The 230,686-nt window shown below is 61.8% G+C and carries 206 protein-coding genes, 7 tRNA genes, 1 other RNA gene, 1 pseudogene and 1 riboswitch (2 of these 216 cut by a window edge); of the genes and pseudogenes, 90 read left to right on the top strand and 125 right to left on the bottom strand.

Annotated features, from left to right (window positions below):
- Nucleotides 1–245, bottom strand: the 5' portion of a protein-coding gene (locus M5J06_RS04295; protein WP_046647795.1) for a DMT family transporter. The gene continues 70 nt to the left of window position 1, outside the view; the window shows 245 of its 315 coding nt (coding positions 1–245); its start codon is at nt 243–245; its stop codon lies beyond the left edge, outside the window.
- A gap of 11 nt (nt 246–256) precedes the next feature.
- Nucleotides 257–327, bottom strand: a riboswitch (guanidine-III (ykkC-III) riboswitch).
- 25 nt (nt 328–352) lie between these two features.
- On the opposite strand from M5J06_RS04295, the gene M5J06_RS04290 reads away from it, so the two are divergent.
- Nucleotides 353–1,192: an NAD(P)-dependent oxidoreductase gene (locus M5J06_RS04290; RefSeq protein ID WP_070533936.1), complete on the top strand. Its 840-nt coding sequence runs from the start codon at nt 353–355 to the stop codon at nt 1,190–1,192.
- Between the two features lie 9 nt (nt 1,193–1,201).
- Here the strand turns inward: M5J06_RS04290 and M5J06_RS04285 are convergent, their stop codons facing one another.
- A complete protein-coding gene (locus tag M5J06_RS04285; protein ID WP_070533937.1) occupies nt 1,202–1,825 on the bottom strand; it encodes a Fic/DOC family protein in 624 nt (207 codons plus the stop codon).
- 383 nt (nt 1,826–2,208) lie between these two features.
- Here M5J06_RS04285 and M5J06_RS04280 point away from each other — a divergent pair, with 383 nt between their 5' ends.
- The 3 genes from M5J06_RS04280 to M5J06_RS04270 all read left to right on the top strand — a co-directional run bounded on the left by M5J06_RS04280 (nt 2,209) and on the right by M5J06_RS04270 (nt 5,516).
- The gene (locus tag M5J06_RS04280; protein ID WP_070533938.1) at nt 2,209–2,787 is read left to right on the top strand and encodes an ABC transporter ATP-binding protein; all 579 of its coding nucleotides are present in this window, start codon (nt 2,209–2,211) and stop codon (nt 2,785–2,787) included.
- Nucleotides 2,787–3,803: an ABC transporter permease gene (locus M5J06_RS04275; RefSeq protein ID WP_250224051.1), complete on the top strand. Its 1,017-nt coding sequence runs from the start codon at nt 2,787–2,789 to the stop codon at nt 3,801–3,803. The genes M5J06_RS04280 and M5J06_RS04275 overlap by 1 nt, the downstream gene beginning before the upstream one ends.
- An 84-nt stretch (nt 3,804–3,887) precedes the next feature.
- A complete protein-coding gene (locus M5J06_RS04270; protein ID WP_250224050.1) occupies nt 3,888–5,516 on the top strand; it encodes an ATP-binding cassette domain-containing protein in 1,629 nt (542 codons plus the stop codon).
- Here the strand turns inward: M5J06_RS04270 and M5J06_RS04265 are convergent.
- The 9 genes from M5J06_RS04265 to M5J06_RS04225 all read right to left on the bottom strand — a co-directional run bounded on the left by M5J06_RS04265 (nt 5,513) and on the right by M5J06_RS04225 (nt 14,714).
- A complete protein-coding gene (locus M5J06_RS04265) occupies nt 5,513–6,895 on the bottom strand; it encodes a protoporphyrinogen oxidase (protein ID WP_250224049.1) in 1,383 nt (460 codons plus the stop codon). The two genes, M5J06_RS04270 and M5J06_RS04265, sit on opposite strands and share 4 nt — an antisense overlap.
- Nucleotides 6,896–7,936 carry a uroporphyrinogen decarboxylase gene (gene hemE, locus M5J06_RS04260; RefSeq protein ID WP_250224048.1) on the bottom strand — a complete coding sequence of 347 codons (1,041 nt, stop codon included), beginning with the start codon at nt 7,934–7,936 and terminating at the stop codon, nt 6,896–6,898. It lies immediately after the preceding gene.
- Between the two features lie 38 nt (nt 7,937–7,974).
- The gene (locus M5J06_RS04255; protein ID WP_070521085.1) at nt 7,975–8,472 is read right to left on the bottom strand and encodes a tellurium resistance protein TerC; all 498 of its coding nucleotides are present in this window, start codon (nt 8,470–8,472) and stop codon (nt 7,975–7,977) included.
- Nucleotides 8,469–9,167 carry a hypothetical protein gene (locus M5J06_RS04250; RefSeq protein ID WP_250224047.1) on the bottom strand — a complete coding sequence of 233 codons (699 nt, stop codon included), beginning with the start codon at nt 9,165–9,167 and terminating at the stop codon, nt 8,469–8,471. Before M5J06_RS04250 ends, M5J06_RS04255 begins: the two co-directional genes overlap by 4 nt.
- 10 nt (nt 9,168–9,177) lie before the next feature.
- Complete coding sequence (gene hemB / locus M5J06_RS04245; RefSeq protein ID WP_250224046.1) at nt 9,178–10,155, bottom strand: porphobilinogen synthase; 978 nt, start codon at nt 10,153–10,155, stop codon at nt 9,178–9,180.
- A 62-nt stretch (nt 10,156–10,217) separates the two neighbouring features.
- Complete coding sequence (locus M5J06_RS04240) at nt 10,218–11,924, bottom strand: bifunctional uroporphyrinogen-III C-methyltransferase/uroporphyrinogen-III synthase (RefSeq protein WP_250224045.1); 1,707 nt, start codon at nt 11,922–11,924, stop codon at nt 10,218–10,220.
- A 178-nt stretch (nt 11,925–12,102) separates the two neighbouring features.
- Nucleotides 12,103–12,993 (bottom strand): hydroxymethylbilane synthase, encoded by an 891-nt coding sequence (gene hemC, locus M5J06_RS04235; protein WP_070533958.1) that lies wholly within the window; start codon nt 12,991–12,993, stop codon nt 12,103–12,105.
- Nucleotides 12,994–14,370, bottom strand: coding sequence for a glutamyl-tRNA reductase (locus tag M5J06_RS04230; RefSeq protein WP_154736755.1), 1,377 nt, complete (start codon nt 14,368–14,370; stop codon nt 12,994–12,996).
- Nucleotides 14,371–14,474: 104 nt separating this feature from the next.
- Nucleotides 14,475–14,714, bottom strand: a complete 240-nt coding sequence (locus tag M5J06_RS04225; RefSeq protein ID WP_070533963.1) for a glutaredoxin family protein — start codon at nt 14,712–14,714, stop codon at nt 14,475–14,477.
- Nucleotides 14,715–14,780: 66 nt separating this feature from the next.
- Between M5J06_RS04225 and M5J06_RS04220 the strand changes: the two genes are divergently transcribed.
- On the top strand, nt 14,781–15,836 hold the full coding sequence (locus M5J06_RS04220; protein ID WP_230310910.1) for an HAD-IB family hydrolase: 1,056 nt from the start codon (nt 14,781–14,783) through the stop codon (nt 15,834–15,836).
- Here the strand turns inward: M5J06_RS04220 and M5J06_RS04215 are convergent.
- On the bottom strand, nt 15,833–16,411 hold the full coding sequence (locus M5J06_RS04215; RefSeq protein ID WP_070521105.1) for an LURP-one-related/scramblase family protein: 579 nt from the start codon (nt 16,409–16,411) through the stop codon (nt 15,833–15,835). The genes M5J06_RS04220 and M5J06_RS04215 overlap by 4 nt on opposite strands.
- Nucleotides 16,412–16,606: 195 nt before the next feature.
- Here M5J06_RS04215 and M5J06_RS04210 point away from each other — a divergent pair, with 195 nt between their 5' ends.
- Nucleotides 16,607–17,842, top strand: a complete 1,236-nt coding sequence (locus M5J06_RS04210; RefSeq protein WP_083306441.1) for an HNH endonuclease signature motif containing protein — start codon at nt 16,607–16,609, stop codon at nt 17,840–17,842.
- Between the two features lie 138 nt (nt 17,843–17,980).
- Here the strand turns inward: M5J06_RS04210 and M5J06_RS04205 are convergent, their stop codons facing one another.
- The 5 genes from M5J06_RS04205 to M5J06_RS04185 form a co-directional block, all read right to left on the bottom strand.
- Nucleotides 17,981–18,082, bottom strand: coding sequence for a 30S ribosomal protein bS22 (locus M5J06_RS04205; RefSeq protein WP_003855542.1), 102 nt, complete (start codon nt 18,080–18,082; stop codon nt 17,981–17,983).
- Between the two features lie 244 nt (nt 18,083–18,326).
- Nucleotides 18,327–18,515 carry a helix-turn-helix domain-containing protein gene (locus M5J06_RS04200; protein WP_010189818.1) on the bottom strand — a complete coding sequence of 63 codons (189 nt, stop codon included), beginning with the start codon at nt 18,513–18,515 and terminating at the stop codon, nt 18,327–18,329.
- A 200-nt stretch (nt 18,516–18,715) separates the two neighbouring features.
- Nucleotides 18,716–19,507: a pyrroline-5-carboxylate reductase gene (proC, locus tag M5J06_RS04195; protein WP_250224044.1), complete on the bottom strand. Its 792-nt coding sequence runs from the start codon at nt 19,505–19,507 to the stop codon at nt 18,716–18,718.
- Between the two features lie 202 nt (nt 19,508–19,709).
- Nucleotides 19,710–20,546 (bottom strand): Rv0497 family membrane protein, encoded by an 837-nt coding sequence (locus M5J06_RS04190; RefSeq protein WP_250224043.1) that lies wholly within the window; start codon nt 20,544–20,546, stop codon nt 19,710–19,712.
- Between the two features lie 9 nt (nt 20,547–20,555).
- Nucleotides 20,556–21,485 (bottom strand): Ppx/GppA family phosphatase, encoded by a 930-nt coding sequence (locus M5J06_RS04185; protein WP_083306442.1) that lies wholly within the window; start codon nt 21,483–21,485, stop codon nt 20,556–20,558.
- Nucleotides 21,486–21,518: 33 nt separating this feature from the next.
- On the opposite strand from M5J06_RS04185, the gene M5J06_RS04180 reads away from it, so the two are divergent.
- Nucleotides 21,519–22,400, top strand: coding sequence for a DUF3109 family protein (locus M5J06_RS04180; protein ID WP_144676248.1), 882 nt, complete (start codon nt 21,519–21,521; stop codon nt 22,398–22,400).
- On the opposite strand, the gene M5J06_RS04175 is transcribed toward M5J06_RS04180, so the two are convergent.
- From M5J06_RS04175 to mshA, 4 genes are all read right to left on the bottom strand, one after another.
- Complete coding sequence (locus M5J06_RS04175) at nt 22,397–23,095, bottom strand: response regulator transcription factor (RefSeq protein ID WP_144676246.1); 699 nt, start codon at nt 23,093–23,095, stop codon at nt 22,397–22,399. The genes M5J06_RS04180 and M5J06_RS04175 overlap by 4 nt on opposite strands.
- On the bottom strand, nt 23,092–24,357 hold the full coding sequence (locus M5J06_RS04170) for a sensor histidine kinase (protein ID WP_144676244.1): 1,266 nt from the start codon (nt 24,355–24,357) through the stop codon (nt 23,092–23,094). The genes M5J06_RS04175 and M5J06_RS04170 overlap by 4 nt, the downstream gene beginning before the upstream one ends.
- 73 nt (nt 24,358–24,430) lie before the next feature.
- The gene (locus M5J06_RS04165; protein ID WP_070563655.1) at nt 24,431–25,180 is read right to left on the bottom strand and encodes a phosphoglyceromutase; all 750 of its coding nucleotides are present in this window, start codon (nt 25,178–25,180) and stop codon (nt 24,431–24,433) included.
- A 43-nt stretch (nt 25,181–25,223) separates the two neighbouring features.
- On the bottom strand, nt 25,224–26,489 hold the full coding sequence (gene mshA / locus M5J06_RS04160) for a D-inositol-3-phosphate glycosyltransferase (protein WP_250224042.1): 1,266 nt from the start codon (nt 26,487–26,489) through the stop codon (nt 25,224–25,226).
- 76 nt (nt 26,490–26,565) lie between these two features.
- Between mshA and M5J06_RS04155 the strand changes: the two genes are divergently transcribed.
- Complete coding sequence (locus tag M5J06_RS04155; protein WP_250224041.1) at nt 26,566–28,278, top strand: long-chain-fatty-acid--CoA ligase; 1,713 nt, start codon at nt 26,566–26,568, stop codon at nt 28,276–28,278.
- Nucleotides 28,279–28,457: 179 nt separating this feature from the next.
- Nucleotides 28,458–30,197 carry a long-chain-fatty-acid--CoA ligase gene (locus tag M5J06_RS04150; RefSeq protein ID WP_250224040.1) on the top strand — a complete coding sequence of 580 codons (1,740 nt, stop codon included), beginning with the start codon at nt 28,458–28,460 and terminating at the stop codon, nt 30,195–30,197.
- On the opposite strand, the gene M5J06_RS04145 is transcribed toward M5J06_RS04150, so the two are convergent.
- Nucleotides 30,194–31,120 carry a hypothetical protein gene (locus M5J06_RS04145; RefSeq protein ID WP_250224039.1) on the bottom strand — a complete coding sequence of 309 codons (927 nt, stop codon included), beginning with the start codon at nt 31,118–31,120 and terminating at the stop codon, nt 30,194–30,196. The genes M5J06_RS04150 and M5J06_RS04145 overlap by 4 nt on opposite strands.
- Nucleotides 31,121–31,489: 369 nt before the next feature.
- Here M5J06_RS04145 and M5J06_RS04140 point away from each other — a divergent pair, with 369 nt between their 5' ends.
- Nucleotides 31,490–40,399: a type I polyketide synthase gene (locus tag M5J06_RS04140; RefSeq protein ID WP_250224038.1), complete on the top strand. Its 8,910-nt coding sequence runs from the start codon at nt 31,490–31,492 to the stop codon at nt 40,397–40,399.
- 163 nt (nt 40,400–40,562) lie between these two features.
- The gene (locus M5J06_RS04135) at nt 40,563–40,766 is read left to right on the top strand and encodes a hypothetical protein (protein WP_250224037.1); all 204 of its coding nucleotides are present in this window, start codon (nt 40,563–40,565) and stop codon (nt 40,764–40,766) included.
- A gap of 75 nt (nt 40,767–40,841) precedes the next feature.
- Here M5J06_RS04135 and M5J06_RS04130 read toward each other — a convergent pair whose 3' ends face one another.
- Entirely contained in the window at nt 40,842–42,026 is a 1,185-nt protein-coding gene (locus M5J06_RS04130) for a YihY/virulence factor BrkB family protein (RefSeq protein ID WP_250224036.1), read from the bottom strand.
- 84 nt (nt 42,027–42,110) lie between these two features.
- On the opposite strand from M5J06_RS04130, the gene M5J06_RS04125 reads away from it, so the two are divergent.
- Nucleotides 42,111–42,587, top strand: a complete 477-nt coding sequence (locus tag M5J06_RS04125) for an S-ribosylhomocysteine lyase (protein ID WP_250224035.1) — start codon at nt 42,111–42,113, stop codon at nt 42,585–42,587.
- A gap of 33 nt (nt 42,588–42,620) precedes the next feature.
- On the opposite strand, the gene M5J06_RS04120 is transcribed toward M5J06_RS04125, so the two are convergent.
- Together M5J06_RS04120 and M5J06_RS04115 are read right to left on the bottom strand one after the other, a co-directional pair.
- Entirely contained in the window at nt 42,621–42,818 is a 198-nt protein-coding gene (locus M5J06_RS04120) for a hypothetical protein (protein WP_070533977.1), read from the bottom strand.
- Between the two features lie 75 nt (nt 42,819–42,893).
- Entirely contained in the window at nt 42,894–44,009 is a 1,116-nt protein-coding gene (locus M5J06_RS04115) for a UDP-N-acetylmuramate dehydrogenase (RefSeq protein ID WP_250224034.1), read from the bottom strand.
- 24 nt (nt 44,010–44,033) lie between these two features.
- On the opposite strand from M5J06_RS04115, the gene M5J06_RS04110 reads away from it, so the two are divergent.
- From M5J06_RS04110 to M5J06_RS04100, 3 genes are read left to right on the top strand one after another with little or no spacing between them, the layout of a single operon-like run.
- A complete protein-coding gene (locus M5J06_RS04110; RefSeq protein ID WP_101735766.1) occupies nt 44,034–44,525 on the top strand; it encodes a DUF2505 domain-containing protein in 492 nt (163 codons plus the stop codon).
- Between the two features lie 27 nt (nt 44,526–44,552).
- Entirely contained in the window at nt 44,553–45,362 is an 810-nt protein-coding gene (locus M5J06_RS04105; RefSeq protein ID WP_250224033.1) for a class I SAM-dependent methyltransferase, read from the top strand.
- Nucleotides 45,363–45,385: 23 nt separating this feature from the next.
- Nucleotides 45,386–46,186, top strand: a complete 801-nt coding sequence (locus tag M5J06_RS04100) for an LmeA family phospholipid-binding protein (protein WP_250224032.1) — start codon at nt 45,386–45,388, stop codon at nt 46,184–46,186.
- Nucleotides 46,187–46,189: 3 nt separating this feature from the next.
- On the opposite strand, the gene M5J06_RS04095 is transcribed toward M5J06_RS04100, so the two are convergent.
- The 5 genes from M5J06_RS04095 to M5J06_RS04075 form a co-directional block, all read right to left on the bottom strand.
- On the bottom strand, nt 46,190–46,651 hold the full coding sequence (locus tag M5J06_RS04095; protein ID WP_250224031.1) for a deoxyribose-phosphate aldolase: 462 nt from the start codon (nt 46,649–46,651) through the stop codon (nt 46,190–46,192).
- Nucleotides 46,651–46,941 (bottom strand): DUF2516 family protein, encoded by a 291-nt coding sequence (locus tag M5J06_RS04090; RefSeq protein WP_070596619.1) that lies wholly within the window; start codon nt 46,939–46,941, stop codon nt 46,651–46,653. Before M5J06_RS04090 ends, M5J06_RS04095 begins: the two co-directional genes overlap by 1 nt.
- A 3-nt stretch (nt 46,942–46,944) precedes the next feature.
- Entirely contained in the window at nt 46,945–47,397 is a 453-nt protein-coding gene (locus M5J06_RS04085; RefSeq protein WP_070521169.1) for a CGLAU_01105 family protein, read from the bottom strand.
- 15 nt (nt 47,398–47,412) lie between these two features.
- Nucleotides 47,413–48,747: a DUF445 domain-containing protein gene (locus M5J06_RS04080; protein WP_250224030.1), complete on the bottom strand. Its 1,335-nt coding sequence runs from the start codon at nt 48,745–48,747 to the stop codon at nt 47,413–47,415.
- A gap of 118 nt (nt 48,748–48,865) precedes the next feature.
- Nucleotides 48,866–49,069 (bottom strand): BRO family protein, encoded by a 204-nt coding sequence (locus M5J06_RS04075; RefSeq protein WP_239248832.1) that lies wholly within the window; start codon nt 49,067–49,069, stop codon nt 48,866–48,868.
- Between the two features lie 314 nt (nt 49,070–49,383).
- On the opposite strand from M5J06_RS04075, the gene M5J06_RS04070 reads away from it, so the two are divergent.
- From M5J06_RS04070 to efeB, 4 genes are all read left to right on the top strand, one after another.
- Entirely contained in the window at nt 49,384–50,301 is a 918-nt protein-coding gene (locus M5J06_RS04070) for an Abi family protein (RefSeq protein WP_239248833.1), read from the top strand.
- Nucleotides 50,302–51,190: 889 nt separating this feature from the next.
- Nucleotides 51,191–52,177 carry an FTR1 family iron permease gene (locus M5J06_RS04065; RefSeq protein WP_239248834.1) on the top strand — a complete coding sequence of 329 codons (987 nt, stop codon included), beginning with the start codon at nt 51,191–51,193 and terminating at the stop codon, nt 52,175–52,177.
- Nucleotides 52,174–53,460 (top strand): iron uptake system protein EfeO, encoded by a 1,287-nt coding sequence (gene efeO / locus M5J06_RS04060; protein ID WP_239248835.1) that lies wholly within the window; start codon nt 52,174–52,176, stop codon nt 53,458–53,460. Before M5J06_RS04065 ends, efeO begins: the two co-directional genes overlap by 4 nt.
- Nucleotide 53,461: 1 nt before the next feature.
- Nucleotides 53,462–54,712: an iron uptake transporter deferrochelatase/peroxidase subunit gene (gene efeB / locus M5J06_RS04055; RefSeq protein ID WP_239248836.1), complete on the top strand. Its 1,251-nt coding sequence runs from the start codon at nt 53,462–53,464 to the stop codon at nt 54,710–54,712.
- A gap of 219 nt (nt 54,713–54,931) precedes the next feature.
- Here the strand turns inward: efeB and M5J06_RS04050 are convergent, their stop codons facing one another.
- Genes M5J06_RS04050 through M5J06_RS04035 form a run of 4 tightly spaced genes read right to left on the bottom strand, consistent with a single transcriptional unit; the run spans nt 54,932 to nt 58,892 of the window.
- Nucleotides 54,932–55,303 carry a hypothetical protein gene (locus M5J06_RS04050; protein WP_070521213.1) on the bottom strand — a complete coding sequence of 124 codons (372 nt, stop codon included), beginning with the start codon at nt 55,301–55,303 and terminating at the stop codon, nt 54,932–54,934.
- Nucleotides 55,304–55,350: 47 nt separating this feature from the next.
- Entirely contained in the window at nt 55,351–56,100 is a 750-nt protein-coding gene (locus M5J06_RS04045; protein WP_070534020.1) for a succinate dehydrogenase/fumarate reductase iron-sulfur subunit, read from the bottom strand.
- Nucleotides 56,100–58,121 (bottom strand): fumarate reductase/succinate dehydrogenase flavoprotein subunit, encoded by a 2,022-nt coding sequence (locus M5J06_RS04040; RefSeq protein WP_250224029.1) that lies wholly within the window; start codon nt 58,119–58,121, stop codon nt 56,100–56,102. The genes M5J06_RS04045 and M5J06_RS04040 overlap by 1 nt, the downstream gene beginning before the upstream one ends.
- 15 nt (nt 58,122–58,136) lie before the next feature.
- A complete protein-coding gene (locus tag M5J06_RS04035; RefSeq protein WP_070521222.1) occupies nt 58,137–58,892 on the bottom strand; it encodes a succinate dehydrogenase cytochrome b subunit in 756 nt (251 codons plus the stop codon).
- Between the two features lie 401 nt (nt 58,893–59,293).
- Here M5J06_RS04035 and ramB point away from each other — a divergent pair, with 401 nt between their 5' ends.
- Nucleotides 59,294–60,700, top strand: coding sequence for an acetate metabolism transcriptional regulator RamB (gene ramB, locus M5J06_RS04030; protein WP_070708045.1), 1,407 nt, complete (start codon nt 59,294–59,296; stop codon nt 60,698–60,700).
- A 375-nt stretch (nt 60,701–61,075) separates the two neighbouring features.
- Here the strand turns inward: ramB and lpdA are convergent, their stop codons facing one another.
- Complete coding sequence (lpdA, locus tag M5J06_RS04025) at nt 61,076–62,488, bottom strand: dihydrolipoyl dehydrogenase (RefSeq protein ID WP_250224028.1); 1,413 nt, start codon at nt 62,486–62,488, stop codon at nt 61,076–61,078.
- Between the two features lie 644 nt (nt 62,489–63,132).
- On the opposite strand from lpdA, the gene M5J06_RS04020 reads away from it, so the two are divergent.
- From M5J06_RS04020 to M5J06_RS03980, 9 genes are all read left to right on the top strand, one after another.
- Nucleotides 63,133–64,569 carry an alpha/beta hydrolase gene (locus tag M5J06_RS04020; RefSeq protein WP_250224027.1) on the top strand — a complete coding sequence of 479 codons (1,437 nt, stop codon included), beginning with the start codon at nt 63,133–63,135 and terminating at the stop codon, nt 64,567–64,569.
- A 38-nt stretch (nt 64,570–64,607) separates the two neighbouring features.
- On the top strand, nt 64,608–65,684 hold the full coding sequence (locus M5J06_RS04015; RefSeq protein WP_250224026.1) for an alpha/beta hydrolase: 1,077 nt from the start codon (nt 64,608–64,610) through the stop codon (nt 65,682–65,684).
- A gap of 80 nt (nt 65,685–65,764) precedes the next feature.
- Nucleotides 65,765–67,129 carry a M1 family metallopeptidase gene (locus M5J06_RS04010; protein WP_250224025.1) on the top strand — a complete coding sequence of 455 codons (1,365 nt, stop codon included), beginning with the start codon at nt 65,765–65,767 and terminating at the stop codon, nt 67,127–67,129.
- A gap of 27 nt (nt 67,130–67,156) precedes the next feature.
- Nucleotides 67,157–68,161: a dTDP-glucose 4,6-dehydratase gene (rfbB, locus tag M5J06_RS04005; RefSeq protein ID WP_239248843.1), complete on the top strand. Its 1,005-nt coding sequence runs from the start codon at nt 67,157–67,159 to the stop codon at nt 68,159–68,161.
- A 6-nt stretch (nt 68,162–68,167) separates the two neighbouring features.
- The gene (locus tag M5J06_RS04000) at nt 68,168–69,532 is read left to right on the top strand and encodes a sugar nucleotide-binding protein (protein ID WP_250224024.1); all 1,365 of its coding nucleotides are present in this window, start codon (nt 68,168–68,170) and stop codon (nt 69,530–69,532) included.
- A 78-nt stretch (nt 69,533–69,610) separates the two neighbouring features.
- A complete protein-coding gene (locus M5J06_RS03995; protein WP_154761896.1) occupies nt 69,611–71,044 on the top strand; it encodes an ATP-binding protein in 1,434 nt (477 codons plus the stop codon).
- A gap of 124 nt (nt 71,045–71,168) precedes the next feature.
- Entirely contained in the window at nt 71,169–72,035 is an 867-nt protein-coding gene (rfbA, locus tag M5J06_RS03990) for a glucose-1-phosphate thymidylyltransferase RfbA (RefSeq protein WP_070534049.1), read from the top strand.
- A gap of 176 nt (nt 72,036–72,211) precedes the next feature.
- Nucleotides 72,212–73,081, top strand: a complete 870-nt coding sequence (locus M5J06_RS03985) for a DsbA family protein (protein ID WP_141752601.1) — start codon at nt 72,212–72,214, stop codon at nt 73,079–73,081.
- Between the two features lie 81 nt (nt 73,082–73,162).
- Nucleotides 73,163–73,957, top strand: coding sequence for a cytochrome c biogenesis CcdA family protein (locus M5J06_RS03980; RefSeq protein WP_250224023.1), 795 nt, complete (start codon nt 73,163–73,165; stop codon nt 73,955–73,957).
- A gap of 28 nt (nt 73,958–73,985) precedes the next feature.
- On the opposite strand, the gene M5J06_RS03975 is transcribed toward M5J06_RS03980, so the two are convergent.
- The 3 genes from M5J06_RS03975 to M5J06_RS03965 form a co-directional block, all read right to left on the bottom strand.
- Nucleotides 73,986–74,621, bottom strand: coding sequence for an MBL fold metallo-hydrolase (locus M5J06_RS03975; protein WP_070521255.1), 636 nt, complete (start codon nt 74,619–74,621; stop codon nt 73,986–73,988).
- Complete coding sequence (locus M5J06_RS03970; protein WP_144269131.1) at nt 74,622–75,773, bottom strand: S-(hydroxymethyl)mycothiol dehydrogenase; 1,152 nt, start codon at nt 75,771–75,773, stop codon at nt 74,622–74,624.
- A gap of 63 nt (nt 75,774–75,836) precedes the next feature.
- On the bottom strand, nt 75,837–76,652 hold the full coding sequence (locus M5J06_RS03965; protein ID WP_070563564.1) for a GDSL-type esterase/lipase family protein: 816 nt from the start codon (nt 76,650–76,652) through the stop codon (nt 75,837–75,839).
- Nucleotides 76,653–76,821: 169 nt separating this feature from the next.
- Between M5J06_RS03965 and M5J06_RS03960 the strand changes: the two genes are divergently transcribed.
- Nucleotides 76,822–78,480, top strand: coding sequence for an acyl-CoA synthetase (locus tag M5J06_RS03960; RefSeq protein ID WP_046647859.1), 1,659 nt, complete (start codon nt 76,822–76,824; stop codon nt 78,478–78,480).
- 553 nt (nt 78,481–79,033) lie between these two features.
- Here M5J06_RS03960 and M5J06_RS03955 read toward each other — a convergent pair.
- The 5 genes from M5J06_RS03955 to M5J06_RS03935 form a co-directional block, all read right to left on the bottom strand.
- Complete coding sequence (locus M5J06_RS03955; protein ID WP_144269132.1) at nt 79,034–79,498, bottom strand: hypothetical protein; 465 nt, start codon at nt 79,496–79,498, stop codon at nt 79,034–79,036.
- Between the two features lie 62 nt (nt 79,499–79,560).
- Nucleotides 79,561–81,699, bottom strand: a complete 2,139-nt coding sequence (gene nagE, locus M5J06_RS03950; RefSeq protein ID WP_250224022.1) for an N-acetylglucosamine-specific PTS transporter subunit IIBC — start codon at nt 81,697–81,699, stop codon at nt 79,561–79,563.
- A gap of 42 nt (nt 81,700–81,741) precedes the next feature.
- The gene (nagB, locus tag M5J06_RS03945; protein WP_046647861.1) at nt 81,742–82,521 is read right to left on the bottom strand and encodes a glucosamine-6-phosphate deaminase; all 780 of its coding nucleotides are present in this window, start codon (nt 82,519–82,521) and stop codon (nt 81,742–81,744) included.
- Nucleotides 82,522–82,540: 19 nt separating this feature from the next.
- Nucleotides 82,541–83,698: an N-acetylglucosamine-6-phosphate deacetylase gene (locus M5J06_RS03940; RefSeq protein WP_250224021.1), complete on the bottom strand. Its 1,158-nt coding sequence runs from the start codon at nt 83,696–83,698 to the stop codon at nt 82,541–82,543.
- A 177-nt stretch (nt 83,699–83,875) separates the two neighbouring features.
- Nucleotides 83,876–84,754, bottom strand: a complete 879-nt coding sequence (locus M5J06_RS03935) for an alpha/beta hydrolase family protein (RefSeq protein WP_143334421.1) — start codon at nt 84,752–84,754, stop codon at nt 83,876–83,878.
- Between the two features lie 194 nt (nt 84,755–84,948).
- Between M5J06_RS03935 and M5J06_RS03930 the strand changes: the two genes are divergently transcribed.
- Nucleotides 84,949–85,404 (top strand): DUF4442 domain-containing protein, encoded by a 456-nt coding sequence (locus M5J06_RS03930; RefSeq protein ID WP_143334422.1) that lies wholly within the window; start codon nt 84,949–84,951, stop codon nt 85,402–85,404.
- Nucleotides 85,405–85,551: 147 nt separating this feature from the next.
- On the opposite strand, the gene M5J06_RS03925 is transcribed toward M5J06_RS03930, so the two are convergent.
- Both M5J06_RS03925 and M5J06_RS03920 read right to left on the bottom strand, forming a co-directional pair.
- A tRNA-Thr gene (locus tag M5J06_RS03925) sits at nt 85,552–85,627 on the bottom strand.
- Between the two features lie 103 nt (nt 85,628–85,730).
- The gene (locus M5J06_RS03920) at nt 85,731–86,978 is read right to left on the bottom strand and encodes a DNA polymerase III subunit delta' (RefSeq protein WP_250224020.1); all 1,248 of its coding nucleotides are present in this window, start codon (nt 86,976–86,978) and stop codon (nt 85,731–85,733) included.
- On the opposite strand from M5J06_RS03920, the gene M5J06_RS03915 reads away from it, so the two are divergent.
- Together M5J06_RS03915 and M5J06_RS03910 are read left to right on the top strand one after the other, a co-directional pair.
- Entirely contained in the window at nt 86,977–88,509 is a 1,533-nt protein-coding gene (locus M5J06_RS03915) for an adenylate/guanylate cyclase domain-containing protein (protein WP_070511233.1), read from the top strand. The two genes, M5J06_RS03920 and M5J06_RS03915, sit on opposite strands and share 2 nt — an antisense overlap.
- A 32-nt stretch (nt 88,510–88,541) precedes the next feature.
- A complete protein-coding gene (locus tag M5J06_RS03910; RefSeq protein WP_046647867.1) occupies nt 88,542–89,915 on the top strand; it encodes a DUF418 domain-containing protein in 1,374 nt (457 codons plus the stop codon).
- 544 nt (nt 89,916–90,459) lie between these two features.
- Here the strand turns inward: M5J06_RS03910 and topA are convergent.
- A complete protein-coding gene (gene topA / locus M5J06_RS03905) occupies nt 90,460–93,390 on the bottom strand; it encodes a type I DNA topoisomerase (protein ID WP_250224019.1) in 2,931 nt (976 codons plus the stop codon).
- 201 nt (nt 93,391–93,591) lie between these two features.
- Between topA and M5J06_RS03900 the strand changes: the two genes are divergently transcribed.
- Nucleotides 93,592–94,185 carry a DedA family protein gene (locus M5J06_RS03900; protein WP_154736787.1) on the top strand — a complete coding sequence of 198 codons (594 nt, stop codon included), beginning with the start codon at nt 93,592–93,594 and terminating at the stop codon, nt 94,183–94,185.
- Here the strand turns inward: M5J06_RS03900 and M5J06_RS03895 are convergent.
- The gene (locus tag M5J06_RS03895; RefSeq protein WP_010189920.1) at nt 94,182–94,385 is read right to left on the bottom strand and encodes a cold-shock protein; all 204 of its coding nucleotides are present in this window, start codon (nt 94,383–94,385) and stop codon (nt 94,182–94,184) included. The genes M5J06_RS03900 and M5J06_RS03895 overlap by 4 nt on opposite strands.
- A gap of 91 nt (nt 94,386–94,476) precedes the next feature.
- On the opposite strand from M5J06_RS03895, the gene M5J06_RS03890 reads away from it, so the two are divergent.
- A complete protein-coding gene (locus M5J06_RS03890; RefSeq protein ID WP_250224018.1) occupies nt 94,477–96,849 on the top strand; it encodes a DEAD/DEAH box helicase in 2,373 nt (790 codons plus the stop codon).
- Here the strand turns inward: M5J06_RS03890 and M5J06_RS03885 are convergent.
- The 8 genes from M5J06_RS03885 to M5J06_RS03850 form a co-directional block, all read right to left on the bottom strand.
- Nucleotides 96,846–97,190: an Rv3654c family TadE-like protein gene (locus M5J06_RS03885; protein ID WP_250224017.1), complete on the bottom strand. Its 345-nt coding sequence runs from the start codon at nt 97,188–97,190 to the stop codon at nt 96,846–96,848. The genes M5J06_RS03890 and M5J06_RS03885 overlap by 4 nt on opposite strands.
- Nucleotides 97,187–97,510, bottom strand: coding sequence for a hypothetical protein (locus tag M5J06_RS03880; protein ID WP_250224016.1), 324 nt, complete (start codon nt 97,508–97,510; stop codon nt 97,187–97,189). Before M5J06_RS03880 ends, M5J06_RS03885 begins: the two co-directional genes overlap by 4 nt.
- Complete coding sequence (locus tag M5J06_RS03875) at nt 97,510–97,698, bottom strand: DUF4244 domain-containing protein (protein WP_070645697.1); 189 nt, start codon at nt 97,696–97,698, stop codon at nt 97,510–97,512. The genes M5J06_RS03880 and M5J06_RS03875 overlap by 1 nt, the downstream gene beginning before the upstream one ends.
- Before the next feature lie 79 nt (nt 97,699–97,777).
- A complete protein-coding gene (locus M5J06_RS03870) occupies nt 97,778–98,335 on the bottom strand; it encodes a type II secretion system F family protein (protein WP_250224015.1) in 558 nt (185 codons plus the stop codon).
- Entirely contained in the window at nt 98,335–99,084 is a 750-nt protein-coding gene (locus M5J06_RS03865; protein ID WP_250224014.1) for a type II secretion system F family protein, read from the bottom strand. The genes M5J06_RS03870 and M5J06_RS03865 overlap by 1 nt, the downstream gene beginning before the upstream one ends.
- On the bottom strand, nt 99,081–100,217 hold the full coding sequence (locus M5J06_RS03860; RefSeq protein ID WP_437177583.1) for a TadA family conjugal transfer-associated ATPase: 1,137 nt from the start codon (nt 100,215–100,217) through the stop codon (nt 99,081–99,083). Before M5J06_RS03860 ends, M5J06_RS03865 begins: the two co-directional genes overlap by 4 nt.
- Nucleotides 100,214–101,230 carry a septum site-determining protein Ssd gene (gene ssd, locus M5J06_RS03855; protein WP_250224013.1) on the bottom strand — a complete coding sequence of 339 codons (1,017 nt, stop codon included), beginning with the start codon at nt 101,228–101,230 and terminating at the stop codon, nt 100,214–100,216. Before ssd ends, M5J06_RS03860 begins: the two co-directional genes overlap by 4 nt.
- Before the next feature lie 337 nt (nt 101,231–101,567).
- On the bottom strand, nt 101,568–102,368 hold the full coding sequence (locus M5J06_RS03850; RefSeq protein ID WP_250224012.1) for a DUF3800 domain-containing protein: 801 nt from the start codon (nt 102,366–102,368) through the stop codon (nt 101,568–101,570).
- A gap of 327 nt (nt 102,369–102,695) precedes the next feature.
- Here M5J06_RS03850 and M5J06_RS03845 point away from each other — a divergent pair, with 327 nt between their 5' ends.
- Entirely contained in the window at nt 102,696–103,511 is an 816-nt protein-coding gene (locus tag M5J06_RS03845) for an HAD family hydrolase (RefSeq protein WP_250224011.1), read from the top strand.
- Here M5J06_RS03845 and M5J06_RS03840 read toward each other — a convergent pair.
- Complete coding sequence (locus tag M5J06_RS03840) at nt 103,508–104,197, bottom strand: type III PLP-dependent enzyme domain-containing protein (RefSeq protein ID WP_250224010.1); 690 nt, start codon at nt 104,195–104,197, stop codon at nt 103,508–103,510. The genes M5J06_RS03845 and M5J06_RS03840 overlap by 4 nt on opposite strands.
- A gap of 104 nt (nt 104,198–104,301) precedes the next feature.
- Here M5J06_RS03840 and M5J06_RS03835 point away from each other — a divergent pair, with 104 nt between their 5' ends.
- The 6 genes from M5J06_RS03835 (at nt 104,302) to M5J06_RS03810 (ending at nt 111,413) form a co-directional block, all read left to right on the top strand.
- Entirely contained in the window at nt 104,302–104,796 is a 495-nt protein-coding gene (locus M5J06_RS03835) for a phage holin family protein (RefSeq protein ID WP_070531763.1), read from the top strand.
- 89 nt (nt 104,797–104,885) lie between these two features.
- Nucleotides 104,886–105,788 (top strand): alpha/beta fold hydrolase, encoded by a 903-nt coding sequence (locus tag M5J06_RS03830; protein WP_250224009.1) that lies wholly within the window; start codon nt 104,886–104,888, stop codon nt 105,786–105,788.
- 221 nt (nt 105,789–106,009) lie between these two features.
- Nucleotides 106,010–107,605 carry a peptide ABC transporter substrate-binding protein gene (locus M5J06_RS03825; protein ID WP_250224008.1) on the top strand — a complete coding sequence of 532 codons (1,596 nt, stop codon included), beginning with the start codon at nt 106,010–106,012 and terminating at the stop codon, nt 107,603–107,605.
- Between the two features lie 202 nt (nt 107,606–107,807).
- Nucleotides 107,808–108,734 (top strand): ABC transporter permease, encoded by a 927-nt coding sequence (locus M5J06_RS03820; RefSeq protein ID WP_070524085.1) that lies wholly within the window; start codon nt 107,808–107,810, stop codon nt 108,732–108,734.
- Nucleotides 108,727–109,686: an ABC transporter permease gene (locus M5J06_RS03815; RefSeq protein ID WP_250224007.1), complete on the top strand. Its 960-nt coding sequence runs from the start codon at nt 108,727–108,729 to the stop codon at nt 109,684–109,686. The genes M5J06_RS03820 and M5J06_RS03815 overlap by 8 nt, the downstream gene beginning before the upstream one ends.
- The gene (locus tag M5J06_RS03810; RefSeq protein ID WP_250224006.1) at nt 109,686–111,413 is read left to right on the top strand and encodes an ABC transporter ATP-binding protein; all 1,728 of its coding nucleotides are present in this window, start codon (nt 109,686–109,688) and stop codon (nt 111,411–111,413) included. The genes M5J06_RS03815 and M5J06_RS03810 overlap by 1 nt, the downstream gene beginning before the upstream one ends.
- 390 nt (nt 111,414–111,803) lie before the next feature.
- Here the strand turns inward: M5J06_RS03810 and M5J06_RS03805 are convergent, their stop codons facing one another.
- Genes M5J06_RS03805 through nth form a run of 5 tightly spaced genes read right to left on the bottom strand, consistent with a single transcriptional unit; the run spans nt 111,804 to nt 116,134 of the window.
- Nucleotides 111,804–112,937, bottom strand: a complete 1,134-nt coding sequence (locus M5J06_RS03805) for an HNH endonuclease signature motif containing protein (protein WP_250224005.1) — start codon at nt 112,935–112,937, stop codon at nt 111,804–111,806.
- Between the two features lie 60 nt (nt 112,938–112,997).
- Nucleotides 112,998–114,185 carry a MarP family serine protease gene (locus tag M5J06_RS03800; protein WP_070524079.1) on the bottom strand — a complete coding sequence of 396 codons (1,188 nt, stop codon included), beginning with the start codon at nt 114,183–114,185 and terminating at the stop codon, nt 112,998–113,000.
- A 36-nt stretch (nt 114,186–114,221) separates the two neighbouring features.
- The gene (locus M5J06_RS03795; RefSeq protein WP_144677252.1) at nt 114,222–114,899 is read right to left on the bottom strand and encodes an NUDIX domain-containing protein; all 678 of its coding nucleotides are present in this window, start codon (nt 114,897–114,899) and stop codon (nt 114,222–114,224) included.
- Nucleotides 114,896–115,465 (bottom strand): TlpA family protein disulfide reductase, encoded by a 570-nt coding sequence (locus tag M5J06_RS03790; protein ID WP_144014273.1) that lies wholly within the window; start codon nt 115,463–115,465, stop codon nt 114,896–114,898. The genes M5J06_RS03795 and M5J06_RS03790 overlap by 4 nt, the downstream gene beginning before the upstream one ends.
- Nucleotides 115,466–115,474: 9 nt before the next feature.
- The gene (nth, locus tag M5J06_RS03785) at nt 115,475–116,134 is read right to left on the bottom strand and encodes an endonuclease III (RefSeq protein WP_230307831.1); all 660 of its coding nucleotides are present in this window, start codon (nt 116,132–116,134) and stop codon (nt 115,475–115,477) included.
- 300 nt (nt 116,135–116,434) lie between these two features.
- On the opposite strand from nth, the gene glxR reads away from it, so the two are divergent.
- Nucleotides 116,435–117,118 (top strand): CRP-like cAMP-activated global transcriptional regulator GlxR, encoded by a 684-nt coding sequence (gene glxR / locus M5J06_RS03780; protein WP_010189962.1) that lies wholly within the window; start codon nt 116,435–116,437, stop codon nt 117,116–117,118.
- A 99-nt stretch (nt 117,119–117,217) separates the two neighbouring features.
- Here the strand turns inward: glxR and M5J06_RS03775 are convergent, their stop codons facing one another.
- The 4 genes from M5J06_RS03775 to M5J06_RS03760 are packed head-to-tail and all read right to left on the bottom strand — an operon-like array spanning nt 117,218 to nt 119,017.
- Nucleotides 117,218–118,030, bottom strand: coding sequence for an MBL fold metallo-hydrolase (locus tag M5J06_RS03775; protein ID WP_070524074.1), 813 nt, complete (start codon nt 118,028–118,030; stop codon nt 117,218–117,220).
- 18 nt (nt 118,031–118,048) lie between these two features.
- Nucleotides 118,049–118,507, bottom strand: coding sequence for a RidA family protein (locus tag M5J06_RS03770; protein WP_070533774.1), 459 nt, complete (start codon nt 118,505–118,507; stop codon nt 118,049–118,051).
- Entirely contained in the window at nt 118,507–118,668 is a 162-nt protein-coding gene (gene sp36 / locus M5J06_RS03765; protein WP_154737218.1) for a Sp36 family protein, read from the bottom strand. The genes M5J06_RS03770 and sp36 overlap by 1 nt, the downstream gene beginning before the upstream one ends.
- Before the next feature lie 13 nt (nt 118,669–118,681).
- Nucleotides 118,682–119,017 (bottom strand): WhiB family transcriptional regulator, encoded by a 336-nt coding sequence (locus M5J06_RS03760; protein ID WP_180952135.1) that lies wholly within the window; start codon nt 119,015–119,017, stop codon nt 118,682–118,684.
- Nucleotides 119,018–119,195: 178 nt separating this feature from the next.
- On the opposite strand from M5J06_RS03760, the gene M5J06_RS03755 reads away from it, so the two are divergent.
- Complete coding sequence (locus tag M5J06_RS03755; protein ID WP_246818390.1) at nt 119,196–121,628, top strand: transglycosylase domain-containing protein; 2,433 nt, start codon at nt 119,196–119,198, stop codon at nt 121,626–121,628.
- Nucleotides 121,629–121,632: 4 nt separating this feature from the next.
- On the opposite strand, the gene M5J06_RS03750 is transcribed toward M5J06_RS03755, so the two are convergent.
- Complete coding sequence (locus M5J06_RS03750; protein WP_070533780.1) at nt 121,633–122,097, bottom strand: GatB/YqeY domain-containing protein; 465 nt, start codon at nt 122,095–122,097, stop codon at nt 121,633–121,635.
- 41 nt (nt 122,098–122,138) lie between these two features.
- Here M5J06_RS03750 and M5J06_RS03745 point away from each other — a divergent pair, with 41 nt between their 5' ends.
- The 3 genes from M5J06_RS03745 to M5J06_RS03735 all read left to right on the top strand — a co-directional run bounded on the left by M5J06_RS03745 (nt 122,139) and on the right by M5J06_RS03735 (nt 124,597).
- Nucleotides 122,139–123,044: a metallophosphoesterase gene (locus tag M5J06_RS03745; RefSeq protein ID WP_070533782.1), complete on the top strand. Its 906-nt coding sequence runs from the start codon at nt 122,139–122,141 to the stop codon at nt 123,042–123,044.
- A gap of 81 nt (nt 123,045–123,125) precedes the next feature.
- Nucleotides 123,126–123,202: transfer RNA gene (locus M5J06_RS03740), tRNA-Pro, on the top strand.
- 504 nt (nt 123,203–123,706) lie between these two features.
- Nucleotides 123,707–124,597 carry a DUF3800 domain-containing protein gene (locus M5J06_RS03735; RefSeq protein WP_070524119.1) on the top strand — a complete coding sequence of 297 codons (891 nt, stop codon included), beginning with the start codon at nt 123,707–123,709 and terminating at the stop codon, nt 124,595–124,597.
- 125 nt (nt 124,598–124,722) lie between these two features.
- On the opposite strand, the gene M5J06_RS03730 is transcribed toward M5J06_RS03735, so the two are convergent.
- From M5J06_RS03730 to M5J06_RS03720, 3 genes are all read right to left on the bottom strand, one after another.
- Complete coding sequence (locus M5J06_RS03730; RefSeq protein WP_250224004.1) at nt 124,723–126,225, bottom strand: DUF5129 domain-containing protein; 1,503 nt, start codon at nt 126,223–126,225, stop codon at nt 124,723–124,725.
- A 262-nt stretch (nt 126,226–126,487) separates the two neighbouring features.
- A complete protein-coding gene (locus M5J06_RS03725) occupies nt 126,488–127,939 on the bottom strand; it encodes a hypothetical protein (protein ID WP_250224003.1) in 1,452 nt (483 codons plus the stop codon).
- Between the two features lie 117 nt (nt 127,940–128,056).
- Nucleotides 128,057–129,613: a catalase gene (locus M5J06_RS03720; RefSeq protein ID WP_070533789.1), complete on the bottom strand. Its 1,557-nt coding sequence runs from the start codon at nt 129,611–129,613 to the stop codon at nt 128,057–128,059.
- 176 nt (nt 129,614–129,789) lie between these two features.
- Here M5J06_RS03720 and M5J06_RS03715 point away from each other — a divergent pair, with 176 nt between their 5' ends.
- Complete coding sequence (locus M5J06_RS03715; protein ID WP_070524053.1) at nt 129,790–130,338, top strand: RNA polymerase sigma factor; 549 nt, start codon at nt 129,790–129,792, stop codon at nt 130,336–130,338.
- Between the two features lie 277 nt (nt 130,339–130,615).
- Nucleotides 130,616–131,938, top strand: a complete 1,323-nt coding sequence (locus M5J06_RS03710) for a YkvI family membrane protein (RefSeq protein WP_250224002.1) — start codon at nt 130,616–130,618, stop codon at nt 131,936–131,938.
- 135 nt (nt 131,939–132,073) lie between these two features.
- Here M5J06_RS03710 and M5J06_RS03705 read toward each other — a convergent pair whose 3' ends face one another.
- Both M5J06_RS03705 and M5J06_RS03700 read right to left on the bottom strand, forming a co-directional pair.
- On the bottom strand, nt 132,074–133,111 hold the full coding sequence (locus tag M5J06_RS03705) for an aspartate-semialdehyde dehydrogenase (protein WP_250224001.1): 1,038 nt from the start codon (nt 133,109–133,111) through the stop codon (nt 132,074–132,076).
- A gap of 19 nt (nt 133,112–133,130) precedes the next feature.
- Nucleotides 133,131–134,396 carry an aspartate kinase gene (locus M5J06_RS03700; protein ID WP_070533793.1) on the bottom strand — a complete coding sequence of 422 codons (1,266 nt, stop codon included), beginning with the start codon at nt 134,394–134,396 and terminating at the stop codon, nt 133,131–133,133.
- Nucleotides 134,397–134,542: 146 nt separating this feature from the next.
- Between M5J06_RS03700 and M5J06_RS03695 the strand changes: the two genes are divergently transcribed.
- On the top strand, nt 134,543–135,415 hold the full coding sequence (locus M5J06_RS03695) for a DMT family transporter (RefSeq protein WP_070561342.1): 873 nt from the start codon (nt 134,543–134,545) through the stop codon (nt 135,413–135,415).
- A 14-nt stretch (nt 135,416–135,429) separates the two neighbouring features.
- On the opposite strand, the gene M5J06_RS03690 is transcribed toward M5J06_RS03695, so the two are convergent.
- Nucleotides 135,430–136,623, bottom strand: a complete 1,194-nt coding sequence (locus M5J06_RS03690; protein WP_070624622.1) for a mannosyltransferase family protein — start codon at nt 136,621–136,623, stop codon at nt 135,430–135,432.
- Between the two features lie 305 nt (nt 136,624–136,928).
- On the opposite strand from M5J06_RS03690, the gene leuA reads away from it, so the two are divergent.
- From leuA to M5J06_RS03665, 5 genes and pseudogenes are all read left to right on the top strand, one after another.
- Entirely contained in the window at nt 136,929–138,743 is a 1,815-nt protein-coding gene (leuA, locus tag M5J06_RS03685) for a 2-isopropylmalate synthase (RefSeq protein ID WP_070683134.1), read from the top strand.
- A gap of 274 nt (nt 138,744–139,017) precedes the next feature.
- Nucleotides 139,018–140,940, top strand: a complete 1,923-nt coding sequence (locus M5J06_RS03680) for a hypothetical protein (RefSeq protein WP_250224000.1) — start codon at nt 139,018–139,020, stop codon at nt 140,938–140,940.
- 98 nt (nt 140,941–141,038) lie between these two features.
- Nucleotides 141,039–142,205 (top strand): annotated as a pseudogene (locus M5J06_RS03675) (DNA polymerase III subunit epsilon); the annotation flags it as partial.
- Between the two features lie 372 nt (nt 142,206–142,577).
- Nucleotides 142,578–143,867, top strand: a complete 1,290-nt coding sequence (locus tag M5J06_RS03670; RefSeq protein ID WP_070533804.1) for a Mur ligase family protein — start codon at nt 142,578–142,580, stop codon at nt 143,865–143,867.
- Complete coding sequence (locus M5J06_RS03665) at nt 143,860–144,639, top strand: type 1 glutamine amidotransferase (RefSeq protein ID WP_070624627.1); 780 nt, start codon at nt 143,860–143,862, stop codon at nt 144,637–144,639. Before M5J06_RS03670 ends, M5J06_RS03665 begins: the two co-directional genes overlap by 8 nt.
- Before the next feature lie 23 nt (nt 144,640–144,662).
- On the opposite strand, the gene recR is transcribed toward M5J06_RS03665, so the two are convergent.
- The 6 genes from recR to ffs form a co-directional block, all read right to left on the bottom strand.
- A complete protein-coding gene (gene recR / locus M5J06_RS03660) occupies nt 144,663–145,319 on the bottom strand; it encodes a recombination mediator RecR (RefSeq protein ID WP_070624628.1) in 657 nt (218 codons plus the stop codon).
- A gap of 114 nt (nt 145,320–145,433) precedes the next feature.
- A complete protein-coding gene (locus M5J06_RS03655) occupies nt 145,434–145,814 on the bottom strand; it encodes a YbaB/EbfC family nucleoid-associated protein (RefSeq protein ID WP_070524027.1) in 381 nt (126 codons plus the stop codon).
- 57 nt (nt 145,815–145,871) lie between these two features.
- The gene (locus M5J06_RS03650; RefSeq protein ID WP_070533809.1) at nt 145,872–148,376 is read right to left on the bottom strand and encodes a DNA polymerase III subunit gamma and tau; all 2,505 of its coding nucleotides are present in this window, start codon (nt 148,374–148,376) and stop codon (nt 145,872–145,874) included.
- A 32-nt stretch (nt 148,377–148,408) separates the two neighbouring features.
- Entirely contained in the window at nt 148,409–148,885 is a 477-nt protein-coding gene (locus tag M5J06_RS03645) for a suppressor of fused domain protein (RefSeq protein WP_250223999.1), read from the bottom strand.
- An 85-nt stretch (nt 148,886–148,970) separates the two neighbouring features.
- On the bottom strand, nt 148,971–150,242 hold the full coding sequence (locus M5J06_RS03640; protein WP_250223998.1) for an aspartate aminotransferase type Ic: 1,272 nt from the start codon (nt 150,240–150,242) through the stop codon (nt 148,971–148,973).
- An 81-nt stretch (nt 150,243–150,323) separates the two neighbouring features.
- Nucleotides 150,324–150,422, bottom strand: an RNA gene (gene ffs / locus M5J06_RS03635) — signal recognition particle sRNA small type.
- 167 nt (nt 150,423–150,589) lie between these two features.
- Between ffs and M5J06_RS03630 the strand changes: the two genes are divergently transcribed.
- Nucleotides 150,590–150,678: transfer RNA gene (locus tag M5J06_RS03630), tRNA-Ser, on the top strand.
- Nucleotides 150,679–150,762: 84 nt separating this feature from the next.
- On the opposite strand, the gene M5J06_RS03625 is transcribed toward M5J06_RS03630, so the two are convergent.
- From M5J06_RS03625 to gluQRS, 7 genes are all read right to left on the bottom strand, one after another.
- Nucleotides 150,763–152,505, bottom strand: a complete 1,743-nt coding sequence (locus M5J06_RS03625; protein WP_250223997.1) for an FtsX-like permease family protein — start codon at nt 152,503–152,505, stop codon at nt 150,763–150,765.
- A gap of 3 nt (nt 152,506–152,508) precedes the next feature.
- A complete protein-coding gene (locus M5J06_RS12350; RefSeq protein WP_437177582.1) occupies nt 152,509–152,766 on the bottom strand; it encodes an ABC transporter ATP-binding protein in 258 nt (85 codons plus the stop codon).
- Nucleotides 152,767–152,978: 212 nt separating this feature from the next.
- Nucleotides 152,979–153,167 (bottom strand): ATP-binding cassette domain-containing protein, encoded by a 189-nt coding sequence (locus M5J06_RS12440; protein WP_367615190.1) that lies wholly within the window; start codon nt 153,165–153,167, stop codon nt 152,979–152,981.
- 209 nt (nt 153,168–153,376) lie between these two features.
- Nucleotides 153,377–153,742 (bottom strand): VOC family protein, encoded by a 366-nt coding sequence (locus M5J06_RS03615; RefSeq protein WP_070524538.1) that lies wholly within the window; start codon nt 153,740–153,742, stop codon nt 153,377–153,379.
- 284 nt (nt 153,743–154,026) lie between these two features.
- A complete protein-coding gene (locus M5J06_RS03610; protein ID WP_070562439.1) occupies nt 154,027–154,362 on the bottom strand; it encodes a hypothetical protein in 336 nt (111 codons plus the stop codon).
- A 49-nt stretch (nt 154,363–154,411) separates the two neighbouring features.
- Nucleotides 154,412–155,983: a cation:proton antiporter gene (locus M5J06_RS03605; protein WP_250223996.1), complete on the bottom strand. Its 1,572-nt coding sequence runs from the start codon at nt 155,981–155,983 to the stop codon at nt 154,412–154,414.
- Between the two features lie 70 nt (nt 155,984–156,053).
- The gene (gene gluQRS / locus M5J06_RS03600) at nt 156,054–156,986 is read right to left on the bottom strand and encodes a tRNA glutamyl-Q(34) synthetase GluQRS (protein ID WP_250223995.1); all 933 of its coding nucleotides are present in this window, start codon (nt 156,984–156,986) and stop codon (nt 156,054–156,056) included.
- A gap of 58 nt (nt 156,987–157,044) precedes the next feature.
- Here gluQRS and M5J06_RS03595 point away from each other — a divergent pair, with 58 nt between their 5' ends.
- Nucleotides 157,045–158,376, top strand: coding sequence for a hypothetical protein (locus M5J06_RS03595; protein WP_250223994.1), 1,332 nt, complete (start codon nt 157,045–157,047; stop codon nt 158,374–158,376).
- A gap of 28 nt (nt 158,377–158,404) precedes the next feature.
- Here M5J06_RS03595 and M5J06_RS03590 read toward each other — a convergent pair whose 3' ends face one another.
- From M5J06_RS03590 to M5J06_RS03550, 9 genes are all read right to left on the bottom strand, one after another.
- Nucleotides 158,405–158,899: a hypothetical protein gene (locus tag M5J06_RS03590; protein WP_250223993.1), complete on the bottom strand. Its 495-nt coding sequence runs from the start codon at nt 158,897–158,899 to the stop codon at nt 158,405–158,407.
- The gene (locus M5J06_RS03585) at nt 158,896–159,906 is read right to left on the bottom strand and encodes a TRAFAC clade GTPase domain-containing protein (protein WP_250223992.1); all 1,011 of its coding nucleotides are present in this window, start codon (nt 159,904–159,906) and stop codon (nt 158,896–158,898) included. Before M5J06_RS03585 ends, M5J06_RS03590 begins: the two co-directional genes overlap by 4 nt.
- The gene (locus M5J06_RS03580; protein WP_250223991.1) at nt 159,906–160,865 is read right to left on the bottom strand and encodes a hypothetical protein; all 960 of its coding nucleotides are present in this window, start codon (nt 160,863–160,865) and stop codon (nt 159,906–159,908) included. The genes M5J06_RS03585 and M5J06_RS03580 overlap by 1 nt, the downstream gene beginning before the upstream one ends.
- 18 nt (nt 160,866–160,883) lie before the next feature.
- Complete coding sequence (locus M5J06_RS03575; RefSeq protein WP_250223990.1) at nt 160,884–162,617, bottom strand: GAP1-N2 domain-containing protein; 1,734 nt, start codon at nt 162,615–162,617, stop codon at nt 160,884–160,886.
- Nucleotides 162,618–162,619: 2 nt separating this feature from the next.
- Nucleotides 162,620–165,055 carry a SaeA-related protein gene (locus M5J06_RS03570; RefSeq protein WP_250223989.1) on the bottom strand — a complete coding sequence of 812 codons (2,436 nt, stop codon included), beginning with the start codon at nt 165,053–165,055 and terminating at the stop codon, nt 162,620–162,622.
- A 23-nt stretch (nt 165,056–165,078) separates the two neighbouring features.
- Entirely contained in the window at nt 165,079–167,916 is a 2,838-nt protein-coding gene (locus M5J06_RS03565) for a hypothetical protein (RefSeq protein WP_250223988.1), read from the bottom strand.
- Nucleotides 167,916–171,581, bottom strand: coding sequence for a tubulin-like doman-containing protein (locus tag M5J06_RS03560; protein WP_070564242.1), 3,666 nt, complete (start codon nt 171,579–171,581; stop codon nt 167,916–167,918). Before M5J06_RS03560 ends, M5J06_RS03565 begins: the two co-directional genes overlap by 1 nt.
- A gap of 67 nt (nt 171,582–171,648) precedes the next feature.
- A complete protein-coding gene (locus tag M5J06_RS03555) occupies nt 171,649–174,534 on the bottom strand; it encodes a VWA domain-containing protein (protein WP_250223987.1) in 2,886 nt (961 codons plus the stop codon).
- Entirely contained in the window at nt 174,534–175,169 is a 636-nt protein-coding gene (locus M5J06_RS03550) for a hypothetical protein (RefSeq protein ID WP_250223986.1), read from the bottom strand. Before M5J06_RS03550 ends, M5J06_RS03555 begins: the two co-directional genes overlap by 1 nt.
- A gap of 438 nt (nt 175,170–175,607) precedes the next feature.
- Between M5J06_RS03550 and M5J06_RS03545 the strand changes: the two genes are divergently transcribed.
- The 3 genes from M5J06_RS03545 (at nt 175,608) to M5J06_RS03535 (ending at nt 177,355) form a co-directional block, all read left to right on the top strand.
- Entirely contained in the window at nt 175,608–176,342 is a 735-nt protein-coding gene (locus tag M5J06_RS03545; protein WP_070564234.1) for a queuosine precursor transporter, read from the top strand.
- 115 nt (nt 176,343–176,457) lie between these two features.
- Entirely contained in the window at nt 176,458–176,622 is a 165-nt protein-coding gene (locus M5J06_RS03540; protein WP_250223985.1) for a DUF6290 family protein, read from the top strand.
- Nucleotides 176,615–177,355 (top strand): sortase family protein, encoded by a 741-nt coding sequence (locus M5J06_RS03535; protein WP_154737196.1) that lies wholly within the window; start codon nt 176,615–176,617, stop codon nt 177,353–177,355. The genes M5J06_RS03540 and M5J06_RS03535 overlap by 8 nt, the downstream gene beginning before the upstream one ends.
- Here the strand turns inward: M5J06_RS03535 and tgt are convergent.
- The 3 genes from tgt to M5J06_RS03520 form a co-directional block, all read right to left on the bottom strand.
- Nucleotides 177,343–178,626, bottom strand: coding sequence for a tRNA guanosine(34) transglycosylase Tgt (gene tgt, locus M5J06_RS03530; protein ID WP_250223984.1), 1,284 nt, complete (start codon nt 178,624–178,626; stop codon nt 177,343–177,345). The two genes, M5J06_RS03535 and tgt, sit on opposite strands and share 13 nt — an antisense overlap.
- Before the next feature lie 6 nt (nt 178,627–178,632).
- Nucleotides 178,633–181,065, bottom strand: coding sequence for an MMPL family transporter (locus M5J06_RS03525; protein ID WP_250223983.1), 2,433 nt, complete (start codon nt 181,063–181,065; stop codon nt 178,633–178,635).
- A 154-nt stretch (nt 181,066–181,219) separates the two neighbouring features.
- Entirely contained in the window at nt 181,220–182,458 is a 1,239-nt protein-coding gene (locus M5J06_RS03520; RefSeq protein WP_250223982.1) for an MFS transporter, read from the bottom strand.
- Between the two features lie 112 nt (nt 182,459–182,570).
- Between M5J06_RS03520 and M5J06_RS03515 the strand changes: the two genes are divergently transcribed.
- Nucleotides 182,571–182,738 carry a hypothetical protein gene (locus M5J06_RS03515; protein ID WP_010188407.1) on the top strand — a complete coding sequence of 56 codons (168 nt, stop codon included), beginning with the start codon at nt 182,571–182,573 and terminating at the stop codon, nt 182,736–182,738.
- A 47-nt stretch (nt 182,739–182,785) separates the two neighbouring features.
- Here M5J06_RS03515 and M5J06_RS03510 read toward each other — a convergent pair.
- The 4 genes from M5J06_RS03510 to M5J06_RS03495 form a co-directional block, all read right to left on the bottom strand.
- Nucleotides 182,786–182,876 (bottom strand) — tRNA-Ser (locus tag M5J06_RS03510).
- Between the two features lie 91 nt (nt 182,877–182,967).
- Nucleotides 182,968–183,165: a CsbD family protein gene (locus tag M5J06_RS03505; RefSeq protein ID WP_010188406.1), complete on the bottom strand. Its 198-nt coding sequence runs from the start codon at nt 183,163–183,165 to the stop codon at nt 182,968–182,970.
- A gap of 93 nt (nt 183,166–183,258) precedes the next feature.
- On the bottom strand, nt 183,259–183,702 hold the full coding sequence (locus M5J06_RS03500) for a nucleoside deaminase (protein ID WP_193628955.1): 444 nt from the start codon (nt 183,700–183,702) through the stop codon (nt 183,259–183,261).
- Nucleotides 183,703–183,736: 34 nt separating this feature from the next.
- Nucleotides 183,737–184,240 carry a tRNA adenosine deaminase-associated protein gene (locus tag M5J06_RS03495; RefSeq protein WP_143334453.1) on the bottom strand — a complete coding sequence of 168 codons (504 nt, stop codon included), beginning with the start codon at nt 184,238–184,240 and terminating at the stop codon, nt 183,737–183,739.
- A gap of 39 nt (nt 184,241–184,279) precedes the next feature.
- Here M5J06_RS03495 and M5J06_RS03490 point away from each other — a divergent pair, with 39 nt between their 5' ends.
- Nucleotides 184,280–185,308 carry a prephenate dehydrogenase gene (locus M5J06_RS03490; protein WP_193633831.1) on the top strand — a complete coding sequence of 343 codons (1,029 nt, stop codon included), beginning with the start codon at nt 184,280–184,282 and terminating at the stop codon, nt 185,306–185,308.
- Between the two features lie 436 nt (nt 185,309–185,744).
- On the opposite strand, the gene M5J06_RS03485 is transcribed toward M5J06_RS03490, so the two are convergent.
- From M5J06_RS03485 to M5J06_RS03460, 6 genes are all read right to left on the bottom strand, one after another.
- Nucleotides 185,745–185,933 carry a hypothetical protein gene (locus tag M5J06_RS03485; RefSeq protein WP_070533857.1) on the bottom strand — a complete coding sequence of 63 codons (189 nt, stop codon included), beginning with the start codon at nt 185,931–185,933 and terminating at the stop codon, nt 185,745–185,747.
- A gap of 11 nt (nt 185,934–185,944) precedes the next feature.
- Complete coding sequence (locus tag M5J06_RS03480; RefSeq protein ID WP_250223981.1) at nt 185,945–187,063, bottom strand: trypsin-like serine protease; 1,119 nt, start codon at nt 187,061–187,063, stop codon at nt 185,945–185,947.
- Nucleotides 187,063–187,968 carry a DUF418 domain-containing protein gene (locus M5J06_RS03475; protein WP_250223980.1) on the bottom strand — a complete coding sequence of 302 codons (906 nt, stop codon included), beginning with the start codon at nt 187,966–187,968 and terminating at the stop codon, nt 187,063–187,065. The genes M5J06_RS03480 and M5J06_RS03475 overlap by 1 nt, the downstream gene beginning before the upstream one ends.
- A gap of 116 nt (nt 187,969–188,084) precedes the next feature.
- Complete coding sequence (locus M5J06_RS03470; protein WP_239248750.1) at nt 188,085–188,549, bottom strand: hypothetical protein; 465 nt, start codon at nt 188,547–188,549, stop codon at nt 188,085–188,087.
- A gap of 93 nt (nt 188,550–188,642) precedes the next feature.
- Nucleotides 188,643–188,718, bottom strand: a tRNA-Arg gene (locus M5J06_RS03465).
- A gap of 165 nt (nt 188,719–188,883) precedes the next feature.
- Nucleotides 188,884–190,458, bottom strand: a complete 1,575-nt coding sequence (locus M5J06_RS03460; protein WP_250223979.1) for an SLC13 family permease — start codon at nt 190,456–190,458, stop codon at nt 188,884–188,886.
- Between the two features lie 396 nt (nt 190,459–190,854).
- Between M5J06_RS03460 and M5J06_RS03455 the strand changes: the two genes are divergently transcribed.
- On the top strand, nt 190,855–191,763 hold the full coding sequence (locus M5J06_RS03455; protein ID WP_250223978.1) for a DUF559 domain-containing protein: 909 nt from the start codon (nt 190,855–190,857) through the stop codon (nt 191,761–191,763).
- 105 nt (nt 191,764–191,868) lie between these two features.
- Here M5J06_RS03455 and M5J06_RS03450 read toward each other — a convergent pair whose 3' ends face one another.
- Genes M5J06_RS03450 through M5J06_RS03435 form a run of 4 tightly spaced genes read right to left on the bottom strand, consistent with a single transcriptional unit; the run spans nt 191,869 to nt 194,637 of the window.
- Nucleotides 191,869–192,168, bottom strand: a complete 300-nt coding sequence (locus M5J06_RS03450) for a DUF202 domain-containing protein (RefSeq protein WP_250223977.1) — start codon at nt 192,166–192,168, stop codon at nt 191,869–191,871.
- A complete protein-coding gene (locus M5J06_RS03445; protein ID WP_070533393.1) occupies nt 192,165–192,527 on the bottom strand; it encodes a YidH family protein in 363 nt (120 codons plus the stop codon). Before M5J06_RS03445 ends, M5J06_RS03450 begins: the two co-directional genes overlap by 4 nt.
- A gap of 60 nt (nt 192,528–192,587) precedes the next feature.
- The gene (locus M5J06_RS03440; RefSeq protein ID WP_070562061.1) at nt 192,588–193,271 is read right to left on the bottom strand and encodes a potassium channel family protein; all 684 of its coding nucleotides are present in this window, start codon (nt 193,269–193,271) and stop codon (nt 192,588–192,590) included.
- Between the two features lies 1 nt (nt 193,272).
- A complete protein-coding gene (locus tag M5J06_RS03435) occupies nt 193,273–194,637 on the bottom strand; it encodes a TrkH family potassium uptake protein (protein WP_250223976.1) in 1,365 nt (454 codons plus the stop codon).
- A gap of 192 nt (nt 194,638–194,829) precedes the next feature.
- On the opposite strand from M5J06_RS03435, the gene M5J06_RS03430 reads away from it, so the two are divergent.
- A complete protein-coding gene (locus tag M5J06_RS03430; protein ID WP_250223975.1) occupies nt 194,830–196,161 on the top strand; it encodes an MFS transporter in 1,332 nt (443 codons plus the stop codon).
- Between the two features lie 3 nt (nt 196,162–196,164).
- Here M5J06_RS03430 and M5J06_RS03425 read toward each other — a convergent pair whose 3' ends face one another.
- Nucleotides 196,165–198,213, bottom strand: coding sequence for a YhgE/Pip domain-containing protein (locus M5J06_RS03425; protein ID WP_250223974.1), 2,049 nt, complete (start codon nt 198,211–198,213; stop codon nt 196,165–196,167).
- Nucleotides 198,213–200,753 (bottom strand): YhgE/Pip family protein, encoded by a 2,541-nt coding sequence (locus M5J06_RS03420; protein WP_250223973.1) that lies wholly within the window; start codon nt 200,751–200,753, stop codon nt 198,213–198,215. Before M5J06_RS03420 ends, M5J06_RS03425 begins: the two co-directional genes overlap by 1 nt.
- A 187-nt stretch (nt 200,754–200,940) precedes the next feature.
- Between M5J06_RS03420 and M5J06_RS03415 the strand changes: the two genes are divergently transcribed.
- Entirely contained in the window at nt 200,941–201,333 is a 393-nt protein-coding gene (locus M5J06_RS03415; protein ID WP_250223972.1) for an NUDIX hydrolase, read from the top strand.
- Nucleotides 201,334–201,681: 348 nt separating this feature from the next.
- On the opposite strand, the gene M5J06_RS03410 is transcribed toward M5J06_RS03415, so the two are convergent.
- Nucleotides 201,682–201,770: transfer RNA gene (locus tag M5J06_RS03410), tRNA-Ser, on the bottom strand.
- Between the two features lie 45 nt (nt 201,771–201,815).
- A complete protein-coding gene (locus M5J06_RS03405) occupies nt 201,816–202,970 on the bottom strand; it encodes a PucR family transcriptional regulator (protein WP_144657637.1) in 1,155 nt (384 codons plus the stop codon).
- A gap of 113 nt (nt 202,971–203,083) precedes the next feature.
- On the opposite strand from M5J06_RS03405, the gene M5J06_RS03400 reads away from it, so the two are divergent.
- The 4 genes from M5J06_RS03400 to M5J06_RS03385 are packed head-to-tail and all read left to right on the top strand — an operon-like array spanning nt 203,084 to nt 207,630.
- Entirely contained in the window at nt 203,084–204,481 is a 1,398-nt protein-coding gene (locus M5J06_RS03400) for an amino acid permease (protein ID WP_250223971.1), read from the top strand.
- A gap of 13 nt (nt 204,482–204,494) precedes the next feature.
- A complete protein-coding gene (locus M5J06_RS03395) occupies nt 204,495–206,168 on the top strand; it encodes an alpha-keto acid decarboxylase family protein (protein ID WP_250223970.1) in 1,674 nt (557 codons plus the stop codon).
- Nucleotides 206,169–206,178: 10 nt separating this feature from the next.
- Nucleotides 206,179–207,237 (top strand): histidinol-phosphate transaminase, encoded by a 1,059-nt coding sequence (gene hisC, locus M5J06_RS03390; RefSeq protein ID WP_250223969.1) that lies wholly within the window; start codon nt 206,179–206,181, stop codon nt 207,235–207,237.
- 21 nt (nt 207,238–207,258) lie between these two features.
- Nucleotides 207,259–207,630: a phage holin family protein gene (locus tag M5J06_RS03385; RefSeq protein WP_250223968.1), complete on the top strand. Its 372-nt coding sequence runs from the start codon at nt 207,259–207,261 to the stop codon at nt 207,628–207,630.
- On the opposite strand, the gene M5J06_RS03380 is transcribed toward M5J06_RS03385, so the two are convergent.
- Nucleotides 207,627–207,881: a MoaD/ThiS family protein gene (locus M5J06_RS03380; protein ID WP_250223967.1), complete on the bottom strand. Its 255-nt coding sequence runs from the start codon at nt 207,879–207,881 to the stop codon at nt 207,627–207,629. The two genes, M5J06_RS03385 and M5J06_RS03380, sit on opposite strands and share 4 nt — an antisense overlap.
- Nucleotides 207,882–207,921: 40 nt before the next feature.
- On the opposite strand from M5J06_RS03380, the gene M5J06_RS03375 reads away from it, so the two are divergent.
- Genes M5J06_RS03375 through M5J06_RS03360 form a run of 4 tightly spaced genes read left to right on the top strand, consistent with a single transcriptional unit; the run spans nt 207,922 to nt 211,028 of the window.
- Nucleotides 207,922–209,073: a molybdopterin molybdotransferase MoeA gene (locus tag M5J06_RS03375; protein WP_250223966.1), complete on the top strand. Its 1,152-nt coding sequence runs from the start codon at nt 207,922–207,924 to the stop codon at nt 209,071–209,073.
- A complete protein-coding gene (locus tag M5J06_RS03370) occupies nt 209,070–209,540 on the top strand; it encodes a MogA/MoaB family molybdenum cofactor biosynthesis protein (RefSeq protein WP_250223965.1) in 471 nt (156 codons plus the stop codon). Before M5J06_RS03375 ends, M5J06_RS03370 begins: the two co-directional genes overlap by 4 nt.
- On the top strand, nt 209,530–209,949 hold the full coding sequence (locus M5J06_RS03365) for a molybdenum cofactor biosynthesis protein MoaE (protein ID WP_250223964.1): 420 nt from the start codon (nt 209,530–209,532) through the stop codon (nt 209,947–209,949). Before M5J06_RS03370 ends, M5J06_RS03365 begins: the two co-directional genes overlap by 11 nt.
- A complete protein-coding gene (locus M5J06_RS03360) occupies nt 209,946–211,028 on the top strand; it encodes a ThiF family adenylyltransferase (protein WP_250223963.1) in 1,083 nt (360 codons plus the stop codon). The genes M5J06_RS03365 and M5J06_RS03360 overlap by 4 nt, the downstream gene beginning before the upstream one ends.
- Nucleotides 211,029–211,115: 87 nt before the next feature.
- On the opposite strand, the gene M5J06_RS03355 is transcribed toward M5J06_RS03360, so the two are convergent.
- Nucleotides 211,116–211,430, bottom strand: coding sequence for a DUF4288 domain-containing protein (locus tag M5J06_RS03355; protein ID WP_070596302.1), 315 nt, complete (start codon nt 211,428–211,430; stop codon nt 211,116–211,118).
- A gap of 397 nt (nt 211,431–211,827) precedes the next feature.
- On the opposite strand from M5J06_RS03355, the gene M5J06_RS03350 reads away from it, so the two are divergent.
- The 5 genes from M5J06_RS03350 (at nt 211,828) to M5J06_RS03330 (ending at nt 214,245) form a co-directional block, all read left to right on the top strand.
- Entirely contained in the window at nt 211,828–212,559 is a 732-nt protein-coding gene (locus tag M5J06_RS03350) for a DUF1648 domain-containing protein (RefSeq protein ID WP_250223962.1), read from the top strand.
- A 4-nt stretch (nt 212,560–212,563) separates the two neighbouring features.
- A complete protein-coding gene (locus tag M5J06_RS03345; RefSeq protein ID WP_250223961.1) occupies nt 212,564–213,307 on the top strand; it encodes an NAD-dependent deacylase in 744 nt (247 codons plus the stop codon).
- A gap of 70 nt (nt 213,308–213,377) precedes the next feature.
- A complete protein-coding gene (locus M5J06_RS03340; RefSeq protein WP_083303762.1) occupies nt 213,378–213,623 on the top strand; it encodes a prevent-host-death family protein in 246 nt (81 codons plus the stop codon).
- A gap of 9 nt (nt 213,624–213,632) precedes the next feature.
- Nucleotides 213,633–213,902, top strand: coding sequence for a type II toxin-antitoxin system RelE family toxin (locus tag M5J06_RS03335; protein ID WP_010188336.1), 270 nt, complete (start codon nt 213,633–213,635; stop codon nt 213,900–213,902).
- Between the two features lie 64 nt (nt 213,903–213,966).
- The gene (locus tag M5J06_RS03330; protein ID WP_080975121.1) at nt 213,967–214,245 is read left to right on the top strand and encodes a hypothetical protein; all 279 of its coding nucleotides are present in this window, start codon (nt 213,967–213,969) and stop codon (nt 214,243–214,245) included.
- Nucleotides 214,246–214,753: 508 nt separating this feature from the next.
- Here M5J06_RS03330 and M5J06_RS03325 read toward each other — a convergent pair.
- Nucleotides 214,754–214,841 (bottom strand) — tRNA-Ser (locus M5J06_RS03325).
- A gap of 146 nt (nt 214,842–214,987) precedes the next feature.
- On the opposite strand from M5J06_RS03325, the gene M5J06_RS03320 reads away from it, so the two are divergent.
- Both M5J06_RS03320 and M5J06_RS03315 read left to right on the top strand, forming a co-directional pair.
- A complete protein-coding gene (locus M5J06_RS03320) occupies nt 214,988–215,884 on the top strand; it encodes an NAD(P)/FAD-dependent oxidoreductase (protein ID WP_250223960.1) in 897 nt (298 codons plus the stop codon).
- A 15-nt stretch (nt 215,885–215,899) separates the two neighbouring features.
- Nucleotides 215,900–216,856, top strand: coding sequence for an NAD(P)H-quinone oxidoreductase (locus M5J06_RS03315; protein ID WP_250223959.1), 957 nt, complete (start codon nt 215,900–215,902; stop codon nt 216,854–216,856).
- Here M5J06_RS03315 and M5J06_RS03310 read toward each other — a convergent pair.
- Entirely contained in the window at nt 216,853–218,064 is a 1,212-nt protein-coding gene (locus M5J06_RS03310; RefSeq protein ID WP_070533437.1) for an aminotransferase class V-fold PLP-dependent enzyme, read from the bottom strand. The genes M5J06_RS03315 and M5J06_RS03310 overlap by 4 nt on opposite strands.
- A 196-nt stretch (nt 218,065–218,260) precedes the next feature.
- On the opposite strand from M5J06_RS03310, the gene wzm reads away from it, so the two are divergent.
- Both wzm and wzt read left to right on the top strand, forming a co-directional pair.
- Entirely contained in the window at nt 218,261–219,112 is an 852-nt protein-coding gene (gene wzm, locus M5J06_RS03305; protein ID WP_070533525.1) for a galactan export ABC transporter permease subunit Wzm/RfbD, read from the top strand.
- Nucleotides 219,113–219,124: 12 nt separating this feature from the next.
- Nucleotides 219,125–219,922 (top strand): galactan export ABC transporter ATP-binding subunit Wzt/RfbE, encoded by a 798-nt coding sequence (gene wzt, locus M5J06_RS03300; RefSeq protein ID WP_070520246.1) that lies wholly within the window; start codon nt 219,125–219,127, stop codon nt 219,920–219,922.
- Here wzt and M5J06_RS03295 read toward each other — a convergent pair.
- A complete protein-coding gene (locus M5J06_RS03295) occupies nt 219,919–220,809 on the bottom strand; it encodes a Fic family protein (protein ID WP_250223957.1) in 891 nt (296 codons plus the stop codon). The two genes, wzt and M5J06_RS03295, sit on opposite strands and share 4 nt — an antisense overlap.
- 63 nt (nt 220,810–220,872) lie before the next feature.
- Nucleotides 220,873–221,478, bottom strand: coding sequence for a GNAT family N-acetyltransferase (locus M5J06_RS03290; protein WP_250223956.1), 606 nt, complete (start codon nt 221,476–221,478; stop codon nt 220,873–220,875).
- Between the two features lie 187 nt (nt 221,479–221,665).
- Here M5J06_RS03290 and M5J06_RS03285 point away from each other — a divergent pair, with 187 nt between their 5' ends.
- The 3 genes from M5J06_RS03285 to glfT1 all read left to right on the top strand — a co-directional run bounded on the left by M5J06_RS03285 (nt 221,666) and on the right by glfT1 (nt 223,636).
- Nucleotides 221,666–222,064 (top strand): hypothetical protein, encoded by a 399-nt coding sequence (locus tag M5J06_RS03285; RefSeq protein WP_101736496.1) that lies wholly within the window; start codon nt 221,666–221,668, stop codon nt 222,062–222,064.
- Nucleotides 222,065–222,211: 147 nt separating this feature from the next.
- Nucleotides 222,212–222,670 (top strand): hypothetical protein, encoded by a 459-nt coding sequence (locus M5J06_RS03280; protein WP_239248771.1) that lies wholly within the window; start codon nt 222,212–222,214, stop codon nt 222,668–222,670.
- A gap of 60 nt (nt 222,671–222,730) precedes the next feature.
- Nucleotides 222,731–223,636 carry a galactofuranosyltransferase GlfT1 gene (gene glfT1 / locus M5J06_RS03275; protein ID WP_239248772.1) on the top strand — a complete coding sequence of 302 codons (906 nt, stop codon included), beginning with the start codon at nt 222,731–222,733 and terminating at the stop codon, nt 223,634–223,636.
- Here the strand turns inward: glfT1 and M5J06_RS03270 are convergent.
- The 4 genes from M5J06_RS03270 to M5J06_RS03255 are packed head-to-tail and all read right to left on the bottom strand — an operon-like array spanning nt 223,633 to nt 225,822.
- Entirely contained in the window at nt 223,633–224,088 is a 456-nt protein-coding gene (locus M5J06_RS03270; protein WP_239248773.1) for a GtrA family protein, read from the bottom strand. The two genes, glfT1 and M5J06_RS03270, sit on opposite strands and share 4 nt — an antisense overlap.
- Nucleotides 224,089–224,090: 2 nt before the next feature.
- Nucleotides 224,091–224,480: a GtrA family protein gene (locus M5J06_RS03265; RefSeq protein ID WP_070520260.1), complete on the bottom strand. Its 390-nt coding sequence runs from the start codon at nt 224,478–224,480 to the stop codon at nt 224,091–224,093.
- Nucleotides 224,481–224,512: 32 nt separating this feature from the next.
- Nucleotides 224,513–225,379 (bottom strand): plasmid pRiA4b ORF-3 family protein, encoded by an 867-nt coding sequence (locus M5J06_RS03260; RefSeq protein WP_070533529.1) that lies wholly within the window; start codon nt 225,377–225,379, stop codon nt 224,513–224,515.
- A gap of 20 nt (nt 225,380–225,399) precedes the next feature.
- On the bottom strand, nt 225,400–225,822 hold the full coding sequence (locus M5J06_RS03255) for a hypothetical protein (RefSeq protein ID WP_250223955.1): 423 nt from the start codon (nt 225,820–225,822) through the stop codon (nt 225,400–225,402).
- A gap of 36 nt (nt 225,823–225,858) precedes the next feature.
- Here M5J06_RS03255 and M5J06_RS03250 point away from each other — a divergent pair, with 36 nt between their 5' ends.
- The 5 genes from M5J06_RS03250 to M5J06_RS03230 form a co-directional block, all read left to right on the top strand.
- Nucleotides 225,859–226,137 (top strand): hypothetical protein, encoded by a 279-nt coding sequence (locus M5J06_RS03250; protein ID WP_070520269.1) that lies wholly within the window; start codon nt 225,859–225,861, stop codon nt 226,135–226,137.
- 148 nt (nt 226,138–226,285) lie between these two features.
- A complete protein-coding gene (gene dprE1, locus M5J06_RS03245; protein WP_144014645.1) occupies nt 226,286–227,701 on the top strand; it encodes a decaprenylphosphoryl-beta-D-ribose oxidase in 1,416 nt (471 codons plus the stop codon).
- A 14-nt stretch (nt 227,702–227,715) separates the two neighbouring features.
- Nucleotides 227,716–228,474 carry a decaprenylphospho-beta-D-erythro-pentofuranosid-2-ulose 2-reductase gene (dprE2, locus tag M5J06_RS03240; protein WP_070533449.1) on the top strand — a complete coding sequence of 253 codons (759 nt, stop codon included), beginning with the start codon at nt 227,716–227,718 and terminating at the stop codon, nt 228,472–228,474.
- Nucleotides 228,475–228,512: 38 nt separating this feature from the next.
- Nucleotides 228,513–230,468 (top strand): galactan 5-O-arabinofuranosyltransferase, encoded by a 1,956-nt coding sequence (locus M5J06_RS03235; RefSeq protein ID WP_250223954.1) that lies wholly within the window; start codon nt 228,513–228,515, stop codon nt 230,466–230,468.
- A 28-nt stretch (nt 230,469–230,496) separates the two neighbouring features.
- Nucleotides 230,497–230,686: the start of an arabinosyltransferase domain-containing protein gene (locus tag M5J06_RS03230; RefSeq protein WP_250223953.1), read on the top strand. 3,146 nt of this gene lie beyond the right edge of the window; 190 of the gene's 3,336 nt are visible here — the first part of the coding sequence; its start codon is at nt 230,497–230,499; its stop codon lies off the right edge, out of view.

The raw sequence follows: 230,686 nt of genomic DNA, 5'->3' as shown, positions 1-230,686 counted from the left end.
GCCGCCTCGTGCCCGGCGGCGAAGGAATAGATGACGGTAACCACCGCGCCCACGCCAGCCCACACCGCATAGGCCGTGCCCACGGGGATGGACTTCATGGCCCAGCCCAACCCGCCCATCGAAATGGCACAGGCAACGAAAAAGACCACCGAGGGCCACAGGCGGCTAAAGCCCTCCGACTTATCCAGCGCCGCTGCCCACACAGCCTCAAAGGCGCCGGAGAAAATCAACACAAACCACGACATGGCCAGCCCTTTCTGGCCGTCTTGTCGCGTCACCGGGTACGGCTCCCTCGTCCGGGGCTCGCATAAATCGCGGCGAGCCTGCCCACAATAATGGCACACTGGGCGGCATGAAGATTGCATTCCTAGGTACTGGCCGCATGGGCACTGAGCTCGCCCGACACCTCCTCAAGAACCATGAGCTCACCGTTTGGAACCGCACCGCCGAGCGCGCGCAGCCGCTGGTCGAGTCCGGCGCTACCCTCGCCGATTCGCCCACCGCCGCCGTAGAGGGCGCAGAGGTCATCATTACCTCGCTCTTTGGCCCCGATGACATCCGTGAGCGAGTCATTGACGCCAACCTCATCCCGGAGGGCGTGACCTGGATCGATACCACGACCGTCTCCCCCGATGCCGCCCGCGAATTCGCTGCCGCGGTCGACTCTTATGTCCACGCGCCCGTCGTCGGCTCGCTAGGCCCAGCACGCGAAGGCAAGCTCGGCGTTTACGTGGGCACGCCTGACGACGACCGCCGCGAGCTCGCCATGACCATCGCCGAGCCGTGGGCCGATGAGAACAAGCTCATCGGCGTGGAGTCCGCCGCCACCGCGGCGATTGGCAAGCTCCTGGCCAACCTAGCACTTGCCGTTACCGCGGAGGGCGTGCTGGAAGCACTCCACCTCGGCGAGTCCGAGGGCCTCGATTCCGAGGTCATCCTCGAGATGCTCGACATCACCGGCCTGGCCTTCATGAAGAACATGAAGGGCCCGTTCATCACCGGCGAGCGCAACACCACTCCGGGTGACTTCACCGTGGATGCCCTGTGCAAGGACGCCAAGCTCATGGAGATGACCGCCAACAAGCCGCTGCCTGCAGTGGCCGCCGCCATCGAGCGCTTTGAGGAACAGCAGGCCATGGGCCACGGCGACCAGGACTTCTCCTCCATCTTCGTCTTCCGCAACAAGGGCTAGCCTCGAGAGCTAGGCACTGCGCTTTCCGACGAGCCCGCGCAGCACCTCCTCCAGCTGCGCGTTATCCCCCGTGTCCTGGCTGTGAAAGCGCGCGGCAATAAACTCCGCGCGTACGCGGCTATCACTCGCTAGCCGCTCCACATTAAGTTGGTATCCTGCCGCCGTAACCAGCGCATCAAAGAACACCGTCTGCGTACGGGTATTGCCTTCCCTAAAACTATGCACCACATTGAGCTCGCCCCACAGCTCCGCCAGCTTGGTCACAAACTCATCAATCTCTAGGCCACGCAGAAAATCATCCTTCGCCAGCCCCGCAAACAGCTTCTCTGCTGCCTTCGTCATTTCCGGCCCCGCCGGATAGTAGGCATGCCCAGCCTTAATCATGAACTGGTCTGTAGGGGCAGTCCGCTCTTCACCCGCCCAGTCATACACATCCTGAAAAAGATGTCGATGTATAGCCTTGAAGTGCGCGTAGTCAAAAGCACCTTCCACAGGTGCCGACTCCAACTCGGTTATCCGAAGAAATACAAGCTTTTCTTCCAAGATCCGTAGTTCTTCTGCGTCATCTAACCCCAAGCGATTCTTCAGAACCTTGGTCCCTGGAATGAAATAGCTCTCCCAGCCCCCGCTCATGTTTCTCCCCCGCGCTCTATTTCAGCGAAGCTCGCCGAACACGAGCGATAGCTTCGTCGGCAGATAATGTCCCTGCAGCCACCTCGCGGCCCAGCTGGCGCACGTACTCATCAGTCACATCGTGGCCTGCTAGACGCAGCGCAGCATCGCTCAACGCTAACGGATCACGGTCGCTACTACTGCTTTCAATTTGAACAGGCTCCGACATTGCTATCCTCCCGAGTTTTCAACTACATTTTCTCTCATTTTAGCAGCTCATGACACCAATCCCAAGGGTGTTTCCCACCTCGAAAAGAACGTTCGGGGCGTGCATTTTGCTAAACTTCATAAATAAGTTTTAACTATTGTCTAGCCGCCCAATGTAAGGAGCACGCCGCCCAGCAATGCTTTCCATCGACGCCGATTATGGGCATTCCACGCCCCTTGGACATCTTGAGAAGGACTTCGCCCCAGGCCGCATCTATGGCCTCGCTGGGCCCAACGGTTCAGGTAAATCCACGTTGCTAGCCACGCTCGGCGGTGAGCTTGCGCCTCTCGAAGGCTCAGTGGAGTGCGACGGCCATCCCGTCGGCACGAAGGAGCAACCGGGTGCTGTACTTACGGTGGCTGAGCCGGTTTTCCTCCCCGACCTCACCGTGGGCGAGCACCTGGACTTGATAGGAAAGGCGACAGGGGTGGACGTCGCCAAGCTCTGCGAACTCTGGGCGCTTGAGCCTCTCCTCCCTCACCCCGCCTCGCGCCTGTCCTCAGGCCAGCGCCAGCGCGTGTTCCTGGCCGCACAGCTGTACCAGCCGGCGCGCGCAGTGCTTATCGACGAGCCCGAGCGCCACCTCGACGCCACCTGGACTGAGTTCCTCGCAAGCGAATTGCGCTACCTAGCCGACGAGGAGAATCGCTGCATCGTCGTGGCCACGCATTCCGACACGATCACCCAGGCCTGCGACGAGGTGGTGCAGCTGTGATGCGCACGCTATCCCGGCTAGGTGATGGCATTTGGTATCTCATCCTCGCCGGTATCGTCATCGGCTTCGGCTACACAGGATGGCAAGAAGTCAGCGCCGTCGTGCCTATCATCCCGGCGCGCATCACGCTGACTGGTGTCGCTCCTATTGCCGGCATCGTGGGACTGCTCGCTCTCATCATGTTCGCCGAGACTCTTTATCCCCTACGGGCGCTCTCCCGGGAACGTTGGGTGTACGTTGATCGCCCACACGGCAAACTCCGCGGTACCGACTGGATCACATGGACGCAGCTGATCGGGTTCGGGGTCTTAGGTCTCGGCATCTGCGTGTCCACCGGGCTATCCCCGTGGTTCGCGCTGACAGTCCCGGCCCTGCGTTTCGTCGTGGGGTGGCGCTCGTTCACGCTGGCTTCGCTTCTCAGCGCTGGGCATACGCGCCTGGTCGGTGGATCCGGCCTTGGTCTGCTTGATTCGGAGGTCACCTCTGATGCCATTGCGAGCCAGTCCGCCTGGATTCCTCGTCGCACCCATGCGCCCTCCACGTTGACGGGTCTCTTCTTCCGTCGTCTGGGACGACGGTGGTACATCGGCGTCGGTGCGCTCGCAGCCCTCGGCTTGACGTTGGGGTTCGCCCCACAGCTCGGGGCGCTGGCTATCGTCGGATTCATGTCCGCGTGGAGCATCGTCGGCGCGGCGGTTGGGCGCGCTGCCTCCTTCGGCCGCGTCAGCGACGATGCATGGCCCGACTGGGGCCTTCCCCTTATCGCTTCAGTGGGCACGGCGCTCCTTGGTGCTGGTGTCCTCCTCTTGGTGTGGAAGCTCTCCGCCATCGCAGTGGTGCTCATCATCGCCGGTCTTAGCTGGGCGTCGTTTAAGCGTTCCCGCCCGGCACAGGTAGACAGCATGTCCATGCTGGACAGCGGCGGCTTCGGTGTCTCCTTCTCCCCCGAGGTGCTGCACTACATTGCCCGCGGCGCCCTCGGTCTTGGTGTGGCGGCCCTTGCGCTGGGGTATTAGCCGGGCTAGTCTTTCGGGCATGAAGATTTTTTCCTAATTCGACGTCACACTTTTTACACGACTTACTCGAAGGTGGATTTCTTCATGCCTATTTCTTTTTCTCATCTCACCGTCGTTTGGCCCGACGGCACCCCTTGTTTCACGGACCTCACCGGTACGTTTTCCTCCAACTTCACCGGACTGGTCGGGGCGAATGGTTCCGGAAAGTCATCGTTGGCCAAGGTCCTTGCTGGCCTCATTGCCCCGACTTCGGGAACGGTATCCGCGGGCTCAGTCCTCTATGTCGACCAGGATTTAGGCCTCCATACGTCTAGCACCATCGCCGATGTCTTTGGCGCGACCGAAGTCCTCAACGCCATTGCCCGCATTGAGGCTGGCGAATACTCGGAAGAGCTCGCCGCCACTGTTGGTGAGCAGTGGGATTTGGCAGAGCGCATCGAAGCGGCTCTCGACGCTGCGGGTATCCCCTTCCCGCTGGATCGCACTATCGGCACATTGTCGGGTGGTGAAGCCGTGACCGTGGCGCTGACCGCCGCATTCTTCCGCAAGCCGGATGTCCTCATCCTCGACGAGCCCACCAACAACCTGGACTCCGAATCGCGCCAGCGCCTGCTCGAGCTCATTCGCACCGCGCCGATGCCGGTTCTCGTCGTCTCACACGACCGCGAGCTCCTCGCGCACGCGGATAGCATTGCGGAGCTCTACCACGGAACACTTCGCGAGTTCGAGGGAAACTACTCCTCCTACCACGCAGCGATTGATGCCGAGCAGGATTCCGCGCAGGCCAAGGTCCGAGAGACCAAGGCCGAACACCGCAAACAAATCCGCGAGCGCGCCGCCATGCAGACCCGCATTGCGCGCGATGCCCGCCGCGGCAAGAACTTCGCCGCCTCGAAGCGCAAACCCGGCATGGCCATGGGCTTGGACAAGAACCGTTCTGAGCGCTCGGCCGCTGGGCGTTCTCAACAGGCCAACGATGCAGTGGCTGCCGCCCTGTCGGCTCATGACAAGGCACAGCGCGCGCTTCGCGACGACACCCATGTCCACATCGACCTCCCCGGCACTGAGCTGCCCGTGGGCACCCGCGTGCTGGTCAGCGATCTGCTCAGCATTACTGGCCCTGAGCGTGTTCGCCTCGCCGGGCCCAACGGCAGCGGCAAGACCACCTTCCTCAACCGCATCGCCCGCGGCGACGTCGAGTACGCGCTGCCCTGCGGATACATCCGCCAACGCATCGTCCTGCCTGAGGAGAAGTCGGTGCTCGACATCGTGCGGGAGGCCAACCCCAACGCGGACCCGCAGTTCCTGCGCGACCAGCTGGCCCAAATGCTCTTTATCAACGACAAGATCCACCAGCCAGTGGGCCAGCTTTCTGGTGGCGAGCGCTTCCGCGTCGAAATCGCCCGCGTCTTGCTCAGCGACCCAGCCCCGCGCTTTCTGCTTCTCGACGAACCGACAAACAACCTCGATATCCCCACCACCGATTGGCTGATTGAGGTGCTCACGAGCTACCGCGGGGCATTCATCCTGGTCAGCCACGACGAGCACGTGTGCGAGCAGCTCAACCTCACAACGACCGTTTCCATGGATGACTACAACTCGCTCCGTGAAACGGAATACCTTCTGCGTTCCCCTCGCAATGCAGAGCGACTACGTAACTCCATCGACCAGCTGAAGACATCTGACAAAAGGCAGGCGCCGACAGCGGGCTAGCTGACGAGTGCCTGCGCGGCAGCGCGGGCGCCGGCGATGACGGCGGGCACGCCGACTCCATCGGCCCAAGCGCCGGCGGTGGCGATACCGGGGACGTCGGCAAGCGCGGCACGCACGGCGGCAACGGTAGCCAGGTGCTTTTCGTCATAGCGGGGGATGCCGCCGAACCAGCGCTGCGTGTAGATCTCCTCCACGCCGGCGGCGCGGCCGTCGAAGCCGGTGATCTTCTGCAGGTCATCGAGGGCATAGTCCACCAGGTCATCTTCCTCCGCACGCACGAGGGCGTCATCGCCGAAGCGGCCGAAGGAGGCACGCACGAGGAAGCCCTCGCGCTCGCCCAAGTGCGGCCACTTGTTAGAGGAGAGCGTGAAAGCCTTGGCGCGCACGTCTGGTTCGTCGGAGGCAACGAGGATGCCAGTGGCCTCCGGAAGGGAGTTGCCCTCCGGATCCGTGGCGGAGGCGAAGTTGAAGCCGACGACCACCGAGGAAGCCAGCTGGACGGTGGACAGTTCCTGAGCAGCCTCAGGGGCAACAGCCTTGAGCAGGCGCGCGGTCGTAGGTGCCGGGGTGGCAAAGAGCACGCGGTCGAAGGGGCCGATATCCCCCGGCGCGCCCTTGACTTCAAAGGCATCGCCCTTGCGCGTCACTCCGGAGACGAAGGTGTCCAGGTGAATCTGCGCGCCGGACTTCTCAGCCAGGGCCTCGTAGAGCTCGGCATAGCCGCCCTTGAAGGTGCCGAAGACGGAGCCTTCGGCCGGGCTGCGGCCGGACTCGATCTGTTTGATTGCCGCCGACAGGGTTACCGGGCCCTCTTTCGCCAGCGAGTCCAGCGTGGCCGCTAGGTGCGGAACCGTGGCGCGGAGGCCCAGGTCATCGGCCGTACAGGAGTACACACCGCCGAGGAGCGCGGAGACCACGTGGTCCACCACGTCATCGCCGTATTGCTGGCGCACGAGCTTGCCCACGGAGACATCCCCGCCGACTTCCCACTCAAAGGGCTGCTCGTTGGTGATGCGCTCATTGGTGGCAGCGGAGAAGAAGTCCTGCGGCGCGGAAGGAATACCCATGACACCGCCCTGTGGCAAGAAGTGCAGCTCGCCGCCGGTATACACGCGGGGGCGCAGCTGACTGTTGGGTTCCACGAAGGAATCCTCCAAGCCCAGCTCCGTGAAGAAGTCCACGGCATCTTGGCGGCGGCGGATGAAGGCCTCCGCGCCCATGTCCGTGGGGCCGCCGTTGAAAGCCACGGTGTGCAGCTTGCCGCCGATGCGATCGGCCGCCTCGAAAACATAAACCTCATGGGAGCCCTCAGTGTTGTGCTTGAGTTCCCACGCGGCGGTGAGTCCCGCCAGTCCAGCACCAATGATCGCGATTTTCATTTAGCCCTCCTCGTGGATGATGGCGACGGCGCGGGTGATGGCGTCGGCGTCGGTAGTCGGCAGAACCCCGTGGCCGAGGTTCCAGATGTGTCCCTTCACGTCGCCACGCTCCCTTGCGCGGGCGACCTCTGCCTTGATGGTGTGCACGCCCTGGCGCACCGCCTCCTCGCCGGCAAAGAGCAAGGCTGGATCAAGGTTGCCCTGCAGGATGTCTGCATCGACGCGTGCCGCGGCAGCATCCATGCTCACGCGGTAATCCACGCCCATGACCTCCGAACCGGCCTCCGACATCGCGCCGAGCAACTCGCCGGTTCCCACGCCGAAGTGAATGCGCGGCACGCGGCCCTCCGCGGCCTTAAGGATCTGCGTTGAATAAGGCAGAACGAACTCGCGGTAGTCGCGCTCGTTGAGGTAGCCCGCCCAGGAATCAAAGAGTTGCATCGCATCGATGCCCGCCTCCAGCTGGAGCTGAAGGAAAGAGATGATCGTCGGGGTCAGGCGCTCCATGAGCTGGTGCCAGGTATCTGGCTCGGAATGCATCAGGGCCTTGGTGCGCTCATGATTCTTCGAGGGGCCGCCCTCAATGAGGTAGCTGGCCAAAGTGAAAGGCGCGCCGACAAAACCGATGAGAGCCTGCTTATCGGTGAGCTCGTTCAGAATGATCTCAATGCCCTGGCGCACCTCGGGCACGTCGACGTCGAGGATAGGCAGGTTCGCCACATCCTCCTTGCTGCGCACGGGCGCTTCCATGACTGGGCCGCGCCCAGGGACGATTTCCACGCCGACGCCCGCAGCCTTGAGCGGGACGACGATATCGCTGAACAAGATGGCCGCGTCAACGTCGTGGCGGCGCACTGGCTGCAGGGTAATCTCCGCCAGCAGCTCCGGCATGAAGCAGGAATCCAGCATGCTGATTCCCTCACGGACCTTGCGGTACTCCGGCAAAGAACGCCCCGCCTGGCGCATGAACCAGACGGGTGGACGGGAGGGCGTATGACCAGTAGCGGCAGCAATCAGCGGCGCATCAGACAGACGAGACATACCGTCCATTATGAATCAAAAGTTGGAGTGGGCGCCAATCAGGAATTCTGCGCCCGACGGGCCTTAATGAACGCCGTCGAGTCTGGATGAAAGAGGAAGAAGATTCCCACCATGAGCGCCATCGGAATGAGCAACAAGAGCAGCCCGCCCACGCCGGCAATCAGCGCCGCTATGCTGACGAACATGGCATAGGCGGAAACCGCGGTAATGATGCGGCGCGCCCACACCGAACCGTTTGCCAACTGCGCGGAGCACGCCGCAATGATGACAGCGCTCACCACATGAGAAATGGCAGCAAAGCGCGTATTGAAACGGATATAGCCCACCTGCTCTGGGCTGAGTTCGGGGTTGGTCACCGAGCCATAGGAGCCAAAAAGCCCCACCATTCCGGCGGTCAACATCACAACGGCGGCAACCACAAAGACCCAATAGGAGATGCGCAACTGGGAAGGCCAGGTGGAAAGATCCTGCTCGCCCTGCTTCTTGGGGCGGCGCGGGCGGCGGTTATAGTCCGCGGGGCCGGGGCGGTCATTCATCGTTCGCCGTCCTTGTCTCTTTCTTTCTCCTTGTCCTTGTTTTTCTTCTCGCGCTCCTCAAGGTTTTCCTGGCGGCGCTGCTCTTCCATCTCCTTGCGCATCTGGCGCATCTGTTCCATCTCGCCGGTGTACTCAAGAACTTCTTCCTTGGAGGAGAAGATCAAGCCCATGACGGCGGCCACGCCGACGAGGATCTGCACACCGCCATCGAGAACGAACAGCCAGTCCGGAACGCTCGCCCCAGCGGGGCTGCTCATGAAGACGATGAGCACGCGGAAGGCGAAGTAGAGGGAGAAGGCGAACCACAGGCGGCGGCCGGTGCCGGCCGCCGAGGAGTTCTTGTGGATTAAGCCCAGCATGATGCCCAGCAGGACGACGATGGCGAGCGATATCAGCGAACTGAACGCCACCGAGCCATAGCCCACGAGCTGCACGAGGGCATCGCTGACGTCCTGCCCGGACTTTTCCGCTGCGGACTCCGCGGTGGTGCGCGCCTGGGCAAAGAGCTCGTCCCTATTCAACAGGGTCAGCACGATGCTCAGGACTAGGTGCACCACCTCAAACACCAAGGCAACGGCCCACAACTTGAGCATGAGGGAAACGGCTTCGGTGCGAGTGGCCTTCTCCTTATCCGGCTCCTTGTCCTGCTTCACCGGCTTCTGCGCCGACGAAGCCGTGTTCGGGCTGAACGTCACGATTCTCCTTTTACTTGAGCAAGCGGGCGGCGTCCGTGGCGAAGTACGTCAGGATCTGGTCCGCGCCCGCGCGCTTGAACGCGGTCAAGGACTCCAGCATAACGGCCTCACCATCGATCCACCCGTTCTGGGCGGCTGCCTGAATCATCGCATACTCGCCGGACACCTGGTACACGGCTACCGGCACGGAGGAGCGCTCCACGGCACCGGCCAACACGTCGAGGTACGGCAGGCCGGGCTTCACCATGACGATGTCCGCGCCTTCCTCGATGTCCAGGTCCACCTCCAGCATGGACTCGCGGAAGTTGCGTGGGTCCTGCTGGTAGGTGCGGCGGTCGCCCTCCAAGGAGGAACCCACCGCATCGCGGAAGGGACCAAAGAAGGAGGAGGCGTACTTGGCCGAGTAAGCCATGATGGCAACGTCCTCGTGGCCGGCCTCATCGAGGGCCTCGCGGATGGCGGCAATCTGGCCGTCCATCATGCCGGAGGGGCTGACCATGTGCGCACCGGCGCGGGCCTGCGAGCGGGCCATGTCCTGGTAGAGCTCGACGGTTTCATCGTTGAGCACGCGGCCCTTGTCATCGATCACACCGCAGTGGCCGTGCGAGGTGAACTCATCGAGGCAGGTATCCGCCATCACGATGAGGTCATCGCCGAACTCTTTGCGCAGCTCGGCAATCGCGACGTTGAGAATGCCCTGCGGGTCCCAGGCCACGGAGCCGGTTGCATCCTTGTCTTCCTCACGCGGCACACCGAAAAGGTCAACGCAGGTCACGCCGGCGTCAAGTGCCTCGTGGGCGGCGCGCTTGAGGGAATCCAAGCTGTGCTGCGCCACGCCCGGCATGGAGGGGATCTCGCGGGCTTCATCCAGACCATCGACGACGAACATCGGGAGGATGAGGTCGGAGGGGCGCAGCGACGTTTCCGCAACCAAGTCCCTAAAAGCCGGGTTCTGACGCAGGCGGCGGGGGCGGCGAGCAATGCTCATGAGTAAAAACTCTCCTTTGAGCTACGAGAAAATCTAAAGTACTTTCTCGACTCTAGTCGCCCCTAATCTGCCTTCCCAGCAGTGGTCGACGCCGACTTCTTGCGCGAGCGGCGCTTCTTGCGCGGAGCAGGCAGGTTGCCGGCGGCGCGGAGGGCGGCGACGTGGTCAGCGAGGGCGTCGACAAGCGTCGGCACATCCGCGACCTCCGGGACCACGTCCACGCGCAGCCCCACCTCCTCGGCCGCCGCCTTGGTGGAGGGGCCGATGCACGCGATGATGGTCCGGGCATGGGGCTTGCCGGCGATGCCGACGAGGTTGCGCACCGTCGACGGCGAGGTAAAGGCCACCGCATCGAAGCCACCGGACTTGATCATGTCGCGGATCTCCGCCGCCGGCGGGGCCGCGCGCACGGTGCGGTAGGCCACCACGTCATCGACTTCCCAGCCCAAGTCCAACAGACCGTTCACCAGAGTCTCGCCGGCGATATCAGCGCGCGGCAGCAACACGCGGCCCACGGCGTCGATGTCCTCAACGTAGTTGGGGAAGACCTCCACGAGGCCCTCGGCATTCTGCTTCCTCGCTGGCGGCAGAAGCTCCGGGACCATGCCCTTGGCGCGAATCGCATCGGCGGTCTTCTGCCCCACTGCCGCCAGGTGCACACCGGCGAAGTCGCGGGCATCGAGGCCGAGTTCCGCAATCTTCTTCCACACCGCGCTCACCGCATTGACGGAGGTGAACACGACCCACTTGTAGCGGCCTTCGACGATGCCCTTGATAGCGCGGTCCATCTGCGCCGGGTTGCGCGGCGGTTCCACGGAGATGGTGGGCACCGACTGCGGAATAGCGCCGTGACCAGCCAGGCGGGCGCTCATCGCCGCGGCCTGCTCCTTCGTGCGCGGCACGAGCACGCGCCAGCCATAGAGCGAACGGTTCTCCCACCAGGAGTACTTCGAGCGATCATCAAAGCTGCGGCCCAGCGTGACGACGAGTTCGCCCGGCAGCTCAGCGTCGAGCTTGCCCAGCGTGCCCAGAGTGGTCTCGTGGGTGCGCTGCAGGCGGGTGGTGCCGTGGACGGTGACGTAGGCTTCCGTCTCCGCGGGCATCCCGCGCTCCACCAGCTCGGCGGAAATCACCGGCAGGTCATCTGCCGTGGCCTGCAAAACCAGCGGCTGCGTCGCAGAGGCCAGCGCGTCCCAATCCGCACCTTCGGTGATGTCGGCCTCGGTATAGGTCGCACCGAGAGCAATACCTGCAAAAGACGGAACCGTCGAAGGCAGGGACATGCCCGGGACCACCTGGAATTCCATGCCCGCATTGGCCACGGCGGTGATTTCCGCCTTGATGGACTCGCGGTTGAGCGGGTTTCCGGTGACCAGGCGGATCACGTCGTGGCCCTCTGCGCGCTCGAGTGCTGCACGCAGTTGCTTGACGACGTCCCCCTCGACCTCCTCAAACACCGCCGCCGTCGGCGGGGCTGGGCGTGGCGGCTTGCGGCGCGCGCCCGCTTCCTTTGCGGCGGCGCAGATACGCTCGTACTCTTCCTCGGCGGCGTCGAGAAGCTCCTGCGGAACCGGCACTTGCTGCGCCACCATGTCGCGCACGCCTTGTGAAACGGCGGCGTCGGTCACAACGTTGGCGGTCGTCTCCAGAACCTCGCGGGCGCGAACGGTCAGCAGGTCGGGGTTACCTGGGCCGGCACCGACGAAGACGACTTTGCCCAGATCAGACTTACCCAGCTCAGGCTGGGTATCCGGCACGGCATTGCTCATAAGGTTCTTTTCTAGTTTGTGGATTCCGAGTGCCCCGGCGCCACGCGTGGCGGGCGCGGGAAATGGAGACAAGAAAGCCCCTCACTCGCGAGTTAAGGGGGCCTAAATCATTGCTCTCAATGATTGTGTGCTAGATACACACTAAAGGAAAAGGCCCCAAAGCAAAAATTACGTGCGATTACTCCGCTGCCAGGAGGTCTGCAGCTCCCTGCGCGAAGAGCTCCTTGGAGACCGCGCGCCCCAATTCTTCTGCCTCGCTGGCCTCGCCCTGGGCCTGAGCGATGAGCTGACGAGAACCATCGAGGGCGAAGACTCCGCCGCGCACGACCAGTTGCTCGCCTTCCCAGTGAGAGACCGCGGCAACCGGCGCGGTGCAGCCGGCTTCTAGCCGGGAGAGCACGGTGCGCTCGGCGCGGGTGGCGGCGGTGGCGGGGGCGTCGGCAAGCAGGGCAATGGCCTGTGCAGCCTCCGTTCCCTTCACTGCCTCGATGGCCAGCGCGCCCTGTGCCGGGGCGGGCATGAAAACCTCCGGGTCGAAGACCTCGGTGGCGCGATCGGCATAGCCCGCGCGCACGAGGCCGGCGTAGGCCAGGAGGACGGCGTCGAGCTCGCCACCGGTGACCTTGCCCATGCGGGTATCGATATTGCCTCGAAGTGGGCGAATGTCAAGGTCCGGGCGCAGCGCCCGCAACTGGCTGATGCGGCGCGGCGCGGAGGTACCTACGCGTGCGCCCTCCGGCAGCTCCTTGAGGGTCAGGCCATCGCGGGCGATAAGCGCTTCGCGGATGTCCTGGCGCTGCGGAACCACAAGGTCGAAGCGTTCGTCGGCAGCCGTGGGCAGATCCTTGAAGGAGTGCACCGCGATCTCGCACTCGCCGCGGGCAACGGCCTCACGCAGGGCCTGCGTAAATACGCCCACGCCGATGCGCTCCACGGGCGCCATGTTGACATCCCCCTGCGTGGTGACGATGTGCAGCTCTGCCTCATAGCCTGCCTGCTGCAGCCACTCCTGCACGTGCCCCGACTGCGTGGTGGCCAGGAGGGATCCTCGGGTGCCGATCGTCAACATCTATGCGTCCTTTTCTTCCTTAGTGCTTTCCGCGGCTTCCATCTGCGCGGCATCCGGCAGCTCCGCCACGTCAATGGCCACACCGCTGCCCTCTAGCTGGAGCCCAAAGAGTTCCTGCAGCGCGGTCTCGTGGCTCACCGTTCCGGAGTTGGCTGCGAGCTTCTTCGCACGAACCGTGGGCTCATGGAGCAGCTTATCTGCAACGCGCTTGAGAGCACGGTTGATGTCTCCCATCTGGCGCTCATCCAGCTCTGGGTGCTTCTGCTCCAGCCGCGCTACCTCGCACTGAACCAGGTTCGCTGCCCGCTTGCGCAGCGCCGATACCGCCGGGACGACGTCGCGGACGCGCTGCTCGGAAGCATAGGCTTCCAGCTCTTCATTGACGATGCGCCGCGCCTGCGCGTGGGGGCTGGTGCCGGCGGCAAGGTCAGTATCGGCCGCCTGCAAAGAATTACTCAGCCTCTCGATGTTAACGAGGTCGACCCCCTCGACATCTGCTACCGCATCATCGATATCGCGCGGCAAGGAGAGATCCACGAGCATGAGCTCGCGGTCGGCCACGTGGTAACGCTCGACGTCGGCCGCTGAAATGGTGAAATCCTGGGCGCCCGTGGCAGAAATCGCCATGTCCACATCGTGCAAAGCCTGGGCGCGGTGCGCGAACTCAACGACGTCCGCATAGACGCCCGCTTCATGGGCATGTTCCGCCACGCGCTGGGCGCGCGCCAGGGTGCGGTTCGCAATAACCAGGTGTGCTCCCAAGCGCCCCGCGTGGGTTGCCGCTAGCGAGGCCATTGCACCCGCCCCCAAGATCAGCACGCGCTTGCCGTCGAGATCGTCCGTGCCCATGCGGCTCAGGGCCTGATCGAAAGCGAAAGAGACCATGGAGGATCCCGCCTCATCGATCTCGGTTTCGGAATGCACCCGCTTGCCGGTGCGCAGCGCGGACTGGGCCAGCGCGTGGATACGCGGCCCGACGGTTCCCTGCTCGACAGCGAACTGATAGGCGGTACGGACTTGACCGATGATTTGCTGCTCACCTACCACCATCGAGTCCAAGCCCGAGGCCACCATCATGAGGTGCTCAGCGGCGGCGTCGGCATAGCGAACATAAAGGTAGGAGCGCAGTTCCTCCTCCCCCACGCCGGAGACTTCAGCGAGGTTGCGCACGACATCCTGCACGCCGGTGTGGAAGGAATTGGTAACGGTGTAGACCTCCAGGCGGTTGCACGTGGAGATAATCATCGCCTCGCTCAGCGAGCCTGCCGACACCATGGCCCGGCACGTATGGTTCTGCACGGTCTCGTCCATGCTCAGCTTTTCCAGCAGCGCCACCGGCGCCGACTGATGCGACATGCCCACGACGAGCACACTCATGCACTACCCTCCAGTTGTTTATCATCCCTTTGGATGACATAGATCATCCAAAAGACTACTAGCCTTCTGCTTGTTTCCGAAACTCGCGGGAACGCCGAAGAAAACTACTGCGCCAGCGCCTGCGCTAGCTCCTCGTTGTCCACTTCCCAACAGGAGAATTCCTCCCCATCAATCACTACAACGGGGACGCGATCACCATATTCCATGGCCAGCTCCGCATCCTCATCCACCGTGCGCACGTTAAGCTCCGCACCAGCCTGCTGGACCACCGGAGTAATCTGCTCGAGCACTCGCGCGCAGGAGCCACACGTAGTACGCACCATCAGCTCGACGACGTGGGACATAGAAACTCCTCGATAGGACGTAGAACGGTTCGCGGTTTACTATGGACACGTTAGTCTGCCCGCCCTATGAAAGCTGAACTCGTGCCCCTCCCCCTGCCTCCCGGTATGCCCGATTCTCCCCGCGAGTTCCTTGCCAACTGGACCGCAAGCAGGGGAAACCTACGTAACTTCTTGGAGCAACAGGCCTTTGCCCCGCTGGGTGAGGAGCACCAGCGGGCGGCAGGTGAGGCATCGGCAGCTGCGGCGGTGGAACATCTCTTTGGCATTGACCTGGATGCGTTTTCCTCTGGCGTGGATTCCGTCCGGGGATCCTTCGAATCGGCGGGTTCACGCTCCATCACTGAGCCCGACCCAGACATCCCCCAGGACGTTGGCGCCGCCGCCTTCTTCGACGTGGATAACACGTTGATCCAAGGCTCCTCGCTCGTAGCCTTCGCGCTGGGGCTTGCGCGCCGCCGCTACTTCAAGCTTTCTGAGATCCTTCCCATCGCGTGGAAGCAGCTCAAATTCCGCGTCTCCGGTTCGGAGAATGCCGCGGACGTAGCCGCCGGGCGCGTGCAGGCGCTCGAGTTCGTCAAGGGCCGCTCGGTGGATGAGATGGTGGCCCTGTGCGAGAGCATCGTGGACCAATCCATGGCACGCAAGGCCTACCCGGGCACGAAACAGCTAGCCCAGATGCACCTCGATGCCGGCCAGCAGGTATGGCTGGTTACCGCAACCCCCGTGCAGCTGGCGCAGATTCTGGCGCAGCGTTTCGGTTTCACGGGTGCGCTCGGCACCGTGGCGGAAGTAAAAGATGGCCGCTTCACCGGCCGCCTCGTGGGCGATATCCTCCACGGCTCGGGCAAGAAGCACGCCGTGGCAGCACTGGCTACCTTGGAGAACCTCGACCTTGAGCGCTGCACCGCCTACTCCGACAGCTCCAACGACGTCCCGATGCTCTCCATGGTGGGAACCCCCGTGGCCATTAACCCGGATTCCAAGCTGCGCGATATCGCGGAGGAAAAAGGCTGGCTCATCCGCGACTACCGCTCCGTGCGCAAGGCCGTGCGCACCTATGGCCTCCCGGCGCTGGCCACCGCGCTCTTTTCCTATGGAAGCTGGCGCATGGTGCGCCGCTAGCTACTGTTCTGCTGCTTGGTGCGCAGCATATCCATGCACATGACCGCACCGATGAGCCCCGCATGCTGCTGCGGGTCGAGCCCCGGCGCGATGCTGAGTTTGTAGGTATTCTTCCCGGCTAGGAACCGTCCCACGCCTGACCATTCGTTGCGGACCTCCGCCAGCGGCTGACCCTGGCTGGTAATCGTGATATTCCAATCCCAGACATCGCCTTCAATTTCAATCTCTGGGAAGCCTTCCATCTCCAAGGTCAGGCGCGTCTTTAGCAGGGAGAACTTCTTGGTCACCACTGCCATGGGCTTCTCGACGCCCGGCAAATACACCTCATATGTATCCCGCACGAAGTTCGGCGGATCCTTGATCACCATGAGCGGTTGCTGCGGATTGCCCTGCTCATCCGTGAAGGCAACCTCGAGGCTGCGGGAGGCATTGAAGAACATGTCCTTCATGCTCGACGACTGCACGATGGTGCCCACGGGCACGCCTTGTTCATCGGCGATCAGGAACTGATCCTGCATGAAGGACTTTGTCTGTGAGATAACCAGGTTGTCAAGGGTCAAGAGTCTAGGCAACATAGTTCGCCATCATACGTACGCAGCGGACGCCTGTGGGGCCGGAAGACAATACTCCCCACTGATGCAAAGAGGGCGCTTGTATGTCTCAAATACCTCGAGGAAATACCTACATTCCCCAGGTCATAGTAGATGTCCGGGGCGTGTTTTATAGTGCGCGTAGAACATACAAGCGACACCATAAACCTGGGGGACACCGTGAACACCGCCACTCAAACCGCCTACTTTTCCCATATGAACCCTGACTGCGCCCTCGCCGTGGAGCGCAGCGCCGCCCGCCGCGCGGACTATCGCTCTTGGGTAGCTGCCATGCCAGAGCTCGATGAGGATTTTGATGTTGCGTGCCAGAGGCTCGTCGCCAAGCTTGGCGTCGGTGACTACACCGTGAGTGAATGCTGCCTGGCCGTGCACCGCCTCACGGAGCTACCGCAGGTCAAGGCCCTGCAGGACAGTCAGTTTCTGTTGGACATGAAGGCACTCATCACCATCGACCGCACCCTGACGAAGCTCGGCAAGCTACCTCCGGAAACGCTCGCGCTTATCGACGATGCCCTGGTCGATTACTTCACCCCCACCTCCCCGAATCAGGTCTTCCCTACACCGGCGCAGATTGGGCGCAAGGTGCGCGATATTTGCAAGAGCATCAATAAAGCTTTTACCTTCCGCGATTCGCCGAAGAAGGACTCTTATACTTTTACCGATACTGGCAAGCGCGGCATCCTTGAGCTCAATACGGACAGTGCCACGGGGATGATTCTGGATGGCTACATCAAACAGGCAGCGAAGGAGAACGGGCTCTCGCAGGCTGATGCCCTAAAGAAGCTCATCGCCGGCAGCATCTCTCCGCCCGCGACCATCATTCTGCACACCTACCAAGCCAGTGATATCGACAACGCTCCCACCTTCATCCAAGGGTACGGATGGACATCGCAGGACATGCCCGCCACACGCACGCGCGACCTGTCCTCCCAGCCGCCGGAATCAGCCAGCTACATAGCTTCAGAGCTCATCCGCAAATATGTGGAAGGCCGCGATGGCACCTGCCGCGCACCGGGCTGCAACCGGCCCGCCTACCTATGCCAGATGGACCACCGCATCAACTATGCCGACGGCGGCGCCACGCACCCGCGCAACCTGGCCAGCCTGTGCCAACACCATCACAATATGAAGACTGATGGGCGCGCGCACTACATCATGGACCCACACACCGGGGATATGGTGTGGCTCTACGAGGATGGGACGTGGGCAACGACGGAGCCGACCGGCCCGCTGGCAAAGAAAGCGAAGCGTTGGGCACAGACGGTAGCCCAGAAAATCACGGCCACCCGCGAGCGCGCCCAAGAGGAAGCTGTCCAGCAGGAAGCTAAGGAAGCGCAGGCCGCTGCCAAGGAACCCCACACTCCAAGCGCACCGCAGGAAGACATTCCGTTCTAAGCGGCTCCGTCGTCTAAAACGACGTCGTGTGAAACGACGGAGAGGTCGTCTGAAATGACGGATAGAAAGGAGAATAGATAGCAGAAACTCCCCGCCACGATCCTAAAAAGGACCATGCGGGGAGTTGCAGGCGAAGCTTTACTTGCCCAGCTTACGACGCTGAACGCGGGTGCGGCGCAGCATCTTGCGGTGCTTCTTCTTGGACATGCGCTTGCGGCGCTTCTTGATGACAGAACCCATAGCAGGTTTCCTCACTTTCGGTATCAGTACGTACGTAACCCGGCCGGCAACGCCTGGAACAAAACCACCCACGGTGCACTCGAGGCGGTCCCCGCGAAACAGGGAGACGCAGGCATGCCAGTGCCGAAACGAATGTTCACTATCTTACCTAGCGGCCTGCCCAGCACCAAAACTAAGGGCAGCGCCCACCGCCGTGGACCGCGAGGGGTCCGCAGTGGTGGGCGCTGCCAGAAAGAGGTGAACGCTAGGCTCCGTATACGGAAGCCTCAAGGTATTCCTTGACGGCGGATTCGTGAACGCGGAACGAGCGTCCCACGCGCACGGCCGGCATGTCACCTGCATGAACCAACCTGTAGACCGTCATCTTGGAGACACGCATGATCTCCGCAACTTCGGCGATGGTCAGGAAAGTTCCCTTATCTTCATTCGTCATAGTTTATTTAACCCTTCAGCACGTGACGCGCTGTAGGCTTCCCCTCCCACAGGACTATCACGCACGCGCTCCTGCCAGCTTAGCGTGAAACCTGTGACTAATGCGACCCAAGAGCTAATTTTTTCCTCTTTCGCACCGCTGCTGCCCTTCAAGCCCGTGTGGCAACACGTGCCACAGGGCTCCCAGGGCGACGGGACGTTTTAGGCAAGTTCCTGCGCACGCTGGGTGCAGGCTTCAGCGGCTCGGAAGAACGCGCCTCGCAGGCCAGACTCCTCGAGCTCGCGAAGAGCGGCGGCAGTGGTTCCCCCCGGGGAGGTCACCCCTGCGCGCAAAGCAACCGGATCCTTGCCGGATTCAGCCAGCATCGTTCCGGCGCCTTGTGCGGTGCGGGTGGCCAGCTTCTCAGCAACATCGCGGGTGAGGCCGAGCTGCACGCCGGCGTCGATCAGCGCCTCCGTGACTAGGAAGTAGTAGGCGGGCGCGGAGCCGGCCAGAGCGGTAGCAGCATCGATGTGTTTTTCCTCGATGACGGCAACCTCGCCGACAGCCTCCAGGAGCTTGACCACGCCTTCGAGCTGTTCCTCCGTCACGTGGGTGCCGCCCGCGCAGGTGCACATGCCCTTGCCCACCAACATGGGGGTGTTCGGCATGACGCGGACGACCGGCACGCCCTCCCCAGCGGCCTTCTCCAGGGTCTCGAGAGTTAAGCCGGCTGCCATGGACACAACCACGGCCGTCTGTGGGATGTCGAGCCCCTCAAGAAGCTCCACGATGGCATAAGGCTTCACGCAGGCGAAGATGTAGTCGGCGCCGTCGATAGCCGCGGCGTTATCACTTGTGACGCTGACGCCGTAGGCGCTCTTCAACTCCTCGCCGCGCTCGGCGCGGCGGTTGGTCACCACGATGTCCGCGGCATCATAGCCCGCATGCACCAGCCCAGAAACGAGGGCTTCGCCGATTTGTCCTCCACCAAGTACTGCAATTTTTGTCATGCTTTCCAGGGTGCCAGAAAGGCTAGGACGCGGCCACCAATCAACAGGGCTGCTCGCACGCTAACCTCACACATGCAAAAGGCATCTTCCAGAAGGCGTTTTCTGCCCTGAAGATGCCATTTACAGCAAAATAGATGGCGTTTTCAGGGGCAAAGATACCTTCTGGCAGATGCCTTTGAGAAGATGCCCTTTGGGCTGGTGCTTACATCACCACGAGCAGCGGGCCAAAGGTCAGCACGAGACCGGCCACGGCTGCGAGGAACATGGACAAACCGTCGCGGCTCGTGCGGAGTGCGTGGACGATTCCGACGATGACGCCGGTGACAACAACACCGAGTACCACGACGACCAAGCGGTCAAAGCGGTCCCAGAGAATCTCAAAGCCCTTGAACACGATGGCTCCGAGCACGATGCCCACGAGGGCCAGCAGGACGACGGCGAAGGGGTTGAGCTTGCCCTCGTCCTCCTCGTCATAGTCTTCGTCGTACTCTTCAACATCTTGGTCGACTGCCTCGAGCTCACCCGTGGTAAAGGTGTCATCCTCGGCCTTGTCATCAACTTTATCGTTGGCCTTTGGCTCGACCTTTGACTGGGCCTTGTCTTCAGCCTTCTTGGGCTCGTCCTTGACCTTCTGGATTACGCGCGTGTCCTCGTCAGAGGGCTGGGAAGGCTTGGACTCAGATTCGGTTGGCTTCTCCACAGGGATGGCAGCACCGTGAGACCTATCAGCGTCCTTCTGCGGGGCCTCCTGCTTGGCAACCTCCTGATTCGGAGCTTCTTCCTTCGAGGCCTCTTGCTGAGACTTCTCCTTCTTCGGTGCAGGGATAACCGGGGCCGGCTCATCGATGGAGACACTCGAGTGCTTAGCCTCTGCCGGAGTTGCCTTGACCTTTTCAAGATTGCCGGTCAGCTCCGCAACCGAGATGCCGCCTTCGTCAAGGCTCCGGCGATGGCGGCGCGAGCTCTTCTCCTCGCCGGATCGGTCCTTCGCGTTACGGGCCAGCAGCTCCGCAACTGTCAACTGTTTCTTGTCAGCCACGTTTCTTTCCTATTCCAGTCCCTTATCGGTACGGCGCAAAATGACACCTTCTCGGAGAGCCCAGGGGCAGATCTCCAGCTTTTCGATTCCCAGGGCACGCATGCTCGCCTCCGCCACTAAAGCGCCGGCGACGATCTGATGCGATCGGGTAGAACTTACACCCTCAAGGTCCGCCCTGTCAGCTGCAGTCATACGGGAAATGAAGGAAATCAGCTGACGCAGGCCCGGCGCAGTGAGCGTGCGTTTCACATAGGGGCCCGCCGAAGACGGTGCAGCACCGGTCAATCGAGCCAGCGTGCGGAAGGTTTTCGAGGTACCCACGGCCAACCCGGCAGGGCCCAGCGCGCGCATTTTATCGGCGACGCCGGCCAGTTCCGCATCGATGTAATCCCGCAGCAGGTTCACCTTGGATTTTTCTGGCGGGTCGGTATCGAACCAGTTGTGAGTCAGACGGCCCGCTCCCAAATCGAGGGAGAAAGCCATTTCCGGATGCTCGTCGGTACCGGTGGACAGCTCCAGCGAGCCACCACCGATGTCGAGGTTGGTAATGCGGCCAGCGGACCAGCCATACCAACGGCGAGCGGCCAGGAAGGTCAACCGAGCTTCCTCCTCGCCTGACAAGATCTCGAGGCGGACGCCGGTTTGTTTCTCAACTTCGTCGAGAACCTTGGCCGAATTAGTGGCCGAGCGCACGGCAGAAGTAGCAAAGGCAATGAACTCGTCACAGCCCAGCTTGTTGCCCAACTCAGCGGCTTCACCCACGGCGGAGATGAGCTTCTTCATGCCCTTCTCGTGGATGTTGCCGTCTTTATCTAGCTGTTCCACCAGACGCAGCGGGGTCTTCCAATCGCTCATCGGCGAAGGCCGCCCACCGGTTGCGGCGTCGACCGCAACGAGGTGGACGGTATTACTTCCGACGTCTAATACACCTAATCGCACGCCTCTACAGTAGTAGGTCTACCGTGGGTAGGTGTGAATCGCCCGAAATCAACAGAAGTTTACCTGGGTTTTCCGGCCTCCTCCCCCGCGGCGGCTTCCATTGTGGCCGGCCGCGAAAAGGCCCCCGACTTCCCCAGAGAGTGGTTCGAATTTACGGATCCGCACGATCCACTCCACGTCTTTTCTATCGACCTGACCTGGCTCGAATCGCACTATGCCTGCCAGTTTGGGACGGAGAGGTGCCACGGCATCGATAAGCAACAGCCCGACGTCGGCTGCTGCGTGCACGGCGCGTACATGGCCGATGAGACGGATCGGGAGCAGCTTCGCGACGCCGTCGCCCGCATGCCCGCGCGCTTCTGGCAGCACCGCCCAGAGGGGGTAGATGAGTTCCTGAAGCACGGTGAACCTGAGGAGCTGGAGCCCTGGCTGGAGTGGGATGAGCTTGACGGCGATGATGGCGAACCGGAACCGGCGCTGAAGACGCCGCTTGTCGACGGCGCCTGTGTCTTCGCCAACCGTGCCGGCTGGCCCACGGGCGCGGGCTGCGCTATCCATCAGTGGGCGCTCGACGCGGGGGAAGAGCTCACCGTGGTCAAGCCCGAGGTGTGCTGGCAACTGCCGATTCGCCGGCACGAAGACTATGAGGAGCGGCCCGACGGGGAGGAAATCCTGCGCACCACCATCGGTGAGTACGACCGCCGTGGGTGGGGCAACGGCGGCGAGGACTTCGACTGGTATTGCTCGGCTGATCCCTCCTGCCACATCGCGGAAGAACCGCTGTGGAAATCGCAGAAAACCGAGCTCATCGCACTACTCGGCGAGGAGTGCTACGAGATTCTGGCCACGCACTGCGAGGCCCGGGCGCGCTCCGGAGTCGAGTTCCCGCGGCACCCAGCGGACCCTCGCGCTTAAGCCTCGAATTTGTAGCCCAGGCCGCGTACCGTCACGAGCTGCTGCGGGTGGGAAGGCTCGGCCTCGATCTTGGAGCGGAGGCGCTTGACGTGGACGTCGAGAGTCTTTGTGTCACCCACGTAGTCCGCGCCCCAAATACGGTCGATGAGCTGACCGCGGGTCAGCACGCGCCCAGAGTTGCGCAGCAGGTACTCGAGGAGATCAAACTCCTTAAGCGGCATGGGTACCGGCTCGCCGGCGACAAGCACGGTGTGGCGCTCCACGTCCATGCGCACGCGGCCGCCTTCCAGAATCTGCTCGTCAGGCTCCTCCCCACCGTGCTCGGAAGAGGCATCATTGCCACGGCGCAGCACCGCGCGGATGCGGGCGATGAGTTCACGGGAGGAATAGGGCTTGGTCACATAATCATCCGCGCCCAGCTCTAGCCCCACGACCTTGTCAATTTCAGAGTCGCGCGCGGTCACCATGATCACCGGCACGGAGGACGTGGCACGCAATTGCTTGCACACGTCCGTTCCGGACATGCCCGGCAGCATGAGGTCCAGCAAGACGATGTCCACGTGGTTCGCTGCGAACTGTTCTAGCGCGCTGGGCCCGTCCGGGGCGAGGAGAACGTCGAATCCCTCCTTTCGGAGGAGGAAGGCGAGGGGATCGGCCAGCGACTCTTCATCTTCAACGATGAGGATGGTGGTCATTGCGCTTTATCCTTTCGACGAGCGGCTACGCGCGCCACGGCGCGCTGCAAACCAGGGGCGGCGGAGCTGACGGCCCCATCTTCTATATTATCCCGATGAATAAGATTATCTGCTGGCTTTTCTTCTGCGTAGATAGGGAGCTCGATTGTGAACGTCGAGCCAGTTCCGGGGCGTGACCACAGTTTGATATTGCCACCGTGATTAGCCACGACATGCTTCACTATGGCCAGACCAAGGCCGGTTCCACCGGTCTGCCGGGACCGCGCCTTATCCACGCGGAAGAAGCGCTCAAAGACCCGCTTCTGGTCTTCTGGGGCAATGCCGATTCCGCGGTCGGTGACCCGGATGTGGACAACCTTTCCGCCGACGACCTTCTGCGTGACCGACACCGGCATCTCATCCGGCGAATAGTGGATGGCATTTGAGATGAGGTTGGAGATCGCCGTGACCAAGAGAGACTTATCCCCCATCACCTGGACCCCCTCGGAATCACCGCGGGTGAGCTGATTGTGGTGGGAATCGGCGGCAAGCTGGTTGCGGATAATGGCCTCATCGATGATCTCATCGAGGTCGAGCGGCTCCATTTCCGGGAGCGCCTCAGCACCCTGCAGTTTAGACAGGGAAATGAGCTCGCTGACCATGTCGGCCATGCGCGCTGCTTCCTTCTGCACCTTGCTGCCGAAATACTCGACATGCTCGGGATTCCCGGTGTCCTCAAGGAGGGCCTCAGCCAGCAGCGCGATGCCGCCCACCGGGGTTTTCAACTCGTGGGACACGTTGGCTACGAAGTCACGGCGAGCGGATTCCATGCGCACCGACTCGGACTCGTCGGTGCCGTAGACGATGACGAAGCGATCGTCGTTGAGCGTCAGCGGCTGGACCACCGCACGCACCTGAATCACGCGATTTCCGGTGCGCCGCTTCGGGATAGAAAGGTCCAGCGTTCGGGCCTCCTTATCCTCGAAAACCTCCTGCGCTACCTTCCACAGATCGGGGTTCACCGCACGGTCGTGCACCATCGACATCTCATGGGAGGCAGGGTTAGAAAAGATGATCTCTTTGGAACGCGAGAGCACGGTCATCCCGGCTGGAGAGCCAGCCACGGCGAGGTGCAAGACCTGGCTTACGCTGGTGACCTGATTCGCATCCGCATCACGGACGCGACGGCGCACCAGGCGCTCGCGGACCCGGGTGATCACCGGTATGGCCAGGCCACAGGCCACCACACCGGCTAAGAAAGCTAGTACCAGTTCCACAATCATTCACGCCCCTACAAAGAATCCCCAAGGAGTATAGGCTCCTTGGGGATCGTGCGCAGCATGTAGCGGTTTTCGGCTACTTCTTACCACCCTGCGCGGCCACGGCGGCGGCACCGGCAGCGGCAGCCTCCGGATCCAGGTAGGTGCCACCCGGGTTCACCACGGAACCGTCTTCGGCGATCTCGTAGACCAGCGGGATGCCCGTCGGAATATTGAGGCCAGCGATCTCCTCATCGGAGATCTGATCCAGGTGCTTGACCAGCGCGCGCAGGGAGTTGCCGTGTGCGGCGATGAGAACGGTCTCACCCTTCTTGGCACGCGGGAGGATCTCCTCCTCGAAGTAAGGAACGAAGCGCTCGACGACGTCCTTCAGGCACTCCGTACGCGGAACCTGATCCAGGTTGGCGTAGCGCGGGTCACCGGCCTGGGAGTACTCGGCGCCGTCCTCCAGCTCCGGCGGCGGGGTGCCGTAGGAGCGGCGCCATGCCATGAACTGTTCCTCGCCGTACTTATCCTTGGTCTCGGCCTTGTTGAGGCCCTGCAGTGCGCCGTAGTGGCGCTCGTTCAGGCGCCAATCGCGCACGACCGGAATCCAGTGGCGGTCTGCGGCATTAAGCGCAATGTTGGCCGTGCGGATGGCGCGGCGCAGGAGGGAGGTGTAAACAACATTCGGCAAGATGCCCTGTTCCTTGAGCAGCTCGCCGCCACGCTTGGCCTCACCCTCACCCTTGGCGGTGAGGTTGACATCAACCCAACCGGTGAACTGGTTGGACTCGTTCCATTCGGACTGTCCGTGTCGAAGTAGAATCAGCTTTCCGTTACTCATAAACACCAGCATGCCACGTTTTTCGGCAGCGCGTCAGGTGGTTTTAATATCCGATTGCCCGGCGCGCGTGACAGTCCGGGATCTCAATACTCATCGCATCGGCGTAGATGTTCTCCAGCTGGGCGGCAGCCGCCGCCCAGCTAAACTGCTGGGCATGATCGACGGCGGCTTCGCCCATGGCGATGCGGCGGGGGTCGTCGCCAAGCAACTGCTCCAAGGCGTCCGCCCAGTCCTGCGCCGAATGCGTGTGGACGAGCAAGCCCGTGTCACCATCCGCAACGGCGATGGGCAAGCCTCCGACTGCCGCCGCCACAACGGGTGTTCCGGAGGCCTGGGCCTCCATGGCCACCAGCCCAAAGGACTCGTTATAGCTGGGGACCGCGACAATATCCGCCGCCTGATAGATAGCTACGAGCTCCTGCGGCGGGCGCGGGCTCAGGAAGCGCACGACGCGCTCCACCCCCAGTTCACGGGCGAGGTTGTGGTAGGTATCAGGCGAGGAATTCGCCCCCGAGGCGCCACCACAAATAACCACGCGCAGGCGGCGATCCGGATCGCGCTCCATCAGCTCCGCCGTAGCGCGAATGAGCACGTCAGGGCCCTTGAATTTTTGCAGGCGGCCCACAAACGCCACCACCTTGGTGTGCAGCGGGATGCCCAGCTGGCGGCGCGCACGCTCCGTCATGCGGTCGGTGCCCGGGGTATAGAGTTCCGTGTCTGCACCCGGGGAGACCACAACGATATTGTCCGGCGACGCATCGTAGTGCTCGATCAGATCGCGGGTCTCCTGGGCGGTGTTGACCACCAGGATGTCAGCGTTATCCACCAGCTGCTGTTCACAGATGCGGCGTGCCTCAGTCTCTGGGGTGTCATCGAGCGTGCGGTGCACGTTCTTCACCGCGGCCAGCGTGTGCGCGGTGTGGACGAGGGGGATGTCCCACAGATCGCGCAACAACCAGCCCACCTGACCGGAAAGCCAGTAGTGAGAGTGGATGACGTCATAGTCCACCTCAAAGCAGCGCGCGAAGTTGTAGATCCCGCCCGTAAACGCAGCCAACTGGGTGGGCAGCTCTTCCTTGCTCAAACCCTCATAGGGCCCCGCCACAATGTTGATGACGCGCAGGCGCTCCTCGACGTCCACCACTTCCCCCTGACTGGGGCGCGTGGCACGAGTGAAAATATCGACCTCCACGCCGCGGCGTGCGAGCTGGCGAGCAGTGTTGAGAACGTAGACGTTCATGCCGCCCGCATCCCCGGAACCGGGCTGCTCGAGGGGCGAGGTATGCATGGAAATCATCGCGATGCGCATAATTTCCCAGTGTATCCCGAAACGACCCGCGTTATACTGGCCCGTACCTTAACCTACGCGACCGAAAGGTGAATCGATGTCGGCATACGAGTCCAAGGCGTGGCTCCAGCACTACCCAGAGTGGACACCACACAGCCTGGAATACGGGGGCACCACGCTTCTCGACGTTTACGACAACAACCTCGCGCTCCACCCCGACAAGCCGGCAACCTACTTCTTCGGCCGCACGCAGACCTACGCCGAGCTGGATAAGCAGGTCCGCCGCGCCGCCGCCGGCCTGCGCGCCTTCGGAGTGCGTCCGGGGGACCGCGTAGCCATCGTCGCCCCCAACTGCCCGCAGTTCATCGCCTCCTTCTGGGCCGTGCTCAAGCTGGGCGCCATCGCGGTTTTGCACAACCCCCTCTACACTGCCCACGAGCTGGAGGGCTTGTTTCAGAACCACGGCGCGCGCATCGCCATTTCCTGGGATAAGACGGCCTCCACCCTGGAGAAGCTGCGCCCAACGACCTCCCTGGAAACCGTCGTCTCCATCAATATGATCAACGCGATGCCGACTCCGCAGCGCTTGGCCCTGCGCCTGCCTATCCCGCCGCTGAAGTCCAAGCGCGATCAGCTCACCGCCCCGGCACCGAACACGGTGCCGTGGGAGTCCCTCGTTGGCAACGCCATTGGCGGCGATGGTTCTGACGTCCTCACCCCGGAGGACGTCACCAAGGACACCACCGCGCTCATCCTCTATACCTCCGGCACCACCGGCAGCCCCAAGGGCGCGGAGCTGACCCACGGCAACCTTTTCTCCAACCTGCTCATGGGCAAGCACTGGGTCCCGGGCCTGGGCGATTCCCCGGAGCGCATGCTCGCAGCCTTGCCGTTCTTCCACGCCTACGGCCTGACCATGAACGCCACCTTGGCGCCACTCATCGCCAGCGAATTGGTTCTGCTGCCGAGCCCGCAGATGCCGCTCATCATGGACCTGATGAAGAAGCACACCCCAACCTGGGTGCCGGGCGTGCCAACCCTGTACGAGCGCATCGTGGCGAAGGCGGAAGAAGATGACGTCTCCCTGGACGGCGTGCGCGCGGCTTTCTCCGGAGCGTCGACCCTGCCGGTCAATACCGTAGAGAAGTGGGAGAAGTACACCGGCGGCATGCTCGTGGAGGGCTATGGCCTGACGGAGTGTTCGCCCATCATCGTGGGCAACCCGATGAGTGACGCCCGCCGCCCCGGCTACGTGGGCATCCCCTTCCCGGATACCGAGATTCGCATTGCCAACCCGGACAACCTGGATGAGACCATGCCGGATGGCCAGGAAGGTGAAGTGCTGGCCCGCGGCCCGCAGATCTTTAAGGGCTACTTCGGCGATGAGGAAGCCACAGAGAAAGCCTTCCACAATGGCTGGTTCCGCACCGGCGATATGGGCGTGATGGAGGAAGACGGCTTTATCCGCCTGGTCAGCCGCATCAAGGAAATCATCATCACCGGCGGATTCAACGTCTACCCCGGTGAGGTTGAGGAAACACTGCTGGATCACCCAGACGTGGCGGAGGCAGCCGTGGTGGGCCGCCCGCGTTCGGACGGTTCGGAGGACGTCGTGGCCTGCATCGTGCTTAACGACGGCGCCGCGCTCGACCCCGAGGGCCTCAAGGACTACTGCCGCGAGCGTCTGACCCGCTACAAGGTGCCGCGCACCTTCTACCACTTCGAAAAGCTGGCCACCGACCAGCTGGGCAAGATTCGCCGCCGCGAGGTTCAGGCGGATCTGCTCGAGCGCCTCAAAGCGGAGAAGTAGCACTCCATAGCCCCGGAACCGATCCCTGCGTGATAAACGCACATCACCGGGGCTATTGATTTATCCCGAAAAGATTTCGTTACTGCAAGCAACTTTGCAAAGATTTGCGAGACTCCCGTCACAAATTAGTTATACTGTTTCACACATAACAAGTTTGACCACCTAAGGAGTTCGCGAACATGACCGAAGCCCCTGCTCAGGCCTCTTCCGCCTTTCAGACGAAAGCCTGGCTCCAGTACTACCCTGAGTGGACTAAACCTAATCTGGACTACGGCACCGAAACGCTTTTGGACTCCTACCGAGAGACCGTGGAGGAATTCGGCGACAGGCCGGCGACGTGGTTCTTCGGTCACCAGATGACCTACCGCGAACTCGATACCCACGTGCGCGCCGCCGCGGCGGGTCTCAAGGCCTTTGGCATCCGTCCCGGTGATCGCGTCGCTGTGGCACTGCCCAACTGCCCCCAACACGTGGCGGTGTTCTACGCCATCCTGAAACTGGGGGCGACCGTCGTGGAGCACAACCCGCTCTATACCGCGGCTGAGCTCGAGCCCCTCTTCCAGGATCACGCCGCCCGCGTGGCCGTGGTCTGGGATAAGGCGAGCCCCACCTTTGAGAAACTGCGTGATTCCACGCCGCTCGAAACGATTGTTACGGTCAACATGATCGAGGCCATGCCGCGCCGCAAGCAGCTGCTGTTGCGCTTGCCGCTTCCCATCATCAAGGACAAGCGCGCGGAGCTCTCAGTTGCCGCTCCCAATACCGTGCCGTGGAACGTGCTCACGGGGCGCGCCATCGGCGGGCAGGGCCACAAGCTAGAGGATGCGAAGGTCGATCTCAATGACACCGCACTCATTCTCTATACATCCGGAACCACCGGCAGGCCCAAAGGCGCGGAGCTGACCCACTCCAACCTGTATTGCAACATGAAGATGGCGGAAGCATGGGTGCCCGAATTGGGCAACAAGGCCGAGCGCATGCTCGCCGCCCTCCCCCTCTTCCATGTCTACGGTCTCACCCTCATCGCCGCTCTCGGCGTGCACATCGGCGGTGAGCTCGTCCTCACCCCAGCTCCCAAGGTGCCGCTCCTTCTCGAGATCATGAAGAAGCGCCGCCCTACCTGGATGCCGGGCGTACCCACGATCTACGCCAAGGTCATGGAGGCGGCTCAGGAACAGGGCATCGATCTGCACGGTATCGAGCACAGCCTGTCGGGCGCGGCGGCGCTACCGGCGGAGATCGTTGAGGAATGGGAAACGGTCACCGGCGGCCTGCTCGTGGAGGGATACGGGCTCACGGAAACCTCGCCGATCGTGGCCGCGAACCCGCTCAACAAGAACCGCCGCCCCGGCTACATCGGCATCCCCTTCCCGGATACCGAGGTGCGCATCGGCAACCCGGACAACCTCGATGAAACCCAGCCGGATGGCACCGCGGGCGAGCTCCTCGTGCGCGGACCGCAGGTATTCAAGGGCTATTTCAACATGCCGGAAGCCACCGAGCAGGCTTTCCACGACGGCTGGTACCGCACGGGCGACATGGCAGTTATGGAGTCCGATGGCTTCATCAAGATCGTCTCCCGCATCAAGGAAATGATCATTACCGGCGGCTTTAACATTTACCCAGCCGAGGTGGAAGACGTGATCCGCCAGCACCCAGACGTCACCAACGTAGCTGTCGTTGGCCGTCCGCGTGCGGATGGATCCGAGGACGTCGTGGCCTGCATCATCCTGGAGGACGGCGCGGTGCTCGACCCGGAGGGACTCAAGGACTACTGCCGCGAGCGCCTGACCCGATACAAGGTGCCGCGCACCTTCTACCACTTCGAGCACCTGGCCTCCGACCAACTGGGGAAGGTCCGCCGCCGCGAGGTGCAGAAGGACCTTTTGAAGCTGCTCGGAGAACAAGCACCGGCCTAGGCAGCCCGGTCGATATAGCGCATCACGCGCGTGGGATTGAAGGTTCGGTAGAAGGCCTCACCTGCTCCGACAAGCTGGCTCACCAACGTGCTGAGCTGGCAATTTAGCTGCTCGTCGGTGTAGCCCCACTTCGTGGGAATACGGGCCGTTGTCACCAGAACCAGGTCCTGTTCTTCGCCGCCATCGAGGTTCACTACCTCGATGCGCGCGGAGTAGACGTATTGATCATCATTCATAAACTCGGCCCAGCGCACGAGCGCATCAAGGTCGCAAGCACAGCGTCCGGAGGGTGTGACGAGGCTGAGTTCAATATCTCCGGAGCCATCACGCGCGGATTCAATAGTGATCGCGTGTTCATTGATAAGGATGCTCACCGCCCCATTCCGGTGATCCACCACGTGGACGGGCGTACCCATCATCGCCAGGCGCGTAGCTCGCTCGTGGACCCGCCACATCCCCACTACTGAAACACCATAAGCCTCGCTGAAATAGTGGGGCGACACCGGCTTGATCCCGGCCCCTTTGCGCGGCTTCGAGGGATGCTCCGGAAACTGCTCATCCAGGCGCGCGAAGACCGCTGACATTTCGACTGCATAGCCCGCGATGATGCTCTTTAGCTGAGCATTCGTGGCCGTCGACGGCAGATAAGGCGGTGCAAAGATCCGCAAGTGGGTGTGCATGTCGGAGCTTCCACAGGGCTCGGCCACGAGGTTGCCGGAGATTCCACCGCCGTTGAGATCGTTGACCTCCATGCGCAAAGGCTGCCGGTCCGGATCGAAGCACACGGCGCCACCCCAATACCCGAGCACGCAGAGGCCGCCCATCTCCTCGTTGACGTCGATGCTTAAGAATCCGCCGGCAATCTTGATGGTGGGCAAGCCGGTTGAGGAATCCTCCTCAAGCTTGCCTGCCAGCTTGGTCATGGTTTTGATAACTCGGCTCTTGCCAATCCGAGCCGGTGTCTTGATTGTTTTCTCAGTTGCTGATTGAGACATTGTCCCCCCTTGATTTTCTTTTCTCTATGCTGCGCGAACCGTTGCTGAGCCACCCCGCTCCTCCCCGAGCCGCCGCAGTGAGGCCAAGAATACAAAAGGTTGCGCAATTTCGCGCGGCGGGCCCCTAAAGAGTGCACCCGCGCCCAAACGTGAGAAAAACCTCACATTTTCCGCGCGGGAGACACCTATACGCAAGGGCTTCGACTACGGTGGCTCATCATGATTGTTCTGTAGGGCTAACTAAGTCTGCCCGCAGCTCTTCATCACACCGTTCCCCATCAGCTCAAAAGAGGAAAGATGCCTGTAACTATGCTGCATTCCATGCCCCGCCCGGCCGTGCTTTTCGCCGGACAAGGCTCCGATTGGCAAGGTTTCATCGCCACCGCCGCGCAGACTGCCGCCACTGCCGAATCCCTACGTGAAGCCCTCGCCCAAGCCCGCAGCCTCACCGGCCCCGCCGCACGCACCATCGCCTCCACCTGCCCCGGCGCGCTGGAGCGCCTCGAGCAGCTCATCGCTGGTTCCACCGAGTCCACTACCCTCGACTCGCTGCCTGCGGTATCCATCCCGGGCATCGTCCTGGGCCAGATTGCCGCCATCGAGCAGCTGCGTGACCTAGGCGTCGACATCGATGAGCGCGCTGGGCATTCGCAGGGAAGCTTGGGCGCGTTGGCCGTCGACAAGCCGGCGCACGCCCTCGCCCTGGCCATCCTGATGGGGACCGCTGCCAGTGCGGTCAATGGCTCCGATCCGCGCTCCCAGATGCTGTCTGTCCGTGGCCTGGAGCGCGGCTTCGTCACTGAGCATCTGCACGGCACCGCCGCCATCGCCGTGGTCAACGGCCGCCGCCACTTTGCGCTTTCCGGCAGCCCGGAGGACCTGGCCGCCACCCGCACCGTCATCGAAGAGGCCGTCAAGGGCTTCAACGCCGAGCTGGAGAAGCGCACCATCGGCGGCGATGAGCTCAGCCCGCGTTTCGATGAGCTGCCCGTGGCCCTTCCCTTCCACAATCCGGTGCTGGCCATGGCGGCCGAGCGCACCGTGGCGCTGGCTCAGAAGTGCGGCCTCGACGTCGATGAGGCCCGCGCGCAGGCCGAGGCCATCCTGGTCAACGAACACGATTGGCCGGCCACGCTGGCCGCGCTCAGGTCCGAACACCTCATCGTTCTGGACCGCGCGCTGACCACCCTCACCCGCCGCGTGGTGGAGGGAACGGGTGTCACGGTGGTCTCGGCCGCCACCCCGCAGGAGCTCAATGCGCTGGCCACCCCGGGCGCTGAACTGCCCAGGGCCCTCAACTACGCCGACTTCGCCCCGCGCACCATCGAGCTTCCCAATGGTCGCACCTACACCCAGACCCGCTTCTCCGATCTCACGGGCCTGTCCCCCATCATGCTGGGCGGCATGACGCCGACGTCTGCTGACGGTGAGATCGTCGCCGCGGCGGCCAACGCCGGGCACTGGACGGAGATGGCCGGCGGCGGCATGTACTCCGATGAGGTCTTCCGCGCCCACCTGGCCACCATGGAAAAGCACCTGCGCCCCGGCCGCACGGCACAGTTCAACACCATGTTCTTCGACCGTTTCCTGTGGAACCTGCACTTTGGCCAGGCGCGCATCGTGCCCAAGGCCCGCGCGGCCGGTGCGGCTTTCAACGGCGTGTGCATCTCCGCCGGCATTCCGGAGGTAGAGGAAGCCGGCGAGCTGCTGGACCGTCTCCACGCCGATGGCTTCCCCTTCATCTCCTTCAAGCCCGGCACCGCAAAGCAGATCCGGGATGTCCTGGCCATCGCCACGGCTTACCCGGAGGACCGCATCATCATGCAGGTCGAGGACGGCCACGCCGGCGGCCACCACTCCTGGGTCAACCTGGATGACATGCTGCTGGATACCTACGCCGAAATCCGCCAGCACCCCAACGTCTACCTGGCAGTGGGCGGCGGCATCGCCTCCCCGGACCGCGCCACCTCTTACCTCACCGGTGAGTGGGCGATAAAGCACGGTCTGCCCGCCATGCCTGTCGACGCCGTCTTCATCGGCACCGTCGCCATGGCCACCAGGGAGGCCAAGGCCACCGATTCCGTCAAAGACCTGTTGGTCAACACGGAAGGCATTTCGCCTTCCAAGAACGGCGGATGGGTCGGCCGCGGAACCGGCGCACACGGCGTGGCGTCCTCCCAGTCCCACCTGCTGGCGGACATCCACGACCTGGATAATTCCTTCGCAGCGGCCTCGCGCCTGATTACGTCCCTGAGCATCGAGGAGTACCCGGCGCACCGCCAGGAGATCATCGACGCCCTGGCCAAGACCTGCAAGCCCTACTTCGGCGACGTGGAATCCATGACCTACGCGGAGTGGCTGGAGCGCTTCGTGGAGCTGGCCCACCCGTTCGTGGATCCCAGCTGGGATGACCGCTTCCTCGATCTCCTCCACCGCGTTGAGGCCCGCCTGAACCCGGCCGACCACGGCCAGATTGAAACACTCTTCACCAGCGTTGAGGATGTCCACGATGCCCCGCAGGCCGTGGCCAAGCTGTTGGCCGAATACCCCGCCGCACGTACCACCGAGGTCTCCGCGCGCGATGCCGCCTGGTGGATTTCGCTGCACTATAAGCACGTCAAGCCCATGCCGTGGGTACCGGCCCTGGACGGTGACCTGAAGTCCTGGTTCGGCAAGGACACCCTCTGGCAGGCCCAGGATGAGCGCTATTCCGCCGACCAGGTGCGCATCATCCCGGGCCCCGTAGCCGTGGCCGGCATTACCAAGAAGAACGAGCCGGTGGCAGAGTTGCTCGCCCGCTTCGAGCAGGCCACCACGGATGCGCTGCTGGAGCAGGGCTCGACCCCGCAGAAGGCCTTCTCCCGCCTGAATTCCGCCGCCGATGAGGCCGAGTTCCTGCGTACTTCTCCTACCCTGCTGTGGCACGGCCACCTCATGGCCAACCCGGCTTATGAGATGGATGAGAACGCCTTCGACCTGCGTCAGGATGCCGAGGGCAACTGGGAGATCGTCATCACCGCGGACTCCTACTGGGATGACCTGCCGGAGGAGCAGCGCCCCTTCTACGTTCGCGAGGTCACCGTCCCAGTGGACCTGCCGGAGGATGTAGCCACGGGTGGCTCCCCGGTGGTCTCCGAGGAGCGCCTACCCAACTCCGTCTTCACCCTCTTGGAGGGGCTGGCCGGTGTCGGCTCCACCGCGGAGCAGGGCGATGAGATTACGGAGATGCCCACCGTCGAGTCCGGCTACTCCTTCCACTTCCCTGCTTCGCTGCTCTCCGCACACAGCGCGGTGACCTGCGGCGATGCCGCAGCCGAGAAGGCCGGCACCCCGGATGTTCTGGTCGGCCCCTGCTGGCCGGCCATCTATGCCGCGCTCGGCTCCGGACGCCTGGAGGATGGTTACCCGGTCATCGAGGGCCTGCTCAACGCGGTGCACCTGGACCACGTCATCGACGTGCGCGTACCGCTGGAGCAGCTTGCCGACGGCCGCCAGATCGACGTCACCTCCTCCTGCACCGCCATCGAGGAATCCGTCTCCGGGCGCATCGTCACGGTCGAGCTCGAGCTCAAGGATCACGCTTCCGGTGGCATCGTGGCCACGCAGCTGCACCGCTTTGCCATCCGCGGCCGCGCCACCGGCACCGCCGCACCGAGCCAGGCACCGGAGTGGGGCGGCGGCAAGTCCGCCACCAAGGTGGTGCCGACCCCGCGTTCCTTCGTCGACCGCGCCACCGTCACCGCCCCGCAGGACATGACGCCCTTCGCGCTGGTCTCCGGCGACTATAACCCGATCCACACCTCTTATAACGCGGCCCAGCTGGTGAACCTGCAGGCACCGCTGGTGCATGGCATGTGGCTCTCGGCCGCCGCGCAGCAAGTGGCCGGACGCCACGGCCGCGTGGTGGGCTGGACCTATTCCATGTACGGCATGGTGCAACTGGGTGATGACATCGAGGTCACCGTCGAACGCGTCGGCCGCAAGGGCATCCACCAGGCCCTCGAGGTCACCTGCCGCATCGAGGGCGAGGTGGTCTCCCGCGGCCAGGCGCTGCTCGCCGCGCCGACCACGGCGTATGTCTACCCCGGCCAGGGCATCCAGGCCGAAGGCATGGGCAAGGGCGACCGCCAGGCCTCCCCGGCAGCGCGCGAAGCGTGGCGCCGTGCTGATGCGCATACCCGCGAGAACCTGGGCTTTAGCATCCAGAAGATCATCGATGAGAACCCGACGGAACTCACCGTTCGCGGCACCACCTTCCGCCACCCGCAGGGCGTGCTGCACCTGACCCAGTTCACGCAGGTGGCCCTGGCCGTGGTGGCCTATGCCCAGACCGAGCGCCTGCGCGCCGAGGATGCCCTGGCCCCGACCTCCTACTTCGCCGGCCACTCCCTGGGCGAGTACACCGCGCTGGCCTCGCTGGCGAATATCTTTGACCTCGAAGGTGTCATCGACATCGTCTACTCCCGCGGCTCCGCCATGGGCAACCTGGTCCCGCGCGATGCGGAGGGCAACTCCGAGTACGCCATGGCGGCACTGCGCCCGAACATGGCCGGCATTGACGCAGACAACGTTGACGCCTGGGTGGCTGAGGTCGCCGAGGCCACCGGAGAGTTCCTGGAGATTGTTAACTACAACATCCGCGGCCAACAGTACTCCGTCGCCGGCACCAAGAAGGGGCTGAAGGCCCTGGTGGACAAGGCCAATGCCATCGCCCCGCGCGCGGCGGTCATGGTCCCGGGCATCGATGTTCCTTTCCACTCCCGCGTGCTGCACGAGGGCGTTCCGGCCTTCGCAGAGAAGCTCGATGAGCTCCTGCCGCAGGAGCTGGATCTGGATGCCCTGGTAGGCCGCTACATTCCGAACCTGGTGGCCCGCCCCTTCGAGCTGACCCAGGACTTCGTCGACGCCGTGGCACCGCTTGCCCCCTCCGGCAAGCTGGACGGCCTGCAGGTGGAGAGCCTCTCCGAGCACGAGCTCGCCCGCCTGCTGCTCGTCGAGCTGTTGTCCTGGCAGTTCGCCTCCCCTGTGCGCTGGATCGAAACCCAGGAACTCCTCTTTGGCAAGGTCGAGCAGATCATCGAGGTCGGCCTGGCTTCTTCCCCGACGCTGACCAACCTGGCCACCCGCTCGCTAGCCGTCGCCGGAATCCCGGAAGGCACCATCCGCGTGCTCAACGTGGAGCGCGACCAAGAGCAGGTCATGCTTGCCGACGTCTCCGAAGCCCCCGCCGCCGCACCGGCTGCGGAATCCGACGCCGAAGAGGCACCGCAGGCGAGCGAAGCACCAGTCGAAACTGCCGAGGCTCCGGCCGCCGCACCAGCTCCTGCACCTACCGCGGCAGCTGCGAGCGACGCCCCCGAACTGCGCTTTGGTGCCGCCGAGGCCATCATGGTGCTCTTCGCCTTCCAGAACAAGATCCGCGTGGACCAGATCACGGACTCCGACACCGTGGAGGAGCTGACCAACGGAGTGTCCTCGCGCCGCAACCAGCTGCTCATGGACATGTCCGCAGAAATCGGCGTGCCGGCCATCGATGGCGCCGCCGATGCCGACGTGGCCACGCTGTGCGAGAAGGTCGCCACCGCCGCCCCGGGCTACTCCGCTTTCGGCCCAGTGCTGGGTGAGGCCGTCGGCGCGCGCCTGCGCCAGCTCTTCGGCGCTGCGGGTCTCAAGCCCACCGCCGTGGCGGACTACGTCACCGGCACCTGGGGCCTGCCCGAATCCTGGGTTGCCCACGTCGAGGCAGAGATCCTGCTGGGCTCCCGCGAGGAGGACTCCGTGCGCGGAGGCTCGCTGAACACCGTGCCGGCGAGCGCCACCTCGAAGTCCGCAGCACACGAGCTGATCGACGCCGCCGTCCAGGCCGTCGCCGCTACCCACGGTGCGTCCGTATCCAAGGGCGCTGCCGCAGGTGGTGCAGGTGGCGGTGCCGTGGTCGACTCCGCTGCTTTGGATGCCTTCGCCGAGACCGTCACCGGTGAGAACGGCGTGCTGGCCACGGCCGCCCGCCAGGTGCTCTCCCAGCTGGGTTTGGACTCCGAACCGGAGCTCATCGAGGCACCTGATACGACCGTCATCGATGCCGTTGAGGCAGAGCTCGGCTCCGGCTGGCTCAAGTCCGTCACGCCGTCCTTCGACGCCAACAAGGCCGTGCTTTTCGACGACTCCTGGGCCATCGCCCGCGAGCGCCTCGCCCGCGTGGCGCTGGGTCAGGCCGAGTACCCGGTGGACAGCTTCCGCGGTGCCGGCGAGGATCTAGCTCGCCAGGCCCACTGGTGGAAGCGCGAAGACATCGCGCAGGCCGCCGTGGACACCACCCCCGGCGCGTTCGCCGGTGAGGTTGCCCTGGTCACGGGCGCTGCGCCGGGTTCGATCGCCACCGCGCTGGTGGAGCGCCTGCTGGAGGGCGGCGCGACGGTCATCATGACCGCATCCCGCGTGAGCCAGGCCCGCAAGGAATTCGCGCGCACGCTCTACGCTGAGCACGGCGCTGCCGGTTCCGCCCTGTGGCTGGTCCCGGCGAACCTGTCGAGCTTCCGCGATATTGACGCCCTCATCGACTGGATCGGCACTGAGCAGCGCGAGTCCGTGGGCAACGAGGTCAAGATTCTCAAGCCTGCGCTGACCCCGACGCTGGCCTTCCCCTTCGCCGCGCCGAGCGTCTCCGGCTCGCTGGCGGATGCCTCCGGAACGACCGAGACGCAGGCCCGCCTGTTGCTGTGGTCCGTCGAGCGCACCATTGCGGGGCTGGCGAGGTTGAGCCAGGGGGACGTCGACAAGCGCTGCCATGTCGTCCTGCCGGGCTCGCCCAACCGCGGCACCTTCGGCGGCGACGGCGCCTACGGCGAGGTCAAGGCAGCACTCGATGCCATCCTCAACAAGTGGAAGGTCGAGGCCGGCTGGCCGCAGGGTGTCACCCTGGCGCAGGCGAAGATCGGCTGGGTGGCTGGCACGCACCTCATGGGCGGCAACGATGGGCTGGTGCCCGCCGCCGAGAAGGCCGGCATCAAGGTGTGGAGCCCAGAGGAGATTTCCACCGAGCTCATGGACCTGGCCAGCGCCGACTCGCGCGCGCAAGCAGCGCATGCCCCGGTGGAGAAGGACCTCACCGGCGGTCTGGAAGGCTTCTCCCTCACCGTGCTTGCTGCCGGTGCGGAAACCGCTAACGCAGTTCCGCACGAAGATATGGAAGCCCCCGCGACCATCACCGCGCTGCCCAACCAGGTGCAGGCGGTTCAGCCTGGCTTGGAGGAAGAAGTTGGCCAGGTCACCACGGACCTGGAGGATATGGTGGTCATCGCTGGTATCGGCGAGGTCTCCTCATGGGGTTCCGGCCGCACGCGCTTCGAGGCCGAGTTTGGTCTGCAGCGTGATGGTTCCGCGGAGCTGACCGCCGCCGGTGTGCTGGAGCTGGCGTGGATGACCGGGCTGGTGGAATGGCGCGAGGATCCACACCCGGGCTGGTTCGTGGTGGAGAGCGATGAAGAGATCGCCGAGGAGGACATCTTCGAGCGCTTCCGCGATGAGGTCGTCGCACGCTCCGGCGTGCGCACGCTGACCGATAAGTACCACCTCACCGACCGCGGTTCCATCGACCTGACCACCGTCTTCCTGGACCGCGACGTCACCTTCACCGTGGATTCGGAGGCCACCGCCCGCGATATCCAGGCGGCGGACCCGGAGTTCGTCAGCATCGCCGAAGTGGACGGCGAATGGCAGGTCACCCGCCGCCAGGGTGCCACCGTCAAGGTGCCGCGCAAGGCCACGCTGACCCGCACCGTCGCCGCGCAGATGCCGGATGACTTCGACGCCGCCAAGTGGGGAATCCCGGAGCACATGCTCGACTCCCTCGACCGCATGGCGGTGTGGAACCTGGTCACGGCGGTGGATGCCTTCACCCAGGCCGGCTTCTCCCCGGCGGAGCTGCTGCGCTCCATCCACCCGGGCCAGGTGGCCACCACGCAGGGCACCGGTATCGGCGGCATGGAATCCCTGCACAAGGTCTTCGTCACTCGCTTCCTCGGCGAGGAGCGCCCGTCCGACATCCTGCAGGAGGCCCTGCCCAACGTCATCGCGGCGCACACCATGCAGTCGCTCGTGGGCGGCTACGGTTCCATGATTCACCCCATCGGCGCCTGCGCTACCGCAGCGGTGTCGATTGAGGAGGCCGTGGACAAGATGGCCCTGGGCAAGGCCGATGTGGTCGTGGCCGGCGGTATCGACGATGTCCAAGTGGAATCCCTCCAGGGCTTCGGTGACATGAACGCCACCGCGGAGACCGCGAAAATGACCGCCAAGGGCATCGATGATCGCTTCATCTCCCGCGCCAACGACCGCCGCCGCGGCGGCTTCCTCGAAGGCGAGGGCGGCGGCACGGTCCTGCTAGTTCGCGCCTCACTAGCAGCCGACTTAGGACTGCCAGTACTCGCGGTGGTCGCGCACGCTGCCTCCTATGGAGACGGCGCCCACACCTCCATCCCGGCCCCTGGACTGGGTGCGCTGGGCGCTGGCCGCGGCCGAGAGAACTCCCGCCTGGCGCGCTCGCTGCGCGGTCTGGGCCTGACGCCCAACGACGTCAGCGTCCTGTCCAAGCACGACACCTCCACCAACGCCAACGACCCCAACGAGTCGGAGCTGCACTCCCTGCTGTGGCCGGCGATTGGCCGCGATGAGGATCAGCCGATGTTCGTCATCTCCCAGAAGACGCTCACCGGCCACTCCAAGGCGGGTGCCGCGCTCTTCCAGACCGGCGGCATCATCGATGTCTTCCGCACGCACCGCATCCCGGCGAATGTGTCCCTGGACTGCGTCGACCCGCTCATCGCCCCAAAGGCGCCGAACCTGGTGTGGCTGCGCTCCCCGCTGGACCTCGCCGCGGCGGGCCACAGCGTGAAGGCCGCGGCGCTGACCTCGCTCGGCTTCGGCCACGTCAGCGCGCTCATCGTCTACGCCCACCCAGGCGTGTTCGAGCAGGCCGTGTCCCAGCAGCGCGGGGCGGATGCCGCCGCCCAGTGGCGTGAGCGCGCCAAGCAGCGCCTGCGCGCCGGCCGCGCCCACTTCGAGGCCGGCATGCTGGGCCGCGCCCCGCTCTTCGAGGTCATCGAGGGCCGCCGCCTCCCGGCACGCGACGCCAAGGCCGCCGAGATTGCCATGCTTCTCGACGACTCCGCGCGCCTCACCGAAGACGGCACCTACCCCTCCGCCTAAGGCGCTAGCCTCTAACAACAAGCGCTAAGAACAAGCCGAGGACGTCCGCAAAGAAGCGGGCATCCTCGGCTTCTTTTCTGCCTGCGCTCCTCGCCTCGTGGTAGTTTTCGCATAAGGCACCGTTTACTTAATTGCGAGACTTCCACGAACCAGAGGACGAAGCATGGATATTGAAAAATTCCTCATGACAGCGGTCGGCGTGCTCAGCGTGATTTCCCTTGCCGGTTGGCTCTCCGCTGATTACGAGTGGTCAACCAGGGCCACAACGGTTATGGGGTTTGGGTTCCTTATCTCGGCACTGATTAACAAGCACAGGCAAGAAAAGGCCGCGGGCCAACGCCGGGTTCCAGAAGAGTCTGTGCAGTAACCACCCGGCTTCACAACTGCCCTATCTGCCAAACTTATCGCCGATCCATGCAACGCGGGGGCAAGGTTTTGGCAACTAGGCGCGTTCTTCCTCTGGCTCTTCTGCTGCCTCATCCTGTACCTGCCGCGCATTCTCTGAAATCTCACGCGCCCTCTGCTCCAAGCTCTCCTGGGCGCGGGCCTGGGCTTGGGATGAGTTCTCGGCGCGCGGCGGGGCTTGGATGAAACGCTCGGAGTGCAATCCCAGCTGCAGCTCCTTGGCGCGCAGTACCTCCGCATCAATCTTGATGCCGACGATCAACACAGTGTTCATCAACCACGTGGCCACGAAGACCGCCATGACGGTACTCAGTGCACCATAAGCGCTGGCCGCAGCAAGATACTTCAGGTAGAGGCCTACCAATCCCCAGGACACGACCGTGCCCACGAGCGCCACCACGGAGCCATAGGTAATCCACCTAAAACGCCCGGGCCGCACGTTGGGGCTGAAGTGATAGAGCACCGCGATAAGCGTGAGAACCACAACCACGGTAACTGGGAAGCGCAGCCAGTTCCACACCGGGAGGAAGATTCGCACCAGGTACGTGGCGGCATCTTCTAGTCCTACGTTGCGAGCAAGCGGAATCAGCCCCTCATTAAGAACTGCATCACGCAGCAAGTTGGCAAAAAGCACGATGACCGCGCCGACCACGATGACTGCTGTCAACCCCCACATCAGCGCCCACGTGCGGATGATGCCGCGGCCCTCCACCCGGCCGTACACGGTATTGGCTGTCCGCGAGAAGGCCCGCACATACGCCGAGGCAGAAAACAGCGAAATGGCCAGGGAGATGATCAGCGCCAACGTGCCCTGCGCGCTGGAGCCGATAATCGTGCCGACAATCATGTGGGCTTGCTCAGAAAGCGAACCGGGGACGTACTGCTCAATGAACTCAGAAGTCAGCTGCTCCACTTCCGCTTGGCGGGAGGAGAAGATGAGCGTGACAATGGAGTAGGCGGCCAGCACCGTTGGTGCAAAAGCCATGAGCGTGAAGTAGGTCATCCCGGCGGCGCGGTCCATGAAGGCATCGTGGAAGAAGTCATTCCACGTGCGGCGGATGACCAGCCCCCAGCTCTCCTTGCGCAGGCGATTACCTTTGGCGAGGGGATTGTGCTCGTCATCATGGCCTTGAACCTCCAGGATGGTCGGGCCCTTAAACGGCACGATTGTTTCTGGCTCCTCGGCCGACATAGCGTTGCCGTCAATCTCCTCTTCGCTCATATCTGACCAGCGTATGCGGCACAGCCCGCATTCAGGGGAAGGACACTCGGGCCACAGGCTAGGCCGTGGTTACACTGGGGAGGCATGACTGAGAAGAACTCCGAGAACAAGATCAACGTAAAGTCCTTCGAGCTTGACCACCGGCTTGTCGACGCCCCCTATATCCGCGTCGCCGACCGCACCGACCTGGGTGGCGGGGTCGAGATTATCAAGTATGACCTGCGCTTCTGCCAGCCCAACAAAGAGCACCTCGGTACCGAGGCACTGCACTCGGTTGAGCACATGATGGCCAACTTCATGCGCAACTACACCGACAAGCTCATTGGTTTTGCCCCGATGGGCTGCCGTACCGGCTTCTACGCCATCACCAACGGCATGGAGCAGGATGAGCTGCTCCGCGCTGTCGAGGGCGCGCTCAATGACATCCTCAATGCCACTGAGGTTCCCGCCGCCAACGAGGTGCAGTGCGGCTGGGGCGCCCACCACTCACTTGAGGGCGCGCAGGAGGCCGCACGCAACTTCCTCGCGGCCAAGGAAGAGTGGCTCAACGTCATGGCCTAAATGGCCATGACATCGGGGCGGGGCCTATCCGTCCTAGGACTCGAGGCGTCGGATCTGGGTACGGGCGACGAACAGCCCGGCGACGCCAAGCCCCAAAACACTCGCCATCAAGGTGCAACGTGCTGCGCTGAACTCCGCGAACAGTCCAGGGATCAATAGGATCGCCGCCACGCAGAGAAGGCTCGAAGCAAAGAGGAGGATGGCAAAGAGTACGTCTTTGGGGATGTACATGCGAGGTCCTTTCCAGGCGGCTAGTGACTGCCTGCGGCGAACTAGTAATTCAACGCTATTTTAAATATTTCGCACTTATATTTCTACCCCTAGCCAGATGGGCTCCGGCTCCAGCGTCACGCCGAAGGCCTTCTGAACCCCGGCGCGGATGTCGCGGGCCAGCGCAACGATATCGTCCGCAGTGGCCTCACCGCGGTTGGTCAGCGCCAGGGTGTGCTTGGTGGACAAGGTTGCCTTCGCACCCGATTCTTCACCCGGGTAGCCCTTGGCAAAGCCGGCGCGCTCGATGAGCCAGGCGGCGGAGAGCTTTTCCTTTTCTTCTCCAGATGCGGTGGACGGCACCGCATGGCGGGGCATGCGGTCAGCATCCTCGTCACCGCGGGCGGCGCGGACTGCTTCCTGGATGGAATCGGCAAGCTCGGGCTCGACGATGGGGTTGGTGAAGAAGGAACCGGCCGACCATGTGTCGTGGTCCTCTGGGTCAAGCACCATGCCCTTGCCGCGGCGCAGCTTCAGTACGTCCTCGCGGACCTCGGCCACGGGGCGGCGCTCACCAGGGTTCTGGGTGAGCTGGCCAAAGCGCAGGGGCCTCGACAGGCCGTCGGTAGTCAGCTGCAGCTCGACGGCCAGCACCACGCCGCGCCCGGTGAACTTCAGGTTGGAGTAGCGATAGGCCAGCTCCAGGTCCGCGGCCGGCACCCACGTCGCGGTCCGGGTAGCGCGCTCGTAGAGATAGACCTGCGTGAGGACGTCGGATGTTTCAGCGCCGTATGCACCCACGTTCTGCACCGGCACGGCACCCGCATTGCCCGGGATCCCGGAAAGGCACTCGATGCCGCCCAGACCGCAGTCCACGGACAAAGCCACGACGTCATCCCACACCGCGCCCGCATCAGCACGCACGAGGCCACTGGCCACGGAGACGTCGATGTCCTCAAAGTCGAGGATGACCACCACGACATCCAGCTGACCTTCCGCCACCACGAGGTTGGAGCCGCCACCGACGACGAGGTAGTCCTGGGAGGCGTCGTCAAGCGCTGCCAGCGCAGCGATGGCGGCCCCAGCGCTGGCGCAGCGCACCGTCACCAGCGGGGCACCGCCGATGCGCAGCGTCGTGAGATCGGCGAAGGTGGTCTCGGAATCAAGCGTGACTCCGTCAATATCAGCGAGGGTCAGGAATTTATCTAGCACGTCTACCAAGGTAGTCTGTAACTCATGTCAACCCGTAGCGAAAACACCGTGATCATCAACCAGCCCATCGATAAGGTGCACAAGGCACTGTCCACCCAGGAGTACTGGGACTTCATCGTGGCCAAGCTCTCCCCGGAACCGGGCACCGTGCACGAGTTCACCGGCAACACCGCCGTGCTCTACGAGATTCTTCCGACCTCCCTCCTCCCGGAGGCCGTCCGCGCCATGGTCTCCCAGGACCTCAAGGAAAAGCGCACCGTGACCATCGGCGAGGTTGTCGATGATCAGATGTCCGTCTCCTTCACCGCTGACGTCAAGGGCACCCCGGTCGACTTCAAGGGCGACATCACCTACAAGGGCCAGGGCGAGTCCACCGCTCTGGATTACGTCACCGAGGTTTCCGTCAACATCCCGATGATGGGCGCTGCCATCGAGCCGAAGGTCGCTGAGGCTCTGCAGGAGCTCTACACCAACGAGGGCAAGCTCACCGAAGAGTGGATCTCCAACAACCTCTAAACAGCTCTCTACACCACAGTTGTTGCCATGGCCGATCACGCGCATAACCTGAAGGCTCAGGAAAGCGCTGGTCGGCCTTTTGGCGTTGTTACCCGCGGCACCACTAATCCCAACCGCCTGCGCCGCTGCGATCGCTGGATGGTGGCGCACCCGGAAATCTCCTCGCTGCTGCGTTCCACGGATGAGCCGCTGGCTCTCGACGTCGGCTACGGCGCCTCCCACACCACCACGGTGGAGTGGGCCGGCTGGCTGCGCAGCGTTAATCCTCATACCCGGGTGACGGGTTTGGAGATTTCCCCCGAGCGCGTGCTGCCGCCGCGCGATGGCGTGACCTTTGAGCTCGGCGGCTTCGAGCTAGCAGGCTACCGCCCACAGCTGGTGCGGGCCTTCAACGTGCTGCGCCAGTATGACGTGGACCAGGTGGAGAAAGCCTGGAACACCGTGAACTCGCGCTTGGCCCCCGGTGGGTTCTTCGTGGAGGGAACCTGCGACGAGCTGGGGCGCAGGGCGGCCTGGGTGCTTCTCGACGCCTCCGGCCCACGCACCCTAACCCTCGCCTGGGATCCCTTCGACGTTGCGCGCCCCAGCGATATCGCGGAGCGCCTGCCCAAAATCCTCATCCACCGCAACGTGCCGGGTGAGCCGATCCACGAGCTCTTGCAGGCGGCCGACGCCGCCTGGGACCGCGCCGCCGGATGGTCTCCTTATGGCCCGCGGGTGCGCTGGCGCATGGCGCGCGAAGAACTCCGGCAGACAGTTCCCATCCATCCGGTACACCGCCGCCTGCGGGACAACGTGCTCACAGTGGATTGGAACCTGGTAGTTGGCCATCTTTAAGCCGGTGCGCCACACTAGTAGTCATGGCTTCTTCTAAATCTTCCGCCTCGACGGCCTGGAAAATCTTCATTGGCGTACTCGTGGTACTCCTGCTCATCATCTTGGTAGCTGAGCTCGGCCTGCGCTGGTTCTTAGGTTCACAGATGAAGAGCCAATTCACCCAGTCCGCCAAGGAACAGGGCGTGGAGACCTCCGAGGAACCGGAGGTGAGCTTCGGTGCTAGCCCCATGGTCTTTGGCATGCTCAACGGCAAGATTCCGCAGATGGATATGAAGACCCCGTCCACGCTGAAGATTGATGGCACCAACATCGCTGGCCAACCGGCCGCTGATGTCCACGTCGAAGACATGACGCTGTCCCAGGAGCCGGTCGCGGGCACTCTGCGGGCCTCGACGACGGTCCCGGATCAGTTCCTGCTCGCGAGCTTCCAGAAAGCCATTGCTGAGCAGTCTGGCTATGATGCCTTGGGCAACCTCGTGGTCACCGCGATTACCGCCAACGATGCCGAGGATGACCTCGAGGTGGAATTCGCCGGCGGCCTGGCCACGCTCTCGCTCAAGCCGGAGGCTCGCGACGGCAAGCTCGCCATCGATGCGAAGGAAGCATCGCTCTTCGGCTTCGACCTGCCGGAGCAGGCAACCTCCGCGATTTCGAATGCCTTGGCCGAAGGCATGGAGGAACAGCTCGCGGGCCAAAAGCTCACCTTTGAATCCGTGGACGTCGGCGCTGGCGAGCTCACGCTGACCCTCATTGGCCACGACGTCCCGATGAGCGAACTCGATTCCGCCACGGCGCCAGCACCGGAATCGTCACCGGCCAACTAATACTTAAGGACGAGAGCGCAGGCTCTCTACGGTGAGCTGCGTGTCCAGGTCTTCGTCGTCTGAAACGACGGAACCGGGATCAACAAGGCATTGATAGCCCGCCTGCTCCGCCAGGCGGACTATTTCTTTAAGCGGCAAGCGCGAGTCTTCGGGAAGAATGAGCCCCAAACGCACGGGCAGCGGGCAGGCCTCGCGGAGGGTGACGAGCTCTGAGAGGAGCGAGGTGGCGTCGCCAAGCAGTGCATCCACCGCAACCCACACCTCTGCGGCGCCTGATTGCACGGCCAGCCGTGCCTCCGCCGCCTTCACCAAAGAGTGATGGCGCCCAGTGGGATAGCCGGCAACGGCAATGACGTGCTCGGCGCCCTCGGCGGCAAGCACATGGTGCGGGGAGACAAGCACTCGCTGCTGCCCCGCGGATTGGGTCCGCACCTCCTCCAGGGAGGCCTCAAGCAGGTTCAGCATTAGTAGGAATAATCGCCGTTGATGATGGCCTTGAGCTGCGGGCGCACATCAAACCAGTACACGCCGGTGATGATGGCGCCAATCCAGCTAACGAAAGGCAGCGGCAGGTTCATCACCAGGGCGGAACCGACGAGTAGCCCGACCCATACCCATTTGTTTTGACGGTCACCGGCGCGGAAGGCATCCTCCCGCGTCATCGCCGCTAGGACGGCACCGATGAGGGCAAAGAGGGATACCGCCATAAAAATGTACTGCGGTATCGACGAAATAATATCTAGAAAAGTGTGCATTAATTAGTTCTCGTCAACGACTTCGCCGTCGATGACATCGTCGTTCGGCTTTGCTGCATAGGGGTTGCGCGGGCTCTGCGGCTCCTGCGGCTGCTGGCCCGCCGCGCGCTGCTCCTTGGCGTTGTTGATAGCGCCCTGAACCCCCTCACGGGTCTCGTTGAAGGCGGTGTTGAAATCCTCACGAGCCTTCACGAAGGACTCCGAGTTGCGGGTCTCACGTGCAGCGGAGGACACAGACTCCCCGATGTTCTTAGCCGTGGAGGTTACGCGGTCAAAGAAGGACTCTTCCTTCGCGGTGCCATCACCCATGCCCGCCGCATCAGCGGCGCGGGCAATGCGTTCCGCCTGCGCGTTCTGGGCCTGGTTCTGGCGCTCTTCCTTGAAACGGCCACCAAAATCCTTGGCCACATCAAAAGCAGAGGAACCGGCATTCTTGATTGAGTCAAATACGGACATGGTCGTCACTCCTTGTTAGACGCCAAAAAGCAGATGATTAACAGTGTAGATAACCAACCCAGCCAGTGCACCCACGACCGTGCCGTTGAGGCGAATGAACTGCAGGTCCTTGCCCACCATGAGCTCGATGTTCTCGGAGGCCTCCTGGGCATCCCAGCGCTTAATGGTCTCCGGGATAATCGCGATGATCTCCGGTGCGAACTTCTCCACCGCGTAGCGCGCGGCCTTGTCCACGAACGCATTGGCCTGGGCCAGGAACTCCGAATCTTCCAGCAGGCGGTGCGCCAATTCTTTCACCTTGGCGGTCATCTTCTGGCGCAGGAAGGACTCCGGGTCGGTGAGCTGTTCAATGAGCGTGGAGGAGACCGTCGCCCACATTGCCGCCGGGGCCTTCTGCGCCTGATCGGAAGCCAGCATTTCCTGCTTGATTCCCTCGATGCGCTCGCGCATATCTTCATCCCACTGCAGGTCCGAGGCCAGCTTGGACAGGTTGCGGCGAATGGCCAGGCGGGCCTCGTGGTTGCCGTTGCGGCGGACCTCATCGGCGAACTCCACGAGCTCGGCGTAGACCTTCTCCCCCACCATCTCGCGGGCAAAGCGCGGCGCCCAGCCAGGCATGCGCTCATCGATGGCGGTGACCACCGTGGATTCCATCCCGAGGATCTTTCCGTGCGCCCAGTCAATGAGGTCATCCTCCAGCGGCCGCGCCTTGCCTTCCGCGATATAGCCCTCCAACAGGCGGCCCAGCGGCGGGCCCCACTCGGGTTCTGCCAGACGGTCCATGACTTGGGTGCGGATGAATTGCTCTGCCTCCGCCGGGTCTAGGTCTGCGACCACGCTGGCGGTGCGCTCACCAATCCACGCGGAGACCTCCTCCGCCCGCCCAGGCTCTACGCCCTGGCGCGCCAGCCACAGCGGTAGCTCCGCCTCCCGCACCTTGGCGCTGAGTGCATCCGCGGTGAGGAAGTTCTCCTCCACGAAGTCCTTGAGCGCATCACCCACGCGGTCCTTGTTGTTGGGGATGAGCGCGGTGTGCGGGATGGGCAGCCCCATCGGCCGGCGGAACAGCGCGGTCACGGCGAACCAGTCCGCCAATCCACCGACCATTCCTGCCTCGGCCGCCGCGCGCACGTAGCCCACCCAGACAGGAGCGCCGCTTGCCGACGCCTGCCACCACGAGCACCCCAAAAAGATCACCGCCGCACCAATCAGGAAGGACAGCGCAATCGCCTTCCAGCGGCGCAGGTCCGCCCGGCGCGCCTCCTGGTTTCCTGGCTGCGGCACAAACGACGTCTGCGCCGCCGCCGTTTCCTGAGCCGGCTTAAGCCCTGCGTCTGCGCGGTGCGTCATGGGTTGGTTCTCCTTAGAGTAAACGAGGCTTCGTGATGGATAGCGAATCCATCAATCAACATTAGTGTGCGTAACGGACACACTCGATAGCCACCAACACTAAGATTGGCTTCTAGCTTTATGAACGCCAGCCTGCCGAGGGCCCGTTTGTGGTTCCGTGATTCACGACCCCCTTACAGCGACGCGCCAGGGCATCTTTCGTGTTGGCGTAGCCGAGGGCGGTCGCCACGTCCCGGCCGCAGAACAGGACCTGCCTGCCCGAGGTGATGATTCGGAGCGTGCCGAACTCGTGGTTGGTGAACACTTGTAGTCCGGTAGCCATGACCGGTTCCTCTTCTGAAAGCCGGGTAGACAATCGCGGGCGCGGGGTGCGCCAGGCTCTCACCTGTCAGGCACGGCAGCCGCCGAAACCGGACACGGCGGGAGGAAGGCTCTCGCCCATACGCCCCCGCGGACCGACAATTTGGACGGGTCAGAGGGCACACTGGTGTGTGAACGTACCGATGGCTCCGCGCCCCGTGCTCTTGCTTCGGCGTCATTAACAAAGTAGCCTTGTAGTCAACATGACCGGTTCCGCTGCCCGCCTCGGTGGGAGTCCAGGGCCGGTCTTCGTTTTCGTATCAAACAGGGGTGCGCGTGGAGCAGGTGAAGCAGTTCAAGACCTACGGTGAACAGGTCGAATTGCTTCGTCAGCGTGGGATGCGAGTGAACGATCCCCAACATGCTGAGACGCTGCTGGCTCGATTGAACTACTACCGCTTGTCCGGATACTGGTACCCGATGCGCCGTTTCTCCCAAGGCGACGGCACTGCCCAAGATGAATTCGTTGAGGGAGCATCGTTTGACCTGGTGGTAGCCCTCTATGGGTTTGACGAACAATTGCGCCACAGCGTGTTCATCGAGCTTGATCGCGTGGAGTTGGCTATTCGAACCAAGCTCGGTCACGAACTGGGTCGCCTTGACCCGCTGATCTATTTGGATCCCCAGCGTTTGAGCGCCCGGGCACAGCAGCGAAACAAAGACGGGCGTAGCGTGCATGAGGTGTGGCTGAGAAAGTACCAGTCAGCATTGAAAGCGTCGAAGGAGGACTTCGTCGCCCACCACAAATCCAAATATGGCGGGACTCTACCCATCTGGGCGGCTGCCGAAATCATGGATTGGGGGATGCTGTCGTACCTGTACGGCATGTCGCCCAATATCGTGCGCAAACGGATTGCCGAGCCCTGCGGCCTAACTGGTCCTCAGCTTGAATCATGGCTGAAATCCTTGAATATTCTGCGTAATTACGCAGCTCATCATGCAAGGATGTTCAACCGTGTTTACGACATCAAACCGAAACTGAACAATGACGTCAGGCTGGCTCCGGTAGCTGAAGGAATGAATCGCGTGTTCGGGCAGCTCTCCCTTATCCAATACTTGCACCGCCAACTGGACTTGTCTCCAGCCGACCGGCTACCGAAGCTGTTCTACACCTACCCGCACAATCCCATCGTGCCGTTTTCTCGCACAGGAGCACCTGACAACTGGCGCGAGTTGCCTCTCTGGCGCGTCTAATCCTTGCGGCAGTAGTCGCATTCGTACCCGTCTGCGTCGAGTGGCAGTCCTGCTGCCCAGTCGGGTGGGGCGTCATGAGCTGGCAGGCATCGGCGATGGTGAAGCCGGAGTCCTCGGGTTCGTCGATGACGATTTCGTCGTGGATGTGCATGACAATCTTGTGCCCAGCCTGAGCGACGAGTGTCAAGGCATGGACGAGGAGGTCACGAGCGACTGCTTGGACGATGTTCTCGACGAGTTTCCCGCCGTAGGTCTCCAGCCGCCCCCACTTGCGCCCGGTCGTGACACCGCTGTAGGACCCACTTCCAGTACTCCCATGTGATGTCTAGCGACTTTTTGGACACGGAGTCCAGGATGTTTTTGGACGGGATGTCTAGTGGCTTTTTGGACGTTTGCGGCGGTGGAATAGCCGGATGGCTATTCCATTGCATAAGCGTAGAAACCAGAATCCATGTCTCAAATCTAGTCATCGATATCTACCGTTTTTAGACAATTGCAGAAACAGCACACGCTGCGCCAACAGCACAAAGCAATCCGTTCTAACTTCGCGCTACATACTCCACAGACGCCCGCACACTGATTTGTCCCCGCACGAATTCAGGGTGTGCGTAGAACGCCTACTCAGAGGTGCGCTCGATAGATTCCAGTTTTCAATGCCACGTGCCCCCGCTTCTACATGGCCTCATGCCGATTATTGTGCGGACTGCACCCCGCAGCCATGATCCCTGAACTGAGTTTCCTCACCTTCGATTCACCGTACGGGTGAGGAAAGGAATTTACTTTCTCACCACATCAAGACTAAGGTTAGGCTCGGCTAATCAAAGGCAGCCTTATCTTTATCTATCGCTACCCTTCGACGAGCCAGGTTACACACGAGAAAGTTCTAAAAATGTTCATTGCCGCTTTCCTGGTCGGCCTCCGCGAGGGCTTGGAAGCATCCCTTATCGTCGGCATGGTGCTCGCCGCCATCCAGCGCCGGAGCAGCACTGCCACCGACGAGGGTCACCTGAACACCGCAGCCCGCACTGTGTGGGTGGGTGTGGTCTTGGCAGCAGCAATCTGCACGGCGCTCAGCGCACTATTCACCTTTGGTCGCTACGGATTGTCCTTCCGTGCCCAGGAAGCAATCGGCGGCATCATGTCACTGATCGCCGTGGCCATGATCACTGGCATGGTCCTCTCCTTAAGCAACAAGGGCGGCAAACTGCGCACCATGCTCGAGGACAAAACAGGCGTTGCGCTGACCAAGGGCACGCAAGCCATGTTCTGGCTCGCGTTCGTCGCCGTTGCCCGCGAAGGCATCGAACTGACCCTCCTGCTGTGGGGTTGGATGACCACCCCTAGTGCGGTCATTGGCGCGTTCGCCGGCATTGGCGTTGCCATCATAATGGGCTGGCTGATCTACCGGGGCGCTCTCCGCCTGGATCTCGGCACCTTCTTCACCTGGTCGAGTGCTTTGCTCATCGTCGTTGCGGCAGGCATCCTCGCCTACGCCATCCACGATCTCCAGGAGGCGCAGTTCCTCCCCGGGCCGTTCTCCGGCGCACCGATTGCCCCCACGCACCCGCGCACCGGTGAGGTCCTGACCGGTTTTGCCACGTACCCGTTCTGGATGGCGTCATTCCCGTTCGGCTGGGCGTTCAACCTCGACGAGTTCATCGACCCTGCCGGAATCACCGCCACACTGCTCCAAGCGTTCACCGGGTTTATGCCGCAAATGTCCTGGTTGCAAGTCATTGGTTGGGGCGTATACCTCGCTGTCATTGTCCCAATCTTTGTGGGGCATGTGCGCGGTGGGCGACGTGGTGTCGCCGGTAAGCCAAGCAACAAAACTTCCTCCGCACACAACGAAAACCCACGAAAGGTCTCATCATGAAGCACTCTCCCGCTATCGTTGCCGCACTCGCACTCACCCTCCCGCTGACTGCGTGCGTGGAAAACAGCACCGGCGATGCCATCGACGTCCAAGCCAAAGAAGACTCCTGCACGGTCGCCACAAACTCAGCGGAATCCGGCACCAACACCTTTTCCATCACCAACTCCGGTGAGCGCGTCACCGAATTCTACCTCCTGGCCGAAGACGGCCTGCGCGTCATCGCCGAACGCGAGAACATCACCCCCGGCAGCACCGCGGACCTCACCGTCCAGCTCGAGCCTGGCTCCTACTTCACCGCCTGCAAACCAGGCCTGCGCGGACCGAACATTGGCCAAGCCGAGTTCACAGTGACCGGCGAAGCGATCAAGTACGACGAATCCGACGAGAAGCGCTTCAACGAAGCCCGCGACAACTACGTCGCCTTTGTCAAGAACGAGGTCGCAGAACTGCTGCCAAAGGTCGAGGAATTCGCCGCAGCCTACGCTGCAGGTGACGACGACAAGGCCAAGGAGCTCTACGCCACCACCCGCGTGCACTACGAGCGCATTGAACCGATCGCTGAGGCCCTCGGCGCCCTCGACCCGCGCATCGACTACCGCGAAGTGGACTACATCGCCGAAGCAGACCAGCTCAAGGAAGATGACCCGACCTTCACCGAATGGCTCGGATTCCACCGCATAGAAAAAGACCTGTGGCCGCCGGCTGCCGACGCCAAGAACGCCGACGGTGCACCCGCCCGCGAGGGATGGGAGCCGTCGTCGCCGCAAAAGCGTCGCGAGATCGCCGACGCACTCGTCGCCGACGTCGAAACCCTCAATGACACCGTGCAGGCCGACGACTTCGCCGCGGAGAACGACATCACCGTCGACACCGTCTCTAACGGTGCGATGGGGCTGCTCGAAGAGGTAGCCACCACCAAGGTCACCGGCGAAGAAAACTGGTGGTCGCACAAGGACCTCTATGACTTCCAAGCCAACATCCAAGGCTCGCGCATCGCCTTTGACATGGTCAAAGGCATCGCCGCAGAGCGCGGCGACGAAGGCTCGAAGTTGGTCAGCGAGATCGAGCAGCGTTTCGACGACATCCAAGCCCTCCTGGACAAATACGGCAGCCTGGAAACCGGTTACGTCGACTACGACGAAGTCGATGCCGGCCAGCAAGCAAAACTCACCCGTGCCATCGACGCACTGCGCGAGCCGCTGTCCAACCTGACCGGCACCGTACTGGGCCTCAACATTGATACTGAGGCTGATGCTGAAGCGGATTCGGGGGCGGAATCCTAAAATGAGCGGGTTCAACCGACGCACCTTCTTGGCGCTTGGCGGTATCAGCGCCGTCGGGGCCGCCGCTGCCGCCTGCTCGCGGGAAGAATCCCGTGGGGCATCTGGCGACATCGACGGTGCTGCGAATGACGAGCTGATCATTGACTTCGCCGGCGAACACCAAGCCGGGATTATCACCCCGATGCAAAACAGCCTCCACTTCGCAGCTTTCGACATGGACGAGAAGGCCTCCCGCGATGACCTCGTTGATCTCCTGCAGCGTTGGACCGATGCTGCTCGACGGTTGACGCTCGGCGGCGAAGTCAGTGCTAAGGGTGCGTTCGGCGGTGGTGCGGACTTCCCGCCCGACGATTCCGGTGAAGCCTTCGACCTAGGCCCCTCCGCCCTGACCATCACCATCGGCTTCGGTCGCAGCTTGTTCCGCGACCAGTTCGGCCTGGCTGACAAACTGCCAACCGAGTTCACCGCAATGCCGCCGATGACCAACGACTTTCTCAACCGTGAGCAGTCCAACGGCGACATCTGCATCCAAGCATGCGCTAACGACCCACAGGTAGCTACTCACGCTATACGCAACCTGACTCGCTTAGCTGTACCCGATGCTGCGCTGCGCTGGTCCCAGATCGGTTTCGGCAAAGCCGCCGTGACCACTCGTGAAGAAAGCACCCCACGCAACCTCTTCGGGCAGAAAGACGGCACCGCAAACATCCGTGCCGAAGATGCTGATGCGTTGGATGAGCACGTGTGGATTCCAGCGAGTTCTTCCCAACCCTGGGCAGCTGGGGGAAGCTACCTTACGGCCCGACGCATCGCCATGAACATCGAGGTGTGGGATACCCTGCAGCTCAAGGAGCAGGAGCGTGTCACCGGCCGTGATAAATTCGAGGGTGCTCCACTGACGGGCGCCAACGAATTCGACGAACCAGATTTCGCCGCCACCAACGAGCGAGGCCGTCCCGTCATCGACCACGGTTCCCACGTATTCAACGTGCACCCTGATCAAAACGGTGGCATCCGTATGCTGCGCCGTGCATTCAACTTCGTCGATGGTTCCAACGAACAAGGTCGCCTTGACGCTGGCCTGTTCTTCATGGCGTTCACCCGCACCGTGGACCGGTTCGCCACCGTGCACCAGTCCATGTCGCGCGACGAGATGCTTCTTGAGTACCTCAAGACCACCAAAACCGGCACCTACCTCATTCCGCCCGGTGTAAGTGAAAACGGCTTCATCGGTGAGGGAATGTTCTCTTAGAGCCAGGGGGTATGGCACTAAGGCCGCGCTCGGCAGAGCACCTAATCTGGTCTCGATACCGCCGCTAGGGGGCGTCGCCAAGCGCCCACTCCCCCTCTCCTCCCGCCCAGCACCCACACGCCAACAACCCCCACCTCCTCACATGGTCTCCCATGTGTTTGGAGGTGGGGGTTGTGGTGTCAGTACAGAAACTTAGGCGTTCAACGTCCTAGGAGGTGCCTAGTTGATGCGGCCGGTTTCCTTGCGGTACTGGCGGTAGTAGCGGCGGCCGAAGTGGACGGAGCCGACGGCCAGAACAGCAATGACAACGAGGGAGATAGCACCCACGATGATGTTCGGCTGATAGTCAGCACCAGCGGTGCCATCCGGGTAGAGCCACGTACCGAGGCCCCAGATGAGGATGCCGGCTGCCGGCAGGAGCGAGAGAATCAGGCCCATGCCCACCCAGGTGGAGGTACGCAGCAACGAAGAGTGCGGTGCACCGTAGGATACGGGCTCGTAGCCCTCGATGTAGGAGTCCTGGATCTTGCCGGAGAACTCCGGGTAGGTCTCGCTGTGGTGATCAGCTACTGCCGGGTTGAGGTCGCTCATGGCTGAAACTTTCTCTCGTTCCTGTTAATCCTGTGAATGACTATAGCTTAGTCGTCCTTGCCGCGGAAAGCAGCACGTGCACGTTCGCGGGTAACCGCAGAAACAGCGGTCAGCGGCACACCAGCCGGGCACACATCAGCGCACTCGCCGTAGAGCGAGCAGTGGCCGAAGTTCTGCTCCAGATCGTCCACCATGTTGCGTGCGCGGCGGCCACGCTCTTCCTTGCCCAGCGGCATGAGGGAGAGGTGAACCAGCTTGGCGCCGGTGAACAGGTGAGCAGCGCCGTTCGGGCAGGATGCCACGCAGGCACCGCAGCCGATGCAGGCAGCGTGATCCAGTGCGTACTCGGAGGTCTCGTGGTTGATGTGCAGGGTGTCAGCATCCGGAGCGGTACCCGCGTCCATGGATACGTAGCCGCCCTGCTCCATGACGTGGTCCAGCTTGGAGCGGTCCACGATCATGTCCTTGATGACCGGGTAGGCAGCGGAGCGGAAAGGCTCCAGCTTGATGGTGTCGCCGTCCTTGAACTGGAACAGGCGCTGCTGGCAGGCCGGGGTGTTCTGGCCCGGGCCGTGCGGGCGGCCGTTGACCAGAAGGCCACAGGTACCACAGATGCCCTCACGGCAGTCGGAAGCGAATGCGAACGGCTCCTTGCCGGCCTCGATGAGGCCGTCGTTGACGTGGTCGAGCAACTCCAAGATGGACATCTGCTCGGCGGCGTCGTCAACCTGCACGGTTTCGAACTTGCCTTCTTGCGTCGGTCCGGCTTGACGCCAGATCTCAAGTGTCAGTTTCATTACTTGTAGTTCCTTGTCATCAGCGGGATCGAATCAAAGTACAGCGGCTCGGCGTGGCGGATGAACTCGCCCTCAGTAGCGCCCGGCTCCCATGCGGAAACGAAGCACCAGTTCTCGTCATCACGCTCGGCCTCGCCATCCTCGGAGAGGTGGTCATCACGGAAGTGAGCACCACAGGACTCGTCGCGGTCGAGAGCGTCAATGCACATGAGCTCGCCCAGGTCGATGTAGTCAGCAACACGCAGACCGTACTCGAGAACCTGGTTCATGTCGTTGGCGTCGCCAGTGATGCGGACGTTAGCCCAGAATTCCTTGCGCAGTGCGCGAACCTTCTCGATGGCAACCTTGAGGTCCTCGACGTTACGGGACACGCCACAACCCCAGTAGAGGATGTCACCCAGCTGGCGGTGGTAGTACGCCGGGCCGTGCGGATCCTGACCCTGGATGGACATAAGGCGGTCGATGCGAGCCTGTGCGCGAGCAACAGTCTCGTTGGCCTCTGCCGAGTCCTCAGCCAGCTTGGCCTCACCCAGGTGGTGGGCCAGGTAGTTCGGGATGGTGAACGGCAGGGTGAACCAGCCATCAACGGAAGCGGACAGCAGGGAGTTAGCACCCAGGCGGTTCGCACCGTGGTAGGTCCAGGAGCACTCACCGGCGGCGAAGAGGCCGTCGATGGTGGTCATCTCATTGAAGTCCGTCCACAGGCCACCCATGGTGAAGTGGCAGGTCGGAGCGATACGCATCGGGGTCTCATAAGCGGACTCACCAATAGCCTCTTCGTACATTTCGATGAGGTTGGAGTAGCGCTCGCGGATCTTGGCCTTGCCCAGGCGCTCGATGGCGTCGCGGAAGTCCAGGTACACGGAGTTGTGCAGCGGACCAACGCCCAGACCCTTGTTGATCTGCTGGGAGATGGCGCGGGAAGCCACGTCACGCGGGACGAGGTTACCGAAGGCCGGGTAGCGGCGCTCCAGGAAGTAGTCGCGCTCCTCTTCCGGAATCTCGTTGGCAGGACGGTCATCCTTCTCCTTGATCGGAGACCAGATGCGACCATCGTTACGCAGCGACTCGGACATGAGGATGGTCTTGGACTGCCACTCGGAGTTCACCGGCAGGCCAGTCGGGTGGAACTGGATGAATGCCGGGGAAGCCAGGTAAGCACCGTTCTCGTACGCACGCATCATGGCGCCGGCGTTCGAGTTCTTGGCCAGCGTGGACATGTGGTAAACGTTGCCGTAACCGCCGGTACCGAGGATGACTGCGTGGCCGGTGAAGGCCTTGAGCTCGCCGGTGATGAGGTTGCGGGTCACGATGCCGCCGGCGCGCTTCTTGCCACCGTCGGTGTAGGTGATGATGTCCTGCAGGTCGTGGTGAGCGAAGAGCTCCACGTTGCCCAGGCCAATCTGGCGGTAGAGCGCAGACGTGGTGGACAGCTGCAGCTGCTGACCTGTTTGGCCACGGGTGTAGTAGGTACGGGAGACCTGCACGCCACCGAAGGAACGGGTAGCCAAGGTGCCGCCGTACTCGCGAGCGAACGGAGCGCCGATGGCGTTCATGTGGTCGATGACGCGGATGGACTCATAGGCCAAGCGCCAGCAATCGGACTCGCGGCAGCGGTAGTCACCACCCTTAACGGTGTCCTTGGTGTGGCGGTAAGCGGAGTCGTTATCCACCTTCTTGTGGCGGGAGGAGTTCACACCACCCTGCGCAGCAATGGAGTGCGCACGGCGCGGAGAATCGTGGTAGGTGAAGACCTTGACCTTGTAGCCCAGCTCACCGAGGGCAGCGGCGGCGGAACCAGCAGACAGGCCGGTACCGACAACGATGATCTCGAACTTGCGGCGGTTCAGCGGGGAGACGAGCTCCATGTGGTCCTTCTGGTAGCTCCACATGTCCTTCATCGGGACGCCGTGCGGCTCGTGGGACTCCAGGATGCGGCCCGGCTTAACGCCCGGGACGATGGACTGCGGGTGCGAGAAGTCAGGGTGCTCGCGCTTGAGTTCAGTGTTCGCGTTAGTCATGGGTTCAAAACTCCTTTAGCTGACCCAGCCCAGGGCGACGGACAACGGCATAACAATGTTTGCCAGGCACACGACGGCCGGGACGATGTACGCCAGGACAACAAAAACCTCGCGCCACTTTGCACCGGTGATGCCCAGGTCAGAAGCCGCAAGGCGGATACCGTGGGTCAGGTGCAGGAAGAGGCAGAGCATGGCGACGATGTAGACGATGGTCACCGGCCAGCGCGAGAAGGTTGCGATCATGTTGGCCTTAACGGCACCGTGAGCAAAAGCTTCTGCTGCAACCGGCTGGACACCAATCGTCAGGTCCAGAAGGTGGAAGATGATGAACAGGAGAAGCACGACGCCAGTAACCAGCATGCTCTTGGTGGCAAAGGAATCCATGCCGCCCATCAGGTTCGTGCGCTTGAACTTGCCGCGGGATGCCTTCGAGCGAGCAGTCAAAGCAAAAGCGCCGTAAATGTGAGCGATTACGCAGGCCAGCAGGACGATGCGAATGATCCACAGTGCGTGACCGCTCGGGATCAGTGGCTCACCAAGATTACGCAGGTAAGCGCCGTAGGCATCGAGAGCTTCCTGGCCGTCGTGAGCCGGCAAGTAAAGCTTCAGGTTGCCGGCCATGTGTCCCACAACGAAGAGCGCGAAGAACAGACCGGTAATTGCCATCGTCAGTTTCAAAGCCCAGGACGGAATTCCTGGCTTAGGACGAATCGTTTCATTAGTAATACGGCCGTGAGCGAGGGCTTCACGGTCAGGATTTTTTACAGACATGACACCTCCATTGTCGCCCTTACCTTACGCAGACCTTTGCGCTGACCACTAGTTATATCTTTGCTTTGCATACCCCCTCCCCCTCCTATGGTCCCCGTATTTAAACGAGTTAAGGCAAGGATCACCTTAGGCGCCACACCTCTTTGACCGCTCTACCTTGATCACTTCCTTTTACGCAATATTGAGCTTGCGAAAACATTTCACGGATGAGACTTTTGTCACAGGGTGTGGCCCGAGTGACGACCCTACCCCTTTAGGTGTCAAACTTTCGCTTGGTATACACCCCTATCGCCCGCTCGGCACCCCGCCAGCACCCCCACTTCGCAGCGGAGTTAAAATACTTCACACATTCCTTGCAAAACAATTGTTATGACCGAAAGGCACTAGGTAACCTAGCTCACATGAGCAAGACATACGTGGGTTCGCGCCTGCGCCAGCTGCGCCGCGAACGTGATCTCAGCCAAGCTACTCTCGCCGCTACGCTGGGGCTTTCAGCTAGCTACGTCAATCAGATTGAGCACGACGTGCGCCCCCTTACCGTCCCGGTCTTGCTGAAAATCACTGAAGCCTTTGGTGTGGATGCCACGTTCTTCTCCCGTGATGATGATTCACGCCTGCTTGCGGAAATCCAGGATGTCGTCCAAGACCAGGAAATCTGCCCCTCCCCCGTGGAGCTTCAGGAATTGTCCGAATTGGTCTACAACCACCCCACCGTTGCCCGCACGCTCGTGGATATCCACCGCCGCTACCGCAATATTCGTGACAAGCTCTCGCTCGCCACCGATACCCGCCGCTCGGACGGGAACCAGGCGCTGTCCATGCCTCACGACGAGGTGCGGGACTTCTTTTATGCCCGGCAGAACTATCTCGACGAGTTGGATATCCACGCAGAGGAAACTGCCGCGGAGCTCAACGTTATCCCTTTCCACATTCGCGACATTGAACAGGCGCTTAATGAGCGGCTCACCTCCAAACACGGCGTAGATATTCTCACGACCGATCGCATGGATGGCACCCTGCATCGCTTCGACAAGGAGAGCGGCACCCTTCGCCTTGCCAGCCGCCTGAGCGTGGGCCAGCGCGCCTTCCGTATGGCGGCAGAGTTGGGTTTCCTCGAGGCGGGCGCGCTAATCGACGCCCTCGTGGACGAAGAACCCTTCACCTCGGACGCCTCCATCAACCTGGCCAAGCGTGGAATTGCCAACTACTACGCCGCCGCCACACTGCTCCCCTACAGCCTCATCCATAGTGAGGCCGAGCAATCCGGGTATGACGTGGAGTACCTCTGCAACGTCTTTGGTGTGGGCTACGAGACAATTGCCTCGCGCCTCTCCACGCTGCAGCGCCCCAACAAGCGCGGAATCCCCTTTACTTTCGTGAGGGTTGATCGCGCCGGCAACATGTCCAAGCGCCAATCGGCCACGGGCGTACACTTTTCCAATTCCGGCGGAACGTGCCCGCTATGGAACGTATATGAGTCCTTCGCCCGCCCCAACACCATCTCGCGTCAGCTGGCGCAGATGCCGGACGGCCGCAACTACCTCTGGATTTCACGGACGGTGAGCTACCCCCAGGGCCGCTTCGGCGATACCAATAAGCTCTTCTCCATCGGCCTAGGCTGCGAAGCGCGCCACGCCAGCCGCACGGTCTATGCCCAAGGTCTCAACCTCGACGCCCTGTCTGCCGCAACCCCCATCGGCGCCGGCTGCCGCACTTGCCCTCGCCAGAATTGCGCTCAACGCGCCTTCCCGGCCATTAATGAAGAGCTGGTGGTCGACGCCCACCGTTCCGCCGTCGCACCGTATTAATCGGGAGCAATAACCAGGCAGTTTTCCGCTCTGGCCCCTACGTTTACCCCTATACCACCCTTTATATATTGCCAATAAAAAGCATTGTCATGGTTTTGGCTAGAAAAATTCATGGATTTTCCAGGGTTTGCTTGCTTATGGTGGAAATTGAACGATATCCCCTATCGAAAGGATTACCATCATGAGCAGCTTCGCTGGAAACTTCCTGGGCCAGATTCAGGGCCTTCTTGTATCCATCGTCAACGCACCGTTCGTTCTGTCCTCCAAGCTCTTCAGCTAAAGGAAGTAGCGCCACGGCACTAAACCAACGCTCCCCCTCAATCCCTTTGCCGGGATTGAGGGGGAGCGTTCTTGTTTTGGCTTCTCGTCTTGGCCTTAGAGGTTAATCATGTGGCCGCCGATACCCTCGGCAGCTTCCTTCATAGCCTCAGACAGCGTCGGGTGAGTATGAATGTTGCGTCCGATTTCCTCAGCGGTGAGGTCGAAGCGCTGCGCCAGGGTCAGCTCCGGCAGCAGCTCGGAAACGTTGGAGCCCACCATGTGGCCGCCGATGAGCTCACCGAATTCGCCGTCAGCAATAAGCTTGACGAAGCCCGCGGTCTCATTCAGGCCGGCCGCCTTGCCGTTAGCGGAGAATGGGAAGGTAGCGACCTTAATGTCGCGGTCAGCGAACTTCTCACGAGCCTGCTCCTCGGTGTAGCCGAAGGAGGCAACCTGCGGGTTGCAGAAGGTGGCGCGTGGCATATTCATGTAGTCACCCAGCAGCTGGGTCTCAGCGCCAGCGATGACCTCAGCGGCCACGACACCCTGTGCCTCAGCCACGTGTGCGAGCTGCAGCTTCGCGGTGACGTCGCCAATGGCGTAGATGCCCTCAACGTTGGTGCGCATGTAGTCATCGATGGCGATGGCGCCGCGCTCGGTGAGCTCAACGCCGGTGTTCTCCAGGCCGAAGCCCTCGGTACGCGGGGCGAAGCCAATGGAGACCATGCAGCGATCCACGGTCAGCGTATCGGTCTTGGAGCCGTCCTTGGACTCAACCTCAACGGTGACATTGTCGCCGTTGTCCTTGATGGCGGTGGTCTTGTAGCCGGTCAGGAGCTTCACGCCGAGCTTCTTGTATTCCTTGGCGATGGCCTTGGAGACATCCTTATCCTCGTTCGGCAGGACGCGGTCCATGAACTCCACGATGGTCACGTCCACGCCGTAGTTGGCCAGAACGTAAGCAAACTCCATGCCGATGGCGCCTGCGCCAACGATCACCATGGAATCCGGAGCCTCATCGTTGAGGATCTGCTCCTCGAAGGACACGATGTTGCCGCCGATTTCCACGCCCGGAAGGGAACGAACGACGGAGCCGGTGGCGATAATGCAGTTATCAAAGGTAACGGTCTTACCCTTGTCATCACCCTCAGTAATCTCGATGGTCTTGGCGTCCTTGAAGGAGCCCAAGCCATTGATCTCCGTAATCTTGTTCTTCTTCATCAGGTAGTGCACACCCTTGACAATGCCCTCCGACACCTTGCGGGAGCGCTTGTGTGCAACTCCGAAGTCGAAGGAAACATCGCCGGAAATACCGAAGGCCTTAGCCTCATGGTTGAAGGTATGTGCAACCTCAGCATTCTTAAGAAGAGCCTTGGAGGGGATGCAGCCCACGTTGAGGCAGACACCGCCCCAGTACTGCTTCTCAATAACGGCAACCTTCTTGCCCAGCTGGGCAGCGCGGATGGCGGACACGTAGCCGCCGGGGCCCGCGCCGAGTACTACAACGTCAAAATGTTCATTAGTCACGTTCTACAGGATACGTAACTTTAGGCTCGCTGTCCCACCACCCCCGCCCTGCACCCGCTGGACAGCGCATAGCAGTCAGGATGCTTTCAACACCTTCGGGCAAAAATAAACCCTTAACCCCCAAGAAGGGGATTAAGGGAAAGAAAACGAGGGCACAGCCCTCAACAAATTATTTAGAACAGGCCCCAGTCCAAGGCAGCCTTCGAGGAGGTGGAGGAGCCGGAGTGAGCGATCTGGCCCAGCACCTGGTTGATGGAGACGAGGATGGTGTCAAAAAAGTTCATTCTTCTTCTTTCTGTTGTTCTAGCGGCGCGTACGGCTTCATGCGGCGCCCTCCAGCGAGGCCACGGCGATGCAGGACGGTCGCCGCCAAAAGCGGTCACGGTACCTAGCCCCACTAACGAAGGAGACGGCCGTTGCGTTACATAGCCCACGAATAGGCGCGGAAAGATTATGACACGGTTTTCACTTCAATACCACCATTCACTTTTATAACTTGGTATGTTTAGTCTGACTGCCCTTATCTTCGGGGGTGCTGAATTACCCATCTATCAGCGCTTTTACCCATGTCAAGGGTGGTTTGTCCGGAGCATCTTTTAAACTTGCCCCTACACTTCCGCTCATCATCAAGAAAGCGAGATTCCATGAAGATTGCGCGCTCTCTCACGACGCTTGCGGCGGCCTCCGCCTTAGCCCTCGGCGCCGTCGTTTCCCCTATCGCCAGCGCATCCGACGTTAAACCGGATCAAATCAGCGGTGAGGCTACACCGTCCGATATTTCCGAGCTCGACCTTTACACCGAACTCGAGGAGTACCTGCCCAAGGATGAGGCCGGCAACCCATCGCCGTCCCGCGAACAGTATGAGGCTTCCTTCGACAAGCAGGTCACCTTTAAGAACGTCGACATCAAGAAAATCCCGGACAACAAAAAATGGATGGGCTACGTCTTCAAGTACTGGGATTACCGCCACAAGGTCAAGACCATCAAGGCCACCGCTCCTGCAATGGATAACCGCGACGTCCCCCTCGCAGTGATCACCCCGGACGGCACCTTTGATGCTTCCCGCCCTACCCTCTACTTGCTCAACGGTGCCGGCGGCGCCGAGCAGGGCATGGACTGGATTGTCTCCACCGTGGCTAAGGATCTTGATCCGAAGACGCCGAAGGTTCAGGACCTCGTTCACTACTACGCCAACCGCAACGTCAACGTTGTCATTCCGCAGGCGGGCGCTTTCTCCTATTACACCGACTGGCTGACCACCCCGGACCGCAGCTACCTCAAGGGCCCGCAGAAGTGGGAGACCTTCCTAACCAAGGAGCTTCCTGGCCCGCTGGAGAAGCACATTAACGGCAACGGCAAGCGCGGCATCGCCGGCATGTCCATGTCCGCCACCTCCTCGCTGGTGCTGGCCCAGCACAACCCGAACTTCTACGATGCCATCGGCTCCTACTCCGGTTGCGCTGCTACCTCGACGCCACTGCCGAACTTCTACACGCAGCTCACGGTGAACCGCGGTGGCGGAAGCACCGAACAGATGTGGGGCCCGATGGGCGGTGACTACAACCGCTACAACGATGGCCTCATCAACGCCACGAAGAACAACATGGGCAACTCCAAGGTCTACGTTTCCGCCAACTCCGGTTTGGCTGGGGCAACTGACTTGGGCTCGTCCAAGATTGATGCCTTGGGCTCGTCCCAGGCCTTCAAGTCCTCCTCCACCCTCGTGGTTGAGGGTGGCGTCATCGAAGCAGCCATGAACGCCTGCACCCATGACCTGAAGGCAAAGATGGAGCGCGAGGGCGTCGACGCGGTCTTTAACCTGCGCAACACCGGTACCCACTCCTGGCCGGGCTGGTTGGATGACGTCAACTCCTCCTGGCCTACCTACGCACGCGCCTTTGGCCTTCCCGTTGATCCAGCCGAGCCGGTAGCGACTGCGTATTCAGCAGATGCGGATTCGGACGCTAACGAAAAGGCCGCCGATGCCGATAGTCAGGATGCGAAAAAGGCGGAGGCGGAAGCAGACACCGAAGGCCTCGCTGATTCCCTGCCAGAAGATCCTGCGGTAACCGAGCAGTAAGCTCTTTTCGCCGTACCAATTGTTGAATAAGGAACGTAATGAAGCGTCTTAGCTCTCTCCTCGCCGCCGGCGCGCTCAGCGCAGCCGCGCTGGTCAGCCCCGTCGCAGGTGCTGCCACCACCCCGCAGCAGGTTGCGGGTGACACTGCCCTATCCACCATCTCGGACCTGCAGGTCACCCCGGAGGTGGAGAGCCAGAAGTGGTATGACCACTACAAGGATGACGCCCGCGTTCTGAAGCTGGAAGCTACGTCGCCGGCGATGAACGGCCGCGCCATTCCGCTGGCTGTCATCCCGGCCAAGAACCCGGACCGCCCGACGGTCTACCTGCTCAACGGCGCTGGTTCCGCCGAGCAGGATTCCGACTGGCTGTACATGTCCGATGTCGTGGATTTCTACGCGGACAAGGACGTCAACGTCGTGGTTCCACAGGCAGGTGCCTTCTCCTACTACACCGACTGGCTGGAAGAGCCCAACGGCAAGTACCTCAAGGGCCCGCAGAAGTGGGAGACCTTCCTGACCAAGGAGCTTCCTGGCCCGCTGGAGGAGCGTCTGAACGCAAGCAATAAGCGCGCCATCGCCGGCATGTCCATGTCCGCGACGTCCTCGCTGCTGCTTGCCCAGCACAATCAGGGCTTCTATGACGCGGTCGGTTCCTTCGCCGGTTGTGCCGCAACCGCCTACCCCACCGAGTATGAGTTCCTGCGCCTCACCGTCAACCGCGGTGGCGGCCAGCCGGAGCAGATGTGGGGCCCGATGGGCTCTGCCTACAACCGCTACAACGACGCCCTGATGAACTCCGAGAAGCTGCGCGGCACCAAGCTGTACATCTCCTCTGCATCGGGCTTCGCGGGTGAGCAGGATACGCCGTCTTATTACATCAACAAGGGATACAACCCGGCGGCTGCTTATCTGGGCTCGGCGCAGCTGCAGGTAGAAGGCGGCGTCATCGAGGCGGCCGTGAACCACTGCACCCACATGCTCAAGGCAAAGCTGGATCAGCAGAACATTCCGGCAACCTACAACTTCCGCAATGTGGGTACGCACTCCTGGCCGGGCTGGCGCGAGGACTTGGTGAAGTCCTGGCCTACCTTTGAGGAAGCCTTCAACTCCTAAACAGCAAGCCGCGCACGTCACACCGTGCGCGCTCCCCTGGCTTCGGACAAGCCGGACAAGGGCGGTAGGATAGCGGCATTATGAAGCTGCTTTCCACCGCCCTTTCGCATATCTCAGCCGCTCGCGACCGCGCCGCACTCACTCGAGATAGCTACACGGGGGTGGATTTCAACCTCGGCTTCGAGGCCACCCACTATGACTTGGATCTGACCTACCGCGTGGAGCCCAACCTGCTCCAGGGTGAAGCCGTGCTCCATATTCGTGCGCTGGAGGACCTAGACAAGCTCACCCTCGACCTCGGCGGCGCCATGGTGGCTCGCCGCATCACGGCGAAGCACGCGCCGCGCGTGGCCAAATTCCGCCTATCCGGCGGAAAGCTGCGCCTAAACTTTGCCGACGTAATCGCGGAAGGCCAAGAGTTTGAGCTTTGCATTCGGTATGGCGGAGCACCCCGCCCGCTGCGCACGCCGTGGGGTGACATCGGGTGGGAAGAAACAGAGTCAGGCTCGCTAGTGGCCAGCCAGCCCAACGGCGCGCCCAGCTGGTTCCCCTGTGATGACACCCCGTCCGCGAAGGCCACCTACGATATTCGCATCACCGCGGACGATCCTTTCGTTGTCATCTCCAACGGCAAGCTGGTCTCCCGCCGCCGCGCGGGCGGATCCATGACGCGCTGGCACTACCGCGTCAAGCACCCCATGGCCACCTATCTGGCCACGGTCCAGGTCGGCGAATACATCGACATTCCCCTCGGCCCCAATGTCCGCGCGTGGGCACCGGCCCGCCTCAAGCAGGTGGTGCTCGAGGAATTTGCCCAGCAGCAGGAGATGGTGGATTTTTACTCTGAGCTCTTTGGCCACTACCCCTTCGCCGACTACCAGGTAGTCATCACCGACGATGAGCTGGAAATCCCCCTCGAAGCCCAGGGCCTGTCTATCTTCGGTTCCAACCACGTCAAGGGCGATCACGTCTTCGAGCGGCTCATCGCGCACGAGCTCTCCCACCAGTGGTTCGGCAACTCCGTGGGTCTTTCGGAGTGGAAGGATATCTGGCTCAACGAAGGTTTCGCCTGCTACTGCGAGTGGCTGTGGTTCGAGCATGCGCATGGCCGCCCAGCACATGAATCGGCGCGCTCGCACTATCAGGTGCTGGCCCGCAAGAAGCAGGACATCGTGCTCAGTGATCCTGGTACGCGCGATATGTTTGATGACCGCGTCTACAAGCGCGGCGCTCTGACCGTCCACGCGCTGCGCTGCCTCGTAGGCGATGAGGCCTTCTTTGCCACGGTGCGGGACTACCTCACCGCAGCGCAGCACTCGGTCGTGACCCCGGAGGACCTCATCAGCCGCATGCGCAAGGTTGCTGAGAACCCGGGTGACGTCGACAAGCTCGTGGCACAGTGGCTGGATCAACCGGCGCTGCCTCATTTCCCCACAGTCGCCTAAACAGGGCATGCTCTAAACTGGGAGACCATGCGCAGACTGCTTGTTACCGGCGGCGCCGGCTTTATTGGTGCAAACTTCGTGCGGCTCGTGGCCCAGCAGCGCCCGGAGGTGGAAATCACCGTCCTGGATAAGCTCACCTACGCGGGCAACCGCGCCAACCTCGACGGCGTGGACGCCGAGCTCGTGGTGGGAGACGTAGCGGATGAGGGGGTCGTCGACAAGCTCGTAGCGCACGCCGATACCGTGGTGCACTTCGCGGCGGAATCCCACAATGACAACTCCCTGCGGGATCCTTCACCCTTCCTCCACACCAACATCATGGGTACCTTCGTGCTGCTGGAGGCCTGCCGCCGCCACGATGTGCGCCTCCATCATATCTCCACCGATGAGGTTTTCGGGGACCTGGAGATTGGCGCCGATACCTACTTCACCGAGGAGACTCCCTATAACCCGTCTTCGCCCTATTCGGCCTCGAAGGCCGGTTCGGATCACCTGGTGCGCGCGTGGGTGCGCAGTTTTGGGCTGCGGGCAACCATTTCGAATTGCTCCAATAATTACGGCCCCTACCAGCACATTGAGAAGTTCATTCCGCGGCAGATCACCAACCTGCTTCTAGGCCAGCCTGCGAAGCTTTATGGCACGGGCGAGCAAGTGCGGGATTGGATTCACGTGGATGACCACAATGAGGCGGTGCTCGCCATCCTGGACCGCGGGCGCCTTGGGGAGACCTATAACATCGGCGCCGACCAGGAGGATACGAATAACCGCCAGGTCATCGAGATGATCTGTGAGCTCATGGGGGCGACGGATAATGGTCGGGCGCGTTTCGAGCACGTGGCGGACCGCCCGGGCCATGACCAGCGCTACGCCATGGATGCCAGCAAGCTGCGCCGCGAGCTGGGCTGGGCCCCGCGCTACACGGATCTGCGGGAGGGCCTGGCCGCCACCATTGAGTGGTACCGCACCCACGAGGAGTGGTGGCGCGCGGGCAAGGAAGAAGTCGAAGCCAACTATGCGAAGCAAGGACAATAAATAGCCATGAAGGTGCAGTCAACGGCCATCGAAGGCCTGCTCATTGTGGAGCTCGACGTCCACGGGGATAACCGCGGCTGGTTCAAGGAGAACTGGCAGCGCGAGAAGATGGTGGCGGCCGGCTTGCCAGACTTCCAACCGGTGCAAAACAACGTTTCCTTCAATGCGGAGAAGGGTGTCACGCGTGGGCTGCACGCGGAGCCCTGGGACAAGCTGGTCTCCGTGGCCTCCGGCCGGGCCTTCGGCGCGTGGTGCGATCTGCGTGAGGGCTCTGCCACCTTCGGGCAGCTGGTGACTCACGAGCTACGCGAGGACGTGGCGGTCTTCGTGCCGCGCGGCGTGGCGAACGGTTTCCAGGCGCTGGAGGCCTGCGCCTACTCCTACCTGGTCAATGACCACTGGTCCCCGGATGCGGAATACACCTGCGTCAACCTGGACATGGTGGACTGGCCGCTGGAGCCGACGGAGATCTCCGACAAGGACAAGGGGCACCCCGCGCTTGCCGACGTCTCCCCCATGCCCCCTCGCCGCATCCTGGTCACCGGCGCCAACGGGCAGCTGGGCCGCGCCCTACAGAAATTCCTGCCTTCTGCTAGCTTGGGCGCGGTGGAGTTCTGTGGGCACGAGGATTTCGATATCACCAACCCTCCTGCCCGCCCGTGGAAGCAGTACTCCGCCATCATCAACTGCGCGGCATACAACGATGTCAACGGTGCGGAGGACGATCGCGCCGCGGCCTGGGCGGTCAACGCTTCCGCCCCGGCGAAGCTCGCGCGTATTGCGGCGGAGAATAACCTGACCTTGGTGCACGTGTCCAGCGACTACATCTTCGACGGTTCTAACGAGGTCCACTCCGAGCAGGAGATGCCTTCCCCGCTGTCGGCCTACGGGGCGTCGAAAGCCGCGGGCGATACCGCCGCGCAGACCGCCCCGCACCACTATGTCATCCGCACCTCGTGGGTCTTTGGCGATGGCACCAACTTCATGTCCACGATGCGCTCGCTGGCGAATAAGGGGGTCAAGCCCTCCGTCATCCATGATCAGCGCGGGCGCCCCACCTTTGCCGAGGACCTGGCCAAGGGCATCATCCACCTGCTCAAGACCGAAGCTGAGTACGGCGTCTACAACATCTCCAACTCCGGTGATGTGGTGGGCCGCGATGAGATTGCCATGGCCGTCTTCACCGGCGTGGGCCAGGACCCTGCGGATGTCACGCCGGTGAGCACCGAGCAGTACCGCGAGATCGCCGGGCCCGAGGCTCCCCGCCCGAAGGAGTCCACCTTCGATCTGTCCAAGATTGAAGCCACCGGCTTTAAACCTATGAATTGGCGGGCCGCTTTGGCACTCTACCTGGGGCTTTACCCAGCATAACACTCAACATAACACTTAACTTCCCACGTGTTATGTTATGTGTTATGTTGAGCGGTATGTAGAGAGAAAGGCCTGCTCATGACCCCTTCTGAGCTTGATGAGTTAATTGCACAGCTGCGAGTTATCGGCAGCGATAAGCAATCCGTAGAGGTAAAATCATCCGTCAGCAAGGAAGTGCTCTCCACACTCAGCGCGTTTGCAAATGGGGACGGCGGGACGCTCATCATCGGCCTTTCAGAGCAGGACGGCTTCACCCCAGTTAAGAAGTTCTCTGCCTCCACCGCCCAAGACCAATTGGAGACTCGCTGCCAACAGCTCATCCCGCCGGTCCGCCCGCAAATCGACATCATCGAATTTGAAAGCAGCAACATACTCGTCGCAGAGATCGACGAGCTTCCCGCGCGCGATAAGCCCTGCTATGTGGCCGAAAGGGGGCTGCACAAAGGGAGCTATATTCGCACCGGCGATGGTGATACGCGCCTGTCCCAGTACGAAGTAAATCGACTCGTCGAAGAGCACACGCAACCGACCTGGGATGAAGATGCCATCCCAGATGCCACGCTGGAGGACATCGAGGGTGCCGCTCTTGACGGCTTCCTCCAAGTGCAGAAAGAGCGCCGCCCCAAGACCTTTGCGAATGGACAGGACACAGCCCTCAAGCGCCTGCGAGTCCTCAAGGACGGCCACCCTACGCTGGCCTCACTCCTTGTCATGGGAGACTACCCACAGGAATTCTTCCCTCGATTAACGGTCACCTTCGCCCTGTTCCCCGGAACGTCGAAAGGTGATGTCACCACGGGCGTTCGCCTCCTCGACAGCGCTACCCTTCACGGCACGATTCCAGAGCTCGTGAGCGAAGGCATCGACATCGTAAAGAAGAACATGCGCACCGCCGGCTTTATCGGCGATAAATCCCGGACCGCACTTCCGGATTATCCACTGGTCGCTGTTCGTGAAGCACTAGTCAATGCGCTCATGCACCGTGACTACTCCCCGACTGCTCGCGGCAGTCAGGTGCAAATCAACATGTTCGTCGATCGCTTGGAAATCACCAATCCGGGAGGCCTATATGGCGGGGTTACGCTCCGAAATCTTGGAGAAGCTGGCGTCAGCTCTACCCGCAATCAACGCCTTGCCACGTTCCTAGAGGACATTCCCCTACCGGAAGGCGGCGTCGCCGCAGAGAACCGCGGCACGGGCATCGCCACCATTCATCAGGCCTTAGCTGATGCACTCATGCCCAAACCGGAAATTATCAACCGGCTCGACAGCTTTACCATCATCTTCCACCGCCGCAGGGTAGCCACCCAGGAACGCTATGGCACCGCACGTGACCATGTGGAACACCTGCTCCACGGCAGCCCGTCCGTATCGACAACCGAATTAGTTGAGGCTACAAAGCTCAGCCGGACAGCGGTCCAGAAAGCACTGAATGAGCTCATCCGCGATAACATCGCCGAAAAGACTGAACCCGGACGCAGCCCTAAGCAGCGCTACAGGCTGCGCAAATAGAGCATAACACTCAACATAACACTTAACTTCCCACATGTTATGTTATGTGGGAAGTTAAGTGTTATGCTCGCCAGCCCGCGCCGCCGCACCCCAGCGCGAGACCCCTCCGATAAGCTTAAAGCCTATGAAGGGCATCATTCTCGCAGGAGGTTCTGGGACCCGCCTCTACCCCATCACCAAGGGCATCTCGAAGCAGCTCATGCCCATCTATGACAAGCCGATGGTCTACTATCCCCTGACCACCCTGATCCAGGCCGGCATACGCGAGATCCTCATCATCACCACCCCAGAAGACCAGGCCGCCTTCCAACGCCTGCTTGGCGATGGCTCCCAGCTCGGCCTCATGCTGCACTATGCGGTGCAGCCGCGCCCCGAAGGCTTGGCCCAGGCCTTCCTCATCGCCGAAGACTTCATCGCCGAGGATGACGTGGCCCTTGTCCTGGGTGACAACATCTTTGACGGCCACGGCTTCTCCACCGCGCTGAACGAATGCCACCGCCCAGACGGCGGCATCATCTTTGCCTACGAGGTCTCCGATCCGCAGCGCTATGGCGTTGTGGACTTTGACTCCGCAGGCCAGGCTCTATCCATCGAGGAAAAGCCCGCCGCGCCCAAGTCCAACCACGCTGTGGTCGGCTTGTACTTCTATGACAATTCCGTGGTGGAGATTGCCAAGTCCATCACGCCCAGCGCGCGCGGGGAACTAGAGATCACCGCTGTCAACGAGGAGTACCTGCGCCGCGGGCGGCTACGCGTCAAGCGCATGCAGCGCGGTGATGTCTGGCTGGATACCGGCACGGTGGACTCCATGAGTGAGGCTTCGGCCTACGTCGAGGTGATGCAGAAGCGTACCGGCACCGTCATTGGTTCGCCGGAGGTCGCAGCCTTTGCGGAAGGCTTCATCGATGCCGCGGCACTCACGGAGCTGGCAGAGCCCCTCCTGAAGTCCGGCTATGGCCGTTATCTTCTCGCCGCTGCCCAAGAGGGCTGAGACCGAGGTACATATCGATCAAATAAGGGCCGAAAACCAACGGAATCTGAGGCCTTATTTGATCGATCCGTACGTGCTTAAGCCTCCCCGCCTAGTTTCAGGACGTCCTTAAGCATCCCCGCCCTGTATCAGGAGCCGCCTCACCCAAACGGGCCTAAACGCGTTAAGGTAATCGCATGCCTAGTTCATCCTCTCGCCCCACCAGTGATTCGAAGAAATCAGCGCTATCCACCATCAGCCCCGTGGCGTGGGGATTGTTGGTGATCGTTGTTATTTTGGCCGTCATCATTGGCTTCCTGCTTGCAGAGCGCACTTCTTCCGGCGATGAAAGCACTCCCGCAGCGCAGGAGACCGCAACGAGCACGGCGACAGCCGAAGACCTGGCGAAAGATGCCGCCAAGGCCACGCCCGGCACGAAGTTCTCCGATGGGAAGGGTGACCCGATGATGTTCGGGCCCGGCGGTGATACCAAGAGCGGCGATATCACGGTGGTGCACCGCAAAAAGGAGAACGATCCTTTCGCCGTGGGTGCGGTGGATGCGCCCGTAGTGATTTCGGAGTTCTCCGATTTCGAGTGCCCGTTCTGCTCCCGCCACGCCAATGTCACCGAGCCGGATATCCTTAAGAAGTACGTGGAAAAGGGCCTGGTGCGCATCGAGTGGAATGACTACCCCGTGAACGGCCCCGCCGCCATTGAGGCCGCCAAGGCTGGGCGCGCGGCCGCGGCGCAGGGTAAGTTCCAGGAGTTCAAGCACGAGCTCTATGCCGCCAGCAAGGATATCGACGGCCACCCGGAATTCGGCATCGAGGACTTCATGAAGTTTGCCAAGAAAGCGGGCGTTGCGGACCTGGATAAGTTCCGGAAGCAAGCCACGGATGATACCTACACTGAGGTCGTTGAAACGGCCACCCGCTATGCCTCCCAGATCGGTATCACGGGCACCCCGGCCTTCGTGGTGGGAGATCAGTTCGTTGGTGGCGCGCAGCCGCCCGAGGCTTTTGAACAGATCATCCAAGAGCAGCTGGGAAAGGCGGCCAATGCCTAAACCACCGTTGATCGTGTGGGTCTTCATCGCGCTGGTTATCTTGACCGCCTTATTGGGCGGTTATGCAGTGGGGGTGAGCCTGTGAGCATCGGAATCTTTGGCGCCGTCATCGCCGGCGTGCTGACCTTGATCAGCCCCTGTTCAGCGCTGTTGGTGCCAGCCTTCTTTGCCTATGCCTTCGATTCGCAGCGCCAGCTGCTGTTCAAGACTTTGGTCTTCTTTTTGGGTCTGTGTACCACGCTCGTGCCCATCGGCATGGGCTTGGCCGCGGTGCTGGCGCAGTATCGTAGCCAAGTCATCACGGTGGCAGGCTGGATCATCATTGCGCTGGGAATCTTTACCGCCCTAGGTGGTGGTTTCCGCATCCCCGGCATGGATGCCCTGTCCGGCAAAGCACGGGGCAAGGTGTTTCTGCTCGGCGCGGTTTATGGCTTCGCCGGCTTTTGCGCGGGCCCGCTTTTGGGCGCTGTCCTCACCACGGCCGCTGCGTCGGGAAGCGCGCTCTACGGCGGGCTCATCATGGTGGCCTATGCCGCGGGCATGGCCGCACCGCTCTTTGTGCTGGCCGCGCTGTGGGAGCGCCTCGATGTGGGTTCGTGGTCGTGGCTTCGCGGACGCGAAGTCACTCTGGGCCCCGTGCGCACTAATACCCTCTCCCTCGTATCGGGCGCATTCTTCGTGCTCATCGGCGTGCTGTTTATCTTGAGCTACGGCAGTGCAGCACTACCCGCAGTCTTAAGCACGGATGCGCAGTTCGCGGTGCAAGAAAAAGCCCGCGCCTTCAGCGCGGGCGTGGCGGATGCGTGGGTCTGGTTCGGACTTTCACTCGCCGCCACGGTGGTGGCAGGAGTAAAGGCCGCCCGCACGCCGGCCTAGAGCTAAGCTCTAGGCCAAGGTTTAAGAGTTAGTAGCCGCGCGCGACGTACTCATCGATGCGCGCTGCCTCAGCACCAATAGTGGTCTCATCGCCGTGGCCCGGCAGGACGCGGGTCTCCGGCGGGAGGTTCAGCACGCGATTGCGCAGGGACTCGATGATGACATCGAAGTCGGAGTACTTGCGGCCGGTGGCGCCGGGCCCGCCGTTGAAGAGAGTATCGCCCGAAAGAAGCGTGGCCTCATCCGCGATGTAGAGCACCACGCATCCCGGCGAGTGGCCCGGCGTGTGGAAGACCACGAAGTCGCTATCGCCCACGGTAAAGAGCTGGTTATCCTCCAGCGGCACAAAGGTGGCGTCCTCGTGCGTTTCCTCCCACAGGGGGCGGTCATCCGGGTGCAAGTAGATGGACACATCGAAGTGCTCAGCCACCTGGGGAGCGAGCTCGCAGTGGTCGTTGTGCGCGTGGGTGAGAATAACTCCCTTGACCGTGCGCTGGCCCACCTCTTCGATGACGCGCTCCGCGTCGTGGGAAGGATCGATGATGTAGCACTCGGCGTCGCTAGTCGCGCTACCTGCGGCCAGGATGTAGACGTTATTGTCCACGTCCCACTCGCCGCCGTCGAGGCGGAACTTTCCTGAAGTTACAAACTGTTCAATGATCATTTACAGCTCCACTACGGATCGAAGTACCTTGCCGGCCTTCATGGTAGCGAAGGCCTCTTCCACGTCGTCGAGACCAATGCGCTCGGTCACGAAATCCTTGAGCGGGAAGCGGCCCTGCAAGGAGAGGTCGACGTACATGGGGAAGTCACGCTCCGGCAGGCAGTCGCCATACCAGGAGGACTTGAGTGAACCGCCGCGGCCGAAGAAGTCGATGGCCGGGACGTCGAAGCGGCTGGTGAGGTTCGGCACGCCCACCATGACCATGCGGCCGGCCAGGTCGCGGGAGTAAAAGGCCTGGCGGGTGGTAACGGGAATGCCCACAGCGTCAATGGCCACGTCGGTGCCGAAGCCCTCGGTGAGCTCGCGGACGGCCTCAATGACCTCTTCTTCAGACTTGTCCTTCGCCGCAACGGTGTGGGTAGCGCCGAATTTCTTAGCCAGCTCCAGCTTGTCCGGGTCCAGGTCCACGGCGATGACCTTGGAAGCACCAGCCAACGCCGCACCGGCGATGGCCGCCATGCCCACGCCACCGCAGCCGAAGACCGCGACGGACTCGCCGCGCTTGACGTCCGCGGTATTCACCGCAGCGCCCAAACCGGCCATCACGCCACAGCCCAGCAGGCCCGCAGCGGCCGGATCCGCCTCCGGGTTGACCTTGGTGCACTGGCCTTCGTGGACCAGGGTCTTCTCGGCGAAGGAGCCGATGCCGAGCGCCGGAGTGAGCTCAGTGCCGGCATCCTTATCCCCGTCCGCGAGCGTCATCTTCGCGGAGGCGTTGTGGGTGTTGAAGCAGTACTTCGGCTCGCCCTTCTTGCAGGCGCGGCACTCGCCGCACACCGCGCGCCAATTCAGGACCACGAAGTCCCCGACCTCGACGTGGGTAACGGCATCGCCCACGCGCTCGACGACGCCCGCCGCCTCGTGCCCGAGCAGGAAGGGGAAGGCATCCTCGATATCGCCATCGCGGTAAGCCAGGTCGGTGTGGCAGACACCGCAGGCCTGAATCTTGACCACGACATCGTGCTCGCCCGGGGCGGGCACGACGATGTTGACGGTCTCGACGGGCTCGCCCTTCGCGCGCGCAATCACACCGCGGACAACCTCCGCACCTTGCTGGGAGTCGTTTTCATTTACGTTTTCATTAACAGTCATGCTCGCGAGGGTACGCGAAAGGCCCGGGCGGCGTCGCCCGGGCCCAACAAGATTCAAATCCCTCTAGAAGCTAGCGAGGTGGTTGGCCACAAACTCGTGACCGCGAGCATTAATGTGCAGCGGCAGGTTGCCCGGCCCCGCGGAGAAGTCCACCAGACCCGCCCACAGGCGCTTGTCGGCGTCGGCACACATACCGCGATCCCAGGTCATCGGCTTCATGTCCACAAACTCAACTCCGGTAGCACGCGCCAGGTCCACCTGCATCCACTGCGCGACGTTTTCATAGCGCTGCACCATCGGCAGGGCCGTGGCGTCGGCCGGCTTCGGGCCAAAGTGGAGGAGGCAGTAGCGGTCGCCCGAGCCGATGGTCGGGTAGCCCACAATCTGAATGCGGGCGTTGGGGGCCGCCGCGCGGATCTTGTGGATCAGCGGCGCGTTGGCACCGACCCAGCGGGCGCGCAGGTCACCGTCGGAAAGCCCGGCGTTGTTGTACGTGTCGTTGAAACCGCTAGAGAAGAGCACGCGCTGCGTATCCCCGCTGAGCGCGCCGCGGCGAATAGCATCGTCGATCTGCGCGTTCACCTGCGGCCCCTGGGACATGGACACAGCACCAGAGCAGGAGAAATCCGCCACCGGCATACCCAGCTTGGCAGCGGTGCGCTTGGCGTAGTTATTGCCAGACGGGCAGTTCAGGCTCGGATTGCGCTGAGAAGAGCCCACCCGCGAGGCAAGGTAGGTATCAAGTTGCGGATCCGCCAGCACGGAATCACCAAAAGCGACGAGGTTTCGCTCGCCGGCAACTGCCTGCGGAGCTTGGGACAGGCCTACCGCCACGAGGAGGGAGGCGCAGAGAGCAGCGATGCGCTGAGTAGACTTCACGTGACTAATGTCCTTCCGAAAGAGTATGTTCTAGACCGAAACCATAATAGACTACGTTGACGGTCTAAGCTTATGTAACAATAGCAACACCTTTAACAGTTTGTAGTTTTAATTGTGGCGAGTCCGCCGTCTCCGTAACCTCTTCTCCCCTCCCCTCGATGAGAACCTTATGAAGCTTTCTGATGTAACCTTCCACGCCGCCGCCCTCGCGCGCTTTATCCCTTCGCTCTTCCGCGCCGGCCTCATTAGCCCCGCCGGCGGGCCACGGGCGGTGGCCCTGACTGCGCCGGTCCTCGCGCGTTACCGCTTCACCACCGCCCGCGAAGTAGAGCAGGCATACATGACCTGCCCGGAACGCCTGGCGCTTATCGACGACGACGGGGCCCTCACCTACCGCCAGCTGCGCGAAGAATCCCAAACCTTCGCGCGCTGGCTGCTGTCTTTGGGGCTGGAGGAGATTCGCCTCGGCGTGATGGCCCGCAATGGCCGCGGCATCATCACCCCGCTGGCTGCCAAGGGCTATGCGGGGGCACACATCTTTTTGCTCAACGTCGGTTCCTCCCCCGAGCAGCTTGCCGGGTGCATTGAGGAAAACCGCATCAACGTGCTCGTTATCGATGATGAATTCATCGACCGCCTCGACAGCTCTAGCACCATTGCTGGCCTGCACGTGGTGATTGGCCACGAGTCCGGTAAAGAGATCCCTACCGAGCTGGCGCAAGCGGCAACGCTGCGCAAGATCGTGGAGAATCCGCGGGACGTCGAGAAGCACAAGCTTCCCACTTGGCCCAAGCACGGGCATATCGTGCTGATGTCCTCCGGCACCACGGGCATCCCCAAGGGAATCATGCGCCCGGAACCGACGCTGCCGGTGGTGGTTGCGTCCATCGTGGATGCGGTGCCGTGGCGCGGGGACCAGAAGGTGCAGATGACCGCCTCCATCTTCCACACGTGGGGCTGGGCCTGCCTCAACATCGCGTTGGGCCTGCGCAATACCATCGTCACCCGCCGCGTCTTTGACCCGGCGGCCGCACTGGATGATATCCAGCGCTACCAGCTCGATGGTCTGCTTTCCTCCCCCGTCTTCTTCCGCCAGATGGTTGAGGTTGACCCGGATTCGGCCTTCGATACCTCGAGCCTGAAGTTCATTGCCTCCGCCGGGCATGCGCTCACCCCGGAGATCGTCAAGGAAACCCACGAGCGCTTCGGCCCGATTCTCTGCAATGTCTATGGCTCCACGGAGCTGGCGCTGGCATCGACGGCCAGCATGGAAGAGGTGGCCAAGGATCCCACCATCGGCGGCAAGATTGCCTCCGGCACAAAGCTGCGCATCCTCGATGAGGAAGGCAACGAGGTTCCCCGCGGTGAGGTCGGTGAGATTTACCTGACCAACTCCACCGCGCTCATTGGCTATACCAACCCCAAGATCCCGCTCAACAAGGTCGATGGCCTCATCTCCATCGGGGACTTGGGTTATATCGACCCCGAGGGCTACCTGCATGTGGTGGGCCGCGCGGATGACATGATCATTGTCGGCGGCGAGAACGTGCACCCGCAGTCGGTGACGGAGGTGCTCGAGGCCATGCCGGGCATCGCGGAGGTGCATGCCGGCGGCGTGGAGGATGAAACCACCTTCCAGCGCATCGCCGTGTGGGCGGTGACTACGCGGGACGCCCTCGGCAACGCCGTGACTGCCGACGCCATCCGCGCCTGGGTCCGCGAGAACCTCGCCGACCACTCCGTGCCGCGCGATGTCCACTTCCTGGACAAGCTGCCGCGCAATGCCACGGGCAAGGTGGTGCCGCGCCTGCTGCACGGCACCGACTAGCCCGCGCCTTCGCTCCAGATTTCCCGGCTGAAATAGGGCCTCCGAGCCCAAACTGCCCGAGTTGCCAAAACTAAGCTTGTTTCATGTGGCGGTTTCAAGTGGTGGATGCATCACTTGAATAGTTCATTTACAAAAAAGGGGCCGAGCTGCAGCAGCTGCGCTTGTTGTCCTAGGGGCCGTTTCAGTTGCAGTACCGTCTGCTTCGGCTGCCACTGTCACAGCCCAATGCCAGGTCATCAAAAATGGATTAGGGGGAGATATAGTCGGTCACGTATATGGCAATGCGCCAACTTTGAATGACGCCAAGAAAGATGCTAATAAATACGTTCCCAGCGGGCATTACAAGCGCCATTGCAGAGGGGTCGGCCAACATCCTTCTGGTTACTTTCCAGGAGGGGAGGAGGAATTAGAGGGGTCAGCTTTTAATCACATCATCGGCGACGACAAGGAAACTTATCGAGAAAGATTCTATATCAACGATTTCTCGCAATTTCCCTAGCCAACCCTTTCCTTATTTATTACCCGGCGCTCCGCGTAAGCGGAGCGCCTCACTCTATTTACCTGTAGAAACCGGCGAAGAAATAAGCTCCCTTACTCCAACACTACTGGGAAAAACATCAGCCTTTGCATATTCCTCATCCATTAGAAAAAATGACGCTAAAGGGGCCTCAGCCTTTGTAAAAAGCTCTTGTTCAGCAGAAACGATTGCCTCGCAAAGGTATAACCGTAAACTCTCAAAATCCTCGTTGGGCCTTTCAACCCTGAACTGAGTAATGAGATCTTTTTTCATCTCTTCGGAATCCACTTCAACTGGTTCGGAGCAAATAAAAAGTACGTCGACTCCAGGCAGGCGCGCTGCTTTACCCACTACTTGCGAATACGTTTTATATGCCGATTCCAGAACACACTGATCGGCCACGAAAAAAGTATCTAAAGCAAAAAATATACGCATTGTAATGCTTTCCAAAAAGATAAAGCTTGTCAACTCGCCTGCGGCGTGGAGCGAAGGTTTTGGCAACTAGGGCAGTTTTGGTGTCTGGGCTTTAGTCCCGCCGGCCCCTGAGGTGGGCCGGGGGCAGATTAGCTGCTGCGCTTGACGGTTGCAGCAACCTCGCCTGGCTGGGTATGGCCCTCGCGAGCGATGTCGACTCCGGCGACCTGCTTGGCCGTCGGGCACACCACCGGGGTGATGAGGTTGACGCCGCGCTCGCGCAGCTTCTGCGCCTCCACCGCGATGATCGGTGTGCCGGCGGTGACTGTATCGCCCTTCTTGGCCAGGGCCGTGAAACCTTCGCCCTTGAGCTCCACCGTGTCGATGCCGATGTGAATGAGCAGGTCCAGCCCATCCGCGGTCTTCATGCCGAAGGCGTGGCGGGTCTTGAAGACCATGGTGATGGTGCCGTCGACCGGGGCGCAGACGTCGAAGGCATCGACGGCATCAGGCATCACCGCGAAGCCTTCGCCCACCATACCCTGCGCAAAGGACGCATCCGGGACCTGGGAGAGCGCGACGACGTCACCGGCGAACGGGGCACGCACATCCACGTCAACGGCATCACCGTCAGCGGTATTACCGCTGACGCTCTGAGCGGAAGCGGCGCTGGCTCCAGCACCTGCAGCGCTCGCAGCACCCGCCGTGGCCAGGACCGGAGAACCGTGGCGCAACTGGTGGCTGACCTCGTCATACATGAATTGCACGGCCGGGCCCACGATGACCTGGACGCTCTTCTCGGAGGGGTGGATGACGCCGGAGACGGCGGCGCGTTTGATCACGGAGTCATCGACAAGCGTGCGCTCCTTCACGCCCACGCGCAGGCGCGTGGTGCAGTAGTCCAGGGAGTCAATGTTGTCCTTGCCGCCGAGGCCCTCGATGATGCGCGCGGCATCACGAGCAGTCTTGTCATCGCCGGTAGCGGAATCCTCCATGGGGTCTGCTACCGCATCGTCCTCACCGCGGCCCGGGGTCTTGAGGTTGAGCCAGCCGATGAGGAAGTAGAAGATGACGAAGTAAAGGAAGAAGAAGCCCACGCCCATGACCAGCAGCATGTACCACTTGTTGGCCAGCGGGTTCTGCGAGGAGAGCAACATGTCCACGAAACCGGCGGAGAAACCGAAGCCGGCGGTCCACTCCATAGTGGAAGCGATGAAGACGGACAGGCCCATCAGCAGCGCGTGCACCACGTAGAGCAGCGGGGCGACGAACATGAAGGAGAACTCTAGCGGCTCAGTCACGCCGGTGAAGAAGGAGGCCAGCGCACCGGCAGCCATGAGGGAGCCGACGACCTTGCGCTTGCTCTTATCCGCACGCAGGTACATGGCAAGTGCCGCGCCCGGCAGGCCGAACATCATGACCGGGAAGAAGCCGGCCTGGTAGCGGCCGACGACGCCCTCGACCGTGCACTGACCGTTGGCCCAAATGCCCGGGCAATCAGCGGCGGAGGTGGCGGCCGCGGCTGCCTCGATGGTCTTCTGGCCGGCCTGGAAGTTACCGATGTCATTGATACCGATGACATCGAACCAGAAGACGGAGTTCAGCGCGTGGTGCAGGCCGGTCGGGATGAGCAGACGGTTGGCCACACCGTAGATGCCGGCGCCCGCCGCGCCCAGGCCCTGGATGGAGGTACCGAAGTTAAAGAGCGCGTTGTAGATGAACGGCCACACGAAGTAGAGGATGCCGGAAATCACTATGGCGATGACGGCGGTAAGAATCGGTACGAGGCGCCGGCCTGAGAAGAAGGCCAGGAAGTCCGGCAGCTTGGTGCCGTGGAAGCGGTTATATACCCAGGCCGCCATGACGCCGGCGAGGATGCCGAAGAGGACGTTGCCGCCCCCCACGGCGTTCCAGCCTTCCGAGGCCCATTCCAGGGCTTCATCGCCGGTCAGCGCGGTGGGGTCTTCGATGCCACGGTAGCCGGCCACGGCCTCGGGGCCGAGCAGTTTCATAAACGTGGCGAAGGCCAGGAAGCCAGAGAGTGCCGCGGCACCGTTGGAATCCTTGGCCAGGCCGAAGGCAATGGCGATGGCGAAGATCCAGCCCAGGTTGGCCAGGACCGCGTCGCCGGAGCTGATCAGCAGCTGGGCGGCGAGGTTATCCGGGCCAGCCGCGCTGGAAATCCAGTATCCAACGCCACTGAGGATCGCCGCGACGGGCAGCACCGCCACAGCGCCCATGAGGGCTTTTCCGAGCCGCTGCAGCGGCCCCATGACATCGACTTTCATGCGAGGAGTCCTTTCACACTAGTAAGGAATTAGATGGAGTTTTTAGGAGAAGAGTGGGCGGTGCGGACGGTGCTTGTCCGCGAAAACGTAGTACTCGCGGTCCTCCAGCTGGGAGGCGGCGGCTTCATCGAGGATCACCGTGGCGCGCTGGTGCCACTGCAGGATCGACGCGGGGCAGTGCGCGGAGAGCGGGCCTTCCACCATGGCGTGGACCGCGCTGGCCTTGTTGCTGCCAGTGGCCAACAAGAGCAGGTGGCGGGCCTCACTGATGGTGCCCAATCCTTGGGTCAGCACGTGGCGCGGGACCTCGTCTTCGTTGTCAAAGAAGCGGGCATTGTCCTGCACGGTTTGCGGGTGCAGCGTCTTGATGCGGGTGCGTGATTGCAGGGAGCTCGACGGCTCGTTGAAGCCGACGTGCCCGTTGGCCCCGATGCCCAGCAGCTGGATGTCCACGCCGCCGGCATCACGGATGGCCTTGTCATAGGTGGCCGCGGCGGTGGCGGGGTCATCGGAGTCACCAGCGGGGCTTTTTACCAGGTCATCATCGAAATCCACGTGGCTGGTGAATTCGCGGCGGATGGTGGAATAGTAGGACTGCTCGTGGGTACGCTCCAGCCCGATGTATTCATCGAGCAGGAATGCGCGGCTGCGGGCAAAGCTCACCTCGCCGCGCTCATGGCGCGTAATGAGCTCCTTGTACATCGCTACCGGGGTCGATCCTGTGGCCAGGCCCAAGGTGGCGCCGGCGTTGGCGTAGTGCGCGAAGATGTCAGCGGCCTCCACGGCCACTTCGGCCGGCGTGGAGCGGATGAGGATTTCCATGAGATGCCTTCCTGTGTGTTTAAGAGAGTGGGATGTCCGCGCCGTCGACGATGACGCGCACCGGTTGGTAGTGAGAGTTAAGGCCAACCAGGTTGGCGCGCGCGCCAACCGCGATTCGGCCTAGATTCGCTTCCCCCAGCACATCCGCGGCTGTAGTGGAGGTAAAACGAACTGCTTCCCCGAGGCCGTGGCGCGCGGCGAAGCTGGCGAATTGCTGGGACAAGGTAGAGGTGCCGCCCGCGATGGCGCCGCTGGGCACGCGCGCAACTCCCCCGCTCACGGTGACAGGCAGCGAACCCAGCTCATAGTCACCATCGGCCATGCCGGCCGCCGCCATGGCATCAGTGATGGCGAAGGCGCGGTGACTGTGAGCCATGTCCACGGCGCCGTCGACAAGATGCACACCATCTGCGATGAGCTCGACGGACACATCCCCCGCCTTCGCTGCGGTGAGCAAGGCCGCTACCGGGCCCGGCGCGCGGTGGTGAATAGATGGCATGCCATTAAAGAGGTGCGTTCCGGTCACGGTCAGGCCGAGCTCCTTAGCCTTGGCGATAACGCTCAGCGTGGTGTCGTAATCGGCCTCGGTGTGGCCCAGGCTGGCGATGATGCCATGCTCCGCGCAGACTTCGAGCAGCTTGTCGACGTTCTCCGTTTCCGGCGCGAAGGTAATCGAACGCAGGTGGCCGCGGGCCGCGGCGATGACTGCACGGAAGAAGTCCGGGTCACCGGGCACGATGCGCGATGGGTCCTGTGCGCCGCACTTGGCCGCCGCGATGAAGGGGCCCTCCATGTGGATGCCGGCGATTTCGTCTTCCTCAGCTAGCTGCGCCAAAAGCTCGGCTCGGGAGCACAGCTCTTCTTGCGTGCCGGAGACCAAGCTGGCCAGCAGCGTCGTTGTGCCGTGCGCGCGGTGGAAGCGGGCGGCGGCTAGGCACTGCTCGTAGTCGCCGTTGGGGAATCCCCCGCCGTTGCCACCGTGGTTGTGCAGGTCCACGAAGCCGGGCACCCACAGCAACGCATCCGGGTCCCCGGCGCGCCAGGCGGTCTCGGCTTGGGGGACGTCGCCAAGCACTATGCCCTCAATACTCTCCCCGAACGTGACGGCCCCAGCGCGCAGCTCGAAGTTTTCATCAATATAGAGGCCCTCGACGTGGCCTTTCTCCTTTGTCTGCATGGTTCATTCGGTCCCGCTTGTACGGGCTGACGTGGCGCAGCCCGGTTGACAATTCACTTGAAATTTATCAGGGCTACCAATTTTTGTGAACCACACTTCCTCCTAAGGGGGTGCGTGAGCGCAGGTGACTTTTAGCGCGTTAGGTGCACCGCGTGGAATGTCGAAAGGCCCGGTGAGCTACCAGCCGCGGGTGGCCACTCGGTCCCAAAGCGCGTTGCTCGCTAGCTCACCGGCGCCCGCTGGTGAGGTGCCAACGAACACGTCTCGCGCATCAGGATCATCAGCCAGAATGTAGCGGAACCACGCGGTGGCATAGCCGTCCCCGAACTCTAAAACGTCCTTGTGGTCCGCGCCTAGACGGCGGGCAATGATTGCCGGACCACCAGCTGATTCAAAGCTCTCCTGCAAGTCTGACCACGGGCTGACAAGCCAGCGGTCTGCACGGCCATCGCTCGTCATCAGGAATAGCGGTGCCTCGACGCCCGCGGTGGTGTAGTCCCAGTCATTGGACTTTGCCACTTTGTGGGAGGCCGGGCTCGCCGCATACACAGCTGCTACCTCCGTGTGGGACGCTGCGTTGATAGCGCCCGCACCGCCTTGTGAGTGTCCGAAAACACCGACCCGTGATCGGTCCGCACGAGAATCCAGTTCCGGCAAGCGCTCAATCAAGTGCACGACATTCTCCCCTGTACCTGTGTGGGGAGTCTCATCGCCGACGACCACGAAGCCCCAACTAGCCAGGTGCTCCGCCACGGGCAGGTAGCTGCTCAACGGCGTGTTCGTGCCGTTAGCCATGACAACCGCCGGAAATGGTCCCGCACCTGTCGGCGCCGCGATGGTCACGTCGCCGTCACGCCGCACGTCGACCTCGTGCGGCCCCTCGCCCGCAAACGACGCTTCCAGCGGACCACCTGTCTCAGCGCTGTATCCGGCAGCCACGCCGTCATCACCGGTCACGCTGTCTGCGTCCACCCACTGCATGAATCCCACAAACCCGACAAACGCCACCACAATCACGGCCACCACGGCAATCATGCCAACCACAAGCTTCTTCATGCCCTACATTGTGTTTCCCACAAGATCAAAAGACACTAGCGCTAGCACTACTTTTTCCTATACACAGTGCATGACCTGGCACCACCTATAAAAAGACGATACGGCGAATCAAAGCGCGAGCACTCCCCACCCCACAACGGTAGAGTTGTGGCCATTTAGCCCACCTGCCCCACCACTTATACGGAGCTATCCTCATGGCCCACTTTTCTGCACGTCAGCTCAAGCGCTTCATGGGCTTCTGGCCGCCCTTCTTGGGCGCTGGCATCAAGATCCAAGAATTTGCTGATGACGGCACTCGCGTCGTTGTCAGCCACAGGCCAAACATGCTGACCAAGAACGCCATGGGTGTTGCCTTCGGTGGCACGCTGTCCGCCATGACGGACCCGTTCTTCATGCTCGCCTCCATGCACCACCTGGGCAAGGAGTACCGCATCTGGGATGCCGCGGGAGAAATTAAGTACCTGAAACCCGGCCGCGGCACGGTCACCGCCGATATGCGTATCCCCGAGAAGACCTACGCGCTCATCGAAGAAAAGACGGCCAACGGTGAGAAGTATTTGCATTGGTTCGACGTGGACATCATCGATGAGGAAGGCGATGTCGTCGCTCATGTGCGCCGCCAGGTCTATTACCGGCGCAAGCAGAAGTAAGCGCTGAGTGAGCAAGTCCCACCCGGTTTTAGACACAGTGGATCAAATTTGGATCATATGAAGCCAAAATGTAGCCACGGAGGCCGATATTACACTGGATGAAACAATCCCCCGCAACCATTCATGCTGGTCACGGGGGATTTAATATGGAGCCGCCTGCGAGAATCGAACTCGCGACCTTCTCATTACGAGTGAGATGCTCTACCGACTGAGCTAAGGCGGCACGGTGCAGTGTGTATATGCACCGCGTGAGAGTTTAGCCTAGGCCGGGGCTGAGAAAGAAATCGGGCCACTTGATGTGGGGCACGCACAGCACTTGCTGCAGGTTAGCGCGCACCACAGGCCAGGCGCAGGCGGCCCACCATGCCGTCGAAAGCCACCTGCGGGGTGACGTTCTGCGGCAGCTGCTCGCGGCAGGTGCGGATAGCGGACTGGGCGGCCAGCAAGCCATCTTCGCTCACTCGCTGGGCAAGTTCGCCCGCTAGGCCCGCGAAGTCCGGGTGGGTCATCTCCACCTCAGCGCCGACTTTGAGCATGAGCGCATCGCGGTAAATACCGGCGAGATCCACGAGGGCGATGTCGAGGCCGTCGGAGATGCGGCGCTTAGCGCGCTTCTTGTGGAGATCCTCCAGATCCTTCAGGGCACTGCGGGCGTCGCGCTGCGCCTTGGCCGCGCCTTTACCCTTGGCACCAACGCCGAAGGATTGTTCAATCTTGGAGCGCTCCGCCTCCTCCGCCGCCGCGTGGGAGTCCTTGGCTTCCTTCTCAATGAACTTCAGCAGCGCAGTAACGGATTGAAAGGCCTGGGATCCGTGGAAGACGTCTTCGGCCAGGTTGATGGCCATGGCGCGGCGCTTCTGCGCGGCGGGCTCGTTGACTAGGTGTCGCGCACGTCCCACGTGGCGCAGGGTGGTCACGGCGGCCAGGCGCGCGTCATCCTCGCTGGCACCTTCAGCGACGAGCTGCTTGACGACGCCCTCCACACTCGGCGCCGGAATATAAAGGTGACGGCAGCGCGATCGCAGCGTGACCGAGAAGTCCTCCGGGTCCTCCGAGGGCGCCACCATGATGATGACGGTGCGCTCCGGGGGCTCCTCCACGGTTTTCAGCAACGCGTTGGCGGCCTCGTTGCGCAGACGGTCGGCCTTGTTGAAAATGACCACGCGCCACGGCGCCACGCTCGGCAGGCTGGCTGCGCGCCCGATGACGTCGCGGGCCTCGCCCACGGTGATGAACTGCTCCTGCGGGTCCACGTAGACCAAGTCGGTGTGCTCTTGATTGTCTAGGACGCTCTGGCAGGAGGGGCAGCGCCCGCAGCCGGGGTTGCCGTTCTCGTCGGCGGACGTGCACATGAGTGCCGCGGCGAAGCACTGCGCGGCCAGCGAACGGCCGGCACCCGGGGGCCCGGTAAATAGCCAGGAGTGGCTCATCGCTCGCGAGTCGCCCTCACCGCGAGCCGCGCGGGCAGCGCTGAGGATGGTGTGGGAGACGGAGGGGGCGTCGGCAAGCCTTTCGGCAACGCTGGAGGTGTTCACTCGCCCTAGCCTACTGGGATAACTAAAGTGTGTAACCATGAACAGACTGATGCGTGGCGCCCGCTGGTTATGGGGTACTCAATGGCCGATGTACGCCGCGCTCGTCCTTGGAGCCAACATCATCGGCGCCATTGCGATCATGACCTTCGTGGTCTTCTTTCTCCCCATGCCGGAGATCTCCGATTTCATCGCTCACACGCCCCACCTGTGGACCTACGGCACGCTGTTCGTGACCTTTGCGGTCATCATCGGCATAGCGGTAACACTTCGGCTGTTCAGGCCGGTGTTGGACTGGCAGCGCAGCCCCGACGACCATGACCCCAATATGGTGCGCAACCTGGTCCTGCGCATCCCGCTCTACCAGGCCGGTGTGGCCGCGGGCGTGTGGCTGCTGGGCATCATCTTGGCGGTGGTGCTGGCAGGCCAGCACTCGGCGCGGCTGGCCGTGGTAGTCGGTGTTTCTGCTGCATTGGCCGGCGGCCTCATCGTGCTGTTGACGTACTTGCAGGCAGAGCGCCTCGTACGCCCCGTGGCTGCGGAGGCCGTGGCCCGACGTTTCGAGGATTCCACCTTGGAGCCGCCGATTAAGTACCGGCTGCTTTCCACCTGGATGATGACCTCCGGCATCCCGCTCATTGGCATCGTGCTTGTCCTCATGGGCCAACAGGCAGGCCTGTTTAGCCCTGAGACCTCAGACATCATGCCGGCCATCGTCGCGCTGACCGTTACCGCGCTGGGCACCGGGCTCATGGGCACCATGTTCGCGATGATGAGCGTGGTCGATCCCATCATTGAGCTGCAGGACGCCATCAACCGCGTACGCCGCGGCGAGAGTGACGTCCAGGTGGACATCTACGACGGCTCCGAGCTCGGCGTGCTTCAGGCCGGATTCAACGAAATGATGCGCGGCCTGCGTGAGCGCCAACGCGTGCGCGATATTTTCGGCCGCTATGTCGGTGCCGAGGTGGCCCAGCGCGCCTTGGAGGAACGCCCGGAGCTGGGCGGCGAGGACCGCAAGGTGGCGGTGCTGTTTATCGACGTCATCGGCTCCACCACCTTCGCCGTCAACCACACCCCGGAAGAAGTGGTGGAGGAGCTCAACAAGTTCTTTGAGCACGTCGTTGAGGTGGTGCACCGGAACAAGGGCATCATCAACAAATTCCAGGGTGATGCCGCCCTGGCCGTCTTCGGTGCCCCGCTGACGGTCTACGACGCGAACTCCATGGCTTTGCAGGCCGCCCGCGAGCTTCGCCAGGAACTGCGCGGGTTGCGGCTGCAGGCCGGCATCGGCGTGGCCGCGGGCCACGTGGTGGCCGGACACATTGGTGGTGCGGATCGCTTTGAATACACGGTCATTGGTGATGCCGTCAACGAAGCCGCCCGTCTCACCGAACTGGCCAAGGACACCCCGGGCCAGGTGCTCACCAACTCCGCCACGCTGCGCGGCGCCAACGAGGCGGAGCAAGCGCGCTGGACGCTGATGAAGTCTATTGAGCTGCGCGGGCGCCGCCGCATGACGCAGCTGGCGCGCCCGATTCGCCCGACCTTGGCGGAACGCGCTCTCGGATAAATAAGTTTTTGTGCTTCTGGTAGCTTGGGGCCATGCCTCATCAGCCCCACCAGCCCCATCCGCCACGCCAGTATTCGAGTCCTCGTCTTCTCGTCCCCGACGTCGCCCGCGGCATGGCCCTGCTGGGCATCGCGCTGGCTAATGTCTGCACCGCGTGGATTATGAACGACGGCGATGGCCCCGATGCCTATTTCGGCGGCGTCGATACCCTCGTTGACGAAGTCTATGTGGTCTTTTCCGCCATGTTCGTGCATGTGCGCGGCCTGCCGATGTTCTCCACGCTTCTCGGCTTTGGCGTGGGGCTTATCGCAATGAGCTTGTGGCGACGCGGCTTCCCACTGCGGCGCGCGCAGGCCGTGTTGGCAAAGCGCTATGGCTTTCTTGCTTTATTCGGTGCCCTGCACTGCCTCTTCCTCTTTTCCGGCGACATCATGCTGCTCTACGGCGCGATGGGCATGCTCATTGCGTTGCTGCTTACTTTAACCGACAAGCTCCTCATGCGCGTGGCCTACGGGTTCTGTGCGCTGCTGGTTGTGGCGGGTATCGGAATGGGCGTTGGGGCCGCGCTTGTCGATACGTCGGAGTTTGATCTCAGCGGCTTCACCGCCGCCGAATCCTACTGGGAGCTGCTGGGTGAGCAGGCCATCATGGTCGGCGCCCAAGCTTTTTCCGTTCCCCTGACGGGAGCCTTGGTCCTTCCGGTGATGCTCGTAGGTTTCGTGTGGGCGCGCCGCGGAACCTTGGCCGGGGGCCATCGGCGCGAGCTGTGGGCGTGGACCATTTTGGCCCTAGCCATCATCCTTTTCCTCGGCCTGCCCTGGGGCTTGTCGACGATTGGGGTGCTGGACCCAGCTCTAGCGGAACCCCTCAACGCGGCGAATAGCTGCATCGGCATGCTCACCGGGCCGGGCATCGTGGCGGGGGCAACACTCGCCCTAGAACCCCTGCAGCGCCGTGGTGCGCGCCCCTGGTTCCTGTGGCCGCTGATTGCGCTGGGCAAGCGTTCCATGACCGGCTACGTGCTGCAGTCCGTGTTCTTCCTGGCGCTGGTCTACCCCTTTACCCTCAACATTGGCCCGGAGCTCAGCGCCGCGGGCCAGGCAGCGCTAGCCACCGGCGTATGGCTAGCAACGCTCCTCATCGCCTGCGCGCTCGAGGCCGCGGGCAAGCCCGGGCCCTTCGAATGGGTACACCGACGCTTGTCCTATGGCAAGACGATGCGCCCGGAATTAGGTGCTGCGCCTAACCGCGGCCCTTCCGCGCCAGCCCATCCACCAGCAGCACCAGGCCTACCGTCTGTGCCGCCGACTGCGCCGCATCCAGAACCCGGCCACGCAGGCCCGCATCCTGGCGCTGTTCAGCCGGGTTCAGGACCGTCAGCGCCTCAGAGGCCAGAAGCAGGTTAGCACCGTGGCTCAGCCCCTGCGTAGATTCAGCAGCGCGCAGGGCTGGGTCACCAGCTAGCGCGGAGAGCGCAGCCGCCGGGATTCCGGCGATAGCCGTGGCGCGGCGCTCGCAGCGAGTACGGGACAGTGCACTGCCCGCGGCCCACGCGCCGGCGCGCAGGCCCCAACCCAGCGCATCATTGCGCGCACCGCGCAGCGCCCACGCGAAGGATGCGTATTGCACGCTCACGCACGTCACGCCGAACGTCGTTGGTGCGCCGCGCTTGGCGGCCTGGCCAAGCGAAGCGGCGATAAGCCCCACGCGGGTCTCCGGTGCGCAGTCTGGGCGCAGGGCCAACAGCACGGGTACAGCGGCGGTCGTGGCCGTGCCGAGCATGCGCCAGTTAAACAGGCGTGACCAGACTGCAGTCTCCCCCGCGGCGAGCGCGCCGAGGGTGAGGTGATCGCGGCCAGCAAAGGCCGGGCCCACCGCGCGCAGGAGAGCCTCGGTGCCCTCTTGGGTGCGGTCCAGCATGTCGCGGGCGAAGCTGGTCTTCATGTCCTGCTACTTCCTGCGCGATCCGGCCTTGACCACGTTCTTCGTGCCCGGTGAAGGCTTCTTCGTCGCCTTCTTGCTCGACTTCTTCGTGGCCTTCTTGGTCGATTTCTTGGTCGACTTCTTAGTGCTCTTCTTCGTCGACTTCTTCGCCCCACCGTTCGCGGCGTCCTTGGCGCGGCGCTCGGAAAGGAGCTCGTTCGCGCGGGCGTCGGTAAGCTGCTCCGGATCGTCACCACGGCGCAGCGAGGCATTCGTCGTGCCGTCAGTGACGTACGGGCCAAAGCGGCCGTCCTTGACCGTCATCGGCTTGCCGGAGACGTCGTTATCACCCAGCTGCTTAATCGGCGGCTGTGCGGCCGCACGTCCACGACGCTTCGGCTCCGCGTAGATGCGGCGCGCCTCATCCAAGGTGATGGAGAAGATCTGCTCCTCCTTGGCCAAGGAACGGGAATCCTTACCCTTCTTCAGGTACGGGCCGTAGCGGCCGTTCTGCGCGGTGATGACCTCGCCGTCCGAGGGGTCCACGCCCACCTCACGCGGCAGGCTCAGCAGCTTGAGTGCTTCCTCCAGCGTGACGCTGGACGGCTCCATCGAAGCAAAGAGCGAGGCAGTGCCCGGCTTCAGCTTCTCCTCGACGTACTCGGCGATGCGCTTTTCCTTCTGCTTCGCCGCGGTCTTGGTCTCCCAATTCTTGGCGCGCTTGCCCTCGGCCGCGCGCTGGGCGTCCTCCGCGGCGCGCTCCTCCTTGACGATCTCCTCGGCTTCGGCCTCGGCCTTCTCGCGCTCGTCGTCACGCACCTGCTCGGTCACGTACGGGCCGAAGCGACCCTCCTTGGCCACGATGGTGCGTCCGTTCTCCGGGTTCTGTCCCAGCTCGCGCCCGCCCTGCGGGGTGGCAAAGAGCTTCTCCGCCAAAGCCTCGTTGAGCTCATCCGGGGTGACCGTCTCCGAGAGGTTGGCGCGCTGGTACTCCACCGTGCCGTCCTCGTTGGTGCCCACGGCGCGCTCGATATACGGACCGTAGCGGCCCACGCGCACGAAGACATCGCGGCCTTCCGCGTCGGTGTACAGGCGCAGGGAGTTGACCTGGCGGGCATCGATGGCCTCCAGGTTGATGTCCACCAAGGACTTCAGGCCGCCGTGGCGCGCGATGGACGCGGCCTTGCGCTCGCCGGCCTCCGTGTTTCCGAAGTAGAAGTTATTCAGCCAATCCGTGCCGTTCTCCGAACCGGCGGCAATCGCATCGAGTTCGTCCTCCATGGAGGAGGTGAAGTCATAATCCACCAGCTCAGTGAAGTTATTCTCCAACAGGCCAACGACCGCGAAGGCAACCCACGAGGGCACCAGCGCGTTGCCGCGGGAGAGCACGTAGCCGCGGTCCTGGATGGTCTTGATGATGGAGGCGTACGTCGACGGGCGCCCAATGCCCAAATCTTCCATCTTCTTGACCAAGCTGGCCTCGGTATAGCGCGCCGGCGGGTTGGTGGAGTGGCCGTCGGCAGTAACCGCAGCGGTCTTCAGCGTGTCGCCCTCATTGAGGTGCGGCAGGCGGGACTCTCCCTTCGAGTCCTTCGCCGCGACGTCCTCGTAGGCCTTGAGGAAGCCCGGGAAGGTAATCGTGCGGCCGGTTGCGGAGAAGTCAGCGTCGTGGCCGCCGGCGTTGACAGCTGCGGTCACCTTCATCGAGGTTCCCTTGGCATCTGCCATCTGGCAGGCCACGGTGCGCTTCCAAATCAGCTCGTAGAGCTTGTATTCCTCGGCGTCGAGCTGCCCGGCTAGCTGGCCCGGGGTGGCAAAACGCTCGCCGGCGGGGCGGATGGCCTCGTGGGCCTCCTGGGAGTTCTTCACCTTGCGGTCATAGGTACGCGGTCCGTCGGCCACGAACTCCGCGCCGAAGATGGAGGAGGCAGCCTCACGCGCAGCATCCAGGCCCTGCTTGGACAGGGAGGTCGAGTCGGTACGCATATAGGTGATGTGACCGTTCTCGTAGAGGCGCTGCGCAATGCGCATCGTGCGCTCCGAGGTGTAGTGCAGGCGCCGGCCGGCCTCCTGCTGCAGCGTCGACGTCATAAACGGCGCGGAAGGCTTGCGCGAATAAGGCTTGTGCTCGACACTAGCCACGGTCATGGTGGAGCCCTCCAGCGCGCTGGCCAGCTGCTCCGCCTGGGCCTGCTTGACGACGACCACCTCGTCGCTCTTCAGCTGACCCCTATCGTTGAAGTCGCGGCCCGCGGCCACGCGCTTGCCATCGAGGGCACTCAGGCGCGCATCGAAATCCGGCGTGGATTTCAGCGTTGCCGTGAGATCCCAGTACTCGGCGGGGATGAATGCCATGCGCTCGCGCTCGCGCTCGACGATGACGCGGGTAGCTACCGACTGCACGCGGCCAGCCGATAGGCGCGGCATGACCTTCTTCCACAGCACCGGGGAGACCTCGTAGCCGTAGAGGCGGTCCAGGATGCGGCGGGTTTCCTGGGCGTCGATGAGGTTTTCATCGAGTTCACGGGTGTTTTCCGCGGCCTCCAGGATGGCGGACTTGGTGATCTCGTTGAAGACCATTCGGCGCACCGGCACCTTGGGCTTGAGTACTTCCAGCAGGTGCCAGGCAATGGCCTCGCCCTCGCGGTCGGGGTCTGTTGCGAGGTAGAGCTGGTCGCACTGCTTCAGCTTGGCCTTGAGGTCAGCGACCTTCTTCTTCTTGTCCTGGCTGATGACGTACAGCGGGGTGAAGTTATCCTCCGGGTTAACACCGAGGCGCGCCCAGGATTCCTTCTTATATTTGGCGGGGACGTCGGCGGCGCCGCGGGGAAGGTCCCGGATGTGGCCGACGGAGGCCTCAACAATGTACTTATCGCCGAGGTAAGGCTGAATCTTCTTCGCCTTGGTTGCTGACTCGACGATGACCAGGGTCTTCCCCGGGCCGGTAGCTTCTGCCACTTCGACTTCATCCCTTCCGATGGCTAGTCCTCTGCTGGGCAATTGCCCTTAGAGTACACAGATAGAGGCTTACTCTAGTTATTCAGGCCAGTTCACGTCCACACAACCGGGGGTCTATACTGGCCGTCCGAGGATTCGCCTCACAGCACACAACTGGGAGACAGCGTGATTGCGTCTATTACTGCATGGTTCGAGGTCATCATGGCCACACAGTGGATTTATCCGCTGGTGGGTTCACTGATTTTCCTCGACTGCTTCTTCCCCGTTTTGCCTTCGGAGGTTCCCCTCAACATGGTGGGCGCCTGGTCTGGCTCCCAAGGTTTCCCCCACCTTCCCACCATGTTTTTCGTCGCCATGGTTGCCGCAATTTTGGGGGATAACTTGTGCTTCCTCCTGGGAACGCGGCTCATCGCCCTTATTAATAGAGCCCAAAAGGGAACGAAGGCCTACGACGCTTTGACGTGGGTCAAGCGTAATATTCGGCGCAGCGGCGGCGCGGCCATCATCATCGCGCGCTTCATCCCCTCGGCCCGCCTGTTTATGACGATTCTGCTGGGCTCCATGCGCTATCCCTGGCCGCTGTTTTTCTTCTTCGACACCTTCGGTGTCCTGTTGTGGGTGGCGCAGGCGCTAGCCATTGGCTACCTCGGCGGCGTGGCCTTCTCCGGCTCACCCGCGATAGCCATGCTCATTTCCATCATCGCCGCCATCATCATCGGCTTCGGCCTGCAAAAGGGGCAGAATAAGCTGCTGGAATGGTGGGATACCCGGCGCGGCTACGCCGAGTCCCCCTAAACCACCTCGACGTTGGTGGCCTGCTGGCCTTTAGCGTCTTCCCCAATCTCAAAGGAGACGCGCTGGTTATCTTCGAGGGTGCGGAAGCCGGTTCCTTGGATTTCGGTGTAGTGCACGAAGATGTCGCCGGAGCCGTCCTCCTGCTCAATGAAGCCGTAACCTTTTTCGGCGTTGAAGAACTTGACGGTACCGTATGCCATGATGAGTTGTCCTTTGCGGAAATAAAGTAGTGCAAACTAGTGCACCAGTGTGCCACGTTTGGGCACCTACAGCAGATTAGTGGAGGCAAGCGTGAGTGAGAACCCTCTGGGTGAGGAGCTCGTCGAGCACCTTGTTGAGCGTTTCCCCGAGTCCGAGCTAACGCACTCCACCACCCTGCCTGCCCAACCAGCACGCTATGCCGAGTGGCCCGAGTGGGTCCTGCCGGAGTTGCGGGAGGCGTTGGAGGAACGAGGCGTCGCCAAGCTCTATGCCCACCAGGTCGCCGTGGCACAGGCCGCGTGGGAGGGGCGCGACGTCGTGGTCTCCACCGGCACGAGTTCCGGAAAGTCCCTGGGTTACCGTTTGCCCATTCTGTCCCGTCTGACGCAGGACCCGACCGCGTGCGCGCTCTACATCACGCCGACGAAGGCGCTGGGCTCGGACCAGCTGCGCACGGTGCTCGAGCTCACGCAGAGCATCGCCGCGCTTCACGACGTCCACCCCGCCCCCTACGACGGTGATACCCCCACCGAAGCTCGCGCCGGTATCCGCGATCAGGCGCGGTTTATCTTCTCCAACCCGGACATGATTCATTCTTCTCTGCTGGGCGCGCACCAGCGGTGGGCGCGGGTGCTGCGGCACTTGAAGTTCATCGTGATTGATGAGGCGCACGCCTACCGCGGGGTTTTCGGGGCGAACGTGGCGCTCGTGGTGAGGCGTTTGCTGCGGCTGTGCGCGCACTATGGTTCGCGGCCGGTGGTGATTGCGGCTTCGGCGACCATGCGGGATCCAGCCCGGCATGCCGCGCGGCTGGCAGGGCGCGAGTTTCTCCCCGTAACCGAGGATGGCGCGCCGACGGGCGCGCGGACGGTCGCACTGTGGGAGCCGGGCTTTATGGAGGGCATCGAAGGGCAGAACGGTGCTCCTGTGCGCCGCGCCGCAACGACGGAGGCGGCGTGGATGATGGCCGCACTGGTGGCGCAAGGTGCTCGGACGTTGACCTTTGTGCGCTCACGGCGCGCGGCGGAAACCACCGCGTTGCGGGCAGCAGAAGAGCTCTCCGGGCGGCTGAGCCGGCCGGATTTCGCGCGCCGGATTGCCGCCTACCGCGCGGGGTATTTGGCCGAAGACCGCCGCGCGCTGGAACAGGCGCTGGACGATGGCTCCCTGCTCGGCGTGGCCACCACCTCGGCTTTGGAGCTGGGCATCGACGTCGGCGGGTTGGATGCCGTGGTCACCGCTGGGTTCCCAGGTACGGTCGCCAGCTTTTGGCAACAGGCTGGGCGCGCGGGCCGCCGCGGCCAGGGCTCGCTGGTGGTGCTGGTGGCCCGCGATGAACCGATGGATACCTACCTGGTTCACCACCCGGAAGCGCTGTTAGGCCGGCCGGTGGAGGCCAGCGTGTTCAACCCCGCCAACCCCTACATCCTGGCCGGGCACGTGTACTGCGCGGCGGTGGAGAAGCCGCTAAGCGACGCCGACGTGGCCGCCTTCCGCGCCGAATCCGTGGTCCACGACCTAGCCCAGCGGGGCTTGCTGCGCCGACGCCCGCAGGGCTGGTTCGCCGCTCCCCTGCCGGCTGGCTCAAGCGAGCTCACCCCGGAGACCGCGCACACGGCCGTCTCGCTGCGCGGCGGCTCGGGCGAGGAGGTCATGATCGTGGATTCCTCCGATGGCCGCCTGCTGGGCACCATAGATTCAGCCCGCGCGGTAAGCCAGGTGCATCCCGGCGCGGTGTACCTGCACCGTGGCGAGAGCTTCGTCATCGAGGAACTTCACCTCGGCGGAGGCGATGGTTCGGCGTCCGCCGAGCCGGGCGTGGCCCTCGCCGTGCCAAAGGCCCCGGACTACACCACGCAGCCGAAGTCCACGACGGATATCCGCATCCTGAGCGAGGCCGATGACCTGGTGAACTACGCCCCCGGCCTATGGGTGGCCAGCTTGGAGGTTGAGGTGACCGATAAGGTCACCGGCTATCAGGTACGGCTTCCCGATGGCTCCGTGGGCGAGGATATCCCCCTTGACTTGCCGGAGCAGCGCCTGGTGACCCGGGCGGTGGCCTACACCATCGATCCGCTGGCACTCGCAGCGATGGGAGTCACCGCCGGGCGCACCCCGGGCACCCTCCATGCAGCTGAGCACGCCGCCATTGGGTTGCTACCGCTCATTGCCACCTGCGACCGCTGGGACATTGGTGGCGTGTCCACCGCGCAGCACGCCGATACGGGCTTGCCCACGGTCTTCGTCTACGACGGCCACCCCGGCGGCGCCGGCTTCGCCGAGGAAGGTTTCCGCCGCTTCCCCGAGTGGATCAAGGCCACCTTTGAGGCCGTGCGCTCCTGCCCCTGCGAATCCGGCTGCCCGTCGTGCGTGCAGTCCCCCAAATGCGGCAACGGCAATAACCCTTTGGACAAGGCAGGCGCTGTGGCCCTGCTCGGCGCACTGGTCACCATGACCTCTTAGACTGGACCAGCGCGGGCGATGGCGCTGCGCCCGCGCAGCCGGGCAGTAACCTCAACGTCGCGCCCATCGATGTCGCAGGAGCCGAGTTCCGCGCCGTTGAGCGCGGCAATCTCTGTGGCCTTCGTGCAGGCGTCCCTGCCCTTGGCCACCTCCCACGCGCCGGCCACCGCGGCGAGGTCCGCCGCCACCTGCGCTTCGTGCCGCGCCACAACGAGCGAAGTAACCGCCGCAACCGCCAGCAACAGAGAAGCCACCGCGGCGATGATCCCGGCGGTGACGACGGTGGCATAGCCCTCTTCCCCCGCCAGGATCCTTCCCCAGCTGCGCCGATGACGCCTCATGGCTGCGCCCCGTTGTTGCCACCCGCTGCCATCTCCGCGGGAAACACCGCCTGCGCACGCATGGTCCCCAACGGTGCCGGCACGGCGGCCTCAGCGGTCATGAGGCCAGCGCCCTCACTGAGGTTGACTGTTACTCCCTCGCGCTGAAAGTCCACGCCAATGGCGGCGGAGCGAGCTGCAGCGCCCGCGGCGTCAACGGCAGCGAGGTGGGCCGACAGCGTGGCGATGCCACCCACGATTCCCGCGGCAACGATGACGAGCGCGGACAGCGACAATGCCGCCTCGATAGTGACGGAGCCGGCGTCATCCAGCGCGCGCATTAGCCTGGGGTGTTGGACAGGGCGTCGGTAATGATGGACGTGATGGCGCTGGTGACTTCGCCACCATTGACCACGGCATAGAGGACCGCGGCAAGCGCTGCGGCCGCGAGCGAACCCATGGCATATTCAATCGTGGACATACCATCATCATTTCCTAATAGTGACTGGTAGTTTAACTTTTTCTGCATGATTAACCTAGCTTTCTTTTCCCGTGTTTGTGTTGGTTGCATGTACTGAGTTAGTGAGTGGTTAGTTGCTTCTGCTGACTTAGAAAAGTTGCTGGCCCAAGCTGATGAGGACAGGTATCAACCCAAGGACCAGGAATGCGGGAAGGAAACACACTGCCAGCGGTGCTGCGATGAACACGCCAGCGCGCTCCGCCCGCGCGGTAGCTTGTGCCGAGGCTTCGGCACGCAGCTGCGCCACCAACCGGTGGCACCCCGTAGCCATGGCTGCGCCCGACTCGCCAGACAGCTGCGTGAGCCGCACCAGTTCTTCCAAATGCGGCTGACTGGCCAGCGCCGACCACGCGGTACTCATGGGAACCCCCACCCCGATGAGAGCGGCCGCCTCCGACCACTGCGGTGAGGCTTCAGCGACAGCTAGCACGGCACTGCGCGTGGAGAGACCGGCCTCTAGGCACGCGGCGAAGAGCTCCAGGTCACTGGCAGCATCGAGCGGACTATAGTCCGTTTCGGGACCATCGCGCGGCGTCTTCGGGCGCGGTGTGCGCGATCCCGACTGGGCTATTCGTCCAGACGGTGCAGCAGCAGTAACAGCGAATGCCGCAGCGATGAATGCAGCGGAGATAAACGTCAAGACCATCACTGCGCCGCCTTTCGCAGAATGAGACGCGACCAGGCAAAGCCCGCGCAGACGAGGGCCACGCCGACGTCGAGAAGCACGCCCCCAAGGCCACCACCGAGCAAGAACCCCAGGGAATCCGCGCCCATCGTCCCACCCATGAGGATGCCCGCCAGCGGCAGGCACGCCAGGATGACCGCGGTGGCCTGTGGCCCTTGCAAGGAGGCCGCGGTCTCACCGGCATGGCGGCGCGCGGTATCCAGCTGGCTTTGAGCCTGCTCAATGAGGTTCGCCAACGCCACGCCATGGCGTCCCGAGAGCGTGAGCAGCGCTGCATAGCGGGCCACCTCTGGCGCCGTGAGAGCAACCGCAGGCGAACCTCCTTGTGCCGCGAGACCCGCTGCCGTGCTCAACGCGGCGCGGAGATTCTCCGGGGTGGAGTCTGGAAGGGCGTCGGCGCCCCGGCGAAGCGCTCCCGCCGTTGTCGATCCCGCCCGCAGCTCGGCGGCAACAGAACCGAAGTAGGAGGCGAGCGCCTCCGCGCCACGGCGCTCACGCCGGGAGGCTGCTAGGTCATTGGCAAACCACAGCGCACAGGCCACAATGCAGCCCACCGCCACCACGACAGTGGGCCTGCCGAAGAAGACACAGCACCCGACCCCGAGGAAGAGCGCCCCGGGTGCCAGCGAGCGAGGCTTCGGCGATTCCAGCCGCGTCACCGAAGCAGGCTGCGAAATCAAACACGCCGCCGTGAGGAATAGCCACATCATGGTTCCACCCCTAGCCGCGAACACAGCTGCGCAAACCCGGGAAGCGGACCGTCTTCGGCCGTCCACACCAGCTGCGGTGTAACCGGGTTTCCCTCCAGCACGCCGAGGTGCGCTAGCCGACGCCCCTCCGGCGTGCGCTCCATCCCGAGGACCACGTGCACGGCGGCCGCCAGCTGCGAATGCAGCGCTACGCGGTCGAGCCCGCCGAGAGCGGCGAGGGCCTCCATGCGGGCGGGCACTTCATCAACAGAGTTTGCGTGCACGGTGCCCGCACCACCATCGTGCCCGGTGTTGAGCGCGGCAAGCAGTTCCACGACCTCCGCGCCGCGGATTTCGCCGACGACGATGCGGTCCGGGCGCATGCGCAGCGCTTGGCGGAGCAGGAGCGACATGGATATCTCGCCGCGCCCTTCCGCATTCGCCCGGCGCGATACCAGGGTCACAACGTGCGGGTGATTCGGGGAAAGCTCCGGAGTGTCCTCGATGATGAGCAAGCGTTCGGTAGCGGGCACGCACCCCAGCAAGGCGGCGAGCAACGTCGTCTTGCCGGAGCCGGTTCCACCAGTGACCAGGAAGGATGCCCGCCGCTCAACGACGGCCCGCAAGACATGCTCCAGGCTGGAATCAATGCTGCCATTGGCTATCAGTTCCTCCAGGCTAGTTTGTGCCTGGCGCAGCACGCGGAGGCTGATGCAGGTTCCGCTTGCCGAAGGAGGCGCCAGCAGCGCGTGGAGGCGAATTCTCGTGCCGTCGGGGCGGGTCAGGCGCCCATCGGCAAAAGGTTGCGCATCATCCAGCCGCACGCCCGCCACCGCAGCCAGCCGGGTGGCCAGCTGGCGAACCTCGGCGTCGTCGGCAAAGCCAATATCGCGCGGCTGCAAGCCCTGCCCGCAATCGACGAAACAGGAATCGGGGCCGTTGACAACGACATCAGTCAGCCCCGGCAGCGACAGGACTGGTTCCAATAATCCCAAGCCCACGGAATCGTGGCGCAGGCGCTGCAGAAGGTCGAGCACATCGACATCGCTGATGACTCCGGCCTCCTGGCGAATGCGCCGCGCCAAAGCAGGGGCGTCGTGGGCCAGCTGTGGCTCGGCGGCCACGATGGTGCGCATCGTATCGATCAGGTTCATGCCACGGCCTCCCAAATCTGACGCGCGACACGAGCTAGAGATCGGGGCAGCTGGCGCGGCAGCCCACTGGTTTCTACCGTGCGGGTCAGGCCACGGATCGTCGGCAAGTCAGCGATGGGGTCTGCATGGGTCACCGTGCCGATGTCGCTGGTGTCCAGGCCCGCCCACTGGCGGTTGCGCACGACGACGGAGCACTCCTGCGGCCGGGCACGAAGCTCTGCCACCAGCTGCGCGCAGGCGGCGGCCGCCCGCACCTCTGCGGCAGTCAGCACCACCACGTGATCCGCCGCATCGGGGATATCCCACGGCGGGCAATCCACCACCACTGTTCCTGGGTATAAACACGCAGCTTGCATGATGGCCGCGCGCCGGGCAGCACTCATCTGCACCACCTCTGCGCTGGCGGACCTCGCAGCGGAAAGAACCGCGATGCCATCCGGGGTGGTAGGCAAAGCACGGACAAGGTCTGCTGCGTCAACCGAACCAGTCCCCGCGGCAAGATCCGGCCATCGCGCGCCGGGCTTGTTCTCAATTCCGGTGAGCAAATCGAGGCCGCCAGAATAAGGGCTCGCATCAACCAGGAGATCCGCGCCTGCCTCGCGGGCCAGCGCCACCGCCACGGTCGAAGCACCCAAACCTCCGGCGGAACCAGTCACCGCCAGGGTTAAGCCGGTGGACACGGTGGTCTCCGGAGTGGCGTCTGCTGCTAGTGCACCCAGGAGCTCTTTCGATTGCGCTGGCACGATGAAGGCGGCAGTCGCACGGCAGCACAGCGCGGCCTCATAATCGATGGGCCCCGGATCCAGCGCCAAGAAATACACCCTCGGATGCCCCGCCACGAGACGAGCCGTCAGTGCATCGGCCAAGACGGCGTCTGCCTTGGGCAACTGCCGGGAGAAGTCCCGCGGGTCCTCCACGGTGCTCACTTCCGCAGTACTGGCGGCTGCCGCGGAGGCCGCCTCTGCTCGCAGCGTGGAATCCCCGACGGCGATAACTAGGTGAAACGTGCTCATGCCTGAAGCATGCGCGAGCGCCTCCACCGCGCGCTAGAGCTTCCTAGCCACCTGTGGATAACTTCGCCATTATGGTGTCTTCCGCCCCTATTTTGCTGACGCTTAAACAAAATTACCGGGGCTCACGTACCAAAACTCACAGGAAACCGTGCTTCCACGATCCTTAGAATCCGAGGATTAAGAGTCAAAAGCAAATACCCCCGAGCCACGCTCGAGGGTATCGCAATAAGTGCGGTAAAGAATGGCTTGGTTAGCCATAAAACTCGGGTAGTAAGTCTGAGACTCGGCCCGAGGGGCGCTTGCTTTTAGCCTGCGGCTATGGCGTTCAGCGCCTCACTTAAGAGTATCGTTGACGCTTCAATTCTGTCAATGACCTCTCATGGCTTGTCTCAATCTTCAAAAGTGATGTACGGCAGTCACCGAAATGACTCTCACCTAATGCGGCCGCAATACCCTTCGAAAGCCGAGCCTTTGGCGAACGATCTTCCAAGAAAGCCTCCAACCCCACGTCTTCGATCTTTTTTCGCGCATGGAAAACCGAACTAGCAAGCAGATCTGCCACCTGTAGTGCCGGACAAGTCCGAGAATCCAGACTAACGGCCGTTGCAAACCGCTTATTTCCAAATCGATTGTTGAGAGAGTTCACTAGAGTGTCTCCGTAGGAAACCCCTACTGGGACATCAATATGGTCGAGCATCACCACCCCAACTTCACGGCGAGTAACCAGACCCCGAAGCAGCCGATCTGTCGCGAACAAATGCCCCTGCCACTGTTCTCGACTACTCCACGGATCGAAATGCCTCTTGTCCAAAACAAAAGCTCCGAACGTGCACCCCGAGCTTATCGCTGTTCGAAAAACATCAAGCAAAATCGGCTCAGAGTGCTTAGTAACTTTCGAGAACTTAATCTCGTCAGCCTTTGTGAAGTTATTCCGCTCACGACATGCCTTAATCTCCCGCGAAAGGAAATCAGGATCCTTCGTGCGCACAGCCGCAACAACGAAATACTTACCTAACGTGCCTTTACTTCCGGCTTCATCTACAAAGTAGACGGCACTTTCTGCAGCAAGCGGCAAACTCACCTGAGGAGGACCTGATCCCTTTTGGTGAGAAAATGAATTTGCTCGATAGCTTGTCACAGCTGAGAGTATATCGCCGTGCTAGGACATCAAATATGTCTCAGCTCGATGGCCACAGACGAGCCCAGTATTTGAAAAAGGTGATGGCCCGCGCCTCGGGGGGGTGTGCGCGGGCCATCGGTAACCCGGCATCGGGGGGTGCGCCGGGGCAGGCCGCACTGTATATCGGGGCCTTGCACCTGACATTATGACATGGGAAAGAAGAGATGACAACAGCGAGCGACAAGATTCCTTGAGATTTCTGGCAATCTCTTTGCGCACTCCCGATTCTGCCTGCTAAGGGGCTACGATGAGCAGGGTAACTCGCACACAAACGGCAGGCCCTCGATGACCGGTACCCCTTTCCCTTCTCACGGCACCACTCGCGCAGCCGCATTCTTCGACTTGGACAAGACGATTATCGCCACGTCCTCGGCATATGCCTTCGGCCGCGAATTCATGCACAACGGTCTCATCACCCATGCCGAGGCACTCCAGCTGTCTTTAGCCAAGGCCAGCTATATGCTCGCCGGCCACAGCAGCGAGCACATGGACACCACCCGCGATCAGCTCGCAGCCATGGCCGCCGGCTGGTCCGTCAAGGAAGTCCACGACATCGCGGTGGAGACCATGCACACAGTGGTCACCCCTGCCATTTATGCGGAGGCACGCGCGCTTATCGACGCCCACCGCGCCGCCGGCCACGAAGTGGTGATCATCTCGGCGTCGGCAAGCGTGCTGGTCGAGCCCATCGCGCAGGAGTTGGGTATCGAACACGTCGTGGCCACCGAGCTCGCCGAGGAAAACGGCCGGTTCACCGGGGAGATCCTGTTTTATTGCAAAGGTGCCGCAAAAGCTGAGGCACTGGCGCGCATTGCTCAGGAGCTCAACGTCGACCCCGACGCATCCTTTGCCTACTCCGATTCCGCCACAGACATCCCGATGCTGGAGCAGGTTGGCCACCCCGTTGCCGTGAACCCGGACCGCCTGTTGAAGAAGCACGCCCTTGCCCATGACTGGGAAATTCGCACGTTTAAACACCCCGTTCCGCTCTTCACCGCACCCAGCGCACGCGAATTCGGTATCGGCTCGGCGGTCGTGGCCGGCATCGCAGCCTTAGTCGTCGGCGGGATTTTATTTGCACGGCAGCAGCTGCGCGATTAGGCCGCTTGCGCGATGCCGTCGGCTTCGCGGGCGCCGGCCTCCCAGGCGTCGAGAAGCAGCGTAATGAGCACCGCCGGATCCTTGTCATAGGTATCCAACGCCGCGCGGTAGTCCGCGCGATGACGGTTGAGGTAGGTCTCGGGCACGGCGAATCCCCGAGGATCGAAGCCCGTATGGATAGCGGCAGTGCGCGCGGCGACGAGCGCCACGGCGGTGCTGCGCGCACCGAACAGCGAGCGCGCAGCAATCTCCGCGTGCAGCACCACCGGCAACAAACGGTCGAAATCCACGCCGGCTCCGCGCGTGATGAGCTGTGCCAGCGCCTGTGCCACCGCTGGGTTCTGATCGGGATGACCCACGCCGCCCGCCGCAACATCAATGCTGGCCAAGACCTGCAGCGGGGCCCGTGCGAAGGTCCGCACCGTCGCCGCCTGTTTTTCGGGGGCAAGGAGGGAATAAGCGCTAACTGCGGGCGGGATGCTATGTGCGTCGAGCGGCGCGCCGTCGATCGCCGCGGCCGCCCGCGCACCGCGCAGGAGTGATTCGGAAGAGATAACGTCAAACTTGCGCAAGCCCGCGGGCCGGCGGTGCACGCGGGCAATCGCTGCGGCGGCAGAACCGGCTTTATCCTCCACCCCAGATAGGGCCATCAGCGGGGTCAGCGGGTCAGAATGCGGCATACCCATTACAATAACGCCGTACCCACTTTGCGGGCCGCACCACATGAACTCTGGAAAGTTCATTACTATGGCCGATATAGATTGCGACAAAACAGTAGGAGTTTTTAACCGTGAGCAACGACGGACTATTCACTGACGGGTCCAACAAGTTCGCCCCGAAGGTAGACGGCATTCCCTTGAGCGATGCAGATACCTCCCGCCGCGGCGAAGCATCCATCGGCCAGCTCGTATCCAACGCCACCGAGCAGATGTCCCAGCTGGTTCGCTCCGAGGTCGAGTTGGCTAAGACCGAGCTCGCCGCTTCCGCAAAGAAGGGTGGCATCGGCGCGGGCATGTTCGGCGTTGCCGGTACCGTGGCGCTGTATAGCTCCTTCTTCTTTTTCTTCTTCCTGGCGGAGCTGCTGTCCAAGTGGCTCGACCGCTGGGCAGCCTTCCTGATTGTCTTCCTACTCATGGTGGTCATCGCCGCCGTCGTGGCCTTTATCGGTTTCAAGCAGGTCAAGCAGGTCAAGGCCCCGGAGAAGACGATCGAGTCCACGAAGGAACTCAAGAAGCTGGTTCCGGGTAAGGCTGAAAAGTCCATCGAGCGTGGCCTCTACACCTAAACCTTTAAGGTCCTTTTAACTCTCCCGCCCCGAGCACATTCGTTCGGGGCGGATTTCGTCTGTGTACCCTTCTCACGAAAGGCCCGCCCATGAATCCCCTACCGCCCTCCGTAGTGGAGCTTGACGGCCCCTTTGAGCACGAGTTCCTGCACACGCGCGGCATCCGCCTCCACGCGGCCACCGCCGGCAACCCGGATGACCCGCTGGTGCTGTTGCTCCATGGTTCTTTCGGCGGGTGGTTCGACTTCCGGAATGTCATTGCCCCGCTTGCCGCCGCAGGCTTCCACGTCGCCGCCCTCGACATGCGCGGTTTTGGCATGTCCGATAAACCACCGCTCGAACCCGGCCAGGATATCCGCGTGGCGGTTGGTGATGTCAGCGGTGCCATCCGCGCATTAGGCCACGACGACGCCTACCTGGTGGGCGCGGATACCGGTGGTGCGGTGGCGTGGGCGCTGGCTACCGAGCGGCCCGAGCGGGTACGCGGGCTGGTATCTGTTTCGGCGGCACACCCAGCTGATCTCCGCCGCGCCATCGCCGCACGCCCCTGGGATTTCGGATGGGTGCTCCTGCGCGCGGCATTGTGCCGCCTGGGAAAGATTGGCGCCCCGAGCCTTCTGCTGAGAGAGTCCACGTACCTCCGGGAGATGGATCTCGACGCCCTCGGCTCCTTCAGCGGCGCCGAGCGGGAGGAGGCCCTGCGCCTGCGCGTGGCTTCCTCGCACATCGGAAACGTCCGCCGCGGAATCATCTGGAATCACCGACTGCGCACCGCCGTCGTTCCGCTCAGCTGGCTCGAACTCACAGTTTCTTGCCCCACCCTGTTTATCCACGCAGATCAGATGCTCTGGCGGCCAGTGGCGCGGCGGGCGGCGCGGCGCTGCCGTGGGGACTTCACCGCCACCACTATCCCCGGGTCCAAGAACCTGCCCTATCTTGAGAACCCGCATGGTTTTACTCAGACCATCATTCACTGGATGCGAGATAGGTAACATTCACCATACCTCCGTGCCCCACCCCTCTCAGGGGGATGGGGCTTTTTAATTCGTTGACAAAACCGCAGGTTAAGAAAGAATACCTACCGCTCTATAGCTTTTATCACAGGACATATTTTTCAATTCCTTGTATATGAGGCGCGCCACGCGGTAGCTTCATATCAAACCAACACCACAGGTTTTCTACATCTTTCGCACCACGGAGGTCTAAGACCCACATGACGCTCAAGAAGACGCTCGCTGCTCTCTCTGTCGCCACCCTGCCGCTCACCCTCGCGGCTTGTGGTGGCGACAACTCCGGTTCAGACTCTGCTTCCGGCTCCGGCGATGGCATCGTCACCGTCAACGGCTCTGAGCCGCAGAACCCGCTCATCCCGGCCAACACCAACGAGGTCGGCGGTGGACGCATCGTTGATTCCATCTACGCTGGCTTGGTCTACTACGACGGCGATGGCGAAGCCCAGAACGAGCTGGCTGAATCCATCGAACCGAATGACGACAACACCGAGTTCACCGTCAAGCTCAAGGAGTCTAAGTTCTCCGACGGCTCCCCGGTCACCGCGAAGAACTTCGTGGACGCTTGGAACTACGCCGTGGCCAATGACCAGCTCAACGCTTCCTTCTTTGCCAACATCAAGGGCTTCGAGGAAGGCGTCAAGGAGATGGAGGGCCTCAAGGTCGTCGATGACCACACCTTCACCATCGCCCTGAACAGCCCTGAGCAGGACTTCCCGGCGCAGCTGGGCTACTCCGCGTTCTATCCGCTGCACGAGTCCGCGCTGGAAGACATGGACACCTTCGGCCAGAACCCGATTGGTAACGGCCCGTACAAGCTGACCGAGTGGAACCACAACCAGGACGCCACCGTAGTTCCGAATGAAGAGTACAAGGGCGGCCAGACCCCGCAGAATGACGGCATCAAGTTCGTCTTCTACGCCGGTCAGGACGCAGCCTACGCCGACCTGCTGGCAGGCAACCTGGACGTCCTCGACGCCGTCCCGGACTCCGCTTTCGATGTCTACGAGGCCGACCTCGGCGACCGTGCCGTGAACCAGCCGACCGCCGTCTTCCAGTCCTTCACCCTGGGCGAGAACCTCGAGCACTACTCCGGCGAGGAAGGCGTGCTGCGTCGCCAAGCCATCTCCTACGCCATCAACCGCGAGGAGATCACGGACACCATCTTCAAGGGCACCCGTACCCCGGCCAAGGACTTCACCTCCCCGGTTATGCCGGGCTACTCCGAGGACATCAAGGGCAACGAGGTCCTGAAGTATGACCCGGAGAAGGCCAAGAAGCTGTGGGCCGAGGCTGACAAGATCAACAAGTGGGATAACCCGACACTGGAGATTGCCTACAACTCCGACGGCGGCCACAAGAGCTGGGTGGATGCAACCACCAACTCCATCAAGAACACCCTCGGCATCGAGGCAGTCGGCGCCCCGTACCCGGACTTCAAGTCCCTGCGCGATGAGGTGACCAACCGCACCATCAAGTCAGCCTTCCGCACCGGCTGGCAGGCAGACTACCCGAGCCAGGCCAACTTCCTTACCCCGCTGTACAAGACCGACGGTTCTTCTAACGACGGCGACTACAGCAACCCGGAGTTTGACAAGCTTCTCGACGAAGCCCTGACCTCCTCCTCCGAGGAAGAGGCCAACAAGAAGTACACCGAGGCCCAGGAAGTCCTGTTCAAGGATCTGCCGGCCATCCCGCTGTGGTACTCCAACGCCACCGGCGGCTACTCCGAGAACGTCGACAACGTCGTGTTCTCTTGGAAGTCCCAGCCGGTGTACTACAACATCACCAAGAAGTAACGCCACTTCCGCTACTTCCCACGACCCCCGCAGCCACCGTGGAGCGGGGGTCGCCCCACGTTTTCACTCATAAGTGTGATTCGAAGCGCGCTATAGATTTCTCACAGGCTTGGATCACACACTAAAATTCTTATGAGCTACGTAGGCGCCTGCTAAGAAGGCGTCGACAAGCACCTGCCCACAACGAGTAAAGGACCACACTATGCTGCGCTATATCGGGCGCCGAGTGCTCCAGATGATCCCGGTGTTCTTCGGAGCCACCCTGCTCATCTATGCGCTCGTCTTCTTGATGCCCGGCGACCCCGTCGAAGCCCTTGGCGGTGACCGCGGCCTTACCGAGGCTGCCCGCGCCCGCATCGAGGCGGAATACAACCTAGACAAGCCGTTCATCATTCAGTATCTGCTCTACATCAAGGGCATCTTCATGCTGGACTTCGGCACGACCTTCTCCGGCGTCCCCGTAACCCAAGTGATGGCCAACGCCTTCCCGGTCACGGTGAAGCTCACCGTCATGGCCATCATCTTTGAATCCGTCTTCGGCATCCTCTTCGGCGTCCTCGCCGGCATGCGCCGCGGTGGCTTCTTCGATTCCACCGTGTTGGTCATCTCCCTGCTCGTCATCGCGGTGCCGTCCTTCGTCATCGGCTTCGTCTTCCAGTACCTCGTGGGCATCAAGTGGGGTGTCCTGCCGGTCACCGTCGGAGCGAACGCCACCGTGAAGTCCCTCCTCATGCCGGCCATGGTGCTCGGCGCACTCTCCCTGGCCTACGTCATTCGCCTGACCCGCCAGTCCGTGGCTGAGAACCTGCGCGCCGACTACGTGCGCACCGCTCGCGCGAAGGGCCTGTCCAACGGCGCGGTGACCCTCCGCCACGTGCTGCGCAACTCGCTGATTCCCGTGGCCACCTTCATCGGCGCCGACATCGGCGCGCTCATGACCGGTGCCATCGTGACCGAGGGCATCTTCGGCATCAACGGCGTCGGCGGCACGATGTACCAGGCCATCCTGCGCGGTGAGCCAACCACGATTGTCTCCTTCACCACCGTGCTGGTGATCATCTACATCATCGCCAACCTGCTCGTTGACCTCCTGTACGCCGTACTTGATCCGAGGATCCGCTATGCCTAATTTCGAGAAAACCACCCCCTACCCGGGCCAAGAACACTTCGTCTCGGAAACCGACGAAACGGGACTCGGCGCCGTCGACGCCGTCAAGGACGAGTCCGCCCCGTCCTCCCAGTGGGGCGAGGCCTGGCGCTACCTGCGCCGCCGCCCGCTGTTCTGGATCGCGGCCGTGATGATCCTCGTGGCCATCCTCTTAGCCATCGCACCGAGTCTTTTCACTAGCACCGACCCGCGCCTGTGCGAGCTGTCCAAGTCCCTCGACCCCGCCGAGCCGGGCCACCCCTTCGGCTTCAACCGCCAGGGCTGCGACATTTACGCCCGCGTGATCTACGGTGCGCGCGCGTCGGTTGCCGTCGGCGTCCTGACCACCATCCTCGTCGTGGTGCTGGGCTCCTTGATCGGCGCCATCGCCGGCTTCTTCGGCGGCTGGATTGACTCCGTCCTGTCCCGCATCACCGACATCTTCTTCGCCATCCCGCTGGTGCTCGCCGCCATCGTGGTCATGCAGATGTTCAAGGAGCACCGCACCATCGTCACGGTGGTCTTGGTGCTCGGACTCTTCGGCTGGGTCTCCATCGCCCGCATCACGCGCGGCGCGGTGGTCTCCATCAAGAACGAGGAGTTCGTCCAATCCGCCCGCTCCATCGGTGCGTCGAGCTGGCGCATCCTGTTCAGCCACATCCTGCCGAACGCGGCCGCGCCCATCATCTCCTATGCCACCGTGGCGCTGGGCACCTACATCGTCGCCGAAGCCACCTTGTCCTTCCTGGGCATTGGCTTGCCGTCGACGTTCGTGTCCTGGGGCGGCGATATCTCTGACGCGCAGGCTTCACTGCGCGTTGCTCCGGCAGTCCTGTTCTACCCGGCGGGTGCTTTGGGCCTGACCGTGTTGAGCTTCATCATGATGGGTGACGTCGTCCGCGATGCACTCGATCCGAAGGCGAGGAAGCGCTAATGACTAACTCTCCACTTCTTGAAATGAAGGACGTCCACATCTCCTTCACCACCTCCACCGGTGTGGTTGAGGCAGTGCGCGGCGTCAACATGTCCATCTACCCGGGCCAGTCCGTGGCGATTGTGGGCGAGTCCGGCTCCGGTAAGTCCACCACGGCGATGTCCATCCTGGGCCTGCTGCCGGGCACCGGCAAGGTCACCGGCGGCCAGATCCTCTTCGAGGGCGAGGACATCACCCACTACGACAACAAGCAATTCGAGTCGCTTCGCGGTGACAAGATTGGCCTGGTCCCGCAGGATCCGATGTCCAACCTGAACCCGGTGTGGCGCATCGGCACCCAGGTCGAGGAGTCTCTCAAGGCCAACCACGTGGTGGAGGGCTCCCAGCGCCACCAGCGCGTCGTGGAGCTTCTAGAGGAAGCCGGGCTTCCCGACGCCGAACGCCGCGCCAAGCAGTACCCCCACGAGTTCTCCGGCGGTATGCGCCAGCGCGCGCTCATCGCGATCGGCCTGGCTGCACGCCCGAAGCTGCTGATTGCCGACGAGCCCACCTCCGCCCTCGACGTGACGGTGCAAAAGACCATCTTGGATCACCTGGAGCACCTTACCGAGGAGCTGGGTAACGCGGTGCTCTTCATTACCCACGACCTTGGCCTGGCCGCCGAGCGCGCGGAGCACCTCGTCGTCATGCATCGCGGCCGCATCGTGGAATCGGGCCCCTCGCGTGAGATCCTGCGCTCCCCGCAGCACCCGTACACGCGCCGGCTTGTCGACGCCGCCCCCTCCCTCGCTTCCTCCCGCATCCGCGCGGCCAAGGAAGCTGGTGTGGAGGCCAAGGAGCTCAAGTCAGGTGAGGCCACAGGAGCCGTCGCCGAGCCTAGCGCGACCGCTGCAGATTCCGCTCAGGGTTCATCGACCGCAGCTCAGGCCCCGGTGATTTCGGTCCGCAACCTCACCAAGGAATTCGACATCCGTGGCCAGCGCGGCGGAAAGAAGCTGCTGAAGGCTGTCGACGATGTTTCCTTCGACATCCGCCGCGGCACCACCCTGGCTCTGGTGGGCGAGTCCGGTTCAGGCAAGTCCACGGTGGCCAACATGGTACTGGGCCTTTTGGAGCCGACCTCCGGCACCATCGAATTCGAAGGCCGCGACACCTCCACGCTGTCGAAGAAGGAGCTGTTTAACCTCCGCCGCAAGATGCAGGTGGTTTTCCAGAACCCCTATGGTTCGCTGGATCCGATGTACTCGATTTATAAGTGCATCGAAGAGCCCATGGCGCTGCACAAGGTGGGCTCGCGCAAGGAGCGTGAGGCCCGCGTGGCCGAGCTTCTCGACATGGTCTCCATGCCCCGCTCCGCCATGCGCCGCTACCCCAACGAGCTGTCTGGCGGCCAGCGCCAGCGTATCGCCATTGCCCGTGCGCTGGCGCTGCGCCCGGAGGTCATCGTCCTCGATGAGGCTGTCTCCGCCCTGGACGTGCTGGTGCAGAACCAGATCATCCAGCTGCTCGCGGAGCTGCAGTCGGAGCTCAGCCTGTCGTACCTCTTCATTACCCACGACCTCGCGGTGGTCCGCCAGACTGCCGACGACGTCGTGGTGATGAAGAAGGGCCAGGCCGTCGAGCAGGGCACCGCCGACGAAATCTTCGAAAACGCCCAACAGGAGTACACCCGCAACCTCATCAACTCGGTTCCGGGCATGCACCTAGAAATCGGCACCGGCCACTAGCCGCACTACGTACACCGACTGACCCGTCAACCATCTTCCGGTTGGCGGGTTTCGCCTTTAAGGGCTTAAAGGCCCGTTGCCACTGCTGCATCTGACAGCAGGCGAAACGTGACCTGGGATCGCCGAGTTCCCCGTCAGTCTGGCCTCGGTTGGCGGGTCTCGTTCTTTAAGGGCTTAAGAGTCTCGGTGCTCCCGCTGTGTCTTGCGGCATGTGAACCGTGGTCCGTGATCCCCGAGTTCCCCGTGTACCTTGTGGTGGTTCGCGGGTGGTGCTGTCTGAAGGATCGCCGATATGCCCGCGAACCTTCCCTCGGTTGGCGGGTGGCGCTGTTGTCGCAGGTGGTGAGCAGTTTTTCTTTCTGCCGTTGCTGGTTGTGGTGGCTGTGGGTGTTAGCTGCTGTCGGGTGGCGGGTCTGGTGGCTGTTTTGGTGTTGTGGCCGATGGTGTGGTGGCTTGTCCTGCTGCTTTTTCGGTGTTGAGTCTGGCTAGTGCTTCCTGGTACTCGGGCATTGCGGTGATTGGGGCACCCCACGGTGGGATGAAGGCCACCCCGGTGTTGAGCCGGTACATGTAGCCGCGCCCGGTAGGCCTTTGTGGGTCATCATCATTAATCCCGTTGTGGTAGGCGCACAAGAAGGTCAGGTTCTTGATGTTGGTGTAGCCACCGGCCTGCCAAGGGATGAGGTGATGGACTTGGCAGTAGTCTGCGGGCTTATTGCAGCCTGGTCTTGAACACGTGTGGAATTCAGCATGCAGGGTAAGCCGTTGTTTGAAGTTTGCTCCACGCTCTAGCCGCCAGGTGTCGATGGGTCCTTCAATAGGGTGCACGATGGTGGCATACCCTATTTCGGCAAACTTGTGGGTGAGGAATTCTGCCCCGGTCATGCGCCCGCCGTTGGTCAGGTTGAGCTCGATTTCGTCCCCGTCACCGTTGATGATCTGGTCGAGCTCGTTGAGGGTGACGATGACTTGGGTGCGCACCGCAGGCTTGGAACCGGTGCCCTCTTTGAAGAAGATGTCGTTGGCGGCTTGAAGCAGGTCGGTGGTGTTGGTGGACTCTAAGACGCCGCGCATGTTGGCGATCGTGGTGGCGTCGTCAGTAATGGAGAGTGTGTTGGGGCCTTGTTCCCGGTAGGTGATGCGCACGCCTGGTTTGGCTATGCGTTTGGAGCGTAGTTCTTTCAGGCGTGTGGCGGCGACGGTGGGGATGCGGTGTGCGGGAGTGGCGGCGAGTTTGACTCGCAGGTTCCAGGCATCGAGGGTCTTTTTCACCTTGGACGTGTAGGACTCGATGAGGGTAAGAGTGCCCAGGCTGTGGCGTTGTTGAAGTGCTGCTTGACGGGCTTTGCGTTGTTTGCCACTGAAGCGGGTGGGGCCGAAATAAACCTGGTTAAGGTTTGCAAGCTCGGCAGCATCGGAAGCAGAGGCGCCGAGCGCGCGGAGCTCATCGGGTGAGCCAGGTATATGTTCCACCAGCGCAATCCCCGAGTTGCGTAGGCGGATGTAGGTTTCAATATCCCCCATGAGCACAGAGACTAAAACAGCACCGTGGGCCCCGCAACCGGAAGAAGAAACTACCTGGTCTTAGCCGACGCAGGAGCCGGTTGGGGTGGCGTCGACAAGCTGCGTGACGTCACCCACGTGGCCGCGCACCTCGTCCGCGGTAAGCGCATAGCCCGTATCGGAATCCTCCACGGAAGCACCAAACACAACGCCGAGCACCTGACCCTCCGGGTTGATCATCGGACCGCCGGAATTGCCCTGCCGGATGCTACCGCGCACCGTGTAGGCATCGCGCTCCACGCGGCCCGTGGAGTAGATATCCGGACCAGCGATGGTGAGACGGTCGCGCACGCGCGCCGGCTCCGCCGTGAACGGCCCCGACTGCGGGAAGCCCAAGACGATGGCATCGTCCCCGGTAGCAGCCGCTTGTTCCGCCCACGGCAAAGGATCCAATCCCAGGCCCGGGCTATGCAGCACAGCAATGTCTACGTCCGAGTTGTAATACACCACGTCCGCTTCCTTGAGGCCAAGGACCGTATCGAGGCGAACCTTATCCGTGCCCGCCACCACGTGGGCGTTCGTGATGACGTAGTCCGGCTCCGTCACAAAGCCCGAGCCCATGAGGCGACGCGAACATGCCTCGGCATCACCCAGCACGTGAATGACGGAAGGCCGCACGCGTTCTGCGAGTTTGGGATCCCCAATGTTTACCGCCGGCGCATCCACCTCGACATCGGCGCCAGATCGCTGCCAGGGCGATACCAACGGCGGCAACCCGGACTCGTTGAGGAGCGCAGCCAAGCCATTCGGCAGCGCCGCCAGGCGCGAGGGCGCCACCGCATTCAGCGAGCTCAGCACACGCGATTCACGCAGCGCCTGCCCCGGCTGGCCGCCCAGGTTGGAGGCCAAGGGCAAGGACACCAGCCAAATCACCACGATGGCCGCCGCGGCTTGGAAGACCGCGCCAATCGATGAATCCACGCGCTGCCCCGAGCGGGTTCGCATGCGGTCCCGCAGCGCCATGCCAAGCGACGTCCCCACCAGCTGCCCCAGCCCCACCAGCAAAATCAGCACGCCGACAGCCAGCAAAAAGCGCACGGCCGCCTGGTCCGTCAGCCCCATCACCAGCGGGGCAACCACGGTTCCTAAAACCAACCCCGCAATGATTCCCACCGCTGCGAGGACCGCCGCTAAAGCGCCCTGCCGCCAGCCCACACGCACGGCAAGGAGCACGGCAATAACGATCAGGATGTCAACAGCTAGGGACACAGAGGAATTACTTTCTTAAGGGCTAAAGGGCAGAAACTAGCCTATCTTCTCATTATTCAAAGAGCGATTGAGTGAGTCACGCAGATCATGAACCATATTTTCATCCCATTCCACGCTCCAGCCCGCATGGTCCAGCAGCCCGGAGAGCACTCCCGCGGTAAACCCCCACACCACGTATCCCCGTGCCCGGAAGGCCGGCCCCTTCCAGCGGCTCAAGCCCACCATCATGCGGTTGGCCGGATCCGCCAGCTCCCGCAGCGGGACGGTGAAGACATCGTCGGTCTCCGCCGGGCTCGCCGGCCACACGGTGCCCGGTTCATGCCAATACGCCAGGACCGGGCTCACGGTGTTGCCGGTAGCCCGGATGTCCAGCTTGCCCCACTGCTCAAGAGGGGTGACCGTGGAGCGGTCGAGGCCGGTTTCTTCCTCGGCTTCGCGCAGGGCGACGTCGACAAGCGAGGCGTCCCCCTCCTCCCTACGCCCGCCGGGAAAGGCAATCTGGCCGGAGTGCGAGCGCATCGACGGCGAGCGGTGCGTGAGCAGCACCTCACCATCCTCAAAACTGGTGCCCTTCAGCAGCACCAACACTGCCGATTCACGCCGGCGCTTGGCGGCCGGGACATGCCGAATGAGGCGTTCTTGGACCTTGTCTGTATCAACCCCGAGCGCCGGGCGCAGCCACTCCGGGGCATGGGCAGGAAAGAGGCGGCTCACTTGAGAACCTCCTCGACGGCCTCCTCCAAATCTTCTGCGGAGTCGAACGGCTTCACAAACTTCTCCTCCACCGTGCCATCGCGCACCACCAGGGTGATGGGGATAACGCCCGGCAACCCGAGCTCACCTGCGAAGGCGCCGTCATCGTCTTGGTAGCTGGGGATATCTACCTGCAGATCGCTGAGAAGAGCGGCCCCGTTGGCAGCGTTCGCGTCCGCATGCACGCCGACGACATTCCACGTCGGGTGCGCTCGCGCAAGGTCTTCGAAGAAGGGCAGCTCCGTGCGGCACGGTTCGCACCACCACGCCCACACAGTAACGATCTGGACGTTCTTGGCCGCCGCAGTACCGGCCGCACCCAAGCACGGAAGATCCACACCCGCAAGCGGTCCCTCGGGGCATTTGGGGCGCTTGGCCACCTCTTGCTCCTGCGCCTCGGGGAGGGCAACCTCCGGCTCATCATTCTCAAGCAGGTTCACCACGCCGACGAACGCGAGCGCCGCCAGCGCGACAATGGCAGCGATGCTCGCCTTCACGTATCCGGGCCACCGAGAATATTGGCTCATTGCTCCACCTTAACCCCGCGACGGGCACCATGGGGCGAGGACGCAGGCCGCGCACTGTGGCTTTCGCGCGGTGCACACGCGCCGTCCATGGAGGATGAGGCGGTGCGAAAACACCGTTTGCTCCTCTTCGGGCACGCGCTTGGCGACGTCTCTCTCAATCGCCCTCGGAGTCTTCGCCTCGGTCAACCCAAGACGCTGGCTCAGGCGCGTGACGTGGGTATCCACCGTGATCCCCGGCAGGCCGAAGGCATTGCCGCGCACCACCAGCGCGGTCTTGCGCCCGACGCCGGGCAGGGAGGTGAGCTCGTCGATGCCGCGGGGCACCTGCCCATCGAAGTCCGCGACGAGCTTTTCTCCGATGCCTAACAGGTGGCCGGCCTTCGTGCGCTGGAATCCGAGCGGGCGGAGGATGCGCTCGAGGTCAGCACGGTCCGCGGCCGCGTAATCCGGTGCGGAAGGATACCGAGCAAAAAGCTCCGGGGTGACCTGGTTGACGCGGGCATCCGTGCACTGCGCCGAGAGCACCGTAGCAATAAGTAGCTCGAGCGGCGTGGTGAAATCTAGCTCGCAATCGGCGTCGGGATATTCATCCGCCAAGGCGGTACGAATATGAACGATGCGAGCGGCCTCGTCAGCGTCATCGTGGTGCACGGGAAGGTCAGGGGACATAAAAGAGATCTTAGTGACGGCGGCTAGAATGAGAAGCATGATTTCGCTCGTCATCTTTGTGCCGCTGTGCCTCGCGCTGTTTGCCATCCTCATGGAGAAACTTGAGGCGACGGCCTTCGAAAACTAAATAGACCATTCAAGGCGTGTGATTATTTTTCACGTTGGTGGAAATAGTGACTAATTACACTGTATGATATTGTGCAGTGCCTCGTGGCGCACTGGAGACTAGGTGCGTCAAATCAAACCAAACCAGCTTGTGTCCCAGTGTTTTCCGGGCTGCGCAGGCTTTAAGGAGTAACAGTGGAAGGCGTACAGGACATTCTCTCCCGCGCTGGCATTTTCCAGGGCGTCGATCCGGTAGCAGTACAGAACCTTATTGAGCAGATGGAAACCGTCCGTTTCCCGCGCGGCACCACCATTTTCGAGGAAGGTGAGCCGGGAGACCGCCTCTACATCATCACCTCGGGCAAGATTAAGCTCGCCCGCCACGCCCCGGATGGCCGCGAGAACCTCCTGACCGTGATGGGCCCGTCCGATATGTTCGGCGAGCTCTCCATCTTCGATCCGGGCCCGCGCACCTCTTCCGCTGTCTGCGTCACTGAGGTCACCGCAGCCACGATGAACTCTGAGATGCTCAAGCAGTGGGTAGCCGATCATCCGGCAATTGCTCAGCAGCTTCTGCGCGTGCTGGCCCGCCGTCTGCGCCGCACGAACGCCAACCTGGCGGACCTCATCTTCACCGACGTGCCAGGCCGCGTGGCCAAGACCCTGCTGCAGCTGGCTAACCGCTTCGGTGTGCAGGAGGGCGGCGCGCTGCGCGTGAACCACGACCTCACCCAGGAAGAGATCGCCCAGCTCGTTGGCGCTTCCCGTGAGACCGTGAACAAGGCTCTGGCCACCTTCGCTCACCGCGGCTGGATCCGCTTGGAGGGCAAGTCGGTGCTCATCGTCGATACCGAGCACTTGGCCCGCCGCGCACGCTAGGTCTTAAAGGCCGAGCCCGCCTATGCGGCCCTCGGCCTTCGACTTGTCCTAACGCAAAATCCCCCGAGAATTTCTCGGGGGATTTTCCTATGTAGTGCTTTAGTTCTGAGCCGCGAGGTACTTCAGCGCGGTGCGCGTCGACTGCTCAGCTGCGTGACGCAGGACCGGATCGACATCGTCATACATCTCATCAACGAGAGTCTTGACGTCGACGTCCTCACCCAAGCGCCCACGGACCTCCTTGATCTGGTCCAGGCGGTGGTGGCGGCGGTCAATGTACTTGCGGGCAACCGCGGAGGTGTCCTCCAAGTCCGGGCCGTGGCCCGGGAAGAGCGCCACGTCCTTGCCGCGTTCTTCCAGAAGATCCAGGGTCTTCAGGTAATCAGCCAAGTCGCCATCCGTCTCAGACAGCAGCACGGTGTGGCGGCCTGCGATGGTGTCACCGGTCAGGATGCCCTCCAGGGTGGAGTTCTTCGCTTCCGCGGACCACACAAAGAAGCAGGTGGAATCTGCGGTGTGCCCCGGGGTGTGAACGACCTCAAGCTGCGGGGTGATGCCGTCGACGGTGATCACTTCTCCGTCGACAAGCGCGTCGCCTCCATTGCAGTAATTCGGATCGAAAGAGCGGATGGGAGCGCCGGTGAGCTGACGCAGGCGCTGGGCGCCTGATGCGTGATCATCGTGGCGGTGGGTAAGAAGGATCAGCGCAACCTCGCCCGCCTTCGCGGTCACGACGTTGAGATGACCTTCATCCTCCGGGCCCGGATCAACCACAATGGCGCGGGAATCTTCTCCGGCGCGGATGATCCACGTATTGGTGCCCTCCAAAGCGGTGTAACTGGGATTATCGCACAGCACGACACCGACGGACTGGCTCACGGGACGCAGTTGGCTATATGCAGGATGCTCCATGGTTCTAACCCTATCCGATTACTCAGCGATTTCTACGATGACTTCGATCTCAACGGGGGAATCTTTCGGTAGGACCGTTACCCCCACCGCAGAACGCGCGTGGATTCCGGCATCTCCGAAGACCTCACCCAAGAAGTCGGAAGCACCATTGATGACCGCAGCTTGCTCAGTAAAGGAGGGGTCCGAAGCCACGAATCCAACCACCTTCACCACGCGGGTTACGTGATCAAGGCCTACGAGACCATCGATTGCAGCCAAAGCGTTTAGCGCCGCCGTGCGCGCCAATTCCTGTGCCTTGTCGAGGCTCACCTCTGCGCCGACCTTGCCGGAAGCCGACAATTCACCGCCCACGACGGGCAGCTGGCCAGAGGTCCACACCTGGTTTCCCACGCGGGTAGCTGGGATATAGGACGCGAGGGGGACAGCGACAGAAGGCAGCTCGACGCCGAGCTCTTCGAGGCGGGCAAGCGCACCCATTAGGACTCCTCCACAGGACGCTTGAAATAGGCGACAACATTCTCCGGGTTCATACCCGGGGTGATGGTGACGAGCTCCCAGCCGTCCTCACCCCAGGAATCGAGGATTTGTTTCGTCGCGTGCGTAAGAACCGGCGCAGTGGCATATTCCCATTTAGTCATGGGCTCAATGCTACTAAATACCGATGAGTTCGCCACCCTCAGCGAGGTAATGGGCCCAGCTCGTGATGTGCGGGTTCTTGCGCAGAAGGGCGCGGCGCTGACGCTCCGTGAGGCCGCCCCACACGCCGAACTCCACGCGATTATCAAGCGCATCCGCGCGGCACTCATTGAGCACCGGGCAATGGCGGCAGATTACTGCAGCTTTACGCTGCTCAGCTCCTCGTACAAAGAGTGCATCGGGATCACCGTTGCGGCACTTAGCTTGGGTAACCCACTCACCACGCTCTGTGGTTAACGAGGCATTCTTTACCATTGCGGACCGTCCTGCACCTTTGACACTGACTGCCATGGCTAGGTAACTCCTTCCAAGCTCACCCCCGTCGAGCTCAAAGATCATGAATAACCCTCTACCCGACGGAATATTATGTACCCTTGGTAAGTCTATTCACAGACCGGTATACCTGTCTAACAGGTCACACTTTAGGGGGGTCTCCCGGATATCCTCCTAAACCACTAGTGTGTGGAGGGTGACTGTGATCAAATCCCTGGGAAAGCTCGTCCTGTCCACAGCACTGGTCGGCATCCTCATCGCGCTGGCCATCGCCCCCGTCGCTGGCGTCAGCGGTGTCGCCGTGGCCAGGACCAATGAGACGATGCAATCAGACGTCCAGGATCTCACCAACGGTGATACCCCCGGCGTGAGCACCATCTTGGATGCCAAGGGCAACCCCCTTGCGTATATCTATGAGCAGCGCCGCCATCCAGTGAAACCGGATGAGATCTCGGACGCCATGAAGAAGGCAGTGGTGGCTATCGAGGACCGCCGTTTCTATGAGCACGAGGGCGTCGACTTGCAGGGCAATGTCCGTGCGTTGTGGACCAACCTGGTTGCGGGCGGTGTCTCCCAGGGCGCATCCACGCTTGACCAGCAGTACGTAAAGAACTACCTCCTTTTGGTCAACGCGACTACCGACGAAGAACGTCAGGCCGCGACCGAACAATCCGTGGCCCGTAAGCTGCGCGAAATGCGCATGGCTACGGACATCGATGCCCGGCTCTCCAAGGATGAGATCCTCACCAACTATCTCAACCTCGTCCCCTTTGGAAACCACTCCTTCGGCGTTGAGGCCGCTAGCCGCACCTACTTCGGAACCGATGCCGCGCACCTCACCGTGCCGCAGGCTGCGATGCTCGCCGGCATGGTGCAATCCTCGGAATACCTCAACCCCTATACCAACGAAGAAGGCGTAACTGAGCGCCGCAACGTGGTACTCCAAGCCATGGTTGATAACGGCTCCCTTTCCCAGGAGGACGCCGACGCCTTTTCCCAGCAGCCACTCGGCGTGTTGGACAGCCCTGCAACCCTGGCTAACGGCTGCATCGGCGCGGGCGATCGCGGCTTCTTCTGCGACTATGTGCTGGAATACCTCAACGAAAAAGGCATCGACCGCGAGCACCTTGCGCGTGGCGGTCTGACCGTTAAGACCACGCTTGACCCCGACGTCCAAGACCAAGCGCTCAACGCAGTGCGAAGCAACACCGCCCCGGATGCGGCGGGCGTGGCGGAGGTCATGAACGTTATCAAGCCGGGCACCGATTCCCGCAAGGTCCTAGCCATGGTGTCGTCGCGCACCTATGGGCTCGACCTGAACAACAATGAAACCCTTCTGCCCCAGCCCAATTCTTTGGTGGGCAACGGCGCAGGCTCCGTGTTCAAACTCTTTACCGCCGCGGCCGCCCTGGAGGCGGGCTACGGCATCAAGGACAAGCTGGCCGTGCCCAATCGCTACGAAGCGGAAGGCCTGGGATACGGCGGCGCAGCTAACTGCCCGCCCAACAAGTACTGCGTGGAAAACTCCGGCAGCTACGCCTCCACGATGACCATGCAGGACACGCTGGCCTACTCCCCCAACACCCCCTTCATCCAACTCACCGAGCAACTTGGCGTCGAGCGCCTGGTCGACATCGCCGTCAAGCTCGGCCTGCGTTCTTATGAAGAACCCGGCAGCTACGACGGCGAGTCCTCCATCGCCGACCACATTAAAGACTCCAACCTCGGCTCCTTCACGCTCGGCCCGACAGCAGTGAATGCACTGGAGCTGTCTAACGTGGGCGCGACGGTGGCGTCGCAAGGCATGTGGTGCGAGCCCAACCCCATCGAGGAAGTCACGGACTCCCACGGCAACGAGGTCTACCTCAAACACACGCCGTGCGAACGCGCAGTGGACAAGGAAGTGGCAAAGGCGCTGGAAAACAACATGACCGCCGATACCGAAAAGGGAACCGCCTCCGACTCGGCACGCGCTGCCGGCTTCAGCGGCCAGGCCGCCGCCAAGACCGGTACCACCGAGTCCAACCAGTCCTCGGCTTTCCTTGGATTCAACTCGGCAGTCGCTGCCGCACCGTACATCTACAACGACGGGACCACCACGAGCCCGCTGTGCACCGGCCCGGTACGCCAGTGCCCCAGCGGCAACCTCTTCGGCGGCAAGGAGCCGGCGGCAACCTTCTACACCATGGCCGCGCGCGTCCCCGAAGCACAGAAAGGCACGGTGCCCGATTACGACCGGGCCTACGACTCCGGCAAGGTTTCGCCGCTTATCGACGGCGTGAAGGGCAAGTCCGAAAGCCAAGCCCGTTCCGCGCTGGAGAAAGCCGGATACAAGGTCAGGACCACCGAGGTCCCCGCGCCCGGCGTGGGCTACGGCAAGGTAGTTCGCGTCATCACCGGTCCATCCGGCGCGAAGAAGGGCGCGGAGGTCACGCTCCAGCTTTCCGACGGCTCCGCGAGCGACTCCTCCGATTCTGCGAGCACGAGCCCAGTAGCCTGGGACTCCAACTCGGGCTCCCCGTCCGCACCGAGCGGCGGCGAGCCGGGAGGCGGCCAGTCCGACCCACTATTCACTCAAGAAGACGTTGACCGCTTCACGAATGATGTGCGGAGCTTCTTCGGGCTCTAGCGCATTAGTTCAGGGCGGCCTTCACGGCCGTGGACAGGCGCTTGCCGTCCGCGCGTCCGGCAGCCTTGGCGGTGGCCACCTTCATGACGTTACCCATCTGCTTGATGGTCGCCGGCTCACCGGAGTCCTTCTCAACCTCGGCGATGGATTCTTTAACAAGGGCGTTCAGGGAGTCGTCGTCAAGCTGCTCCGGCTGGTAGGCCTCGAAGAAGGGGACGTCGACAAGCTCCGCCTCCGCCAACTCCGGGCGGCCATTCTCCGCGTAAACCTCTGCGGACTCGCGGCGCTTTTTAATCTCACGGGCGATGACCTTGAGGATGTCCTCATCGGTGATCTCGTGGCGAGAACCGGAAGTTTCCTCCGCCTGGATGGCAGACAGCAGAGAACGGATGGCGCTCGTACGGGCCTTGTCCTTGGACTTCATCGAGGTCTTAAGGTCAGCGCGGATAGTTTCTTTCAACTCACTCATGCCCTTCAATCTACGCCAGCCAGCCAGGTAGTGTGGTGAGGGTGAAGATTTTCCCTGTCCTTGGCGGACTCGCCGCCGCCGGCCTGGGCACTGCCGCATGGGCGCACTCAGAGCTCACCAAGTTCGAGCTCAAGGAGTACACCCTGCCGCTGCTGGAGCCCGGCACGCTGCGCGAGGAGTCCGAGTTCCGCATCCTGCACGTGTCCGACCTCCACATGATTCCGGGCCAGCGCGCCAAAATCGAGTGGGTCTCAGGCCTCGACGCCCTCGACCCGCACCTGGTGATCAATACCGGTGACAATCTTTCCGACGAGCGCGGTGTCCCCGAGGTCCTCCGCGCGCTTGGCCCGCTGCTGAGCCGCCCAGGGATGTTCTGCTTTGGCACCAATGATTACTGGGCGCCGCGCATCCCGAATCCCTTCAACTACCTGATTGGGAAGAAGAACGAGCCCTCTTATGTGAACCTGCCGTGGAAGGGTATGCGCGCGGCCTTCCTTGAGCACGGCTGGCACGATGCCAACCAGGCCCGCGTGGAGTTCAAGGTGGGCGATGTTCGCTTGGCTGCCGCCGGTGTGGACGACCCACACCATGATCTGGATGACTACTCGGAAATCGCCGGCGCCCCGAACGAGGATGCCGACCTCTCCTTGGCGCTGCTGCACTCCCCGGAGCCCCGCGTCCTGGAGAAATTCGCCGCCGACGGCTACCAGCTGTCCCTGTCTGGACACACGCACGGCGGCCAGCTCTGCCTGCCTTTCAAGGTGGCGGGCTCGCGCTCCATCGTGACCAACTGCGGCATCGATCGCGCCCGCGCCCAGGGCCTGCACCTGTTCGGAGAGATGTACATGCATGTCTCCAACGGGTTGGGCACCTCGAAGTTCGTTCCCTTCCGGGTGTTCTGCCGCCCGTCGGCCACGCTTCTGCGTATCACTGAGAAGGCCGCCTAGGGATACCCCCTCCACGCTGCCGTTTTGTCCTTTCAGACCGGGGTGAGTTACAGTATTCCGGTACCGCTTAGAGCGAGACACCGGGATATGGCGCAGCTTGGTAGCGCGCTTCGTTCGGGACGAAGAGGTCGCAGGTTCAAATCCTGTTATCCCGACCATTAAACCCGCAGGAAACTGCGGGTTCTTTTTCGTTTTCACCTCTAAAAGAGGGGTTAAGGGAGAAGCGTAAACAACGTGACGCGCTGCACCCCATCGACCGGGACATACCGCGTCCGAGTTTTCTTCCCTGACCAACATCGTGACCGAAGCCAATGAGATTGGTAAGTTCGGCTAGCTCTGCAAACATGACCAGGTTTATTCTTCGTACTGAGAGCGCACCGCACCAGGACCAAGACGAACAGTGCAGCAGTTGAAGCACCGGGTCACAGTTAGGTCAGCCTAGACCTCCTCAGGGCAAATGCCGAGGGCACATCCCCCTCTTCCGCGATTGAAGGTACCGCATCAGTAGAAAGCCACCAATTGCCGACGCGTAAATACACATATATACTCACAGAAGTACGCCAGGCGTTGAGCCGCGAGGCAAGAATACCCCGGGCAACAACTCCGAGAGCCGATGCTTAGCATCGGCTCTCGTGCCATTTTCCGGAGTCACGGAGTTCAATTTGCTGCTCGCATACCTTGACGAAATTGGTTCCCCTGGGGCCTTTGTCCATCCTTCACACAAGAAGTTCTCTGATAGCCCCGCTTTTGGTTATGGCGGCTTTGTAATTCCCGAAGATAATGCTCGGCAATTTGGCGCCTTCTTCGCGGAACGAAAGAAGCAATTCTTCCAAAATGATATTCCAGACAACGTCGATCCTGGTCGATGGGAAAGAAAAGGCGCAGATTTACTGTTCGCCAAGGCATACGATGAACGTCCCCAAAATTTAAGACTGCTTGGAAGTCTGATTTCCAAACTTAGGCAATTGAATGGAAACCTTTTCTACTATGCTGAAGAAAAGCCAATAGGCACTCCCAAAGAGACTAACTGTGGTCCAAATGAATTTCGCCAGCGAGAAGAAACCTCAATGAGGGAATCCTTAAATAGGCTGGCGAATCATGCACATTCGTTAGACCAATCGATGCTCGTGCTAATGGATCAAATCAATGAAAAATCCCGAATCCAGCGCTTACCTGTGATGTACGCCCATATTCTGGGTCGAGCTACCGAGCATAAGGAAATGCGGCGATTAATTGAACCGCCCATGCACATCGACAGTAAACTCTCTTCTAATATCCAGTTTGCTGATTGGGTATGCGCTTTAGTAAAACGAGCTGTCGAATATCAACTAGTAGAAGATTCTCGCTATTCATGGATCCCCTTTGCGAGTCAGTTATCGGCTGCGCGAGGAGCTTTCACCTATGAATCGAAACTCCACCTATGCGGGCGATCCATCTCAGATCTCCACCATTCAGAGATTATCTATGCCGAGAGGCCAGTTATCGACTTCCTAAATGTGAGTCAGGAAAACCGGGAAAAACTAGAACGGGTCAGGAAAGCCACACTCAGGTAAATGCATGGTTGCCACAAATCTCCTGCAGGAAGCCAATTCCCTGTGAGAGGTTTTGCCAACGGGAACCAAGCAGTAGGCAGCTTCGAGTTCTCTTGCGTTTCACGGTTAAGGGCTTTTAACCAGCCCTAGAAGCTCGAAGATCCACCCGAACCGGAAAAGCCCGAGCTAAACCCGCTGTTGACGCCGCCGCTGCTGGAGGAGCTATCGCGCGCGGTGGTGGCATCGCTGTCCCAGGTGCTCACAACGTAGAAGGGCACGTAGCCGTGGTAGCCGGAACCGGCGAAGAAGTTGGAGTCATAGATGCGCGTGCGCTCCGGGCGCTCGTCGGCCTCGTTGCGCTTCTGCAGCTGCGCCTGCAGGTGCTCAGAGAGTAGCGCGGTGCGGTCCAAGAGCTCCAAGTAGCGTTCCATGAACTGCGGGTGATTAGGCTCGTTGGAGAGTGCAACGGCGGCACTTTCCAGCTCCTTGGCGTGACGCTCAAGCGCCGAGTCGATATCCGCCGCCAAGTAGCCTGCCTGGGCCAGGTCTTTACCCAACTCGTAAAGCTCGAAGCGGCGGGCATCGGCATCAGCGTCTTCGATGCGGCGCAGCTTTTCAATGTTGACTTCGGCGGTTTCCACGCGCTCACACAGCTCGCGCGCGTGGGCGATGGGCTCAGCATGCGAGCGGAACTGTTCATCCGGTGCATCGGCCGGAATCGACATCAGGGATCCCACCTGGGCATCGATGGCGAGGAAGTCATCGCGCAGGCCCTCCCAGTCCTCACGCAAACGCTCATCCACCAGACCCGATTGCAGCGAGTGCGCCCGGATATCGATCTCCCTCAGACGCTGTGCCACACCGGTATAGGTCTGCGATACGTAGTCCCAGTCCTCGCGCGCCTGCTGCGCCTTCTTCTGCCGGCTGCGACGAGTACCGCCGACGATGCCTGCGCCCGCGCCACCGACGCCCAGGCTCGCCGCCCCGAGGCCAATGGCCGCTCCAATGCGCCCATCTTTCGCGCTCTCGTACTGGGCATCCGCAGCACGGTCCACATCGATCGCCGCCGCCGCGCCAGCAAAAAGGCCAGCAGGAATGTTGCCATCCCGCACGCCCGGCTTAATGGCTTCGATGGACTGCTCCAAATGGCTGTCATCTTTGCGCAGCTTCATCGGCCCGGACACGTCCTCACCCGCAAAGACGAAGGCCTGGCGCGGGTCGAGTCCCACGCCGACGAAGACCTGGCCATCGGCGAACTTATCCTTGCCGATGAGCTCCGGGTGATTATCGCGCAGGTACTCCTCCACGGAGTCGTTAACGTTTTCTTTGTTCTTGGCAAAGACCATGTAGTGCAGCCCCTGGACCACGTCGGGGGCGGCGATCCGGGAGACATCGCTAAGCATGCGCTCTTCTTCCTCCTGGGTAAGCACATCGTCCGGGTCCATGATGTCAGCCTGCACCTCACGCTGTGCGGGCTGGATGACATAGTCGGAGCGCTCGGGCTCATCGAAGGCCGCCAAGCTCGCACCCGCGCCGATTCCCCCGAGCAACAGACCACCCACCAGCGCCGCACCGATAATGGCCCCAACAGAGGTCACTTTGGGGCCGCGGCTGGCAGCGAAAGGTTTGATATCGCGGGAGTCGGTCACGGTGTTTCTCCAATTCCTGAGCAGTCGGTGCCGCCAACTTTACCCCCACAATTGGAAACGACGCGGTGCCCCTACAGCAGCCGCGTCGCCCCTATTCCCTATCACTCACAACGGATTGGAGAAACCGTTTGCCTACCCCCTAAGTAGGCTTTGTGAGCGACTTTCACTCTAGCACTCTTTCTATTCACAGCGGTAGCAAAATCTGGAAAACCGAGTAACATATCGTGGCACTTCTGCGATGTGTCGGACGCAGGGCCGTGAGCTAGGCTTTTTCCTTTTCGGCCCGCCCTGCAGGTGCCCCCACGAGCACGAAGGCCGCAATGGTGATTACCCCCAAAATGGCCAGAGCAGTCCACAACTGTGGGGACTGCCCGCCATTACCTGCCACGGTGATGGCGGAGGTGGCCCACTGCATGGGGAAGAGATGCACGAGCGCGCTCATCGCAGCGTTGAGATCGGTGCCGGTCGACGCCGCCTTCCACGCCCAGCCCACGATGCCAACCTGCGCCACGGCGAGCACGCTGCCCAGGACCCAGCCGCCAGCGCCAAGGCCGCGCGCAAGCGCGAACACAATGCTTGCCGACGCCACCCCGGCCCCCGCCGCCGCGAGCCCCGCCCAGGCCACCGCGGCTGCGGTCACGCCAGTAGCCAGGAGGGCCACGAGCAAGCCGACGACGACGCCAATCAGCACTGCCCCGCCGAGGAGCGTGAGGATTCGGTGCTCCACGCGCGTCAGGAGAACACCAATAACGCCGCCTCCCAGAACGGCGATAGCCGCGAGGAGCATAGCGACAATGGGGCTCAGCAGCTGGGCGGGTTCGCTGCCGCCCTCGGCAGGCCCGGCGACGGTCGGCATCGCACGCTGCGCGCCCTGCACCTTGGTCCGGTTCTGCTTGGCCATGCCATCGACCTTTTCCGCACCGGCAACGAGCTGGTCCACGCCCTTCAAGGCTTCATCGACCTTCGCGTTGAGCTCACCGATACCGGCATTGAGCTGCTTCGCTCCCTCGGTGGCTTGGTAGACGCCATCGTGGTAGGCGTAACCGCTGACGGACAGTTGATTAGAAAGGTCGCGCGAACCATCTTTGAGTTGCGTCAATTGATCCTGAACGGACTGGTCGAATTGGAAGTTCTCCACCTGGCCGCGCAGATCACCGAGCTGCGAGCGGATATTCTTTGCCTCCGCCGAGTTGTTTCCTTCTAGGTCCTTTAAGGTGCCGTCGATTGCCTGCAGGAGCTGTCCGCGAACCACGCCGAGGCCCACGACTTGGTCAACGGCCCCGCCGACGCCGTCGGCCAGCTCGGTGGCACCGTTGCCCAGCTGGGCGGTGCCGGACTGCAGCTGCACGAGCCCGTCATACAGCTCTTGCGAGCCGCCGGCCAGCTTGTCTACTCCACCGCCGAGCTCACCGGCGCCATCCTGCAGCTCCCCTGTGCCGTCAGCGAGCTGCTTCGTGCCGTTGGCCAAAAAGCCGGCTTGGGCATTGGCTTCCGAGAGGGCACGGGAGACGTCGTAAAGCTCAGCCGGATCAATGGTGCCATCACTGGGAGCCCCGGCCTGTTCCTGCGACCAGGTTTCGGCCGGCTGCCACTCGGACACGGCGGCGACGATCGCACCGACAATGAGCGGCACGATGAGCACGAGGGTGAGAATAAGAGCGCGGGTGCCAACCTTCCGGTTGGCGTCAGCAGGACTGGCTAGGCGTGAGGTCATGTAAAAGAAACTATCGTTCACGCTGGGAAAAAGCGGTCAGGCGCGCGGAAAAGCCCCGCCAGTACCGTGTTCTTCGGTCACTAGCGGGGCCTGTGTTAGTGCACTCGCGCTAAAGGATTACTTCTTCTCCGCGAAGAGCTCGCGCACGCGCTTGCCCAGCTGCGGGGAGACAGCATCCCAGTAGGCGTAGACGCGCTCCTCGGTCTCCGGGGACACGCCAGCCATAGCGTTGGTGATGTTGTCTGCGAGGCGCTCCTTGGCACCGTCGTCGTAGACGTTCTCGTACAGGTCAGTGGCCTGAACGGTGTCATTATCCTCGGCGTGGCGGACGTAGGGCGCACGAACCAAGTCGATGCCGGCCGGATCCGGGTTCACGTAGAGGTCCGGAGCGGTGGTGGTCTCCTGCTCCTTGAAGCGCAGGTTCTCATCGCCGTCCATGTAGCCGCCGCCCTTGGCGTGGCGGTTCGGCGAGTAGACCGGATCCTCCGGGGCATTGAACAGGTACTGCATCGAGCCCTCGTGCTCGTAGGTGTTGACCTGGTTAAGCGGCTGGTTCACCGGCAGCTGCTTGTAGTTCGGTCCGATGCGGTAGCGCTGCTGGTCGGCGTACGCGAAGACGCGTGCCTGCAGCATCTTATCCGGGGACAGGCCAATGCCCGGGACGATGTTGGACGGATCCAGGGCAACCTGCTCAATCTGCGCGAAGAAGTTACGCGGGTTGCGGTTGAGCACGAAGTATCCGACATCCACCAGCGGGTAGTCCTTCTTGGACCAGGTCTTGGTGAGGTCGAACGGGTTGAAGCGGTATTCCTCGGCCTCTGCCACCGGCATGATCTGAACCTTGACGTCCCAGACCGGGAAGTTGCCTTCCTCGATGGCGTTGTAGAGGTCTTCGCGGTGGTAGTCCGCGTTCTTGCCGGCCATCTCAGTCGCCTCGGCGTCGGTGAAGTTCTCCACGCCCTGGCGGGTCTTGAAGTGGTACTTCACCCAGAAGGCGTCACCGGACTCGTTGACCCACTGGAAGGTGTGGGAGCCGTAGCCGTTCTGGTGGCGGGTGGTCTTCGGGGTACCGCGGTCACCCATGAGGTAGGTGACCTGGTGGGTGGTCTCCGGGTTACGGGTCCAGAAATCCCACTGCATGTCAGCATCGCGCAAACCATTAGCGCCCAGACGCTTCTGGGAGTGAATAAAGTCCGGAAACTTAATACCGTCACGCAGGAAGAACACCGGGGTGTTGTTGCCCACGATGTCGTAGTTGCCGTCCTCGGTGTAGAAACGCAGCGCGAAGCCGTGGACATCACGCCAGGTATCCGGGGAGCCCTGCTCGCCGGCGACGGTGGAGAAGCGGCCCATCATCGGGGTCACGGTGCCCTTCTGGAAGAGCTTGGCCTTGGTGTAAGCGGATACGTCCTCGGTAACGTGCAGCTCGCCGAAGGCACCGTGGCCCTTAGCGTGCGGGGTGCGCTCCGGCACGCGCTCGCGGTTGAAGTGTGCGAGCTTCTCAATAAGGTGGATGTCATTGAGCACGACCGGGCCGTTTTCGCCAGCAGTGATGCTGGTGTTTTCCGTTGCAATCGGCTGACCGGAAGGGCGGGTGGTGTTCTCGCCGCCCGGGGCGCGCTGGCCCTTATCCAGAACCTTGTCTGCAACGAACTCGTTTGAAGCGTTAGTCATGGGGTTAATGCCTCCTACAGTTGTTGATAATTTGTGATTCGTTATCAATCTCGGACCTTTCATAGCCTACCCATTAAAAATGACCTACGCAACAGATTTTTTCTCAAATGTAGACGCCCACAGAGGAGCCCCAGCGGTTCCCGAGGCCCACGCCCCCGACTGGTAAATTATGGGAGGTGAAACGACACTCCGAGCGCGACGATGCGCGCGTCACCGATCTCGCCCTCAAGGCGGGCCGCGGCGACCGCGCAGCCCTCACGGAGTTCATCAAGTCCACCCAAGATGATGTCTGGCGCCTGCTCGCCCACCTCGGCGGCCCAGATATCGCGGACGACCTCACCCAAGAAACCTACTTGCGCGTCATCGGCGCGCTCCCCCGCTTTGCTGCCCGTTCTTCAGCACGCACGTGGCTGCTCTCCCTCGCTCGCCGCGTGTGGGTGGACAACATCCGCCACGACATGGCCCGCCCGCGCAAGTCCGCCACCGAGTATGAGGACGCCGCCGCCCTTGCCGCGACCCCGGAAAGCTCGGGCACGTGGAGCGAGTGGATCGACGCCCGCGCGCTGATCGACGCCCTCCCAGAAGACCGCCGCGAAGCCCTCATCCTGACCCAAGTCTTGGGCTACACCTATGAGGAGGCCGCGAAAATCGCCGGGGTTCGTGTGGGCACAATTCGCTCCCGCGTCGCCCGCGCCCGCAAGGACCTCATCGACCAGCGCGGATAATCGTTATCGAGCCGTTATAAATGGGCGTCGGGAGTCACAGCACCTGCGCAGACGTGCGGCAACTGACAGGTCCTGGCGGCCCGTCCGGCGCCAGCTCAGTGAGAAATCGTAGTGTCAGCTGGAAAATACCTATCGACCACACCTAATCTTTTTCGAGGCACACGTGATAAATCGATAGTCGAACCGGGCCCGCGAGGCTTTCCCGATTGCCCGCACCACACCTTGGGTTGTGATGACATTCCCCGGCGCGTGTGAGATTGAGAGACCTCTTTACCTTATGTGGAAACGCGCAGTGGCCATTTCCATGGCCTTCATTGGTGTCGTCGTCGGCGCCGGCTTTGCCTCCGGACAGGAAGCAATCCAGTACTTCGTGGCTTTCGGAAACATGGGACTGTGGGGTGTACTCCTCGCCTCCGCCCTCATGATCATTACTGGTGTAGCCATTTTGCAGCTCGGCTCCTACTTCCAAGCGGACGAGCACACGGCCGTCTACGACAAGATTAGTGGCCCCATCGTCTCCCGAGTGCTGGACTGGGGCACCCTAGCCACGTTGTTCTCCATCGGCTTCGTCATGTTCGCCGGTGGCGGTTCCACCCTCAACCAGCAGTTCGAGAGCGTCCCCGTCTGGGTAGGCGGCGCCATTATGCTCGTTCTGGTGCTCCTGGTGGGCCTCCTCGACGTGGACAAGGTGAGCTCCGTTATCGGTGCGATTACCCCCTTCATCATTATCTTCGTCGTCCTGGCCACCGGCTACACCATCATCGTGACCGATGTTGACTGGTCCAGCGCCAATGACTTCGCGGTCAACGACGTCGAAAGCCCTCTGAGCAACTGGTGGCTGGCCGCGTTGAACTACACCGGTCTGAATGTCATGTGCGCGGTGTCTATGTCCATCGTCATCGGCGGCAACATCCTGGATAACCGCGCAGTGGGCGTTGGTGGCCTCATCGGCGGCTTCTTCTACCTGCTCCTGCTCGCCCTGCTCGTGGTCTCCCTCTACATGGTGGCGCCGGACGTATACCATCAGGATCTTCCGGTGCTCACGTTGATCAACAACGTGAACCCGATCCTGGGTTACTTCATGACCTTCATCATCTACGGCATGGTCTTTAACACCGCCATCGGCATGTTCTATGCCATGGGCAAACGCCTAACCCGCAAGAAGCCGAAGCTCTTCTACCCCGTCTACGCGGGCGCCTGTGTCGTGGGCTTTATCCTTTCCTTCGTCGGCTTCAAGCAACTAGTATCCAGCGTTTACCCGATTCTGGGTTGGATTGGCCTGCTCATGATTGCAGTCATGGTCATCAGCTGGATTACCCAGCGTGACAAGATCACCTCCGAGTCTGACCGCCGCGTGCGCGCCCGCACCTTGGTCAAGCGCCGCCTCGACCCGCGCGAGCACTTCACCAAGAAGAACGAGCGCGAACTGCGTAAGCTTGCCGCTGCCTCCAACATGAAAACGGAGGAGTTCGTCGAAGTCGTCGCCGAGGAAATCCACGAGGAACTCGAAGCCGACGATGAGATTGAATACGACCGCGAAGATCCAGACCCCTCCGTGACCTTCGTGGAGCACACCAAGCCCGAGGTCCCGAAGGACTAGCGTTTCCCGCATGTGTAGCGGGCCGCGCGTCCCGCTATACATAAAAGCGAATAAAAGAAGTCCGCCCCAGAATTCACTCTGGCGGCGGACTTCTTTTATTGAGGAGAACAGTGCGGCACTGTCGTGCGCCACACGCTAGACCAGCAACTCCGCAATCTGAATAGCGTTGAGCGCTGCGCCCTTGCGCAGGTTATCGCCAGACACGACGAAGACGAGGCCCTTGTTGTCCTCGACCGTCTGGTCCTGGCGGATGCGCCCGACCAAGGAAAGGTCGATGCCGGCTGCCGCCAGGGGCGTCGGCACATCGACGACCTTGACACCCGGCGCGGCCGAGAGCACCTCGCGGGCCTGCTCCGGGGTAATCGGCTTCTCAAACTCCGCGTGTACGACCATGGTGTGGCCAGTAAACACCGGGATGCGCACGCACGTGCCGGACACCTTCAGCTCTGAGATGCCCAGAATCTTGCGGGACTCGTTGCGCAGCTTCTGTTCCTCGTCGGTCTCTTCGGTTCCGTCATCCACGAGGTTGCCCGCCAACGGCAGCGCGTTATACGCAATCGGAGCGACATAGGGGCCCAAATCCTCCTCGGAGACCTCAAGCGCAGAGCCGTCGTGGACGAGCTCAACGTTGCGGTCACCGATTGAGGCCACCTGCTTGACCAAGGTTTCCACGCCGGCCAATCCGGAACCGGACACGGCCTGGTAGGAGGCGACGCGCATGGTGGTGAGACCGGCGGCGTCGTGAAGCGCCTTCGTCACCGGCATGATCGCCATGGTTGTGCAGTTCGGGTTGGCGATGATGCCCTTGGTGACGTTGTCCTTATCCTGCGGGTTCACCTCTGACACGATGAGCGGCACGTCCGGATCCCGGCGCCACGCAGAAGAGTTATCCACCACGGTGGCGCCGGCCTCGGCGAAGAGCGGTGCGTACTGCTTGGACGTCGAACCGCCGGAGGAGAACACGGCGATGTCGATTCCTGCAAGGCTCTCCACAGTCTGCTCTGCCAAATCTTCCACGACGACCTTGTCCTCGCGGAAGGTGAGCTCCTGGCCTGCTGAGCGTGCGGAGGCAAAGAAGCGGACCGTATCGGCCGGGAAGTTGCGCTCCTCCAAGAGGGTGCGCATCACGCGGCCAACCTGCCCGGTAGCGCCTACAACTGCAACAGTGGTCATGACCTTTACTCCTTAATTTTTAGCGTCCGGTACCAGCATAAACGGTGGCCTCTTCCTCGCCACCCAGCTGGAACTTATCGTGCAGGGCCACGGCGGCCTTCTCCAGATCGGCCTCGCGGGTAAGCACGGAAATTCGGATTTCGGAGGTTGAAATGAGCTCCATGTTGACCCCGGCGTCACGCAATGCCTCCGTGAAATCTGCGGTAACGCCCGGGTGGGACTTCATGCCGGCACCGACGAGGGAGACCTTGCCCACCTGGTCGTCGTAAAGCACGTTGGTCCAGTGCCCCTCCTCCTTGAGCTTGGCCAGGATCTCCATGGCCTTTGGGCCATCCGCGCGCGGGCAGGTGAAGGTGATGTCGGTGGTACCGGAGTCCAGCGAGGAGACGTTTTGCAGGACCATGTCGATGTTGATCTCGGCGTCCGCGATGGCGCGGAACAACTTGGCCGCCTCACCCGGGCGGTCCGGTATGCCCAGGACGGTGACCTTAGCCTCGGAACGGTCGGTTGCGATACCAGTAAGTACTGCTTCTTCCACGGGGATATCCTCCATTGAACCGGCGATGAGCGTGCCGGGGTCGTTTGAATAAGATGAGCGGACTCGAAGGGGAACGTTGAACGCGCGGGCGTACTCGACACTGCGCAGGACCAGAATCTTGGAGCCCACAGCTGCCATCTCCAGCATCTCCTCGAAGGACAGCTGGTCGAGTTTCTGGGCGTTGTGGACGATGCGTGGGTCGGCGGTATAAACGCCGTCGACATCGGAGTAAATCTCACACACATCGGCCTTGAGCGCTGCCGCCAGCGCCACCGCGGTGGTGTCCGAGCCGCCGCGGCCGAGGGTGGTCACATCACGCGATTCCTTGTTCACGCCCTGGAAACCCGCAACGATGCAGATCCGGCCTTTCTCCAAGGCTTCGGTTAGACGGCCCGGGGTGACGTCGACGATGCGGGCGTTTCCGTGGCGCTCGGTGGTGAGCACGCCGGCCTGGGAACCAGTGAAGGACTGAGCCTTGGCACCAAGGGACTCCACGGCCATGGCAACGAGTGCGTTGGAGATGCGCTCGCCGGCGGTCAACAGCATGTCCATCTCACGCTGCGGCGGGACGGGGTTGACCTGCGCTGCAAGATCAAGCAGGTTATCGGTGGTATCTCCCATGGCGGAGCACACAACAACGACGTCGTTGCCCTGCTTCTTCGTCGCCACAATGCGCTCCGCCACCGCGCGAATGCGCTCTGCGCTTTCGAGGGAGGATCCCCCGTATTTCTGTACGACTAGGGCCACTGACGGTCCCACCTTTCCTGTTTGTGAGGGCCATTACCTGTTCACCGCCCAATACCTATAGACCGGCAGTCAACTCCTTTAGACTACCGCCCTTTGGTTCCCATCGAAACACGTGCTGGATATTAATTCCAGGTAGGGTAGAAACGATGCTTTCAAACCTGGTTGCCATTACTTTTGCACTGGCCTCCGCGCTAGTCGTGGCCTGGGGCACAGTCATACGCCACCGCATCGTGTTGGACGCTAGCTCCAGGAGCGTCATGCGCACCGCTATTCGGACTCCCTTGTGGTGGGTGGGGACCAGCGCCGCCGTTATTGCCTACGCGCTACAGCTCGTCGCTCTCCACTTCGGCACGCTGCTCATCGTGCAGCCAATCCTCATCCTGTCCCTCATGTTCACGCTGCCGCTCGCCGCCTGGTATTCCCGGCGGCCGATGCCGGCACGGGAGGTGTTCTGGTGCCTCACGCTGACCATCGCGGTGAGCATCATGGTGGTCTATGGGCGCCCCACCGCAGGCTTGACGACGCCCACCTGGTCCCAATGGTGGCCCGCCTTCGCCCTCGGCGCGCTTGCCCTCACCGCTCTGTTCGTGGCGGCCTATAACCGGCCGGAGGAGTCCGCCCTAGCGCTCGGGAGCGCGTGCGGCATCCTGTATGGCTACGTGGCGCTCGTAGCCAAGGCAGTGGTGGACGTCCTCTCCCACGAGGGCATCACAGCCTTGCTGGCCAGCTGGGAGCTGTACGTGCTCATTGGGCTGGCGGCTGCCGGAACGGTGATCCAGCAATATTCCTTCCACGCTGGCGCGCTTGCGCACTCTTTGCCTGCGATGACCATCATGGAGCCCATCGTGGCCTTCGGTTTGGGCTACTGGGTCTTGGGCGAAAAATTCCAGGTCAGTAGCGTTGCGGGTTGGTGCGTGATGGGGGTTTCGCTCATCATCATGATCGTTGCCACAATCGTCCTATCCCGCGTGCCGGTCAACCCGGGAAGCGCTCAGCGCGCGGAGCAAAGCCCGCGCTAGGACTAGCTTCCGCGCTAGATGGCCCACTCAAAGACCACCAGCATATAAGCGGAGAACCACGCCGACCACAGGACCCAGGCGCTACATGCGAGCCAGAGCTCGCGGGGTCGCAGCGCCTCAGCCGCGCGCACGGCCCAGGGAAGCGCCAAGATAATCGCGGGTAGGAGGAGGCGGGGACGCGAGTGCATGATGCCGTCGGAAAGCAGCACATTCGCACACAGCGCGGCACTAAACCACCACGCCACCGGATTCAGCCTTCCCCACGCCGCCACCAGCAGCACGGGGACGCCCAGGATCACCAGAACGCTAAGCAGGTAGCCCACATCGTTCTTCTCCGTCAGGACTTCCCATACGAACCGTACGGTGGCAGCACCCCAGTCGAAGGTGGAATGCCAGTGCTCGGTCTGGATGCCAAAGTAGCCGCCGGCTTCTGCGAGGTAGCGCTGCGCCCACAATAAATACGCTGGCAGCGGAAGTGCCGCCACGATGAGGCTGAGCCAGGCCTGCCACGAGCGCCGCCCATAGATGAGCACCCACAAGGCAAAGACAGCAAGGAAGTCCACGGAGGTCAGCCGCACAAACGATAAGGCAAAACCGAACGCCGCCGCGCGCCACCAGGCGCGATCATCCAGCGCGACGAGCCCCCACACCAGGAGGGCCCCGAAGAGGGCTTCGGTATAAGGCATCGAGAACACGATGGACATCGGAGCGCTGCTCACCACGATGGCAGCGGCGCATTGCCCACGGCGCCCCGCCCCCAAGCGCTGCGCCAAGACCATAACGCCGGCGGCCATGGCCACGGTGAGGAGGGTGTTAACGATGAGCGCGGCTACCTCGAGGCTGATCCCGGTCCATCCCAGGACCCGCAACAGCATGGGAAAGCCCGGGAAGAAGGCCATTGTCGTCTCATAGACAGGGCCATCAGTGTGGATATCCGCGTCAAAATATCCCACCCGAGCAATTTCCAGGTAGTACTTGGAATCCCAAGACGTGAGCTGATCCCACAGCTCCTGGTCATTGACGGCGGCGATGACGTTCAGAACGGCAATGCGCACCGCGGTTCCAACAACCGCGACCAACGTGGCGAGCGACACCAGTGACAGCGCCCTGTGCGTGCCAGCAGGGGAGGCATCTGCCGCGCGCCCGCTATCCGCCGTGGGCTCTTCCCCCGGATCCTGAGTAGTCTTCGTCGAGTTTTCTTCATGCACGCCACATCATCCTAGCCACCCACATCACACATCCCAATATGTGAAATCGGTTGCCATAGAATGAGAAGGGCTGTAGTGTGGCTCACATGACTTTGCGGCACACTCTCCTCCTTAGTAGCCGCGGCGGGTTTTAGGTTTCTAGCTTCACGGCCAGCGCCCCGCCGCGGAGCGCGGTGATGCCAACACACCGCAGCTGGCCGTCCCCCACGATTCACGCCGAAGCTGCGCACCATAAATAGCGCAGCACAGTAAAACGCCTTTGGCCCCAGACCCATAGGCCCCAGACAAGGAAGAGAACAACCACCATGTCCCCCAACGATTCTTTCATCTCCGCTCCCCGCGAAATCACCACCCCGGCTGGCCCGCGCAACGAAAACCAGCCCGCGTGGAACAAGCAGCGCGGTTCCTCGATGCCAGTAAACCGCTACCAGAGCTTCGCCGAAGAGGTAGAACCGGTCTCGCTGCCTGACCGCACGTGGCCAGACAAGAAAATCACCGTGGCGCCACAGTGGTGCGCCGTGGACCTGCGCGACGGCAACCAGGCTCTCATCGATCCAATGAGCCCTGAGCGCAAGCACCGCATGTTCGATCTGCTGGTCAAGATGGGCTACAAGGAGATTGAGGTAGGCTTCCCGTCCGCCTCCCAGACGGATTTCAACTTTGTTCGCGAAATCATCGAGGGCAATAAGATCCCGGATGACGTCACCATCCAAGTCCTGGTCCAGGCCCGTGAGCACCTGATCCGCCGTACTTTTGAGGCTTGCCAGGGCGCCAAGAACGTCATCGTTCACTTCTACAATTCCACCTCGAAGCTGCAGCGCCGCGTGGTCTTCCGCAAGGACCGCCCGGCCATTAAGAAGCTGGCCACGGACGCCGCGGAGCTCATCAAGGGCATTGCCAAGGATTACCCCGATACCAACTGGCGCTGGGAGTACTCGCCGGAATCCTTTACGGGCACCGAACTGGACTTCGCCGTCGAGGTCTGCGATGCCGTTGTTGACATCATGGAGGCAACTCCGGAGAACCCCATGATCATCAACCTGCCCTCCACGGTGGAGATGATCAGCCCCAACGTCTACGCCGACCAGATCGAGTGGATGCACCGCAATTTTGCGAAGCGAGACTCCATCATCATGTCGCTGCACCCGCACAATGACCGCGGCGAGGGAATCGCCGCCGCCGAGCTGGGTTACATGGCCGGGGCGGACCGCATCGAAGGCTGCCTGTTTGGCAACGGTGAGCGCACCGGCAACGTGGACATCATTACCCTGGGCCTGAACATGCTGACCCAGGGCGTGGACCCGCAGATTGACTTCTCCGATCTGCCTAAGATCCGCGAGACGGTGGAGTATTGCAACCAGCTGCGCGTGCCGGAGCGTCACCCCTACGGCGGCGAGCTGGTATTTACCGCCTTCTCCGGTTCACACCAGGATGCCATCAACAAGGGCCTGGACGCCCTGGCGCAGGAGGTGCGCCCAGGCGCGAACAACACCGAGGTGTCGTGGGAAGAACTGCAGGAAACCACCTGGGAAGTTCCCTACCTGCCCATCGATCCGAAGGACGTCGGCCGCGATTACCAGGCGGTCATCCGCGTCAACTCGCAGTCCGGCAAGGGCGGCGTAGCCTACATCATGAAGACCGATCATGGCATCAATATGCCGCGCGCCATGCAAGCGGAGTTCTCCTCCGTCGTGCAGGCGGTGACCGACGCCGAAGGTGGCGAAGTCAACTCCAAGAACATGTGGGATATCTTTGCCAACGAGTTCTTAGAGCGCACCTCCCCGCTGGAGCTCGTCACCTTCCAAGTTGATAACTCAACCACGGAGGATGAAGACGCCAAGGTCACCGCAACCATCGTCTTTAACGGCGAGAAGCGCATTGTCTCCGGCATGGGTAACGGCCCCATCGCCGCATACGCCAACGCGCTGGAAGACGTCGGGATCGACTTCGAGGTCATCGACTATTCCCAGCAGTCCCGTACGGCCGGCGACGATGCCGAAGCCGCCTGCTACATCGCCGCCGAAGTCAATGGCGCACAAGTGTGGGGTGCCGGCATCGCCGGATCCACCACCCGTGCGTCCATCAACGCCATTACTTCAGCGGTCAATCGCGCGGACTAATCCGCCGCCACGGCACAGGGCGACGCAAGGAGGAGGCGAGCTGGTCCGCGCGCCTCCTCCTCGCTAAAGCTACTGACCGTAACATCGCGCTGGCTACACATTGTTGTAGGCCAGCACGGAGAGCTATAGAATAAATACGCGACACAATTGCACAAAGGCATTGAATACCTTGTGCACCCAATAAGAATTTCAGCCCGAACTTCGGCATTCCCTACTGCGCTCAGTTTTGCAACTGCGCGCATTTGTTGCAGTTCGGCAGGCGAAGGCGAACACTATGACGGTCACTAACTACGTGGTCCCCCACTCTGGGTTTGGTGAACCTCGCCGCCTCACGGTTGACGCCGTTAACCCGGAGATGTTCCTGCAACTGCTCTCCCTGGCGGATAACAACCACCTCAACGTCACCCTGTGTGGGCACTCAAGCTCCGGCTTCCGCGTCCGGTATGAAGATGACATCGTTGGCGTCATCCCCGCTTCCCAATCCGCCGATTACACGGAATTGGATTGGATCATTAGCGCGGGTTTGACCCCACAGGCCACTGCAGAAATTTCGCTCCGCGAGGACGCGGTGGAAGAAACCGTTCCGGTATTCGAGGTTCTCCTCCCGGAGCCAGGCCTGTGCGTCCCGATCAATGTTCCCCCGGCTCAGCGATGGGGCATGCTCGACGGCGACCGCGCCCTTCGCATCACTGACTTTTCGGCTCCCACCCGTTCCCTGCCGAAGCACCCTGCGCATCTACTCGTACGCTTGACCAACAGCCGGCGCTTCTTCCGCCGCGCCATCGAGATTCATCTCGATGACAAGCTCATCGCCACCGTTCCGCGCGATCAGGCCACGTGGCTGAGCGATACCATCGCTGGATTCAAGCACGAGGGTCTCATTGCCATTGCGCGCGCCTACTTCACACCGGATGATAAATCCCCAGCCCTGACCGTCTACTCCGAAGAAGGAACACCAGACGCTCACGTCGCCGTGGGGGCCGCCGGCGTCATCGCTGCCGCCGCTGGCGCGGTTGCCGCGACGGCCACAAACACCGATAGGGCTCATGCAGCAACCGCTCCGGTAGGCGGGTTCCAGGCAACGGGCACGGCACACACCGCAAGTTCCGCTGCCACACAGGGCGCACAAGTCCTCTCCTTGAAATCCTTCGGGACCGCCGCAACAGTTGGCTCAAAGATCGCCGCTGCTAGTACTGGTGTCAAGCTGGTGTGCGCGGCAAGCGTTGCCGTCATCATCGGCGGAACCGCTAGCTTCGTATCCTCTGTGCACGCACTTCACTCCGCCCCCAATCAGGTTGCTGACTCGGCTTTAGAGGAGCACACCACTTCGCTCCTTGCCCCCAGCCCGGCCAATAATGCAGAAGCTGACGCCGCGCTTTCCAGCGAAGCTGACGCAACCGAGGACACGGCTGCAGGCGCCCACCGCCCCGATAACCAGGGGCGCTCGGTAGCACCACGCGTCCTCGACCGAACCACTTCCTCGACTCCGGTGGAGCCGACAGAACTGTCTGAGCCGACGGAGCCGATTAAGCTGGCTGAGCCCACGCAACGTGCAGAGCTCGTCACGCCCGAGGAGGCAATCCCTTCCCCGCGCAACACGCACCACGCTGAAGTCACACCGCCAGCACCGCGGGAAACCGAAGCCGCAGAAGAGTCCACGTCGCGCACGTCACGACCCCGCCAGGAGGATTCCACCTCCACCACCACAACTACGAGCGCACCTAGCTCCACGCGGAGCGTGCCGACGTCATCGCCTTCAGCGACCCCAACTTCTTCGACGACACCGACCTCATCAACTTCGGCGTCGAAGACGACTGCTACGACGAAGCCAACGTCCCGCACCACCACACCTGTCAGCACTCCGCCCACGACTAAGCCAGCGGAGTCGACTACTCCTGCGCCGACGACCTCCAAGCCCGCTGCCTCCACGACTGCTACGCCAACCACGACAAAGACTCAGCAGCCCAAGCCGAGCACCTCGTCTCAACCAAGCACCACGACTAAGCCCAGCACCTCGTCTAAGCCGAGCACTTCGCCCAAGCCGAGCACCACACCTAAGCCCAGCACCACGCCGAAGCCGGAACAGACTTCTGAGCCCACACCGGACCGCACTCCTGAGCCGAGCCGTGAGCCCGAACCGACTCCCGAGCCCACGCCAGACCACGACGGCTGGGTCATCATCATCGAGACCGACTAGTCCGCAACACGCCCTGCCTCGCTGCCAATTCGGGGGATACGGCAGCTTCACGTGTGCCCTTTCCAGCTTCCTCGCGGTTGGGTACTAAACTGTGAACAATGACTACGACACCCGGCCCCACCGAACCTGCAGCGCAGCTCAGCGCAGCAGAGACGCCGGCCGCGGCGTCGCCACAATCCAGCGCCCCGAAACCAGGACCGCGCCCTCACCCAGCTGAGAACAAGCAGAACAGCAAAGAAGATAGGGCGTCGGCCCGCGAAGCAGCCCTCGCTGCCTTCCCCTTTGTTGCGCTGACCATCCAGACCACTGGCATTCACCCCTCCACAGGTCGGTTGCTTACCGTGGATGCGCTGACACTCAACACCGCGGGTGAAACCGGCCAAGAGTTCCACGCCGTCCTCAACCCCGGCGAAGACCCTGGCCCCCGGCATCTTCACGGCTTGAGCGCTGAGGAAATCCAGGCGGGTCAGTCCTTTTCCATGTTGCTCAAGCCGCTGGATCGGCTCATCGATGGCCGCACGCTCATCGTTCACGATGCCCCCTATACCTGGGGTTTCATCGTCGCCGAAGCGCGCCGCGCGATGACTGCCGCCGCCCGCCAAAACCGTGCGCGCAACCGCAACCGCGGTAAAGGCCGGCGCCGTCGCTTCAAGGTGGGACACGTTCCCACCCCAGTAACCATCGTGGATACGCTTGCCACCGCTCGCCGCCAAAGCGTGTGGAGCACCGATATCCGCCTAGCGGCCGTCGCGCGGGATACCGGTCTTCCCGCGCCCGACCCCACCGCCAGCGTCGCCCGTGCGCACCGACCGGAAAAGGACACCTCCCGCGAGGCAACCCGTCTGCTCGTGGACCTCTACCGTGCGCAAGCCGCGGGCCCGCTCAGCAGCGCGGCACCGGATGAGCTGCGAGCTGATCGCTTTGGGCTACAGCGTTCCCACGTCCGCGTCGACGCTGCCGAAGCTCCCCGTCAGCACCACAACCCCGGCCCCTATGTGCCCGGCAAGGAACTCATCCGTGGCATGGAGATCGTCGTTGCCCCGGAGATCACCGAGGACCCCGACACCATCATCGCGGCGTTGGCCCGTGAGGAGCTGAACTACTCGGAGAAGCTCTCCCGCGAGACGTCCCTCGTGGTCTGCAACATCACCACCAACCTCGTGGGCAAGCCCATGCATGCTCACCGCAAGGACATCCCGCTGATGTCCGATGTTGCCTTCCTCGCGGCCCTTGAGCGTATCGAGGAACCGACCGAACCTGAGGAGCAATCCACCTCCGGCGCAACGAGCAATTCGGGTAAGCGCCACAGCAGTGGGCAGCCCAACCGCAATCGTTCCACGAACAAGAACCGCCGCCGCTCGCGCCGCAAGTCCTCCAACGCCCAGCACTCCCCTAAACAGGGACAAGGGCAGAAGAAACACCAGGGCTCCCCGGCCGACGGATCCGCAAGCGACAAGCCTGCTCAGTCGGACTCCAACTCGAACAACCGGAACAAGGGCGGCAACAAAGGGCGTCGGCGTCGCCGCCGCGGCGGACGCGGCCGTCGCAGCAATGGCAACCAGCAGAACCAGCAAAACTCGGGACACAACCGCTCCCACAACACCGATAGCTAGCATCCCCCGACTACTCTGGGGAGCATGAATTTTAACTTCCGAAGCGCGTTTTCTTCCGCGCGCACCGCGGTTGCAACCTCCGCCGCGGCGTTGGCCACCACCGCCTCGCGCGCCACGGGCCGCGGTGCGGGCGGCATGATCGGCGGGCTCATCGCTAACGCCATTGACCCCACTATCATGCAAAACCTGGCCAAGCAGCGCCCAGCCGTCTTGGTCACCGGAACCAACGGCAAGTCCACGACCACGCGGATGCTCGCCGCAGCCGTGCGCACTACGCACACCGTGGCCACCAACGATGGCGGCGACAACATGGATGCAGGAATCATCTCCGCGCTCTTAGCTGGCAAAGATGCAAGCCATCTTGTCTTAGAAGTAGACGAGCTCCATGTCCCCCACGTTGCGGATAACCTCAACCCCACAGCGCTCGTGCTGCTGAATCTCTCCCGCGACCAGCTGGATCGCGTCGGTGAGATCAACAAGATTGAGCGCGCCCTGCGCGGCGCCGTCGAGGCCCACCCGGACATGCTCGTCATCGCCAACTGTGATGACGTCCTCATGACCTCCGTGGCCTATGACGCAAAGAATGTCATTTGGGTGTCCGCGGGTGCCGGCTGGATGGGCGAATCCGTCACCTGTCCGCGCACCGGCGGCCACATTGTGCGTGACGGTGAGGACTGGCGCGCGGTCAAAGTGCTTGCCGACGGCCGCGAGTTCCGCCGCCCCACCCCCACCTGGGCGGTGACGGAGGAAGGCATTGTGAGCCCGGAGGGCGTCGACAAGCTCAAGCTTGCTCTACCGGGACGGGCCAACCGCGGTAACGCCGCCCAGGCCGTCGCTGCTGCCGTGGAGGCCTTCGGCGTGGACCGCCACAAGGCTATCGCCGCTGCCGAAGGCGTCAACGACGTGGCCGGACGCTACTCCACCATCACGCTGGGCAAGCGCGAGATCCGCCTGCTCTTGGCTAAGAATCCGGCCGGCTGGCAGGAGGCGCTGTCCATGGTGGACCGTGACGCCGATGGCTTGGTCATCGCCACTAACGGCCACGTGGCCGACGGTATTGATATGTCCTGGCTCTGGGACGTGCGCTTCGAGGATTTCGAAGGCATCCCTGTCAAGGCAGCCGGCGAGCGCGGCACGGATCTAGCCGTGCGTTTGGTCTACGCGGATATCTCGCACGAGCTCATTGCGGACCCGCTCACCGCTATTCAATCCTGTCCGGAAGGCCGCATCGAGGTTTTGGCCAACTACACCGCCTTCCGTGATCTGAAGAAGGCACTCACCGCCGCAGCAGCAAAGGAGCACTCGAATGACTAGCCTGCAGATTGGCCTCATCCTCCCGGACATCCTGGGCACCTACGGCGATGACGGCAACGCCCTAGTCCTGCGCCAGCGCGCCCGCATGCGCGGCCACGAGGCAGAGATCGTCCCCATCAAGCTGGGTGAGCCGGTGCCGGAATCCTTTGATGTCTACACCCTCGGCGGCGGCGAGGACACCGCGCAGATTCTCGCCGCGGAGCACCTCATCGCTGACGGTGGCCTCACCCGCGCTGCCTCCGCAGGTCGCCCGATTCTGGCAATTTGCGCGGGCCTGCAGGTACTCGGCGAATCCTTCCGTGCGTCCGGCCGCGTGGTGGATGGCGTGGGGCTTATCGACGCCACCACAGCCTCCATGGCCGAGCGCGCCATCGGCGAGGTAGCCACCGAACCCACCAAGGCCGGCATCACCGCTGAGCTCACCGAGCCACTCACCGGTTTTGAAAACCACATGGGTGCCACCATCCTGGGCCCTGCCGCCCAGCCGCTGGGAACGCTCACGCGCGGTACCGGTAACGCAGATACCGCCGCCATCCTGGACCTCTCCGACAAGGCCGTCCAGCGTGAAGCCGAGGGTGCGGTACAGGGCAGCGTCATCGCCACCTACATGCACGGCCCCGTCTTGGCGCGCAACCCGCAGCTGGCTGACCTTCTACTGGCCAAGGCCATGGGAGTCGCACTCAGCGAACTCGAGCCCTTGAACATCCCCGCCATTGATCAGCTGCGCACCGAGCGCTTTAGCGCCTCGGAGCCGCCGCGCTCGCAACGCTAGGGGCGCTCGGAGGCACCGCGCCGCTAGACCGTCAGGCGGCCGCTCAACGCACGCGAGAGCGTCAGCTCATCGACAAACTCAAGGTCGCCTCCCAGCGGCATGCCGGAAGCCAGGCGCGTGATCTTCAGTCCCGGGAAGTCTCGTAGCAAGCGCACGAGGTAAGCCGCAGTGGCCTCGCCTTCGGTGTTGGGATCGGTGGCGAGGATGACTTCGGTGATGTCCGGGGAGTCGTCGTACAGCGGCTCCTCGGGGGTGGAATCAGCAAGCTCTCGGTCCGGTAGTACGCCGCCGAGGCGCTGCAGCAGTTGAGTGATGTTGAGGTCTTTCGGGCCCACGTTCGCCAGCGGGTCGAGCGCGCCGCCCAGCACGTGGTAGCGGCCGTTATATTCGCCGGTGCGCTCGATGACCTGGATGTCCTTGGGTTCTTCCACCACGCAGATGGTGGAAGCATCGCGCTGCGAATTGATACAAATGCGGCAGACTTCCTCGCGCGAAATATTGCAGCAGATGCGGCAGAAAGTCACACCATCACGCACTGCCCCCAGCGCCTTCTGGAGGCGGTCGATCTCCTCCGGGTCTTGATGCAGAACGTGGAAGGCGATGCGTTGCGCTGACTTCGGGCCAATACCCGGCAGGCGCGAGAACTCATCGATGAGATCCTGCAGTGGTCCTTCAAACACGCAATGCTCCCCTCACTTAACAATCCCCACGACCTTGACGGCCGGAGACACAACAAAAGGCCGCGCCGCCCTCCGTGAAGAGAGCAACAACGGCCTTTAAGTCTAACGCGCGGCTTACTGGTTACCGCCGAAGACATCCTGGATGGACGGACCATCATAGTTTTGCTGGGACTGGCCCATCCCCTGGGACAGCGGGCCAATCTTCTCCTGTGCCAGGCGGCCAGCTGCGGCGTGAGCCTCCTTGAAGGCACCGACGATGAGGTCCTGGAGGGTATCGATGTCCTCCGGGTCCACCACGGACTTATCAATGGAGATGCTCTGCAGCTCAGCGCCACCGGTCATGGTGACCTTCACCAGGCCATTGCCTGCGCTGCCCTCGACGGTGGCGGCCAGGATTTCCTTCTGTGCCTTTTCTAGTTCAGCCTGGACGCGAGCGGCCTGCGCCAGGATCTCGTTCATGTCATTTGCCTGCTGCATCGGATCGTTCTCAGTCATGCTAAAAGTCCTTTCGTGCGGTTATTTTCACTACGCGCCAAGTGTACAGATGCCGCGCTACAGTCGCCGCGCTCCCAACTCCTGCGCGAGGAGCTCCATGGCGACCTCCGTGGCGTTGCGGTGGTCCATCTCTCCGGCGCTCTGCGCGGCCTCCATCATCTCGCGTTCCTCATCCGCGCGGGTGTACTCCGGCTGCGGTGCGGGCGCATGCTGGGGCGCTGACTGCTGCGACGAAACAGACGCGTGGCCTGCGCTTTCCGAAGCCCCATTCGCCCCCGCCGGCGGGCCGTACTCCTCCGGTGGGGCCTCGAACTCGCCTTCGTCCGGGCCCGGCTCCGGCGGCAGCGGAACGCCGTTGCCGAACTTGGGAACCTTGGAAAACTCTTCATCGCGTTGGGCTGCGACCTGGGTCGCCTGCGCGATGCGTGATCGCCATTGGCTGCCACGGGCCTCCCTCTTTGGGGGCACCGCCGCCCCGCGCGGGGCGGCCTCCGACCGCTGTGGTTCTGCCGGCGGGCGCGAGTCTGCCTTCTCGCGCACACCGTGCTGGGGCTGGGGTTGCTCCTTCGTCGTTTCAGACGACGGAGCCTGCTGCCCGATTTGGCGCGGCGCGCCCCATGGATCATCGCTGGCGTTGTTGGGTTCCTTCGCTGCCGGACTCTCTGCCTCCTCGTCGGGCTCGGCGGCCTCACGTTGCGGTTGGTTGGGATTCCACTGGGTGCGCTGGGTGGGCTCTGGCACCGTGAAACCGTGCGCCTTCGGGTCGGTACCGATAACACACGTGACCTTCAGTTCTCGGCTGAGCTCTTCCTTGAGGACAGTCACGATGACCTCATTGGTGCCTGGTGAATTGATGCGTTCAGCCAACGCGCCCGTGGTGTGTCCAAGGACGAGAGTCTCATCCCGCACGCCGAGGACACGGGCTTCGGCGAGCATGATTTCAGCGACCTTATTACGCCGCCCAATCGTGGCGCGCAGATCAGACCATCGCCCGCGAATCTCCGCGGCGAGGTCCTGGGGCTGCTCAGGCTCAGGTTGCTGTTCCTGTTGTTCAGGCTGTTCCGATGGCTGCGGCTGTTCCGGCTGCTCCTGCTGCGGCTCAGGCTGCACTTCCGGTTGTGCAGGACGCTCCGGCGCCTGAGTCTGCGAGGCCTCGGGGGCTGAAGGTTGCTGCTCCTGAGCCTCCTGTTGCTGCGGCGCCTGTTGCTGCGCCTCTTGAGGCTGGGCTGGTTCTTGGGGCCGCTCGGCCTGCTGTGGTTGCTGTTGCTGGGCCTCCTGCTTCGCCGCCTGACGGCTGCGACGCTGCGCGATGATAGCCGCGGCGGCGGCAGCGGGATCCTGCGCGCTAGCGACCGCAGATGGCTGGCGCTGCGCAGGCGCGGAGCCCTGCACAGCGGGTGCGGAAGGCTGTGCCCCCGCACCTTGCGGCAAGGAACTGGGTACCTGACCGGCAGCTGCCGCAGCGGGGGCGGAGCCAACGATCAAGTGGGCACAGAGGATTTCTAGAAGTAGGCGCGGGGACGTTGCACCCCGCAGGGAGGACACGCGCTCGTTGACGGTTTCCGCCAAGTAGGCCAGCTGCGGTCCGGAGAAACGCTGCGCTTGGGCGGTAAGGACTTCCCCGCGATCAGTCGGCGCCGAGACCAGACCTTCCTCCAATGCTGAGGGCACGGCTTGCAGGATCATCAGATCCCGCAAGCGATCCAACAGGTCGATGGCAAAGCGGCGAGGTTCGTGGCCGGCTTCAATGACATCGTCGACAAGCCGGAAAAGCCCCGCCTTGTCCTGGTTAGCCAGGGCATCCACCGTGTTATCCAGCAACCCCACGTCCGTAACACCCAGAAGCGGGCGGGCTACCTCGTAGGTCAAGCCATCGGGCCCGGCACCCGCCAACAGCTGGTCCAGGATGGACAACGTATCACGCGGCGAACCCCCGCCTGCCTGGATGACCATGGGGTACACGGTGTCATCCACGTGGACGTTCTCCGAGGCCACGGTGCGCTCCAGCAGCCCCTTCATCGCCGGCGGGGTCAACAGGCGGAAGGGATAGTGGTGGGTACGCGAGCGGATGGTGCCGATGATCTTCTCCGGCTCCGTCGTGGCGAAGATGAAGATGACGTGCTCCGGCGGCTCCTCGACAACCTTGAGCAAGGCATTCGCACCGGAGGCAGAAATCATGTGGGCCTCATCGATGATGAAGATGCGGTAGCGCGACTCCGCCGGCGCGTAGTAGGCGCGGTCACGCAACTCGCGCATATCCTCCACACCGTTGTGGGAGGCGGCGTCGAGCTCCGTGACATCGAGGTTGCCCGGGCCACCCGGGGCCAGCGAGACACACGAATCGCACACGCCGCACGGCGTTGAGGTTGGCCCCTGCTCACAATTCAGCGAGCGGGCCATGATGCGCGCCGACGACGTCTTTCCGCAGCCACGCGGGCCGGAAAAGAGGTACGCATGGTTAATGCGCCCTGCGTCGAGGGCGGCGGATAAAGGCGTGGTGACCTGTTCTTGGCCTACCACTTCCGCGAAGGTTGCTGGACGATATTTCCGGTAAAGAGCCACGGTTAGTCAGTGTAGCGTCTCAACCCGACACGTCACTCTGAGCGCTTCCAATCCAGCAGATCGATGCCTTGTTCAGCCACCGCTTGTTGCAGCGCCGGCACGCCTTCCTCAACGGCGTAGGCATACTCGGCATCGCTTAGCATGAGCAATTGGCACACCAGCGTCAGGCGCTCCTTTTCCGCCAGCTGCGGGGCCTGTCCGCCCCACAGGTATGGGGCGATGAGCATGCCATGGCGCACGCTGAAATGAGCGAAGCGCTCGTCATCCTCCGCAAAAAGCTTGGGCAAGAGCAAGCCCGGCTGCGCGGGCAGCAGCCCTGCGGCTTGTTTAAGCAATGCCGCTGCCGCGCTCACCGCGGCAGCAACCTCCGGTTGGCCGGTGCGTGCAACGGTGAGCAGTTCGCAGCGCACATCGATCCCCTGCTCGGCATGCGCCAGCCCGGTATCGACATCGGCGAAGCCACACGTGACCGCGAGGGACTGCTCACCCTCCAGCGAGGCTAAGCCCAAGCGCTGCCCCTCGACATTTCTGAACTCGAGGTCAGCCGGGATGATCTGGTCGAGCCAGTAGGCCGTCTCGTCGGAGTTGATTGCCTTATGCCCCCAGCTTCTCTACTGCGGCGAGCAGCACGCAGGTGGCCACGCCATCCATTGCTGCCTCGACTTCTTCCTGCGGCGGCAGGGACGGTGCCAAGCGAATGTTGTGGTCCTTGGCGTCCTCGCCGTATGGGTACGCCGAACCAGCCTGGGTCAGGAGAATGCCGGCGTCACGGGCCAGCTCCCACACGCGGGTGGCGGTGCCCTCCATCACGTTGAGGGAGATGAAGTAGCCGCCCTTGGGGTGGGTCCAGTCCGCAATCTCATGGTGGGTGAGGTTCTTATCCAGGATGCGAAGAACCGCCTCGAACTTCGGCGCCAGCAGCGCAGCGTGGCGGCGCATAACCGCGCGCACGCCTTCGGCGGAACCGAAGAACTCGTAGTGCGCAAGCTGGTTGATCTTGTTCGGGCCAATGCCGCGGATACCGGCGTGCTCCAGGTACCACTCGAGGTTGTCTTCGGAGGAACCGAAGAAGCTCACTCCGGAGCCAGCGAAGGTGATCTTCGACGACGAGGACATAGCCCAGAAGCGGTCCGGGTTTCCTTCCTGTTCCGCAATCTCCAGAATCGGCAGAACCTCCGGGAAGTCCTCGGTCAGCGTGTGCACGGCATAAGCGTTGTCCCACACGATGCGGAAGTCCGGTGCGCCGGTCTCCATCGCAGCGAGGCGGCGGGTCTTCTCTTCCGAAATGACGGCACCCGTGGGGTTGGAGAACATCGGCACAACCCACATGCCCTTAACCTGCGGGTCCTTGGCCAGCTCCTCGACTGCTTCGATGTCCGGGCCATCGTCTTCCATCGGCACCGAAATCAGCTCGAAACCGAAGGATTCCGTGATGGCGAAGTGGCGGTCATAACCCGGGGTGGGGCAGATCCACTTGATGGTCTCTTCCTTGGACCACGGCTTCTCAGAGCTGTTAGTGCCAAAGGTGTAGGCCCACAGGATGAGGTCATACATGATGTTCAGGGAGGAAGAGTCCGCTGCGACGAGGAGCTCTGGGTCCATGTTGGTGAGCTTGCCCCACAGATCGCGCAGCTCCTTGATGCCCTTCTGGTTGCCGTAGTTGCGCAGGTCATTGCCGGCAGCGTCGGTGTAGTGACCACGGCCCGGCAGGACGAGCAGGTCATTAGACAGATCCAGCTGGGCCTTGGACGGCTTACCGCGGGTCAAGTCAAGATCCAACCCCTCAGCCTTGAGGGCCTCGTAGTCCTTGCGCACCTGCGCGGCAAGCTCATCAAGCTCGGACTTTTCAAGATTAAGAAGAGACATCCGTCTTCCTTCCGGGACGTAGTGCGGGCATATGGCAACCATACTAACGCCCCGTCACATCCCCCGTGTGAAGGCATACATACAAAAAGGGGACCCCGCGCACCCGCCAGAGCCTCCTGACCCTTGCTGCATTCCTGCCCTGGGGGAGTTCAGAGGATGGACGCCACGCGGAATCCTGCGGTCTAGCCTAGCGCGCCTTGCTTGTCGACGCCAAACCGCTCCCCCGCCACCCAACTCCCCACTCCTCTTCCAAGCGCACTCCCCACCTCAAGCCACTAAATTCTTAAGTTTTTGGCCCTGACCTGGCGATTTTGCTTCATTAGGGGGCTCATGTAATGTTTTCCAGCGGAGGATTCGACTAGCGGCCTATGTCACACGCCTGGAACGCGTGCGGGAGTCACATCCCTCAGGGGTTCAAATCCCCTATCCTCCGCCATTGGGAAGTCCCCTGGATGTCTTCATCTGGGGGACTTCTTCTTTACCTGCTGTAACAGCCGCATCATTGACGGCACGCGAGTGTCTAGGGCGCAACTGCGCCACGCTCGTCCTTGTCTGGTGTTGGCAAGAAGGCAGTCGCACTCGTGCCTAAGAAGACGAGGACAAAGAGCACCCATAGCCCTGGGGGAAGGTAAGGCAGCAGCGCCCCCGGGTTCGCCGAGACTGCGACATGGACGGCGACCGTGTACCAGATGCCCACTAGGAGCGCTGTCAGCATGGCAACACAGTATGGAAAGAGGATTGCCCAGAACTCTGCTCGCTGGATCGCGCCTTGGGTACGGCCCAGAAGACGCAGTGGTGAGAAGAACGCATGCAAATTGGCCCGCTTGCCCATCACAGAGACCGCGAGGACCAGGCAGATCGCCAGCAGAGTGTAGGCCGCGGTGGGGACGAAGCCGGCGGTTCCGTCGCCGTGGGGCCCGTACATGATCTGGCTATCCATATCCACATGCCGTACCCAATCCTGCGCGGACTCCACCCGGAGATGATCCGGTGCGCTAGCCGATTCTGCGACCACGGGAAGCCCCCATTCCGGTTTGACCGGAGACTCGCTAGAAATACCGGAGAACGGCACCATGAAGTCTGGGTAGAAGGGGCTGTGAGCTTTCACCGGCGCCGCGGGCGAGAGTAGCTGCCCTATCACGTGGTCATTCGATCCGGCCAGAGAATAGTCAGACGCCTTCTCCATCGGTACGGAGGTCTCCCCCGCGGATTCGAAGTCCGAAGGCTGCCAGTAGACCACCCCACGGCAGTCGTCGCCGATCTCCTCACATACACCGTCTGCTTCCTGCGCTTCCAGTAGGCGAAAATCTTGGCCAACGACGACTGGGACCGTTTGGAAATTCTGGGAGCCTACGTAATTTGCCGCCCATAACGAGGTCTGTGCACCTGTGAAGCCTGCCAGCGGAATGGCTACGAGCGCGGTAGCAAGCCCCACCCTCGAGGTCGTCCCGACGGTTTCGGAGGAGCGGATACCTAGCGCGGGTGCCGACCATCCGCTCACTTTTTTGATCGCTGCAGCTGCCCAGCGAGCTAGCGCTCGGGCGAAGGTGCCGGCAAGTGTGACAGCGAGGAACGGCAAGGTGAAGACGAATATCAACACGACAGGCCCTGGCGGAGTCGTCACCATGCACCAGATACCCGCGGCAATGTTGACCACTGCGAGAACTAGGCCAACCAGCCCCACCAAGGATTTGGACTTACCTACTGTCGCTGCTCCCCGATCCCCGGTTTTGGCCAGCACCTTGTCGACGTTGAGAATCCCCACACCGAGGAGGTACAGGGGGACTAAGACCAACAGTGACGACCAGGCAACGTCAATGGGCGAGCCCCAGTGATCTGGCAGCTGCTTGTTGAGCCCTAGCAGAATCACCTTGAAAAGCGGCGTCGCTAACAACCGTCCCAACACGACCGCCGAAGCACTTGCCAGAAGCGCCAGGCACGCCCCTTGCAGGAGCAGGTGCCTGGTGAAAAACGCCCTGCCTATGCCGAGAATCCGCAGCGCTTGCACGGTATTTCGGTGGTCAGCGATAAAATTCTGATGTGCCAACCGGACCCCGGCGAATGTCGGGATGATCGCAATCAGGCTCATATTCGTCACGCCGGCCTTGAAGTCGCTGCTTCCGCCAGTCGAGAATGCGACGTAAAGGATGGTGCCGACGAGCGTGCCTATTACTACCGCAGCCAGTACGATTCCCCCGATGAAGGGGCGCGCCGTCACCGACAGCTCTCTCCGGTAGGCGGCGGTGGGAGTCATGGTCTTCATGAGCTATACCCCCATCTGCAGCAGCGTTTTTGCCTGCCCGTCGAAAAGCTCACGGTGGGAGCAATAGACCACTATCGCTCCCTGCTTCGCCGACTGGCGCAATAAGTCCTCGACCACGGTGACATTCGCTCCATCAAGCGCGCTGACGGGCTCATCCATGAGCACCAAGTCCGGTTGGGAAGCTAGTGCCTGGGCCACCGCAACGCGCTGGCGTTGACCCCCGGATAGCTCCGCCGGCAGGGCTTCTGCGAAAGGCTGCATGCCCAACGTGCCAAGCAGCTCTTCCCTACCCCTGGGCGTCGAGGCCCCGTCCGGCGACGTGAACTGCCAGCTCGAGGTTCTCCCGACAGCTGAGGCTAGGCAGGAGGGTCGGTGCCTGTGGTGCGTACCCGACGTGCGTGGCCCGCCACGAGGTTAGCTTCTTGGCCGCACCTTTTCCGAACCGTTTACCGTCGATGGTTACCCTGCCTTCACTAGGTGAGCGCATCACTAGGTGAGCGCAGACCGGCTAACAGATCCAAAACCGTGGATTTACCGCTTCCCGATGGGCCCCGGACTTCGTAGATACCAGGCCGTGACAACGACAGCGCGGCATCCCGCAAAATATATGGCCCATATTTCGAATATCGAAAAGAGATTTTATTCCAAACTATTGCAACCATCACAATTCCTATCTTGTTAGAGGTCATACGCTACCCGAGCACCAAAACACTATCGGCAATTGCACGAACACGCTTATCGTGAGTGACAATTACCCAAGTACGGGTGCTGCGATATTCACGTAGCGTTGTCAAAAAGCGTTCGACAATTTCATCGTTTAAACCGGCCGTGAATTCTCAGAAGCCAATTTCTGCGAAGCAGCAAACTGATTTCACCACGTATAGAACTCCAGAATGTTTCCGTCTGGATCCGAAATGTAGGCGGAATAAGAACCCCATGGCATTTTCTTGGGTGAGGCAGAAGCCTCGCGATAGGAATCTGGAAGTTGACCCCAATACTCGTCGACGTCCTCGACAGAGAATTGGATTACTGCTCCGCCGGGGGTTGCCGGACTAGTGTTAGTGGCTGAAGCAAAAACTGAAGAATCGAATACGCCAATTACGCTGCCATCAAACGACACTTCAAAATATCCTTCTTCAGCAGACAATGGCTTTGCTTCGGAGTTTGGAAGTTGATGGTAGAACTCCCATGAGGCTTCGATATTGCGGGTCAAGATGGTCAAATGATCGAATCGCATGATTGGCATAACCTTTCTCGCTGGGCCAAAGATTAGCTGCGATTATTCCAAATGCCCTTTGCCCGTGTGCGGTATTAGAAATCGAGGCTATTGGATTCTTCATGCGGTGACGTGGAGCCCTCAAGCAAAGGAACCAAAGCAAAGGCACCATTTGCGGGGCCTAGGATGAAAAACCCCAGGTGATTGCATGCGGATCTTTGCATAAGGTGTCAGTACTTTGGTTCCTTTGCGGCTGGGGGGCACTCGAGCTGGGCACCTCATCGAACGCCCATGGTCAACCGCCCCTAATCGAACTCGGGGGCCGCGAAACCGTCGTCCTTGAGCCACTCCACGTGCGGCGGGGTGTTCATTCCCCATTCCGTGCGGGCGAGCAGGAAAGCCTCTTTCACCTCGTCCTCGCCATAGCCGCCATCGCGCAAGAACTGACGGAAGCCGCGGGGGCCAGGTTCTTTGATCCACAACCAGACGTAGTCTTCCAGGGTGTGGTCGCCCAAGATGGCTTCCATGCCTTCTGGCAGAAGCTCACGCCCGGCGCGCACGCGCTCCTCCAAGTCAGCGTCGAAGAAGTCGTAGAGGTAATCCAGGCCGTCTTCCAGCTGGGCGTACTCATAGGCGTCCATTGATTCGCTCCTCTCGCCCTCATTCTTAGTCACGGATCAGCACTCCCCCTCAACTGTGTTTCTTTGCGCCGAGGGACATCCGGTCGACGTCGGCAAGCACTTCGTCCACAATCATCGGGTTGAATTCCCTATCGCGGCGCAGGCGCAGCAGCTCTTGTTGGGCGCCGGCGAGGGCTGTTCGCCGTGCCGCGAGGGCCACCTCACGGGCCTCGATGGCCATGCGCAGACGAGTTGTAGCGTCCTCACCGTCCTCGTCCTCACCGAGGCGGTCCTCAAACCATTGGGCGATATTTGCCGCAGTGTCGGGGTCCAGTTCCTCATACTTCGCGCGCATCGCAGCGATACCGGCTTTACGCGCGCGGGAGGTAATGGTCGCGCGCATCTTATCCGTGGCTGCCTGCGAATACGTAGTGAGGTCGAGCTGACGCATAAGCCACGGCAGCAACAGGCCGGGAATCACCATGGTCATGAGCAGCACCACGAGGGCGATAACGGTCAACTCGTTGTAGAAGCTCAAACCACTCGGAACAGACAGAACCAGCGCAAGAGTCACCAAACCGCGCATGCCAGACCACGTCATAAGCAGCACTTCTTGCAGGCGCAGCGGCGCCAGGCGTGGCTTCCCGCGGCGCCTATTAATGCGGTAGAAGGCGTACATCCACACCAAGCGCACGAGGAAGGCAACAACAGACAGGATGACGCCGATGATGACCGCGTGCCAGAGGTCCGAGCCCGCGGCGTCGATGGCACTGAACACGGTCAAGCCAATGAGGCCGAAGGCCACACCCGTGAAAAGCAGCTCGACGGTCTCCCAGAATGACTGGCCGGAGAGGCGGTCCTCCGCTTGAATCGGTGCGCGGGAGTGCAGTTCCACCGCGGCAATCACCACCGCGATGACACCGGAGGCGCCGAGCTCCTCCGCAGCGATATACACGGCAAAAGGAATCACCCACGTCAAGGCGTTGCGAGCGACAACCTCGTGAACCGCGCCGACGAACCACGAAGACACGCGCCCCACGACGAGCCCGAGGATGGCGGCTACAGCCGCGGAGTAGAGGAAACGCGTCACCGCTTCCCCGGCGTGCATCTCACCCGAACTCGTCACGGCTTCCAGGGCGAGGTGGAAGGCCACAATAGACGCGGCATCATTAAACAGGCCTTCGATCTGCAGCACGGAAATGATGCGCCGTGGGATACCGGCAGGTTCTGCCACAGCCTCGACGGCCACCGGATCCGGCGGGGCAATCGCGGCGCCGATAAGGATGGCTGCAGCTAGCCCCAAGCCCGGCATGAATGCGCGAGCGGTGAATCCCACCGCAAGGGTCGTAGCCACCACAAGCAGCACGGACAGAGCCAGGATGGTCATCCACTGCTCACGAATAACACCCCACGATGTTCTCCTTGCCAGCGCCCACAGCAATGGCGGCAAGAAGATCGGAAGAATGAGGTCGGCGGGTACGGCGAACTCGAATGTGCCATTCGAAAAAGTGGCGTATACCGAAACCGCCACCGCCGTGAGGATGGTCAGAAGCGCTGGCCAGGGAAGCCCGAGCTTGTCCCCCACCGCCATGACAATAACGGTCAACAGCATCAGGCCAATAAGGACAAATAAAACTTCCATACGCGCTTCTTTCCCCGTTTAAGTTTTTCTGTTCTCAGACTACCGTTGTGCAGACGGCGAGGGAGAGCAGTTACACAGCGCCATCCCAGACGAAGGCCTCCCGCGATAGCTTCTCCGGCTGAAACTGTTGGCACAGCTCCTGTACGGAAGAAGCCTCATACCCTAAGGATTGGGCCAAGAGCTTGACGACGTCCCCCGCATCCCTACCGTGCCCCTCAATCAGCTGACGCAGGGTCACCGCCCCATCGCGCTTGGACAAACGCACGCCCTCAGCGTTGAGCACGAGCGGCACGTGAACGAACTCCGGCTCCGGATAGCCCAGCTTGTGCGCCAAGTATGCCTGACGCGGGGCAGAAGACAGGAGATCATCGCCGCGCACGATCTGATCGACGCCTTGGAAGGCATCGTCGACAACAACCGCCAGGTTATAGGCCCAGTCCATGCCCTGGTTCGGATCCGCCGGGGGCTGGCCGCCGCGGCGCAGGATGAAGTCATCCACCTCCCCGGTGTACTCGCCGGCGAGGTCGTCGTGGATGGTGAAGGAGGAAGCGTCGGCACGCAGGCGTATGGCTGGCACGCGGTTTTGGGCGGCGAGTTCGGCGCGTTTGGCGGCCCGCTGATCGTCGCTAAGCTCGCGGCACGTCCCCGGGTACTGCCCAGGGATAGCATGCGGCGCGCGGGAGGCTTCCTGGATGTCCTTGCGCGAGCAATAGCACTCGTAGGTAGGAAGCTGCGCCAAGGCCTCCTCATAAGCCGCGTAGCGATCCTGCTGGTAGATGACTTCCCCGTCCCAGTCCAGGCCGAGCGCGGCGAGGTCCTCCAGCTGGCGCTGCGCCGCCTCCCGCGAGGAGCGCTGCGTGTCAATGTCCTCCACGCGTACAAGGAAGCGGCGCCCGCTACTCCGGGCGTAGAGCCAGGCCAGCAACGCCGTGCGCAGGTTACCCAGGTGAAGATCGCCGGACGGGCTCGGGGCGTAGCGTCCGGCGGGGCTAAGAGAATCCATGGCCACCAGTCTACGAGGAGCCCCGCGCGCACCGGAGTCCTCTACTAGACTCTCCCCCATGGCTTCTGATGCGACGTATCCCCTGCTTGATTCTGCCGACGCCGAAAAAATGCTCGCCTATGCGCGCGCCCAGGCTCCCGGGCTTTCTCTTCCCACCGATGAGTCCGCCCACATTGATGAGCAGATTAGCCGAGTACTCGCAGATGATACTTTCCTAGGCAGCCTGGAAGATGCCGTTCCCGCCGCCCTCTATTTGGAGGCCCGGGAGACCCTCCGCGTGGCCGCCGGCACCATCAAGAACGTCGACGATTCCTTCACCATTGCCGCACTCGGCGCGCTGACCGGACAGCCATCGCTGGTGGCCGCAGGCTATACCCGCGTCGCCCGCGCATGGATGGATCACAACGACACCGAGGAAGCAGAGAAGTTCGCCGCCAAGGCAGCCGCGGCTGGCGATGACACGGCGTTGAATGAGATTGCCGCCGCCCGCATCGCAGCAAGCCACAAGGACTTCTCCGAGTCCGCCCCCGCCAGCGTGGATGCTTCAGCCGACGCCAATAGCCCATCCTCGAGCTTCGGCAACAACGTCTCGCTGGCTGAGCTCCAAGAGCGCCTCGAATCCGCCAAGAGCGGCGAAGCGAAAACACACGCTGCTGAATTCGTGGCTATCAACGACGCCGTGACCGCAGGAGAATTCGACGGCGCAGGGTCCACGATGGGTGACATCCTCCGCACCATCCTCGAATCCGCCGTGGGCGCGCTGTGGGCATCAGGCTCTGCCGCCGACTGCGAGCGCGTTGCTGCGCATTCCTTCACCATCCTGTCCAACGCGCGCGCGGATGAGGAATACCAGCAGCTCCCGGCACCGATGCTGGCCCGCTTTTACAGCGATGCTGCACAGCACTCCGCTGCGGATATGGAGCAACGCGTGGCCTGCTTCGCCGCTGCTGCCCGCGAGTATCAGCGCTACGGAGACCTCGACGGCGAGCTCCGTTCGATCCTCAAGACCGTGACCCTCGACGTGCAACACCGCGCCCCTGAGGAAGCCTATGACATCCTGGCCTCACGCTACGTGGATTCGCTCAAGCTCAAGAGCCTTCCCGTGTCCGCTAAGTGGACCGTCCTGTACTCCGAGAGCCTGCGCTCGCAGGCGCAGGACATGTATAAATCCACCCAGGTTCTGCTCGACTTCTTAGAGCGCCATCCCGCCTCCGAAGCCACGACGCCCTCTGAGCACAACGCCATGGCGGAAGTTGCTGAGCTTCTGGGTGATCGCTACACCTCCGCCGACGCGGCCGAGCCTGCGCGCAAGATGTACCACTTTGCGTTCAACCTCTTTGACGCAGCCGGCAATTCCCGCGCGCTCGAGGAACTACGCAAGAAGGCCTAGGCCCCGCGATGCACGAGGCCTAGCCTAGTCACGCTTGGCCACCGAACCACTGCCGGTTCGCCGGCAGCCACAGCAGCACAATGACCACCGCCGAAGCGATCGACGCGGGCATGACCGAACTTACCGGGATGAGCAGCACCACGATGGCGCTGATAACGGTCAACGCAATTCGAGCGGACTGTTGTGCATGCAGCACATAGGTGGTGAGAGCACACACCAAGAGAACCAGTACGGCAAGTAACACGCCCAGCTCAGTGGAAAGCTGGTCCGTGCGGGTTACCGCCGCCGGACTGTTCTCAAAGGCAATGAGCCGGCAGATGTTGTAGACGGTGTAGCTCGTGATGAAGACCTCCAGCACCGCTGCGATCTTCAACGGCCACGGGGCCCATTGCGCCTTCATATCGGCCGCGCGGCGGGCCTGGCGGACGGTGTCGCTGACCTGCCCATAGCGATAGTCCGGCGCGGGTGCGGCAGGCGAGCCTGGCTGTGGGGTTCCTGGGGACTGCGGGTTGCCGAAGGTCATGACACATCCTCAGCAAAGACGCTGCGTTGACTCAGCAACCAGCGGATGGGATCCAGAACGCGATAGGGCGCAATACCGCTGCGGGCTAGCTGGCGGCCCGTCGGGGCCTCACCCAACGCGGAGGTCACGAAGAAACTACCGCCACTCGGCGCTGCCGAATAGATCTTGTTGATGAGGTCGTTGGCACCCAAGAAGCGCAACAGCGATTCGGCTTCGAGGTGAACCATCCAGCGGTCCGAATCGCGGAAATTCCACCCGGTATCCCGGCGGAAGGCGGAGCCGCGGTTGGCCATGAGCTTCTTCCAGCGCACGTCATCAACTTGTTCCAGCTTCTGCACCGTGTCGAACTTCGAGATTGTCACGGCCAGCGGCGGCGGAGTATCCGTGTCGAGCAACGCCAGCAGGTTATCCAGCACCCTCAGGGAATCCGCACCGAGCTCACCAATATTGGGGATCAGCCCGTGGATAAAGTCTTGAATCTGCTGCACGCGCAGCGGGTCAAAGAGGAAGATCACCAAATCCGCGTGGGAGAAGAACGCAAGATTCTCGCGGTCGGCTTCGTTCTCCGGCGGGTTCTCCAAATCCTCGCCCGCAACGTCGCGGAAGACCAGGTAATTCATTCGCTCAAAGCCCTGTTCATCGGGCCACTTGCCGAGCTCAAAAATCAGCGGATCGCGCTGGTAGGCGTCGGTAGCCACCGCGCTCGGCGTGGGGTCCATGGCCCGCATCTCCTCAAAGAGCGGCTTTTCATATACCTCCGCGTAGCGCTCCCGGGTGGATTCATCCGCCGCTTGCACGGAGCGGTTGTGTTTGTGCGCCAGCTGCTTGAGCTGCTTAATCATCACCGCGGTATACAGCGACTTACCGGAGTTACGCGCGCCCGCCATGGCAACGCAATGCGTCACGGCGTCGGTCCATCCCTGCGGCAACTCCCGGTTGGTGTACGGGCTCACCGTCACACCATCCTCGAGCGGTTTAAAGGTCCACGGGCAACGTGCCTGGGTCATTAGTTCCTCTCCTTCAGCATGGCGGTGACGCGGTCAGTCAATTCCGAAAGCTCAGTGTTGGCTCCGGATTCGAGCTGCTTGACGACGTCCCCGTCGATCACCGCATAGGCCACATGAGCCGGAGTCCCGTTGATGCGCGCGAGCTCGAGCTCCTGGCGGCCGATGGCGCTGGTGATGAGTACAACGGTGGGCACCTGGGTCTCCAGCATGGAGGCCACGGGAGAATCGGTGACGTAGATGACCAGCGAGGACGTGGAGGTGAGAGTCGGCAAGCGCCACGGCCGCTGGCCTACGCGCTCCGCTCCACTATCAATCACACCCGCGATGAAACGGGTGAGCTCATCCACCTTATGGGTCTCGATGCTGTCCTGCCCGTCAGTGGCGCGGAAGTGCCGGAAGGCATCCGAGAGCGCATCGATGTACTTAGCGGCCGCTTCAATGATCTTCGGAGTGACGTTGACCTGCATGGAGGCAGAGCCATCGATGACCACGGTGACTTCATCGAGGCCAGCGACATCCAGCTCCGCGCGGCGCATCTTGGAACGCACCTCGCGGGCGGAATCTGTAATTCCGGCGCCCTCGGTCGTGCCGAATGCTTCCAAGAGGTAGCTCCCAGATTCCGGGGTGACCTCGGCGAGGCGTTCGGCGGAGTCCTCGGCGGCGTCGATAAGCACGCGCGGGAACGTCACCGAATCACCGGCGTTGCTTACCGTCAGGCGCACCTCGCTGCGCAGGCCAAAGGTCCCATTCCGCTTGGGGCGTACGACGATGGTGGCGCGCTCAGGCAGGGAGTGCACCATGATGGAGAGGTCGTGGACGCGCACGGCATCAACGCCTTCTCCCATAATCGCCAGCTCCATCGAGGCGCCGCCAGTTCCCATCTCGAAGGCTTCAACGCGCAGGATGCCGTCTGAGCCGATGCGGCGGGACTCTCCGTCCCGCAGTGTGTATTTAGCCATGACGTTTCTTCCCTTCTCTTACCTTCCGTGGAATCCCATGTTTCGACCGTGTTCGCCTAGTCCTCCGTGAACTGCTCCACGGTGCTGCCACGCTGTATGCTGCGCAAAATGCGATGGGGCGGGTTGCTGCTGCGCGCGCGCCGAGCGCTCCGCGAGCAACTGTGTCGTGCGGTCCAGCACCATGGCGACGCGCCCCGTGGCATAGCGCTCGCAATGCTCCGGCACGAATGTTCCTGCAAAATGCATAGCGGTGAGGTGCGCGATGTGCTCGAGCTCGCGGTCCTCCCAGAGCCGCAGCGCATCCTCTGCCAGGAGGTTGAAGTCCCGCGGGAAATAGAACACCCAAGAGGCAACGATTGCGGACATCAGTAACTTGTCCAGCCCCTCACCCAACGAGTTTCTGTCGAGGTAAGCCAACTGGATGGCGCGTCCGCGGTTGGTATCAAGGTGCTCGATCCACCAGCGCGGATCGAATTCCTTGAGCCTATGCCATTCCTCGGCGCTGAGCCCGGGAACGCTAGCGTTGCCGCCCGACGACACTGCCGGCTGCGGATGTGCTTCTTCAGCTGCTGGTGCGGCTTCTGCACTTGGCGACGGCGCCGTTTCTACTGTCGTGGCGAAAGGGTTCTCCTGCGACGTACTCGGCGCGGGGGTATCGAGGGGATTCGGCGGAATACCCGCAGGGCCATGACCCGGGGCCGCAAAAGGCGAGGCGTCTGGGATAGGCGCTCCAAAATCAGCTGGGTCTTCGCCCCAGGAGTCGTCGAAGCTGAGTGCTGCACTCTTCTCAGGCTTGCTGGCTGTTGCAGCGCTCTCTTCCGGTTCCTGTGCTGCACCCGTGCGCTGCTCGGCCTGCTCGTGCTGCGACTCCGGGGCCACGGCCTCAGTTTCTTCCGCAGCACGTGCTTCGTACGCGCTGACATCGGGCAGGGCCTCATCAAGTGCAAACACGACTGGATTGCCGGGGATCGCGGTTTCCTTAAGACGCTGCTTCTCGCTAGGCGGTACCACGAGCATGGTGGACGTACTCAGCGGAAACTCGTTGATGGCGGCGGCCTTCTCAAAAGTGGAGAACCCGAAACCATCTTCACTCACCTCGCGGGCGGTGGCGGCGATCCACAGCGCCGCCTGATTATCAGGCGCCACGAGAATCACCAGGCCATTGCGGGAATTCAAAACCGTCGCCATGGCGGTGACCAACGCACGATTGAAGGTGGGGTTGGGGTTCGGGGTTACCGCCTTAAACGGTGCGGGCAGCTTTTCTGGGCGACGGAATTCGCCATCCAGAAACTCCTCCAGCAACACATCCGAGTGCAGCGGACCGCGCGCCGAGATCTTTTCCGGAATCTGGACTTTGTCCACCTCGTAGATGGAAAAAGGCGCTGGGATATCGGGAGAAAACAGGACCGTCGCCGGCGCTGGCGGAGTGCCCGTGCGCGAAATGGACGTGTAGGTGAAGACGTTTCCGCCGCGGCCTGTCGCATCTAGGCCTGCGGGGACGGAGACCATAGTGACCCACTTTTCCGCCTCAGGAGTGAGAGCAAAAACCGCTGTGCGGCGGACCAGCTCCGCGCGCTGCTGGGCGGAAGGGAAATCCGGTATCGTCGTGCCGTTGTTGAGCGAAGTCGGCACGAAGGACACCAGCTCAGCCAGCTCCTCCTGGGTAATATCGCCGGCCTTCTGGCCCACTCCCCAACCACCGGCACGGCCATTGGCGCGGGAAAAAGATGCATAGCTAAAGGCACCGCCCATAACTACTGGCCTCCTTGGAAGTACTGGTCTTGAGAATAATCCTGGCCATAGTTGTGCTGGTCATAAGCGTTGGGCTCATATCCTTGTTGGCCGTACTGCGGGTCATAGTTGGGAGCTTGGTTCTGCACGGGTGGGGGCAGCATCAATTTGTAAGACACATCGCCTTCCACCACCACGGCTTTATCCAATGCACTCAACGTGGAGGAGGCATCGCTGTAGCTCTCCGAGAAACTACTAAAGACGTCCTCACCGCCGAAGCTGTCGAAAGAGGTATCAACCTGGCTATCAAAGCCTTCGACGGCGAACAGACGGATGAATCCCCTACGTTGAATTCGCTCGCCTACTGACACCGTGAAATCTGGGTACTGCCCGCGCATCGGGCCCAGTCCTTGAGCCACGTGTGTGGTGCTCTGCAGGTTGGTCTCCACAATGCCGAGTGCCTCGCCGTCTTCGGGGAAGAGCGGCAGGCGGTCAGCACGGTAGACCACCTGGCAGGAGAACTGGCGCTTGTCGCCGTTGCCCAAGCTCCAGAGGAACACCCCGATCTGGCCCTGAGCGTAATCAACCTCAAAGTCATAGGTTACTGGGCGCAGGCCTTCGTACTGAATCACGCGTTCATCGCCCTCAGTGCGTTTGCCCGCGAAGACTGCATAAGGCTTCAGGCGCACGGTATCGCCGTGCTGATCGAGGTGCAGGCGGATTCCTCCTTGAAGGTCGTAATCCTCCTCGCGGATCTGATCGTGCTCGCGATTAGTGGAGTACTCCACTGCCGTCGCGCCCTTCGGCCAATCAAATGTAATGAGCTGGCTGTCCACGCGCTCGATGAGACGGAACTGGTCATCCTCAATGGACTGCACGCGCTGCAGCACTTTGGATTCGCCCACCCAGGCATCCGCGTCGTTAAAGTTCACCGGGGTGATGTAGACCTCGTACCAATCCGGCGGCCACGGCACCGTGGTGGTTTGGAAAGAGCCCGGTTCAGACACTCCACGGGTCTCACTGATGGCGCTCGATAGCGCACTTTCGACGTACGTCTTTGGCACCGCGGACGTGCGAAGGTCCGCCTGCGGGGCGTTGGGTGTCAGATAGATCTTTACCTCGCCGGTCTTGGGCGAGTACCAATCAACTTCGATGCTGTCTTGTCCGTATTCGCTGCGGCGCTCACAGCGTGAGAGCTCCAGCTTCTCCAGCTCGCTGGCAAGTTTCACGGAGCGTTGGACGGCGACTTCGTCCTGGCTCTGCTCGGTAGCGCCGTGGAACTCCGCTTGGCCTAGCAACGAGATGACGACGGTCTGCCCGGCTTCCTGCACCGGAATGGTGGCCTTGCGCCCACTGCTATCCACGTCTTGTTCGAAGCGCGGGGAGAGCTTTTCCTTCTCGCTGTCCCGGCAGGCATAAACCATGGCGCTCGAGTGCCCCGGTAACAGGTCCCAGGACACCTGGATGGCTCCCTTGATGGTGGATACCTGGACGTTCACCGGTGGGAAGACCACACCCGTGTCTCCCATGAATACCGGTTGGCTATTGATGAGCTCGCGAAGATCCCGGCCCTTGTACGCCCACACCGCGTAGTGGCGCAGACCTGCCTCGCCCGGGGTGTGATCACGGTAGGCAGTTCCTTTTGTGTAAACGAGGGTGTCACCGGCATCCGGGGAGGCCACCATTTCTGAATCATCGGCGACTACCCGGTAGAACACCACCTCTTCCGGCGAGTGCTCAAGCTCAGGCCACCACAGGCGCACCGGATGGCGAAGGTCGGTATCCTCCGGCTCCGGTTCTGGTTCGATGCCATAGCCAAAGTCCTCGTGAGAATCCTGCGCCAGCGCGTCCTCTTGCGGCACCTCAACCTCAAATTCGATGCCGGGAGCTTCCCAGTTCGGGTCTTGGCGGAACTGATACTCCGCCTTAATCCCAAAGCCCGGGATAGTGATGTAGTCCTCTTCGTTGACCTGGGTCTTCTGCTCTTCCTCGGCCTGCAGTGCCTCCCACTCGGCAAAGAAATCATGCGGCTGTGCCGCTGGCTGTGCCGGTTCTGGTTGAGGCGCGGAGCCTGCCTGCGCCACGCCACCTGCTGCGGTACTAGCTGCAGCGGCACGTTGTGCCTGTTCCCGCTGGCGGGCTTGTTCTTCGGCTCGCGCTGCTTTTTCCTGTGCCGCACGTTCCTGCGCTGCCTTTTCCTGTGCCGCGCGTTCTTGCGCGGCACGTTCCTGCGCGGCACGTTCTTCCTGGGCCACTGCGGCGTTGCGCGCCTGTGCGCTCAGCTCTGGGTGGGCCACCTCTTCGCCGTTATACGCGGCGGCAATCTGTTCGGCGAACTGCCTAAACGGCGCCGATACGGCCGCGCGCACATCATCGGCGTTCACGCGCTTGAGCTGGTGCAGGGACTTAAGCTCGCTCAGCGGCATATCCGTGATCGAAGGTTTCGGGTTGTGTGTCATCAACGTTCCTTAAGGAGGTCTCGTCAGAAAGTTTCGTCGAGGTCTGAGAGGTCCGGTGCCTCCGGCCGACCAAACGGCGGCTGCGTAGTCGGTCCTTGGTTATCTCCCTGCACCGGCGATTTAAAGCCCATGTGGTCCATGTCATCCAGGTCGTCGAGTGAAAGATCCGCAGGATTCACAAAGGACGGGGCATTCGACGCCGCGTCGGGAATCAGGTACTTGAAGTCAGTGATCTTTCCGTACTGCACCACCGTCACAGAGCGCGAGAGCTGGCTGGTCAGCGCGGTCTGGCTGTCTACCTCGACGATGCGTGTGCGGGAGCCATCGATTTCGGTATATCCTTCAGCACCACCAGCGTTGGTCAGCGCGTTGGAGCTAAAGGCCTGGAGGGCTCCCTTTTCCTGGTTCATGCCGTCGAGGAACTCGGCGGTGCTCTGAACGCGGCTTCCGCCTTCCTCGCGGAAGGTGACGCGGCTGAGGTATTGCTGCAGGCTGCGGGTCATGCGCGGATCCGTGATGACCTTCTGCCATTCCTGCTGCTTGTGATCGCGGTCCTGCATGTAGGGGTGGTCAAGGCTGCGGGACAGTTTATCCAACGCAGTGCTGGAGCCGAGGCCGGCCATTCCCCACATCTCATTAAGCGCCACAGCCGAGTGGCCGGTGCGGTTGCGCTCAAAGGTGTCATTCATGTCATCGAGCAGTGACTTAAGCGAGCGGTGTGCCCACTCCGTTTGGAAAATATGGGAGCGGATTTCATCCGTCATGCGCACGGCATCGTCACGGTTGAGCACGGCCTGGGCAATGCGGGCGTTCTCCGGAAGACCCGACTGCGGCGTCCGCAGGTGATCGCTCGACGTTTCCTTACGCCCAAAGGGCGCGTAAATCGCGCGACCCAACAACGCCGACCAGCTCAGGAACTGGTTATAGGCGTTGGAGATGCGGGAGATCTCCGCAGAGGCCGTGGCCAGATTCTGCGCGGCGATCTCTTGGTTGCGGTTCAGCAGCTTTCGCCGCTGCACGTAGTCGAAGATCTCACGCTGTGCCTTGGTAAAGACCGCCCAAGAACACACGAGGAAAAGAAGGACAGCCACAATGATGCCCACGACGTACCACGGCCAGTCGAACCACTGAAGGTACTCACCCAGCGGCAAGTCCGGGTTATAGCGGCCGGCCACCATGTAGGTCATCAGGGCAAGCACCACGAAGAGGACGATCCACATCGTGCGCAGCTTCCGGGTCAGCGCTTTGTTCTCCGCGTTGAAGTCACGCGCTTGGAAGCTATTGGCCAACTCTTGCAGCTCGCGCGCCTTGGCGTGGGCGTCGCGGTACTTCTGCTGGGCGTGCCCCAGCTTCTCCCACAGGCCCTGGCCTACCTTCCACGCGAAGGTGGTGCTGTTCTTCGCTCGCCAGGAGGCAAACTCGTGCTTCTTGCGGCTGACCGCTTCATTGCGGGTCTGCTGACTGGTGTACTCGATGTCGGCGGCAAAACGCTCAGCGCCTACCGGATCGAAAGGCGCGACGGTTGCTTGGGACTCGTGCGTATAGCCCAACGTGCTGGTCATGAGTGGATGGAAGCCCTCAAAAGAAGCGCTGACATCCTGCACGGACTGGCCACTGTACTGCACGATGTACATGTTGCCCTGGTTATTGCGCAGGCCCTTGGTATCGATGCTGTCGCGCCAGGAACCGTCGACAAGCCCCAAGGCGTAGTCGTGGTAGGCCTCCCACGTGCGCGAGAGCTGCGGTTCCTGGCCCAAGGAAAAGTGCTGTTCCCGGGCGACTCGCATGGTGTGCTCACTGGCTTGACGCAGCTCGTCGACGCTCGTTGCGCCACTGCCCTTGCCGGAGTGCCCAGCCAAGACAACCTCCACGCTGGAGTCTTGGCCATAGAGCATCTTCTGCAGGAAGGTAGCGGCGTTCTTGTTCATCGCACCGCGCTGGCCCTCGACCCAATCCTGCGGCTTGCCCACCACAGTAGACCAGTACAGACGCAGATTATCCTTCAGCGCCGCCCAGCCGCTGACCTTGTGAGATTGCAGCTCCTCATAAGCGGTCGGAGCGCTCACCAACGGGGAAATCTCCTGGTTGATGAACATCTGGGCGCACTGATCCGTCAGCTGTTCCGGATTGGCGTAGTGCACGGCGCGCGAAATGTTATTGACCTGCGGTTGCGGCAAGCGCTGGCTGGGATCGAAGACGGCCTTCCTGACCTTGTCCTCGATATCACTGGCATCGATGGTGCGATGGAAGGCGCGCACGAGACGGAAGCGCTGCCGGTCACCTGTTTCGATGACGCGGTGAGTTTCTGGATCCAACACGGCCGGCTCGGGCATCCCGCGCCATAAACCAAAGATGCTGGCTACGGCCGGGGCTGCGAACTGGGCAAGCTCGAAGCCATCTGCGGTGCGCTTGATCGGGCGAATGCGCGAGGAGGCTGGGGTCCCGCCCTCTTCTGGGGAGAGCACGAGGTTGCTCCATCCCTGCAACGGAGCGATGTCCACACTCTCGCGCGGAAGGGCTGACAACAACAGGCGCACGCGCAGGTTGGAGGCCTGAATCAGGCGCTGGTCGACGGCCCCGACCCACTCCGTGAGCTTGTCGACGTCCTGCGGTTGTTCCGCATCCATCGGGTCAATGGTGGCGAGGAGGACGTCCCCGCTGAAGCTGCGGAGGGCCTCGTCGAGCGTCGACAAGCGCGCCGTGCCCTCCTCCGTAAAGGAGCGCACAACAGCTCCGCTCGTGGGGTGGGCATAGTCGATCCAGAGGAAGTCCTGCAGCAGGCCGACCGCACGCAAGTCACAAAGGCGGGAGCGGATGTCATCCGCGGTGGCGCCGTGTCCGAAAATAATTACGTTCGTCATTAGAAGGTGTCATCCAGGTCGTTGAGGTTGAATTCCGGAGCGAGGTCCTGGCCAAAGCCAGAATCGGAGCTGCGCACCTGCGGGGCAGGCTGGGCGACGGGGTTCTCCGCCACCGTCTTGGCCTGATTCAGGTAGTTGCGGATGACCGGGACCATCTCGATGACGTCTAGCGCCAAGTCACGGTAGTACGGCGTATGCGAGGCGACTTCGCGGGAGCGTATCTCCGCAAAGGGCTTTTCCTTACGACCCTGTCCCGGCAAGGAGTTGGTGTGGCCCGGCACAAAGTGGTCCGCACCGCGGGCGAACTTATCCAGCTCCTCCACGAAGGATTCATAGCGGTCTTGGATGGAGGTACCCATAACACCGCGGTTCGGGGCTTCACCGGAAGCCAAGAACTGCGCGAGGCGGTGAACCACCGGGTGCGTGGACGCACCGGAGTGGGCGAAGTCTAGGCCGTCGTCGAAAAGCCCGCGCAACAGCTGGTACGGGTAGAGCGAAGAGGCAAAACCATAGTGTCCGGTTTCCTGCACCTTCGCGTAGGCGATAAAGATGGACTCCAAAACCGAAGGCATCCAGTCAGACTTCTTGATCATGCGGCGCGGCGAGATAAGCAGCGGATCCGGGAAATCAACCCAACCATTCACGCCACCATCCGTGTCATCGAAGATGTGGGCCGCCGCATTGGCTGCATCGGCGTTGGAAATGTAGACGCGGCCGGTAATGCGTCCGATGATCCAGCCGGCCACCATGGCCTGGCGCTCCGTCTTCGTCAGTGGCAGGGCTGCTGGCAGCGGGCGGGTGCGGCGCTCCGACCACCAGGAACCGTCGAAATTGTCCTGCTTCTCGATGTCCTTGGCGATGTAGTTAAACATGGAGGAGAAGACGATCGGCGAGTAGTTGGGGTAGGAACCGAAGATCTCGATGTGCTGCACATGGTCCGACATGTTCAGCGAGTTGCGCAGAGCCACCGTGGAAGGCCCGTCAATCTCCGGGCGGCTGAGCACCGACTCCAGCTGGGAGGCGATGCCGGTCTCCGCAGAGCCCAGCTCCGCAAACGGGATATCGGAGAAGGAGTAGGTGTACTGCACGGACTTGCCGTGGATACGCTGAACCATGTCATCGTTGACGGCAGCCAAGGGGCGGGCATAGCTCAGCGCAAGCTGGAATGCCTCGACGAACCGGCGCTGACGCTGCGCGTGCTCGACCTCGTTGATATCCGGGGTAAGGGTGAGGTAGCGGCGCAGATCCACCGAGTTGAACTTCTGGAACTCATAATCACGGCGATTAATCCACTGGCGCGAGCGCTCCAGCAAATCAGTTGGGCGAATCTTGGCGCGGTAGTGCGCGCGCTGGGATTCGCGGGATTCACCGCTTTGCGGGTGGCGTGAGAGGTACTTGGACACCCAGCCAGCACGGTTGGAGTAAGCATCATTGGTGCGCTTCTGCGGGGCCAGGGTGTCATTCGGCGCCTGGGCCGCATCGAGTGATTCCCATTCACCGCGGATGACCGCACGAACCGCAAAAGGATAAGCCTGCTCGTAGTTGGTGACATCCGAGGTGGACTGCTGTCCCTGGATGGTACGCAGCATCTGGTCACGGTAGTCCGAGATGAAGCTGTTGACGTCGGTCAGCATGATTTCGTTCTCGGCGCCCTTGAAGCGGGTTTCCACGACCTCATCGAGCTCCGTCGGCCACGAGTTGACCTCGTCAGTGCGGACGTCAGCCAACTTGTTGGTCTCCGGGCGCTTCGACACGGCCTTCTCCAGCACCGCGTGGGCATCTCCCAGCTCGCGCTTGAGGTGGAAGAGGTTCTCATCGGCGTAGTCCTGCAGGACATCCTTGAGCAGGTGAGCGATAGCCATGAGGGCGTAGCTGTAGAACTGGTTGAAGTACAGGCCCATCAGAGCATTGACCGTAGGAGTCGGGTCCGTCATCTGGCCCTTGCCGGTCAACGGGCTGAGGATAGGGTCCGCGCCTTCTGGCTTCGCCAGCACGCGGGTGTTCTGGTAGTAGCCGGAGTATTCGGAGAGGCGCGGCAGGAGGCGGTCGGAGTTGGTGAGCACGTCCGTGATCTTGGAGAGCATCTCGCGTACATAGGGCACGCCCACCGCAGCGAGCTCTGACTCCACGGTGGCGAGGACACCATCGCTGAAGAAGTTGGCGTAGCGGTAAACAATGTCATAGGCGGCATTGTTCAGAACAGATGCGATGGCCTGTTCATTGCGAGGATCGGCCATGTTGCCCTCGAACTCTTCACGCCATTCGTTGACGTTACGGCCCTGGCCCACCGGAATGAAGTTCTGCAGGTGCTTCGCAGCACTATCCGCGGCCTGCTGGGCCTGGCCACCAAAGACGCTGTTGAGCCAATTCCACACGCTGCCGCTATCAATCTGGCCGCCTTGTGCCCAGGAAGGATCAAGCGTCATAGAGCTAAAAGCGTTAGGCAGCCGCTCTTCCAGCTTCTTAGCAATCTGCATCTCACCGGCCTCGGGGTTCTGCGGGTCGAGGTGCCCGTTGAAGAGGCGCTCGAAGGCGCTGCGGGCAAGACGCTGGGAAGAGTATTCGGCAAAGCGGTCGCGGCCCATCGAAACCTGGGCATAACCCAGCGAACCCCAGGGCAGGCGACCCCACGGCGTCCCGTCTGGGCGATCCCAGCCGAAGAAGCGGCGGCCGCCGTCACCGGCCGGAGTGTTAGTCAGCGCGTAGGACACGAGGTTATCGCTGGCCTTGGTGGAAGCCATCAACCCCGCCAACGCGCGGCCCAGGCCGCGATAGATGGACATGGCGGAACCATCGCCGAAACGAGCGCTGGTGGTACCCATCTTGGAACCGATGGGGAAAATACGGCCGAAGGTCTGCCCCTCCGGCGGGGTGCCCATGTCAAAGGCTTCAAAGATGGCGCGGTCATGCTCATAGGCATTACCCATTTGCGCGGCGACGACCTCACCGAACATAGCCAGCGAGTTCGGCCATGCACCGGCCATGTCATCCGCCTTGTTATCGGCGAAGATCTCCGGGGTGTACATGAAGATGAGGGTGCCTTGTGGGTTCACATTCGGGATGGTGGTGAGCACGCGGCACACGTCCAGGAACATCGAGGCGCCCGCGCCACCCGCCATGGAGGAGACAACGAGGACAACCGGCTGGGAATCACCGGTATCAGAATCCAGCTTGGTCTGTTTGTAGTTAAGGCGGTTGAGCTCCTGGATTGCCTCCTGTGTGAACATCTCATCCACCGCTTCCTTGAGCGACTGGCGGATCTTCTTGAGATTCGGCAGCGTCAGCATGCGGCCAATCGCGCGATACTGGCCGGCACCATCAGCCAGCTTCACGTCGTTGGTGGAGGGGTTACGGGTGGCCCACGTTGCAATCTCACCGAGCTTGCCAGCGCGCCCCAAGGTGCTGGACACGCCTTCGTCGAAGGAGTTGTAGTTCTGGCGGGCACCAATGCCTACGTAGTGACCACCGTTCTGGGTAACATTCGGCAGCTTCTGCGGTCCAGCCTCCTCTTCGAGCGGCACGTCGATGTTGACGAACTGCCATGCCTTGGGCAGCTCGGTCATGTCCGGGTCAATGCTTCGCAGCTCGGCCTTGAGCTGGTCCATCATGAACGCCAGTGTCTTGGCGCCGGAGCCACCGCAACCGACGACGAGGAACTTCTTCATCTTTAACTACCTTTCGAAGGGGTTCGCTTCTGTGCTGTTTATGGCTGTTGTGTACTGCTCTACCGGCTTAGCCCTGGGAGCCGAATCCCGGGCTTGGGGGCCAGCCGCCGTTGGTACCAGGGTTACCAGGATTACCCGGGCGCTGCTGGCCTGGTTGCCCAAAGCCAGAGTCCCCACCAAAGCCAGTGCCACCGCCAAACCCGGTGCCACCGCCAACATTTGGCGTTCCGCCGAAGCCGGGGCGTCCCGGCCCGTTCGCACGCCCTTGCTGGCCGTGAAGTGACGGGCCGGAAGGCTGGGACTGGCCGAATCCACCAGGTTGCGGAGCACCCTGCTGCGGTCCACGTTGCGGCGGCGGACCGCTCGGCGGCTGGGAGCCAGGCTGGTTCTGCTGGACCGGCTGCCCCGGTTGGCCGGACTGCGGCGGTGTCTGTGCCTTGTCGGGCTTCTCGGCTGGGAATTCGACTTGGTCAAAGAGTTGCAGGGCCTGGCGGCTGATCTCCTTCGACATCTCGTCATACGCGCTGGCCTGGGCCAGCGTATCGATGGTCATGACAATCTCACCGGAATCGCGGTCCTTCTCGTTGCCCACGAAGAACCACGTGTTCTGCACCGCAAGCGGCAGAACTGCCCGGCAGCCGGACTTCTTGTCCTTGCCGGAAATGGTGCCATCGCGCTGGACCTCCACGTGGGCGGCGGTAAACGGGCTCAGCCCCATCTTTACCTTGGCGTCATTGCTGCCCAAGCGAGCAGAGCGTCCGGTAGTCTCCACCGGAACAGCGCCCTGGAACTCTTCCTTGGACACCGCGAACGGGCGGCCATTGTCGGTGCGCACGAGGTTAGCGCCCTCGCGGCGTACCGGGATGGTCTTCGCAAACATTCGGGGCTTTTCCGGAATACGGCCGCTAACCCACTTCATGAGGTACAAGATGGCCAGCGGAATCAGCAGCGCAAGCAACACCGCGAGGACAAAGGAGAGGCCGAAAGCGGACTTGCTCAATGGCGCGGTCATGGAACCCTGCAGCGTCAGCGGCAGCTCCATTTGCTGGTTATCCTCAGCAGACTGCAGGTTGATCACCGGATCCACGCGCAGCGGGCCATCCGCCATCTCTTCAACGCTCAACGTCACCGGGATGGTCGCCTTTTCGTCCTTGGAGAGCTCCAGCGCGGAATCCTCCGAGTTGTGCTTGGAGCTCACCGCAACGGCAGGAACTCCCGAGGGCAGCATCCCGTCAGCGGAATCCACGGTCTGGTCTGCTACCCATACCTTGCCGGGGCCGGTCACCGGGACGTCGACAGTAACTTCTTTCTCCGTCATGGTGATCGTCTGCGCCGAGCCCACCGTCGGCATATTGACCGGGGTAACCGTCAGCGGCGTTTCCGCGTTGATGGGATCCAGCTTCGAACCTGGGCGCTCACCTGTGTCTTTAGTGGTGATTTCCACGCGGGTGACGAGCTGACCGGATGCCGCGTTTTCCACCTTCTCCAGCGGAATGTCTACTGGCTGCCCATCGGTGATGGGGGCATTGTCCACGAGGGTAACCGGAGAACCATCCTCCGGTATGAACTCCGCATGAAGGGTTCCCTGGCCCTCCAGCGCACGGGGCTCGCCGTGGCCATCGACCAACTGTCCCTTCAAAACCTGGTCAGAGTTGATGCCGCCTTCTACCTTGGCGCCATCTTCCGTCTTGAGGTCCAGGTTAAGGCCCGGCACCATGACAACGGATGCGAGGTACTCGCCTTCGGTCCCCTCAGCCACCTTGTAGCCAAAAGTCCACGCGCCTGCCCAGGAATCGCCGTCCTTTTCCATCGCGATATCAACCATGCCCGGCAGCTTGTTGTTCTCCGTCACGGAGACCTTCGCACCAGCGACGCTTGTGGTATCCGGCTTGAGTTCCACGGTTTCGCCATCGGGGCCCGTCAGAGTTGGGATGAGATCGTCCTCACCCACCGAGTTCTTCGGTACTGCTGACAAACGCACAGGGGATACGGAGTCATCGAGGACGAAATCAAACTGGTCTTTGAAGTTGCCGTCCTTGGTTACACCACCCGAGGTGGGGATGAGGTTACGGAAGGCCGCGAACAGTGCTGCCGGGTCCTCACCCGCGTCGAAGAATGCACCATTCGGCGCACCCTGGCCGCAGTCTTCCCCCTCCGCCATGCGGGTGAGCTGGCGGACCTGGTCCTGGGCTTCCGCCGCCGGAACGAGTCCCACGTTAAAGAGGCGGATATTGGAGTTACGGAAGGCGGTGACAGAGGAATTGACCTCACACAGCTTGTCCTGTGCACCCTGGAGATCGTTGGCCTCGGCGTCGGTGTAGTACTTGCCATCGGTAAAGAACACGATGCCGCGGCAGCTACTTCCTTGGTGAGACGCCAGTTCCTTTAACGCGCCTTTATAAGCCGCGCCGTAGTTGGTTTCGAGGTCCGCTACGCGGTCCTCCTTGCGGAACTTGTCCAACTCCCCCTGCAGGGCATCACCGTTTCCGGAGACATTGGTCCACCCGCCGTACTCAGCCGGATCGCTGTAATAGTCAGAACCAAAGCCGGCGAGTTTCACGTTGATGTCTGCGCCGTTATCTTCCCCGAGGTTAGCCAGCTGCTTGACGATGTCCCCCGTGGCATCAACGCGGAAGGCATCGGCGTCCGTCGGCTGAGAGCCTTCATAGCCCACCAACGACGCCGACTGGTCAAGAACAAAAAGCAGGTCCGCAGACTTCTCGCTGGCAATACAGGAGCCGAAATCGGACAGGTTCTTCTGCGAAACCTCAGAGAGCGAGGATTCGGAACCGATTCCCTCAGGGCGTTCTTCCGGCTGAGCTTCTGGGGCTTCAGGGGCCGCAGGGGCTTCCGGAGGCGGCGGAGCGTCCTGCGCTACCGCGCCTAAGCTGCCACCGAATCCAGCGATTGCCACCGCCGCGGATAGGGCAAGTGCACGAGTAAGTTTCTTCATTAGGCGCCAACCGCCTTTCCTACGTAGAAGGCGATTTCCACCGCAGCGACAATGACAAGGACAAAGCTTCCACCCATGATGACGCGGTAGAGCAAGGTTTGCGTCGTATCCTCAATGTAAAAGGTCTCAGCCTGACGCTGCGTGTTCTTCAGCGTGTACAAGCCCAAGAGGATGAAGGAGACGATTCCAGCCAAGAGCCATCCCCCGATTGCCAGGCCAAAGAAAAGGCCCTCCGTCGGAGCGGCAACCAGCGGCGCAAGAATCAACAGGATCAGCGCGATAACCGCGGATACGCCAGCGGCAATGAGCAGCGGCCACGGCCCCTTCGTTGGGCTCGTCGGTGTTGCCACCTGACGGCGGTAATCCGGCGCGGGCGAGGAATCACCGAAACCATCCGGCGAGCCCGGCGCGCCAAAGGAACCGCCCGCGCCCGAACCGGAGTTGAAACCCGGGGAGGGCTTCTGCGCAGGATTCTGGGAAGGATTCGGGGCGCCAAAACCACCGAAGCCCCCAGCCCCAGTGGGCGAGCCAAACCCGGAGCCAGAACCGTGCGTGGAACCTGCACCTGGCCGGTCAGCCCCGCGGGGCGGGCGCCCGCCAAACTGTGGTGAGGAGCCTGGGGAACCAAACGTCATATCGATGACCTTCCCTTGTACGAAGTTGGGCCACCGGCAAACCTGGTGCCTCCCGCATTAGAGACGCAGAAGGTAGAAGATCAGCCGGAAAGCTCTGAGGACTAGAAACCAAAGTAGCCGCACCCCCTGACACGACATGCCTGTCACTAGCCTCGGACTTCGAACGCCCCGAATCTCTTCGAGCGCGCACCGCGACACAATAGACAGTAAACGTTCAGGGAACACGAAAACACTGCAAGCAAAAGAATGCCATACTACGTGCATTTTTTCTGCCCGGTTTGCAGATCTTGATGGGCGAAGCGCTGGAACCACACCAAAGAAGCAACCTGTTCCGCTGCCTTTTCCCAAAGAACCGCCGGGCAAGGGAGTGCTCCCCGCGTGAACCGAATTAAACTCCCTATTTCTAGTTCCCCTAGTTTCGTGGAAAAATGCTGTGCCATGACAACTCAATCGGCAACCGCAACCACCACAAACGGTGGCGAGAGCATCCGATTCATCCCGGTACATTCCACTTTGTACCCGTGGCTGGTCTCGGTGTTCGTCGTTACCTTCCTCATCTCGAACATCAACGCCACGAAGGGCGTCCAACTCGGCCCACTCATCACCGATGGTGCCTTCTTCCTCTTCCCTCTCGCCTACATCGTGGGCGATGTCCTCTCCGAATGCTACGGCTTCAAATCCACCCGCCGCGCCGTTTATATCGGTTTTGCCATGGCTCTTTTGGCCGCGGTTTCCTTCTACATTGCGATTTGGCTGCCCGCGGCTGACTTCTACGAAGGCCAAGAAGCTTTCGAAGCAACCCTCGGCCTCGTGCCGCAGATTCTCGCCGCCTCCCTGGCCGGATACCTCGTGGGCCAGCTGCTCAATTCCTTCACCTTGGTGAAGATGAAGGCCCGCACCGGCGAAAAGGGCCTCATTGGCCGCCTTGTTGCTTCCACCGTCGTCGGCGAATTCGGCGATACTCTGCTGTTCTGCGCCATCGCAGCGCCCGTCATCGGCATCGATTCCTTCAGTGGCTTCCTGAACTACGTCATCGTGGGCTTCCTCTGGAAGACCGCCTGCGAGGTCATCATGCTTCCGCTGACCACGCTGGTTATCTCCTGGGTTAAGCGCCGCGAGGATTACGCACCTATCGCCGAGGCCGACACCCCTACGACAGCGCCGTCTAAGTAGCAGCGACCCGTCCCGAATTCCCCCTTGGCACGCACTGTGCTGAGGGGGTCTATTTCTCTCTTCCCTTCACCCAACTTGCGTAATACGATGCATTCACAAGAGCAAAGGAGAATAAATGGCTGCATGTGAAGGCCGTCCGAAATCTGCTTCAGCCCGTGCAGCACTTTTGGAACGGGTCGAAGACTACTACGACCTTCAGGAACTGCGCACAGCAATGGCAAAGGATTCTGGCGAGCGGTTTAATCTTGATGAGGTATTAAAGGACATCGACGATGCATAAGCATCTACGAACTCCCCGCCTCCCCGTCCTTGGCCTAGCCACGGCCCTAAGTCTTGTGGCGTGCTCGGGTACAGAGGAAGTCACCACGTCGTCCGCAACGACGAGCCACGCGGCACCGGAAACCACGACGGTGAGCAGTGAGGCGTCGCCAAGCGCAGCGCCCAGCACCACCCCTACCCCGCCGCCGCTCAACCAAGGCCCGTCACCCGCACTGACCGGTACGTTTGAGATGGAAGGCTCGGCCACCATCACGGGCGCGACCTATGACTCGATGCCCTTCGTCCTGCCCCTCAACCCCGCTGGGCCACAGGAGACCATGGTGCGCTGGGTACAAGACTGGGGTGAGTCACCCGCCACGGCAGAACAGGGCACCACCTACGTCTTGGGCCATGCCTGGGGCCAGCAGAAACTGGTGTTCAACCCCTTCTCCGAGGTGGTCACCGCCAACGTCGATCTGAGCAACCCCACCACCGTGGAGGGCCTCGACGGGGCGCAGGTACAGCGCTTTGCGACGCCCGTCCTCAACGGCTCCCACATCCGCATGACCTCTGAGGGTGGTGCGGGCCGCGAGTGGATTGTCGATAACGCTTTCCTGGTGGGCAAGGAACAGCTAGGAAGCGACGCGGACCTGATGAATACCGAGGTTCCCGGGCGCATCGTACTCATTGCCTGCGCTGTCGACGGCGCTACTGACTTGGAGTACAACGTCATCGTCACCGGTCACTTGGCGTAATAGCGCCCCAGGAATTCATCGCGGTAGGCCTCGTAATAGCCGCCGTCGATGGACGCCCGGATGTTATCCACCAGCCGAATCATGAACTCTAGGTTGTGGATCGTGCACAGCGTGCCTGCCAGGAATTCCTTGGCCTTGAGCAGATGGTGGAGGTAGGCGCGGGAGTAATTCTCCGAGACGTAGCCGCCAAATTCTTCATCCACGCCAGCAAAGTCGCGCTTGAAGCGCGCATTGGTGAGGTTCATGCGTCCATCGAGAGTGTAGACGCCACCGCGGCGCGCCAGGCGGGTCGGCGCCACGCAATCGAAGGTATCGGCACCAGCCTCAACGGCGGTAAAGATGTCATCCGGTTCAGAGATACCCAGCAGGTGCCGGGGCTTATCGACGGGCAGCTCATCGCACACCCAGCCCACAATCGTGCCGAGATTCTCCTTCTCCAACGCGCCACCGATGCCGAAGCCACCGAAGCCGCGCCGACCATTCGCCTCGGCGCAATCGGAAAGGTCCACCAGCCCGCGGGCTGCCTGGCGGCGCAGGTCCTCGTATTGCGCACCCTGCACCACTCCCCACAGGGACTGGCGCGGCTTCTGCGGGCCGCGGGCAAGCGTCAAGCGGTCGTGCTCATCCAGGCAGCGCTGCGCCCAGCGGCGCGTGCGCTCTACAGATTCCTCCTGGTAAGTGCGGGTATCAACGAGCGTGGTGAGCTCATCGAAGGCGAACATGATGTCCGCGCCCAAGCCATGCTGGATCTGCATGGAGACCTCCGGGGTAAAGCGGTGCGTGGAGCCGTCGATGATGGACTTAAAATCCACTCCATCCTCATCCACCTGCGCCATGCGCTCCTTCTTGGCCGCGCGGATATCGGAGTCCGTCAGGTCCGCCACGTCCATGGCCAAAACCTTCTTGAAACCCACGCCGAGGGACATGACCTGGAATCCGCCCGAGTCGGTGTACGTCGGCCCATGCCAGTTCTCGAAGGTAGCCACGCCTCCGGCCTCATCGACGATGTCGTGGCCCGGCTGCAGGTAGAGGTGGTAGGCGTTGGACAGGATGGCCTGGGCTCCAGTGAGGCGAATCTGCTCCGGGGTCAGCGTCTTCACCGTGGCCTTGGTGGCCACCGGGATGAAGGCTGGGGTCTGGATATCACCGTGCGGGGTATGGATAACACCGGTGCGGCCGTGCTTTCCCGGTTGTGCCGGACCGCTTAAGGTCAGCTCCTTCGTCACGTCGAAGGAAAGGTCGGTCTCAAGCTGCGGCTTAGGGTGAGTCATAGGGAACTATTCTACGGGCTGCGCTGCTTTATCTTCTGCTTCACGGGATGCTGCCGCGTGTTTGCGCTCCCATTCTTCCTCGAGCGCAGTGCCCTCGATATCCAGCTGCGGGATCAGCTTGTCCAGCCACTTCGGCATCCACCAGGTGGTATGCCCCATGAGGAACATGGTGGCGGGGACAAGCGACATGCGGACTAAAAAGGCGTCGAAAAGCACGCCCGCCGCCAGCGCGAAGCCGAAGATCTGGATGAAGGGCAGGGGCTGGCTGATAAAGGCCACGAAGACGGAAATCATGATGATGGCCGCGGCGGTGACCACGCGGGCACCGGCGGTAAAGCCGGCAATGGTGGCCTCATCATTGGCGTTGTACTTGCTGTACTTCCCACCGCTGCCCTGCGGGAAGCGGGAGAAGTGCTCGCGCATGCGAGTGACCAGGAAGACCTGATAGTCCATGGCTAGGCCAAAGGTCACGCCGATGAGGAAGATAGGCATGAAGGAAATCAGCGGGCCCGGCGCGGGCACCAGGCCGGTGAGGCCGTCCTGCCACACAAGCACGGTCAGGCCGAAGGCACCGCCGACGGAGAGCAGGAAGCCTAAGCCCGCCACCAGCGGGACCAAGATGGAGCGGAATACCGCCAAGAGCAGGAAGATAGCCAGGCCCACCACGATGGCGAGGTATGGCCCCATGGCCCCTTCAAGGCGCTCGGTGATATCGAGCTGCACCGCAGTCAGGCCCGTCATGCCGATCTCGGCACCGGTGGCATCCTCCAGCTCCGCGCTAGCGGTGCGCAGGGCTGAGGCGGTGCCAACCGTGGCCTCATCCGTCGGCGCGGTGGTGGGGCTGACCATGATCTGCGCTGCCTTCATATCCTTGCTCACGCCCACCAACTGGGCGTGCTTGACCCCACCCACTTGGTTCAGGCGCTGCACCGAGTACATGAAGGAGGAAAGAGCGGCCTTCTTCTGCTCATCCTCTTCGCCCTCTTGGCCCTGGATATAGGGCTGCAAAGCCGCGGAATCCGGGTTGGCGTTAGCGCCATCCACGATCACCAGGAAGGGGCCGTTGATACCGGGGCCAAAGCCCTCGGACAGCAGGTCCGCCGCCTTGCGCTGGGTGGTATCCGGGTTGGACGTGGTATCCGCCGGAAGTGCCAGTTCCATGTGCAGGACCGGGGCGGTTAACGCTCCAAGGCCGAGCACCACCAAGGCCATGACGATGCCCGGGACACGCTGCACCGTGCGCACCCAGCGGTTACCCATCGTTGGCTTCGTGCGGCGCGGGCGGCGCTTCGTGGGGTTGCCGGCCACGCCAGGGATGCGCCCAGCGAAGGCCTTATCACCGAGCAGCCCCAGCATCGCGGGCACCAAAGTCAACGCCACAAGCACGGCCATGAAGACCGTGCCCGCGGCCGCCAGGCCCATCGCCGTCAAGAAGCTAATACGCGCCACGAGCAGCGCAAAGAGCGCGATGAAGACCGTCGCACCGGCAAAGACCACGGAGGATCCCGCCGTGCCAACGGCCATGCCGGCGGCATCCGGCCCGTCCATGCGTGAGCGCTCCTGCCGGTAGCGCGACATAATGAACAGCGCATAGTCGATGCCCACGGCCAGGCCAATCATGACGGCCAACACCGGGGTGAGGTTGTTGAGCTCAATCCAGTGGGTGGCAATCATGACACCCATCGCGCCTAGGCCCACGCCCACGACCGCGGAGATAAGCGGCATGCCCGCGGAAGCCAAGGAACCGAAGGTAATAATGAGAACGATAAATGCCACGGCCAGGCCGATGACCTCAGAAATCGAGTTGACCTGGATTTCATCACCGAAGCCCGCGCCGCCGGCCTCTACTTCCAAACCCGCCGCACGGCCGATATCCATGGCCTCATGGACCACGTCTTTATCCGCGGGGTCTACCGAGTAGGGGCTTTCCGCATCGAAGTCGAAGGTGGTATAAGCAATGGTCTCATCGGCATTGACCATGGCCAGGTTATCGGCATCCGCTCGCGCGGTTTCCTCCGGCAAGCCCATAGAGGTGAATTGCTCGATGACCTGCTGCTGCAGTGCCGGCGATACCTCAAGCGGATTGCCCCAACGCTGTTGGCTGCCTTCCGGGATATCCAAGCCCTCAGCAATGTGGTGCACCACATCCTCGACGGCTTCCTTATTCTGCGGATCGCTGAGCTTCTGCCCTTCCGGGGCCTTGAAGACGAGGTTGACCGTCGGCGCATTGGCCGGGTTACCGTTTTCCGGGAAGAGCTCCACCGCGCGACGGGTGGCGTCAATTGCTGGCGTGCCACTGATGGAGTACTCCGTGGTCATCGGCTTCATCAAGCTCAAGGTCGCTCCGCCCGCGGCCGCCACGATGAAGATCCAGGCGATGATGACCTTCCATCGATTGATGTAAGACCAGCGGCCTAGGTGGTAGAGCAGCTTTGCCACGGAAATTCCCCTTCACATGCGCGATTATTGCTCGCGGAAGCTTTGGTGGTGGACACGAATGTGCACCAGTTTAACCAGTTGGGCTGTGAAGCCCTAACAGCATCACGCGCCCCAGCAAAGCACCACCGCGTGGCCGAGCGTTAAGCAATCTCCACTACGCCTGAGCTATATCTGCCGTACGCGACGAACGCGCCACAGGCAAGGACGACGCAACGGCTGCAACTACCAACGCAGCTGCCAAGGCAACCGCCGCAACACCAGGATGAGAAGAAAGTGCCGCGAAAAGAATCATTCCAAGCGGGGTGCCGGCGGTAAAGACCAGCTGATCCTTTGTAGCGAACTGGTGCACCAGACCATCATCCCCCAAAGACTGCCCGAGAGAATCCCACGCAATGCCTGCCGCAGTCATCAACAAGGACGCAGCAGCACCAACTGCGGCGATGAGCACGAAGACAGAAGAGAATGCCAAAGCCAGGATCTGCCCGGCCAGAAGAATCAGCACCAGAATTTGCAAGGTGCTAAAACGCACCCGATCTAATGCCTTCAGAATTGTTGCGGCTGAGCCAATCAGCGAACCGACCGCAAGAGCAGTTGCCATAAATCCCCATGACTTTTCGTCGAAAGTATTCATAATCCACGTCGGGCCAGCACTTCCTAGGAAGCCGTTGACAACTGCCGCGACCAGCCAGGTACCGAGCCCTACCCGCACCCAGCTCGGGAGTGTTGGGGACGCGAGAGGCTTGTTCGGACTCGATGAACCTGCGCTGTCCGGTTCTGGTTCAGCCGCTGCGCTATGAGAGCTTTCTCCTGCTGGTTCGCTACGTACTGAGAGAAACGGAAGAACAAAGAGCATGGCCACGAGGAAAGTGGCGCCGTCGATAAGCAATACCGTGTTGAAGCCCAAGGTCAGCACTGCCGCTGTACCAATGAGGGGACCGGCGATATACAGCACATCACCGAGCATCGACAGGGTTCCATTGACGCGGGTGCGCTGCTCATCGGAAAACAGCTGCGACAAGAGGCTAAACCTTGCTGGCCCAAAGAATGATGAGGCACAACCGTACACGCAGCTTGAGAGCGCGAACGCAGCAATGGAATCGCCGCGAGCAACCACCCACGCCACGAGCCCCCACTGCGCCAACATCCGAACGACATCACTACCCAGCATCCAGTTCACTGGCCGGTGAGGTGGCGGCAGCTTTCGGACCACCAAAGAACTAAGGAAGCGGCCCGCCCACAGTGCGATAAGCACCGCCGTCAAGCCGCGCCCCGACGGATCTACTCGGTGTGCCTGAAGCGCAAAGGCAATAGGGATGAGGCCGTCACCTAACCCGGAAACGACAGCGGCTGCGAAGACGAGCGAGAACGTAGATTTAAAAGAAAGATTATTCATCAACCTCAACATTTTATAGTGTTATACATCATAGAATTTAACTATAGAGAGTCAGGATACACCCCCCTGTCCAGTCAAAGTTTTAACCGCTGAAGTGCTCTAGGAGACCCCCATGTCTACTTTCGTCATTGTCGCCGTCGCGGCCATCCTTCTCATCGCCATCCCAGCGGGCATGATGAGCCGGCGGATACACAAGCGTACGGAAGACCACGACCCCGAGGCACGCCAAGCCGCGCTGGATTTCCAAAGAGATGTTGATAGAGGGCGAGCTGGCTTCTAAAACACAAAAGACCGGCACCCCAGAACTAAGAACTGGTGTGCCGGATGTGGCGGTGGCGGCGGGATTTGAACCCGCGGTTGGGGGTTACCCAACAATCGCTTTCGAGGCGATCACCTTCGGCCGCTCGGACACGCCACCGCGTTCCAGATTACGGGAGTCATCCCGAGCGACAAAATCGCTGCCCACGCCACGCGGCGGGACAGCGATTCAGCTATATAAAGGCGAGGAATTAGTCCTTGAGGTTACCGATGACCTCGTTGGCCTTATCCTTGACGCCCTCAACGGCGTCGGAAGCCTTCTGCTTGGCCTCAGAGGTGACCTGGTCGGCCTTGCCCTCGTTCTCCAGCTTCTCGTTGTCGCTTACGTTGCCAGCGGCTTCCTTAGCCTTGCCGACGAACTCGTCCTTCTTGTTCTCAAAATCACCCATGATTTTCTCCTTAATCTCTACTTCTCTCACGTGGACCACCCAGCCTACACGCGAATCGGAAGACGGTTCCGGGGCCACTAACCAGTTCAAGGGTTAAGCGTCGCTGCTACGAAGACCCCCGAAGAAGCCCGTGAGCAGCTCCGCGCACTCCTCCTCCAGCACACCGCCGCGTACCTCGGGAACGTGGAGGGCGCCGGGGGCGCGCAATACTTCCACCAGCGAGCCGCACGCCCCCGTCTTCGGTTCAAAGGCACCAAAGACCACCGAGGACACCCGGGAAGCCTGGATCGCGCCCGCGCACATCGCGCAAGGCTCCAAGGTGACAACCAGCTCGCAGCCCTCCAGCCGCCAGCCATCGCCATGCACGCGCACAGCCTGGCGGATGGCTTCGACCTCTGCGTGTGCGGTGGGGTCATTCAGCTGCTCGCGGCGGTTAACGCCGGTGGCGAGTTCGTTGCCGGAGGCGTCGTAAAGCACGGCACCCACCGGGATATCCCCCGCCGGCGTGGTGCGCGCGACCTCCAGGGCGCGGCGCATGCGGGCCTCCGCGCGCGCCAGCCCCTCCGCTGGTTTAAGAATCATCCGAGTCGAGGCCGTCGATGAAATCCTCTAGCTCATCGCCAAAGCCCAGCTCGCCGGCGATGCGCAGGAGCATGTCGGAAGGCCAGTCCTCATCGTTATCGATGATGTAGCCCAACTGGTTCTCATCGAGGCCGAGGTCAGCGAAGATATCGAAATCGCCGTCACCGTAGGGGTCGGCGTCCTCCCACTCGTCCTCGTCCAAATCCGGGATATCGATATCGCGCAGGTCCAGGAAATCCGCGGCGAAGTCGTCTTCGGAGGCGTAGGTGGCGTCGGAAAGCAGCATGCGCACATCCCCCGGAACCGGGCGCACGACGACGAAATAGTCATCCTCCACGCACAGCAGCGCGAATGCCGCCCCCTCGGAACGCAGGTTGCGCACCGCTTCGATGGAGGTGTTGACGTCGGTGAAGTCATCCTTGAAAGGGCGAATCACCCAGCCGCCCTCGGCACTGGCGACGGTGATGGCAAAGGACAGATCGTCGTGGCTCATACCTCGTCAGATTAGTCGGGTTGTGCCACAATTGTCACCGTGAGTTCTCAAGATGTTCAACGCCCCGTCTGCATTATCGGCCTCGGTCTCATTGGAGGTTCCCTCCTGCGTGACCTAGCTGCTGCACGCCATTCCGTGTACGGCTACAACCACTCCACCTCTGGTGCCCGAACGGCCATTAAGCAGGGCTACGACGTCACCGATGATCTGCCGGCCATCCTGCACCGGGCCGAGGAAGACAACGCGCTTATCGTCGTCGCGGTGCCCATGGATGCGGTTGCCTCGGTCCTCGATTCCATTCAGGAACACGCCCCGAGCTGCGGTTTGACGGACGTGGTCTCGGTCAAGACCGAGGTGCGCCAGCTCATTGTGCAGCGCAACATGGAGTCGCGCTATGTGGGCGGCCACCCCATGGCCGGGACCTCCAAGTCCGGCTGGGAGAACTCCCACACCGGGCTGTTCAACCGCGCTGCCTGGGTTATCACCTATGACTATGCCGCCGAGTGCGAGGCGCGCGGCGAGCGCATCCCCGCCGAGTGGGAGAACATTTTTGCGGACGTGGTCCGCATGACCCAGATGGTTCACGCGGAGGCGGTTCCGGTGCGCGTGGCTAACCACGATGCCGCGGTCGCCCGCATCTCGCACCTGCCGCACGTGTTGGCGGAGACCCTCGCGGTGGTCGGCGATAATGGCGGCATCCTGGCGCAGTCCCTGGCGGCTGGCTCCTTCAAGGACGGCACCCGCGTGGCGGGTACTCGCCCGGACCTGGTGCGCCAGATGTGCGAGACCAACTCGACTGCGCTGGTCCAGGCCCTCGACGAAGCCCTTGAGTTGCTGCAGGATGCGCGCGAATCGCTGGCCTCGGATAAGCCTTCCATCGCCGCGCTTGCCGACGCTGGCTTCCGCGCCCGCACCCGCATCGAAGCCCGATCCGGTGCTCGAAAGGAATCGGTCTCCCCGGTGAAGATCTCTTCCCGCCCGGTCTTGCGCATGCACCCGGGTGCGCCGAACTGGGTGGCGCAGCTGCGCCAGACCGAGTCTTTGGGCGGACGCATCGAGATTTTCTAACCCGTTGGCGAGCTTCCAGCCCTGACCTTCTGCTCTAGCAGGCGGTTCTCAACGGGTTCCCCTCACCTGGTTCCAGTCAAAAGGTTTGTTTGCCCCCAAACGAACCTTCTACCTGGTTAAAGATGGTTTACTTGCCCCCAGAGGAACCTTTTGACTAGGGACTTCTGAGTGAAGCCTTTTGCGTGCTGCTGGGCATGGGTCAGTTTTCAAAAGGCATCTTGCAGATGGCGTCTGTCAAAAGGCGTCTTCTCGCCTGAAAACGCCTTTTGGGGCGTGCAGATGGCGTTTTGGGCCCCAAAGATGCCTTCTAGCGGATGCCTTTTCTGGGGCGCCATTTGGTGACGGTTTGTGGGGTGCCATCTAGCGACCGACCGTGGGGAGCGTGCGTGGCGGCGTCGGGCGGCGTAGAGCGGTGGCAAAGGGGGAGGTGGGACGCTTAGTCACGGAAGGTGTCGTCGCGGCGCTTGCGGGCTTGGGACTCATCGCGTGTGATGCCGAGCAGCGGGTAACCCGCTAGGCCCACCACGAGGCCTACCGGCAACAACCACAGCATGCCGGAGGCCAACCACAAGACCACGCCGAGGATGGCACCGGCAATCAGACACGGAACGAGTTTCTCCTTCACGGAGATACAGCCTAGTTGGTCCGCTTCCCAGCACCAGACTTGCGACTAATCACCCGCGAGAAGATGGCTATCGCGATGAGGCCCACTACCGCAGCAATTCCTGCTGGCCACGCGACGGGCGCGCTGACTTGCATCGTTGCCGGCGGTTTCGGGGAATTCTCGGCGGTGAGGACGCCGTCAGTATCGCGGCCGCTGGTGACGTCCTCGATCCAGTCGCGGACCTCAACCACGGATGTAATCGCCGCGGTTGGGGAAGGCAGATCCGGATCCGCATTAGACGTTCCGGCCGTAGCTACGCCCACGAGGCGGCCGTTGACGAAGAACGGCCCGCCCGAGTCGCCGCCCTGCATGCCCTCACCATTAAGGGACTTCACGTCCATGATGGCAGCGGCAATCATAGGGCCCACTCCCCCAAGCTCACCGGCCGGAATGCTTTCCGCGCCGTCGGGTCCAACAGCGATCTCTGGCATGTCGCCACCCTTCATCACCTGGGGTGCATCGGACGAACCAGGGGCGGGAGCGACCATTCCACCGGGAGCAGGCACTGCCATGTCACCAGGAGCCATGGCCCCGGAATCACCCGGAGCCACCGGTGTCATCTTCTGGCCAGATTCATCTGGGCTTGCCGGCGGGGTGCCGCCGGATAGCAGTTCGCCTACTTCCATCTCGGCCATCGGCAACTGGCCTTTGCGGGCCATTCGGGAGCTGCTGCTCCAGCCATAGAAGTGGCCTTTGTCGCCGGCGGTGGGAACCGCATCCGCGAGCTTGGCGGGCTTGATGCCCTCGACGGGTTCGGTCAGGTGCATAAGGCCGGCGTCGATAGTCGGTGAAACCGCCCAGGAGTCCACGTCATACACGCGGGTGTTTTTGCCCTGGCCAAAGCGTGCTTGCGAGCCCTCGTTGTTGACGGATTCGAGGCAGTGGCGGGCGGTCAGCACCCACTGCTCAGCCACCAGCGTGCCGGTGCAATCGCCGAAGTTTCCGATCTTGCCCATGCGCAGCGCAGCCACGGCAGCGCTTTCCTCCGAGTGAGGTGCGGGCTGGGCGAATTCCAAGGCCATGGCCGGCGCAGCGCCTAGCCCCACGACCAGAGAGCTGGCCACGACAGCAGTTATCTTTCGTGCCACCATTACGCGGCCACCTCCTTGATTGCCCAGGCCACGACCCTCTCGGCCGGGCCCTTTCCAACGAACTTCTTCCACAGCGCGCTCAGCAGCAGGAACGCGAGCACAAAGCCCAGTGCCGCCATGGTGTTGTGTAGGGAGACGTGTGCCTGCCAGTAGCGAGCGGTGAGAATGTGCAGGATATAGATGGTCAACGACATCGAGCCCAATGCCGCGAAGGGGAAGGTCAAGCGCGGCAGGTGACGGCCAATGATCAGGCACAGGTGCAGCACCACCGCGGTGACCGCCACGGAGAGAAGGATTTCACCAAGCACGCCCGTGTGGCCCGTAAAACGCAGCCAGCCAGGGATATCCGGGTTGAAGCGCTGCCACAGGCCGATGCCGGTAACGACGACAGCCACCGCGGTCGTGACGATCTGGGTGCGGGTGGGGCGGGTGAGGTAGACGTCGTAAAGCAGCATGCCTGCCACCATGTACGCCAGGAACGCCACGAGGGGGTAGACCTGCGGGAGGGTGTAGGGCGCGTAGAGCACCGTGGCGCCCGCGGTGGCCAGCACGAAGAGCAGGACCTTCCAGACGGTGGCCAGCGGCGGCACCCAGGCGGTGAGAGCCATGGCCGCGCCCATCACGACGAGGACGACCTGAATCTCGCCGCCGACGGGCAACAGCGCCACGCCGATGAGCATGACAATCAGGCCGCGGGCGACCAGCTTGAGGAAGACTCGCAGCGAGTAGTCGCGGGCAAGAATCATCATCGTGGTACCTGCAATGATGGCAAAGCCCGCCGCCGGCAGCCCGGAGAGCACCACTTTGGCGCTCCACACCAGGTTGGCCATGTGCAGAATAATCATCCCGATGATGGCCAAGGAACGAGCAATATCGAGGCCCACTATTCGGGCACGCGCTGACACCTATTCATCTCCTTGCAGTTGAAAACGTTTAAAGACCGACCAGTGGCTCTGGCCGGTCTTCTTATTTGTGTTCGTTTTCAGCTCTGCATTTCACCCAGCACTGCGTGATATGCGTCTCAGCGGCTAAGGATGATGGCCTTTCCATCCCGCACGAGGTAGATGCGCTCAGGGGTTAAGGAGGCGTTACGATCCACCTTGATCGAGGTGGGTTCGGACAGGAATACCTCGAAGGGCAAATCAATATCGCCGCCAGCGCACGCCATCTCCGTGAGCATATTCAGCTTCACAGCACCATCCACGAGGGTGAAGTTCCCACTATTGCACGGAAGGCTAATCGTCTGGTCTTGAAAATCTAGAGAGAAATCCTTCGGGCTAACTTCAGACTTCCACTCGGACGTCTTAATGGACTCCAGCTGCTCAGCATTCGCGGTTGCTAAATCTACCGGAACGCTGGTGATGACGCCTGATGTGGCAGCACGCAGCCCCAAAATCTCTGAGCTTCCCGCCAACCCTGAGGAACCCAAACCTGAGAACAGGGAAGAGATAAAGAGGAGGATGGCGGCGAGAATAGATTTGATCATAACGACAAGAGTAGCAGGCCTTTGAACCCACATCTGCTGTTTCGGCGATTTAGGACCTGACATGCGAAAAGCCGCTCGGAGGCGGCTAAAATGTGGTGCGCCCGGAGGGATTCGAACCCCCAACCTTCTGATCCGTAGTCAGATGCTCTATCCGTTGAGCTACGGGCGCAGTCCGTTGGTCTACAGTGGCTCACACCTTCAGTGTGCGCTCTGCTGTGCAACGAGAAGTAACTATACCCACGCTCCAGAAAACTGACAAATCACGACGTAGTTGCCCGTTTTCAACGACAGCGCGGGTACAGCAATTCACCCTCTGTTTACCTCGCGCGGGTGGCTACAGAACCAACCCAAAGACCGGAACGGCAAGCAGATAGACCGTGATGGTGATGAGGACGCAGCCAATCAGGTTGAGGCCGACACCGCCCTTGATCATGTCGCCGATCTTGACGTATCCAGAGCCGTAGGCAATCGCGTTCGGCGGGGTTGCCACCGGCAGCATGAAGGCACAGGTTGCGGCCAGCGCCACCGGGATAGTGAGCAGCAGAACGTTGATGTCGCCATTCTGGGTCAAGCCAATACCCACGGCCACACCGCCCATAATCGGCAGGAAGGTCGCAGCCGTTGCGGTGTTGGATGTGATCTCTGTCAGGAAGAGCACGAGTAGGGCCACCGCACCGATGAGCAGGATGGTAGGCAGGCCGCCCAGCCCCTTGGCCATCTCACCAATCCATAGGGACAGGCCGGACTTGTTGAACATCGAGGACAAGGACAGGCCGCCGCCGAAGAGAAGGAGAACATCCCACGGCATCTCATTTGCAGTCTTCCAATCCAGAAGGCGCACACCGGTCTTTGCATCAGCCGGGATGATAAACAGCAGCAGACCAGCAGCGATACCCACGATAGCGTCGTCGTAGTTCGATTCCTTGCCGGTAAAGAACGGGACAATCACCCAGGCCAAGGCAGCGCACAAGAAGATGATGCCCGTCATGACCTGCGGGCCGGTCCATGGGCCAAGCTTCTCAATCTCGGAATCGATGAGCTCGCGGCCACCCGGAATCTTGTCCATCTCCGGCTTGAACACGGTGATCAGCATGAACCAGGCAATGAACAGGAAGATGAACGCCAGCGGCATGCCCACCATCATCCACTTACCGAAGCCCAGGACGATGTTATGGGATTCCTTCATATAGCCAGCCAGCAGCGCATTCGGCGGGGTACCGATAAGCGTGCCCAGCGAACCAATCGACGCCGAGTACGCAATACCCAGCATGAGCGCGGTGGCGAACTTCTTCTGGTTGCGCATGCCGCCGACAGCATCAGCGGTGAGCGAGAGAACCGAAATACCAATCGGCAGCATGACCACCGCGGTAGCGGTGTTGGACACCCACATGGACAAGAAGCCAGTAGCCAGCATGAAGCCGAGAATCAGCTGCTTAGGCGAGGTACCAACGACCTTCACCACGAACAGCGCCATACGACGGTGCAGGTTCCAGCGCTGCAAAGCCAAGGCAATAAGGAAGCCACCCATGAACAAGAAGATGGTCGAGGAGGCATAGGGCGCACCCACATCCTTAATGGTGCCAACCCCAGCCAGCGGGAAAATGACCAGCGGTAAGAGCGCGGTAGCAGCCAGAGGGATGGCCTCCGTCATCCACCACACACCCATGAGAATGGTCACGGCCGCTACGGCGCGCAGCGCGCTCTGGGTGTATTCCGTGTCATCCTTAGCACCGGGCGATTGCAGCACGGTGTCGACAGCGTTGCTCGGGAAAATAAACCACACGAGAGCAGCCAAAACGAGTCCGAGGATAAGGCCAATAGCCATGCGACGCCATTCGCGCGTATCAACGCCGTGGTCGTCTTCGCCCTCCGTGTGCGATGTTGAGACGTGAGTATGCGGGGTAGTCATCTGCCCCCTCCTTTTCCTGGTTAACCAGCCCCCATTCAGCCAAGAGAGAGTTATAGGGATCGCCGAATGGGCCTACACGTTTAGGTTATCGAGGTCACAGACCGCCAACAAACACTTTCCGGTTATTACCCCCACTCAGGCCGCAGATTCACCCCTGTTCGCAAAATCTTTTGCAGATTAGCTGCAAAGAATGCTCACCAATGTGTGGGCAGTCCGCAGCCAATTCCCTTCCTCCCCAGATCCCCAGACCTCGATCCCGCAACCTGCAGGTGGGCGTCGCCAAGCGCTTGCCGACGCCCCACCGACCACCAGGAAGTTTCGGGATCGAGGTCTGGGGTTGTGGCGCAGGATGCCGCTCGCCGCGCGCGATCCATGCCAATGCGCTAAAAGTAAGCCATGAACAACCTAGGCATCTTTCACTACATAGACACCCACATGGTCGATCTGCGCGCACTCAGCAACGACGACCCTCGGTGGGGCAAAATTCACGCAAAGAAATTCCATAAGCTCGCGTGGTGCTATGCCATTCCCCTGCACCGATGGCTGCACCTAAAACCCTGGGAGCGAGAAACCGCAGAGGTCTATGCCCACGCGCGTGCCGCACCGCGGGCCACTCTCCTGGGCAAAGCGGCTGCTCGCATCCATGACATCCCGACGCTCACAACGCCGAGCGAGTATTTCGCGACAGTTCCCTCCAACTCCGTTCCCCAAAGATCCAAGCGCCAATACTTCCGTTACAAGCAAACGAAACTCAACAATCAAGTCACAGAAGTCCACGGGATCCGGGTTACGTCCCTGGCACGCACAGCGATCGACATCGCGCGCTTCGATGGCTTCGTCGAAGGTCTCGTCGCCGCAGACTATGTACGGTCACGCCGGGTTTCAAAGGACACCCTCAACTGGGTACTCGGCGACATGGGCCGTGTGAAAGGAGTCGCGGATGCACGTCGGGCCGTGGAGCACAGCGTCAACAGCTCCGAATCTCCCTGGGAGTCCTACGCGCGTGCCCTTATCCTTGACGCGGGCCTTCCCGCGGTTCGCAGCTTGCGCGCCCAATACCGAGTCAATCAGTACTACGCCGACCTCGCGATCAATGACTGGCTCCTCATCGAAATTGACGGCAATGTGAAATATGAGAACGAGCTGGAAGAGGTGATTCGAGCCGAACACCAACGCCAAAAGGCGCTCCTCAATCAGGGGTTTGTCGTCTTACGCTTCTCTCCCCAAGAATTGCGCGACGCTCCAGAAGACTTCATCAACACCATCGCGCGGCACTTAGCTGCAGGCCCTAGGATCCTCCGCTAGATCCCCAGACCTCGATCCCGCAACCTGCAGGTGGGCGCTGCCAAGCGCTTGCCGACGCCCCACCGCCCACCAGGGAGTTTCGGGATCGAGGTCTGGGGGTTTGCGCTACCACAGCGCAAAGAAGGCAACCGCTCCGAGGAGCATCGTTCCCAGCGCAACGGCGGCAAGCGCCGAAGCTCCGGGCAGGGCAGGTGATTCGGCCCGGGCCAGGATCTCGTCAGCATGGCGAAGCTTGGCGGTGGCCAACCACAGCACCACCGCCACCACTACCCCAACAATCACGGCGGCCCATGGCGCAACGGAACGCACGACGAGCAAGCCAGCAACGAGGCCCGCAAGCCCCGTGCGCTGCCAGGCTAAGCGCGTGCGCTCGGGTTGGAGGCCGGGATCAAAAAGCTCGCTCACGCTAGCAGCTCGCCCACCAGAATCATCAGGCCAATAAGGATCACCACGCCAACAATCAACGCCAACGCCGGGCTTGCCGGGAGCGGACGCGCATGGCGCATCGCGCGCTCGGAGGCACCCCAGTGAAACCACGCCACCGCCGGCAGGACGATGGCCACAATCAGCATGATGACAGAGACAACGCGAGTCAGCGTGGTGTTCAGCGGCAACTCGAAGGTCTCCAGCGCCACGCCACCGGCGATAAAGGCCAAGGACGTGCGGATCCAGGCCAAGAACGTGCGCTCATTAGCCATGCTAAAGCGCGGATCAGGTTCCTCCCCTGTTCCATACACCGAGCCCGGGAAACGTGCCTTCGTCATAGGCGCTACTGTAGCGCCCCGCTCCTAACTCCACAGCGCGAGGCACCCCGAGCGCGGCGCCTAAGACTGCGAGAAGGCCTCCAGATCCGCAGGACTACCGGCGACGACGATGAGGTCGCGGTGGGTGAGCTCGGTGCCGTCGTCAAGCGGGCGCCACTGGCCGGGCCCCTCACAACGGGAAATGAGCTGGACGTTGTGTTCCTCCCACACCTTGTGAAGGTTGAGAGGGCCCTTGCTTATCGACGCCGGCGGGGTCATCGCCGTCACGCCATAATCGGTGGCGATCTCCGCGAAATCCTCAAAACGCCCGCCCAGCAGGTGCGCCACGCGGCGGCCCGTATCGCGCTCTGGGCGAATCACGTGGTGCACTCCGAGTTGGCGCAGGATGCGGGCATGAGCATCTGAATCGGCCTTGGCCCAGATATCGCTCACCCCGAGCTCCACGAGGTTGGAGGCGGTAAGGATGGAATCCTCCAGATCCGAACCGATGGCCACGACCACTCGCTCTACCTCATCGACGCCGAGCTGGCGAAGGGCCTCGGCGTCGGTAGTATCGGCGGTCACCGCCTCGGTGAGGTACGCGGCGTGCTCGCGCACGTGTTTCTCCTCGGCATCGATTCCGAGGACCTCCACTCCGTGCTCCATCAGCTCGCGAGCCAGGGAAGAACCGAACCGCCCCATGCCAATGACAACAACCGGCGGGATATTGATGGAAGACTTTTCACGCCGCAGGGCGCTGAACATGTTAGCCAATGAACGGCCTTTCTTCGGGGAAGCGGTAGCGCAGGCTGATGGTCCGGGCGGCCAGTGCCGCCACGAAAGTGGTGGGGCCTACGCGGCCAACGTACATGATGAGGCACAGCATGAGCTGTGATGGTGCGGACAAACTTGCGGTAATACCCGTGGACAAACCCACGGTGGCGAAGGCGGACATGACTTCGAAAGTGACCTGGTCCGCGGTGAACTCAGGGTCCCAGATGCGCAGCGTCGCAACACCTACGGCAACGACGATCATTCCGGCGGCGGTCAGCGCGAGGGCCTGGCGGAAGGTGGACAACGGCAGGCGGCGGTGTCCGATGGAGGTGTCTTCCCGGCCCAAGAATTCCGAGATCATTGCCGCGCCCAGAACGCACGCTGTAGTGACCTTGATGCCGCCCGCCGTACCGGCGGAGCCGCCGCCAATGAACATCAAGATATCCGTGACCATCAGCGTCAATGGCTGCGCTTCCCCGTAGTCGATAGCGTTAAAACCTGCCGTTCGGGGCGAAGCGCTCATGAAGAAGGCGTTGATGAGCTTCTGGCCCAACGGCATCCCGTTCAGCACACCGGAGCCCTCAGAGAGGAAGAAGATCACGGTGCCACTAAGCAACAAGAACGCGGTGGCGCCCAGCGTCATCCGGGCGGTCATGGACATGCGGTGAATGCGCGGTGTACCGCCACGCCAGCGCGTTAGCCGTGCGCGGGCCCGTCGCACGAACTCCGCCAGCATGGGATAACCCAAGCCACCGATGATCAGGGCGAAGGCAAGGGGAAGAAGAATCCAGCCATCAGCAGCGAAGGAGATAACGCTGTCTGAATAGGTACTAAACCCTGCGTTATTGAAGGCCGAAATGGCGTGGAATACTCCTTCCCACGCTGCGCGCCCAGGTGCTACACCATGCTCGGTGGCTAGGCGCACGCCGATGAACACAGCGACGATGGCCTCGCAGATCAGGGTCATGACCACGGTAAGCAAGAGCGCGCGGCGAATGCCGCCGGAGGCCACGGCGCGGCCCTCCGCAGCCATGGTCCGGCGGGCTTTGAAGCTGATACGGCCGGTCAACAGCATGCCCGACAGCGACGCCAAACTCATGATGCCCAGCCCTCCCAGCTGGATGAGCGCGATGATGACCGCTTGGCCGAAGGACGTCCAATAGGTCCCGGTGTCCTCCACCACCAGACCCGTCAAAGAGACCGCCGAGGTCGCCGTAAAAAGCGCTGGCAGGAACGGGGTCCACTGCGGAACATTGGCGGAAATCGGCAGCATCAGCAGCAGCGTTCCCACGAGGATGAGCAAGATAAAGCCCACGGCGGTGAGCCGAGCCGGGCCCAGGAAATGACCGCGTTTCACAGCGCTTCACACTACGCTTCGCGCCCTCTCAAATCACCCCCATTCCCTGTGAATTTGCCGGCAATTTTATAGTTATATCTTTTGTAATAAATGCCCGAAAGGTAGTTTCCCATTAGACAATCGAACGACAGGTATTAGTGACGAATCGGCCCTTTACCCGGATTTGAAAGCGAGGCCACGATGAACCATAAAGTGACCACACACACGGCGGACGGCGCTGAAGCTGCCAAACCAAGAATCGAATGGCCAACCATCAAGGCTATCCTCGCCGCTTCCAGCGGAAACCTTGTGGAATGGTTTGATTTTTATATCTACGCCTTCTTCAGCGTCTATTTTGCAGACCAGTTCTTCAGCGGCACTGGTGAAACCGGTGCGCTCATGAAGTCTGCGGGCGTCTTCTTCGTCGGGTTCCTCATGCGCCCTATCGGCGGTTACGTCTTCGGGCGCATCGCCGACCGCTATGGCCGCAAGCGCTCAATGCTGATCGCCATCATCATGATGTGCGCCGGCTCCCTCCTCTTTGCGGCCTTGCCCACCGCGGCGACCGTTGGCGCCTGGGCTCCAGTGCTGATGCTCATCGTGCGCTGCATCCAGGGACTCTCCGTGGGTGGTGAGTACGGAGCAACGGCCACCTACATGTCTGAGATTGCTTCCTCAGGACGCCGCGGCTTCTACTCCTCCTTCCAATACGTCACGCTCATCGGCGGGCAATTGCTGGCCAGCCTCCTCGCCGTCATCATGACCTCCACGCTGGGAGAAGAAGCAATCACAAATGGGTGGTGGCGCCTGCCTTTCGTAATCGGTGCACTCGCCGCTGTGGTGAGCCTCTGGCTACGGAACGGTCTTGAAGAAACGACGTCGAGCACTGAGCGCAGTGAGGAGGGGGCCGGAACACTTCGCCAACTCATGCAGCACCCGCGCTCGTTCTGGGTCGTCCTTGGTATTACCGCAATCGGCTCGCTGACCTTCTACACCTACACCACATACATGCAGAAGTTCCTCATCAATACGGGTGGTTTTGCCAAAGGCGACGTTGCCCGGACGATGACAGTATGCCTCTTCGTCTTTATGATTCTGCAGCCGCTGACAGGCTTGCTTTCTGACAAGATCGGCCGCAAGAACACCATCCTCATTTTCGGTGTGGCATCCACGGTCGGCACCATCCCCGCCTTCATGCTCCTGGAAGCCCAATCCACTCTGATCGGCGCCGGCGCAGTCATCATCCTCATCTTCGTCTTCGAAAGCGGCTACACCTCGATTTCCGGAATTCTCAAGGCCGAGATGTTCCCCACCTACATCCGCGGCCTCGGCGTGGGATTCACCTACGCCGTGGGCAACTCGCTTTTCGGCGGTTCGGCCGAATACGTCGCTCTAGGGCTGAAGAACGCCGGCCACGCCAACGCCTTCCCCATTTATGTCACTGTCATGGCGGCGCTGGGTGTGGTTGCCATGCTCTTCCTACATGACAGTCGCACTCACTCCACAATCGACAACCCCGAAGGCAGCGCCTACGCCAAGAAATAGGCGCTACATCAGCTTGGTCTTGTCCAAGGTCTCCACCCAGCCGTTGGTGAATTTCTCCAACGGCTTGTGGAAGACCACGCCCAGAATCAGCATCGGTACGGCAAAGAGCAAGAGCGCGAACAGGGAGAGCCAGTAATCACCGTGGTAAGTTCCGGCGATGGCCGCGCGGAAGGCGCGGATGGTGTAGGTCGCCGGCAGCCACGGGCTAATGTTCTGGAACCAGTCCGGGAGCACCTGCAAGGGGTAGGCACCGCCCGACGACGATACTTGGACCACCAGCATGAGCACCGCTAGGGCCTTGCCCGCGTTGGCGAAGGACACCACGAAGGTGTAGCAAATCAGCATAAAGATGAGCGAGCTAACCCAGCCCGCCAACAGCATGAGAATCGGGTGCGCGGGCTCAATGCCCACGAAGAAGATGAGGCCCAGAATCAGCATCGTCGACTGCACGAGGCCAACCGCGGCAAACATTCCGAAGCGGCCGAAGAAGCGCTGCATCGGCGAATACGTATCCTTATCCACCACATCCGTGCGCACGCTCACCGCAGTCAGCAGCGCACCCACCCACAGCGCCAGCGCCGTGTACATCGGCGTCATGCCGGCGCCGAAGCTCTTAACCGGGTAGACCGCTTGCCTGTCGACGTCCACCGGCGCCGCAATCGCACGCGCCAAGGCATCCGGATCGGAACCAATGAGGTCCGCCAACTTCTTCAGGTCACCAGATGCCGCAGCGGAGTCGATATCCTTCCGCAGGTCGCCGAACTTGTTGGCCTTATCCTGCAGGCCAGAGGCGAGCTTCTGTACCGCATCCCGAGCATCCGTCAGGGAAGAGGAATCAATGGTGACGGGAGTCTTCGCGGTATCCAGATCCGCGCTCACCTGGCCCAGCGAATCCTGCAGTGCACGCAAGGATTCACGCAGACCAGAGGTGGAGATTCCCTCCACTGCCTTCTTGGCATCATCGATGCCGGAGAGATCCGGCTTCGTGGGTTCGGGAGCCTTCGCGGCCGCCGTGAGGCGCGCGTGGAGAGTGCGCTGAGCGTCGATGGCCTCCTCGATACGGCTGAGCGCCTTCTCTTTATCCCCGGCAGGAATTGGCAGGGCCTCAATGTGGCCATGCAGGTTCTGGTATTGCGCAATGGTGCCTTCCACCTGGCCGGCCAAAGTGTTGAGCGTGGCGACGCGGTCGGCGCGGGAGGCGGAGGCGTCGTCGTAAAGCGCATCAATGCGTTGGCGCACCACGTCATAACTAGCGCTGGTGGCATCGAGCGATTGCTGCAGCGCATCCGTGGACACGTTCAGTGAGGAAGACTGAATCTCCGGAAGCTGCAGGTCCGCCGAGTCCGCAATGCGCTGGGCGCTTTCCATGAGCGGAACCGCGGTATCCACGAGTCCAGCCAGGGAGCGCGCGGTACGGGCGGCCATATCGAGCTGGGTCTGCACGCCATCCGCGCGCGCCTGCATCCGGTCCAACACAGCCTTGGTATCACCCTGGCTCAAGAAATCGGAGAGTGAGGTGACCAGATCGAAGGAGACGTCACCGACCGTCGTGGTGAAAGCTTCAGCCACTTGAGCCGACACGCCCTCTGCGCCTTGACCGGTGATCTTCGGCGCCAGCGCGTTCTTCTTCTCATTCATATAGAAGGACAAATCCGCGGGCTGGGAACCATCCGTGTAGAAGTTCATCATGTCGGTACTGAAGTCTTCCGGGAGCACGATGGCTGCGTAATACTCACCGGACTTGGTACCTTCAATCGCCTCATCAGAGGTGGTTACAACCCAATCCAGCTGCTCGTTCGCGCGCAGCTCATTGAGTACTTGGTCGCCAACGTTGATGGGCACCGGCAACAGATCGCTCTCATAGCCGGTGTCCTTGCTAGCCACCGCCACCTTGAGCTGGCTGGTGTTATCAAAGGGATCCCAGCTAGCCAACACGTTAAACCACGTGAACAGCATCGGAATGACGACGAGACCCACGAGCATCACCGCGCTCATCACGTTGCGGCATGCGGTGCGGATATCGTTGAGGAAAAGATCGAGTGTTCCACGCATTAGTTATCCCCCTCCGTGGACTCCGCGCCGATGCTGGACGGATGAATAAGGTCATCTTCATCCAACGTCACGAGCTCCGCGGACTGTTTCAAGCTGATGCGCAGGTATTCCAGGGTGACCGCGGCGACAATGATGAGGAAGCACCACGCCGTCCAAATACCCAAGAGCAACGGCTTCTGGTCGGGCAAGAGGCCCGAGACGACGATGAGGATGACCACGCCGACAACGCCCGCGATGGCCACCATCTTGAGCCAATAGCCCCAGTTATGAGCGCGGCGGTCCAAATCCCTCTTGAGACCACTGCGGCTATCCAGTGCCTGGATGACGTCCGCGATGCGGTAGCCGGAGCCCACAACCTGCACGTTTTCATAGTCGAAGAGTTCGGTATCCCGCAGCTCGCGGTTGAAGATGACGTTGAAGTGCGCCAACGCCTTGCGCAGTAGAAGGCCGAAGACGAAGAAGAGAATGAACATGAAGGCGAGCACGCCCATCTTCTTGAAGTAATGGTTGCCGTAGAACCCGCCGATGGTTTCGCGCATGGCGTCAATGCCGTACGTGAACGGAAGCAGCGGGTAGATGCTGTGGAAGAAGCTGGGCAGCAGCTCAATCGGGTACAGACCCGACGCGCCTGGGATCTGGATGATGGCAAAGACCACGCAGAGGCCGCGGCCGAGGTGACCCAGGGACGTCGACAACCCATAGATAATGCTCAAGTAGGCCAATCCCACGAGCACGCCCGTCAGGATGAAGGCAGGCGCATTCACAGTCTGCACGCCGATAAGCAGATCACCCACGGTCACCGTGACGGCCTGGATGATGACCATCAGGGCCATGAGGAGGAAGCGGCCCATATAGGCCTGGCCCACCGTAACGCGGTGGAATCCTTCCTTATCCACCTCGACGCGGAAGATAACCATGAGGACGAAGGCACCGATCCACAGTGAGAGGTTGGTAAACAGCGCGGCCATGGCGGAGCCGTAGCTATCCACCGGGTACACGGTTTCGGTCTTCAGCTCGATGGGCTCGGCAAAGAACTTACCGATTTCTTCCGCATCCAGCCCGGTGACATCTTGAACGACTTTGGAGTTCATCGCGGCACGCAGCGAACCCACATCGCCCTGCATCGCGCGCAAGCTGTCCTGCAGGGCAAGGAGGTTGGTATCGAAATCGGACAAGGTGTCCTTCGTCGCCCGCAGCTGCTGGGCCACACCATCCAGAAGCCCATCAGCTTCCTGCATGGTTCCCTTCTGGGCTTCCAGGGTGGAACTCAAAGCGCTCGCCGTGGAGCTCAGGCTGCTCATGGCGCGGTTGATCTCCGGCACGGCCGTCGTCACGGTATCGCGCAGAGTTTGCGAGGTGGCCTTAGTATCGGCCGCTGCCTGGTTGATGGCCTCCGCACTAGCCTGCACATTGTCCGCCGCGGCCTGGGTGTCCTTGCTCAGCGCGCTGAGGTTTCCCACCAGCTGACGGTTGGATTCATTGCCCTCATCGAGGCGCTGGATGGCGTCATCAATTTCCTTGGCCACCTGCGGTGAGAGCGTTGCGGAATCGCGCAGGGCTTTAAGCTGCGCAATCGATTCTGCGCTCGCGTCAATGGCAGTGTTCGCTCGCTGCGTGGCGTAATCGAAACGGTCACCGGCCTGGTTCAGGCCAGCTGTAACATCCGCAATGGATTCCTGCGCCTGGGCGGTACCGTCCGCCACCGCACTTGCGCCACTGACGAAGGCACCTGTGGTCTGGTCGGTGAAGTCCCCGATGCCCCCTTGGGCCTGCTCGACTAGGGAGGAGACCTCGGCGAGGGCTGTTTGGGCGTCGCCCAGCGCGGCACTCACATCAGCCACCGTGGACTTGGCGCCCAACGTGGAGTCAGCGGCGGCGTCAAGCTTTCCCTGGATCCGCGCGAGGTTCTCGCGGTTGCCGTCAATCTCCTGCGCGGTCTCCCCGAACGCGGAGCTGGTGTTGTTCATCGCGCGCGAGACTTTTCGCTCGAAGTCGGTACCGGTGTCCTTAACATTTTCCGCCGCAACCGTGGCCACCTGCTCCTTGAAGGCCGCCGTGATCTGTTTGTCCAGACCTTTGGCACCGGTATCCGTAATCTTCACGGCGATGGCGTTGTTCTTCTCGTTGACGCGGTACACCAGCTGCGGCTGCGTGAACTTCCCGTCGAGCATGCTCACGAGGTTCTCGCTAAAGTCCTCAGGAATCGTCACCGAGGCATACACGTCCCCCTCTAAAAGGGCTTTCTCGGCTTCGTCGCGCTCAAGGAATTGCCAGCCTAGCTGGTCATTCTTTTTCAGCTTTTCAATGACCTCGCTGCCGACATCTATCTTCCCCGTCAGCTCATTGTTAGCACCCTTATCCTCATTGACCACGGCCACTTTGATGTTGTTGGTATGGCCGTAAGGGTCACGAAAAGCCGCGATGTTCACCCATGAATACAACGCGGGGGTGATGACGAGCCCGATGAGGATGATCCACGCCCTGGGGACGCGGCCAAGCCTGGCTACATCTCTGATAAAAATCTTCCAACTTTGGCGCACTGAAGGCAGTGTACCCGTTGAAGCTTCGAGTCTCTAACCTGCCGAAACCCATAAAGTAATTTCCATTATTAACAATTAACGATTGATATGGTTTGCTGAAACAAAACCCTTGCCCCACACCCCGCCAACTTGTAGTGATAAACAAAATTTTTCTAGCACTTTCACTACCCCACTACAATCGGCGGCCATGATTGAAATCGCAGCCGTCGTCATCCGCAACCCGCAAGGCCACGTGCTTACCGTGCGCAAGAAGTCCTCCACCAAGTACCAGCTGCCCGGCGGCAAACCTGAGGCGGGCGAAGCGCTTATCGACGCCGCCCTGCGCGAAGTCGCCGAAGAAGTAGGCCTCACCCTCGACGCCGAGAGTCTCAACGAACTCGGCACCTTCGACGCTCCCGCCGCCAACGAACCGGGCGAGGTCGTCGTCGGCACCATCTTCACCTACACCCGCACCGTCACCGCCGACGAACCCCATGCCGCCGCCGAAATTGGCGACATCGCCTGGATCAACCCAGCAGCCCCCGACCGCGAGCTTGCACATCTGTTGCGCGACCGCGTCTTCCCCGCGCTGGCTGGGTAGGTCCGTTTTCGTAAATAAGGCCTCAAAATCTCGAAAATCAGGACTTTAGATGCGAAAATGTACCCCGAACGGGGACAATTGGAGAGCCTTGGCTCCAGATGACATCATGTGTCACGTTTTTACAGCGACCAGCGACCACCAGTGCTCCTCGGCTAACATAGACTGCATGAATGCTAAGGCTGAACTCCCCTCTTTCGATTGCGGAGGGCCGGCTCTCATCGATCTCAACGACAAAGAAGCCGTGTGGGAAGCACTCGATGCCCACTAGAAGTCAGAAATGCCTATCTAAAACAACAAAACGCAGAACCCGAGCCACCGGTGAAACGATGACCCGGGTTCTGTAGTTTGCGGAGACGAGAGGATTTGAACCTCCGGACCTACGCAAGTAAGTCAACTCCTTAGCAGGGAGCCCCATTCGGCCGCTCTGGCACGTCTCCAGCGATTCGCAATGAACCGTCCATCACTCTACCTGAGCGCTTCCCCTATGGACAAAATGGGGCTTCCCTATTCTTTCCCTGAAGCGCCGCATGCAGCTTGAGGGCCACGTAGAGAGCCGCGCAACGCCAGCCGTCATCCAGCACGCCGGGCCCGAGAATCTCACGCACGCGGTCTAGGCGGTAATGCAGAGTAGCGCGGTGAATGTAGAGCGCATTAGCGGTCGCAGAGACGTTGCGGGAATGCTCAAAGTAGGTCAGCAGGGTGTGCCAGTAGGAGTTGCGGGGGTCGTCGAGAAGCACCGCGGCATCCGGGCTCATCGCCACCACCGTCGCGGGGGTCAGCTCCCACCCGCGCAGCAGGCGCCACGCGCCGGCCTCCTCCCAGCGCAGCGAATCCTGGCCGCAGAGTTTGGCCACGTCCGCCATGAGTCGCGCCTGCGGGGCCGTCGGCGCCGAGCCGCGGGCTACCACCTCGGCGCCGGCGACAAGCGCGGCACTCTGTAGCTCCTCCATGAGGGCCTCGGTGTCCTTGTCATCGCGGCGGCACTCAACGAGCACGAGGGAATCGTGAGAATCCGCAACCAGGAAGGGCCGGCGCACCAGCGGGCGGGCAAGCTCCACGGCTACCGCGCGCTGATCGCCTTCCACCAGCACGCGATGCACGGTCAGCTCGCCATCGGAGGGCAGGAGATCGCGCTCACGCGCCCCGGCCAGCGCGGCAGGATCACCGGTAAGCACCTCACGGGCCAGCTCGCCGAGCTGCTGGGCGCGAGCGGCGAGGGGAGCATCGCGTTCGTCGATAAGCCTGGCTAGCGGAGCCGTTAAAGAACCGAGGCGGACCAGGGAAGCATCACCCAGCGCGGGCTCATCGATAATCCACAGGTAACCCACGAGCCGATCCTCGTGGCGCAGGGGGATGACCACGCGGGCCAGCATGTCATAGCGCGGGTTGGCGGGCAGGCGGACCGGCAGAACCGCCTCTTGAATACCGAAACTCAGCATCCACGGGATCGGCTCCGGGGGCGGGGTGCGATTAAGAATAGAGGCCGCCCTGTTCTTATCAATGGCACCAATCTGCGCACTAGCGGCAATCACCGCGATGGCGGGGGTAGTCACCTCAACGGAGCGCTGCAGGATCTGGGCGCATTCGTCGACGATATCCTGGATGCTTGTCAGCTGCGGGGGTGTCACTTTTGACATATGTCAAAGATACTTCCGAATATTGTCTAGTGACAAACAAAACTGTGGTGCGTAATAATCTCCTACAGCTCAATGACTCACGTCACAGATATACGTTCATGAAGGGCGTCTCCATGACCACAACCAACAATTCCGTCAGGGCACAGGACGTTGTCGCCAGCGACAACACGAGTGCAGACGACGGCCTGCAGCGCGGCATGAAGTCGCGCCACTTGCAGATGATCGCTTTTGGATCGTGCATCGGCACGGGCCTCTTCTTGGGCTCCGGCGCCTCCATTCAGGAGGCCGGCCCCGGCGTTATCGCCGCCTATGCCATCGGTGGGTTCATCATCTTCCTCATCATGCGCATGCTTGGTGAGATGGCCGTGGAGCACCCCGTCGCCGGCTCCTTCAGCGCCTACGCCCGCGAATACATCGGGCCCATCGCCGGCTTTGTCACCGGCTGGAACTGGTGGTTTACCACCATCGTCGTCGGCATGGTGGAACTCACCGCCGCGGGCACCATCATGGACTTCTGGTTCCCCGGTATCCCGCACTGGCTCACCGCCCTCGTCGCGCTCGTCATCGTCACCGCCATCAACCTGGTACACGTCGGCGCCTTCGCCGAGGCGGAATTCTGGCTTTCCCTCATCAAGGTTGTCGCGCTCATCCTCATGATCGTCGTCGGCGCGGCCATCGTCTTCGGCCTTACCCCGGAGCCCGCCCTGGGCTTGAGCAATATCACCGAGCACGGCGGCTTCTTCCCCAACGGTGCCTCCGGCGTGCTCTTCTCCCTCGTAGCGGTGATTTTCTCCTTCGGCGGCATCATCTCCATCGGCACCGCCGCGGGCGAGGCACAGGATCCCGCTAAAAGCCTGCCCAAGGCCATCAACAACGTGATCTGGCGCATTCTCATCTTCTACGTCGGCGGCATTGGCATCATCGTGCTGCTCGCCCCGTGGAACGAACTCGACACCTCCACTTCGCCCTTTGTCCGCGCCCTGAGCACCCTGGGCATTACGGCCGCCGCCACGGGCCTCAACCTCATCGTGCTCGTTGCCGCCGTCTCCGTGTTCAACACCATGACCTTCTCCGGCGCGCGCATGCTGCGGGATCTTTCCCGCGGCGGCCAAGCCCCGCCCTTCTTCAACTCAGTCAGCGCCAAGGGCGTGCCCGTCCGCGCCCTCCTCTTCAACGCCCTGCTCATGGGCTCGGCGGTGCTGCTGAACTTCCTCTTCGAGGGAAAGATCCTGATTGTTCTCCTCGCCATCATCGTTGGCGCGGAGCTCATCTCCTGGTCCGCCATCGCCGTAGCACACCTGAACTTCCGCAAGCGCTGCCCGGATGCTGCTTTCCGCGCGCCCCTCTACCCCATCGCTAACTACCTGTGCTTGGCCTTCTTCGCTCTCGTCATTGTTTTGATGTTCATGCTGCCCGACTACCGCACCGGCGCCATTGTCCTACCCTGTTGGATTGTGACCTTGGCCCTCATCTGGCTGGGCAAAAAGCGCCACGACGCACGAAACAACTAGAAAGGACCCTCCCATGCAGACCACCATTGGTGATTTCATCCTGGACCGCCTCAAGGCCATCGGCATTACTGAAATCATCGGCGTGCCCGGTGACTTCAACCTAAGCTTCCTCGAGCAGATTGAGGCGTCCGAGGGCATCCGCTTCGTCGGCGCCTGCAATGAGCTCAATGCCGCCTATGCCGCCGATGGCTATGCCCGCCAGAAAGGTGTGGGCTGCCTGCTCACCACGTACGGTGTGGGCGAGCTCTCCGCCCTCAACGGCATCGCCGGTGCCCGCGCCGAGCACGTCCCGCTGGTATCCCTCGCCGGCGCACCACCCCAGTACGCCACGGAATTCCGCTGGAACCTGCACCACTCGCTTGCCGACGGCGACTTTGCCAACATGCTGGATTCCTTCGCACCCTTCACCGAAGTGGCCACGCGTGTGTCCCCCATGAACGTGGTCGAGGAATTCGACCGCGCCCTGCACACCTGCCTGCGCGAAAAGCGCCCGGTGCACATCCAGATTCCTTCCGATATCACGCACCTGACCATCGAGGTCCCCGACGAGCCTTTCTCCACCGAGCTGGCACCCTCCGATCCGGAGCGCCTCAACGCCGCTGCGGACTACGTGCTGGAACATCTAGCCCAGGCCAAGGACCCGATCATCCTCATCGATCAGGACACCAACCGCCACGGTTTCACCGAGAAGCTCCGCGCCATCATCGACAAGGCCCAGCTGCCTTACTCCCAGCTCTCCTCCGGCAAGGCCATCCTGTCTGAGCGCCACCCGCTGTTCATCGGCACCTATAACGGTGCGGCCTCCGCACCGGGCGTGCAGGAGCGCATCGAAAAGTCCGACTTCCTGGTCACCACGAATCCGCGCTTCATCGAGGTCAACTCCGGCTCCTTCACCCACAACCTGGCCGATGCCCGCGTCTATAACTTCGGCGACCAGCACCTCAACGCCGACGGTGAGTTCTTCGTGGGCATCAATACGCTGGAGCTTCTCGACGTCCTCCTCGACCGCATCCCGGAAGCTGAGACGTCGCCAAGCGCGGCCTTCGAACCCGAACCCTTCGAGCCGAACCCGGATGCCCCGCTGACTCAGGAGCGCATCTGGCCGCAGATGCTCGGCTTCATCCAGGAAGATGACGTGGTCATCGCCGAGGCTGGCACCTCCAACATTGGCTTGGGCCAACAGCGCATGCCCGAGGGCGTGCAGTACATCAACTCCACCATTTGGGGCTCCATCGGCTTTACACTGCCCTGCGTGCTGGGCTCACAGCTGGCCAACCCGGAGCGCCGCCACGTCCTCTTCATCGGCGATGGCTCCTTCCAGCTCACCGCCCAGGAGCTCTCCACCATCCTGCGCCAGGACCTCAAGCCCATCATCGTGCTGGTGAACAACGATGGCTACACCATCGAGCGCTACATCTTGGGCATGGAGCGCGAATACAACGAAATCCAGATGTGGGACTACACCGCCCTGCCGAAGGCCTTCATGAAGGACACCACGATGGAGTCCTACGTGGCCTCAACTGAAGGCGAATTGGCCAAGGCCTTGGAAGACATCGCTGCTCACCCAGAGCGCGGCGCCTTCCTCGAGGTGCGCCTCGATCCTTTCGACGCGCCGAAGGGCCTCCAGGCCTTCGGGCCGCAGACCGCTGACTTCGACTTCGGGCCCCGTGGCCCCCGCAACGCCTAAGGTGGAGAACATGATCCGACCAGACCTTTCCTCCCTGCCCGCCTACGTTCCCGGCAAGAACGCCGAGCACGCCTTGAAGCTCTCCTCCAATGAGGCAACTCAGGAGCCGCTGCCCGGCGCGCTCAAGGCCATGGAAACTGCCGTCGCGCACGTCAACCGCTACCCGGACATGGGTGCGGTGGAAATCCGCAAGGCACTCGCCGAAAACCTCGGCGTCACCCCGGAGCAGGTCACCACCGGCGCGGGTTCCTCCGCCATCTGCCAGCAGCTGGTGCAGATCACCTCAGTGCCCGGTGATGAGATTGTCTTCCCCTGGCGCTCCTTCGAGGCTTATCCCATCTTCGCGCAGGTCGTGGGCGCTACCCCGGTCAAGGTTCCGCTCACCGCGGACCACCGCGTGGACTTGGAGGCCATGGCGGCTGCCATCACGGACAAGACCCGCCTGATCTTCGTATGCAACCCGAATAACCCCACCGGCTCCATCATCACCAAGGAGGAGCTCGACGCCTTCCTAGCCAAGGTCCCGAAGGACGTCATCGTGGCGCTCGATGAGGCCTACATCGAATACAACCGCAACGACGCCGTCCCGCTGGCCACCGACTATGTCCACACCCACGACAACATCATTGGCCTGCGCACTTTCTCCAAGGCCTATGGCCTGGCCGGCATCCGTTTAGGCTATGCCTTCGGCAACGCCGAGATCATCGAGGCACTGAGCAAGGTGGCCATCCCCTTCTCCGTGAACTCGGTGGCGCAGGTTGGTGCAGCGGCCTCGCTGGCCGCCCAGAAGGAACTGCGCGAGCGCACCGATGAAACCGTGGAGCAGCGCGACCGCCTGGTCAAGCACTTCGCCGACTTTGGCGTGCCGGAATCCCAGGCCAACCACATCTGGTTCGCCGCCGACTCCATTGCGAAGCTGGGCTCCCCGCAGGACGTCGCGGCACAGCTCGCGGAGAATGACGTCCTCGTCCGCGCCTTCCCTGAGGGCGTGCGCGTCACCGTCACTACGGCGGAGGAAACCGACATCCTGCTCAAGGCCTGGGACGCCGCCTTCGGTGCAGAGGAGTAGTTTCCGCGTTAGAGTGCAGTTGTGAAGACATTTATCAATTTTGCACTCAACGTCATTGCCGTCGCGGTGACCTTCTGGGCTGTGGTAGCGATTGTCCCCGGAATCGACATCGTTCCTGCTAACACCCAGAATTTCCTGCTCATCGCGGCGGTCTTCATCATCGTCAATGAGGTCGTCACCCCGGTGCTCCGCTTCCTCGGCGCCCCGCTGACCTGCCTGACACTGGGCCTGTTCGCGCTCGTCATTAACGGCGCGGTTCTGCTCCTCGTCAGCGCGCTGATGGACTCACTCGTCATCGACGGCTGGGGTGCTGCCATCATCGGCGCGGTTGTTCTCGCGATCGTTTCCGGCGTGGTGAACTTCTTTACTAGTCCCCTGCGCAGCCGAAACTAACCCCCAGCAAAGGGTGGCAGGACGTCGACGCGGGAGGCGTCGGAAAGCACTGCGTCCTCTGTAGCGCTCGCGCCATCCACGAGGAAGGTGCAGCGCTCCAGCACCTCCGCGAAGCTCATGCCGGCCTCGGTGCTGCCGGTATGCCGAGCACGCAACACGTCCAGCAACTCCCCCAGCGTCGCTGCCTGCGCTGTGTCCTGCACGCGCCCTGCGGCGGCGCGGGCTGCGGCAAAGTAGTGTATATCAACCATGGTTGCCACTATGCCAGCCTCCGTGACAGGAAGGAACCCGATGCGCACCTATGAGGAACACCTCGCCGCCGTTCGCGCGGCCCTTCCGCAGCCTCGCGCGGTCTCCACTCCCCTAACCAGCGCCTTCGGCCGCCGCGCCGCCGCCACGTACCGCGCCGAACACAACCTGCCGCCTTTTGATAATTCACAGATGGACGGCTATGCGCTTTCCACATGTGACGGCGGCACCTTCACCGTCGGCCGCACCATTGCGGCGGGTGATCCCCCGGGCTCGCTCGAGCAAGGCACCGCCCTTCCCATCATGACCGGCGCAAAGGTCCCTGAGAGCACCGTCACCATCGTCCCCGTCGAGCACTGCGAGCCCCCGCACTTCCCGGAGGAAGGCGCTACCGTCACGGTGCCGGCAGCCCCCGAGCAATTCATCCGCCGCGCGGGCTCCGACGTCAAGGCCGGAACCACTCTCATCACAGAGCACGCGCTTCTCGACGCCCCCTCTATCGCCACCCTCGCCTCCCAGGACCTGACCGAGGTCCTCACCTTCGCGCCCACCCGCATCCTCATCTGCACCGGCGGCGCTGAAATCGGTGGCGACGGCGAGGCCACCATCCCCGATTCCAATGCGCCCATGCTCGCGGCCCTGGCCACGCAATATGGTATCGACGTGGCCGGCTTCGTGCGCACGAATGACGATCCTTCTGCCCTTCGCGCGGATCTCGCTGAAGCAGTCATTACCCACCGCCCCGATGTCATCGTTACTTCCGGCGGCATCTCTCACGGAAAGTTCGAGGTCATCCGTCAAATCTTCGAAGAAGACGGCTGGTTCGGTCATGTGGCCCAGCAGCCCGGCGGCCCGCAGGGCCTGTCCCGCCTTGGCGACGTCCCCGTGGTCTGCTTCCCCGGCAACCCCATCTCCACGCTGGTGAGCTTCTGCCTCTATTTGGCACCCGTCCTTGGCCATGCCCCGAAACCGGCCCGCGCACACCTTACAGAGCCCGCCGAAGGCCTCAACAACCGCGAGCAGTTCCGCCGTGGCACCCTAGCTATCACCGATGGCACAGCAACAGCTTCCTTCCTCGGCGGCACCAGCTCCCACCTGATGTCCCAGGCCATCGGTGCCACTGCCCTCATCCGCATCCCGGCTAACACGCAGCTTTCAGCCGGCGACCTCGTGGAGGTGTTCCCGCTCTCATGACCCGACGCGCACTCGTTATCGTTGCCTCGACCCGCGCCGCCGCCGGCGAGTACGAGGACCGTTCCGGCCCCATCTTGGTGAACTTCCTCCGTGAACAGGGCTTCGATACCCCGCAGCCCCTCGTTGTCGCGGACGCCGACATTGACTCCGCCTTGGCCACCGCCTTCGCCGATGCCCCCTCCGTCATCCTCACCTCCGGCGGCACGGGCATCAGTCCGGATGACCAGACTGTCGAGGCGCTCACCCCGCATCTCGAGCGCGAGCTGCCCGGCCTAGCCCACGCCTTCTACGCGCACTCCGCCGCCATTCCCACCGCGGCGCTCTCGCGTACCGTTGCTGGCGTATCGCACAAAACCTTCGCCATGGCCCTGCCCGGCTCGACGGGCGCTGCCAAAGACGGCTGCGCGGTCCTCGAACCAGTTCTTCACCACATCATCAACCAGCTGGAAGGCATCAATGAGCACTAGCTTCGGCTTACTCGGCGCCCACATCAGCGCTGAGCCCATCTCAGCCCCCGACATCGCCACCGATGAAACCGGCGCTGTCGTTTTATTCGACGGCATCGTGCGCAACCACGACTCCGGCCGGGGTGTGAAACTCCTGACCTACACCGCGCATCCCAGCGCCCAAGAAGAGATCGAGCGCGTCGCCGCTGACGTCGCCGCTGCCTTCCCCGCCGTGCGCCTCTGGTGCGCGCACCGCACTGGAACACTAGAAATCGGCGAATCCGCCTTCATCGTCGCCGCCGCCTCCGCGCACCGCAAGGATGCCTTCGAAGCAGCGTCGACCTGCGCCGACCGCGTCAAAGCGGAAGTCCCCATCTGGAAGGAACAGCTGCACACCGATGACACCACCACGTGGGTAGGCCTGGAATGAGTTCACGCTACGCACGCCAAGAAACCCTGTGGGGAACCTCTACACAGGAACGGCTTCGCTCTTCCACCGTCGCCGTCATCGGCGCCGGCGGCTTGGGCTCGCCTGCCCTGCTCTATCTCGCAGGCGCGGGCGTGGGATGCATCCTGCTTTTCGACGACGACACCGTCTCCCTCTCCAACCTGCACCGCCAAGTCATCCACAGCACAGCAACCGTAGGCCAGCCCAAGACCGAATCCGCCGCTTCGGCCTTGAACGCCCTCAACCCGGAGTGCACCGTCGAGCAGTTCTCGCGTCTGACACCTGATACCGCCCTGGAACAACTACATGACGCTGATCTCATCATCGACGGCACCGATAACTTCTACTCCCGCCACCTAGCCTCCTGGGCCGCCCATGAGCTGGGCATTCCGCACGTATGGGCCTCGCTTCTGGGCTACGACGCGCAGCTCACTGTCTTCCACTCCGGCCACGGCCCGGTCTACGAAGACCTCTTCCCCACCGATCCTCAGGTGCCCTCCTGCTCGCAGGCCGGCGTGATGGGACCGGTCGTCGGCGTGGCCGGCTCCGCCCTGGCCGTCGAAGCGCTCAAGCTCCTCACGGGAATCGGCACCCCGCTCATCGGCACGCTGGGCTACTACGATTCCCTCGCCGGGACCTGGGAGTACATCCCCGTGCGCGCAAACGGCGCCACCCCGGCGCGCCCCGACAACCCCACCGACATCCGCGTCATCCCGGAGGACGCCACGCTTATCGACGTCCGCACGTCCCCCGAGCGCGCCGCCTCCCTCATCCCCGGCTCGCAGCACCTCCCGCTCGATGAGATCCTCGCCGGCCACAACCCGCCCCTAGACCCCGCCAACCTCGCCGTCCTCTACTGCGCCAGCGGCCTGCGCTCCACCCAGGCCGTCGAGGCCCTGCGCGCCCGCGGCTTCAGCAACGTTTACTCGCTGCGCGGCGGCATCGACGCCTGGCAAGAGCACATCTCCGAGCTCGAGGCCGAAACCGACGCCGCCCACCGAGGCGAGCTAGAGACCATTTCTCTTGAAAAACTAGAGGCTGAATGTGGCGTGGAAGATTAGCTTCACGCCACGCGGTGCGAAAGCCTTCCGAAAGCTAGCCAGGCCAACACAGAAGAGAGTCAGCAGGTTTCTTCGCGAAGTCTACGATTAATCAGCCAGCGGGTCAGTTCCGCCGAGCTTCATTTCGAAACGCTCGTAGTCCTCTAGGTTCGCAAAGTGCCGCGAGTAAAGATCGCAATCGCGGTCTACATAACCATAGAGGGCTGGCGCGACATCCACGATGTGTCGTACCTTCACATCCTCACCATCGGCCTGCTCGTTCGCCATCGCTTCAACGCGTTCTCGAGCCTTCTCGTCCGACTCCGCATACACAATATAAAAGTCCTCGCGGAAGAAGCTTTGGGGAGATGAACTGGACTTTTTAGCAAGTTCCATCACGACAATTCCAACATAAGGTTCCATTGCCAGCTACTGTCCTTTCCGGTTCTTGGTCAGCTTGGGCTCGACCCTACCTGCTCACCCAGACCATGTAACGCGGAAAACTCAGCCGGTCGCCCTTTAAGCACATCTCCAATGAAGACCCATTCCGCGCCCGTGGCTTCAGCAACGGTCTACTCGCTGCGCGGCGGCATCGACGCCTGGCAAGACCACAACGACGCATAGCCCAAACCTGCACTTAGTCTCCTCTGCCCACATGGCATCTTGTAAAAGGCGTCAACCAGAAGGCGTTTTCAGAGCCAAAAACGCCTTTTATCCCGCGCAAATGGCGTTTTTTATCCCAGAGATGCCTTTTGACAGATGCCATTTGCCAGACGCCTTTCGCAGAGGTCCTCGGCCGGTTGCCTTGTAAACTACTGGCATGAGAAGCCGCCAGTATTACGTCGCTACCGCTGTGGTGTGTGCTCTCACGCTGGTGTACATGCTGCTGCGCTGGGACTCAGTGCCCGATCCCATCCCGGTCCACTTCGATGTCTCGGGCACCCCGGACCGCTTCGAACCGAAGTCTTTCCTCAACGCAACGGTCCTGGTGTGGATCGGCGTTGTGTTCGCCATTGCGCTGCCGCTGTGCGTGCCGCCGATCTCGCTGGCTCGAAAAACAATGGATGTTCCAGCAGAGTCAGCTCTTCCGTTCTCCGAGGCCACGGCACAGCGCGCGGAGCTGCTCACTGGAAAGACCTCCACGTTCATTGCCCAGACAGTCCTCACCATGACGGCCTGCGTGTGCCTCACTGCGGTCTGCACCGTCATTCCGGACATCCCCTTCTCGGGCTTTCTCCTCGTGGCCGCGTGGATAGCCTTCACCGTGTTCGTCATGATTCAGGGCGTCCGATTAACGCTGACATCCCCGAAGGCCGTGCAATCCATACCCGCCGATCATGAAGAACAAGTTCGCAACGAAGCGCTCCGCTTTGCCGGCAGCATGGGCATCTACAACGAGCCCACCGACCCCATGTGCATGGCAGTCTTTTCCACGAATTCTTCGAAGCTGCAGATCAACACCGCACACGAACCTGGCCGCCGCTACCTGTGGCGCATGGGCATCGCCCTTAGCGCATCCATAGCATTCTGCGTGCTCATCACCGTACGCTAGATGCATGGAGCAGCTGTTTGAGCGCGCACAGTCGATTCTTTCTGATGCCGCCCACGTCGAAGTGTTCACCGGCGCGGGCATGAGCGCGGATAGCGGCATCGCCACGTACCGCGATGCGCAGACGGGCATTTGGGAGAACGTGGATCCGGTGGCGATGGCGTCGATAAGCGCATGGCGTCATGAACCTAAGCCCATGTTCGCCTGGTACCTGTGGCGCGCACAGCTGGCGCAGCGTGCCGAGCCCAACGCCGGGCACCGCGCGATTGCTGCAGCACGCGGCATGACGGTGACCACGCAAAATATCGATAACCTGCACGAGCGCGCCGGAAGCCAGAATGTGGTCCACCTGCACGGCTCCCTGTTCGCCTTCCGCTGCACCGATTGCGATACGCCATATGACGAGGACATCGCGCTCCCGACTAAGCCAGTTGAGTCCATCACGCCACCCGAATGCCCCGTGTGCGGCGGGCTCGTGCGCCCGGGCGTGGTGTGGTTCGGTGAAGCCCTGCCCGACGACGAATGGGCTGAGGCCGAGCGCCGCATGTCCACCGCGGACGCGCTGCTCATCGTGGGTACCTCCGGCGTGGTCTACCCCGCCGCCGGCCTGCCACAGATTGCCCATGCGCGCGGCATCCCCATCGTGGAAGTCACCCCGCAGCCCACGGACCTCTCGCCGCTTGCCAGCGTGGTGGTCACCGCCACCGCAGCGGAGGCACTACCTCGCATCCTGGCGGGGCGGATCGGATAAACAGCAACCCGATATCCCGCGGCCCTTGCCCACCGAAATGTACAAGATGTACATTTGCAGTATGAAAACGATGTCAGTGGCATCCAGCCAATTCCGCCAATCCCAAAGCCAAATTCTTGAAGAGGCACAGCACACGCCCGTCGCCATCACTAGTCGTGGAAGCCGTGTTCGCGCTTTTGTCGTCTCTCCTTCATTTTTCGCCCGCGCAGTCGAAGCACTAGAAGATCGTGAGGATGTTCAGACCGCAGAGATTGCCCGAGGAGAAGCCGTAGAGATTTCACACGAAGACCTCAAAAAAGAACTCGGACTCACCTAATCGCCTTCTATGGCTGACTCCACTTATCACATCACCTATAAGGCATCCGCAGCCAAAGAGCTACGCAAGCTCGACAGGCCGACACAGAGGCGACTACTTGCTGCAATCGAAGACTTGGCCGTTACCCCTCGCCCGGATGGAGTAAAGAAGCTAAAAGCCTCGGACGACCTGTACAGAATTCGAGTCGGACACTATCGCGTGGTTTATGAAATCCTAGACGGAAAGCTCGTAGTCCTCGTCCTGCGCGTTGCTCACCGACGAGATGTTTACCGGAAATAGGCAAAATTCCTCTCAGATAAACTAAACCGGCCAGTCATTCCGCCCCTCGAGAGGAGATGAATCCATGCTCTACCTTGTTCCAGGAGCCTTAGCGGGAATCGTCTTTTATGCCATTCTCACAGCAGTGAGCTGGGCCATCGAAAAAGCCTGGCCACAACGACGTCTAGGCGCACATAGCCGGTTGACCCTCCACTGCCTTGCCGCAGTTGCATTTTCAATTTTTCTCGCCTTGCCTGGCGGCGGCGGAAACTGGGCCACTCACCTGCAAATCAGCGGGTTCCTACTAGTGGGATGCGTTCTGAGCTGGGTGACTGCAGCGATGAACAACGGAGACAATGCCTGACGCCGTAGAGCGATAACGTCCCTTAATCGTCATTCCTCACATCCCTAATGCATACAAACCCTGTGAGTTGTTCTCCGGGGAGGCATAAGGGCTTCTTCCCTGCATTTTCTCTTCGCTCATTAACGGAGAAAACGAATTGAGCGAACTGGGGAACAATCTGTACCGATGGAAAAAGCTCCCTTAATTGGTGAGTAATACGCCATCCCGCGTCGTACCATCGAAATCTATCGAATTGGTCCTTCCAACGCGGACGCTGGCGAAAGCTATCGGGTTTCTCGAGGAAATTCTGCTGAAACTCCTCCGTCCACTCAAGGATTTCGCGTCCCAAATCGGACTCAATTCCTAAGTCTTCAGGAAGATAGAATCCGATTCTATTAACCCCAGAAACTATGAGTTCTTCAGACGGCCACAACGAACTTGGATGGCTGAACTCTGGGCGGAGGAATATTTGCCGATTAGCCATGGAACTAGAATAGCCCAGCGCCACTGCTAAAAATACGCAAGATTTTGGCGGAGGCGGCGGGATTTGAACCCGCGGTGAGTTTCCCCACGCTGGTTTTCAAGACCAGTGCATTCGGCCGCTCTGCCACGCCTCCTCGTCACGCGTCAGCATGCACCGCGCGCGACACGTTCAGAGTACTAGACTCCGCCGCGGGAGAAGAATTCGCCTCATCACGTTGTGCAAAGCGCAACCTACTGAAAGCCATTGCCGCACGCACCTTGCTCTGGTTTACTCGGGCCTATGCAGACAGTCGATACCCTCATCATCGGCGGTGGTGCGGCCGGCCTTCAGGCAGCACTGGTCATGGTCCGCGCCCGCCGCAGCGTGCTCATTGTTGATTCCACCACTCCCCGCAACCGCTTTGCTCATGAAATCCACGGCGTTATCGCCCTCGAGGGCACACCACCACTCGAGTTCCAGGAGCGCGGTAAGGAGCAGCTGCGCAACTACGGCGTACAGATCCTAAACGCCACCGTAAAATCCGTCACCGATAATGACCGAACACTCACCGCCACGTTGAGTAATGGAGATACCGTCGCGGCCCGCTCCATCATCGTCGCCAGCGGTGTGGACGACGTACATCCAAACATCCCGGGACTCGAAGAAAACTGGGGAGACACAGTCCTCCACTGCCCTTACTGCCACGGGTTCGAGGTCGCCGACAAGAAGCTCGGTGTTCTCTGCATCGGCGAGTTCTCCCTGCACCATGCGGCACTCCTGCGCCAGTGGTCCAAGGACATCACCTTCTTCACCAACGGCATGGAGCTCACCGAGGAGCAGCGCGCCGACCTGACTCGGCGGGGCATTGCGCTTGTCGACGGCCCCGTCACCTCCTTCCAAGATGGAAAGGTCCTGGTTGGAGACAGCGAACATGCCGTCGACGCCCTGTTCTACATGCCTGTTCCTCACCCGCACGATGAGTTCCTCGCTGACCTCAACCTTGAGCGCCACAGTCCGCCGGCTGCGATGGGCGGAAGCCTCATCAAGGTGGGCCCAGCCGGTGCCACCAGCCACCCGCGCATCTGGGCCGTGGGCAACGTGGTTAACCCACCGGCTCAGGTGGCGGTTGCGATGGGCGAGGCCAACGCCGCAGCCATCGCGGTCAACGCGTTTCTCGTCGAGGATGATTGGGTTTAAGTACGGTGGTGTGGCATGAAAGCCATCATTCAGACCAATCTGGAAGACCCACACTCGCTGGAGTTGGGGGAAACCAACAAGCCACAACTCCAAGACGGCGAAGTCCTCGTTAAAGTCAAAGCCGCCGGCGTAAACCGCGCCGACCTGCTCCAGGCCCGAGGGCACTACCCGCCCCCACCTGGCGCATCGGAGATTATCGGCCTCGAAGTCGCAGGCGAAGTCGTCGATGCAGGCGACACCGACGTCGAGGTTGGCACCAAGGTCGGCGCATTGCTCGCCGGCGGCGGCTACGCCGAGTACGTGGCCGTACCCAAGGGCCAGCTGCTGCCCATCCCCAGCGGCTATTCCTTTGCCGAGGTCGCCTCCGTCATCGAGGTGGCCTGCACCGTGTGGTCCAACATCGCGATGGAGGCGAAACTAAACAAGGGCCAGACCATCCTCATCCACGGCGGCGCGGGCGGCATAGGTACCTTCGCCATCCAGGTGGCGAAACAACTGGGCGCCACCGTCGCGGTGACGGCTGGCTCGGACGAAAAGCTCGAGACGTGTAAGGGGCTCGGCGCGGATATCCTCATCAACTACAACGAGCAGGACTTCGCCGAGGAACTGAAGAACCAGTGCGATGTCATCCTCGACATCATGGGTGCGAAGTACCTCAAAAAGAACCTCATCGCGCTAGCTAAGGGCGGCCACATGGTCACCATTGGCATGCAGGGCGGAACAAAAGCCGAGCTCAACATGGGCGTCCTCCTCAACAAGCGCCTGACCCTGCAGGGCACCACGCTGCGCTCCCGCTCGCTGGAGGGCAAGGCCGCCATCGTTGCGGATACCGTTAAGAACGTCTGGCCTTGGCTGGAGGACGGCAGCGTCAAGCACCACCTGCATCGCACGTTTGCGCTTGCCGACGCCTCCGAAGCCCACCAAGCCCTCGACTCCGGCGAGGTCACGGGCAAGCTGGTCCTCGAGGTCTAAGCCAGGGACGCGACCACGCGGGTCAAGTGCTCAACGTCGTGGTACGTGCTAAACGGACTCAACGAGACCGTGACGGCACCGCCGACCTCTTCCACGCCCATCTCCGTGAGCAGCGGGGTGTGCGGGGCGATGGTAGTAACCAAGCCATTGTCGAAGAGCCGGCGGTGGATCACATCCGCCGGAACATCGCGCACGGCGAAGGTGAGGCGTGGGAGGCGATCATCGGAGGCGTCGGCAGCCGCCTCACCCGTCACGCCCAGGATGTGAACGGCCGGCAGCGTGCCCAACAAGCTATAGAGATCCCCCGTGAGATCCTCCATGTAACCCGCGAGGGCTTCCATCGAACGCGTCAGGCGCACGCGGCGCGAACCGCGCTCCCCGCCGGCGAGTTCCGCTAGATGATCCACCAAGGGTCCAACGCCGCCCGCCAAGCCCGCGGAGACCGGGCCAACGACAATCTCATCGAGGCGGCGGAACATCGCGGTATCGCGGAAGACCAGCGCCGCCATCTGCGGGCCACCCAGCGCGCCCACATCCACACCAAGAATGTCTGCCCCAATCGCATCAAAGTCGAGGAGACGGTAGGGGGCGATCGATGAGACGTCGACAAGCGCCCATGCGCGCGAACGCTCATGGACCGCATCAACTATGTCCGAGGCCGACGTGACCGTGCCCAGCAGCTCGTGCGCGGCGGAAAAAGCGACGAATCGCGTCGAGCCATCAACCAGATCGGCGTACTGGAAGGCTGGGAGCTCGCCCGTACCCAAATCCGGCTGCGCCCACCGAATATCAGCGCCCACGTGCTCAAACGCGCGTGTCATCTCCGGCGAATCAAAGCGGGAGAGCACCACCGAAGACTGGCGGCGCAGCAGCGGGCGCAGTGCAACGCCCAAGGACTGGTAAAGCACCGGCAAGGACGGGCCCAGAATGACTCGTTCCGCCGTGGCACCCGTGAGATCCGCCACCGCCCGGCGCGCGGAGGCATACATGTCAGCCGCGTTAAGCTCCCCCGGATCGTTGTGCGCCGAGTGCGCACCTACGGCGTCCTCCAGCGGCTTCACCGTGGCGGACATGCGGAAAGAACGGGCAACGCCAGAGGCCACGCGTTCCGCAATCTGCGGCGCGGCGTGTGCGTTCAGGTAGGTCCAACCATCGGACAGACCAGTGTAAAGACCTCGCACGCTGGCGACGTCATACTGTTCCGTCATGCTTCAACCCTTCCTCCCGATGCGGATGAACGCTCCCTACTCTATACGCCCCATGTAAATCTTTCCTAACCCTCGATTTTCCCAGCTCGTTCGTGTTTTCCCAGGTTAAGGGCGTGTGTGTAGGTGTTTGGCGGAGGTGCGCGCTAGGGTGAAGGACGTGCAAGACAAGAAAAACCTGCGTGACGACGTCGCCCGCATGACCTCCGCGCCTGCACCCGGTGAGGAGCCGGCCTCGCGTTCCATGACCATGTCGGCGGCCTTCGCCGATCTCCTGCAAGGCGCTCGCCAGCGCGAGCTGTGGTTCAAGCTGGGCATCCAAGACATTAAACAGCGCTACCGCCGCTCGGTGCTGGGTCCGTTCTGGATCACCATCGCAACCGGTGTCATGGCCGCGGCGCTTGGCCTGCTGTACTCCATGCTCTTCCAGATCCCCGTGGCGGAGTTCCTGCCCCACGTGACCGTGGGCCTGATTATGTGGAACTTCATTTCGGGCGCCATCAAAGAAGGCTCGACGGTCTTCATCGACAACGAGGGCCTAATCAAACAGCTGCCCGCGCCACTGTCGGTGCACGTCTACCGCTTGGTCTGGCGGCAAACCCTTTTCTTGGGTCACAACCTCATCATCTGGCTGCTGCTCATTCTTATCTTCCCGCGCCACTTGGGCTGGGAGTTCTTCCTGTTCATCCCTGCGCTAGGACTCTTCCTGGTTAACGGGGTGTGGGTTGCCATGTTCTTCGGCATCATCGCCACCCGCTTCCGTGACGTTGCCCCGCTGCTGGAGGCTCTAACCCAGCTGCTCTTCTACGTCACGCCGATCGTGTGGATGACCAACACCCTGAAGGATCAGGGTGGTGCCGTGGCCAGCCGCGCACGCATCGCTGAGATCAACCCGCTGTATCACTACATGGAGATCATCCGCGCCCCCATGATTGGCGAGCCCGTCGCCGGTTATCACTGGCTCATCGTCATCGCCTGCACCGTCGCCGGCCTGCTCATCGCCGGCCTGGCCATGCGCCAGTGGCGCTTCCGCGTCTCCTACTGGGTCTAGAAAGGATCGTCCATGGTTTCCATTGATACGTATAACGCTTGCGTGGACTTTCCCATCTTTGATGCCAAGTCCCGCTCTCTCAAGAAGGCGATGCTCTCCACGGCCGGTGGCTCCATTGGCAAGAATGACCAGAACGTGGTCATGGTGGAAGCGCTCAAGGACATCAACCTCCACCTGCGTGAGGGCGATCGCGTCGGCCTCGTTGGCCACAACGGCGCGGGCAAAACAACCTTGCTGCGCCTGCTCTCCGGTATCTACGAGCCCACCCGCGGCGCCGCCAACGTGCGCGGGCGCGTGGCTCCCGTCTTTGACCTCGGCGTGGGCATGGACCCGGAGGTTTCCGGCTACGACAACATCATCATTCGCGGCCTCTTCTTGGGCCAGACCATCAAGCAGATGAAGGCCAAGATGGATGAGATTGCGGAATTCTCTGAGCTGGGTGATTACCTCTCCATGCCGTTGCGCACCTATTCCACCGGTATGCGCGTGCGCCTAGCACTGGGCGTGGTGACCTCCATTGAGCCGGAGATCCTGCTTCTCGACGAAGGCATCGGCGCCGTCGACGCCGCCTTCATGGCCAAGGCCCGCGTCCGTCTTCAGGACCTGGTGAAGCGCTCCGGCATCCTGGTCTTTGCCTCCCACTCCAACGACTTCCTGGCGCAGCTGTGTGATACCGCCCTGTGGATCGACCACGGCCAGATTCGCTCGGTGGGCGAGGTCTCCGAGGTCGTCGGCGAGTACGAAGGCCCTGAGGTGGGCCAGTACGTGCGGGATTTGCGCAAGCGCTTCGACAACGAGGAGAACGCCTAGCCACGGCCTTTGTTGTCACTGCCATACTGCGCATCAATCATCCACGTTCCGCGCTGCCGGAAGGCCGGGATGGTACCCCGCGCCGCCTTATTGGCGGCCGCGGAACCAGAAACGCCATTAGCCTTTGCCCATTCCGATAGGCGAATCACCTTCGGCGCGGTCATGAGCGTTATGCGCTTGTGTAGGGACTCGATGAGTTGCCGCGCGATGAGCGTGCTCAGCGCAGAGAAGTCCCCACTAACTGGGTAGCCACGGAACACAGGGTAATAGTGGCGCTCTTTTCCCTTGTTCGGAATGATGATGGGCGGTGCCCCTAGCTCCAAGAGCTGTTGATTGATAATGACGCGCCCGATGCGCCCATTGCCGTCTGAAAAAGGATGAATGGTTTCAAATTCCGCATGAAACCGCGCGATTCGGTCAACAAAGAAGCTAGTGTCCTCGTAGTATTCGGCAATGGCTGTGTCCACCAGCCTGTCCACGTATTCAGGGTTGGCTCCCATATGAGCGCCCACGCGAACCCACTCCCCCCTTCGACGAAAGCGTCCCGCCCAGTCGTCATTGATGCCGCGAAGCAATATGCCATGCAGTCGCAGAATGAGGTTTGCATCGAGCTTACCGACGCCCCGAATAAGTTCCTCAGTCACGTCCGCCAGGTTTTTGGCCTCAAAGACTTCCCGTAAATCGTGCGCTCTGGCGGTGAACCCCGCCAAGATGTTCTCGGTGTCCTCCAAAGTCAGCGTGGAATTCTCAATGGCGTTCGAGTTATACACCGACTCCGCCACCTCTGCGCGTGCTATCTCCGCAATGGCCTCGGAGTTGTCCTCCCGCAACGCTGCATATTGGTCAAGAAGAGCGTCAATTTTTGAGATGGTCCGCGCGTTAAGCATGCCAATATTGTACAAGTATCCGTGAAAACGAGTCGATACTCTCCTATTTTCACGAATGATTCGTCATACTGCGAAGTTTGCTCCCAAAAGCTCGCGCAGTTCCTCACTCATCCCGGCCACAATCACTTCCGGCCCCGGCTGGTAATCTTCTTTGCTCAGCACGGCCTTATTGCCTTCGATGGTGTACCCCAGCTTGCGTGATACAGCCTGGGACGCCTCATTGCCCGGCTCCCATTCGGAGCGCAACGTGCGCGCACCCAAGTAATCAAAACAAAAGACCGCAGCGGCGTGGCGAACCTGCGTACCTATCCCGCGGCCCTGAAGGCGGTGGTAGATCCACGAGCCAGTTTCGACCTCATGGTTATCGGGAAAACTCTTCGCCCGCAGATCCACAGAACCAATGACTTCACCATCAAGGTGCACACCGAAGTCCAGCGACCATTCTTCCGGGGACATCTGCGCACGGTGCGCCCACCGGAAACTCGGATCAGGCTTCTGCTTCAACCACGGAAACGTGTAATCCGGTAGCGGCTCGCCAAAAATCTCGGCGGCAGTGACACCATGAATCGCAGCGATATCACTATCACGCAGCACGCGTAAGGTCAGCTCACCCACGTGGATGGAAACCCTAAAAGGAGCCCACATTTCTTCAACGCTTCTCGCAGTCATAAGGTCACTCTACTGTGCACTGACCCCAGCCATTGGGCCTATGCGCTGGAAAGATGCATACCCCTGTATGGGTGCAGCGCGATAGAAACTTTTTCTATTTGCTTCTTTTCCAATATCTATTCCAGTTAAAACAACCGCGAGCCTGAATCACAGGTACCGTTCTCTCTTAACTCTAAGGAGCCCTATCATGAAGCGTTTCGCTGCTGGCGTTGTTGCCGCTGCTACCGCACTGTCCCTGTCCACTGGTGTTGCCTCTGCACAGACTGAAGGCGATTTGGAAGACCTCGGCACCCTCATCGGCGCTGGCATCGTCGCAGGCGTAAACGGAGTCTCCGAACCTCACCAGGGTTCTGCCAAGACCAGCTCGAATGCAACTGATAGCTGGGATTCGGACGCCAAGCGTGGTTCCGCAAAGGCTCACATTGACTTCAACAAGTCCTCTTGGGAGAACGACGCCAAGAACGGCTACGCTCTCGGCACCACCGCTGACATCCTCTGGGGCGTCGGCATCGCCGCTGCCGTCCTCGGCGCTGCTTACACCGCAGTTCAGAACGGCCTCATCCCGGGCGTTTCCCTTCCGTTCTAATCTGAACGCATCAAGCTTTTAGCTTTGAAGCTCTAGCTCCAGCCCTTTGAGGGCTGGAGCTTTTCCATATCGCATACTTTTAGCCTTCACTTCTTTATCATTTTCTTTACTTTCACTTTCTCTACCTTTCTTCCAAGGAGTACCTCCATGAAGCGTTTCACCGCCGCTGCTGTTGCCGCCGCCACCGCACTGTCCCTGTCCATCGCCCCGGCTACTGCTGCTGAGAAGGGGTCTTCTGAGGTCTCCGAGGCCGAAGTCTTCGGCTACATTCTGAAGCAAGGGGCTAAGGAACTCGTCGGCGGTGACGGCTTCGCCTCCTCCGTGGATTACGGCATTGAGAAGGGCGCTGAAGCTATCAGTAGCAAGGGCAGCAGCGAGGGCAGCAGCACTCCTGAAGAAATCAAGGAAGGCCTTGAGACTGCCGGCTCCGCCAAGGACGTGGCCATGTCTTCCCTGAAGAATGACACCGCCAAGGAATACCCGGTGGGCACCACCGCTGAGATCATCGTTGGCACCTCCATCGCCGCAATTGTGCTCGGCCTCATTGCTGGTGTGGTCAACGCTGTGAACTCCGGTCTCATCAAGGTTCCGGGCTTCAACGCCTAAACCTTGGCCACCTCCATGTCACGCACCTGAGCGCCACATGCGGGTGGCACAATAGAACGCATGACTGCCACTCTGTCCCGGGCCGGAACGACGGCCGCTGTGATCGTCACCCACCAGCGCGTGGAGCTGCTGCGCGCCTCCCTTGAGCAGGTGGTGAACCAGACGCACCCGGTGCAGTGGGTGATCGTGGTGGATAACGGTGCGGAAGCAGCAGTGAAGGATCTCCTCGACGAACTGGCCGGTGAGCGCGGCGTCTACGTACCTTCTGAAACCAATCTGGGCGGTGCGGGAGGCTTCGCGTTGGGGTTCCTGACGGCGCTGGCCCTCGGCGCGGATGCGGTGTGGTGCGCGGATGATGATGGCCGCCCCGCCGACCATCACGTGCTGGAGGAGCTCTACCGTGTGGCGGAAAACAACGCACTCCACGAAGTCTCCCCCGCCGTGTGCAACATCAACGAGCCCGCCAAACTGGCCTTCCCTCTGCGCCAGGGCCTGGTGTGGCGGCGCTACATGAGCGAGTTGGAGGGTGACTTCCTCCCCGGCATCGCCTCCCTATTCAACGGCGCGCTCATCTCCGCAGAAGCCATGGAAATCATCGGCGTTCCAGACTACCGCCTGTTCATCCGCGGCGATGAGGTGGAGTACCACCGCCGCCTAGTCAACTCAGGCCTAAACTTCGGCACCGCGCTGACCACGAGCTACCTGCACCCGGATGGCTCCGATGAGTTCAAGCCCATCCTCGGCGGCAAAATGCACACGCAGTACCCGGAGGGCGAGTTCAAGCGCTTCTTCACCTACCGCAACCGCGGCTACCTGTTGTGGCAGCGCGGCATGCGCAAGCTGCTGCCGCAAGAATTCGCGCGTTTCGGCTGGTTCTTCATCGTGCAACAGCATGACGTGAAGGGCTTTATGGAGTGGCTGCGCCTGCACAACCGCGGACGCAAGGAAGACTTCCGCCGGCCCTAAACCTCAAAGGACTTGCGCGTGCTGCGGAAGATCACCCACCGCTGCACAAAGAAGTTGATAAGCGTTGCCGTGCCCTGGGCAATCACGAAAGCGACCGCCAGCGCCCAGGACGAAGGCCAGTCCAGCGTGTGATCAAAGAAGGGGAAAGCCCAGCGATACAGCACAATGTTGATCGCATAGGTCATGGCGTAGGTGGCAAACACGGCAGCAAAGCGGCGCTTCGATGCCCGCGCGTTGAAGGTCCACCGCCGGTTCAATAAATAAGCCACCAAGGTGCCGGCGGCAAAGCCAACGGTCCGCGAGGCCACATCGCCGAACATACCTAAACCAATTTGAAAGAGCCAGGTCAGGGAGACGTCGATAAGCGCGGCAATGGCTCCCGTGATTGCAAACTTCGCGCCCTGCGCCTGCAGGGAATTCGACCGTGAGAGGCGTTCGGCGCGACCAGCCATGGTTACTTTCCTTTGAAGATGAAGGCGCGCTGAATGGCGAAGTTGGTCACCGTGGCAACACCTTGTGCGATGACGAAGGCGATGGTGTCCTTGACCGCGCCTTCAAAGCCCAAGCTGATCAGCGGGGCGTTGAGCACCCAATACAGGAAATTCTGTACTGCAAAGGTGGACAGGTACAGCAAGCCCACGGCACCGGCGGTGCGGCCGGAAACCTGGGCACCAAAAGTCCACCGGGCATTGGCCACGTAGGCGGCGATGGTGCCGAAGACCCAGCCAATCGCCTTCGCCAGGGAACGATGCAAACCCAAATAAGTAAGGAAGAGGGTCAGGCCATAATCAATCGCCGCGGTGAAAACACCAACGGACACGAAGCGCACGAGTTGGGTCTTCATGCTAGAGGTAGGTTCAGTCACGGCGAAATACTCTACCCGCGGATAAGGGCGCGGTAAATGTCCAGGCGGTCCACGGGCGCGACGGCATCTTCGCCATAGGCGCCGAGGGATGACAAAACCTTAAGCGAAGCCGAACACAGCTCCCGAATCGCCGAACCGCGTAATTCCTCACCGTCATCGTCGACCCAGCCCAGCGCCGCCATGGCGGTCTCTACGACGGAATCGGTCAACTCGCGCCCGCCCATACAGGACAATGCCAGAGCCATGGACCAAAAAGCATCCTTGCCCTCATTCGTCACCTCGCGCGGCAAGGTGCGCAACTGGCGGAACGCCTGAGCATCAATGCTTACCTCACGCTTCAAATCCAGCGCTTGGAGGAGCGGAACGAAGTCATAGAGCCGAGTCCGCTCAATCAGCGCGCGAACGGGACTAATGACAAGATCCAACACCTCATCGATGGTTTCCTGGCCCGTGAGCTCCGCATTCACGGCGGTGAGATCAAAGGGGGTCTGGAAAGAACCGGAACCGCCCACGCACAGGGCTTCCGGCGTCCCGCTATCACGCGGGTAGGTCTCGACCACAACGATTTCGAAGTCCCACAGCCCCCAGGCGTAATCAACCTGTTCGCCTTCGCGGCTCAAGAATTCGCGCACGGTGTGGCTCGGATCGATGCGCTGGCCGCGGGCATCTGTGTGCTCAAAGAAGTGCCACGGTGAATCCTCTTGCGGCAGCCCGAAGCAGATTTCAAGAATGTGGTGGAGCTCTTCCAACGTGAGCGCGTCAGAGAAACCAATCTGGCGGTGTACCTCTGCTTCTGCGCGAACATTGGATACCTGGCACAGGAGGGTTTCACCACGATTGGCGCGGACCTGCGCCAAATCTGTGACCTGTGAGCTCATGTGCCCCACCATACGCATTTTTAGTTACGCGCGGTGAGCTCGCGTGCTTCAAGCTCGCTAAGGATGAGGACGATGGCAGCACTAATTCCGCCCCATACCGTCCAGGGTTTTGCCGCCCCACGGCGGCGAATAAACCGAACCACGCTTTGCTCAGTCTTTATGGTGATCCATCCACCAAGTACAAGAATGACGAAGGCAACCGGGATGGCCCACACGGGGACATCGGGGGTCTCAGGCTCCGGGCGGTCCTCGTGACTCTCTGCATTAGTGATAGCCACGAGTGCACCGAATCCGAGGAAGGACAGGACATAGGCGAAAACGAGCGCGGTCTTATTCTTAATCCAGTCAGGGAACGACGTCATGATGCCCACGGCCGCGGCCTGGGTGATGCGTCCGGCAAGGGTGTCATCCAGCGCATAATTGTCTTGCTTGGGAGAAGTCATACCGCCCCACTTTAGGCGGGCGGTAGGCTACCGTGCATGTACTCCTCCAAAAAAGAGCACCTCACCCCGGCCCAGCGAGCAGCGCAAGATGAGCGCGCCGAGGAAGACAAGCGCCACGGCCACTATCTGGCCACTGAACACACCTCGCTGCCGCTCAATGGTTTCATGACGCGGCTCATCGCCGAGGAACTCCCCATCCTCGATTCCGTCTCAAGGGCAAGAGTCTACGAGATCCTCCGTGAGTATGACGGCCCGGAGATTACCTCCCAGGAAGAGCTGCCGGAAGAGATCCGCGAGATTATGGATCTGTACTAATTCCGAACTAAAACCACATAACCGGACAGTACAAGTGTTCCGTTTACTTGGCTTTTGTACCTAATCTCACGTTTTCACTCCCGCCACAGGCACTGTCACCTAGGTAGGGTAGAGAACCGACCCATCACATCGAATCAAAGAGTAAGAGATGGAACTGCATACTACTGAGAAGTCCCTCCACGGTTGGGGCCGCACGGCGGCGACAACCGCCCACGTTTTGTCCACCCCAGACGTCGACGTCATCAAGACTGCCGTCGCCCAGGTGGCTGAGGACAATGCTGATAAGCCCGCCCACCTGCGCCGTGGCGTCATCGCCCGCGGTATGGGCCGTTCCTACGGTGACCCCGCGCAAAACGCCGGTGGCCTCGTCATCGACATGCAACCCCTCAACAAGATCCACTCCATCGATCCGGAGTCGGGCATTGTCGACGTCGACGGTGGCGTCACCCTTGACCAGCTCATGAAGGCCGCTCTGCCCTACGGCCTGTGGGTTCCTGTCCTGCCGGGTACCCGCCAGGTCACCATCGGCGGCGCTATCGGCCCGGACATCCACGGCAAGAACCACCACTCCGCCGGTTCCTTTGGTAACCATGTCACCTCCATGGAGCTGCTCGTCGCCGACGGCCGCGTACTACATCTGAGCCCAGAGGGCTCAGATGAGGATCCAGAAGGAGATCTTTTCTGGGCCACCGTCGGCGGCATGGGCCTGACCGGCGTCATCCTGCGCGCGCAGATCAAGATGACCAAGACCGAAACCGCCTACTTCATCGCGGATACCGACCGCACCGATAACCTCGATGAGACCGTGGCCTTCCACTCCGATGGCTCGGAGCACAACTACACGTACTCCTCCGCGTGGTTCGACGTCATCTCCCCGGAGCCAAAGCTGGGCCGCTCCACCATTTCCCGCGGCTCTTTGGCCACCTTGGAGCAGCTCGAGGAGCTCGCTCCGAAGCTGGCGAAGGACCCGCTGAAGTTCAATGCTCCGCAGCTGATGACGGTTCCGGATATCTTCCCGAACTTCACCATGAACAAGCTCTCCCTCATGGCTATCGGTGAGGCTTACTACCTCATGGGCGCCCCGGCGCGTAACCAGGTCAAGAACCTCACGCAGTTCTACCAGCCGCTGGATCTCATCGGCGAGTGGAACCGTGGCTACGGTTCCAACGGCTTCCTGCAGTACCAGTTCGTGGTGCCGACCGACGCCGTCGAGCCCTTCAAGGAGATCATCCGGGACATGCAGCGCTCCGGACACTACTCCGCGCTCAACGTGTTCAAGCTCTTCGGCCCCGGCAACAAGGCCCCGCTGTCCTACCCGATGCCAGGCTGGAATGTCTGCGTGGACTTCCCCATCAAGCCGGGCCTGGGCGCCTTCCTCGACGATCTGGATAAGCGCGTCATGGAATTCGGCGGCCGCCTCTACCTGGCCAAGGAGTCCCGCACCTCGGCGGAGAACTTCCACAAGATGTACCCGGGCCTCGAGGGCTGGCTCAAGACCCGCAACGACATCGACCCGACCGGCGTCTTCGCCTCCGATATGTCCCGCCGCCTCGAGCTGCACTAGAAAGGAATCACCTCATGCTGAATGCAGTAGGCCAAGCACAACACATCCTCCTTCTCGGCGGCACCTCCGAAATCGGCCTGGGCATCGTCGAAGAATTCCTCGAGCGCGGCCCGGCCAAGGTCACCCTCGCGGCACGCGCCAACTCCCCGCGTATCGCGGATGCCCGCGCGACCATCGAGTCCCGCGGCGGCGACGTCGAGGTCATCGACTTTGACGCGACTGACTTCGAGGGCCACGGGGACGTCGTCAAGCGCGCCTTTGAGCGCGGCGATGTCGACGTCGCCATCATCGCCTTCGGCACCCTCGGTGACCAGGAAGAACTGTGGCAGGACCAGGCCAAGGCGGTCGCCTCCGCCCAGACCAACTACACCGCACCGGTCTCCCTCGGCGTCTTGCTCGGCCAGAAGTTCAAGGAGCAGGGCCACGGCACCATCGTGGCGATCTCCTCCGTCGCCGGCATGCGCGTGCGCCGCTCCAACTTCGTCTACGGCGCCTCTAAGGCCGGCGTGGACGGCTTCTTCATCAACCTCGGTGAGGCCCTGCGCGGCTCCGGCGCCAACGTGCTCGTGGTCCGCCCGGGCCAGGTCCGCACCAAGATGTCGGCGGAAGCCGGCGAAGCGCCACTGACCGTCAACGTATCCGACGTGGCCAAGGCCACTGTCAAGGCGGTCCTGGACGGCAAGCAGTCCATCTTCGTGCACCCGCTGTTTGAGTACGTGTCCTTGGGATTCAAGTTCATCCCGCAGGCGATCTTCCGGAAGCTGCCTTTCTAAAGTTCCGCTATGTCCACGGCGTGTGGGAAACTACTTACATGACTGAGTCTCCCACCATGTCGTCTCCCGCCGTGTCCCCCACCATGGAATATGACGTCGACCGCCTATCGCGTCGCGCCACCCTCGTGGGTATCGCCGCCGCCGCTCTAGGTGGCGGCCTTGTCACGCTTCTTGGCTTCTTTGCCTTTAAGACGGTCTCCCTCCCGGCGTTCAGTACGTCGATGGTGACCCGTGCGCTGAGCACCGCGGGAACTGCGCTCACCGTTCTCCTGGTGGGCGCTCTGTGCGTGTGGTGGGTTATTGGTGCCTCGCCGCGGCCCCGCTGGCGGCCGTGGCTCACCACCGCCCTGTGCTACATCTCCCCAGCGCTACTCACGCTAACTAGTATCGGCCTGCCTCTTTCGGCCTCGCGCCTCTGGCTCGACGGCGTCCAGGTCGATCAGGTGTTCCGCACCCAGTTCCTCACCCGCGTCACGGAAGCCAGCTCCTATGCGGACATGAACTACGAGGGCCTGCCCACCTTCTACCCGCTGGGCTGGTTCTGGTTGGGCGGCCGGCTGGCCAACATCCTCAACATGCCCGGCTGGGAGGTCTACCAACCCTGGAGCCTCATCTCCCTGGCTGTGGCCGGGTGCATCCTGGTTCCGCTGTGGCAGCGGCTTGCCGGTTCCCTACCTGTGGCCACCGCCATTGCCTTGACCACCACAGCGGTGACCCTGACCATCGGCGCTGAAGAACCGTATTCCGCGGTCATCGCAATGGGCGTACCAGCGGTAGCTGTCCTGTGTTCACACGCCTTCTACGGCTCCTCGTGGTTCTCCGCCGCCGCAATCGCCATCTACCTCGGAATCTCCGCCTGCTTCTACACGCTGTACACGGGAGCCGTGGCGCTTACCATCGTCAGCCTCATTGCACTCGTCACGTGCGTGGGCGACCGTACGTGGACTCCCCTCGTGCGCCTCGCCGCCATCGCGGCCGGATCCCTGGCCATCGCCGCGATTGCTTGGGCACCGTATCTGCACGCCGTCCTGCACGCCACCGCCCCGCTAGAATCCACCGCGCAGCACTACCTGCCGGAGGAGGGCACCCAAATCCCGGCGCCCTTCCTCTCTTTGTCCGTCATCGGCGCCCTCAGCCTTATTGGCCTGATCTACCTCATCTTGCGCGTCGATGAGCCCGAAATCCGAGCTATGGGCACCGCGCTCGTCGGTACCTACCTGTGGACTTTAGCTTCCATGGTCATGACTCTTGCCGGCAGCACGCTGCTGGGCTTCCGCCTGGAGCTGATGGTCGCGGTGCTCTTCGCCACGGCGGGCATTCTCGCGCTGGCCGACGTCCGCCTCATGGGCCTGCCCACCCTCTACCCGGCGGGCATTACTGAGACCACCAGCAAGCGCGTGACCCTGGTCTTTGCCATCATCATGGGGCTGGGCGGTATTTACTATGCGCAGCAGATCCCCGCGACGAACGTGACCGCCTTGGATCACGCTTATACCGATACCGACGGCTACGGGGAGCGCGCGGACCGCTACACCAGCGATTCTTCCGCTAATTACGGAAAGATCCGTGAGTTCATCGACGCCCAGGGCTACGCGGCCGACGACACCGTCGTCCTCACGGACGAAAAGCTCTTCATGGCCTATAACCCCTACTACGGGTTTAACGCCTTCACCAGCAACTATGCCAACCCGTTGGGAGAGTTCAGCACCCGCAACCTGCAGATCGAGGAGTGGGCCTCCAGTTCTTGGGAGCAGACTCCAGAGGAATTCTCGCATTCCCTCGAGTCCTCACCGTGGCGCGGCCCGGACGTTCTCATCTTCCGCGGTGACATCAAGGAACCCGGGGATGGCTACAAGACACACTTGGCAGAAGACATCTACCCCAACCAGCCCAACGTGCGCTACCGCGCGGTGTTCTTCAACCCGGAAGTCTTTGAAGAAGGCTGGACCACTAAACAGATTGGCCCCTTCGTCGTCGCGGTCAGATCTAAATAAGCCAAGGCGGTGACGTAGACTGATCGCCGTGTCAGATCGGAATACCTCTTCACTGCGAGCACCGCAGTCCCTGCGGCTCACCGCCATCATCGCTGGATTCATCGGTTTCCTGTGCTTCGTGGCCACGCCACTGCTGCCGGTGAACCAAACCCAATCCTCCTTCGATTGGCCCCAGCAGGGATCCCTGCAGTCGATCAACGCCCCTCTCATCTCGGTGG

It is taken from the genome of Corynebacterium intestinale (assembly GCF_023574125.1).
GTDB lineage: Bacteria > Actinomycetota > Actinomycetes > Mycobacteriales > Mycobacteriaceae > Corynebacterium > Corynebacterium hesseae.
This window is presented reverse-complemented; position numbering and strand designations above follow the sequence as displayed.

Coding starts and splice junctions, on each gene's coding strand:
- M5J06_RS03585 (WP_250223992.1), bottom strand. CDS start 159,906: ATGACCCAGGCACGTTGCCCGTGGACCTTTAAACCGCTCGAGGATGGT.
- M5J06_RS03320 (WP_250223960.1), top strand. CDS start 214,988: ATGCAGACAGTCGATACCCTCATCATCGGCGGTGGTGCGGCCGGCCTT.
- M5J06_RS03900 (WP_154736787.1), top strand. CDS start 93,592: ATGGCCACACAGTGGATTTATCCGCTGGTGGGTTCACTGATTTTCCTC.
- hemC (WP_070533958.1), bottom strand. CDS start 12,993: ATGTTGACGATCGGCACCCGAGGATCCCTCCTGGCCACCACGCAGTCG.
- M5J06_RS04270 (WP_250224050.1), top strand. CDS start 3,888: ATGCCTATTTCTTTTTCTCATCTCACCGTCGTTTGGCCCGACGGCACC.
- M5J06_RS03610 (WP_070562439.1), bottom strand. CDS start 154,362: ATGGACGCCTATGAGTACGCCCAGCTGGAAGACGGCCTGGATTACCTC.
- M5J06_RS03550 (WP_250223986.1), bottom strand. CDS start 175,169: ATGACGTTTGGTTCCCCAGGCTCCTCACCACAGTTTGGCGGGCGCCCG.
- efeO (WP_239248835.1), top strand. CDS start 52,174: ATGAAGCACTCTCCCGCTATCGTTGCCGCACTCGCACTCACCCTCCCG.
- M5J06_RS03250 (WP_070520269.1), top strand. CDS start 225,859: ATGTACTCCTCCAAAAAAGAGCACCTCACCCCGGCCCAGCGAGCAGCG.
- M5J06_RS03375 (WP_250223966.1), top strand. CDS start 207,922: ATGCGCACCTATGAGGAACACCTCGCCGCCGTTCGCGCGGCCCTTCCG.
- proC (WP_250224044.1), bottom strand. CDS start 19,507: ATGACAAAAATTGCAGTACTTGGTGGAGGACAAATCGGCGAAGCCCTC.
- M5J06_RS03405 (WP_144657637.1), bottom strand. CDS start 202,970: ATGTCAAAAGTGACACCCCCGCAGCTGACAAGCATCCAGGATATCGTC.
- M5J06_RS03505 (WP_010188406.1), bottom strand. CDS start 183,165: ATGGGTGATTTTGAGAACAAGAAGGACGAGTTCGTCGGCAAGGCTAAG.
- M5J06_RS03590 (WP_250223993.1), bottom strand. CDS start 158,899: ATGACCTTCGGCAACCCGCAGTCCCCAGGAACCCCACAGCCAGGCTCG.
- gluQRS (WP_250223995.1), bottom strand. CDS start 156,986: ATGGATTCTCTTAGCCCCGCCGGACGCTACGCCCCGAGCCCGTCCGGC.
- M5J06_RS03480 (WP_250223981.1), bottom strand. CDS start 187,063: ATGGTGGCACGAAAGATAACTGCTGTCGTGGCCAGCTCTCTGGTCGTG.
- M5J06_RS03885 (WP_250224017.1), bottom strand. CDS start 97,190: ATGAGGCGTCATCGGCGCAGCTGGGGAAGGATCCTGGCGGGGGAAGAG.
- M5J06_RS03775 (WP_070524074.1), bottom strand. CDS start 118,030: ATGGAGCATCCTGCATATAGCCAACTGCGTCCCGTGAGCCAGTCCGTC.
- M5J06_RS03605 (WP_250223996.1), bottom strand. CDS start 155,983: ATGGAAGTTTTATTTGTCCTTATTGGCCTGATGCTGTTGACCGTTATT.
- M5J06_RS04130 (WP_250224036.1), bottom strand. CDS start 42,026: ATGAGCGAAGAGGAGATTGACGGCAACGCTATGTCGGCCGAGGAGCCA.
- M5J06_RS03425 (WP_250223974.1), bottom strand. CDS start 198,213: ATGCGTGGAACACTCGATCTTTTCCTCAACGATATCCGCACCGCATGC.
- M5J06_RS03495 (WP_143334453.1), bottom strand. CDS start 184,240: ATGAGCCACGACGATCTGTCCTTTGCCATCACCGTCGCCAGTGCCGAG.
- M5J06_RS03725 (WP_250224003.1), bottom strand. CDS start 127,939: ATGACCTCACGCCTAGCCAGTCCTGCTGACGCCAACCGGAAGGTTGGC.
- M5J06_RS03810 (WP_250224006.1), top strand. CDS start 109,686: ATGACTAACTCTCCACTTCTTGAAATGAAGGACGTCCACATCTCCTTC.
- M5J06_RS12440 (WP_367615190.1), bottom strand. CDS start 153,167: ATGGTTGCAATAGTTTGGAATAAAATCTCTTTTCGATATTCGAAATAT.
- M5J06_RS04140 (WP_250224038.1), top strand. CDS start 31,490: ATGCCTGTAACTATGCTGCATTCCATGCCCCGCCCGGCCGTGCTTTTC.
- M5J06_RS04110 (WP_101735766.1), top strand. CDS start 44,034: ATGTCAACCCGTAGCGAAAACACCGTGATCATCAACCAGCCCATCGAT.
- M5J06_RS04230 (WP_154736755.1), bottom strand. CDS start 14,370: ATGAGTGTGCTCGTCGTGGGCATGTCGCATCAGTCGGCGCCGGTGGCG.
- M5J06_RS03255 (WP_250223955.1), bottom strand. CDS start 225,822: ATGACTTCTCCCAAGCAAGACAATTATGCGCTGGATGACACCCTTGCC.
- M5J06_RS03400 (WP_250223971.1), top strand. CDS start 203,084: ATGACCACAACCAACAATTCCGTCAGGGCACAGGACGTTGTCGCCAGC.
- M5J06_RS03555 (WP_250223987.1), bottom strand. CDS start 174,534: ATGAAGAAACTTACTCGTGCACTTGCCCTATCCGCGGCGGTGGCAATC.
- M5J06_RS03365 (WP_250223964.1), top strand. CDS start 209,530: ATGAGCACTAGCTTCGGCTTACTCGGCGCCCACATCAGCGCTGAGCCC.
- ssd (WP_250224013.1), bottom strand. CDS start 101,230: ATGAGCACGTTTCACCTAGTTATCGCCGTCGGGGATTCCACGCTGCGA.
- M5J06_RS03825 (WP_250224008.1), top strand. CDS start 106,010: ATGACGCTCAAGAAGACGCTCGCTGCTCTCTCTGTCGCCACCCTGCCG.
- M5J06_RS04095 (WP_250224031.1), bottom strand. CDS start 46,651: ATGCTGAACCTGCTTGAGGCCTCCCTGGAGGAGGTGCGGACCCAATCC.
- M5J06_RS03770 (WP_070533774.1), bottom strand. CDS start 118,507: ATGGGTGCGCTTGCCCGCCTCGAAGAGCTCGGCGTCGAGCTGCCTTCT.
- M5J06_RS03680 (WP_250224000.1), top strand. CDS start 139,018: ATGACGGTCACTAACTACGTGGTCCCCCACTCTGGGTTTGGTGAACCT.
- M5J06_RS04145 (WP_250224039.1), bottom strand. CDS start 31,120: ATGACCAAGCTGGCAGGCAAGCTTGAGGAGGATTCCTCAACCGGCTTG.
- M5J06_RS12350 (WP_437177582.1), bottom strand. CDS start 152,766: ATGCAGCCTTTCGCAGAAGCCCTGCCGGCGGAGCTATCCGGGGGTCAA.
- M5J06_RS03280 (WP_239248771.1), top strand. CDS start 222,212: ATGAAGCGTTTCACCGCCGCTGCTGTTGCCGCCGCCACCGCACTGTCC.
- M5J06_RS04040 (WP_250224029.1), bottom strand. CDS start 58,121: ATGACTAACGCGAACACTGAACTCAAGCGCGAGCACCCTGACTTCTCG.
- efeB (WP_239248836.1), top strand. CDS start 53,462: ATGAGCGGGTTCAACCGACGCACCTTCTTGGCGCTTGGCGGTATCAGC.
- nagB (WP_046647861.1), bottom strand. CDS start 82,521: ATGGAAATCCTCATCCGCTCCACGCCGGCCGAAGTGGCCGTGGAGGCC.
- M5J06_RS03895 (WP_010189920.1), bottom strand. CDS start 94,385: ATGGCATACGGTACCGTCAAGTTCTTCAACGCCGAAAAAGGTTACGGC.
- M5J06_RS04080 (WP_250224030.1), bottom strand. CDS start 48,747: ATGACGCACCGCGCAGACGCAGGGCTTAAGCCGGCTCAGGAAACGGCG.
- M5J06_RS04215 (WP_070521105.1), bottom strand. CDS start 16,411: ATGTTGCCTAGACTCTTGACCCTTGACAACCTGGTTATCTCACAGACA.
- M5J06_RS04280 (WP_070533938.1), top strand. CDS start 2,209: ATGCTTTCCATCGACGCCGATTATGGGCATTCCACGCCCCTTGGACAT.
- M5J06_RS03940 (WP_250224021.1), bottom strand. CDS start 83,698: ATGCAGACAAAGGAGAAAGGCCACGTCGAGGGCCTCTATATTGATGAA.
- M5J06_RS04225 (WP_070533963.1), bottom strand. CDS start 14,714: ATGTCCCACGTCGTCGAGCTGATGGTGCGTACTACGTGTGGCTCCTGC.
- M5J06_RS03910 (WP_046647867.1), top strand. CDS start 88,542: ATGCCTCATCAGCCCCACCAGCCCCATCCGCCACGCCAGTATTCGAGT.
- M5J06_RS03520 (WP_250223982.1), bottom strand. CDS start 182,458: ATGAATAATCTTTCTTTTAAATCTACGTTCTCGCTCGTCTTCGCAGCC.
- M5J06_RS04065 (WP_239248834.1), top strand. CDS start 51,191: ATGTTCATTGCCGCTTTCCTGGTCGGCCTCCGCGAGGGCTTGGAAGCA.
- M5J06_RS03720 (WP_070533789.1), bottom strand. CDS start 129,613: ATGACTAACGCTTCAAACGAGTTCGTTGCAGACAAGGTTCTGGATAAG.
- M5J06_RS04200 (WP_010189818.1), bottom strand. CDS start 18,515: ATGACGAATGAAGATAAGGGAACTTTCCTGACCATCGCCGAAGTTGCG.
- M5J06_RS04100 (WP_250224032.1), top strand. CDS start 45,386: ATGGCTTCTTCTAAATCTTCCGCCTCGACGGCCTGGAAAATCTTCATT.
- M5J06_RS03335 (WP_010188336.1), top strand. CDS start 213,633: ATGGCTGACTCCACTTATCACATCACCTATAAGGCATCCGCAGCCAAA.
- M5J06_RS03625 (WP_250223997.1), bottom strand. CDS start 152,505: ATGAAGACCATGACTCCCACCGCCGCCTACCGGAGAGAGCTGTCGGTG.
- M5J06_RS04015 (WP_250224026.1), top strand. CDS start 64,608: ATGAAGCGTCTTAGCTCTCTCCTCGCCGCCGGCGCGCTCAGCGCAGCC.
- M5J06_RS03615 (WP_070524538.1), bottom strand. CDS start 153,742: ATGCGATTCGATCATTTGACCATCTTGACCCGCAATATCGAAGCCTCA.
- M5J06_RS03695 (WP_070561342.1), top strand. CDS start 134,543: ATGCTTTCAAACCTGGTTGCCATTACTTTTGCACTGGCCTCCGCGCTA.
- M5J06_RS04155 (WP_250224041.1), top strand. CDS start 26,566: ATGTCGGCATACGAGTCCAAGGCGTGGCTCCAGCACTACCCAGAGTGG.
- M5J06_RS03640 (WP_250223998.1), bottom strand. CDS start 150,242: ATGTCTCTTCTTAATCTTGAAAAGTCCGAGCTTGATGAGCTTGCCGCG.
- M5J06_RS03315 (WP_250223959.1), top strand. CDS start 215,900: ATGAAAGCCATCATTCAGACCAATCTGGAAGACCCACACTCGCTGGAG.
- M5J06_RS04085 (WP_070521169.1), bottom strand. CDS start 47,397: ATGTCCGTATTTGACTCAATCAAGAATGCCGGTTCCTCTGCTTTTGAT.
- M5J06_RS03540 (WP_250223985.1), top strand. CDS start 176,458: ATGGCTGCATGTGAAGGCCGTCCGAAATCTGCTTCAGCCCGTGCAGCA.
- M5J06_RS04020 (WP_250224027.1), top strand. CDS start 63,133: ATGAAGATTGCGCGCTCTCTCACGACGCTTGCGGCGGCCTCCGCCTTA.
- M5J06_RS03445 (WP_070533393.1), bottom strand. CDS start 192,527: ATGACGAAGGCACGTTTCCCGGGCTCGGTGTATGGAACAGGGGAGGAA.
- M5J06_RS03515 (WP_010188407.1), top strand. CDS start 182,571: ATGTCTACTTTCGTCATTGTCGCCGTCGCGGCCATCCTTCTCATCGCC.
- M5J06_RS04045 (WP_070534020.1), bottom strand. CDS start 56,100: ATGAAACTGACACTTGAGATCTGGCGTCAAGCCGGACCGACGCAAGAA.
- M5J06_RS03270 (WP_239248773.1), bottom strand. CDS start 224,088: ATGGCTGGTCGCGCCGAACGCCTCTCACGGTCGAATTCCCTGCAGGCG.
- M5J06_RS03570 (WP_250223989.1), bottom strand. CDS start 165,055: ATGACACACAACCCGAAACCTTCGATCACGGATATGCCGCTGAGCGAG.
- nth (WP_230307831.1), bottom strand. CDS start 116,134: ATGTCCCCTGACCTTCCCGTGCACCACGATGACGCTGACGAGGCCGCT.
- tgt (WP_250223984.1), bottom strand. CDS start 178,626: ATGACTCACCCTAAGCCGCAGCTTGAGACCGACCTTTCCTTCGACGTG.
- M5J06_RS03370 (WP_250223965.1), top strand. CDS start 209,070: ATGACCCGACGCGCACTCGTTATCGTTGCCTCGACCCGCGCCGCCGCC.
- M5J06_RS03500 (WP_193628955.1), bottom strand. CDS start 183,702: ATGCGCCGCGCCCTGGAGGTCGCGCGCACCACGCCGGCGGGGGATATC.
- M5J06_RS03865 (WP_250224014.1), bottom strand. CDS start 99,084: ATGATGTGGCTATTCCTCACGGCGGCGTGTTTGATTTCGCAGCCTGCT.
- M5J06_RS03970 (WP_144269131.1), bottom strand. CDS start 75,773: ATGACTGTTAATGAAAACGTAAATGAAAACGACTCCCAGCAAGGTGCG.
- M5J06_RS03710 (WP_250224002.1), top strand. CDS start 130,616: ATGTGGAAACGCGCAGTGGCCATTTCCATGGCCTTCATTGGTGTCGTC.
- M5J06_RS03670 (WP_070533804.1), top strand. CDS start 142,578: ATGAATTTTAACTTCCGAAGCGCGTTTTCTTCCGCGCGCACCGCGGTT.
- M5J06_RS04205 (WP_003855542.1), bottom strand. CDS start 18,082: ATGGGTTCTGTCATCAAGAAGCGCCGCAAGCGCATGTCCAAGAAGAAG.
- sp36 (WP_154737218.1), bottom strand. CDS start 118,668: ATGACTAAATGGGAATATGCCACTGCGCCGGTTCTTACGCACGCGACG.
- M5J06_RS03860 (WP_437177583.1), bottom strand. CDS start 100,217: ATGAACCTGATCGATACGATGCGCACCATCGTGGCCGCCGAGCCACAG.
- M5J06_RS03260 (WP_070533529.1), bottom strand. CDS start 225,379: ATGAGCTCACAGGTCACAGATTTGGCGCAGGTCCGCGCCAATCGTGGT.
- dprE1 (WP_144014645.1), top strand. CDS start 226,286: ATGGAACTGCATACTACTGAGAAGTCCCTCCACGGTTGGGGCCGCACG.
- hemE (WP_250224048.1), bottom strand. CDS start 7,936: ATGTCTCGTCTGTCTGATGCGCCGCTGATTGCTGCCGCTACTGGTCAT.
- M5J06_RS03595 (WP_250223994.1), top strand. CDS start 157,045: ATGGCTTCTGATGCGACGTATCCCCTGCTTGATTCTGCCGACGCCGAA.
- M5J06_RS03995 (WP_154761896.1), top strand. CDS start 69,611: ATGACCCCTTCTGAGCTTGATGAGTTAATTGCACAGCTGCGAGTTATC.
- hisC (WP_250223969.1), top strand. CDS start 206,179: ATGATCCGACCAGACCTTTCCTCCCTGCCCGCCTACGTTCCCGGCAAG.
- M5J06_RS04265 (WP_250224049.1), bottom strand. CDS start 6,895: ATGAAAATCGCGATCATTGGTGCTGGACTGGCGGGACTCACCGCCGCG.
- M5J06_RS03580 (WP_250223991.1), bottom strand. CDS start 160,865: ATGGCTAAATACACACTGCGGGACGGAGAGTCCCGCCGCATCGGCTCA.
- M5J06_RS03665 (WP_070624627.1), top strand. CDS start 143,860: ATGACTAGCCTGCAGATTGGCCTCATCCTCCCGGACATCCTGGGCACC.
- M5J06_RS03340 (WP_083303762.1), top strand. CDS start 213,378: ATGTCAGTGGCATCCAGCCAATTCCGCCAATCCCAAAGCCAAATTCTT.
- M5J06_RS03440 (WP_070562061.1), bottom strand. CDS start 193,271: ATGTTCAGCGCCCTGCGGCGTGAAAAGTCTTCCATCAATATCCCGCCG.
- ramB (WP_070708045.1), top strand. CDS start 59,294: ATGAGCAAGACATACGTGGGTTCGCGCCTGCGCCAGCTGCGCCGCGAA.
- M5J06_RS04165 (WP_070563655.1), bottom strand. CDS start 25,180: ATGAGTAACGGAAAGCTGATTCTACTTCGACACGGACAGTCCGAATGG.
- M5J06_RS03975 (WP_070521255.1), bottom strand. CDS start 74,621: ATGATCATTGAACAGTTTGTAACTTCAGGAAAGTTCCGCCTCGACGGC.
- M5J06_RS03930 (WP_143334422.1), top strand. CDS start 84,949: ATGGCCCACTTTTCTGCACGTCAGCTCAAGCGCTTCATGGGCTTCTGG.
- M5J06_RS03820 (WP_070524085.1), top strand. CDS start 107,808: ATGCTGCGCTATATCGGGCGCCGAGTGCTCCAGATGATCCCGGTGTTC.
- mshA (WP_250224042.1), bottom strand. CDS start 26,489: ATGCGCATCGCGATGATTTCCATGCATACCTCGCCCCTCGAGCAGCCC.
- M5J06_RS04090 (WP_070596619.1), bottom strand. CDS start 46,941: ATGCACACTTTTCTAGATATTATTTCGTCGATACCGCAGTACATTTTT.
- M5J06_RS04050 (WP_070521213.1), bottom strand. CDS start 55,303: ATGAGCGACCTCAACCCGGCAGTAGCTGATCACCACAGCGAGACCTAC.
- M5J06_RS03560 (WP_070564242.1), bottom strand. CDS start 171,581: ATGAAGAAGTTCCTCGTCGTCGGTTGCGGTGGCTCCGGCGCCAAGACA.
- M5J06_RS03960 (WP_046647859.1), top strand. CDS start 76,822: ATGAAGCTTTCTGATGTAACCTTCCACGCCGCCGCCCTCGCGCGCTTT.
- M5J06_RS03880 (WP_250224016.1), bottom strand. CDS start 97,510: ATGCGCGCGCTGGATGACGCCGGCTCCGTCACTATCGAGGCGGCATTG.
- M5J06_RS03575 (WP_250223990.1), bottom strand. CDS start 162,617: ATGGGCGGTGCCTTTAGCTATGCATCTTTTTCCCGCGCCAATGGCCGT.
- M5J06_RS03915 (WP_070511233.1), top strand. CDS start 86,977: ATGAACAGACTGATGCGTGGCGCCCGCTGGTTATGGGGTACTCAATGG.
- M5J06_RS03455 (WP_250223978.1), top strand. CDS start 190,855: ATGAACAACCTAGGCATCTTTCACTACATAGACACCCACATGGTCGAT.
- M5J06_RS03565 (WP_250223988.1), bottom strand. CDS start 167,916: ATGACGAACGTAATTATTTTCGGACACGGCGCCACCGCGGATGACATC.
- M5J06_RS03870 (WP_250224015.1), bottom strand. CDS start 98,335: ATGGTCTTGACGTTTATCTCCGCTGCATTCATCGCTGCGGCATTCGCT.
- nagE (WP_250224022.1), bottom strand. CDS start 81,699: ATGAAAGTCGATGTCATGGGGCCGCTGCAGCGGCTCGGAAAAGCCCTC.
- M5J06_RS03815 (WP_250224007.1), top strand. CDS start 108,727: ATGCCTAATTTCGAGAAAACCACCCCCTACCCGGGCCAAGAACACTTC.
- M5J06_RS04150 (WP_250224040.1), top strand. CDS start 28,458: ATGACCGAAGCCCCTGCTCAGGCCTCTTCCGCCTTTCAGACGAAAGCC.
- M5J06_RS03535 (WP_154737196.1), top strand. CDS start 176,615: ATGCATAAGCATCTACGAACTCCCCGCCTCCCCGTCCTTGGCCTAGCC.
- M5J06_RS03460 (WP_250223979.1), bottom strand. CDS start 190,458: ATGACTACCCCGCATACTCACGTCTCAACATCGCACACGGAGGGCGAA.
- M5J06_RS03470 (WP_239248750.1), bottom strand. CDS start 188,549: ATGATCAAATCTATTCTCGCCGCCATCCTCCTCTTTATCTCTTCCCTG.
- M5J06_RS03805 (WP_250224005.1), bottom strand. CDS start 112,937: ATGGGGGATATTGAAACCTACATCCGCCTACGCAACTCGGGGATTGCG.
- M5J06_RS04010 (WP_250224025.1), top strand. CDS start 65,765: ATGAAGCTGCTTTCCACCGCCCTTTCGCATATCTCAGCCGCTCGCGAC.
- M5J06_RS03840 (WP_250224010.1), bottom strand. CDS start 104,197: ATGGGTATGCCGCATTCTGACCCGCTGACCCCGCTGATGGCCCTATCT.
- M5J06_RS03235 (WP_250223954.1), top strand. CDS start 228,513: ATGACTGAGTCTCCCACCATGTCGTCTCCCGCCGTGTCCCCCACCATG.
- M5J06_RS04135 (WP_250224037.1), top strand. CDS start 40,563: ATGGATATTGAAAAATTCCTCATGACAGCGGTCGGCGTGCTCAGCGTG.
- M5J06_RS03310 (WP_070533437.1), bottom strand. CDS start 218,064: ATGACGGAACAGTATGACGTCGCCAGCGTGCGAGGTCTTTACACTGGT.
- M5J06_RS03935 (WP_143334421.1), bottom strand. CDS start 84,754: ATGAAGAAGCTTGTGGTTGGCATGATTGCCGTGGTGGCCGTGATTGTG.
- wzt (WP_070520246.1), top strand. CDS start 219,125: ATGGTTTCCATTGATACGTATAACGCTTGCGTGGACTTTCCCATCTTT.
- M5J06_RS04275 (WP_250224051.1), top strand. CDS start 2,787: ATGCGCACGCTATCCCGGCTAGGTGATGGCATTTGGTATCTCATCCTC.
- M5J06_RS03920 (WP_250224020.1), bottom strand. CDS start 86,978: ATGGTTACACACTTTAGTTATCCCAGTAGGCTAGGGCGAGTGAACACC.
- dprE2 (WP_070533449.1), top strand. CDS start 227,716: ATGCTGAATGCAGTAGGCCAAGCACAACACATCCTCCTTCTCGGCGGC.
- M5J06_RS04290 (WP_070533936.1), top strand. CDS start 353: ATGAAGATTGCATTCCTAGGTACTGGCCGCATGGGCACTGAGCTCGCC.
- M5J06_RS03830 (WP_250224009.1), top strand. CDS start 104,886: ATGAATCCCCTACCGCCCTCCGTAGTGGAGCTTGACGGCCCCTTTGAG.
- M5J06_RS03545 (WP_070564234.1), top strand. CDS start 175,608: ATGACAACTCAATCGGCAACCGCAACCACCACAAACGGTGGCGAGAGC.
- M5J06_RS03790 (WP_144014273.1), bottom strand. CDS start 115,465: ATGAGCCAATATTCTCGGTGGCCCGGATACGTGAAGGCGAGCATCGCT.
- M5J06_RS03360 (WP_250223963.1), top strand. CDS start 209,946: ATGAGTTCACGCTACGCACGCCAAGAAACCCTGTGGGGAACCTCTACA.
- rfbA (WP_070534049.1), top strand. CDS start 71,169: ATGAAGGGCATCATTCTCGCAGGAGGTTCTGGGACCCGCCTCTACCCC.
- M5J06_RS03355 (WP_070596302.1), bottom strand. CDS start 211,430: ATGGAACCTTATGTTGGAATTGTCGTGATGGAACTTGCTAAAAAGTCC.
- M5J06_RS04220 (WP_230310910.1), top strand. CDS start 14,781: ATGAAAGCTGAACTCGTGCCCCTCCCCCTGCCTCCCGGTATGCCCGAT.
- M5J06_RS04175 (WP_144676246.1), bottom strand. CDS start 23,095: ATGACCACCATCCTCATCGTTGAAGATGAAGAGTCGCTGGCCGATCCC.
- M5J06_RS03345 (WP_250223961.1), top strand. CDS start 212,564: ATGGAGCAGCTGTTTGAGCGCGCACAGTCGATTCTTTCTGATGCCGCC.
- M5J06_RS03295 (WP_250223957.1), bottom strand. CDS start 220,809: ATGCTTAACGCGCGGACCATCTCAAAAATTGACGCTCTTCTTGACCAA.
- wzm (WP_070533525.1), top strand. CDS start 218,261: ATGACCTCCGCGCCTGCACCCGGTGAGGAGCCGGCCTCGCGTTCCATG.
- M5J06_RS03285 (WP_101736496.1), top strand. CDS start 221,666: ATGAAGCGTTTCGCTGCTGGCGTTGTTGCCGCTGCTACCGCACTGTCC.
- M5J06_RS04170 (WP_144676244.1), bottom strand. CDS start 24,357: ATGATTGTGGAACTGGTACTAGCTTTCTTAGCCGGTGTGGTGGCCTGT.
- M5J06_RS03705 (WP_250224001.1), bottom strand. CDS start 133,111: ATGACCACTGTTGCAGTTGTAGGCGCTACCGGGCAGGTTGGCCGCGTG.
- M5J06_RS04255 (WP_070521085.1), bottom strand. CDS start 8,472: ATGAATGACCGCCCCGGCCCCGCGGACTATAACCGCCGCCCGCGCCGC.
- M5J06_RS03265 (WP_070520260.1), bottom strand. CDS start 224,480: ATGAAGACCCAACTCGTGCGCTTCGTGTCCGTTGGTGTTTTCACCGCG.
- M5J06_RS04120 (WP_070533977.1), bottom strand. CDS start 42,818: ATGTACATCCCCAAAGACGTACTCTTTGCCATCCTCCTCTTTGCTTCG.
- M5J06_RS03875 (WP_070645697.1), bottom strand. CDS start 97,698: ATGCAGAAAAAGTTAAACTACCAGTCACTATTAGGAAATGATGATGGT.
- rfbB (WP_239248843.1), top strand. CDS start 67,157: ATGCGCAGACTGCTTGTTACCGGCGGCGCCGGCTTTATTGGTGCAAAC.
- M5J06_RS03845 (WP_250224011.1), top strand. CDS start 102,696: ATGACCGGTACCCCTTTCCCTTCTCACGGCACCACTCGCGCAGCCGCA.
- M5J06_RS03655 (WP_070524027.1), bottom strand. CDS start 145,814: ATGACTGAGAACGATCCGATGCAGCAGGCAAATGACATGAACGAGATC.
- M5J06_RS03330 (WP_080975121.1), top strand. CDS start 213,967: ATGCTCTACCTTGTTCCAGGAGCCTTAGCGGGAATCGTCTTTTATGCC.
- M5J06_RS04105 (WP_250224033.1), top strand. CDS start 44,553: ATGGCCGATCACGCGCATAACCTGAAGGCTCAGGAAAGCGCTGGTCGG.
- M5J06_RS04240 (WP_250224045.1), bottom strand. CDS start 11,924: ATGAGCAATGCCGTGCCGGATACCCAGCCTGAGCTGGGTAAGTCTGAT.
- hemB (WP_250224046.1), bottom strand. CDS start 10,155: ATGAGCATTGCTCGCCGCCCCCGCCGCCTGCGTCAGAACCCGGCTTTT.
- M5J06_RS04285 (WP_070533937.1), bottom strand. CDS start 1,825: ATGAGCGGGGGCTGGGAGAGCTATTTCATTCCAGGGACCAAGGTTCTG.
- M5J06_RS03750 (WP_070533780.1), bottom strand. CDS start 122,097: ATGAGTGAGTTGAAAGAAACTATCCGCGCTGACCTTAAGACCTCGATG.
- M5J06_RS03985 (WP_141752601.1), top strand. CDS start 72,212: ATGCCTAGTTCATCCTCTCGCCCCACCAGTGATTCGAAGAAATCAGCG.
- M5J06_RS03290 (WP_250223956.1), bottom strand. CDS start 221,478: ATGACTGCGAGAAGCGTTGAAGAAATGTGGGCTCCTTTTAGGGTTTCC.
- M5J06_RS04075 (WP_239248832.1), bottom strand. CDS start 49,069: ATGGCTACCGGACTACAAGTGTTCACCAACCACGAGTTCGGCACGCTC.
- M5J06_RS04035 (WP_070521222.1), bottom strand. CDS start 58,892: ATGTCTGTAAAAAATCCTGACCGTGAAGCCCTCGCTCACGGCCGTATT.
- glfT1 (WP_239248772.1), top strand. CDS start 222,731: ATGACTGCCACTCTGTCCCGGGCCGGAACGACGGCCGCTGTGATCGTC.
- M5J06_RS04000 (WP_250224024.1), top strand. CDS start 68,168: ATGAAGGTGCAGTCAACGGCCATCGAAGGCCTGCTCATTGTGGAGCTC.
- M5J06_RS03415 (WP_250223972.1), top strand. CDS start 200,941: ATGATTGAAATCGCAGCCGTCGTCATCCGCAACCCGCAAGGCCACGTG.
- leuA (WP_070683134.1), top strand. CDS start 136,929: ATGTCCCCCAACGATTCTTTCATCTCCGCTCCCCGCGAAATCACCACC.
- M5J06_RS03760 (WP_180952135.1), bottom strand. CDS start 119,017: ATGGCAGTCAGTGTCAAAGGTGCAGGACGGTCCGCAATGGTAAAGAAT.
- M5J06_RS03350 (WP_250223962.1), top strand. CDS start 211,828: ATGAGAAGCCGCCAGTATTACGTCGCTACCGCTGTGGTGTGTGCTCTC.
- M5J06_RS04125 (WP_250224035.1), top strand. CDS start 42,111: ATGACTGAGAAGAACTCCGAGAACAAGATCAACGTAAAGTCCTTCGAG.
- M5J06_RS03380 (WP_250223967.1), bottom strand. CDS start 207,881: ATGGTTGATATACACTACTTTGCCGCAGCCCGCGCCGCCGCAGGGCGC.
- M5J06_RS03395 (WP_250223970.1), top strand. CDS start 204,495: ATGCAGACCACCATTGGTGATTTCATCCTGGACCGCCTCAAGGCCATC.